The sequence below is a fragment of the Rhodococcus sp. T9N genome (assembly GCF_024436645.1).
GTDB classification, from domain to species: domain Bacteria; phylum Actinomycetota; class Actinomycetes; order Mycobacteriales; family Mycobacteriaceae; genus Rhodococcus_F; species Rhodococcus_F qingshengii.
This window is the reverse complement of sequence record NZ_JAMSKS010000014.1, coordinates 1-217,162: the sequence shown is the minus strand read 5'-3', so window position 1 is coordinate 217,162 and position 217,162 is coordinate 1. Positions and strand designations below refer to the sequence as shown.

The 217,162-nt window shown below is 62.5% G+C and carries 190 protein-coding genes, 1 tRNA gene and 2 pseudogenes; 91 read left to right on the top strand and 102 right to left on the bottom strand.

Translation table 11 applies throughout. The features are described from left to right. Positions 1-256: 256 nt before the first annotated feature. The 12 genes and pseudogenes from M1L53_RS22430 to M1L53_RS22380 form a co-directional block, all read right to left on the bottom strand. A complete protein-coding gene (locus tag M1L53_RS22430; RefSeq protein WP_139120588.1) occupies positions 257-814 on the bottom strand; it encodes a hypothetical protein in 558 nt (185 codons plus the stop codon). A gap of 201 nt (positions 815-1,015) precedes the next feature. Continuing rightward, positions 1,016-1,567: a hypothetical protein gene (locus M1L53_RS22425; RefSeq protein ID WP_128637879.1), complete on the bottom strand. Its 552-nt coding sequence runs from the start codon at positions 1,565-1,567 to the stop codon at positions 1,016-1,018. Next, a pseudogene (locus tag M1L53_RS34905) lies at positions 1,518-1,670 on the bottom strand (HNH endonuclease signature motif containing protein); the annotation flags it as partial. The gene M1L53_RS22425 and the pseudogene M1L53_RS34905, both read right to left, overlap by 50 nt. Before the next feature lie 432 nt (positions 1,671-2,102). Beyond that, positions 2,103-2,876: a hypothetical protein gene (locus tag M1L53_RS22420; protein WP_230359416.1), complete on the bottom strand. Its 774-nt coding sequence runs from the start codon at positions 2,874-2,876 to the stop codon at positions 2,103-2,105. Between the two features lie 138 nt (positions 2,877-3,014). Beyond that, positions 3,015-3,812 (bottom strand): hypothetical protein, encoded by a 798-nt coding sequence (locus M1L53_RS22415; protein WP_230359415.1) that lies wholly within the window; start codon positions 3,810-3,812, stop codon positions 3,015-3,017. 47 nt (positions 3,813-3,859) lie between these two features. After that, a pseudogene (locus M1L53_RS22410) lies at positions 3,860-4,099 on the bottom strand (hypothetical protein); the annotation flags it as partial. A gap of 331 nt (positions 4,100-4,430) precedes the next feature. Continuing rightward, positions 4,431-5,108, bottom strand: a complete 678-nt coding sequence (locus M1L53_RS22405) for an SMI1/KNR4 family protein (RefSeq protein ID WP_047272172.1) — start codon at positions 5,106-5,108, stop codon at positions 4,431-4,433. Beyond that, positions 5,108-7,882 carry a hypothetical protein gene (locus M1L53_RS22400; RefSeq protein WP_232319101.1) on the bottom strand — a complete coding sequence of 925 codons (2,775 nt, stop codon included), beginning with the start codon at positions 7,880-7,882 and terminating at the stop codon, positions 5,108-5,110. Before M1L53_RS22400 ends, M1L53_RS22405 begins: the two co-directional genes overlap by 1 nt. Next, complete coding sequence (locus tag M1L53_RS22395; RefSeq protein WP_054188642.1) at positions 7,879-8,217, bottom strand: hypothetical protein; 339 nt, start codon at positions 8,215-8,217, stop codon at positions 7,879-7,881. Before M1L53_RS22395 ends, M1L53_RS22400 begins: the two co-directional genes overlap by 4 nt. Before the next feature lie 62 nt (positions 8,218-8,279). Further along, a complete protein-coding gene (locus M1L53_RS22390; protein ID WP_050655627.1) occupies positions 8,280-8,678 on the bottom strand; it encodes a hypothetical protein in 399 nt (132 codons plus the stop codon). A 90-nt stretch (positions 8,679-8,768) separates the two neighbouring features. Further along, positions 8,769-9,452, bottom strand: a complete 684-nt coding sequence (locus tag M1L53_RS22385; RefSeq protein ID WP_054188735.1) for an MspA family porin — start codon at positions 9,450-9,452, stop codon at positions 8,769-8,771. 590 nt (positions 9,453-10,042) lie between these two features. Next, positions 10,043-10,894, bottom strand: coding sequence for a glycoside hydrolase family 43 protein (locus M1L53_RS22380; protein ID WP_003943973.1), 852 nt, complete (start codon positions 10,892-10,894; stop codon positions 10,043-10,045). Between the two features lie 251 nt (positions 10,895-11,145). On the opposite strand from M1L53_RS22380, the gene M1L53_RS22375 reads away from it, so the two are divergent. After that, positions 11,146-11,640, top strand: coding sequence for a DUF1877 family protein (locus M1L53_RS22375; protein WP_054188643.1), 495 nt, complete (start codon positions 11,146-11,148; stop codon positions 11,638-11,640). Between the two features lie 160 nt (positions 11,641-11,800). Here M1L53_RS22375 and M1L53_RS22370 read toward each other — a convergent pair whose 3' ends face one another. Beyond that, on the bottom strand, positions 11,801-12,106 hold the full coding sequence (locus M1L53_RS22370) for a hypothetical protein (protein WP_054188644.1): 306 nt from the start codon (positions 12,104-12,106) through the stop codon (positions 11,801-11,803). 1,209 nt (positions 12,107-13,315) lie between these two features. On the opposite strand from M1L53_RS22370, the gene M1L53_RS22365 reads away from it, so the two are divergent. The 3 genes from M1L53_RS22365 to M1L53_RS22355 all read left to right on the top strand — a co-directional run bounded on the left by M1L53_RS22365 (position 13,316) and on the right by M1L53_RS22355 (position 16,729). Continuing rightward, positions 13,316-14,008, top strand: coding sequence for a serine protease (locus tag M1L53_RS22365; RefSeq protein ID WP_116057441.1), 693 nt, complete (start codon positions 13,316-13,318; stop codon positions 14,006-14,008). A gap of 164 nt (positions 14,009-14,172) precedes the next feature. Then, positions 14,173-15,393: a 26S protease regulatory subunit gene (locus M1L53_RS22360; protein WP_054188645.1), complete on the top strand. Its 1,221-nt coding sequence runs from the start codon at positions 14,173-14,175 to the stop codon at positions 15,391-15,393. After that, positions 15,380-16,729, top strand: a complete 1,350-nt coding sequence (locus M1L53_RS22355) for a hypothetical protein (RefSeq protein WP_147308008.1) — start codon at positions 15,380-15,382, stop codon at positions 16,727-16,729. Before M1L53_RS22360 ends, M1L53_RS22355 begins: the two co-directional genes overlap by 14 nt. 2,239 nt (positions 16,730-18,968) lie before the next feature. On the opposite strand, the gene M1L53_RS22350 is transcribed toward M1L53_RS22355, so the two are convergent. From M1L53_RS22350 to M1L53_RS22340, 3 genes are all read right to left on the bottom strand, one after another. Next, positions 18,969-19,058: transfer RNA gene (locus M1L53_RS22350), tRNA-Ser, on the bottom strand. Between the two features lie 51 nt (positions 19,059-19,109). Further along, positions 19,110-19,535 (bottom strand): MarR family winged helix-turn-helix transcriptional regulator, encoded by a 426-nt coding sequence (locus M1L53_RS22345; protein ID WP_020968140.1) that lies wholly within the window; start codon positions 19,533-19,535, stop codon positions 19,110-19,112. 128 nt (positions 19,536-19,663) lie between these two features. Then, positions 19,664-20,902 carry a lactate 2-monooxygenase gene (locus tag M1L53_RS22340; protein ID WP_054188648.1) on the bottom strand — a complete coding sequence of 413 codons (1,239 nt, stop codon included), beginning with the start codon at positions 20,900-20,902 and terminating at the stop codon, positions 19,664-19,666. Between M1L53_RS22340 and M1L53_RS22335 the strand changes: the two genes are divergently transcribed. Next, positions 20,901-21,890 (top strand): NAD(P)H-quinone oxidoreductase, encoded by a 990-nt coding sequence (locus M1L53_RS22335; RefSeq protein ID WP_007731765.1) that lies wholly within the window; start codon positions 20,901-20,903, stop codon positions 21,888-21,890. The genes M1L53_RS22340 and M1L53_RS22335 overlap by 2 nt on opposite strands. A gap of 15 nt (positions 21,891-21,905) precedes the next feature. On the opposite strand, the gene M1L53_RS22330 is transcribed toward M1L53_RS22335, so the two are convergent. Next, positions 21,906-23,108: a cysteine desulfurase-like protein gene (locus tag M1L53_RS22330; protein WP_007731767.1), complete on the bottom strand. Its 1,203-nt coding sequence runs from the start codon at positions 23,106-23,108 to the stop codon at positions 21,906-21,908. 132 nt (positions 23,109-23,240) lie between these two features. Between M1L53_RS22330 and M1L53_RS22325 the strand changes: the two genes are divergently transcribed. From M1L53_RS22325 to M1L53_RS22300, 6 genes are all read left to right on the top strand, one after another. After that, positions 23,241-23,810, top strand: a complete 570-nt coding sequence (locus M1L53_RS22325) for a bacterial proteasome activator family protein (protein WP_003943894.1) — start codon at positions 23,241-23,243, stop codon at positions 23,808-23,810. Between the two features lie 64 nt (positions 23,811-23,874). Then, on the top strand, positions 23,875-24,747 hold the full coding sequence (locus M1L53_RS22320) for an ABC transporter permease (protein ID WP_029254233.1): 873 nt from the start codon (positions 23,875-23,877) through the stop codon (positions 24,745-24,747). A gap of 9 nt (positions 24,748-24,756) precedes the next feature. Beyond that, positions 24,757-25,563: an ABC transporter ATP-binding protein gene (locus tag M1L53_RS22315; protein ID WP_007731776.1), complete on the top strand. Its 807-nt coding sequence runs from the start codon at positions 24,757-24,759 to the stop codon at positions 25,561-25,563. Next, positions 25,560-26,456, top strand: a complete 897-nt coding sequence (locus tag M1L53_RS22310) for a glycosyltransferase (protein WP_054188649.1) — start codon at positions 25,560-25,562, stop codon at positions 26,454-26,456. Before M1L53_RS22315 ends, M1L53_RS22310 begins: the two co-directional genes overlap by 4 nt. Before the next feature lie 174 nt (positions 26,457-26,630). Then, positions 26,631-27,701, top strand: coding sequence for a ribosome small subunit-dependent GTPase A (rsgA, locus tag M1L53_RS22305; RefSeq protein ID WP_054188736.1), 1,071 nt, complete (start codon positions 26,631-26,633; stop codon positions 27,699-27,701). Positions 27,702-27,747: 46 nt separating this feature from the next. Beyond that, entirely contained in the window at positions 27,748-28,575 is an 828-nt protein-coding gene (locus tag M1L53_RS22300) for a TylF/MycF/NovP-related O-methyltransferase (RefSeq protein ID WP_116057446.1), read from the top strand. Between the two features lie 3 nt (positions 28,576-28,578). Here M1L53_RS22300 and M1L53_RS22295 read toward each other — a convergent pair whose 3' ends face one another. Beyond that, a complete protein-coding gene (locus tag M1L53_RS22295) occupies positions 28,579-30,432 on the bottom strand; it encodes a glycosyltransferase (RefSeq protein WP_054188650.1) in 1,854 nt (617 codons plus the stop codon). A gap of 135 nt (positions 30,433-30,567) precedes the next feature. Between M1L53_RS22295 and M1L53_RS22290 the strand changes: the two genes are divergently transcribed. Then, the gene (locus tag M1L53_RS22290; RefSeq protein WP_054188737.1) at positions 30,568-32,787 is read left to right on the top strand and encodes a hypothetical protein; all 2,220 of its coding nucleotides are present in this window, start codon (positions 30,568-30,570) and stop codon (positions 32,785-32,787) included. On the opposite strand, the gene M1L53_RS22285 is transcribed toward M1L53_RS22290, so the two are convergent. Beyond that, positions 32,742-33,422 carry a bifunctional 2-polyprenyl-6-hydroxyphenol methylase/3-demethylubiquinol 3-O-methyltransferase UbiG gene (locus M1L53_RS22285; RefSeq protein ID WP_081557214.1) on the bottom strand — a complete coding sequence of 227 codons (681 nt, stop codon included), beginning with the start codon at positions 33,420-33,422 and terminating at the stop codon, positions 32,742-32,744. The genes M1L53_RS22290 and M1L53_RS22285 overlap by 46 nt on opposite strands. Before the next feature lie 108 nt (positions 33,423-33,530). Between M1L53_RS22285 and M1L53_RS22280 the strand changes: the two genes are divergently transcribed. Continuing rightward, positions 33,531-34,559 carry a glycosyltransferase gene (locus M1L53_RS22280; protein WP_223257872.1) on the top strand — a complete coding sequence of 343 codons (1,029 nt, stop codon included), beginning with the start codon at positions 33,531-33,533 and terminating at the stop codon, positions 34,557-34,559. 2 nt (positions 34,560-34,561) lie between these two features. Then, the gene (locus tag M1L53_RS22275) at positions 34,562-35,488 is read left to right on the top strand and encodes an NAD(P)-dependent oxidoreductase (protein WP_020905795.1); all 927 of its coding nucleotides are present in this window, start codon (positions 34,562-34,564) and stop codon (positions 35,486-35,488) included. On the opposite strand, the gene rfbB is transcribed toward M1L53_RS22275, so the two are convergent. Continuing rightward, a complete protein-coding gene (rfbB, locus tag M1L53_RS22270) occupies positions 35,485-36,492 on the bottom strand; it encodes a dTDP-glucose 4,6-dehydratase (RefSeq protein ID WP_261949270.1) in 1,008 nt (335 codons plus the stop codon). The two genes, M1L53_RS22275 and rfbB, sit on opposite strands and share 4 nt — an antisense overlap. Positions 36,493-36,599: 107 nt before the next feature. Between rfbB and rfbA the strand changes: the two genes are divergently transcribed. From rfbA to M1L53_RS22240, 6 genes are all read left to right on the top strand, one after another. Continuing rightward, entirely contained in the window at positions 36,600-37,475 is an 876-nt protein-coding gene (gene rfbA, locus M1L53_RS22265) for a glucose-1-phosphate thymidylyltransferase RfbA (protein ID WP_020905793.1), read from the top strand. Position 37,476: 1 nt separating this feature from the next. Further along, the gene (locus M1L53_RS22260) at positions 37,477-38,088 is read left to right on the top strand and encodes a dTDP-4-dehydrorhamnose 3,5-epimerase family protein (protein ID WP_223257871.1); all 612 of its coding nucleotides are present in this window, start codon (positions 37,477-37,479) and stop codon (positions 38,086-38,088) included. After that, on the top strand, positions 38,088-38,558 hold the full coding sequence (locus M1L53_RS22255) for a GtrA family protein (RefSeq protein WP_020905791.1): 471 nt from the start codon (positions 38,088-38,090) through the stop codon (positions 38,556-38,558). The genes M1L53_RS22260 and M1L53_RS22255 overlap by 1 nt, the downstream gene beginning before the upstream one ends. After that, positions 38,555-39,385 (top strand): glycosyltransferase, encoded by an 831-nt coding sequence (locus M1L53_RS22250; RefSeq protein ID WP_050655616.1) that lies wholly within the window; start codon positions 38,555-38,557, stop codon positions 39,383-39,385. Before M1L53_RS22255 ends, M1L53_RS22250 begins: the two co-directional genes overlap by 4 nt. 69 nt (positions 39,386-39,454) lie before the next feature. Continuing rightward, positions 39,455-40,546 carry a S1C family serine protease gene (locus M1L53_RS22245; RefSeq protein WP_003943984.1) on the top strand — a complete coding sequence of 364 codons (1,092 nt, stop codon included), beginning with the start codon at positions 39,455-39,457 and terminating at the stop codon, positions 40,544-40,546. A 34-nt stretch (positions 40,547-40,580) separates the two neighbouring features. Further along, on the top strand, positions 40,581-41,441 hold the full coding sequence (locus M1L53_RS22240; RefSeq protein ID WP_054188652.1) for a RimK family alpha-L-glutamate ligase: 861 nt from the start codon (positions 40,581-40,583) through the stop codon (positions 41,439-41,441). Here M1L53_RS22240 and M1L53_RS22235 read toward each other — a convergent pair. The 3 genes from M1L53_RS22235 to M1L53_RS22225 are packed head-to-tail and all read right to left on the bottom strand — an operon-like array spanning position 41,427 to position 43,857. Further along, a complete protein-coding gene (locus M1L53_RS22235; protein WP_054188653.1) occupies positions 41,427-42,398 on the bottom strand; it encodes an alpha/beta hydrolase in 972 nt (323 codons plus the stop codon). The two genes, M1L53_RS22240 and M1L53_RS22235, sit on opposite strands and share 15 nt — an antisense overlap. 19 nt (positions 42,399-42,417) lie before the next feature. Beyond that, on the bottom strand, positions 42,418-43,326 hold the full coding sequence (locus M1L53_RS22230) for a PIN domain-containing protein (RefSeq protein ID WP_054188654.1): 909 nt from the start codon (positions 43,324-43,326) through the stop codon (positions 42,418-42,420). A gap of 54 nt (positions 43,327-43,380) precedes the next feature. Then, on the bottom strand, positions 43,381-43,857 hold the full coding sequence (locus M1L53_RS22225) for a GtrA family protein (RefSeq protein ID WP_073513418.1): 477 nt from the start codon (positions 43,855-43,857) through the stop codon (positions 43,381-43,383). 63 nt (positions 43,858-43,920) lie between these two features. On the opposite strand from M1L53_RS22225, the gene M1L53_RS22220 reads away from it, so the two are divergent. The 5 genes from M1L53_RS22220 (at position 43,921) to M1L53_RS22200 (ending at position 49,470) form a co-directional block, all read left to right on the top strand. Then, on the top strand, positions 43,921-45,354 hold the full coding sequence (locus M1L53_RS22220; RefSeq protein WP_003943934.1) for an FAD-binding oxidoreductase: 1,434 nt from the start codon (positions 43,921-43,923) through the stop codon (positions 45,352-45,354). Beyond that, positions 45,351-46,112, top strand: coding sequence for a decaprenylphospho-beta-D-erythro-pentofuranosid-2-ulose 2-reductase (locus tag M1L53_RS22215; RefSeq protein ID WP_007731800.1), 762 nt, complete (start codon positions 45,351-45,353; stop codon positions 46,110-46,112). Before M1L53_RS22220 ends, M1L53_RS22215 begins: the two co-directional genes overlap by 4 nt. 90 nt (positions 46,113-46,202) lie before the next feature. Then, positions 46,203-48,056: a galactan 5-O-arabinofuranosyltransferase gene (locus tag M1L53_RS22210; protein ID WP_054188738.1), complete on the top strand. Its 1,854-nt coding sequence runs from the start codon at positions 46,203-46,205 to the stop codon at positions 48,054-48,056. Positions 48,057-48,129: 73 nt separating this feature from the next. Next, positions 48,130-48,738 carry a TetR/AcrR family transcriptional regulator gene (locus tag M1L53_RS22205; RefSeq protein WP_003943927.1) on the top strand — a complete coding sequence of 203 codons (609 nt, stop codon included), beginning with the start codon at positions 48,130-48,132 and terminating at the stop codon, positions 48,736-48,738. Positions 48,739-48,837: 99 nt separating this feature from the next. Further along, the gene (locus tag M1L53_RS22200) at positions 48,838-49,470 is read left to right on the top strand and encodes a hypothetical protein (RefSeq protein ID WP_202022615.1); all 633 of its coding nucleotides are present in this window, start codon (positions 48,838-48,840) and stop codon (positions 49,468-49,470) included. A 21-nt stretch (positions 49,471-49,491) separates the two neighbouring features. Here M1L53_RS22200 and M1L53_RS22195 read toward each other — a convergent pair whose 3' ends face one another. Further along, positions 49,492-50,163, bottom strand: a complete 672-nt coding sequence (locus M1L53_RS22195) for an MspA family porin (protein ID WP_003943954.1) — start codon at positions 50,161-50,163, stop codon at positions 49,492-49,494. Between the two features lie 334 nt (positions 50,164-50,497). On the opposite strand from M1L53_RS22195, the gene M1L53_RS22190 reads away from it, so the two are divergent. Beyond that, positions 50,498-52,330, top strand: a complete 1,833-nt coding sequence (locus tag M1L53_RS22190; protein WP_003943849.1) for a hypothetical protein — start codon at positions 50,498-50,500, stop codon at positions 52,328-52,330. Between the two features lie 9 nt (positions 52,331-52,339). On the opposite strand, the gene map is transcribed toward M1L53_RS22190, so the two are convergent. After that, a complete protein-coding gene (gene map, locus M1L53_RS22185) occupies positions 52,340-53,104 on the bottom strand; it encodes a type I methionyl aminopeptidase (protein ID WP_030535815.1) in 765 nt (254 codons plus the stop codon). A gap of 49 nt (positions 53,105-53,153) precedes the next feature. Here map and M1L53_RS22180 point away from each other — a divergent pair, with 49 nt between their 5' ends. From M1L53_RS22180 to M1L53_RS22170, 3 genes are all read left to right on the top strand, one after another. Continuing rightward, positions 53,154-53,423, top strand: coding sequence for a helix-turn-helix domain-containing protein (locus M1L53_RS22180; RefSeq protein ID WP_003943854.1), 270 nt, complete (start codon positions 53,154-53,156; stop codon positions 53,421-53,423). Positions 53,424-53,505: 82 nt separating this feature from the next. Continuing rightward, a complete protein-coding gene (locus M1L53_RS22175) occupies positions 53,506-56,760 on the top strand; it encodes an arabinosyltransferase domain-containing protein (protein WP_054188655.1) in 3,255 nt (1,084 codons plus the stop codon). A 73-nt stretch (positions 56,761-56,833) separates the two neighbouring features. Further along, positions 56,834-60,136, top strand: coding sequence for an arabinosyltransferase domain-containing protein (locus tag M1L53_RS22170; protein WP_030535817.1), 3,303 nt, complete (start codon positions 56,834-56,836; stop codon positions 60,134-60,136). On the opposite strand, the gene M1L53_RS22165 is transcribed toward M1L53_RS22170, so the two are convergent. Then, positions 60,133-61,083, bottom strand: a complete 951-nt coding sequence (locus M1L53_RS22165; protein WP_007731812.1) for a DMT family transporter — start codon at positions 61,081-61,083, stop codon at positions 60,133-60,135. The two genes, M1L53_RS22170 and M1L53_RS22165, sit on opposite strands and share 4 nt — an antisense overlap. A 73-nt stretch (positions 61,084-61,156) precedes the next feature. Between M1L53_RS22165 and M1L53_RS22160 the strand changes: the two genes are divergently transcribed. Then, entirely contained in the window at positions 61,157-62,068 is a 912-nt protein-coding gene (locus M1L53_RS22160) for a LysR family transcriptional regulator (protein WP_030535818.1), read from the top strand. Here the strand turns inward: M1L53_RS22160 and M1L53_RS22155 are convergent. From M1L53_RS22155 to glf, 13 genes are all read right to left on the bottom strand, one after another. Next, entirely contained in the window at positions 62,065-63,606 is a 1,542-nt protein-coding gene (locus M1L53_RS22155; protein WP_003943957.1) for an acyl-CoA carboxylase subunit beta, read from the bottom strand. The genes M1L53_RS22160 and M1L53_RS22155 overlap by 4 nt on opposite strands. Further along, a complete protein-coding gene (gene pks13, locus M1L53_RS22150) occupies positions 63,603-68,546 on the bottom strand; it encodes a polyketide synthase Pks13 (protein ID WP_054188656.1) in 4,944 nt (1,647 codons plus the stop codon). The genes M1L53_RS22155 and pks13 overlap by 4 nt, the downstream gene beginning before the upstream one ends. A 37-nt stretch (positions 68,547-68,583) precedes the next feature. After that, positions 68,584-70,473 carry a long-chain-fatty-acid--AMP ligase FadD32 gene (gene fadD32, locus M1L53_RS22145; protein WP_003943899.1) on the bottom strand — a complete coding sequence of 630 codons (1,890 nt, stop codon included), beginning with the start codon at positions 70,471-70,473 and terminating at the stop codon, positions 68,584-68,586. A gap of 182 nt (positions 70,474-70,655) precedes the next feature. Beyond that, positions 70,656-71,651 (bottom strand): LLM class F420-dependent oxidoreductase, encoded by a 996-nt coding sequence (locus M1L53_RS22140; protein ID WP_007731815.1) that lies wholly within the window; start codon positions 71,649-71,651, stop codon positions 70,656-70,658. A 205-nt stretch (positions 71,652-71,856) separates the two neighbouring features. Continuing rightward, positions 71,857-72,810, bottom strand: a complete 954-nt coding sequence (locus M1L53_RS22135; RefSeq protein WP_003943848.1) for a cutinase family protein — start codon at positions 72,808-72,810, stop codon at positions 71,857-71,859. 9 nt (positions 72,811-72,819) lie between these two features. After that, positions 72,820-73,371 carry a DUF732 domain-containing protein gene (locus M1L53_RS22130; protein WP_003943980.1) on the bottom strand — a complete coding sequence of 184 codons (552 nt, stop codon included), beginning with the start codon at positions 73,369-73,371 and terminating at the stop codon, positions 72,820-72,822. A gap of 106 nt (positions 73,372-73,477) precedes the next feature. After that, the gene (locus M1L53_RS22125) at positions 73,478-75,361 is read right to left on the bottom strand and encodes an alpha/beta hydrolase-fold protein (RefSeq protein WP_003943922.1); all 1,884 of its coding nucleotides are present in this window, start codon (positions 75,359-75,361) and stop codon (positions 73,478-73,480) included. 252 nt (positions 75,362-75,613) lie between these two features. Then, a complete protein-coding gene (locus tag M1L53_RS22120) occupies positions 75,614-76,624 on the bottom strand; it encodes an alpha/beta hydrolase family protein (protein ID WP_007731818.1) in 1,011 nt (336 codons plus the stop codon). A 331-nt stretch (positions 76,625-76,955) separates the two neighbouring features. Further along, entirely contained in the window at positions 76,956-78,875 is a 1,920-nt protein-coding gene (gene zomB, locus M1L53_RS22115) for a flagellar motor control protein ZomB (RefSeq protein WP_042921227.1), read from the bottom strand. Then, complete coding sequence (locus M1L53_RS22110) at positions 78,853-79,758, bottom strand: decaprenyl-phosphate phosphoribosyltransferase (RefSeq protein WP_003943808.1); 906 nt, start codon at positions 79,756-79,758, stop codon at positions 78,853-78,855. The genes zomB and M1L53_RS22110 overlap by 23 nt, the downstream gene beginning before the upstream one ends. Continuing rightward, positions 79,755-80,288: a phosphatase PAP2 family protein gene (locus M1L53_RS22105; protein WP_003943893.1), complete on the bottom strand. Its 534-nt coding sequence runs from the start codon at positions 80,286-80,288 to the stop codon at positions 79,755-79,757. Before M1L53_RS22105 ends, M1L53_RS22110 begins: the two co-directional genes overlap by 4 nt. Continuing rightward, the gene (locus M1L53_RS22100; protein ID WP_007731821.1) at positions 80,269-82,182 is read right to left on the bottom strand and encodes a glycosyltransferase; all 1,914 of its coding nucleotides are present in this window, start codon (positions 82,180-82,182) and stop codon (positions 80,269-80,271) included. Before M1L53_RS22100 ends, M1L53_RS22105 begins: the two co-directional genes overlap by 20 nt. After that, the gene (glf, locus tag M1L53_RS22095) at positions 82,179-83,393 is read right to left on the bottom strand and encodes a UDP-galactopyranose mutase (RefSeq protein ID WP_007731822.1); all 1,215 of its coding nucleotides are present in this window, start codon (positions 83,391-83,393) and stop codon (positions 82,179-82,181) included. Before glf ends, M1L53_RS22100 begins: the two co-directional genes overlap by 4 nt. Positions 83,394-83,598: 205 nt before the next feature. Here glf and M1L53_RS22090 point away from each other — a divergent pair, with 205 nt between their 5' ends. Then, the gene (locus M1L53_RS22090; RefSeq protein WP_051649533.1) at positions 83,599-84,519 is read left to right on the top strand and encodes a VOC family protein; all 921 of its coding nucleotides are present in this window, start codon (positions 83,599-83,601) and stop codon (positions 84,517-84,519) included. Here the strand turns inward: M1L53_RS22090 and M1L53_RS22085 are convergent. The 5 genes from M1L53_RS22085 to M1L53_RS22065 all read right to left on the bottom strand — a co-directional run bounded on the left by M1L53_RS22085 (position 84,485) and on the right by M1L53_RS22065 (position 89,834). Then, positions 84,485-84,955, bottom strand: a complete 471-nt coding sequence (locus M1L53_RS22085) for a MarR family winged helix-turn-helix transcriptional regulator (RefSeq protein WP_054188657.1) — start codon at positions 84,953-84,955, stop codon at positions 84,485-84,487. The genes M1L53_RS22090 and M1L53_RS22085 overlap by 35 nt on opposite strands. Positions 84,956-84,964: 9 nt before the next feature. Continuing rightward, a complete protein-coding gene (locus M1L53_RS22080; RefSeq protein ID WP_054188739.1) occupies positions 84,965-85,888 on the bottom strand; it encodes an MBL fold metallo-hydrolase in 924 nt (307 codons plus the stop codon). A gap of 110 nt (positions 85,889-85,998) precedes the next feature. Then, on the bottom strand, positions 85,999-87,150 hold the full coding sequence (locus M1L53_RS22075) for an acyl-CoA dehydrogenase family protein (protein WP_007731824.1): 1,152 nt from the start codon (positions 87,148-87,150) through the stop codon (positions 85,999-86,001). A 2-nt stretch (positions 87,151-87,152) separates the two neighbouring features. Further along, entirely contained in the window at positions 87,153-88,334 is a 1,182-nt protein-coding gene (locus M1L53_RS22070; protein ID WP_007731825.1) for a thiolase family protein, read from the bottom strand. Positions 88,335-88,424: 90 nt separating this feature from the next. After that, a complete protein-coding gene (locus M1L53_RS22065) occupies positions 88,425-89,834 on the bottom strand; it encodes an amino acid permease (protein WP_042447605.1) in 1,410 nt (469 codons plus the stop codon). A 171-nt stretch (positions 89,835-90,005) separates the two neighbouring features. On the opposite strand from M1L53_RS22065, the gene M1L53_RS22060 reads away from it, so the two are divergent. Further along, positions 90,006-91,499, top strand: coding sequence for a PucR family transcriptional regulator (locus M1L53_RS22060; protein WP_003943944.1), 1,494 nt, complete (start codon positions 90,006-90,008; stop codon positions 91,497-91,499). A gap of 102 nt (positions 91,500-91,601) precedes the next feature. On the opposite strand, the gene M1L53_RS22055 is transcribed toward M1L53_RS22060, so the two are convergent. Next, positions 91,602-93,164 (bottom strand): SpoIID/LytB domain-containing protein, encoded by a 1,563-nt coding sequence (locus M1L53_RS22055; RefSeq protein ID WP_054188658.1) that lies wholly within the window; start codon positions 93,162-93,164, stop codon positions 91,602-91,604. Positions 93,165-93,495: 331 nt separating this feature from the next. Between M1L53_RS22055 and M1L53_RS22050 the strand changes: the two genes are divergently transcribed. Further along, a complete protein-coding gene (locus tag M1L53_RS22050; RefSeq protein ID WP_054188659.1) occupies positions 93,496-95,469 on the top strand; it encodes an N-acetylmuramoyl-L-alanine amidase in 1,974 nt (657 codons plus the stop codon). A 37-nt stretch (positions 95,470-95,506) separates the two neighbouring features. On the opposite strand, the gene M1L53_RS22045 is transcribed toward M1L53_RS22050, so the two are convergent. Genes M1L53_RS22045 through M1L53_RS22035 form a run of 3 tightly spaced genes read right to left on the bottom strand, consistent with a single transcriptional unit; the run spans position 95,507 to position 97,875 of the window. Beyond that, complete coding sequence (locus M1L53_RS22045; protein ID WP_037131235.1) at positions 95,507-96,328, bottom strand: Cof-type HAD-IIB family hydrolase; 822 nt, start codon at positions 96,326-96,328, stop codon at positions 95,507-95,509. A 53-nt stretch (positions 96,329-96,381) separates the two neighbouring features. After that, positions 96,382-97,116, bottom strand: a complete 735-nt coding sequence (locus M1L53_RS22040; RefSeq protein WP_054188660.1) for a 1-acyl-sn-glycerol-3-phosphate acyltransferase — start codon at positions 97,114-97,116, stop codon at positions 96,382-96,384. Positions 97,117-97,119: 3 nt separating this feature from the next. Beyond that, entirely contained in the window at positions 97,120-97,875 is a 756-nt protein-coding gene (locus M1L53_RS22035; RefSeq protein ID WP_042921233.1) for a 1-acyl-sn-glycerol-3-phosphate acyltransferase, read from the bottom strand. Positions 97,876-97,968: 93 nt separating this feature from the next. Here M1L53_RS22035 and M1L53_RS22030 point away from each other — a divergent pair, with 93 nt between their 5' ends. Continuing rightward, positions 97,969-98,808, top strand: coding sequence for a hypothetical protein (locus tag M1L53_RS22030; RefSeq protein WP_261949269.1), 840 nt, complete (start codon positions 97,969-97,971; stop codon positions 98,806-98,808). A 10-nt stretch (positions 98,809-98,818) separates the two neighbouring features. Here M1L53_RS22030 and M1L53_RS22025 read toward each other — a convergent pair whose 3' ends face one another. The 4 genes from M1L53_RS22025 to M1L53_RS22010 form a co-directional block, all read right to left on the bottom strand. Beyond that, positions 98,819-102,001, bottom strand: a complete 3,183-nt coding sequence (locus M1L53_RS22025) for an Ig-like domain-containing protein (protein WP_054188740.1) — start codon at positions 101,999-102,001, stop codon at positions 98,819-98,821. Between the two features lie 251 nt (positions 102,002-102,252). Continuing rightward, complete coding sequence (locus tag M1L53_RS22020; RefSeq protein WP_232319102.1) at positions 102,253-104,886, bottom strand: Ig-like domain-containing protein; 2,634 nt, start codon at positions 104,884-104,886, stop codon at positions 102,253-102,255. A 363-nt stretch (positions 104,887-105,249) separates the two neighbouring features. Next, entirely contained in the window at positions 105,250-106,503 is a 1,254-nt protein-coding gene (gene serS / locus M1L53_RS22015) for a serine--tRNA ligase (RefSeq protein WP_007736032.1), read from the bottom strand. A gap of 65 nt (positions 106,504-106,568) precedes the next feature. Then, entirely contained in the window at positions 106,569-106,964 is a 396-nt protein-coding gene (locus M1L53_RS22010) for an ankyrin repeat domain-containing protein (RefSeq protein WP_003945404.1), read from the bottom strand. 70 nt (positions 106,965-107,034) lie between these two features. Between M1L53_RS22010 and M1L53_RS22005 the strand changes: the two genes are divergently transcribed. The 6 genes from M1L53_RS22005 to M1L53_RS21980 all read left to right on the top strand — a co-directional run bounded on the left by M1L53_RS22005 (position 107,035) and on the right by M1L53_RS21980 (position 113,225). Further along, positions 107,035-108,141 (top strand): septum formation family protein, encoded by a 1,107-nt coding sequence (locus M1L53_RS22005; protein WP_003945397.1) that lies wholly within the window; start codon positions 107,035-107,037, stop codon positions 108,139-108,141. A 3-nt stretch (positions 108,142-108,144) separates the two neighbouring features. Next, positions 108,145-108,495, top strand: a complete 351-nt coding sequence (locus M1L53_RS22000) for a metallopeptidase family protein (protein ID WP_007736028.1) — start codon at positions 108,145-108,147, stop codon at positions 108,493-108,495. Positions 108,496-108,629: 134 nt separating this feature from the next. Further along, entirely contained in the window at positions 108,630-108,929 is a 300-nt protein-coding gene (locus M1L53_RS21995) for a PE family protein (RefSeq protein WP_042920574.1), read from the top strand. A 60-nt stretch (positions 108,930-108,989) separates the two neighbouring features. Beyond that, positions 108,990-110,264, top strand: a complete 1,275-nt coding sequence (locus M1L53_RS21990) for a PPE domain-containing protein (RefSeq protein ID WP_054188663.1) — start codon at positions 108,990-108,992, stop codon at positions 110,262-110,264. Continuing rightward, complete coding sequence (locus M1L53_RS21985) at positions 110,264-111,082, top strand: ESX secretion-associated protein EspG (RefSeq protein ID WP_030535832.1); 819 nt, start codon at positions 110,264-110,266, stop codon at positions 111,080-111,082. Before M1L53_RS21990 ends, M1L53_RS21985 begins: the two co-directional genes overlap by 1 nt. Positions 111,083-111,122: 40 nt before the next feature. Beyond that, the gene (locus M1L53_RS21980) at positions 111,123-113,225 is read left to right on the top strand and encodes an acyltransferase family protein (protein ID WP_054188664.1); all 2,103 of its coding nucleotides are present in this window, start codon (positions 111,123-111,125) and stop codon (positions 113,223-113,225) included. A 9-nt stretch (positions 113,226-113,234) separates the two neighbouring features. Here M1L53_RS21980 and M1L53_RS21975 read toward each other — a convergent pair whose 3' ends face one another. Genes M1L53_RS21975 through M1L53_RS21965 form a run of 3 tightly spaced genes read right to left on the bottom strand, consistent with a single transcriptional unit; the run spans position 113,235 to position 115,484 of the window. Continuing rightward, positions 113,235-113,903, bottom strand: coding sequence for a histidine phosphatase family protein (locus tag M1L53_RS21975; protein WP_042453186.1), 669 nt, complete (start codon positions 113,901-113,903; stop codon positions 113,235-113,237). Beyond that, positions 113,900-114,814 (bottom strand): prephenate dehydratase, encoded by a 915-nt coding sequence (gene pheA, locus M1L53_RS21970; protein ID WP_003945402.1) that lies wholly within the window; start codon positions 114,812-114,814, stop codon positions 113,900-113,902. Before pheA ends, M1L53_RS21975 begins: the two co-directional genes overlap by 4 nt. A 31-nt stretch (positions 114,815-114,845) precedes the next feature. After that, on the bottom strand, positions 114,846-115,484 hold the full coding sequence (locus M1L53_RS21965; protein WP_003945395.1) for a hypothetical protein: 639 nt from the start codon (positions 115,482-115,484) through the stop codon (positions 114,846-114,848). Positions 115,485-115,623: 139 nt separating this feature from the next. Between M1L53_RS21965 and M1L53_RS21960 the strand changes: the two genes are divergently transcribed. The 5 genes from M1L53_RS21960 to M1L53_RS21940 all read left to right on the top strand — a co-directional run bounded on the left by M1L53_RS21960 (position 115,624) and on the right by M1L53_RS21940 (position 119,784). Continuing rightward, a complete protein-coding gene (locus M1L53_RS21960; protein WP_054188665.1) occupies positions 115,624-116,403 on the top strand; it encodes a DUF2470 domain-containing protein in 780 nt (259 codons plus the stop codon). A 10-nt stretch (positions 116,404-116,413) separates the two neighbouring features. Next, entirely contained in the window at positions 116,414-117,235 is an 822-nt protein-coding gene (locus tag M1L53_RS21955; RefSeq protein ID WP_003945405.1) for a CPBP family intramembrane glutamic endopeptidase, read from the top strand. Positions 117,236-117,395: 160 nt separating this feature from the next. Continuing rightward, positions 117,396-118,631 carry an LCP family protein gene (locus M1L53_RS21950; protein WP_174519508.1) on the top strand — a complete coding sequence of 412 codons (1,236 nt, stop codon included), beginning with the start codon at positions 117,396-117,398 and terminating at the stop codon, positions 118,629-118,631. 99 nt (positions 118,632-118,730) lie between these two features. Further along, complete coding sequence (locus tag M1L53_RS21945) at positions 118,731-119,201, top strand: hypothetical protein (RefSeq protein ID WP_007736008.1); 471 nt, start codon at positions 118,731-118,733, stop codon at positions 119,199-119,201. A 37-nt stretch (positions 119,202-119,238) separates the two neighbouring features. Next, a complete protein-coding gene (locus M1L53_RS21940) occupies positions 119,239-119,784 on the top strand; it encodes a ferritin (protein ID WP_003944176.1) in 546 nt (181 codons plus the stop codon). Between the two features lie 11 nt (positions 119,785-119,795). On the opposite strand, the gene M1L53_RS21935 is transcribed toward M1L53_RS21940, so the two are convergent. Next, positions 119,796-120,737 (bottom strand): cytochrome c oxidase assembly protein, encoded by a 942-nt coding sequence (locus M1L53_RS21935; RefSeq protein WP_042920585.1) that lies wholly within the window; start codon positions 120,735-120,737, stop codon positions 119,796-119,798. 126 nt (positions 120,738-120,863) lie between these two features. On the opposite strand from M1L53_RS21935, the gene M1L53_RS21930 reads away from it, so the two are divergent. Further along, positions 120,864-121,508: a thioredoxin domain-containing protein gene (locus M1L53_RS21930; protein ID WP_054188666.1), complete on the top strand. Its 645-nt coding sequence runs from the start codon at positions 120,864-120,866 to the stop codon at positions 121,506-121,508. On the opposite strand, the gene M1L53_RS21925 is transcribed toward M1L53_RS21930, so the two are convergent. The 3 genes from M1L53_RS21925 to M1L53_RS21915 are packed head-to-tail and all read right to left on the bottom strand — an operon-like array spanning position 121,509 to position 123,470. After that, complete coding sequence (locus tag M1L53_RS21925) at positions 121,509-122,456, bottom strand: M56 family metallopeptidase (protein WP_003944128.1); 948 nt, start codon at positions 122,454-122,456, stop codon at positions 121,509-121,511. After that, positions 122,453-122,812, bottom strand: coding sequence for a BlaI/MecI/CopY family transcriptional regulator (locus M1L53_RS21920; RefSeq protein ID WP_030535838.1), 360 nt, complete (start codon positions 122,810-122,812; stop codon positions 122,453-122,455). Before M1L53_RS21920 ends, M1L53_RS21925 begins: the two co-directional genes overlap by 4 nt. 28 nt (positions 122,813-122,840) lie before the next feature. Further along, positions 122,841-123,470 carry a M23 family metallopeptidase gene (locus tag M1L53_RS21915; RefSeq protein WP_054188667.1) on the bottom strand — a complete coding sequence of 210 codons (630 nt, stop codon included), beginning with the start codon at positions 123,468-123,470 and terminating at the stop codon, positions 122,841-122,843. A 179-nt stretch (positions 123,471-123,649) separates the two neighbouring features. On the opposite strand from M1L53_RS21915, the gene M1L53_RS21910 reads away from it, so the two are divergent. Both M1L53_RS21910 and M1L53_RS21905 read left to right on the top strand, forming a co-directional pair. Further along, the gene (locus M1L53_RS21910) at positions 123,650-124,576 is read left to right on the top strand and encodes a cation diffusion facilitator family transporter (RefSeq protein ID WP_007735998.1); all 927 of its coding nucleotides are present in this window, start codon (positions 123,650-123,652) and stop codon (positions 124,574-124,576) included. 154 nt (positions 124,577-124,730) lie between these two features. After that, a complete protein-coding gene (locus M1L53_RS21905) occupies positions 124,731-125,276 on the top strand; it encodes a ferritin (protein ID WP_030535839.1) in 546 nt (181 codons plus the stop codon). On the opposite strand, the gene M1L53_RS21900 is transcribed toward M1L53_RS21905, so the two are convergent. From M1L53_RS21900 to M1L53_RS21885, 4 genes are read right to left on the bottom strand one after another with little or no spacing between them, the layout of a single operon-like run. Continuing rightward, entirely contained in the window at positions 125,273-126,091 is an 819-nt protein-coding gene (locus tag M1L53_RS21900) for an alpha/beta fold hydrolase (RefSeq protein ID WP_054188668.1), read from the bottom strand. The two genes, M1L53_RS21905 and M1L53_RS21900, sit on opposite strands and share 4 nt — an antisense overlap. Before the next feature lie 53 nt (positions 126,092-126,144). After that, positions 126,145-127,059, bottom strand: coding sequence for a DUF5926 family protein (locus M1L53_RS21895; protein WP_003944127.1), 915 nt, complete (start codon positions 127,057-127,059; stop codon positions 126,145-126,147). An 11-nt stretch (positions 127,060-127,070) separates the two neighbouring features. Then, entirely contained in the window at positions 127,071-127,835 is a 765-nt protein-coding gene (locus M1L53_RS21890) for a glycerophosphodiester phosphodiesterase (RefSeq protein WP_042920594.1), read from the bottom strand. Next, positions 127,832-128,809, bottom strand: a complete 978-nt coding sequence (locus M1L53_RS21885; protein WP_054188669.1) for a DUF4328 domain-containing protein — start codon at positions 128,807-128,809, stop codon at positions 127,832-127,834. The genes M1L53_RS21890 and M1L53_RS21885 overlap by 4 nt, the downstream gene beginning before the upstream one ends. 415 nt (positions 128,810-129,224) lie before the next feature. Between M1L53_RS21885 and M1L53_RS21880 the strand changes: the two genes are divergently transcribed. Then, positions 129,225-131,000, top strand: coding sequence for a hypothetical protein (locus M1L53_RS21880; protein WP_054188670.1), 1,776 nt, complete (start codon positions 129,225-129,227; stop codon positions 130,998-131,000). Between the two features lie 21 nt (positions 131,001-131,021). Beyond that, on the top strand, positions 131,022-131,951 hold the full coding sequence (locus tag M1L53_RS21875) for an LLM class F420-dependent oxidoreductase (protein ID WP_003944174.1): 930 nt from the start codon (positions 131,022-131,024) through the stop codon (positions 131,949-131,951). A 15-nt stretch (positions 131,952-131,966) separates the two neighbouring features. Here M1L53_RS21875 and M1L53_RS21870 read toward each other — a convergent pair whose 3' ends face one another. From M1L53_RS21870 to M1L53_RS21860, 3 genes are all read right to left on the bottom strand, one after another. Next, positions 131,967-132,563, bottom strand: coding sequence for a hypothetical protein (locus tag M1L53_RS21870; protein WP_223304488.1), 597 nt, complete (start codon positions 132,561-132,563; stop codon positions 131,967-131,969). Between the two features lie 111 nt (positions 132,564-132,674). Further along, positions 132,675-133,388: a peptide-methionine (S)-S-oxide reductase MsrA gene (gene msrA, locus M1L53_RS21865; RefSeq protein ID WP_020905733.1), complete on the bottom strand. Its 714-nt coding sequence runs from the start codon at positions 133,386-133,388 to the stop codon at positions 132,675-132,677. Then, a complete protein-coding gene (locus M1L53_RS21860) occupies positions 133,327-134,505 on the bottom strand; it encodes an acyltransferase (protein ID WP_185744479.1) in 1,179 nt (392 codons plus the stop codon). The genes msrA and M1L53_RS21860 overlap by 62 nt, the downstream gene beginning before the upstream one ends. A 260-nt stretch (positions 134,506-134,765) precedes the next feature. On the opposite strand from M1L53_RS21860, the gene M1L53_RS21855 reads away from it, so the two are divergent. Next, the gene (locus tag M1L53_RS21855) at positions 134,766-135,389 is read left to right on the top strand and encodes a superoxide dismutase (protein WP_003944189.1); all 624 of its coding nucleotides are present in this window, start codon (positions 134,766-134,768) and stop codon (positions 135,387-135,389) included. On the opposite strand, the gene M1L53_RS21850 is transcribed toward M1L53_RS21855, so the two are convergent. The 4 genes from M1L53_RS21850 to M1L53_RS21835 all read right to left on the bottom strand — a co-directional run bounded on the left by M1L53_RS21850 (position 135,386) and on the right by M1L53_RS21835 (position 139,995). Beyond that, positions 135,386-136,735, bottom strand: coding sequence for a hypothetical protein (locus M1L53_RS21850; protein WP_054188672.1), 1,350 nt, complete (start codon positions 136,733-136,735; stop codon positions 135,386-135,388). The genes M1L53_RS21855 and M1L53_RS21850 overlap by 4 nt on opposite strands. 43 nt (positions 136,736-136,778) lie before the next feature. Next, a complete protein-coding gene (locus tag M1L53_RS21845; protein WP_054188673.1) occupies positions 136,779-137,927 on the bottom strand; it encodes an AI-2E family transporter in 1,149 nt (382 codons plus the stop codon). After that, positions 137,917-138,489, bottom strand: coding sequence for an HdeD family acid-resistance protein (locus M1L53_RS21840; protein ID WP_003944155.1), 573 nt, complete (start codon positions 138,487-138,489; stop codon positions 137,917-137,919). The genes M1L53_RS21845 and M1L53_RS21840 overlap by 11 nt, the downstream gene beginning before the upstream one ends. 156 nt (positions 138,490-138,645) lie before the next feature. Then, the gene (locus tag M1L53_RS21835) at positions 138,646-139,995 is read right to left on the bottom strand and encodes a DUF1254 domain-containing protein (RefSeq protein ID WP_003944160.1); all 1,350 of its coding nucleotides are present in this window, start codon (positions 139,993-139,995) and stop codon (positions 138,646-138,648) included. A gap of 165 nt (positions 139,996-140,160) precedes the next feature. Between M1L53_RS21835 and M1L53_RS21830 the strand changes: the two genes are divergently transcribed. Together M1L53_RS21830 and M1L53_RS21825 are read left to right on the top strand one after the other, a co-directional pair. Then, positions 140,161-140,688: a hypothetical protein gene (locus M1L53_RS21830; protein WP_003944138.1), complete on the top strand. Its 528-nt coding sequence runs from the start codon at positions 140,161-140,163 to the stop codon at positions 140,686-140,688. Between the two features lie 294 nt (positions 140,689-140,982). Continuing rightward, the gene (locus M1L53_RS21825) at positions 140,983-141,696 is read left to right on the top strand and encodes a TMEM165/GDT1 family protein (RefSeq protein WP_007735982.1); all 714 of its coding nucleotides are present in this window, start codon (positions 140,983-140,985) and stop codon (positions 141,694-141,696) included. Positions 141,697-141,699: 3 nt separating this feature from the next. On the opposite strand, the gene M1L53_RS21820 is transcribed toward M1L53_RS21825, so the two are convergent. Continuing rightward, entirely contained in the window at positions 141,700-142,734 is a 1,035-nt protein-coding gene (locus M1L53_RS21820; RefSeq protein ID WP_054188674.1) for an Lrp/AsnC family transcriptional regulator, read from the bottom strand. A 99-nt stretch (positions 142,735-142,833) separates the two neighbouring features. On the opposite strand from M1L53_RS21820, the gene M1L53_RS21815 reads away from it, so the two are divergent. Genes M1L53_RS21815 through M1L53_RS21805 form a run of 3 tightly spaced genes read left to right on the top strand, consistent with a single transcriptional unit; the run spans position 142,834 to position 146,803 of the window. Next, entirely contained in the window at positions 142,834-144,042 is a 1,209-nt protein-coding gene (locus M1L53_RS21815) for an MFS transporter (RefSeq protein ID WP_030535848.1), read from the top strand. A gap of 13 nt (positions 144,043-144,055) precedes the next feature. After that, positions 144,056-145,318 carry an amidohydrolase gene (locus M1L53_RS21810; RefSeq protein WP_054188675.1) on the top strand — a complete coding sequence of 421 codons (1,263 nt, stop codon included), beginning with the start codon at positions 144,056-144,058 and terminating at the stop codon, positions 145,316-145,318. 33 nt (positions 145,319-145,351) lie between these two features. Beyond that, the gene (locus M1L53_RS21805) at positions 145,352-146,803 is read left to right on the top strand and encodes an amidase (RefSeq protein ID WP_054188676.1); all 1,452 of its coding nucleotides are present in this window, start codon (positions 145,352-145,354) and stop codon (positions 146,801-146,803) included. Between the two features lie 12 nt (positions 146,804-146,815). Here M1L53_RS21805 and M1L53_RS21800 read toward each other — a convergent pair whose 3' ends face one another. Both M1L53_RS21800 and M1L53_RS21795 read right to left on the bottom strand, forming a co-directional pair. Continuing rightward, positions 146,816-147,829 (bottom strand): ABC transporter substrate-binding protein, encoded by a 1,014-nt coding sequence (locus M1L53_RS21800; RefSeq protein WP_003944194.1) that lies wholly within the window; start codon positions 147,827-147,829, stop codon positions 146,816-146,818. Next, positions 147,826-148,848: an ABC transporter substrate-binding protein gene (locus M1L53_RS21795; RefSeq protein WP_054188677.1), complete on the bottom strand. Its 1,023-nt coding sequence runs from the start codon at positions 148,846-148,848 to the stop codon at positions 147,826-147,828. The genes M1L53_RS21800 and M1L53_RS21795 overlap by 4 nt, the downstream gene beginning before the upstream one ends. A gap of 166 nt (positions 148,849-149,014) precedes the next feature. Here M1L53_RS21795 and M1L53_RS21790 point away from each other — a divergent pair, with 166 nt between their 5' ends. From M1L53_RS21790 to M1L53_RS21775, 4 genes are all read left to right on the top strand, one after another. Next, on the top strand, positions 149,015-149,737 hold the full coding sequence (locus M1L53_RS21790) for a FadR/GntR family transcriptional regulator (RefSeq protein WP_030535852.1): 723 nt from the start codon (positions 149,015-149,017) through the stop codon (positions 149,735-149,737). Continuing rightward, on the top strand, positions 149,734-150,384 hold the full coding sequence (locus M1L53_RS21785) for a sterol desaturase family protein (protein WP_030535853.1): 651 nt from the start codon (positions 149,734-149,736) through the stop codon (positions 150,382-150,384). The genes M1L53_RS21790 and M1L53_RS21785 overlap by 4 nt, the downstream gene beginning before the upstream one ends. Positions 150,385-150,527: 143 nt before the next feature. Continuing rightward, positions 150,528-150,686, top strand: coding sequence for a hypothetical protein (locus tag M1L53_RS21780; protein ID WP_003944172.1), 159 nt, complete (start codon positions 150,528-150,530; stop codon positions 150,684-150,686). A gap of 90 nt (positions 150,687-150,776) precedes the next feature. Continuing rightward, positions 150,777-152,189 carry an amidase gene (locus M1L53_RS21775; protein WP_054188678.1) on the top strand — a complete coding sequence of 471 codons (1,413 nt, stop codon included), beginning with the start codon at positions 150,777-150,779 and terminating at the stop codon, positions 152,187-152,189. A 19-nt stretch (positions 152,190-152,208) separates the two neighbouring features. Here the strand turns inward: M1L53_RS21775 and M1L53_RS21770 are convergent, their stop codons facing one another. From M1L53_RS21770 to M1L53_RS21750, 5 genes are read right to left on the bottom strand one after another with little or no spacing between them, the layout of a single operon-like run. After that, a complete protein-coding gene (locus M1L53_RS21770) occupies positions 152,209-154,407 on the bottom strand; it encodes an acyl-CoA dehydrogenase (protein WP_054188679.1) in 2,199 nt (732 codons plus the stop codon). A 4-nt stretch (positions 154,408-154,411) separates the two neighbouring features. Beyond that, entirely contained in the window at positions 154,412-155,278 is an 867-nt protein-coding gene (locus tag M1L53_RS21765) for an SDR family oxidoreductase (RefSeq protein ID WP_007735961.1), read from the bottom strand. Between the two features lie 41 nt (positions 155,279-155,319). Then, positions 155,320-156,195 carry a MaoC/PaaZ C-terminal domain-containing protein gene (locus M1L53_RS21760; RefSeq protein WP_019746344.1) on the bottom strand — a complete coding sequence of 292 codons (876 nt, stop codon included), beginning with the start codon at positions 156,193-156,195 and terminating at the stop codon, positions 155,320-155,322. Positions 156,196-156,202: 7 nt separating this feature from the next. Beyond that, positions 156,203-156,634 carry an SRPBCC family protein gene (locus tag M1L53_RS21755; RefSeq protein WP_030535858.1) on the bottom strand — a complete coding sequence of 144 codons (432 nt, stop codon included), beginning with the start codon at positions 156,632-156,634 and terminating at the stop codon, positions 156,203-156,205. A gap of 42 nt (positions 156,635-156,676) precedes the next feature. Then, positions 156,677-157,867: a lipid-transfer protein gene (locus tag M1L53_RS21750; protein ID WP_007735955.1), complete on the bottom strand. Its 1,191-nt coding sequence runs from the start codon at positions 157,865-157,867 to the stop codon at positions 156,677-156,679. 102 nt (positions 157,868-157,969) lie between these two features. On the opposite strand from M1L53_RS21750, the gene M1L53_RS21745 reads away from it, so the two are divergent. Together M1L53_RS21745 and M1L53_RS21740 are read left to right on the top strand one after the other, a co-directional pair. Next, positions 157,970-158,653, top strand: coding sequence for a TetR/AcrR family transcriptional regulator (locus M1L53_RS21745; protein WP_007735953.1), 684 nt, complete (start codon positions 157,970-157,972; stop codon positions 158,651-158,653). After that, complete coding sequence (locus M1L53_RS21740) at positions 158,650-159,201, top strand: GNAT family N-acetyltransferase (RefSeq protein ID WP_054188680.1); 552 nt, start codon at positions 158,650-158,652, stop codon at positions 159,199-159,201. Before M1L53_RS21745 ends, M1L53_RS21740 begins: the two co-directional genes overlap by 4 nt. Here M1L53_RS21740 and M1L53_RS21735 read toward each other — a convergent pair. Genes M1L53_RS21735 through M1L53_RS21725 form a run of 3 tightly spaced genes read right to left on the bottom strand, consistent with a single transcriptional unit; the run spans position 159,179 to position 161,905 of the window. Beyond that, a complete protein-coding gene (locus M1L53_RS21735) occupies positions 159,179-160,636 on the bottom strand; it encodes an HNH endonuclease signature motif containing protein (protein ID WP_054188681.1) in 1,458 nt (485 codons plus the stop codon). The genes M1L53_RS21740 and M1L53_RS21735 overlap by 23 nt on opposite strands. A gap of 35 nt (positions 160,637-160,671) precedes the next feature. Further along, positions 160,672-161,322 (bottom strand): DUF6308 family protein, encoded by a 651-nt coding sequence (locus tag M1L53_RS21730; protein WP_054188682.1) that lies wholly within the window; start codon positions 161,320-161,322, stop codon positions 160,672-160,674. Further along, positions 161,315-161,905: a hypothetical protein gene (locus tag M1L53_RS21725; RefSeq protein ID WP_054188683.1), complete on the bottom strand. Its 591-nt coding sequence runs from the start codon at positions 161,903-161,905 to the stop codon at positions 161,315-161,317. The genes M1L53_RS21730 and M1L53_RS21725 overlap by 8 nt, the downstream gene beginning before the upstream one ends. Before the next feature lie 158 nt (positions 161,906-162,063). Between M1L53_RS21725 and M1L53_RS21720 the strand changes: the two genes are divergently transcribed. Next, a complete protein-coding gene (locus M1L53_RS21720) occupies positions 162,064-162,831 on the top strand; it encodes an SDR family NAD(P)-dependent oxidoreductase (RefSeq protein WP_003944195.1) in 768 nt (255 codons plus the stop codon). A gap of 55 nt (positions 162,832-162,886) precedes the next feature. Here M1L53_RS21720 and M1L53_RS21715 read toward each other — a convergent pair whose 3' ends face one another. Both M1L53_RS21715 and M1L53_RS21710 read right to left on the bottom strand, forming a co-directional pair. Further along, complete coding sequence (locus tag M1L53_RS21715) at positions 162,887-165,214, bottom strand: bifunctional diguanylate cyclase/phosphodiesterase (RefSeq protein WP_054188684.1); 2,328 nt, start codon at positions 165,212-165,214, stop codon at positions 162,887-162,889. 138 nt (positions 165,215-165,352) lie between these two features. Further along, positions 165,353-166,909, bottom strand: coding sequence for a TM0106 family RecB-like putative nuclease (locus M1L53_RS21710; RefSeq protein ID WP_054188741.1), 1,557 nt, complete (start codon positions 166,907-166,909; stop codon positions 165,353-165,355). 124 nt (positions 166,910-167,033) lie between these two features. Here M1L53_RS21710 and M1L53_RS21705 point away from each other — a divergent pair, with 124 nt between their 5' ends. The 8 genes from M1L53_RS21705 (at position 167,034) to cysC (ending at position 174,116) form a co-directional block, all read left to right on the top strand. Next, complete coding sequence (locus M1L53_RS21705; protein WP_003944178.1) at positions 167,034-167,687, top strand: DUF6474 family protein; 654 nt, start codon at positions 167,034-167,036, stop codon at positions 167,685-167,687. Positions 167,688-167,701: 14 nt separating this feature from the next. Further along, on the top strand, positions 167,702-168,217 hold the full coding sequence (locus M1L53_RS21700) for a hypothetical protein (RefSeq protein ID WP_003944165.1): 516 nt from the start codon (positions 167,702-167,704) through the stop codon (positions 168,215-168,217). A 49-nt stretch (positions 168,218-168,266) separates the two neighbouring features. Next, positions 168,267-168,929, top strand: a complete 663-nt coding sequence (locus M1L53_RS21695; RefSeq protein WP_054188685.1) for a YcnI family protein — start codon at positions 168,267-168,269, stop codon at positions 168,927-168,929. Beyond that, a complete protein-coding gene (locus M1L53_RS21690; protein ID WP_003944137.1) occupies positions 168,929-169,447 on the top strand; it encodes a copper resistance CopC family protein in 519 nt (172 codons plus the stop codon). The genes M1L53_RS21695 and M1L53_RS21690 overlap by 1 nt, the downstream gene beginning before the upstream one ends. Before the next feature lie 4 nt (positions 169,448-169,451). Next, the gene (locus tag M1L53_RS21685; protein ID WP_003944164.1) at positions 169,452-170,393 is read left to right on the top strand and encodes a copper resistance D family protein; all 942 of its coding nucleotides are present in this window, start codon (positions 169,452-169,454) and stop codon (positions 170,391-170,393) included. A gap of 122 nt (positions 170,394-170,515) precedes the next feature. Then, entirely contained in the window at positions 170,516-171,325 is an 810-nt protein-coding gene (locus M1L53_RS21680; RefSeq protein WP_007735934.1) for a trehalose 2-sulfotransferase, read from the top strand. Further along, the gene (gene cysD, locus M1L53_RS21675) at positions 171,322-172,236 is read left to right on the top strand and encodes a sulfate adenylyltransferase subunit CysD (protein WP_054188686.1); all 915 of its coding nucleotides are present in this window, start codon (positions 171,322-171,324) and stop codon (positions 172,234-172,236) included. Before M1L53_RS21680 ends, cysD begins: the two co-directional genes overlap by 4 nt. Next, positions 172,236-174,116, top strand: coding sequence for an adenylyl-sulfate kinase (gene cysC / locus M1L53_RS21670; protein WP_054188687.1), 1,881 nt, complete (start codon positions 172,236-172,238; stop codon positions 174,114-174,116). The genes cysD and cysC overlap by 1 nt, the downstream gene beginning before the upstream one ends. On the opposite strand, the gene M1L53_RS21665 is transcribed toward cysC, so the two are convergent. The 4 genes from M1L53_RS21665 to M1L53_RS21650 are packed head-to-tail and all read right to left on the bottom strand — an operon-like array spanning position 174,113 to position 181,092. Continuing rightward, entirely contained in the window at positions 174,113-175,483 is a 1,371-nt protein-coding gene (locus M1L53_RS21665) for a sulfatase (RefSeq protein WP_003944134.1), read from the bottom strand. The two genes, cysC and M1L53_RS21665, sit on opposite strands and share 4 nt — an antisense overlap. A gap of 56 nt (positions 175,484-175,539) precedes the next feature. After that, a complete protein-coding gene (locus tag M1L53_RS21660; protein WP_054188688.1) occupies positions 175,540-178,737 on the bottom strand; it encodes a carboxyl transferase domain-containing protein in 3,198 nt (1,065 codons plus the stop codon). Beyond that, positions 178,734-180,431: an AMP-binding protein gene (locus M1L53_RS21655; protein ID WP_054188689.1), complete on the bottom strand. Its 1,698-nt coding sequence runs from the start codon at positions 180,429-180,431 to the stop codon at positions 178,734-178,736. The genes M1L53_RS21660 and M1L53_RS21655 overlap by 4 nt, the downstream gene beginning before the upstream one ends. A gap of 25 nt (positions 180,432-180,456) precedes the next feature. Next, positions 180,457-181,092 carry a TetR/AcrR family transcriptional regulator gene (locus M1L53_RS21650; protein WP_019746323.1) on the bottom strand — a complete coding sequence of 212 codons (636 nt, stop codon included), beginning with the start codon at positions 181,090-181,092 and terminating at the stop codon, positions 180,457-180,459. A gap of 150 nt (positions 181,093-181,242) precedes the next feature. On the opposite strand from M1L53_RS21650, the gene M1L53_RS21645 reads away from it, so the two are divergent. Then, positions 181,243-182,619, top strand: coding sequence for a M20/M25/M40 family metallo-hydrolase (locus M1L53_RS21645; RefSeq protein ID WP_081305482.1), 1,377 nt, complete (start codon positions 181,243-181,245; stop codon positions 182,617-182,619). Further along, a complete protein-coding gene (locus tag M1L53_RS21640) occupies positions 182,616-184,178 on the top strand; it encodes a YfcC family protein (protein ID WP_054188690.1) in 1,563 nt (520 codons plus the stop codon). Before M1L53_RS21645 ends, M1L53_RS21640 begins: the two co-directional genes overlap by 4 nt. Position 184,179: 1 nt before the next feature. On the opposite strand, the gene M1L53_RS21635 is transcribed toward M1L53_RS21640, so the two are convergent. After that, a complete protein-coding gene (locus tag M1L53_RS21635) occupies positions 184,180-184,767 on the bottom strand; it encodes a DinB family protein (RefSeq protein ID WP_054188691.1) in 588 nt (195 codons plus the stop codon). A gap of 18 nt (positions 184,768-184,785) precedes the next feature. Between M1L53_RS21635 and M1L53_RS21630 the strand changes: the two genes are divergently transcribed. From M1L53_RS21630 to M1L53_RS21615, 4 genes are all read left to right on the top strand, one after another. Then, positions 184,786-186,036 carry a hypothetical protein gene (locus M1L53_RS21630; protein ID WP_054188692.1) on the top strand — a complete coding sequence of 417 codons (1,251 nt, stop codon included), beginning with the start codon at positions 184,786-184,788 and terminating at the stop codon, positions 186,034-186,036. A 68-nt stretch (positions 186,037-186,104) separates the two neighbouring features. Further along, positions 186,105-187,751 (top strand): MFS transporter, encoded by a 1,647-nt coding sequence (locus tag M1L53_RS21625; RefSeq protein ID WP_054188693.1) that lies wholly within the window; start codon positions 186,105-186,107, stop codon positions 187,749-187,751. A gap of 3 nt (positions 187,752-187,754) precedes the next feature. Next, on the top strand, positions 187,755-188,207 hold the full coding sequence (locus M1L53_RS21620) for a DUF6325 family protein (protein WP_007735911.1): 453 nt from the start codon (positions 187,755-187,757) through the stop codon (positions 188,205-188,207). Continuing rightward, entirely contained in the window at positions 188,204-188,488 is a 285-nt protein-coding gene (locus M1L53_RS21615; protein WP_007735909.1) for an SHOCT domain-containing protein, read from the top strand. The genes M1L53_RS21620 and M1L53_RS21615 overlap by 4 nt, the downstream gene beginning before the upstream one ends. A gap of 1 nt (position 188,489) precedes the next feature. Here M1L53_RS21615 and M1L53_RS21610 read toward each other — a convergent pair whose 3' ends face one another. The 5 genes from M1L53_RS21610 to M1L53_RS21590 form a co-directional block, all read right to left on the bottom strand. After that, positions 188,490-189,173 (bottom strand): SagB family peptide dehydrogenase, encoded by a 684-nt coding sequence (locus M1L53_RS21610; RefSeq protein WP_007735907.1) that lies wholly within the window; start codon positions 189,171-189,173, stop codon positions 188,490-188,492. Then, positions 189,170-190,150, bottom strand: a complete 981-nt coding sequence (locus M1L53_RS21605; RefSeq protein WP_054188694.1) for an ABC transporter substrate-binding protein — start codon at positions 190,148-190,150, stop codon at positions 189,170-189,172. Before M1L53_RS21605 ends, M1L53_RS21610 begins: the two co-directional genes overlap by 4 nt. Next, positions 190,147-190,941: an ABC transporter ATP-binding protein gene (locus tag M1L53_RS21600; RefSeq protein ID WP_054188695.1), complete on the bottom strand. Its 795-nt coding sequence runs from the start codon at positions 190,939-190,941 to the stop codon at positions 190,147-190,149. The genes M1L53_RS21605 and M1L53_RS21600 overlap by 4 nt, the downstream gene beginning before the upstream one ends. Continuing rightward, positions 190,938-192,005 carry an iron ABC transporter permease gene (locus tag M1L53_RS21595; RefSeq protein WP_054188696.1) on the bottom strand — a complete coding sequence of 356 codons (1,068 nt, stop codon included), beginning with the start codon at positions 192,003-192,005 and terminating at the stop codon, positions 190,938-190,940. Before M1L53_RS21595 ends, M1L53_RS21600 begins: the two co-directional genes overlap by 4 nt. Positions 192,006-192,089: 84 nt before the next feature. After that, entirely contained in the window at positions 192,090-193,349 is a 1,260-nt protein-coding gene (locus tag M1L53_RS21590) for an MFS transporter (RefSeq protein ID WP_054188697.1), read from the bottom strand. A gap of 92 nt (positions 193,350-193,441) precedes the next feature. Here M1L53_RS21590 and M1L53_RS21585 point away from each other — a divergent pair, with 92 nt between their 5' ends. The 5 genes from M1L53_RS21585 to M1L53_RS21565 all read left to right on the top strand — a co-directional run bounded on the left by M1L53_RS21585 (position 193,442) and on the right by M1L53_RS21565 (position 198,583). Further along, positions 193,442-193,630 carry a streptamidine-related RiPP repeat protein gene (locus M1L53_RS21585; protein WP_003943543.1) on the top strand — a complete coding sequence of 63 codons (189 nt, stop codon included), beginning with the start codon at positions 193,442-193,444 and terminating at the stop codon, positions 193,628-193,630. 94 nt (positions 193,631-193,724) lie between these two features. Further along, on the top strand, positions 193,725-194,537 hold the full coding sequence (locus M1L53_RS21580; RefSeq protein ID WP_054188698.1) for a hypothetical protein: 813 nt from the start codon (positions 193,725-193,727) through the stop codon (positions 194,535-194,537). Beyond that, positions 194,534-195,961: a CocE/NonD family hydrolase gene (locus M1L53_RS21575; RefSeq protein ID WP_054188699.1), complete on the top strand. Its 1,428-nt coding sequence runs from the start codon at positions 194,534-194,536 to the stop codon at positions 195,959-195,961. Before M1L53_RS21580 ends, M1L53_RS21575 begins: the two co-directional genes overlap by 4 nt. Further along, positions 195,954-197,294 carry a YcaO-like family protein gene (locus tag M1L53_RS21570; protein WP_054188700.1) on the top strand — a complete coding sequence of 447 codons (1,341 nt, stop codon included), beginning with the start codon at positions 195,954-195,956 and terminating at the stop codon, positions 197,292-197,294. The genes M1L53_RS21575 and M1L53_RS21570 overlap by 8 nt, the downstream gene beginning before the upstream one ends. Beyond that, complete coding sequence (locus M1L53_RS21565) at positions 197,291-198,583, top strand: YcaO-like family protein (protein ID WP_054188701.1); 1,293 nt, start codon at positions 197,291-197,293, stop codon at positions 198,581-198,583. Before M1L53_RS21570 ends, M1L53_RS21565 begins: the two co-directional genes overlap by 4 nt. Here M1L53_RS21565 and M1L53_RS21560 read toward each other — a convergent pair. Beyond that, on the bottom strand, positions 198,530-199,501 hold the full coding sequence (locus tag M1L53_RS21560) for a hypothetical protein (RefSeq protein WP_037130941.1): 972 nt from the start codon (positions 199,499-199,501) through the stop codon (positions 198,530-198,532). The two genes, M1L53_RS21565 and M1L53_RS21560, sit on opposite strands and share 54 nt — an antisense overlap. 51 nt (positions 199,502-199,552) lie before the next feature. On the opposite strand from M1L53_RS21560, the gene M1L53_RS21555 reads away from it, so the two are divergent. Continuing rightward, on the top strand, positions 199,553-200,179 hold the full coding sequence (locus tag M1L53_RS21555; RefSeq protein WP_003943606.1) for a TetR/AcrR family transcriptional regulator: 627 nt from the start codon (positions 199,553-199,555) through the stop codon (positions 200,177-200,179). A 6-nt stretch (positions 200,180-200,185) separates the two neighbouring features. Here the strand turns inward: M1L53_RS21555 and M1L53_RS21550 are convergent, their stop codons facing one another. The 3 genes from M1L53_RS21550 to M1L53_RS21540 all read right to left on the bottom strand — a co-directional run bounded on the left by M1L53_RS21550 (position 200,186) and on the right by M1L53_RS21540 (position 202,521). Continuing rightward, entirely contained in the window at positions 200,186-200,626 is a 441-nt protein-coding gene (locus tag M1L53_RS21550) for a PAS domain S-box protein (protein ID WP_003943598.1), read from the bottom strand. A gap of 111 nt (positions 200,627-200,737) precedes the next feature. After that, a complete protein-coding gene (locus tag M1L53_RS21545; protein ID WP_003943539.1) occupies positions 200,738-201,478 on the bottom strand; it encodes an ABC transporter ATP-binding protein in 741 nt (246 codons plus the stop codon). After that, positions 201,475-202,521: an ABC transporter permease gene (locus M1L53_RS21540; RefSeq protein WP_042920776.1), complete on the bottom strand. Its 1,047-nt coding sequence runs from the start codon at positions 202,519-202,521 to the stop codon at positions 201,475-201,477. Before M1L53_RS21540 ends, M1L53_RS21545 begins: the two co-directional genes overlap by 4 nt. Before the next feature lie 114 nt (positions 202,522-202,635). Between M1L53_RS21540 and M1L53_RS21535 the strand changes: the two genes are divergently transcribed. The 4 genes from M1L53_RS21535 to M1L53_RS21520 all read left to right on the top strand — a co-directional run bounded on the left by M1L53_RS21535 (position 202,636) and on the right by M1L53_RS21520 (position 206,743). After that, complete coding sequence (locus M1L53_RS21535; protein ID WP_054188702.1) at positions 202,636-203,838, top strand: sensor histidine kinase; 1,203 nt, start codon at positions 202,636-202,638, stop codon at positions 203,836-203,838. Beyond that, positions 203,835-204,452, top strand: coding sequence for a response regulator transcription factor (locus tag M1L53_RS21530; protein ID WP_003943536.1), 618 nt, complete (start codon positions 203,835-203,837; stop codon positions 204,450-204,452). Before M1L53_RS21535 ends, M1L53_RS21530 begins: the two co-directional genes overlap by 4 nt. A gap of 92 nt (positions 204,453-204,544) precedes the next feature. Beyond that, the gene (locus tag M1L53_RS21525; RefSeq protein WP_054188703.1) at positions 204,545-205,783 is read left to right on the top strand and encodes an HNH endonuclease signature motif containing protein; all 1,239 of its coding nucleotides are present in this window, start codon (positions 204,545-204,547) and stop codon (positions 205,781-205,783) included. Between the two features lie 144 nt (positions 205,784-205,927). Beyond that, on the top strand, positions 205,928-206,743 hold the full coding sequence (locus M1L53_RS21520; protein ID WP_047272699.1) for a siderophore-interacting protein: 816 nt from the start codon (positions 205,928-205,930) through the stop codon (positions 206,741-206,743). Positions 206,744-206,752: 9 nt separating this feature from the next. Here the strand turns inward: M1L53_RS21520 and M1L53_RS21515 are convergent, their stop codons facing one another. Further along, the gene (locus M1L53_RS21515) at positions 206,753-207,157 is read right to left on the bottom strand and encodes a hypothetical protein (protein ID WP_231915904.1); all 405 of its coding nucleotides are present in this window, start codon (positions 207,155-207,157) and stop codon (positions 206,753-206,755) included. A gap of 115 nt (positions 207,158-207,272) precedes the next feature. Here M1L53_RS21515 and M1L53_RS21510 point away from each other — a divergent pair, with 115 nt between their 5' ends. After that, positions 207,273-208,253 (top strand): proline dehydrogenase family protein, encoded by a 981-nt coding sequence (locus M1L53_RS21510; protein WP_054188704.1) that lies wholly within the window; start codon positions 207,273-207,275, stop codon positions 208,251-208,253. Here the strand turns inward: M1L53_RS21510 and M1L53_RS21505 are convergent. From M1L53_RS21505 to M1L53_RS21490, 4 genes are all read right to left on the bottom strand, one after another. Next, entirely contained in the window at positions 208,210-208,719 is a 510-nt protein-coding gene (locus M1L53_RS21505) for a VOC family protein (protein WP_037130945.1), read from the bottom strand. The genes M1L53_RS21510 and M1L53_RS21505 overlap by 44 nt on opposite strands. Before the next feature lie 51 nt (positions 208,720-208,770). Then, positions 208,771-210,171 carry a dihydrolipoyl dehydrogenase gene (gene lpdA / locus M1L53_RS21500; RefSeq protein ID WP_054188705.1) on the bottom strand — a complete coding sequence of 467 codons (1,401 nt, stop codon included), beginning with the start codon at positions 210,169-210,171 and terminating at the stop codon, positions 208,771-208,773. 32 nt (positions 210,172-210,203) lie between these two features. Then, positions 210,204-211,463, bottom strand: a complete 1,260-nt coding sequence (locus M1L53_RS21495; RefSeq protein ID WP_261949268.1) for a dihydrolipoamide acetyltransferase family protein — start codon at positions 211,461-211,463, stop codon at positions 210,204-210,206. An 80-nt stretch (positions 211,464-211,543) separates the two neighbouring features. Next, the gene (locus M1L53_RS21490) at positions 211,544-213,724 is read right to left on the bottom strand and encodes a thiamine pyrophosphate-dependent enzyme (protein WP_003943588.1); all 2,181 of its coding nucleotides are present in this window, start codon (positions 213,722-213,724) and stop codon (positions 211,544-211,546) included. Between the two features lie 441 nt (positions 213,725-214,165). Between M1L53_RS21490 and M1L53_RS21485 the strand changes: the two genes are divergently transcribed. From M1L53_RS21485 to M1L53_RS21475, 3 genes are read left to right on the top strand one after another with little or no spacing between them, the layout of a single operon-like run. Further along, the gene (locus M1L53_RS21485; RefSeq protein WP_003943535.1) at positions 214,166-214,879 is read left to right on the top strand and encodes a GntR family transcriptional regulator; all 714 of its coding nucleotides are present in this window, start codon (positions 214,166-214,168) and stop codon (positions 214,877-214,879) included. 15 nt (positions 214,880-214,894) lie between these two features. Further along, positions 214,895-215,632: an SDR family NAD(P)-dependent oxidoreductase gene (locus tag M1L53_RS21480; RefSeq protein ID WP_003943612.1), complete on the top strand. Its 738-nt coding sequence runs from the start codon at positions 214,895-214,897 to the stop codon at positions 215,630-215,632. A gap of 60 nt (positions 215,633-215,692) precedes the next feature. Beyond that, positions 215,693-217,054: an MFS transporter gene (locus tag M1L53_RS21475; protein ID WP_007735867.1), complete on the top strand. Its 1,362-nt coding sequence runs from the start codon at positions 215,693-215,695 to the stop codon at positions 217,052-217,054. Positions 217,055-217,162 lie beyond the last annotated feature (108 nt).

Genomic DNA, 217,162 nt, shown 5'->3' with positions numbered 1-217,162 from the left:
TGCGCCCACTCACGCCGCCTCGCCGAGAACCATCCACAGGTTCTGATCATTGCTCCCGGTCCATTCCCAGGGACTCCAGGACCTCAGTGACCGATTTCGGCGACTTAGGCTTGTCATCGCTCATGTGCATGCTTGCCATAAAGGACCATTCGTATTATTTGGTAGACGAAAAGGAGCGACTGTGCGCACCGCCAGCGGTTCTCCGACGCGGCGCGCGATCCATCCGATTCCACTCCCTCACGCCTACTTCCCTCGGCTACGAGTCCTCAGTACGGAAAATCACATCGGCAAACGCAGAATCCCGAAGCCCGTATGCATCCTCTACAGAACGACGTCGTTCTTCGTCCAGCCACTGCAATGTCGCTAGTCGGTCTCTGTTTTCCGCGACCGCGCGAAATTCTCGCCAGAAACTTTGGACGTGGCCACCGACGTCACGGCGAGCCAACTCCCAGAGGACGCTGTCGATGACCTCGATTGGCGAACCGGTGTCAGCTATCACCCGCAGTCCAGCCGAAATCATCCAATCCCGGCAAGGCTCTTCCTTGCGGTCGGCATAAGCCTGCTCGGCTGCAGCTACCGAGTCGGGGAAGCGGCGCTGCAGCAAAGAACTTGGTGGACGGACCCACCAGCGCACGATCTCCGCAGCACCGCGGGTATCGAAGATGTCCATCTGAATATTCGGTGGTTCAGAATCTGTGGGACCAGGTTGATATGAACTCTGTCGAAAGGTGATAGTGCCCGGCGTGAATTCTCTCATCAGGGGCGCATGACTGAAGGTCAGCTCTTCCCGATTCGGTTTGGGATCCAAACCCAATGGAATTGAACCACCATCGCACTGGTAGATGGATCAACTCCGCCTGAGTGCCAGATCGTGCCACAACCCACTCTGGGCCAAGGTTGCTCGCCGCAGACTTCAACACCCGCTCCCATGCAGAACCGCGCCCCTTCCTCGGGGTCGACATGGCCAAGCCATCGATTCCCTCGAGGATGGAAGCCAACTTCGCTCTCCGGTGTATCAAACGATCGAGCGCTGCCAGTGGCTTTCTCCAGGTAAATCACGATAACGCAGCAAGAAGTCGGAAATGTTCCGCCCCACGATAGGCCAGTCCTCACGTCCGTCGAGAGTTGAAGCTAACAGAACATTGAAGTCGTTTTTTCTTGTGTCGAATACAATGAAATCTGGCTCGACCACCATTGTGCCGATTATTATGTCACTCTTCAAGAAGCGCCCATCCTCGTCATCCCAGAATTCCAGCTCGCGTTCCGTAACTTCTCGAGCTTTAGGCGGAGAAAGGAGTGTTATTCCGTCCTTTCCTAAGCCCCTATCGTGGTGAAGTCTGCATTCTCTCGCGCTTCTCCATAAATCGAAGAGATCTCTCGGCAGGGTATCTAGGTTCCAATACTGAGACACCTCTTCAGCCTCTGCCGGCGGGTCGTATGTGTTGTAGACGTCGAATGATCGGCCTGGATGCGTCGGGACTAGGACCCGCTGGATGTCGGGATAGGACTCCAGCGCATCAGTTATAGATATCGGCATAAAATTCCCACCATCGAGTGAAGAGTGCATGTATAGAAGTGGGCAGGGGAACTAGATTCCAGAATTCATTCGTACCTCCGTACTTTCGGGGAAGTATGTGATGCACCTCCCAGCGCCTTCGACCGCGCCGGAATCTCCCACATCGACTGGATCGCCGAAGGGTTCGACGCCATAGACAAAGGCCGCAGCCGGCCGCCCGCCTTCGAAAACGGTATGGTCTCCGCTGACCGCCTCACTACCGACCCACGAATCATCCGCACAATTAGCCCCGGCCTACCTGGCAGTCCGGACATCATCCCTCAGTATCAAGCACTATCTGCGAGGGTTCCGGAATCGCGGGATCCGGGCGTGCAGGTTCATTCACGGACGGAACAGAGGGTTGATCATGCTCGGCAGGTGGAACGGTACCGTCGATGGCGGGTATGCCGCGCGGTGGCACTCCACCCGGAGCGTCGATCAGCTGGTGCGTAGCCGGATCGGGATCGCGGCGCGGTAATTGCGGGCAGGCTGGTCGGTCCGCGCCATCCCTACCTGCAGGCAGCCCCGAGTGCGCCCAACGTAGGGCTCACAGCCGTCTGAAACCTTTGGGTAGAGGAATCTCCGGTCGTTCGGTCGGCAGTCCTGCTGCTGCGCGGATGCTTCGGATGTCCTCGACGGTTAACGGCGTGGACAGATTCTTCTGGATGACGATTGTGCCGTCATGGTAGGGAAATGCCTCCACGCTGGGCGGGAGCTGCGTTTCCTTGATCGGCAACTCAGGACCGAAGTAGGTGCAACTGCCCACGATTGCGTCACCCGGTACGTTGCGCTGAGGCGATGATTCGGTTCGGCGGTAGAGCACGGTGACACGCGAGTCCCAGATGTCGGCTAGTCCCTGTACGAGCTTCAATGCCAGCGAAATCAGTGATTCGTCGGCAAAGGCACATGCGAATGCGCCGGACCCTGAGGTGCCCCCGAAACTGACAACGACTTTGACGTCTCCAGCGGGTGAATACAGGGTCATATGTCGTCCCAATGAGAGGGGATACATACCGCCGGTGGCATCGGGGGATCGTCTGCGCTCGATCAATGCGGCTTCGATCGATTTTTCCGTCGGAGGTACAAGGATCTGACGGAGATTCGACGCCAAGGCCTGCTCGACTCCGGCGCCGTCGGGGAGTGCATCGCCTACTGTTTGGTACAAGTCGACGTCGAAGACAGGATCGATGTCGCGAAGCAATCGTAGCGAACGTGCAACGAGCGCGGCCGTGACGGCCTCGCTTTCAGGCGAACCCTTTCGTGGAATGACCTTCACTGTCAAGCCCGCCGTAGGATTGCGGCGCAGTGATGACGTAGGCACTTTCACTCCCCTCCAAATACGATGATGTTGATGTTCTCCATCCCGATGACCTCGTCGAACGCATCCTCCATTATCTGAGCAGCTTGTTCTTAAGAACACCATCACCTGCGGACGTGAGCTTGGCCGTAACTTCTGGTGTCACAGCCGACGCGAGCCTTTCGGTAGGCGAACCTCCGGTCGTTCGGCCGGCAGGCCGACTGCTGCGCGGATGCTTCGGATATCGTCGGCAACCAACGGGGCGCGTGGATCACGCTGGATGACGATCGTTCCTTTCTTGTACGGAAAAGCTTCGACAGTGGGTGGGATCTGCGTTTCGTTGATCGGCATCTCAGGGCCGAAGTAGGTGCAACTGCCCACCGTTGCGTCGCCGGGCACGTTGTACTGAGGTGTGAGTTCCGCATCCCGGTAGAGCACGGCTGTGTGAGCGTCCCAGATATCGGCCATGCCCTGGACGAGTTTCAATGACAGTGAGATCAGAGATTCATCGGCGAAGCCCCCTGGGTACGGCCAGATGAACGTGCAAAGTAAGGAACCTGCTCCCGCCGTACCCCCGAATCCGATGAGAATTTCGATGTTTCCGTTGTCGATGAACAACCTGAGTTGATGCCCGAAGGAGAGTGGGTAAATCCCGCCTGCGGCATCAGGAGACTTTCTGCTCTCGATCATTGCGGCCTCGAGGGAGTTCTCTGCCTGAAGCGTGAGGATCCGTCCACCATTCGATGCAAGCGCCTGCTCGACCGTAACGCCGTCGGGAAGGCCATTCCTCACGGAGCGATACATGTCGACGTCAAAGACTGGGTCAAGCTCTCGAAGGAACTGCTGCGACCGCGCTGCCAGCACTGCGGTGACCGATTCGGCTTCCGGCGGCCCCTTTCGCGCCATGACTTTCAAGGTCAATCCGGACGCCGGATCGCGACGTAAAGATGAAGCAGACAACGTCACTCCTGCTCGAAGACGATCGACCAATTGGACAGGCTCTGGCGCTACACCGGGTAACCCAACGCCGCCCGCACCGCCACGATGTCGGCGGCAGCGACCTCCATTGGCTTGTCCCCCAACCGAATCAACGTGCCAGTGGGCAGCTCCTCTACCACCGCAGATTGGGGGAGTTTGCTGCGATCGAACGTAACTCCTGAATGGAAGTATGTTTCCCATCCCACCTCCACCTCACCTTTCGACCGATTCTGAAGGTGCCGGTAGTCGCCGATGCTCCACCGAGCCCGAACTGCCCACGATCGCGTCGCCGGGTACCTTGCGCTGAGGCGATGATTCGGTCCGGTGGTAGAGCACGGTGACGCGAGAGTCCCAGATATCGGCCAGCCCCTGTACGACGCTGAACGCCAGCGCAATCAGCCATTCGTCGGCAATGGTGCAGGAAAACGAGTCGATGCGTGAGGTACCCCCCGAAACCGATCATGACCTCGAGATCCCTTTTGGTCAGACAAATTGATCATCTGCTCTTGGGAGACTGGATCCCAGGCACGTGCCACGTGGGGCAAGACCGCACACAAATTTCTTAGACTGTCTCCAGTCTGGATATCCAAGGCGCAGGCTCTAGGCACCGAGTCCGACGTTGGTCCAGATATCAAGGTAAGTGGAGTAATCGACCAATTCAGGGGGTTCCGTCGATGACCACACAACACCCCTTGTCGATTCCTCACCAAAGTACAAGCAAAGATAACCGCCGCCGCCCGATCTGAATGTCGCGATGCAACGAGCCGGATCTGGGTACTCTTCAGGGGACAGCCCGTACAGAATAGACCATTCAAAGCTGTCAATTCGAAACATATCTTCAAGAGGCAGTGGCCCGACAGTCTTACCGGCAATATAGTACCAACCGTTGTGCAAATTTGAATAGAAATTCTTTAGACTGGGGGGGAATTTATTCCAATACCCTGGAAGTTCATCACCATCCACTACCGGTGGCGTACCCAAATAGTAGAGATCGGTCCCGTCTGCCATTTTAATTTTATATAGAAGAAAAAACCTATTTTCAGACCTGAGCAACCGAACATCAGATAGATTCTCTTTAATGTTTCTGTAAGTGTCGCCCAATATCGGTCGCCCAAATACATCCCATTGGTCCAATATCCCCGAAATTCGAGCTGCAAGGTCACCATTTAGCGCATCCAACCAATAATTCGGAAGCGCCGTACGTTCAAGTGGTGTCAAGTCGTCAATCTCCACAAGCACGGGCGAGTCGATATACCGCGAAATCTTGACCAGATCCACTACTGAACTCCATTCAATATACTAGATATCATTTGACGAATTTCCTCAGTAAGATGAGTTTCGATTTCGATCATAGCATCCCGGAATTCAGGGGAAACCGGGATTCCGCCCTTCACATAGCCCCACCAGTCTGCCCAACTCTTGGCGCCCTTTGACGTATTCGCAGTCGGGCTCAAACCCAGGAAGTTATCGACGTAGTTCAATACTTGAATTTGCTGCTCGAAGGTCAACTGCGTAAAGCCAGGCATGTCGAATATGACCCTCATCGGTACGGTGTGATCCGCCTCGAGGACGTCGGGCAATGTGAGCCCGGGAAGAACCGGGTCCGGTCCGCCACCTTCGTGATCGAGGTTAACTATGTCGCGGATCACATTTGTCGGCGTTTTTCGACGCAGCGACGCATACAATTGAGCTAAGTCAGCGGCCGTCAGCGGGTTGCCTTCGGAATCCAAGCGAGAATCCTCGGGTGCAGCCTCACCCGAATCAGATGACTGCTGCGGAGGTGATTCTGGACTTGTCTCGGCACCATCGGTGAGTGAATCTACGACTTCTTGCACCGCGTGAATGAAGTTCGACGCTAGTACCCGCTCGACGGATGAACGTTCGGTGGGATCTGGGCGGACCGTCGGATCGGCGATCGTGCTCGGGTCGGGATCAAAGGGGTCGAACTCCGGGGGTCCGGGCTGGGTCGGCGCACCGGGAGTCTCGGGATCGACCGGAATGTGGCCTGGGTTGACCGGATCGACGGCCGGTTGCTCGCCAGGTTCGGGAGCCGAAGGTTGTTCGGGGTCAACTAATCCAGGTGCGGTGGTGCCGGGGTCTACTGGTGGTTCGAAACCCGGATCCGACGGTGTTGCCGGATCGCCTGAATCCGGCTCGCTGGAGGGATCTTGCGGCTGGGTCGGATCGTGATCACCAGGCAGACGCGGTACAGGCCGCGGCGTGGGCCTCCGAGGCGGCGGCTTCGCGGCAGGTCCGGCCGGCCCGGGCTGGGCGTGGCCGGGAGTGTCCTGCTCATGCGCTGGGGGCAGCTTCACGAACGGAGAAAGGACAGTGCGAAGAAGTGCCTGATCCTGCGGAGAAAGCAGGGCCATAGCCTTCACGAGCACTTCGGCGAGATCTACTCCGGCCTCGAGCGCCCATTCCTCGAGGCTTTCCATGCGGCCGAACAGTTCCGAATCCCCCAGACCCACACCTGCAAGGATTTGCGCGAACAAAGCTGCGATTCCAGCGGTGAGCATGAGCCCGGCTTCGGCTGCACTGAAGATGCCGCCGATGATCGGAATTCCTGCCAATTCTGCTTGGGGTGTGTCGGTTTCGTTCGGTGTAGCGGGCGCTGGGTCGATGGATGGGGATGTCCCGGCACCTGGTCCGTCCCCGCCGATGTCTCCGCTGATGTCCTCGGCCGGCGACCGCTGCGGGATCTGCTCCGGCACTTGCGCCGGAGCCTGCTCAGGGACTTGTGGTTCGGGCTCGACCGCGGGTGGGACCGGTGGTTGAGTGGGTATCGGTTTCTGGACTGGTGGATTGGGGGCCTTGTGGCCTTCGACCTGCGGTGTCTCGTTCCAATGTGGACCGTCATCTGAGCGGGTGCCGTCGTCCTCACCGGAGATCTTGGTCGGGCGCGCCGGTGCAGGCGATTTCTTGCCGCTCTGTGTGCGATCCTGCGGGTCCGCCAAAATCGGATACAGCACGTTCTCGATACCCGTGGTGTCGACGACCTGGACGAGTTGCCCGTCCCGGATCTCATAGTGCGTCGGAATGGGTGTGCCGTTGGCGTCGTAGGCCCACGGGGCATCGATTGTCGAGACCGGGTTTCCGTCGGCGTCGAAGACCGTGACCGTGCCGTCTTGGTTGACGCTCATGTGACCGCCGGGCGGCACCGCCACCGGAATCACGGATTCGTGCGACGACGTTTCGTCGTGGATCAGGAAGAAGAACCGGCTTCCGCCGGTGATCGGATCGAACACCCGCAACGAGGACTGTCCGCCAGGTGCGTACGCAGTCAACGGCGACGCGGCAGTCCCGACCGCCTGGGAGAGTACTGATTCGGGCGTGCGGGGGCTGAAAGGTCCCGGCCGCCCGCGCACTCCGATACCCGCGGCGGTGAACGCCGCAGCGCCGATCAGGGTGAGTTCGAGATACCGGTCACGGCCCGAGTCCTCCCCGGCGGTGGAAACATCTGCTGCCGGGACCGGAACCGTTTGAGCCGGTGCGATATTCGAATCCGAATCCGCGGGGATCGGTCCGGGACCACGATCGGTGGTGGTTCCCTCACCCGGGGTGGGTGTGGGTGAGGGAACCGCTGATGCCGATGCATTGGGGAATGCACCGACACCAGTTTCCGAGGCCGGGGACTCGGAAGTAATGGGCGGAACCTCGATCGTCGGCACAGGGACGATGGGGGTGCCGTTGTAGGTGGGAAAGTTCGTCGGAGCATTGGCCCCGACATTCGGGCCACCGCCTGGAGCCTGCACACCGGGGAGCCCGACAGTGGTCGTCGGCGCAGCTGTCGACGTCGTGGACGGCGCGCTCAGGCACGGGTTGATGATCTCTGGCGGGATGGGCGCGCCAGGTGGCAGCGACGCAATGAGATTCAGGTAGATCTGATGATCACGTGCCCGCACCGCCGCGCAGTCTTCTTCCGGCGTCGCGTTCGCCGGAGCGGCGGAGAGTGCAATTCCCGCACCGATCGCTCCGGCCGCTCCGGTCAACAGCGCCCCAGCGGCAAGCACTCCCGCGAGAGTCCGGCGAAGTCGTCTACCGGACTTCACCGGTGCGCACCACGATTGTCACTCTTCTTCGTTCGGAATTGCGCGATGAGTTTGTCTGCGCCCCACCAGAACAACCGTCCGGAGATCGACATCCACAAGAAGAACGCCAGGTAAACCAGGATCGTCCCGTAGTCGTTCGCCCAGCCGGCGAGCTTCCCGATCACCGCGAATGCCGCGATCAGCAACCCCAGTCCAACTGCCGTAGCGATCACAGCCTTGGAGAGTGGACTGAGTTCACTGTCCGGATCCCAGTCATCAACGTCTGCAACGTCTTTCCTATCGACGGCAGCGGGTTCCGGTTGGACACTGCGGCGTTCGGCGTTGTTGACGGTCATGACTGGAACTCCAAATGGGAAGGGAGAGCGGGGAAAACGGGTCGCCGGTGCTGGGCGCGGTATCAGTTCCAGTACTGGTAGGTCAGGGTGACGTACCCGGCGTTGGCCGGGTTGTTCGGATCAGCCAGATAGACATCGACGTAGCCGCCAGCATGGGTAGCGGCCTCGCCGATCACTACGCGGTCGGGGGCGCTGAGCTTGCCATCGGGGCCGACGGTGAGCGCCGAGCCCGGTGCGAGCTCAATCCACCGCTGCGAGCCTGGAACGATGTCGGAGATGGCGTCCGGGATCGGGCTCGCCGCCAACGCCGCGGTTTCCGCATTCGAGAGCGACAGACCGATCCGACCCTGCTCAGGTTCGACGATCGGAGTTGCGGCAGATGCCACGCCGGCGCCGAGAACACCGAACAGGGCGATACCCGCGGTGAGGGTTCCGGCAGTGGCCAAGGTACGAATCTTCATGATTTCTCCTTTGTGGGCGTGATGAGTAACCACCCCTGGACTGGGCGGATCGGGAATAGTCGCCAGCAGCGCTGACGACGGCTGCGCGGGTCAGAGCCAGGTCGGATCGGAGTACACGAACAACGTGTTGTCGGACGTCGCCGTCGACACCGAGAGTTGTGCGTACGAGCGGATCGTCACCGGCCCCATGCACGCATCAACCTTCACGTGCACGTTCTCCGCGGTGATCGACGCCTTCGACGACTCGAGATCCTTCTTCCCCAACGGAATCGTCGTGATCGTGCCCGGCGCAATCGTCGACTGAATACTCGGATTCACCGACGCATTCACACCCACGTTCGCCGACGGGACACCCGAAATACTCACACCGACAGACGGACCGAGCGAAAAGCCAAGCCCCAAGCCAAGTCCGGAGGAAACATCGATCTGGCAGCCGATCTGCAATCCCTGCTCGACATAACCGGTCTTCACTGCCGAATCACCCTGACCGCCGATCGTGCCGGTCACCTTCGCCGACACGAACCCCTCACGGGTGAACGCCGTCGTCGCCAGATTCGGCACCGGGTTCGCCGACAGTTTCGTGGCGGCAAGATCCAACGACCAGCCGTCATCGGTGACCGTGCTCGCAAATTTGTCCACCAACGCCGTCGGCGTTGCCGATGCGCTCCCTGCGAAGACCACACCAGACGACAGCGCGGCAACCGCACACGCCGCGAGCCCCACTGCGGCCCTCGATCGACGATGGGATATGCCGTTTTGCGATTCGATCGACATGAACTGCTCCTCCACGTGACACAGCAACCAGAGCGGTAGCCGACAACTAACTGAATTAGTTACCGGACGGTACCAATCGTCCTGTTTGCCCGCCAGTGCGCCATCTCCCCCATCTTGGATTTAGGGTGAACTTTCGGTAACAGATATATATCGACAGGCTTATCAGCAGCGAAAAGGACCTAGGTCCCACTATGAGCAAGGTCACCGTTTACGGACGAGAAGACCCCTCAGAAACAGTGCGGCAAATCGGATTCGACCCGCATCCCGCGGGCCTCAGAGCAGCTGAAGGCAGAAAGTGCGGGCATCAAGCCAGTGTGCGTACTTGAATATGAAACTAACAGGCATTACCTGGCAATCAATCGTGAAGTACGGCGCCCAAGCGGGGCCTGGGAGCGCAACGCTGCACAGCTCCCGCGGAGATACTCACTTCATGGTCGGCGCGAAATCGTCGGACCCACGGGCATCGCATCGTTAGCTTGTCAATCACTGATAGGCGCAGACGACGCACACAAGTAGTACGCAAGTACGAGAAAAGGCTCTGACCAAGACCGGAGTCCTTGATCAGAGCCCTACCAACTCAGGGTCGAATGTTATGCCGGTTCTCTCATGATGCCGAGATGCCGTGCAGTCCCGGACACCCCAGGAACCTCTTGCACAGGAGACCAGGTGTTCAGCCCGTCCGTGCTGTCGGAGTAGAGATACTTTCCTTCGGTATAGGCGTCGAGATAGATCCGCCAGTCGCCGCTCGGCAACTGAACCACGGCCGGACCTTCGACAAGCGAACCCCAATTCCCGGGCGGGACAAACGAATAAGGTCCCGTCACCGAAGGAGCGACCGCATGCTCGACGACCTTCCTCGTCTCGTTCTTGGTGAACGCATGATAGGTCGATCCGACTTTGACCACGGTGGTGTCGATGTGGTCCGCACCGATCCCGGCGAGCGGAACAGGCGGGCTCCACAACCGGAGCGACGGTTCCAACGCCGTCATCAGATACGGCACAAATCCTCCACCGGTCGACATCGACAGGATGACGTTGACGCGATCGCCGTCCACAAACCATTCAGGCGCCCAGGCCTTGGTGACGAATGGTGACAGCGACGGTCCGTCGCTGAAACCAGCCGAACCCGAGAAGCCCGGGGGGCTCGCAGAACCGGTGCCATCTCCCGTACCAGGCATCAAGGCGCAGCAAAACGGAACCGGATAGTTCCCCAGCGGCGTCCAGTTGATGCGGTCGCTGCTGCGTGCAAACCCGATGTTCGCCCCACCACCCGTCGTGTAGGTGAGGTAGTACAACCCGTCCGTGTTCCGGAAGATGCTCGGATCACGCACGAGCCCAGACGGCGGCCTGTACGCCGACTGCTGGACGAGCTGAAAGCCGGTGCCGTCGGCCGACTCGTAGACATCCATGTCACGGTCGCTGGCATTGCTGAACGCCACCATTGTGTATTTCCAGTCAGGCGGCGGCGCGGCGCTACTGGCAGGGGCTGCGACCAGCAACCCCGCGACGACGAGGATCACCAGCGATACAACAGAAAGGCCGGTCCGTTTTGTCGGAATCACCGATGAAGTATGTACGACAGCCGGCCCACCATGGGTAACTTCGGTCGGAGGCAGAGCAGGATCGTTACCTGAGGCGATTCGTCCCGTAGTGACGGCGGGACGCCGGCAAGGTCAGCCGTTAGCATCACGCCATGGAACTTGGGGTGCATTTCGCGCTGTCAGACAGCGTGGCAGCGGAACTTCTGGACGCGCGCGGCGACGACGACAAACTCGGCGCTGTGGTCGAGGACATCGAGGAGACGGGCCGATCCGAGTTCTCGTGCGACACGGACAAGGCGTGGTATCCGATCCTGTGCGCCCTCTCCAGCACGGGGTACGAGCGCGTGTCCGAGAACTGGCCGGCCTACGGCGTGATCTTGGGGGACGAAGATCTCAACACCGACACCGACGACCAACTCGTCACCTACCTCGCACCCGATCGGGTCGCCGAAGTCTCCTCGTACCTGGCGGAAATCACCGAATCCGAGTTCGGCGTGCGCTACGACGCGATGCCGCTCGACGACCGCAACCCGGAATACGGCTCCGACGAGCGCGGGTACGCCTGGGGCTGGCTTCAGGAAGTGGCGGACTTTTTCCAGCGCGCGGACCGAGAGCATCGCCACGTGGTATTCACCGTGCGGTTCTGATGCCCACTACCCGAGCAGTGTGACTCCGAAAACAGTAAAGGCTCTGACCTGGACCGAAGTCCGAGGTCCGAGCCTTTGCTTTGGCGGAGGCAAGTGGATGGCATTCAAACTTAACTGTCCAGACAAGGCGGATGCTCGAAAAGTGGGATGAGCTGCAGGTTTAGGTGGCGTTGCCGTGCCGGTCGCTCTGCTCCATTACGTCCAGTTCGTCTGAAACGACGTCACGAGCGCTTTCGAACACTGAAAGTAACTTCTTCTGTTCCGAAGACAAGGTGACACGCCAGGCAGGCATACGGACTCCTGCGCTGCTGTACAGGTAGTCGGTATTACCTGGAATCATCAGGATGTGGTCGTGTTCCACCGGGATGCGGTAGGCGAGGTAGCCGTGATCGGTGATCAGGGCAAATGGATGGCCGCCCTCGAAGGCGTAGACGTCTGATCCGTCAGCCTGCGGAGCTTGTCGCATCGTAGAGGGCGTAGTTCGTTGGTCATCAGGAGACGGAGGACTCGTTGCTTCGTCAGCTGGATCGACAGCAGACACAGGTAGTGATGGTAGTTAGTCGAGCTCGTCTGACTCCGGTATGCAACTAGAAATGGCGAGGTGTGCTCGCGCAATGGAGCGGAGGTTACGATTCGCTCGTGCCACTTGACTACGTTTACGGTGCCGTTCTAAACGTTCTTCGTCACGTATTTGATATTCGGGTTTGGTAGTGTGCCTCCGTTTTATGTGTACTCTGTTTGTAGAACAATCGCGACTATTGTGAAATCAGACAAACGCTCATTAGAACCACGGTAGCCGTGATGACATGCAACGGCTAGGTTAGTTACGTTCTACATCAGTGATTCGGACTTGATTGTCATTAGTGGGTGATAGTTTCTTTAAGTTAGTTCGTTGCCTTTGCATGGCAATATGTACTCCTTGAGGATATATAAGCATGAAAAGATGAATAAATCTATATTCGAATGAGCGGTAGGGAGTCGATGGGGTTGACCCTCCTTCACGCCGGAATGAGTGGAGTGAGGCAATCCTCTAACAGTGACCGAAATATCTACATTTGAGATAAAGAAATAGCCCGAATTCCACACGAAGTGGAATACGGACTGAGTGGTCACCTAGCCTAGGTAAGTTCAGACCTTAGGCCTAGTCAAGCTCTTGCTCCAACATGCGAAGATATTCCGCATTCTCGCGGTCGCGCTCCACTTGAAGTACGATACTTGCTGTCAGCATCCCGGCGATCCAGGTGCAAAAAGCAAATGCGGCACCGAAGAGGCACAAACCTATAAGTTCGTATCCGGGAGCAACTAGACGTACGACCGACATCGTTAGTAGCGTGACTGCTATTGACCAGCCTGCAGCAGTGGCAACTATAGAAGGCCAACTTAGGCCAACTGTCCGTGGCGCCATAATCAAGCTCCTTACCTGCATTCCTTATCCAAAGGGTGTGGGGGCGCTCAATTAAGGCGACCGAGATAGCTACAATCGATTTATAGACATTTCGGTATACTTATTTAAACATATGGTTGACTTAACGTCAATATCATAAAATAGAGCACTCCAAAAAGAATGTAGGAAGATTTTTAACATAGCCTACGACGTTACTGAGTCATTTAGATAAAGCCTGCTTCTACATCGGGGTGGTGGTTTTTTACTTACAAAGAATGCTAGAATATACGCATGAGTGATAGCAGTCGACCGATCCGGGATTATGTTCTTCCGCTTGTCGAAGTCTCCAAAGAGGGTGAAATCTACAGCCTCAAGAGGTTCCATGGCACATGTTTTCTTGTGGGATCTGATGGAATTGCCCTCACAAATGCTCACCTCTTGGGTGTTGACACGGGCAATCATTTAGCAGTACTTACAGCCGACGATGATGGCTGGCATGTTCATCGAGTAAGCGACCAAGAAACTCACCCCTCCGAGGATGTCGCCGTACTACGAATACCGTCGATAAATTATCCATCAATTATGCGCATATCAGACACTTGGGAGGGGTCGTCGTTCGAATACAGGCAATGGTCATATCCCGAAGAGACCGCGCAAGAGCTTGAGAAGGACGGGGTCATCGCACTCAGACCTGACCTAGTCTACCTTCAGGGATATATCCGCAGAAGGATGCAAGATATCCCGTTATTCGCGATACGAGGACACTCATTCTACGAACTGAGCGAACCAGGCGTTTCTGGATGCTCGGGAAGTCCCGTTATTTCACGAGAGCCCTCCGAGATATGGAAAGTTGTAGGGATCTTTGCTGGCCATAGGCATTCTGCACAAAATGGTAACGCCAGCTCAGTTGGATACGCAGTGCGAGCAGATGCAATACACAATTGGTCGCCATCACTGCTCGGACGTTGCATTTCCGAATTGTGAGACATTTTAGCTGTGAAAATTGAATCAATTATGACACAGTAACGAGTAAACAGAAACCGATTGTACGGCTGCGGACTAGACCAGTCTAACAATGGTCGTGTGCAAAACACTCGCTCAACCAAACGTCACTTCAACTACGTTCACTAGATGCTAAAATAAGAAATATGACAGAGTCGTTCAAGTACAGCGATGGATTCTCAGGCCAACTAGCAATGATTACCTCTATTTCAAGTGACAGTATGAGGGTTAATTTCCGCTTTCCGAACGGAAATTCTGGTTTCATGACAAGCGAGAACGACGTCGCTCTACACCCTGGTGAAGTAATTCTGATCAGCGGCAACGAATTCCGTGTGGCTGACCCATCCATGTGGATAGAAGAGAAAAAAATCGGTGTCATTCGCAAAATAATCAACAAGCAACTACTTATCGAGGACGGATACTCATTCCATCTCATACCTAACAAAAAGCCGAAGGAGACTGTCGTCGGTCAAACCGTTACCTATGACGAGAGTGGTGTCCATGAAGTCATCGCCGATACGCCACTCCATCCGCGTGACGTGAACTCAACAGACATGAAACCGGACAGATACCTATGGAAGTCACAAGGCAAGAAGCTTACCTTTGACGACTTTGGCGGCTATCCAGATGTGATTGCGCGAGCACGCGAATTGATCGAAACTCCACTACTCAGAGCTGAGGAACTAGCTAGTATTCGAGCCAAGCCCATCAAAGGAGTTCTGTTCACAGGGCCACCAGGAACAGGCAAAACTCATCTTGCTAGAATCATCGCCGATCAATCCAAAGCTGCCTTCTACTCAATCAGCGGTCCCGAGATTGTCAGCAAATGGGTTGGCGACAGCGAAGGGAACTTGCGAACATTATTTGAGGACGCCGCCGCCAAGCCTCGCGCCGTCGTGTTTTTCGACGAGATCGACAGTCTCGCAGAAAAGCGGAGTGGAGAATCGCACGAATCTTCTAAGCGAGTTGTCGCCCAGCTACTGACACTCATGGACGGATTCGAGGAGAAGAGCTCCAACATAATTGTCATTGCTGCAACGAATCGCCCTGACGATATCGACCCGGCGCTACGTCGACCGGGCCGATTCGATTGGGAGATTGAATTTCCAATGCCAACAGCAAATGATCGGCTTCAGATCCTAAAAGTGTCAATGAAGCGTCTTAATGTTGTAGATCCCAGCTCTATGCCGCTAGAAACGATCGCAGAGCGTACTGACGGCTGGTCTGCTGCACGAATTGCCTCAATATGGACTGAGGCAGCTCTACTGGCTGCTACCGATCGTCGAGGATCACTTCGCGTCGAAGACCTAGCTGGAGCTTTTGAGCGTTTGCGTAATAGATCACAGTCATCAAATGGGGGAATCTAACATGAAAATAGTACCAAACTGGGTGAAACGACTTTGGGCATGGATAATGCGGAAGAAAGCTCGGGCCATTAAGAATTCGCCTTTTATGGAGTTTGTCTACCTTGACGAGATTAGCGTTCTTAGCCTTCTTGTCTCTAGAGAAGGAGAGCTGACCGAACAAATCCAAGAAGGACGCACCCAAGAAGAGTCCGTAGGAGGTGAATTGGGAAGTAGTATCGGGGCAAAAGAAACGAGCGTGAGTTCGAAGTCCTCGTTCCAAACCAAAAGCAGTCAGTCAGTTCAGGCAACGCGAAAAGCCAGTATTCAGTCCCAGTTTAAGCGGCTTCATCAACGTGTGAAGGAGGCTGACCTTCTGTTTCCTGTAGGGACCTCTGAGAATATCGACAGTATAGAGAAGCTCCTAGAGTCTAAACAAGTCAGCATCAATGTCTCCCAGCTCACCCGCGGCAGCCTTATCGAGCTAGAAGTTAAGCTACAAGCCGATCCGCTATTTAGTATGGGGTCGATCATCACTGAGGTCGCCGAGATGAGTGCCGACCATCCTGAGATTTTTGGTACTAATCTAGGAGGAGTGCTCCCGGCAGAGATGAACTCTTATGGCAAATTGTTGGATCGTTTCATGGCCGGCCTCGTTCCTATCAGGTCGATAGTAACGAACGTCAGGCTTTATGAAAAAGACAATCGACAATATCTGGTGGACACAGACCTTGCCAACAGTCTTGGCCTGCAAACCAAAGAGATTGAATTAGTGGGCGTGCTTGAAAAGGACAGATTCTGGAAAGACATGCGACGTCTGCTCTTTTCAGACGCAACAGTCACCGTTCTCGGGCGAGTGAGTATCGACGGCATCCGTAAGACCTGGACTCCCGTTAAACTACTTGATCTATTTGCAAAGACCATGCCGGGCGGCCAGCAAATCGTCGATACATTCCAAAATATTTCGTTCGATGAGGCAACTCCTAATAACGATCACGAAGCGCGTGTTTTCGAGGGCGCGCTCCGCGAATACAGTCGATTGCTGGTAGGAAATTCAAGCGCTAGCATCTCGGACGAGCAACAAAGCAATATAGATCAGATTGTTGCAATAAATCGTATTGAATGGACATCGACGGAATCACAGGTGCAAGCGTTTCAAAAGATTGCGGACCGGCTAGGCGAGTATGGTATCACTGCCACACCGGACGACCTCGCTACATTTAGAACGCAGGCGCGCACTCACGCAGGCATCACTGCGCTAGGCGACATACCCTCCATTCAGATTCCATCCACTCCATCGACAAACAGACAACCGGATGCAAATCTAATCGAAATTGAAGTCGTCGCAATGTATTGGTAATTTTTCAACAGATCAAATGAGATTTAAACCCGTTTTACCTCCATAAAACAAAGAGCGCCGAGTTGAACGATAAAGGTTCAAACTCGGCGCACCTCTGTTATTGAAAATGGAAATGTTATTGAAAATGGAAATCATTTTGGTGGAGGCCAGTGGATGGCATTCACTTGACTGTCCAGACGAGACGGATTCTCGAAAAGTGTGATGATCTGCAGGTTTAGCCGGCGTTGCCGTGCCGGTCGCTCTGCTCCATTACGTCCAGTTCGTCTGAGACGATGTCACGAGCGCTTTCGAACACTGAAAGTAACTTCTTCTGTTCCAAAGATAAGGTGACACGCCAGGCAGGTATGCGGACGCCTGCACTGTTGTACAGGTAGTCGGTTTACCTGGAATCATCAGGATGTGGTCGTGTTCCACTGGGATGCGGTAGGCGAGGTAGTCGTGATCGGTGATCAGGGCAAATGGATGGCCGCCCTCGAAGGCGAAGACGTCTGAACCGTCAGCCTGCGAATCCTAGTCTGCTACCACATCACAATAAGCAACTGCTGGCCAGTGTCACTTGACATGACACTGGTCGCGCAAGTGAGTCAAAGCCTGCCTTGATTAGTCGCCCCTGGACCGAGAAAAGAGACTACGGAAGCAAGTCCAAGAATTCTTGAATAACTTCTCGCACCTCCGACTCATTTTTGCTCGAATTCGAAGGATCATCCTGGTTAATTGCATTCATTATTTCAATTTGACCCCAGGCCCCCCTCAGGGTTTCGGAATCTGATGCACGCTCCGATTCGCGTTCTCTGACGTACCTCTCGAATATTTCAACTAGCGCATGCAAGGATATTTTTCCGTCACAATAATCGCGATTAACCTGCTCAGCTTCCAGGCGGTAAATTGATTGATCCGTCATGTTTTTCACTTTCCCGATAAATTGCCAAATGAGGCGGTCACAACTCTGCCCGTTTCATTGATGATAACTGATAGGTTGTTTATCGAATCATAGATCACGGTCGTGTTTCCTCTGCTCGGGGTCGCCACCCCTTCACGAATGGCCTGTTCAACCAGGGATGGGAGTATGCCGCGCTCTTGCATTCGGTCGAACGCATGCCCCGTATATTCACGACCGTTGACTATTCCAGGACGATTGGTTCCGGGCTTTACATTTATTTCGCGATCTCCGCGCCCACCCACAGGTGTCGAGGCCGGTCTGTCTCCGACGGGAATAGTCGGATCGCTAGGGGCTCTATTCCCGGCCTCACCGTCGGTGGCGGCTGCCCTGCGACCTGCGGCTTCGGCGTCTGCGGCGGTTCCGCCGCGCCGCAGAACAGCCTCCACCGCTTCTTGCACGGCAGCTCCGCCGACTCTGCCTCCTGTGCCTACGATCGGAATGAGGGAGACGATATTTGCTGCTGCGGCAGCGATCTCAGCCGGGGAATGCTCGGGTGAAGGTTGTGCTCGTTGACCGCGATTGAACCCGAACGGATCGACGGCGGCATCGTGCACGGGGACTACTAGGAAATTTCGCCACGCATCCCCGAGCGTTCCGACACTATCGACTGTTGTGTCGACCGCGCTTTCCCCGACACCCCACGCGCTGTCCCACACTTTTTGCGGGAACGATCGATCGTCGGGCGCGTTCGGATCTGGCGGGATCGGCACATTGCCGGTGAACCCGGCAGGCACGTCCCCGTGAGCTTCGGCAAGCTGGTTCGCAGCTTGTTGACGTGGACTGACAGTGGGTTTGGGGCCCCGGCTGGTCACCAAACTTGGACCATCCGCCCATTGGTGACAGTCGAGCAAACGTGCAAACAAGGCACGATCCGGAGCATTTCAGCAGATTGAATGCAACGTGGTCTCTGGCGATATGGCCACGCAAACTTATTGAACGGTCAACAGTTAATTGGTGGCGCGCAGCTCATTCGGACACCAAGCGCAAGGAGGCCGCGTAAACCACGAGCCCATCTAGCCAAGGAGGGAATCGAATTGACCACCAGCCGCACGATGCGATCACCTGGAACTCTCGTCGCCGAGCGCCGCAATGGCTGATCGTTCACCACAGCACAACGAGAACCGGCAGATTGCCGCAACATCGGACGTAGCACCGAAGTGGCGAAGCCATTGCTTCACCCGGCGACCCCAGGGCGGCAAAGATTGCTACACATCCGACTCCTCGACGCTCCTGCGCTTCGTAGGGCACGAAAAACCCAGCCCACGCTTTCGCGCGGGCTGGGTTTGAACAACGAACATTTGGCGGAAGCGGAGGGATTTGAACCCCCGGTGGGTTTAACGCCACGCTCGCTTTCAAGGCGAGTGCATTCGGCCGCTCTGCCACGCTTCCGTGGGCGATCCTATCGGGTGTTCCCACGGACCGCGAAAACGGCTCCAGAAGTCAGCGCTCGCCGATGGCTTTGTCGACCTTCTCGAAGACGTCTGCCAGCACGTCCAGTTCCTGGGGAGTCAGCAGATCGACCAGATTGTTCCGCACCCCGGCCACGTGAGTAGGCGCTGCCTCGGCGAGGCGACGCCTACCCTCTTCCGTGATCCGCGCGAGCACGCCGCGACCATCTTCGACGCAGGTGTCTCGCACGACGATGCCCTGAGATTCCATCCGCCTGATCTGGTGCGTGAGGCGACTCCGCGAAGACAGCACGCCGTCTGCCAGGTCACTCATCCGCAACGACCCGTCAGCTGACTCCGAGAGCATGACCAAAATGCGGTAATCGGCCAACGACAGGTCGTGTGAATCCTGCAGTTCGCGGTTGAGCACCTCCATGAGGCGCTGATTACCGTCCATGTAGCCGCGCCATGCACGCATCTCGCATGGCGTCAGCCACGGTGTCTCACCGTGCGCCGCCTGCGATGTCTCCTCGGTTGTCGCTTCAGCTGTCACAGGTTCCAAGTTTAGACCTGTGTCCGCCCGTCACAGTAAGACTCACCCTAAAGTCACGAATTGGACATCAGGATCGAACGATCGATTTCGGCGACCGATGCCAGCCCCGCCAGTCCCATGGTGAGATCCAGGTCGGCCAAGAGACTCCGGAGCGCATGACGCACTCCGTCCGCTCCGGCCAATCCCAACCCGTACACCCACGGCCGCCCGTACAGCACTGCATCGGCACCCAAGGCCAGAGCCTTGATTACGTCTGCACCACAACGAATTCCGGAGTCCATCAGGATGTCCACCTCATCCCCCACCGCATCAGCGACGGGACCGAGAGCATCGAGTGCCGAAATCGACCCGTCGACCTGACGCCCACCATGGTTGCTCACGACGATGCCGTTGGCGCCGGCCGCGACGGCCTCACGTGCGTCGTCGGGATGGACAATTCCCTTCACTGCGATCGGAAGTGTCGTCCACTGGCGAAGTTTCGCGATATCCGCGATCCGCACCGCATGGTTACCGAACAACGACACCCACGTGAGAACCGCGATCTGCAGCGCTTCTGCGCTCTCCTCGGGCGGCGTCGCCAGTTTGGCGCGGAACACCGGATCCGACAGATAGTTGGCAATACCCTTCGCCTGCAGGAACGGAAGGTGGCCGAGCTCGAGATCCCTTGGACGCCAACCCATACCGGGAGTGTCGGCAGTCAGGACGATAGCCTTCGCGCCCGCCGTCTCCGCTCGACGGACAAACGACTCGGCAAGCTCGTCGTCGGCCGGCCAGTACAGCTGGTACCACCAGTTATCGCCCGAGGCCGCCGCTACGTCTTCGATGGTCGAGGATGCCGCCGTCGAGAGAATCGATCCGATCCCCAACTCGGCAGTGACCGAACCGACCGCAACCTCGGCGTCGTCGTGGACCAAGCCGAGCACGCCCACCGGAGCCGTCAGGATCGGTGCAGCCAACCGCGTCCCCAACACCTCGACGCTCAGATCACGCGCGTCGGGCGCCGCAGTCCCCCGCAACATCCGCGGCACGATCGCATGCTTGTCGAACGCCCGCAGATTCGACTCCGCGGTTCGTTCGGTCGACGCGCTACCGGCGATGTACCCGAAAGCCTCCGGTGAGAGTTGCTCGCGCGCGGCATCTTCCAAGCCTGCCGCAGTCATCGGCAAAGCCGGCTTCGCGCCGCTCAGTCCCGTCAGATAGATCTCGTTCTGCATGTTCCCGAAGTAAGTCACGTCCGCGACGGTAGCGGCAAAACACCCGTCAGCGGGGAGATTCGCTAGCGTCGTATCCATGTACGCCATAACGATCGATCAGCCCGGCGGTCCCGAGGTCATGAAATGGGCGCAACAGCCCGATCCTGAACTACCTCGCGGGCACGTACTCGTCGAGGTCGCCGCGACCGCAGTCAACCGCGCCGACCTGCTCCAACGTCAAGGCTTCTACCCGCCGCCGCCCGGCGCGAGTGACATTCTCGGCCTCGAATGCTCGGGTGTGATCACCGAACTCGGCGAAGACGTCACCGGTTGGTCCGTCGGCGACGAAGTCTGCGCACTGCTGGCCGGCGGCGGTTACGCCGAGAAGGTCGCGGTCCCGGCAACACAACTTCTCCCGGTTCCCGCGGGCGTCGATCTCCGTGTCGCAGCGTCTCTGCCGGAAGTTGCGTGCACGGTGTGGTCCAACGTCGTGATGCGCGGCGGTCTCCGACGCGGACAGGTCCTCCTCGTCCATGGCGGTGGCGGCGGAATCGGCACCCACGCCATCCAGGTCGGCAAAGCCCTCGGCGCCCGCGTCGCAGTTACCGCGGGTTCGGAGGACAAATTGAACCGCTGCCGCGAATTGGGCGCGGATATTCTCATCAACTACCGCGACAGCGACTTCGTAGCATCACTCGCCGAAGCCACCGACAACCACGGCGCCGACGTGGTTCTGGACAACATGGGAGCGTCGTACCTCGGGCGCAACGTCGACGCACTCGCCATGGACGGCCACGTCGTGATCATCGGAATGCAGGGTGGCCGCAAGGGCGAAGTCGACATCGCCAAGCTGATGGGAAAGCGCGGAAACATCACGTCGACGGGCCTGCGTGGGCGTCCGCTCACCGGCCCCGGCGGTAAAGCGGACATCGTCGCCGACGTCCGCGCGAAGTTGTGGCCGTTGATCGCAGACGGATCGGTTCAACCGATCGTGTCGACCGAACTTCCGATCACCGAGGCGCCATTAGCCCATCAGTTGCTGGATTCGCCGGAAACCGTAGGCAAGGTCATCCTCACCGTGAAGTGAGCCGAGCGGGATCGATCAGCCCAGGGCGCCGAGTTCGGCGACCAGCTGATTGATCTCGTACCGCGTCGTGTACGGCGCAAGGCCGACGGTGACCGCGCCGCCTTCGTCGTTGACACCGAGGGCGTCGAGCAGCCTGGAACCACCATGCGTACCGCTGACCGTCGCGATGCGCTTGTCGGCCAGGTGCGCCGCGACCTTGTCTGCCGCCATCCCCTCGAGTGTGAAACTGAGCGTCGGCACCCGCGTGGGTGCGCCGCCGATCACCATCACGTTGGGCAGGGCTGCGAGAGAACGCATGAGGTGATCGAACAGACCGTCCTGGTAGTCCTGCAGCGAGCTGATCGAGGTTTCGAGGCGCTCACGCCTGGTTCCCGTTGCCGATTCGTCCAAGCCCGCCAGGAAATCGATCGACGACGTGAGACCGGACAGCAGCGCGAACTGATGACCGCCCACCTCGAGTCGCTCGGCGCCACGCGCGTACGGGTTGAGCGACACGGCCGGAATTCGGTCGAGCAGTCCGGGATCGCGGAAGACGAGTGCGCCCACCTGCGGACCGCCCCACGACGGCGCGCTGACGGCAACGATGTCCGCCCCGAGATCAGCCATGTCCACATGCGCATATGGCGCTGCACCGACGGCGTCGACCACCATCAGTCCGCCGAATTCGTGCAGACGATCAGCTGCGGCGCGGACGTTCGGAGCCGAACCGACGACCGGTGATGCGGCCGTCAAGGCCACCAATCGAGTGGTCGAGGTGATGAGATCGTTGAACTGCCAACTCGGGAGCTCACACGTTTCGATTTCGACCTCTGCCCATCGCACCTGAGCGCCGTAGCGACTGGCCACACGAAGCCAGGGCGCGACGTTCGCCTCTTCGTCGAGGCGCGAGAGTACGAGACCGGTTCCGAGGCCCAACCGCGAACTGAGCGACTCGGCGAGCCAAGCCAACAACACCGCTCGGTCTGATCCGAGAACGACTCCCGCAGGATCTCCGCCGACCAGATCGGCGACCGCGGTGCGCGCACTCTCGAGAATGGCAGCACTACGACGGTTCGAGACGTGGCGACCGGAGGAAGAAGATGCAGAGGCACGGAACGCGGTGGAGACCGTCCGCGAGACGGCGTCCGGGATCTGCATTCCGGCCTGCGGATCGAGGTGGATCCAGCCGTCACCGAGTGAGGGAATCAACCCCCGTACGCGGGCAACGTCGTAAGCCATGCTCGACACTCTAGGTGCAGACGCCCGCTTAGTCGAAGGCAGTCACCCAATTACCCGTCAGTACAGTTATTCGATAGCTAACTTTTTGGGGGTTACGCGGCGTTTGTCGCCCACACACGACAAGATGGAAGCATGACGAACCCCGACAAAGAGCAGGTACTCGTTATCGGACCCGACGGTCGACCCGTCGCAATGCCGGCGGCCGAGGCAGAGGCCTCCACATCCGGCACCACCGAAGGCGCGGAATCCGAAGCCGAGTCCGTCGCCGAGATGGTCGAGCAGCCGGCCAAGGTCATGCGAATCGGCACGATGATCAAACAACTCTTGGAAGAAGTGCGCGCCGCGCCGCTCGACGACGCCAGCCGCAAGCGCCTCAAGGACATCCACACCTCGTCCATCCGAGAACTGGAACAAGGCCTGGCACCCGAACTCCGTGAAGAACTCGAGCGACTGAGCCTCCCGTTCACCGACGACTCCATTCCCTCCGACGCCGAACTGCGAATCGCGCAGGCCCAACTCGTCGGCTGGCTCGAAGGACTGTTCCACGGAATTCAAACCGCACTGTTCGCGCAGCAGATGGCAGCGCGCGCCCAGCTCGAACAAATGCGGCAGGGCGCACTGCCTCCCGGCATGAGCATCGGGGCTCCGCATTCGCCTGCCCATCCGGACCAACAGAGCCCGGGAACCGGCCAGTATCTGTAACCCGGACCACCACGAAGTCCGCGGGAAAACCGGCTCCGACGCCAGGCCGGTAGGCTCGACCTCCGTGTCAGCATCCGCAATCGAATCCGAGACGCCGGACGCACCCGCGCCCGTGTCCGACTCCCAGACGTTCCGTCGTGCGTTCAAAGACCTTCGCGACGGTCTGAATCAGCGTGAGTTGTGGCTCAGCCTCGGCTGGCAGGACATCAAACAGCGCTACCGCCGGTCGGTGATCGGTCCGTTCTGGATCACGATCGCCACCGGCGTGCAGGCCGGCGCGATGGGTCTTCTGTACTCCGCGTTGCTGAACATTCCGCTCAAGGAGTTCCTGCCGTACGTCACGGTCGGCCTGATCGTGTGGAACCTGATCAGTGCAGGCATCCTCGAAGGCTCCGAGGTCTTCATCGCCAACGAGGGCCTGATCAAGCAGTTGCCGTCGGCGTTGAGCGTGCACGTATATCGCCTGGTTTGGCGTCAGGTGCTGTTCTTCGCGCACAACTTCGCGATCTACATAGTTCTGCTGTTCGCGTTCAGCATCTGGCAGAACATGAGCTGGACTGCGCTGGCGGCGATACCGGCATTCCTGCTGATCGTGGCGAACACGCTGTGGGTCTCGATCGTCTTCGGCATCTTCTCCACCCGATACCGCGACATCGCCCCCATCCTGGGCAGCATGACGCTCCTGCTGTTCGTGCTGACGCCGATCATGTGGACAACTCAGGCCCTCAAGGACCAGGGCGGGCAAGCCAGCGAGCGAGTCCGGCTTGCCGAGCTCAACCCCCTGTACCACTACCTCGAGATCATCCGAGCACCACTCATCGGGGCCGACCAGCAGGCATACCACTGGTACATCGTCATCGCCTTCACCGTCGTCGGCTGGGCCGTCGCGATTCTGGCACTCCGCAAGTACCGGGCACGCGTGCCCTACTGGGTCTAGAGGAAACACATGAGTCAGCCAGTCAGCATCCACACGCAGAACGCGTGCGTCGACTTCCCGATCTTCGACGCGAAATCCCGCTCGCTCAAGAAGGCCTTCCTCGGCAAGGCCGGAGGATCCATCGGCCGCAACGACTCCGATGTCGTCGTCGTCGAAGCGCTCCGCGACATCACGATGACGCTCAAGGAAGGCGACCGCATCGGGCTCGTCGGCCACAACGGCGCCGGCAAATCCACCCTGCTGCGCCTGCTCTCCGGAATCTACGAACCGACCCGGGGATCCGCCAGCATTCGCGGACGCGTCGCACCCGTCTTCGACCTCGGTGTCGGCATGGACCCGGAAATCTCCGGGTACGAGAACATCATCATCCGCGGCCTGTTCCTTGGTCAGACCCGCAAGCAGATGCTCGCGAAGATGGACGAGATCGCCGAATTCACCGAACTCGGTGAATACCTCTCCATGCCGCTGCGTACCTACTCCACCGGTATGCGCGTTCGCGTTGCCATGGGCGTCGTGACCAGTATCGATCCTGAGATCTTGCTTCTCGACGAGGGCATCGGTGCCGTCGACGCGGAATTCATGAAGAAGGCCCGCATCCGGCTGCAGAAGCTGGTGGAACGCTCCGGCATCCTGGTATTCGCCAGCCACTCCAACGAATTCCTCGCTCAGCTGTGCAACAGTGCGATGTGGATCGACCACGGCCAGATCCGCATGCAAGGCGACATCGAAGACGTCGTGCGCGCCTACGAAGGTGACGACGCCGCCGAACATGTGCGCCACGTGATCAAGGAAATGGAACGGGAGAACACCCCGTGAGCGCACCCGAGAAAATCATCGGGGTCGTCGTCACTCACAAGCGTCGTGAACTGCTGGCTGAATCCTTGAAGGTTCTCAGCACCCAGTCGCGTCCGCTCGATCATCTGGTTGTCGTCGACAATGCCGACGAAGCCGATGTGAAAGAGCTCGTCGACAACGCTCCACTGCCGACCAGTTACATCGGTTCTCAGCACAACCTCGGCGGTGCCGGAGGATTTGCTCTTGGCATTCTCTACGCGCTTTCACTCGGCGCCGACCGCGTCTGGCTCGCCGACGACGACGGCCGCCCGGACGGCCCCGAAGTCCTGGAAACACTGCTCGACTGTGCAATTCGGAACGACCTGGCCGAGGTCTCCCCCGTCGTCTGCGACATCGACGACCCCGACCGCCTTGCTTTCCCACTGCGGCGCGGCACGTCGTGGCGCCGGTTGCGTTCCGAGCTCGGCGACGAGGATCTCCTGCCAGGCATCGCGTCTCTCTTCAACGGCGCACTGTTCACAGCCGACGCGATCGATGCCGTCGGAGTTCCGGATCTACGCCTGTTCGTCCGCGGCGACGAGGTCGAGGTACACCGTCGCCTCGTCCGCTCCGGCCTGAAGTTCGGTACCTGCCTGCAAACTGCTTACGTCCACCCCAACGGCGCGGACGAGTTCAAGCCGATCCTCGGCGGTCGCATGCACACGCAGTACCCCGACAACGACACGAAGCGCTACTTCACGTACCGCAACCGTGGATACATCCTCTCCCAGCCGGGAATGCGGAAACTGCTTCCGCAGGAATGGGTTCGGTTCGGCTGGTACTTCCTGATCACACGCCGCGATCCGGCCGGACTGCGCGAGTGGATGCGATTGCGCAAGCTCGGCCGGGAAGAGAAGTTCGAACGTCCGAGTTAAGTCGGCCGCCCCGAGTTAATTCAGTTGCACAGTCGCGTCTGCGGCTGAGACGATTCTGATCCGACGCATGGTGCGTCCTGAGATTTTCGAGGAGTGAGTATTGATGACTGTCGTGTTCCGCAGTTTCAGCGCCGTCAAAATTCACACTTCTTCGCACTCGAGGACACACTCACCATGTCGGAAAACAGCACGCCCCTGACCGAATACGGTTGGAACGCAACACTCTCGAACACATTCACTGACCTGGCCCCACCGGACTCCGCACCCGGGCGCATTCTTCGCGTCGACCGCGGCCGATGCGACGTGGCCGTCGCCGAAGGCACAGTTCGCGCACTCAGCGGCAGCGATCCACTCTGTACGGGTGACTGGGTCGCCGTGGCCGAGTTACGGGACTCACGCGAACCCGAGATGCACACGGTCACTTCGATACTCCCCCGATCAAGCAGCATCGTTCGATCCTCGGCATCCGGAAAATCGGAAGGCCAGATTCTGGCGGCCAATGTCGACACCGTCGTCATCGCCACGGCTTCGGACGGCGACGTCGATCTCGGGCGCATCGAGCGACTACTCGCACTCGCCTGGGAAAGTGGTGCAACCCCTGTCGTCGCACTCACCAAATCGGATGCAGCTCACTATATCTCCGACACTCTCGCCGAGGTCACTGCCATTGCGCCCGGCGCAACAGTGCTGGCCGTCAGTGCCGAGACCAACGAAGGAATGGATGTACTCGATGCAGTTCTGGACGGCACCGTGGCGATACTCGGTCCATCAGGCGCCGGTAAGTCGACGCTCGCGAACGCCCTCCTCGCGGACACCACAGGTGCCGATCGACTCGAGACCGGTCGCGTTCGGACCGGCGACGGAAAGGGACGCCACACCACCGTCACGAGAGAACTGATCCCCTTCTCCGGCGGCCGGACGTTGATCGACACACCCGGCCTGCGAGGGGTCGGCATGTGGAACGCGGCGGAGGGGATCGACAAGACGTTCCCCGAGATCGAGGAGCTGATTGCAGAGTGCCGGTTCTCCGATTGCGCACACAACTCCGAGCCGGGATGCGCAGTCCTGAGCGCACTCGGGCGCGGCGATATCGACGAACGGAGACTTGCGAGCTACCGGAAACTACAGCGAGAGAATGCATGGAACGCCGCGCGAAGCGATGCTCGTCTGCAGGCAGAGAGGACGCGGGAGATCAAGGTGATCTCCCGACAACTCAAGAGTCACTACCGCGGTCGGGACCGGTAGCGAACAAAGCCTGGCAGCATGGGAGTGATCCCGACGAGAGGTTGCCATGTTCGAGCAGTTCCGTTCCAGCGCCAGAACCAAGCTTCAGCGTGCGGTATCCGAGGTGGTCGAGGCCGCCGACCGGCGCAACGCAGATCGCACGCAACAGATCCTCGATGCGCTGACGCTCTCACGTGACGAACTGGCCGGGGCCCGCGGTGACATCGCGGGCCTCCGGTCCAGGATCGACGAACTGGAATTTCGTCAGCGACGGGATCTGGCCTACGCCGTGGACCTGCAAGCGACGGCATCGACCGCAGAGTTCATCCTCGAACACCTTCGCGTCGCCGAGACGTTCGGCCACCCACACGACACGCTTCGCCATGCACTGGGATTGATCGAAATACCCGGCATGGCACTCGAATTCGGCGTTGCCAGCGGAACCACACTCAGGATCATCGCGGAGGCATTCACCGAACGCGAGGGAACCGTCGCGGGTTTCGACGTGTTCTCCGGCCTTCCGGAAACCTGGCGGACCGGGTTCCCGGTTGGTGAGTTCGCTCAGGAATCAGTCCCCGAAGTACCTGGAGCGCAACTTGTTCCGGGCCTCTTCGAGGACACCCTGCCCTCGTTCCTGAACGACGAACCCGGCCCCGTTGCGTTCCTGCACCTCGACGCCGATCTCTACTCGTCCACCAAGACGGTGCTCGATATCCTCGGCGACCGACTGGTACCCGGGTCGATCGTCGTCTTCGACGAGTTCTTCAACTATCCCGGGTGGCAGCTGCACGAGTACCGGGCGTGGACGGAGTTCGTCACACGCACCGGCATCTCGTTCGAATACCTCGGGTACACCGTGGACAACGAGCAGGTCATCGTCGAGATCACCAGCTGAGAATCACTTCTCGTACAGACGTGCCCAGTTCTCTCGACTCGTGAGTTCGGGCATCGCAGCACGGTACTTCGTCGAAACGGCAGGTGCTTCCTTCTGGAATCGACGCAGTAGCTTGACCGTTCGGACAAGGAGAGCGCGCGCCGTGGCCTTGTCTCGCTGCCGGATACGTACCCCCGACTGCGAAGCATCGGTGACGACTACATGGTCGAACTGCGAGATGTGCCACCAGTGCGCATCCTCGCGCGGAATATTGACCAAACCGCCACGGGTGCGCCCCAGCCACTGATTCAACCCACGTTTGGCCAGAATCACTCGCATCAGGCTCGGCTCACCACCGGCACGCTCGGTGTGGAGTTCGTTCGAGGCGATCGGGGCGGTAGCCGCATCGTGTTTGATCGTCTCGGCATACTGCGCTCGGCCGGCACGGACGCTTGCCATGGCCTCGATGCCGCCGTCCCGCAACGCTTCCGGACCGTCGAGATAGTCCTCGATGCCCTTCAACGTCGTGAAGGCAAGGCCGTATTGCATTCCGACGAGGAATTCGGAGATCTGGCGGAAGAACTGACGTGAAAGTCCCTTGGTGTCGAGATCGCTGTGCAAAGACCCGACGACGAGGGAGTTACGCGTACTGAAGTAGCGGGCCCAGTCGTCGAAGTCCTTCCAATAGAAATCGGCATGCCACACAGCGGCGTTGGGCAACGTGACAGTGACAAACCCTGCTTTCCGGGCCCTGATTCCGTACTCCACGTCATCCCACTGAAAGAAGATCGGAACGGGCAACCCGATGGCTTCGACAACTTCGGCGGGGATCAGGCACGTCCACCAGGCGTTGTATCCCGCATCGACTCGACGCTCTTGACGCTTCTTGAGCATGCTCGTGTTGATGAGAGCCTTGGGCACTCGTTGCCCGTGATGGAGAGTCTTCAGATCTACGTCTTCGGCACCGACATTGAGGAAATCGGGATTGAGCAGATACATCATCTGCGCACCCACCAATGTCGGTTTCACCGTCATATTCGCAAAAGCGTTGAGGCGCAACACTGTTTCTGGTTCACAGAGAATATCGTCGTCCATCAGGATGACGTCGGCGAGATCTGCCCCCTCGGATGTAGCCTCGAAAAGCCCACGTGAAAAACCGCCCGCTCCGCCGAGATTCGGCTGCTGCAGATATTTCAGCTTCTCACCGAGCTTGTCTGCCGCCTCGACGAAGCGCGCCCGATCTTTCACCAGGTCGTTGCCCTGGTCGACGACGTACACGGAGCTGACGAGGTCACGCACGGTGGCATCGGAAGCGAGTGCAGCAACTGTCTCGGCACAATCGTCGGCCCGATTGAAGGTGCAGATCGCCACCGAGACCGGGCGCACCGTCTCCGGAGCCGCCACGGTCCATTCCAAGTGGTCGATCGTCATCGGAGCGTCGAGAGAATCCACCTCGAGCCAGAGGGCGCCGCCGTCGACGAACTTGTCCAACGGTGAGGTCAACGCGACCTGCGAGGACCCCAATCCGTCGCGGGTCTCGAGAATACGGCGATGCCCGGCGATATCCGAAGCAACCATCCGGACGCGGAACCGACCCTCGCTCTCGATCCGCAGCGAAGCCTCGACCTCAGTGACAGTCGTCCACCGCTGCCAGTAGCTGGCAGCGAAACGCCCGAAATAGGTGTTGGTGCTGATACGTGTGCCCTTGTCCAGAGCGACTCGGTGCCGGGTCCGCTCACCGGAGCCCTTCCGGAACTCGACGTACAGGTCGTCGTTGACTATCGGCGACATTCCGACGAACACGCCGCGCTGGACCACCAAACGGCGAGCCATGACCTGCCCGTTCTCCGGCACCCCCACCTTTACCTGCTCGGGCATATGACTCCTACGTGAATCTTGAAAAGGCTGTACCTGTCACTCGCAGGGTATCCGAGGTGGAATTACCCCCGAAACTCGAAAACACAGCCTCGGCTACTGTCTCTGGTGCATCCACCCGTGCGACCTGGAGATCCCTTGACACTCGAACTACCCGCTCCCACCCGTCGGGAACGCTGGAGCTGGGGCGCTGTGATCCCAGCAGTCGTGTGCCTCGCATTCTTCGCGATCGTCACGGTGGACCCTCGCTACTTCTATGTCGACGACACCGAATCCGGTGCGGTCGGCAACTGGGTTCAGCTGGGCCATCTGATGCGAGAGGGACAATTCCCCTCGCTGGTTCTGGATCAGTGGATGGCAGGAAACTATCCGGTCGAGGGTCAGGGTGGGCTGTGGAACCCGGTCCAGATCTTCATCAACTACATCGCACCGTCCGTCGACAATCTCGCTTTGCTGGCCACGCTGGTGAAGTTGGCATTCGCGATCATCCTCGGATGGGGCGTCTATCGAGTCTGCCTCGAATACGGCGCGCGCCCCTACTGGGCGGCCGTCGCCGGAAGCGCAGTGCCCTTTGCCGGGTTCACTCTGTACTTCGAGTACCCGTCGTGGGTTACGTCGGTGATCGGAATGGCCTGGGTGGTGCAGGCGTGGGCCAGCGGAATTCGCTATGCCCGCGGCCGGTCGGGGCCGATACCCGTCTTCGTCTTCCTCTATCTCGCGATCAGCGTCGGATACGTCCATGCGGCATTGATGGCCGGAGTGACCGTCGGGGCACTGATGGTGGGCGAATACGTCCGCAGTCCGCAGTGGCGGACAACAGTGAAGCTCGGACTGGTCGGCGTCTCGGCCGCAGCCTGCGGCGCGATCACCTTTCTTCCCGGTCTGCTCTCCTCGGCCGTCACATGGCGCACCGGCGAAGAAGGTACGTTCAACGACAATTTCCTGACGGCACCGTGGTCGGAAACACTGACGGCGAGTATTCCGTCGTCCGTCTCGAGTATCGAGTCCTGGACGGGCGAAACCACCTACGCACCGATCACCTACATCGCCTGGTTCGCGATACCGGCACTGGCATTCATCGGCTGGCGGAAAGCACAGGGTTCGCTGCGAGAGTTGGTGACCCCGCTGCTGCTGTTGGCCTTCATTCTGCTGTTCACCGCGGGCCCCAGCGACATCGGCCAGATTCGGTGGCCGGCACGACTACTTCCCTTCGTCGCGGTGTTCTCCCTGGTACTACTCGGTGTGCTGCTGAGCCGATTCGGGACTTTGGACAAACTGCGATCACGCGTCATCGCTGCATCGTTGATCGTGTTCGTCTTGATGATTCGCGCCAGTTCTTCGGGTCCGCAGTACTTCATCCGGCATCTCACCTGGGCTGTCGTGATCATTGCCGTCGGAGCACTCGCCATCTACCTCGGTCGTAGATACGGCGCCCCGGCGATCGCAGGTCTACTGATTCTCACCATCGCTCCGGTGACTCTGTATCAAGTGATCGCGTATCCCCAGGCGCTGAACAAGTGGTACCTGCCGACCAGCCAATCCGAAGCCAAGGCGAACTTTCCGGATTTCCCGGGCACGACCCTTCAGCTCGGCAATCGCGCGCTGATCCGAATCGACGCCGAAACAACCGAACTCCCGTGGACTTCGCAGGTGTACGGAAACTACGCCAAGGTGCTCGATCTCGACTACGTCAACGCGTACACCCCTGTCGGCCACGCCGACTTCGCTTCGCTGCTGTGTATGGGATTCGACGGGTCGACGTGCGACGACGCCTACCGAAACGTGTTCAGGCCGGATGAATACACCGGTCGAACCAGCGCAGACCTGATGCTGCTCGACCGCGTCGTCCTTCAGCGCAAGCAGTACCCGGGCGCTGACAACGAACCCGCCCCACCCGGGTGGCACTGGGCAGAAGTGCCCGAGGTCGCCCAGGACCAGATCTACGTCCTCGAACGCGACGCCGGCCCGATCTCCGGTCAACCGGGCCGTGTGTCGGCAACTGTCAATGCCGACGCACAGTCCGAGTACATGAGCGTCAAGAACGAGCGTGTACGAGTCAGCTCACCGGGCGGTGGCAGCGTGGTCTTCGCACGGTTGGCATGGCCGGGCTACACCGCGACCCTCGACGGCGAACCCATCCCGACCAAGGGCCTCGGCGGAACGTACCTCTACGTCGATCTGCCGCCTGGCACCGACAACGCCGAACTGGTGATCAACTTCCGTTCCCCAGGACAAAGGATCGGCTATGTCGGTATGGGCTTCGGACTCGTTATCCTTGCCGGCCTCTCCGTGATCTACTACCGCGACAGGCGTCAGAGCCGGGACGGGACCTCCGCGATCACCACAGACTCGTTGTAGATGAACGGCTTTCCCATCCACCGCGGAAACGGGAACGACAGCGAGCGCCTGACTACAAGACCATTGTCCGCACAGATCTTTTCGAGGTCGACGCCGTCGAGGAAGACGGTATGCGTGGGATCGCTGGCGAAGCCACGTTCCTGAGGGCAGATCAGCATGACGGTCGCACCCGGTTCCAGGAATGGAAGGTACTCGGCGACGATGCCGGAAGCTTCTCCCGCCGGCAGGTGCTCGAGGAGATGCGCCATCAGCATTCCGTCGAAGGTTCGCTGATCGCTTTCGGAGTGAAATTCCGCCGAAGAGTACGCCTCGAACCCGACCGATCGACAGAACTCCACCGAATGTTCATTGTGGTCCACCCCGACACTGCCAGGGGGAAGATTTCGCAGATTTCGGCCGATCCCGCAGCCGACGTCGAGCACCTTCCGGCCGCCGAGGAAACGTCGGATATTCCATTGATACGGCGCTTGCACGTTCAGAATGCGCTTCCATTTGGCGCCTTGAAGCTCACGCAACCGAGCCGTGTACTCGGTGTCGGTGGTATCACCGCTACCCGTATCGGCTCTCCCCGGAAGGCCTGTGTTCTCGCGATTGTTCTCGCGTCGATCGTTGGTGTGATCTTCGAACTCGGCCACTGGAGACTCACTTTCGTCGAGTGATCCGGATCATAACTTCACGATTCGCCGACATGTACGCCCCCACGCCGAGAAGCCGACCCCCGGCGACGTATACACTCCCCGCCTGTGAAGACCGATGGCACACCCGAGTCGGTGCAACCGCACCGAATTTCCGTCGTCGTGCCGGTTTACCAGGGCGAACACACTCTCAATGCACTCATCGACGAGATACTTCCCCTGACGAAAACCCAGACCACTCCCGGCGGGCGGCCGTTGGTCGTCGAAGAAGTCCTTCTCGTCTTCGACCACGGTCCGGACGGATCAGCTGCGGTCATCCGTGAACTCGCGAGACAACATGACTTCATCCGACCCATTTGGCTCTCGCGCAACTTCGGCCAACATCCGGCAACACTGGCGGGAATGGCGTCGAGTGGTGGCGAATGGGTTGTCACCATGGATGAAGACGGCCAGCACGACCCTGCCGACATCGGTGGACTCCTCGACACTGCACTGGATCAACAGGCCACCCTCGTCTACGCGCAGCCCGTGAACGCGGCACCCCACGGTGCGCTACGCAACGCGGCGTCGAAGTCGTCGAAATGGCTGACCACCAAAATTCTCTCGTCCGAGAACTCCGTGAAGTATCAGAGTTTCCGACTGGTCCTCGGAGAGGTCGGACGGTCGGTCGCCGCATACGCCGGATCCGAGGCGTACCTCGACGTGGCTCTGGGCTGGATCGCGGGAGAGGTCACCACCAGCCCGGTTCAACTGCGTGAGGAACGCGGACGCGCATCCGGATATCACCTCAGAAGCTTGCTGTCGCATTTCTGGCGAATGGTTCTCTCCAGCGGCACCAAGGGCCTGCGAATGGTCAGCTTGATCGGCTTCCTGTTCGCTGTCGGCGGTCTCGTCATCGTCCTCTACGTGTTGGCGTCGTACGTGTTCTTCGACGCCGGCGTCGAGGTACGAGGATGGGCGTCGACGATGATCGTGATGCTGTTCGGTTTCGGGGCAGTGCTCTTCTCGTTGGGTGTGATCGCCGAATACATCGGTGTCGCAGTCAAGACGGCAATGGGAAAGCCGCCGTACCTCATCGTCAGCGACCCCGCGTCAGGCCCGTTGGGGCGCCGGAACGCCACCGAGCCACCCGCGTAACGATGAATGTCCCCACGTGGGTAGTCGGCAGCGGCGGCCTCCTCGGCAGCTCCGTGGCCCGCGAACTCGAGCGCCGTGGGGCCGACATCCGCACCAGCCGCGTCCCGTGGGGGGAACCCGCTCTGGCCAGAGAAATCCTGTTCGCCGATGCCAGGAAACTGGTTACTGACGCCGCCGGCGGCCCGTGGCGAATGGCGTGGTGCGCCGGTGCAGGTGTGAACGGTACGAGCAGTGACGAATTCGCTCGCGAGAACCAACTCATGAAGGACGTTCTCGACGAGCTGGGGACGGCGGACGCAGGCGTCGGGACCGTCTTCCACGCTTCGTCTGCCGGCGGCGTCTACGCCGGAGCTCCCGGAGCACCGCACACCGAAACAAGCGCGACCAATCCACTGGCCGACTACGGGCGAGCAAAGCTCGATGCCGAATCCATTGTTCGCGAATTCGGCTCCAGAAGCGGAACCCGCACTGTCATAGGAAGATTCGCAAATCTCTACGGCCCGGGTCAGAATCTGGCGAAACCCCAAGGCCTGATTTCGCACCTCTGCCGAGGCTATCTGCTGTCGATGCCCATTTCGATCTACGTTCCCATGGACACGCTTCGGGACTACGTCTACGTCTCCGACGCGGCCGAAATGGTGGTCGACAGCTTCACCCGAGCGGAAGCGTCGCAGGAACCGACGGTCACCAAGATCTACGCGTCCGGACGCAGCGTCACCATCGGGGCGATCCTCGGCGCGTGCCACACCGTCTTCAGAAAACGCCCCAACGTTGTGCTCGCCAGTTCTCCACTCGCTTCGGCGCAAGCCCGAGACCTACGGCTGCGATCGATCGTGTGGACCGATCTGGACCAGCGCACACATCGCCCGTTGCCTGCCGGGATAGCGTCGACCCTCGACTCCATCCGCCGCAATCTGGCTGCACGCTAGGAAGTGGTCTTCTCGCCGGCTGCCACGTATGCCTGCTCGGTCGCGTCCTTCTGCGGACGCCACCACTGTTCGTTGTCGCGGTACCAGTCGATCGTCGCTTCCAGACCACTGCGGAAGTCCTCGTAGCGCGGGGACCAGCCAAGTTCTTTCCGGAGCAGACTCGAGTCGATCGCGTACCTCACGTCGTGCCCCGGGCGGTCGGTGACAAAATCGAACTCGTCGGCGCCACGGCCCAATATCTGCAGAATCGACTCCATGACAGTTCGGTTGTTCATCTCACCATCAGCGCCGATCAAGTAGGTCTGACCGATCCGGCCACCGTCGATGATCGCCCAGACCGCGCTGTTGTGGTCGTCGACATGAATCCAGTCACGGACGTTCAAACCGTCGCCGTACAACTTGGGACGCAATCCGGCGAGAACATTGGTGATCTGCCGTGGGATGAACTTCTCGACATGTTGATAAGGGCCGTAATTGTTCGAGCAGTTCGACAGGGTGGCCCGGACGCCGAACGAACGGGTCCACGCGCGCACCAACATGTCGCTCGATGCCTTCGTCGACGAGTAGGGGCTCGACGGGTTGTACGCGGTCGACTCCGTGAAACGGTCCGGATCGCCCAGTTCGAGGTCTCCGTACACCTCGTCGGTGGAAATGTGGTGATACCTGACGCCGTGCTTGCGCACAGCCTGCAGGAGCGTGAAGGTTCCCACGATGTTGGTCTGCACGAACGGCCACGGATCAGCGAGCGAATTGTCGTTGTGCGACTCGGCAGCAAAATGAACGACCACGTCGGCAGCGCCCACCAGTTGGTCGACGAGAACTGCGTCGGTGATGTCGCCGTGAACAAACGTGATGCGGTCGGCTATCGAATCGAGCGAAGACTTGTTGCCCGCGTAGGTCAGCGCATCGAGCACCGTGACCTCGGAGTCGGGGCGCTCTGCCACCGTCTGATGCACGAAATTGGCGCCGATGAAGCCTGCACCGCCAGTCACGAGAACTCTCACGTTTGCGCCTCCACGATCACCGAATCGAACCGATCTATCTACCGGCCACGCACGATACCGTGCGCCCGAGATTTGTTTCTCCAGCGAACACTGGAACACTTCGAGGCATGCGCGGAATCATTCTGGCGGGCGGCACGGGGTCGAGGTTGCACCCCATCACGCTCGGCGTGAGCAAACAGCTGGTCCCCGTCTACGACAAACCGATGATCTATTACCCACTCAGCACCCTGATGCTGGCCGGGATTCGCGACATCATGATCATCACCACAGAAGACGACGCACCGCAGTTCCAGCGGTTGCTCGGCGACGGCTCGCAGTTCGGCGTCGACCTGACCTACCAGATCCAGCACGAGCCGAATGGTCTCGCACAAGCCTTCGTACTCGGAGCCGGCCACATCGGTTCGGAATCCGCGGCCCTGGTCCTCGGCGACAACATCTTCTACGGCCCAGGTCTGGGCAGTAAGCTCACGCGTTTCGAGAACATCGACGGTGGCGCCGTATTCGCGTACTGGGTTTCGGACCCCACGGCTTACGGAGTCATCGAGTTCGACCGCGAAGGCAAAGCCGTCTCGCTCGAGGAGAAGCCGGCGAACCCGCGCTCCAACTATTCGGTGCCTGGCCTCTATTTCTACGACAACGACGTTGTCGCCATCGCCAAGGACCTCGAACCATCGGCACGCGGCGAATACGAGATCACCGACGTCAACCGTGCGTACCTCGAAGCTGGCCGCCTCCAGGTCGAAGTACTTCCTCGCGGCACCGCGTGGCTCGACACCGGAACTTTCGATTCGCTTCTCGACGCATCGAACTACGTGCGCACGATCGAGGAGCGTCAGGGACTCAAGATCGGCGCGCCCGAAGAAGTTGCGTGGCGGCACGGATTCATCACCGACGACGAGCTACGCATTCGTGCTGAGAAGCTCCTCAAATCCGGATACGGAAAATACCTTCTCGAACTTCTCGACCGCGGCAAGGACTGGTGACATGGCAGATACTCACGTGATGAGCCAGTATCGCGAACTGAAAGTGCCAGGGGCCTGGGAATTCACACCCAAACAGTTCGGCGACGACCGTGGAGTCTTCCTCGAATGGTTCCGTGAACCCGGATTCTCCGAGATCACCGGCCGCACCCTCGACCTTCAGCAGGCCAATTGCTCGGTCTCGGCTGCCGGCGTCCTACGAGGCATCCATTTTGCCGACGTCCCTCCCGGACAGGCCAAGTACGTTACGTGTGTCAAAGGCGCGATACTCGACATCGCCGTCGACCTCCGCGTGGGATCGCCGACCTTCGGCCAGTGGGATTCGGTCCTTCTCGACGACGTCGACCGCAGAGCGATCTTTCTGTCCGAAGGGCTTGGGCATGCCTTCCTGTCCCTCGAGGACAACTCGACCGTGGTTTACCTGTGCTCGACGGGATACGCCCCCGAGCGTGAGCACGAAGTTCACCCCCTCGATCCCGACATAGCGATCGACTGGCCCACCGTGGGTCGCAGCGGTGAGCCCCTGAACATCACGCTCTCCGCGAAGGACACAGCGGCACCGTCGCTTCAAGATGCCGTGTCGGCAGGGCTGCTGCCCACGTTCGGCGAAGGCTGATGGCTTCACCGGATTCGACTGCAACACCCCCCGCCGGAATGACCGGCAGGCCGGGTCCGTTGATGCGCGTCGTCAAGAATCAGGCCCTTGCCTTTCTGCTCGTCGGTGGCGTCAACACGGCGCTCGGAACCGCCTGGTTCATTGCCTGGCAGATCGCGCTCGGCGATCAATTCGGCTACCACTTCGCGATCGTTGCCGGGTACGTCTGCAACCTGCTGTGCGCTTTTGCGATGTACCGCTACCTGGTCTTCGAAGTTCGCGGCCACTTCCTCCGTGACTTCTGGCGATTCGTCGTCGTCAATTTCGGCGCCTTCGTGATCAACCTCGCGCTGATGACCGTCGCGGTCTCGGTCCTGCACTTTCCTCCCATCCCGTCACAACTCGTCATCACTGCGGTAACCGCAACAGCAAGCTTCTTCGGTTACCGCGATTTCTCGTTCAGTCGAAACAAGAGAACAGGCAACTCATGACTCCGCGTGTTTCCGTCGTCGTCCCGGCTTACAACAATGCCGACTACATTGCCGAGACGATCGACTCGATCCTGAATCAGAGCTACCAGGACTTCGAACTGATCATCTCGGATCATTCGTCGACCGACGACACCGTCAAGGTCCTGGCGCGATACGCCGACGATCCGCGGATCGAGATCCTGTCGACCGAGGCCGGCGGCGGAGCGAAGCGAAACTGGGACCGGGTCAGCGAAGCTGCGAACGGAGAGCTCCTGAAACTGGTGTGCGGTGACGACACCATCTACCCCGAGTGCCTGGCGGAACAGGTCGCGGCTTTCGACGAGCACCCCTCGGTGGTACTCGTGGCCTCGCAACGCAAACTGGTCGATGCAAACGGAAAGACCATCCTCTCCGCGCGCGGACTTGCAGGGCTGAAGGGACTGGTCACCGGGCGCGACGCGGCCCGAAAGACGGTAACGGCGGGAGCGAACATCTTCGGCGAGCCCGGATGTGTACTCATGAAGCGATCCGCCTTGAAGGCCATCGGATGGTGGGACGACACCAACCCGTACGTCATCGACGAAGCCACGTACACCGCCGTCGCACTCCAAGGGGACGTCTATGCGATCGCCAAACCCCTCGCGTCCTTCCGCGTCAACGCCGGACAGTGGAGTGTGCGTCTGGCCAAGGATCAGGCACGCCAGGCAGCGGCATTCCACAAAGATCTCCGGGAATCGGATCCGACTCTCGTCTCCGCAATGGACGTCCGAATCGGCGACGCACGCGCACTCGCCACTTCGTTCATGCGTCGCGGCGTCTACATGCTGTTGCGCCATCGCATGTCTTGATCTTTGCCGGTTGGGTAATCTTCACCTTTCACGACTCGATGGCATGACACCGGCGGGACGGACGGCTGGATGACCAAACGTGCGAGCAGACGCGGCCTGTGGACGGCCGTCGTTCTCGCAGCCGGCCTCGGTGGTCTCGCGCTGGTCGCACCGCCCCTGACTCCGGGAACGATCGAGTCCGCACCGGTCACCGTCATCACGACCACCCCACCCGCGCCGGTTGTTCCGCTCACCCCGGAGGAGCTCTCGGCCCGGGTGGTCCCCACCATCGTCACCATCACGGCGCCGGCCGGATTCACCACCACTGCTGGGACCGGGATCGTGCTCTCCCCTGACGGAGTGGTGCTCACGAATCACCACGTCATCAGCGGAGCTTCGGACGTCACTGCCGTCAGCATGTCCAACGGACTGATCTACGACGCCGAGATCCTCGGGTACGACAGCGTCAGCGACCTTGCTGTCCTTCGACTCGCGGGCGCTGACGATCTGCCGGTGGCTGTGGTCGGCAAATCAGCAGAAGCCGCTCGCGGGGACTCCGTCACCGCAATCGGAAATGCGGAAGGCGGCGGAGTACCCGTCCCTGCTCCCGGCGTCATCACCAACCTCGGTGTCACCGTCAACACCCGCAACGTGTCCGACGGATCGCGAAACCAGTTGAAGGGCCTCATCGAGGTGGACGCGGACATCCGGCCTGGCGATTCCGGTGGTCCCCTGGTCAACGCCGTTGGCGAGCTGATCGGCGTCAGCAGCGCGGGCAACGCCGTCACCGACCGCACCGAAACCTCACCGGCGCCTCAGTCCTACGCGATACCGATCGACACCGCACTACCGATCGTCGAGCAGGTACTCGGCGGCCGCTCCTCCGAGACCGTGCGTGTGGGACCGACACCCGTACTCGGTGTCGCGGTGAAGGATCACGCGGACATGCCGGCCGGCGCCGAAGTTGTTGCCGTGAGCTTCGATTCGCCGGCCGAGCGGGTGGGGCTGACCAAAGGTGCGGTCATCACCGAGTTCGGTGGCAGCCGGATCGCGTCGTCCGCTGATCTCAACGCGGCGATGAGCTCGCGCCGCCCCGGCGACACCGTCGCGGTGACGTGGGTGGACGCAACCGGGCAACCCGGGACCGGTTCGCTGGTCCTCGACGAGGGGCCACCTCGCTAGTCTTAGAAGGCGCCAGCCGTGAAAGCATCGTGGCATGACCACGGTTCTCCTGCTCACCTGTGACGGCGCCGCCCGCGAGGCGGATGTCGAAAGCAAACTCGTCATGGAAGCTCTCACCTCCTACGGCATCGCGTCGACGATGGCGCCGTGGTCGAGCCCGTCCCTCCTCGATATCGACGCCGACCTGGTTCTGATCCGGTCGACCTGGGACTACACCCAGCGCCTCGACGAATTTCTCGCCGTTCTCGATCAGCTGACCGCTCCGATCGCCAATCCACTCTCGATCGTGAAGTGGAACGCACACAAGGGATACCTCACCGAACTTGCCGCGGCCGGCGTCCCCATCGTCCCCACCGCTGTGATCGCTGCCGGAAAGAGCGAAACACTCACCCTCCCTTCGTTCGAGGGTGCCGACGTCATCGTCAAGCCGGCAGTGTCCGCCGGCGCTGTCGGAGTGGGAAAGTTTGCCGCCGGGTCCGAGCAGGCCCACGCTCACCTCAGCTCGATCCTCGACGGCGGTAACGACGCGTTGGTCCAGCCATTCGTCTCGGACGTCGTCGACGGTGAGCGCTCGATCATCCACATCGGCGGACGCTACTCACACGCTGTCCGGAAGATCCCGGCCGCCCACGACTTCCGCGTGCAGGAATTTCACGGCGGAACCAACCACCTCCACGAACCGTCCGCCGCCGAACTCGCGGTGGCCGACGCAGCACTGGCCGCGACCCCATGCGGCCCCGGCGAATTGCTTTATGCGCGTGTGGACGTCGTGGGTCCGGTGGATCAGCCACTGCTCATGGAAGTGGAACTGATCGAGCCCGAACTCTTTCTGCCATTCGCCCCTGGATCTGCCGACGCCCTCGCACGGGCAGTTGTCGCGTCACTGCGCACGTGACGCCTGGGGCGGGACCGCATCCAGCCTGGTGCGAATGAACCTGGCAACGTCACGTAGCGCTGCCCGACTCTCCGGCAAGCCAGGCCAGACGGCGGGAAACGCGTGAACCTGGCCGTTCCAGATCTGCAGCGAGCACGGCACCCCCGCGGCGGCGAGCCGTTGCGCCATCACCTCCGAATCGACTCTGAGCACCTCGGATTCGGCGGCGATCAGCAACGACGGCGGCAGAGCGGCCAGATCGCCGTCGACGGGTGAGTTCGTCTGTCCGCCAAGCTTTCCGATCGCCATCAATGCCGACACCGGGGCGATCACGTCGCGTCGAGCGTTGGCGTGGACTGATTTGGTGGTGCAATCGAGATCGAGGAGAGGTGAGAGCCCGACAAGACCGGCCGGAACCTCGAGCCCCGCGGAAACAGCTGCAAGTGCCGTCGCGAAAACCAGGAAGCCTCCGGCCGAATCGCCAACGAAGACAACCTTTTCCGGCAAGGCTCCCTGTTCGAGGAGCCGCCGGTATGCATCGAGACAGTCGTCGACGGACCCGCTGATGCTCGTGCTCGGCAACTGTCGATATGCGATGTGCAGGACCGGAAGGCCGGTTCGCTTGGCGATGCTTGCAACGACCGGCCGATGCGTGTTGAGCCCGCAGCACATGAACCCGCCGCCGTGCAGGTAGAGAACAACACCGTCGCGCAGATCAGCCGTCGAGCCTGCCGTCCGCACGAGTTCACCGTCGAAACCTGGAAAGCGAATCGCTTCCCGATCGATCCCGGACGGAATGCGTACACCCGCGGCCGAGTCCAGCACTGCGGCGCGGCGCATGGCGCCAGGCGTCAGCGGCGCGATCCCGACCACGGGCCGAAGCATCCATCGACACGCGTTGTAGAGGACCTGCGATTCGATACTCGGCCTGCCGTATCGAGTTCCGGTCCTTCGACTGACTGTCGGCAACAGAGACATCTGTCCAGATTAGAAGCGATCAGGCACCGAAGAGGTCGACTTCGTCGAGATCGTCGACGATCGTGACCTTTCGTTTCCGCCCGCCGATGACCTTGCCCAGACCGCGCAGTCCGCCGGACTGAGCTTTCGGGGCGGGTTCGATGCGCTGCGGCGCAACTCTCGTCCGCGCTGCGCGCTGAACAGGCTTGGGGGCGGGGGCTGCTGCTGGTGCCGCGGGTTCGGGAACCTCGGCTGGAACCACCGCTTCCGGCTCCACGAAGCCCTGAGCAACCGGGGCCTCGGGCGCGACCTCAGCGGCTTCCTCGACCTCCGCCACCTGCTCCACCTGCACCGGTCCGTCGATCACCGGGATGTCCGACGCCCAGCGGACCCGATACTCGAGGCCGCGCGACGCCAGTTCACGTGCGAGATCGCCATGCCAGACCCCGTCTTCGCCGTCGCCGTATGCCCGTGCGTCGGAACTGACCCAGATCACGTCGACGCCCGGGTTCCGGTCGGCGAGATCGAGCACGGTCAGCCAGTTCAGCGTCGCCGGATATCCGTCTCGCTTCTTCTTGTCGGTATAGGGCCGACGCAGCGAGATCGCCCTCTCGGCCACCTCGAGATGCGACACGTCGACTGGATCGACCACTTCGACGCCGATCGCCACGAGGTCTTCGATCACGTCGTCGACGTAGCCGTCGGCCTTGTCGTGAGCAGCGTCGACGAACCTCGTGAGGTCGCGCCGCAACCCCAGTCGGTCGTACATGCGCGCCTGGACGCTCAGGGCCGCGATCATCTCCGCCGATTCCTCGCGGTAGCGGCTCGCAACCTCGAGGACGACCAATCGGGGCACGACGACGCGGTGTCCGAGTGCGCGAGCGTCGGCGACGGCGGTGTCGAACCGTGCACCCCTGGTCAGGGCCGAAGAATCGAGAACGATGATCATGGGCTCGATTCTCTCTCGAGAAACCGGACGAATGCGCTAATCCACCCCGAACCGTTACTTGATCTTGAAGATCACTGCCCGCTGAACGATGAAGTTGATAACCGTCGCGGTGCCCTGCGCGATGACGAAGGCCAGCGGCATGCGCCACCACTCGTCGGCGAGCACATGCACCATCAGCGCGTTGAGCCCGACCTGAACCGCAAAAGTGACCGCGTACAGCACGACAACAGCGATGAAGCGGGCGCGAGAAGGCTCGGCCTTGAACGTCCACCGCCGGTTGATCAGATACGCCGTCGTAGTGCCGGCGATAAAGCTGATCGACTTGGCCACGCTCAGATCGAGGCCGACGACCTTGAACAGGAATGCGTACAGCCCGTAGTCCACGACCGCCGACAGCCCACCCGTCGCGACGAACCGGACGATCTGCGTTTTCAGGTCCAACGCGTCGTCGGCGATGTCCGTCGTGACAGGAATCTCGACGGGCAGCGGGACGTGGGGTTCGTGCTGGTGACTTGCAGGTGTTTCGGGCACGACGACGAGAGTAACCACTCGAGTCGGAGCCGTCGGCACTACTCCCAGGTAACCTCTACCTTGATGTCCACGACAGCAGAAGAGACGCCGCAGCCGGCTCTCCACACCCAAGCCCGCACCCTCACCGGTTGGGGACGCACCGCCGCCACCACTGCACAGGTGCTGTCCACCCCCGACGTGGAAGTGATCGCGAACGCGGTCGCCCAGGTTGCGGAACAGAACGATTCCAAGCCCTCGCATCTGCGACGCGGCGTCATCGCGCGCGGCCTCGGCCGCTCGTACGGTGACCCAGCGCAGAACGCCGGCGGCCTGGTCATCGACATGAATGCACTCAGCCGCATTCACCGCATCGATCGCGACACCGCTCTGGTGGACGTCGACGCCGGCGTGAATCTGGATCAGCTGATGAAGGCTGCTCTGCCGTTCGGCCTGTGGGTTCCGGTCCTACCGGGTACTCGTCAGGTCACGATCGGCGGCGCCATCGGCTCGGATATCCACGGCAAGAACCACCACAGCGCGGGCAGCTTCGGCAACCACGTCGTGTCGTTGGATCTGCTGACGGCCGACGGCAAGGTTCGCACGCTCACCCCCAAGGGCGGGCGCAACGACCCGAAGGCCGCACTGTTCTGGGCCACGATCGGCGGCATGGGCCTGACGGGCATCATCTTGCGGGCAACCATCAAGATGACACCGACCGAGACGGCGTACTTCATCGCCGACGGCGACGTCACCAACAGCCTCGACGAGACCATCGCGCTGCACAGCGACGGCAGTGAGGCCAACTACGAGTATTCGAGCGCGTGGTTCGACGCGATTTCCGCGCCCCCGAAGCTCGGTCGTGCGGCAGTCTCGCGCGGATCTCTGGCGAAGCTCGACCAGCTTCCGGCCAAGCTGCAGAAGAACCCGCTCGCCTTCGACGCACCGCAGTTGCTGACGTTCCCCGACGTCTTCCCCAACGGGCTGGCCAACAAGTTCAACTTCACCGCGATCGGCGAGGTCTGGTTCCGCAAGTCCGGCAAGTACCGCGGCAAGGTCCAGAATCTGACGCAGTTCTACCACCCGCTCGACATGTTCGGTGAGTGGAACCGGGCGTACGGATCCAACGGATTCCTCCAGTACCAGTTCGTGGTTCCGCCGGAGGCCGTCGACGAGTTCAAGAAGATCATCGTCGACATCCAGCGCAGCGGGCACTACTCGTTCCTCAACGTGTTCAAGCTCTTCGGCGAGGGCAACCAGGCGCCGCTGAGCTTCCCGATCCCGGGCTGGAACATCTGCGTCGACTTCCGCATCAAGCCGGGCCTGAACGAGTTCGTCACCGAACTCGACAAGCGTGTCCTCGAATTCGGCGGACGCCTGTACACGGCCAAGGACTCGCGGACGTCCGCAGAAACCTTCCACGCCATGTACCCGCGTATCGACGAGTGGATCGCGACGCGCCGCAAGTACGACCCCACAGGCGTTTTCGCCTCCGATATGTCCAGAAGGCTGGAACTGTGATCAACGCTGTAGGTAACCCGCAAACCGTTTTGCTTCTCGGTGGAACCTCCGAGATCGGCCTCGCCATCTGTGAGGAGTACCTGAAGAAGGCGCCGCTCCGCGTCGTTCTGGCGGCACTCCCCGGCGATCCGGGACGCGAAGCTGCGGTCAAGCAGCTCGAAGCGAAGGGTGCCACCTCGGTGGAGCTCATCGACTTCGACGCCGTTGATTTCGAGTCGCATCCGAAGGTGATCGACCAGGCGTTCTCGAACGGTGACGTCGATGTCGCGATCGTCGCCTTCGCACTGGACGGTGACTCCGAAGAGCTGTGGCAGAACCAGCGCAAGGCCGTTCTGGTGGCAAACGTCAACTACACCGCTTCCGTCTCGGTCGGTGTTCTTCTCGGCGAGAAGATGAAGGCTCAGGGCTTCGGCAAGATCATCGCGATGTCGTCGGTTGCCGGCGAGCGCGTCAAGCGTGCCAACTTCGTCTACGGCTCCACCAAGGCGGGCCTCGACGGTTTCTACCTCGGACTCGGCGAGGCTCTCGCGGAATTCGGACCGCAGGTCACCGTCGTTCGCCCCGGCATGGTGCGCACGCAGTTCAGTGCCCACGTCAAGGAAGCTCCGCTGACGGTCAACAAGGACATCGTCGCGAAGCTCGCTGTTGCCGCCTCGGACAAGGGCAAGGAAATCGTCTGGACTCCCGGCCCGTGGCGCTTCGTCATGATGGGTCTTCGCCACGTGCCGCGCCCGATCTTCCGGAAGTTGCCGGTTTAAGCTCCTCCCGTGCCAGAAACAACAACTGCTCCGAGTACAGACCTTTCGACCCCGTCGCCGTGGCGTAATGCCGCGGCGACGGTGGTGGAAATGGCCCTCGGAGCGCTGGTCGCCGCTGTTGTAGCCGCTGTCGGGCTCTTTGCTTTCGGCCGAGTGCAGTGGCCGGCGTTCACCTCTTCCAATGTCACGCAGGCAGTCACGACGGTGCTGCAGGTGCTCTGCATCGCAGTGGTCGGTGTTGCGGTTCTGATGTTCCGCGCCCGCAAGGCCGAGCGGGTCGCAAAACTCCTCTCGTGGGCCGGGCTCTCCGGCTTCGTCACCACGACGCTCGGACTTCCCCTCGCCGCGACGAGTCTGTATCTGCACGGCGTCTCGGTCGATCAGCAGTTCCGGACCGAGTACCTGACCCGGCTGACGGATTCTGCTGCGCTGCAGGACATGACGTACGTGGATCTGCCGCCGTTCTACCCGGCCGGCTGGTTCTGGATCGGTGGACGCGTCGCGAACCTGCTGGGAATGGACGGCTGGGAAGCCTTCAAGCCTTATGCGATCGGCTCGTTGGCTGTCGTCGCCGTCGTTGCACTCGTGTTGTGGACCAAGCTGATTCGACGCGATTGGGCCGTCGTCGCGGCCTTGGCCGTCACTGCCGTCGTGTTGGCGTACAACTCCCCCGAGGCGTACGGCGCCGTCATCAACCTCCTGATCCCGCCGGTGCTGATCCTCGCCTGGGGCGCATTGGACCGGCCGGGGGCATCTCGATTTGCCGGAGCCGGCGCAATACTCGGGACGGGCCTGTTCCTCGGTCTCGCCGCAACGGTCTACACGCTCTATCTCGGATTCGCCGCGTTCGCAGTGACTCTGATGGCCTTGGTTGCCGCAGTACTTGCCGCACGCGCCCAGAACACGTGGAAAGCCGCACTGGGACCCCTCGTCAGGCTCGCCGTGATCGCGGTGATCTCCGGCCTGGTGGCTCTGACCGTCTGGACGCCGTACCTGCTGAAGGCACTCTCCGGTGCCACCGCAGAGTCCGGCACCGCAATGCACTACCTCCCCGATTCCGGTGCGGTACTGCCCTTCCCGATGCTGAGCTTCACCCTCGTCGGCGGACTGTGCCTACTCGGCACGATCTGGCTGATTTCGCGGTTCCTGTTCTCCCGCCGCGCCCGAGCACTCGGTATCGGTGTCATTGCCGTGTACCTGTGGGCATTGCTGTCCATGACGTTCACCGTCGCCGGCAGTACGCTCCTCGGTTTCCGACTGGAGCCGGTCCTGATCGGACTCCTTGCCGCCGCCGGTGTGTTCGGTTTCTTCGAGTTCGCCGGTTGGATCGTGCTGGCCACCAGCGAAAATCCTCGCGTCAAAGCGGTACTGGTTGCACTCGGTGTCATCGGAGCCATCGCCTTCGCGCAGAACATCCCGCAGGTGCTGGCGCCGGATATCGCTGTGGCATACAGCGATACCGACGGTAACGGCGAGCGCGGCGACAAGCGGCCCCCGGGTGCCGAAGCCAATTACGCCGACATCGACCGGATCATTCGCGAGCAGTTGGGACGCGAACCCCATGACACGGTGGTCCTCACTGCCGACATCGGCTTCCTGAGCTTCTACCCGTACTTCGGCTTTCAAGGACTGACGTCGCACTACGCGAACCCGCTCGCCGATTTCCGTGCGCGCGCTGCGCTGATCGAGCAGTGGTCGGAACTGAAGACGCCTGACGAACTGATAGCTGCGCTGGACTCGGCGCCGTGGCGCAGCCCCGACGCCTTCGTCTTCCGCCAGGGCGCCGACGGGTACACGCTGCGGTTGGCAGAGGACGTCTACCCCAACGACCCGAACGTCCGCCGCTACACGGTCACGTTCCCCAAGGAACTGTTCGACGATCCTCGTTTCACCGTGACCGAGCAGGGGCCGTTTGTGGTCGTTACCCGCTCTGACGCAATCTAACCAGGAGATACGTCACAAAAGGCTTACCGTCGGGGTCGTTGACGCGACCCCGACGCACCCCTAGCTTCATACCGTGCCCCGAACCGATGCCCGAGCGGCGATGATCGATGCAGCCGAGCGTCTGGTTGCCGAGCGAGGTCTGGCCGCTCTGACTCTTCGTGATGTTCAGACCGAAGCCGGGCAGGCCAACAAATCGGCTGCGCAGTATCACTTCGGGTCACGTGAAGGTTTGCTGGCGGCCGTCGTCGAGTCCAGAATGCGACCTGCCGGTGAGCGTCGTCGTGAGTTGCTCGACACGATCGATCTCGACGCGAATCCACCGACGATGCGTGCCCTCGTCGAGGCTCTCGTCCTGCCGTTGGCGGAACAGACCATCTACCGCGAGGGCACGTTGTACGCGCGGTTCCTGGTGCAGTCGATCTTCGACCCGGCGATGTCGTCGACTATCCGTGACCACATGCAGGCCGAGAGTTTCCGCGAAGTTCAGCGGCGGATAGTCGCTGCGTCCTCGTTACCGGCAGAGATCGCCGAACTTCGGGCAGGAACTCTGACCGTGCTCACCGTCGTCACTTTTGCCACGTGGGAAGGCCGCGTCGACAGCCGCGAACGTGCTCACGTGATCGTTGCCGACCTGATCGAAAGTTGCCTCGGAGCACTCTCGGCCCCGGCTGCGCAAATCTGACACGCTGTCCGGCGAGTTTGTTTCCGAAACTGCCGGGGTACTCAGCCCCTCCAAGCGCAGTCGAGCAAACGGCCGCATCAACCACCGGCGGGGTAGGTGATGACAGTGAGCGAACTCGTTGCGCAAAGCCGCGAGCTTGTACCGCATCGTGCAGTTCTCGATTCCGCAGAGCATGTTCTGGTCATTGCGCGCGGCAAACCGTTCGGGCGCGAACAGGCTTTCCATGAAGTGTTGAGCGTCGCGATTCGCAATCGCATCGAAGTACTCACTCTGGCAAGGGCTCTCATCGACGTGTCCGAGTCCCGCGACTACCGCGCGATCCCGACCGACACCGCGCACACTGTTGCGGTGCTCGAATGGGGCGAGCTACTCGAGATCCCCACCGAACACCACGAGAAGTCCAGGGCCGAGTCATCCGAGGACGTCGATGAATCGAGTGAACCCGACGATCCGATCGAACCCGAGTATCTGGTCGAGACCGACGTGGGCGGACGGGTCGTCTTCGTCGCCCTCGCGTTCACGATCGGCGGGATAGTCGGATTCTTCGCGCACGACTGGGCACTTCTGCTTCTGATCACCGCCGTGTACCTCGTGTGGATCGCGGCACGGTTGGTCGCGAAACTCGTCAGTGTTTCCCGTAGTGCCCACTGGGCGGACGCGTCGCCGATTCGTGGCGCCGATTCGACCACACGGAACGCGGAAAACTCCCACCATCACGCTGTTGCAGCGTGACGGCGGGAGCATCCGCTTTCGCTAAAGCCTCTGCGGTACACCGTAAGTGACGACGGTATCGCCATTCGACGTGACAGCCTTCGCGTACGGCCTGATGGTCACCGGACCGATTGCTCCCTGTACGTAACCGTGAACTCCGGACAGACGGACAGCGGCTTCGGGACCGTCGAACTCCTGATCTTCGAGCAGTGCGACGTCGGTGATACCGCCCGGCGCCAGATCGACGTCAAGTTCCTGCGAAGGAATGATGTCACCACCGATGACGAACCCGTTCGATATGTCCAGTCCCAGTTCGAAGTCCGGAACCAGGCCGATCCCGAGGTTGGTTCCACTCTCGACAGCCCAGTCGAGACCAGGACTGTTGAGAACGACCGTCGCGCCGGTTAACGCGATCGGGTAACCGATCTGATAACCGATCGTCAGCTTCGTTCCGGTGAAGCTTGCCGCGTCCGGCCCGTCGATCTTCACGCCGGCAACCCCGTCGTGGAAGAACTCGACACTCAGCGGTGAGCTGTCGAGAGGCGGAAAGACATGGATAGCGGTATCAGCCTGGAAGACTTCTATCCGATTCCCTTTGACGTCGGTGATCGAACTGGTGTTGTCAACGCCTGCCGACGCCGTCCCACCCCCCAGGACAACGGCCAACAGGGCCACTGCTCCTACTGCGCTACTACGAACTGCTGTCTTCGACATGCACAAGCACCATCCCATCCGGTATAGGCCCCGGACGTAGGTTCCAACTCTTCGTCGAGGATGGGATTCGTCGGGGCTGCCTGAACAAACGCGAGCAAGATCCTTGTTGCGATACCCCGGTCACGAACCCGTCAAACGGTGCACGAAAACATTACTTTCCGGACAAGTCGGGCGGACCGATTTGTCCCGCTGACTGCGCCCGCTCGCGGACGCGAACCGTTTTGTTCGTTACTCTGACAGTGGAAGTTATCGAATCGAGACCTAAGTAGGCCACCCCGAACTTCTGAGATCGCCACTTCAGGGATGGGCGCCAGAACCGAAAGGCACCGACTGCATGACCGAGACCTTGCCCGACGTCCAACTGCTCGAAGAAGCACGTCCAGGGCGAGTCCGTTCAGCAGTGCGGCGCTCGGTCGTCCAGCGCGGTCGTCTGGTCGACCTCGCGATCATGGCGACGTTCACCGTTGCGGCGATCTACGTGATGTCCAACCTGTGGAGCGATCTGCAGTCCGGCTATCTGTTCAACGCGGGCCGCGACCAGGCCATGTGGGAATGGTTCTTCGCCGATACCGCTCACGCCCTCGCCCAGTTCCGCAGCCCACTGTTCAGTGACCTGCAGAATTACCCGCTCGGCGTGAACCTGATGGCCAATACCGCCATGTTCGGGATCAGCATCCCGCTGGCCCCGATCACGTTGATCTTCGGACCGACAGCCACGTATGCGATCGGACTGACTGCCGGCCTCGGCGGCACCGCTATCGCCTGGTACTGGGCATTCTCGCGGCACGTGCTGACCGGCGTCTCGGTCCGCTCCAAGATCGCCGCCGCCGTCGGAGCGGGGTTCTGCGGATTTGCGCCCGCCATGATCTCGCATGCCAACGGCCACCCGAACTTCGTCGCGTTCTTCGTACTTCCGTTCATATTCTTGCAGGTAGTGCGCATTTCGAACGGCAAGCGTCCGGTTCGCGACGGTGTCGTCCTCGGCCTACTCGTCGCCTGGCAGATCTTCCTCGGCGAAGAACCGCTCCTCATCTTCACGATGTCAGCCATGGTGTTCGGCGCCGCCTATGCACTGCCCGGCCTGGCCAAGTCGCGCCAGGCGATCAAGCGCGCGATGCCCGGCCTCGTGATCGGCGGCGCGGTCACACTCCTGATCACCGCGGTGCCGCTGTGGTCGCAGTTCTTCGGCCCAGCGAGCTACGACGGCGTCTCACACGGTCAGGCCGGCAACGACACCGCTGCACTCACCACGTTCCCGACCGAATCGGTTGCGGGCGACCCCGAGGGCGCGGAGTTCCGAATGAACCCGACCGAGGAGAACGCGTACTTCGGATGGCCGCTGGTGCTCCTGCTTCTCGGTGCAACGGTGTGGCTGTGGCGCATCCGCCTGACCCGCGCGGCTGCCGCCGTGATCGTGGTCATGGGTGTGCTCTCACTCGGTTCCGAACTGACCATCGACGGTGACAAGACCGGCATCACTCTGCCGTGGAAACTCCTCGCCGACCTGCCGTTGTTCGAATCGGTGCTCGAATCCCGATTCGCGATGGGCGCGATTCCGGCGATCGGGCTGCTGCTCACCCTCGGCACCTACCGCGCTTTTGTCGAACTTCGTGGACCGCGCCGCACGGCAGCCGGTGTCTGGCTGGTGGCTCTCGCCGTCGCGATGATTCCCCTGATCCCGACCCCCATCGACGCCGATCAGCGATCTGCGACGCCCGAATTCATCACCAGCGGCTCGTGGGAGAACTACGTCAGCGACGGCACCCTGGTGACGGTTCCCGTCGCGAGCGCCGAAGACGCCCGCGCACTGAGCTGGCAGGTCGACGCCGACTTCGGCTTCCCCATCGCCGGCGGGTACTTCGTCGGCCCGGATTCGAAGACCCGCGCCGGAATCTACGGCGCCGAGTCCCGGCCCACCTCGACCCTGCTGGTCAATGCCAAACAAACCGGCAAGGTCCCGTTGATCGACGTGGGCACCAGAGCGAACGCACTGACCGACCTGCGGTACTGGCACGCCGACGTACTGGTGCTTCCCCGATTCTCCGGCGACGACGCCCTGCGCCACACGGTCGACGAGCTGGTCGGCTTCGACGCCAAGCGCGTCGACGACGTGTGGGTGTGGGACGTACGAGACCTCGTGAGCGGCAAGACCTCCAACCAGAGCTGAGCGGGTTGATCAGCGGGTCATGATCACCGGACCGTCTTCGGTGATCGCGACCGTGTGCTCACTGTGCGCAGCCCGGGCGCCCGAAACGGTGCGAAGGGTCCACCCGTCGGCGTCGTGCCGGTAGTCGTCGGTTCCGTCGGCGATGAGCATCGGTTCGATGGCGATGACCAGGCCGGGACGCAGCCGGAAGCCTTTGCCTGCTCGACCTTCGTTGGGCACGTCCGGGCCTTCGTGCATCTCGCGGCCGATGCCGTGCCCACCGTGATCGGCCAGCATGCCGTACCCGCGGCCACGCGCGTACTGTCCGATCGCGGCACCGATGTCGCCCAATCGGTTTCCGGGCTGGGCAGCGGCAATGCCACGGGCAAGTGCCTCATCGGTCGCGTCGATCAGTGCCTGATCCTCACTACTCCCCCGCCCGACAGTGAAGCTGATGGCGGAGTCGCCGCACCAGCCGTCGAGTCTCGCGCCGCAGTCGATGCTGACCAGGTCACCGTCGCGAAGCCGGTACTCATTCGGGATACCGTGCACCACAGCATCGTTCACACTCGCACAGATGGCGCCTGGGAACGGCGTCGATGCCGTTGCCGGCCGGTAGTTCAAGAACAGCGCCGAGGCGCCGGCCGCCGAAATAACCTCCGCGGCAACGGCGTCCAATTCGAGCAACGTCACCCCGACGCTTGCCGCCTCACGCGCCGCAGCCAGAGCCTGCGCCGTGATTCTCCCAGCCGCCGCCATCGCGTCGATTTCCCCTGCGGTCTTGATTTCGACCATTTCGAACACCTTCCTTGTCGAATAACTATACCGGTATTACTATAAGCACATGGTGCGCGTACCGCTGACGGCGGAAGAACTCGAACGAGGACTACGACTGGGTGAACTCCTGCGATCTGCACGGGGAGACCGAAGCATGGTTCAGGTAGCGCTCGATGCCGGCATCTCGGTCGAAACGCTGCGCAAGATCGAAACCGGACGCATCGCGACACCCGCCTTCTTCACCATCAGCGCGGTCGCGGAAGTGTTGGGTATTTCACTCGACACCATTGCCCGAACACTTGAAACACCACAATCCGAACAGGAAGTTGCATCCTGAGTAGTTCTCTCAGGATGTGCGGGCCCACACTCGCCTAACATCGTTCCTTGTGCCGTCTGAAGTAGTAGTGCCCCCGAAACCCGTGCCCACTGGCCCCGAAGCTCCCCGAGAATCGGATTCCCAGCGAGTCCGGACGGCACGACTCATCGCGATAGTCACCGGCCTTCTTGGCCTGCTTCTTGCACTCGCGACGCCCTTCCTGCCCGTCAAGCAGGAAGCCGCGAGCATCGACTGGCCGCAGGGTGGGACCGTCAACAGCGTTTCGTCGCCGCTTATCTCCTACTCGCCCACATCGCTCGACATCAGCATCCCCTGTTCCACTCTCGGCCAGTTGGGCGGCAGCGGCGGCACACTGCTCTCGACCATGCCGAACGGGGCGCCGGACCGAAACGCCCGCGGCCTCACCGTCCGCACCACTGCCGACCGCCTCGAAGCACTCACCCGCGATTCGGTATTGATCTCGACCCCGCTCGATCAACTGAGCGGGTGCACGGCGATCACCATCACGACCAACTCCGAGCAGACCGTCGCGGCGGTCACCGGAATCGACGGCGTCGGCACCACCCTGACCGGTGACTACCGCCCACAGGTTGTCGGCATCTTCACCGACCTGCAGGGCGCAGCGCCCGCCGGACTGTCCGCCCACATGGACGTCGACTCGCGGTTCTCGTCCAGCCCCACACTTCTCAAACTGTTCGCGATGATCGTGGCGGCACTCTCGACCATCGTCTCGCTGTACGCACTGCACCGGATCGACGGCGTCGACGGCCGTCGTGCGCGGCGGTTCCTGCCGGCGCGATGGTGGAAGTTCACCGGCATCGACGCCCTGGTTATCGGCACGCTGGCGCTGTGGCATGTGTTCGGCGCCAACACTTCCGACGACGGTTACCTGCTCGGCATGGCCCAAGTCTCGGAGCACTCCGGGTACATGGCCAATTACTTCCGTTGGTTCGGCGTCCCCGAAGCGCCGTTCGGTTGGTACTACGACGTGCTGGCGCTGTTCGCGAAGGTCAGCACCGCGAGCATGTGGATGCGCCTGCCCGCGCTGATCGCCGGCATTCTGTGTTGGATGGTGATCAGCCGCGAGGTGATCCCGCGACTCGGTGTTGCGGTGCGCCGCAACAAGGTTGCCATCTGGACCGGCGGGCTCGTGTTCCTCGCCTTCTGGTTGCCGTACAACAACGGCCTGCGCCCCGAGCCCATCATCGCCCTCGGCGCTCTGCTCACGTGGTGCTCCATCGAACGCGCCATCGCTACCGGACGTCTGTTGCCCGCCGCGATGGCCGTGCTGATCGCCGCATTCTCGTTGGCCGCCGGGCCTTCCGGGCTGATCGCGATCGGCGCGTTGATCGCCGGCGCCCGGCCGATCCTGCAGATCCTGATCGCCCGCGGCAAGCGCGTCGGCTTCCTGTCCCAGATCATGCCGATTCTCGCCGCCGGAACCGTGGTGCTCGTCGCGGTCTTCGCAGATCAAACCCTCGCGACAGTTCTCGAATCGACCAGAGTGCGAACGGCCGTCGGGCCGAATGTTCCGTGGTTCGAGGAACGGTTGCGTTGGGACGCACTGATGACCATCTCCCCCGACGGCTCACTCGCACGCCGCTTCGGCATGTTCGTCATGCTCGTCGGACTCGTCTTCTGCGTCATGATGATCCTGCGCAAGGGCCGGATCCCGGGCACCGCTATCGGGCCCTCCCGCCGAATCCTCGGCATCGTGTTCGCGTCGCTGCTCCTGATGCAGTTCACCCCCACCAAGTGGACTCACCACTTCGGTGTGTACGCCGGTCTGGCCGCCACGGTGGCCGTCCTCGCCGCCGTCGGTGTGAGTGCGTCGAGCATGCGTTCCAAACGAAACCGCGCGCTGTTCGCCGCGGGCATCCTGTTCATCCTCGCTGTGGCGTTCACGAGCTCCAACGGCTGGTGGTACGTCTCGAGTTACGGCGTCCCGTGGTGGGACAAGCCGCCGTCAATCGCCGGCAAGGGATTCTCGACGGCCTTCCTCGGCCTCACGATTCTCGCGCTGCTGCTGGCCGCGTGGTACCACGTCATGGAGCCGCGCCGGCGAAACGGCACGGAGGACAGCGTCAAGAAGACCAGGCGACTCCGCCTTCTCGCCCCGTCACCGTTGACCATCGCGGCCGGAGCGGTCGTGCTGTTCGAGGTGCTGTCCCTGCTCAAGGGCGCGGTCGCGCAGTACCCCGCGTATTCGATCGGCAAGTCCAACATCGAATCCGTCTTCGGCGGAAGCTGCGGTCTCGCGGGTGAGGTACTCGTCGAGTCCGATCCGAACGCCGGCGTTCTGCAATTGACGGATCGGCCCACCGATCTCGCCGGCGCGGGTGCATTCGGTGCGAGCGAATCAACCGGGTTCTCGCCGGACGGGGTTGCAGGCGACCTCACGGCCGACGCAGAAGACTCGACGGCAGGCAGTGCAAACAGCCTCGACACCTCGACCTCGCAGTCCGGCACCACCACGCCGGGAACCGGATCCGGCACCGCCGGTGGCTCGCAGTCGACGGCCGGCGTCAACGGCAGCAACGTCGCGCTCCCGTTCGGGCTCGACCCCGCAAAAACCCCGGTGCTCGGTAGTTACGGAGCACCTCAGAACGCGTCACTGACCACCGGTTGGTATTCACTCCCCGAGCGCAACGACGCCGCACCGCTCCTGACCGTCGCGGCCGCCGGACGCATCCGCTACGTCAACTCCGACGGCATCGTCACCCCCGGCGCAGTGCTGCAGGTCGAGTACGGCAAGAAGCAGGCCGACGGGAGCGTCGACGCACTGGGACGTGTCGATCCGATCGACATCGGCCCGTCGCCGTCGTGGCGCAACCTGCGCGTTCCGATGGATCAGCTGCCCGCAGACGCCGACACCGTGCGTCTGGTGGCCAGTGACACCGACATCAGCGCCGACCAGTGGCTGGCGGTCACACCGCCACGAGTGCCGACCATGCGCACGCTGCAGGACGTCGTCGGATCCACCGATCCCGTGCTGATGGACTGGGCTGTCGGTCTGGCCTTCCCGTGCCAACGTCCGGTGGATCACCTGTACGGCGTCGCCGAGATCCCCGACTGGCGCATCCTGCCCGACCGCATCGGCGCGGAGTCCACCAACGCCTGGCAGGACCACTACGGCGGCGGACCGCTCGGCTGGACTACCGAACTGCTCTCGGCCAGGGCATTGCCGACCTATCTGGACAACGACTGGGATCGTGACTGGGGATCGCTCGAGCAGTACACACCGCTCGATTCGGACGCGGTTCCCGCGCAAATGAACGTCACCACCGAGACCCGATCGGGCACCTGGACACCGGGCCCGATTCGTTACCAGTCGTAACTGTTACGCGTGGACCTACCAACCACCTGGGCACGGTAGGTCCACGCTCAGCCCTGACATACCATCGGTAGCCGTGCCCGACGCCGTGACAGCTTCACCTCAGACTTCGAGTTCGCCGCCTCCTGCTGGTCAGGATGCCCGCGAGCGTTTCCATCGCACGCGATGGGTCGCGATCATCGCCGGCTTGCTCGGCTTCGTGCTCGCACTGGCAACTCCGCTGCTTCCCGTCGTGCAGACGACGGCTTCGGTCAACTGGCCGCAGAACGGCGTGATCGGCGACGTCGAGGCACCGCTGATGGCGCAGGTTCCCATCGACGTCAACGCATCGATCCCCTGTACCGCGGTCAGCTCGTTGCCGGAGGGCGGCGGCATCCTGCTGTCGACGGCACCTGCACAGGGCGACGGCGCGGCACTGTCGTCGATGTTCGTCCGGGTGTCCGCGACGAGCGTCGACGTGCTCGATCGCAACGTCGTCGTCGCTTCGGCGGCACGCGAGGACGTCGAGTCCAGTCGCTGTGGCGCCATCGCGTTCAGCTCTGACGTCAACCGAACCACGGCAGAGTTCGTCGGACTGACCTATCCCGACGGCAACCCGATTCGTGGCCAACTCGACGGTGACTTCCGCCCGCAGGTGGTCGGCGTCTTCAGCGACCTGCCCGACGGCGCTGCCCCCGAGGGCCTCGGCTTCTCGATGACGATCGACTCACGTTTCTCGTCGAGCCCGAGCGTCTTGAAGCTGGTCGCGATGATCGTGGCCGTCCTCTCGACCATCGTCGCGCTGGTCGCCCTGGCTCGCCTCGACGGCACCGACGGCCGCAAGCACCGACGCTTCCTGCCCGCACGCTGGTGGAAGTTCTCCGGTATCGACGGAGTGGTGGTCGGCACGCTCGTCGTGTGGCACTTCATCGGCGCGAACACCGCCGACGACGGCTACCTCCTCACCATGGCCCGAGTCTCACCGGACGCGGGATACATGGCCAACTACTTCCGTTGGTTCGGCGTTCCCGAGGCGCCGTTCGGTTGGTATTACGAAGTGCTGGCCGTGATGGCGAAGATCTCGACCGCGAGCCCGTTCATGCGTCTGCCCGCTCTGCTCGCCGGAATCCTGTGCTGGATGGTCATCAGCCGCGAGGTCGTCCCGCGTCTCGGCCGGGCGGTTCGCCGGAGCAACGTCGCCCTCTGGACCGGCGGGCTGGTGTTCCTGTCCTTCTGGCTGGCGTACAACAACGGTCTTCGCCCCGAACCCATCGTGGCTCTCGGCGCACTGCTCACCTGGTGCTCCATCGAGCGCGCCATCGCGACCGGACGTCTGCTGCCCGCGGCCACGGCAATCTTGATCGGCGCCTTCACTCTTGCCGCCGCACCCACCGGATTGATGTGTATCGCAGCCCTTCTCGCCGGTGTGCGCCCGTTGGTACGCATCGTCGTCAAACGTCACCGACTGGTCGGCACACTGCCGCTTCTCGCTCCGATCGCCGCTGCCGGAACCATCGTGCTGGTGGTCATCTTCGCCGACCAGACCTTTGCCGGTGTCATGGAAGCCACGCGCGTCCGAACGATCATCGGCCCCAATCTCGAGTGGTACCAGGACTTCCTGCGCTACTACTACCTCTTCGTCCAGACGGTCGACGGCTCGGTTGCCCGACGCTTCGCGTTCTTGACGATGATCCTGTGCCTCTTCACGACGCTCTTCGTGTTGTTGCGCCGCGGCCGCGTCCCCGGTGCGGCAACCGGTCCGTCGTGGCGCCTGGTCGGCGTCGTCTTCGGCACGATGTTCCTGATGATGTTCAACCCCACCAAGTGGACTCACCACTTCGGTGCGTACGCGGGCATCGCCGGTTCTCTCGCCGCGCTGACCGCCGTGGCCGTGTCCGCGTCCGCCCTGCGCTCGCGTCGTAACCGATCGGTGTTCGTGGCCGGACTGCTCCTGATGCTCGCGTTGACGTTCGCCGGCATCAACGGCTATTGGTACGTCTCGAGTTACGGCGTGCCGTGGTTCGACAAGACCATCTCCTACGACGGCCGTGAATCCAACACCCTGTTCCTCGCGCTCTTTGCTCTCGCCTTGGCCTTTGCCGCCTGGCAGTACCTGCGTGAGGGATTTGCCGCCCCGCCCGAGAAGCCGAACACGGCCAAGGGCAGACGAATTCGCAAGTTCGCGGCCGCTCCCCTCACCGTGATTGCCGGTCTGATGGTCCTGTTCGAGGTGCTCTCGCTACTCAAGGGTGCAGTGTCGCAGTACCCGGCGTACTCGCTGGGCCGAAGCAACATCGAGGCACTCGCGGGCAAGACCTGCGGCATGGCCGAGGACGTTCTGGTCGAGACCGACGTCAATTCCGGGAATCTGCGGCCTCTGACCGCTCCCGGATTCAACGCCGAGGATCCGTTGTCCGGAGTTGATTCGAAGGGCTTCTCCCCCAATGGGGTTCCCAGCGATCTGACTGCGGATTACATCGAAGTCAAGCAGGGCATGGGCAATACCGACAGCCAGAGTGTCGGTCCCACCTTCGCCACCGGTTCCGGTGCCGGAACCAGCGGCGGCACCGGCAACGTCGGCGTCAACGGCAGCACGGCCAAGCTCCCCTTCGGCCTCGATCCGTCGAAAACGCCGGTCATGGGCAGCTACCAGCCCGGCGTGCAGGAACCTGCTTCCCTCATCTCGAGTTGGTACGGATTGCCCACTCGCAGTGAAGAATCACCGCTGGTGGTCATGTCTGTCGCCGGGCGTGTGTGGTCCGTCGACAACACCGGTGCGATCACGTACGGCCAGTCACTTCTGGTCGAGTACGGCAAGACTCAGCCCGACGGAACCGTGCAGGTTCAGGGTTCGTACATGCCGCGAGACATCGGACCCGCGCCGTCGTGGCGCAACGTCCGTATCCCGATCGACGAACTCGCGCCGGACGCGGACGCCGTTCGGGTGGTCGCGTTCGATCCCAACCTCACGGGCGATCAGTGGATGGCATTCACGCCGCCGCGCGTGCCCAAGCTCGAGTCCCTGAACTCGTACATCGGCAACGAGCAGCCGGTCCTCCTGGACTGGGCTGTCGGCCTTCAGTTCCCGTGCCAACGTCCGTTCACACATCAGAACGGTGTGGCCGAGATGCCGAACTTCCGCATCCTCCCGGACCGTCCTCTTGCGGTCAGTTCCACCGACACCTGGCAGTCCGCGGACAACGGTGGCCCGCTCGGATTCACCGAGGTTCTTGCCGGTGCGACGACGGTTCCTACGTACCTGAAGGACGACTGGGCGCGGGACTGGGGATCACTCGAGCGGTACGACCGGTACTTCCCCAATGCGGTTCCGGCAGAGGTGGAGACGGGCACCGCAACCCGCTCGGGCATGTGGATGCCCGGCGAGATGCGAGTGCACTAGCCTGCGCTACCTACTCGGGTGACTGCTCGGGTGCGACGTACGGAGACGGCCGAGACCGCTCCGACAACGACGACGCACCCGAGTAGTTGCCCAACGCCTGGCCGTTCGCCGAGCAGCACAACTGCCAGCAGCACGGCGAGAACCGGTTGCATGAGCAGGAGCGTCGCGCCCACCTCGGCGGGAAGCCGAGGGAGCGAGTTCCCCATCAGCATCCAGCCGAACACCTGGCCGACCAGTGCCAGTGCCGCGAGCCAGCCGAACGCTTCCCAGCCCGGGACGAAATCGATCCGGCCCCACAGTGATCCGATGACGGACCCGGCGATGCCCGCGGACGTCGTCGAGATCAACACCTGGCTCGCTGCCCGATCCGCCTCGCCCGTCCGGCCGACCACGAAGATGTAGCCGCCGTAGGCGATTCCGGAGACGAGCGAGAGCGCCGTTCCCCACAGCAAGTCGTCGCCGGTTCCCCCACCCCCGAACACGCCGCCCGCCAAGGCGATTCCCGTGAACATGAACGGCAGGGCGAAGACGAACCGCATCGGCACCCGATTGCCGAACACCAACCAGGACAGTGCGGGCACCACGACCACCTGCACGTTCACGACGACGCTCGCCATCCCCGCGCCGATCATCAGAATCGACTGTGACCACAACGCGAAATCCAGCCCGAGCAGCAGACCGCCGAGCACCTGCAGAACGACTGCCCGCCGGCTCGGCTTGCCCACCCGGCGGTACTCCCGCCACGCCAACCACAACAGCGGCGGCAAGGCCAGGAAGCAACGGAAGAAGACGGCGGTCGAGGGCCCCACATCGGCCAGCTTGATGAGGAGCGAACTGATCGAGATCGCAGCTGCGCCTCCGACGACCAGCAGTCGAGGGTCGATGCGCCCCCGAGGAGTTCGGGTGGGTGTCGATGTCTGCGCGGTCGCGGAGGTCAGTGTGGTCACTCGACAATGTTCCTGCCGCTAACTATTCAGCACAAGCAAATGTTCAGACCGTATAATCGGTAGCATTACTACTGTGTTGAATCTCGAAAGACTTCGCGCCCTGCACGCCGTCGCCGAGAACGGATCAGTGGCGGCTGCCGCCCGCACCTTGCATGTCACACCCTCCGGGATTTCGCAGCAGTTGAACAAGCTCGAGCGAGAGGTCGGTGTTCCGCTCCTCGAACCGCAGGGCCGCGGTGTGCGACTCACAGAAGCGGGCCGAATCCTCGCGCGCCGAACCGCAGAGGTTCTCTCGACGCTCGCCCAGGCCGAGGCGGAAATCGCGTCGCTGCAGAGCGAGGTGACGGGCCGCGTACGTATCGGCGCCCTGGTCTCCCCCAGCAGGACGGTGCTGCCGCGAGCCATCGCCGAAATCAGGCATGCGCACCCGCAGCTCGAAATCACCTTCAACGAAGGCGAATCCGAAGAACTGCTCCCCGCACTGATTCGCCGCGACCTCGACGTCGTGGTAGTTGACAGTTGGAGCACTCTGCCCGTCGAACTTCCCGACGGACTCTCCTTCACGCCCGTGTACGACGACGTGGCGCTGCTCGCTCTCCCGGCGTCACATCCGCTGGCGGAGAACAAGGTCGTCGCGCTCAGCGAGCTGTCCGAGCATGCCTGGGCGACGTGGACCCGGGGAACGGACTTTCACACCTTCACCGTCCGGACCCTGCGCGCGCAGGGGTTCGACCCACGAATCGAGTACGAGGTCGCCGAGTTTCCCACCCAGGTCGAATTCGTCGCTCAGGGCCTCGCCGTCGCATTGATTCCACGTCTGGCGAGAGTTGTACCGCCGGAAGGTGTTCGAATGCTCGACACCCTTCCGCCGCTCGGCCGAGACATTTACCTCGCCTGGCGGACCGACAGCGAAAGGCCGGCCGTCCTGGCGGCGATAGAAGCGCTACGCCGCCAGTTCGACGCCCTCGGTGACAAAAAGAACTAGAGCGGCATCAAGTTGTGCTTGCGCGGGTTCTTGAAGATCGTCTTGTCCGCGAGCAACTTCAGAGCCTTACGGATCTCGAGACGCGTCTGCGAAGGCTCGATCACCGCGTCGATGTATCCGCGCTCGGCCGCGATGTACGGCGTCGCGACGAACTCGTTGTAGAAGTTGATCAGCTGAGCACGCACCGCGGGTGCATTCTCGCCGGCCTCGGCGAGCTGACGCCGCCCCATGATGTTGACGGCACCCTCGGCGCCCATCACGGCGATACGAGCGGTCGGCCACGCGAGGTTGATGTCGGCACCGAGCTGCTTGCAGCCCATGACGGCATAACCGCCGCCGTACGCCTTACGAACCACCACAGTCACCTTCGGCACAGTGGCTTCGATGTACGAGAACAGGAAACGCCCGCCGCGCTTGATGACGCCGACCTTTTCCTGATCGACGCCGGGAAGGAAGCCCGGTGTGTCGACGACGAAGACGAGCGGGATGTTGAAAGCGTCGCACAGACGCACGAAGTGAGCGGCCTTGTCGGAGCTGTCCGCGTCGAGGGCGCCGCTGAGGTACGTGGGCTGGTTGGCCACGACACCGACGGGCAGGCCGTCGACGCGGGAGAATCCGGTGATCACGTTGTGCGCGACCTGGGCTCCGATTTCGTGGAAAGTGCCGTCGTCGAAGATCCGCAGAATGATGTCGTGCATGTCGTAGCCGGCATTGTCGGCATCCGGCATGAACGCATTGAGTTCGAGATCCGACTCGGTGATCTCGGGTTCGAGGCCCGGGTTGATCAGCGGCGCCTTCTCCTGGCATGACGACGGCATGAAGCTCAGGTACTCACGCACCCAGTCGAAGGCAGCCTTCTCGTCGGGAGCGACGTGATGGATGTTTCCGTACTCCGCCTGCTTGCGGGCTCCACCCAAGTCCTCGAGGCTGACCTCTTCGCCGGTGACCGACTTGATGACGTCGGGTCCGGTGACGAACATGTACGACTCTTCGGTCGCGACCACGACGTCCGTGTTGATCGGGGCGTACACGGCACCGCCGGCGCATTTACCGAGGATGACCGAGATCTGCGGGCACAGGCCGGACAACGGCTCCTGACGTGAACCCATGTTGGCGTACCAGGCCAACGAGGAAACGGCGTCCTGGATGCGAGCTCCACCGGAATCGTTGATACCGACGACCGGGCAGCCCACCTTCAGCGCAAAATCGTTGACAGCTGCGACCTTACGGCCGAACATCTCTCCGGCGGCACCGCCGAACACCGTCTGATCGTGCGCGAACACGGCTACCGGACGCCCGTCGACGGTTCCGTGACCGGTCATGACGCCGTCGCTGTACGGGTTGCCCTCGCCCGCCATCTTCACCAGGGCACCGATCTCGATGAAGCTACCGGGGTCGAGCAACATGTCGATGCGCTGGCGCGGCGTGCTGTGCCCTGCTGCATCGCGCTTGGCAATGGCCCGAGCCGAGCCGGGTTCCTTTGCCTTCTCCAACTTTTCGCGGAGTTCAGCGAGCTTCTCCGCGGTGGTTGTCGTCACTTCTGAACTCCGGTTTCCGCTGCTTTGGTCTGAGCTGTCTCGATCTGGGCCAGCTTGGTGGTGAGGTCTGCCGCAACCTTCGCGATGTACGGCTCGTCGACGATCTGCAGGTGGTCCCCGCCGATGTAGACGACCTCGAGGTTCTTCACGTAGTCACCCCAGCCACCATCTGCCTTGCGGGTCTTGAATGCAGGCTCGAGCGTCATCAGCTCGTCGTGGTACTTGTCAGCCATGTAGAGCACGACGTCGCCGTCGTAACTGCTGAACTCGGCCGTCTGGATGGCGCGATTGTCCAACCACGACGTCCGCTGATGCTCGATGATGCCGCCGGGAATCTTGGCGCCGCTCATCTTGATCATGTCCATCAAGATCTGGATCTGATCCTCGTCGGCTTCGGTGGAAGCCAGAACGTCAAGCGGCAGCGGCACATCCAGGTTGTAGGTGCGCTTGGCGAACTTGCCGTAGCGCTCCCAACGCTTGCGTCGTTCCGCCTCGGTGTCCGGCACGACCTCGCCGGCCATGACGGTGTCGAGCAGCCCGACCACACGCACGTCGGCACCCTGCTCGCGCAGCAACTTCGCGACCGCATACGACATCACGCCACCGAACGACCAGCCACACAGCACGTACGGCCCGTCGCCCTGGATCTCACGCAGCAGCGGAACGTAAGCAGCAGCGCGGGTTTCGATCGAGCCCTCGACCCGCTCGAATCCGTACATCGGCGTGCCGGCGGGCAGGCGCTTGAGCAGAGGCTCGTACGTCACCGTCGAACCACCGGCAGCATGGAAGACGAATACCGGTACGGCAGTGGAACCTTCGGGGCGGGCACGCAGAGTACGCACGAGTCCGTCGATCTTGCCGTCGTCCTCGAGGTACTGGCGAACGACGTCCGCAAGCTCTTCGATGGTGGTGGAGTCGAGAACGTCGTCGAGAGTGATCTCGCCACCGGCACGCTCGGAAAGCCGAGCAGCAAGCTTCTCGGCGACCTCGTCACCGACGATCGGCAGATCGTTGAAGATGCCCTTGGCCGACTTCCCGGTGACAACCGCCCACGTCGCAAACGTCAAGCGCTCGGCCGCATCTCGCGGCGGAACGTCCGAGCCTGCGTCGTCGGCAGTTCCGGCTCGAGAAGGATCGGAAGGCGCAGCAGCAACCGGAGCAGTGGTAGGTAGTTCCACTGCCACCTCGGCGGGAGCAACGTCCTCGTCAGCAGCGTCGGCCGCCAACTTCTCCGCGGCCTGCTTGTCGGCCATCGCCTGAACCTCTTCGCGATTGTCGATCGCGTAGCGCAGGTACTTGTTGACCTCGTTGAGGCTCGCGTCCTTGACTGCCTGGAGCTGGAGCTGCGGAATGTCGAACTCGTACTCGACGCGGTTCTTGATACGCATCGCCATGAGCGAGTCGAGACCCAGTTCGATGAGCGGAACCTCGGCCGGCAGATCCTCCGGCGAGTACCCCATCGACTCGGCAACCACGATCTTGAGGCGGTCGTCGAGGCTCTGCGAACCGTTCGGATCCCACTTGTCTCCGGCGTCTTCGACGACCTCGGCCAAGGATTCCATCGGCGCACTGGTCTTGACCGGCGCGCTGACGACCAGCTCGGGCAGCGGCTCACCCGACGTGACGACGGCGTCGAAGAGCAGACGGAACGTAGCGCCCTCACGAGCGTGCACCTGCACCGACGCTCCACCCGGATGCGGGTTGAGTGTCGTGGTCAGGGTCGAAGCACCGGCCAGTTCACCGTGCGGAACAGCAGCGGTCAGAGAGACATCCGAAAGCACCTGTCCGGCAGCGGCGCTCACCAGCACCGCCAGGTCGGTGACGGCGGATGCGTCGACCTCCCACACGTGGCGGCCGTCGGGCAGAGCGACGTGCGAACCGGGTACGCGAGCCGAACCGCCGGCACTGACGCGAATGTCGAGCCAATACGGCTTACGCAGGAATGCGGTACGCGGAACCGAAGCGAAATCGCCTGCGGGAAGCAGAGACTCGAGGTTCACGGCATGGCCGTGCACGTACAGCTGCGCGAGAGCGGCAAGAACACCCGCGGACTCGTCTTCCTTACGCTTGAGCGTCTGGATGAGCTCCATGTCGTGCAGGCCCGAATCGAAAGCGGTAGCCGCCACCGACATCAGCGTCACCGGGTTGGGTGCAAGCTCGACAAAAGTGGTGTGGCCGTGGGCAACTGCACCGCGTACCGCATTGGTGAAGTACACGCTGTGGCGAAGACCCTTGACCCAGTACGCCTCTTGATGGATCGGCTCGTGACCGGGACGGTAGAAAGTGTCCTTGTCGACGGACGAGTAGACGCCGAGCTTCAACGTGGTCGGCTCGATACCGGCCAACTCGGCGGCAAGCTCACCGAGCAGCGGATCTACCTGCGAAGTATGGCTGGCGCCCTTGGTCTGCAGGACACGCGCCATCTTGCCGTCGGCCTCGGCGGCCGCGACGATCGCCTCGATGTCCGGCTGCGGTCCACCGATCACCGTGTGCGTCGGAGCTGCGTAAACACAGACCTCGAGCTTGGGGTACGTGGGCAGTAGCGCCTCGATCTCGGATGCGCTGTACTCGAGCAGAGCCATCAGACGGATGTCGTCACCGACAAGTGCGCCCTCGGCCTCACCCATCAGCCGTGAACGTGAACAGATCACGCGGACAGCGTCTTCCAGGTTCAGGCCGCCGGAAACGTACGCGGCAGCGGCCTCACCCATCGAGTGCGGAACCACGGCTTCGGCCTCGGCGCCGTGGTGACGCAGCAACGCGGCCAGACCGACCTGGATGGTGAAGATTCCCACCTGCGCGGTCTCGACGTTGTACTCGATCGAATCGTCGAGGAACATCTCGACCATCGAGTAACCGGCCTCGTCCTGGATCAGCGCGTCGACCTCGTCGACGGCCGCCTTGAAGGCCGAGTTCTCCGTGTAGAGCTGCTTGGCCATCTTGCGGTGCTGCGAGCCGAAGCCCGAGAACACCCACACCGCGCCCTTGGGCGACGGCGAGTCGGCGGAGAAGACTCCTTGAGCAGGCTTGCCTGCGGCGACGGCGCGCAGCGAGCTGATGGCCTCGGAGCGCGTCTGCGCCAGAACAGCGGCGCGCGAGCGTCCGTGGTTGCGACGCGCGAGTGTGCGGGCGACGTCGGCGAGGGGCGTCTTGCTTCCCTCTTCGGTTTCGAGCCAGTCGGCCAGATCAGCGGCTGCGCGGCGACGACGCGACGGCAGCGCGCCGGACACGGCCAGCACAACGGTGCTCTCGTTCTCTGCTGCCGGTTCGTCGACCACCGGGGCATCCACAACCGGTTCATCGACTACCGCGTCGGCAGGTACGTACTCCTTGACCACGACGTGCGCGTTGGTTCCACCGAAACCGAAACCGGAGACACCGGCGACAGCCTTGCCGGTGTAGCGCGGCCAGTCGGTGGCCTCGGGCGTCACCTGCAGGTGCGACTTCTCGAAGTCGATGTGCGGGTTCGGGCCCAGGTAGTTGATCGTCGCGGGAATCTTGTTTTCCTGCATCGCCAGAACGACCTTGATCAGGCCGGCGGCGCCCGCAGCTGCTTCCAGGTGCCCGAAGTTGGTCTTCGCACTACCGAGCAGAGCCGGCTTGTCTTCGTCACGACCACGACCGACGACACGACTGAGCGCGTCGGCCTCGATGGGATCACCGAGATCGGTACCCGTTCCGTGCGCCTCGATGTAGTCGACGGTGGTCGGCACGACGCCGGCGTCGCGGTACGCGAAACGCAACACGTCGGCCTGGGCATCGGGATTGGGTGCGAGCAGACCGTTGGAACGGCCGTCCTGGTTGACCGCGGATCCGGCGATCACCGCGAGGATGGAATCTCCGTCACGCTCGGCGTCTTCGAGGCGCTTGAGCACGACGAGTCCGCCGCCCTCACTGCGAACGATTCCCTGAGCCTGAGCGGAGAAGGCACGCAGTTTTCCGTCGGGAGCGAGCATCCCGGTCTGATCGAAACCGAGGGTTCCGGGAGGGGCCAGCAGCATGTTGACGCCACCGGCCAGCGCGATGTTGGAGTCACCGCTGCGCAGCGAGCGCACAGCCTCGTGAACGGCAACCAGCGAAGACGAACACGCGGTGTCCAGAGCGATGGACGGTCCACGGAAGTCGAAGAAGTACGAGACCCGGTTCGCCACGATGGCCGTCGACGTTCCGGTCAACGCGTACGGATGCGCCGTCGTCGGATCACTGACCGCGAGCAGCTGGTAGTCGTTGGCGGAACTGCCGATGAAAACACCGACCTGCTTGCCCTTGAGCCCACTGGCCGGAATGCGAGCGTGCTCGAGTGCTTCCCATGCGAGTTCGAGTGCGAGGCGCTGCTGCGGATCGACGTTGACGACCTCGAGCGGAGACATCGCGAAGAACTCGGCGTCGAAGCCCTTGACGTCGTCGAGGTACCCGCCCTTGGTGTTCGCGTTCTCGACCGCGGCCTTGATGGCGGGATCCGACATGAACTCGGCCCAGCGGTCCTCGGGGAGGTCGCTGATGCCGTCGCGTCCGTCCGCCAGCATTTCCCACATGTCCGAAGGCGTGTGCCCGGCACCGGGGAATCGTGTGGACAGTCCGACGATGGCGATGTCGTGAGCGTCCGTCGCGCCGCCTGAGACGTAGTACGAGGCGTCGACGGTCTCCTCCGGCGCCTCGGGCTCACCTTCGATGATCCGAGTAGCCAGCGAAGCGATGGTGGGGTGTTGATAGGCAACCGTGGCGGTCAGCGTGACGCCGAGCAGATCCTCGATGTCTCCGCTCAGAGCGACTGCGTCCCGCGAGGCGAGCCCGAACTCTTCCATCGGGCGATCGTCCGTGATCGAACCCGCCGGCTGACCGGTCGCGTTGGCGATCCAATTGCGAAGCCACTCACGCAGCTGCGCGACACTCATCTCGCTCACAACGTCTTTGCTCTGCGCACCATCTTGTTCAACCATCAACTCACCAAGCCACCGATCATGAAGGGACTGCTCCTCAAACGCTATCGGGGAATGCGGTCTGCTGATAGCCGCCTCGCAACGTTCCCTCGATATAGCTCGCCTTACACGCGCGGCGAGCGATCTTGCCGCTGGACGTACGCGGAATCGAACCCGCGGGGACGAGCAGGATGTCTCGGGCCGTAACACCGTGACGGGAAGAAATCGCCGCACGCACGGTGTCCGCGATCGGCTGCGGATCGGCCTTGCCTGCGCCGGGAGCACGCTCGGCCACGATGACCAACTGCTCCGAGGAATCGTCGTCGTCGAACTTCAGACCCGAGTGCGTGTTGGAGAACACGACGGACGGCAGCTGGTTGGCCGGTACGGCAAACGCAGCGATGAAGCCGGGGCGCAGAGCCGGGCTGGCTTCCTGAGCCGAAGCCTCGAGGTCCTGCGGGTAATGATTGCGACCGTCGACGATCACGAGGTCCTTGACGCGCCCGGTGATGTACAGCTCGCCGTCGACGTAGACGCCGAAGTCGCCGGTACGCATCCAGTTGGCATCCGCCGGCGTGCCCTCGGTGTGGCTGTCTTCGCTCAACCGATTGTCCAGCTTGTTGTGGAAGGTCTCCGCCGTCTCGTCGGGGCGACCCCAGTAGCCGATACCGATGTTCTCGCCGTGCAACCAGATCTCGCCGACGTGATTGTCGGGGACCTCGGTCAGCGTCTCGGGATCGACGATCGCCGCCCACTGACTGCGCGAGACGTACCCACAGGAGACCTGCGCGATTGCGTTCTCGGAGTACTGGTCGACGATGACCATGCGTCCCTTGTTGAGTTCCGTGCGGTCGACGTAGATGACCTTGGCCTCGTCGGAATGCTTGGTCGAGGAGACGAAGAGCGTCGCCTCGGCCATGCCGTACGACGGCTTGATCGCAGTCTTGGGCAGACCGTACTGAGCAAAAGCGTCGTTGAACTTGCGCATCGACGACGTCGTGACCGGCTCACTGCCGTTGATCAGACCGATGACGTTGCTCAGGTCCAGGGTCTCGCCGTCCTTCGGCAGGCCACGCGCGGCAGCGTGCTCGAAAGCGAAGTTGGGAGCGGCAGCAAAGGTGCCGGCGCCGTCGGAAACCGCAGCAAGTTCCTTGATCCACCGGTACGGCCGCTGCACGAAAGCACGCGGGCTCATGATGGTGATGTACTTGCCGCCCAGAGCAGGCAGGATGACCGTCAGCAGGCCCATGTCGTGGAACAGCGGCAGCCACGTGACGCCCCGAGAGTCCTCGTTGAGTTCGATGGAGTCGACCATCTGGAGCGCGTTCGTTCCGACAGCACGATGGGTGATCTCCACGCCGGCGGGAACTCGGGTCGAACCCGAGGTGTACTGCAGGTACGCGATGTCGTCGAGTTCGATGTCGGGGCGAACCCACGTTTCACCGACGGTGTCGGGAATCGCGTCGACGGCGATGATGCGCGGACGCTCGGCAGCGGGAAGCGAGCGGAACAACTGTCGAACACCGGCCGCCGACGATGCGGCAGTCAGAATCGCAGTCGGCTTGCAGTCACCGAGAACAGCGTGAAGACGGTCGGTGTGACCGGGCTCGTCCGGATCGAAGAGCGGCACCGCGATGGAACCGGCCTGAATGGCCGCGAAGAACGAAATGACGTAGTCGAGTCCCTGCGGAGCAAGAATCGCGACACGGTCGCCACGCTTGGTGACCTGCTGCAGACGGGCTGCAACAGCGCGCAGACGCACACCGAACTGCTCCCAGGTCAGCTCCAGGGCTTCACCGTCACGCTCGCGTGAGTAGTCGATGTACCGATACGCGAGCTCGTCCGCGTTGACACGCGAGTGTTGCTCGACGTAGTCGACCAGCGTGAAGCCTGGTTGCAGGCGGATCTGGCCCTTCTCGTCGAGAAAGCCATCGAACAGCGCGTTCATTCCATCTCCTCCGAAGCGATCACACAAGCACTGTCTTTCATGCCTGCGCCCCAGACTTCCTTCGCTCTCTCGGGTCCATCTTCGATCAATCGAATCGCACTTTGTGCGCAACTCACCTGAATCACTTCATCGATCCCAAACCATCGATATGTTACAGATTCGCATCGTCCGTATTCTCCGGCCTACTCGCCCGCCAGTAACGGGATGATCGGGGCGAACGCTTCCATCTGCGTCGGGAAGACCCCGACGTACGACATCGACGTCTTCTCGCGGACCAGTCGAATCTGGTCTGCGATTTCCTCGAAAGTGCCCACAGCCAGGTATGGAGAGTTCAACAGCTCCTCCACGCTCAGCTTACGATCCACTTCGATGTTCGGCGGAAAACCTTGGTCCAGAGCGGCGATTGCCATTTCGGCAGCCTGCTCTCGATCATCGGTGATCATGATCATGGTGATGGTCCAGTTGAGTTCGATCTCATCGAAACGCTCGCCGGCAGCTTCGCGGATCCGCTCGACACGTTCGATGGTCTTTTCCATCGTGATTCCGGAGAGCAGAAGCCGCCCGTCACGGTTGGTCGGTGTGGCGACCGAGATGATGTCCGCGTACTTCGCCGCGAGAGCAAGCATCTTCGGGCCTCCGCCGCCCACGATGATCGGTGGCCGCGGGCCCTGCCGCGGTCGCGGGCTGCCCTTGAGGCCGCGCACCTGATAGTGCTTGCCTTCGAAAGTGCATTCCTGCCCGCGCAGCAGAACGTCGAGAATCTGCAGAGACTCCTCGAGCTTCTCGATGCGAACGCCCGGACTTTCGTAGGCGATACCGCCCTTGTCGAACTCTTCCTTCATCCAGCCCGCACCGATACCGAGTTCGAGTCGACCACCGGACAGCACGTCGATAGTCGCCGCGTCCTTCGCGAGCACAGCAGGATGACGGAAGCCGTTGGCCAACACGGCGGTGCCGAGACGAATCTTGTCGGTGGCCACCGCGAGCGCTCCGAGAGCGGCGATCGGGCCGACCTGATTACCCAGGTGATCCGGAATCATGAACGAGTCGTAGCCGAGTTCCTCGGCCTTCTGCGCGAGCTTGACGAAGCGTCGCGCACCACCCTCTTCGGCGTTGCCCTCGCCACCGGCCGCAAACCGAAATTTGCGTAGGGCATCGCTGCCGTGGGTGGAACTCATATATCGATCTCCTGTGATGGACACGTACGTCGTACTCGAACTACAAACTCGGACAAATCGAACCTACTCGCCAGTCACTTACGTGACAGCACTGTAGAGGAAGCCCCCGGACCGTGCAGCACTCTACCGGGACCAAACGAGCAGATTACCCGCGAGCGAACTCCCGAGACGCCCGATTGTGACGAATCAACAGTGCGGCGGTGACTCAACTGTGGGGCGGCGTCGGTGCAGCGTCGATCTTCTCCGCAGCCCACTGTGCCATCCATTGGGTGGCCGTCGTGCCGTTCGGATCGACTTGGAAGGAGTTGTACATCGCGTGCACAGGGTTGTTGTAGTACTCGAGCAGTCGCGGCGCCGAACTCAGCCAGTTGGTCGGGTTGAGAGCGGCTGCCGGCGCGTCGCAGATACCGTCGCTCGGCGCGCAGATCTGATAGGTCCGATCGTTGAGGTCACCGAACCCGCCGGGCCTCGGGCCGGTCATCGTGAGACCGGGCAGCTTCAGCCCGTTCAGCGACAGCTCGGCGCCGACACCGGCAACGCTCGGGCCAACGGTGTTCCCGAACGCCGGATCGCGCCGACCGTCGGCGATCAAGCCGACGCCCAGAACCAGATCGGCAGGCACCGCGCCGGTACCGTCGCCGATACTCGCGGCGACGTCACCCGCGATCACCGCGCCCTGGGAAAATCCGGTCAGGACGTAACTCGTGAGCGGGCACTCGGCGTGCCGCTTCATCAGAAAGTCGTTAGTGGCAGCAGTTCCCGCGGCCCGACTGTTGTTGTAGGACTGCTGTCCGTCCGGCGGGATCGCAACCGGATTCGAAAACTGTGCGACATACGGAACGGTGTAGACGTCGGCCCGTGAAGTATCGAACTTCTCCTGCAGAGGACGGGTCACGTTCAGCATCAACGACGCCGGATTGGCCGTCGGGTTGTACGGGTCGTCGGTAGCGCTCGACTCCCACGTACCCGGTATGGCTACTACCTGGACATCGGGGCAACTGGCCGGCTGAGACACCGGAGGCTCCGGGCTCGGCGGGATCGGAGTCGGCGAAGGCACCCGCCCGGCCAGGATGTACCAACCGCCGATCACGACCGCTGCGACCACAAGAATGATCAGCAGCGGGATCAGGCACCCACGACGCTTTCCAGACCTCGCCATGACCCGCGCCTACTTGCAGTAGGTGGCGTTGGCGACGTCGATGTAGATCTGAGCGTTCGCACCTGCCTGCTCGGGAGTGATCTGCTTGCCTTCCGCCGACGCTTCCTGGCCGACGAAGGCGGTCACGAAGGTCAGGACCTCGTCGTCGGTCTGAGGACCGGCAGCGCAGATGTAATTGGCCGTGTTGACGGCGATGCTTCCGTCACCGGCTGGGGTGATGCCCTTCGCCTTCAGTCCGTCGAGGAACTTCTGTGCCTCGGGACTGACCTCGACGACTGTGGGACCCGGGAAGCCCTCGATGCTCTGCGGCTGCTCCGGCGGCGCGGTGGCCGCGGCTCCCGGACTGGTGGGCGCAGCCGACGCCGTCGTGGTCGCAGAGGCGGACGCAGATGCCGAACCGCTCGAGGACGAAGCCGCCGCGGACGTCGTGGTGACCGGATTGGAGGTTGCAGTGGAGTCGTCACTACCGCACGCGACAAGCGCGCCACCGGTGGCGAGCGCCAGGGCGCCGACCGCGATCGCGCGTGCACAAGTGTTTCGGTTACCCGAGAAAAGCGACATCAATGTCCGTCCTTGCCTTCAGTCGAAAGTCCATCAACAGGTTACGCAACGCACGCGGGCGGGCACCGATCCGTGATCGGGCCCGCCCGTCGTGCACCACTGTGAGTTAGTGAACTTCTGTCTTGTCACCGATCACCGTGATGTAGCCGAACTGGAAGTTCTGCTGGACACCACCGGGAATGTCGAACTTGTCACTGATCGGGAATCCGAGTCGTCCACCTTCGTATCCGACGCTCTTCCAACCGTCGAACAGCGGACCGTTCTCGACGGACCATGCACCGGTGCCGGGGCTCCAGTAGATGTTGCCGCCCTCGAACTCGGTGAAGCGTCCGTTGTCCTTGATCGGAACCTCGTTCGACTTCGGGAATCCGAGCCAGCCGTTTTCCCAGCCGAGTTCGCCGTACTTGCCCATGATCATTCCGAGAACCGCGTGAGTTCCGTTGGCGCTGCTGTACATTGCGCCGATCTCGAATCCCTGGACCTTGCCCGGCTTGCCGGGGGTCGCGATCTCGTCGGCAGTCGGGTAGCCGAGCGGGCCACCTTCCCAACCCTGTGCGGACCACTCGGCGAGGATGTCACCGCTGACGGGGTGAGCGCCGGTCTGCGGGGTCCAGTAGATGGAGCCGTTCTGGAAGTGGTTGAAGCGTCCGCGTCCGTCGGGGGTACCGAGTTCGGGGGTACGCGGGAAGCCGAGCGGGCCGGCCGCTGCTCCGGTGTTCATGTACGCGCCGGCGATACGACCGGCGACGGGCTGGGCGCCCGTTCCACTGGTGAAGTAGATGCGACCGTTGCGGAAGTCCTGTGCCAGGCCACCCGCGACGCTGTACTCGGGGGTGATGCAGTCACCGATCCAGCCGTTGGCTGCGGCCGTCGCACCGATCTCACCCGAAGTGCCGCAAGCCGGCTTCTCGACCTCGACGCCGATGGCGTTGGCCAACTGCGGCCACAGCTGATGAAGCTCGAACTGCCAGTACGGCCACGAGTGGGTTCCGGACGGGCGGTAGTTGACCTGCGCGGGGATTCCGAGCTGGTTGAGCTTGGTCGCGAAGGTCTGCGAGGTCAGGCGAGCGAGGATCTCGAGGCCCATGCCTGCGTAGTTGGTGCTCACGCCGGGAATTCCCGACGGCTGGTCGTACGGGCCGGTCGTACCGCTACCACTCGAGACGTACAGGCTGACGCCCTTGAGCTTCTCGGCGAGCGCGTACGGATCGTGTGCAGCCCACTGCGGGTTGGACGGCGGTCCCCACATCGCGGCGGAGTTGTATCCACCGGCGTCGGTCATCGCGAACTGGATTGCCTGAGGCATGCCGAGCGAGGTGGTGGTGAGGATGCCGGAGAGCGAAGCGGCGAACTTGAAGAAGCCGGGGTTGCGCGCCGTGAGGAACATGGCGGACGTGCCGCCCATCGACAGTCCGACGACACCGCGTGTCTGCGTGGTCCGCCAGTCCTTTTCGAGGATGGGGGGCAGTTCCTTGGTCAGGAACGTCTCCCACTGGTAGTTCTTGCCGTTGTCGGGCTGGAGCCAGTCGGAGTAGAAGCTGGACTGACCGCCGACCGGGAGGATGACGTTGACGTTCTTGTCCGCGTAGAAGGACTCGGCGTCGGTCTCGTAGGTCCAGGCGTTCTCGTTGTCGGTCGCGCGAAGACCGTCGAGCATCCAGACCGAGGGGAAGCTGGCCGACGGATTGACGTTCCAATCGCGGGCCAAGAGGATCTGCACCTGAATCGGGGTGCCCATCGCGGGAGAGTTCACCCACAGCGCGACGCGACGCTCGCTGAGCCAGTCGACCTTCGTGACCGCTGCTCCGGTGGGGTTCTGGGTGGCGGCCGGTGCGGCCTGAGCAGGTGCCGGCGCGGCTGCCGCGGTTCCGGCCGTCGTCAAGCCCGCGGCGATCGGCAGAACCAGCATCGCTGCCAGTGCGCCGACGACCTTTGTCCGGAAGGTTGCCCGGGACCGGCGACGGTCCTCCGTGGCAAGGCCTACTCGCATGAGCTCACTCTCTTTCCTTACGTTCGGTCCGCGCGTCGATCGTGTGGCCGCCTGAGCAGCCAGACCCCCGTTGAAACTATTTCTACACGCAAACGATCCCCGCTTGGGGTAGCCGCGCTGTTACTGGTGGTGCAATTGTTACTGACATCGGGCGCTTGTGCAGCACCTGAATACACAAGTGCCGTCCCGGTTCTCCTTCGAGGAGTCCGGAACGGCACTGGTGAAGTGACTAGGTCACGGGATCGCGCACGATCACCAAGCGTTCATGGTGTCGAGGATCTGGCCGCGAGCCTTCCACAGCTCTGCCGACCAGTACGGCCACGAGTGCGTGCCGTTGGACGGGAAGCTGTAGGTGGCCGGGATACCCAGCGAGTTCATGCGGATCTGGAATGCACGAGTGTTGACCAGGGCGAGAGCCTCGAGGCCCATGCCGTTAGCCGTGTTGTAGTAGTCGATCGGTGCGCGCGGGTGGTCGTATTCACCGGGCAGGCCGCTTGCCGACGAGATGTACATCGACAGGCCCTGCAGACGCGGTGCGAAGACGAACGGGTCGTTGCGCAGCCAGGACGGGCTCCACGGCGGTCCCCACATGGAGTCGACGTTGAAGCGACCGGCATCGAGCATTGCGACGCGGATTGCCTCGCGCATGCCCGGAGCCGAGATGTTCAGGTAGCCCGACAGCGAGCCGGCGAACTTGAACTGGTCACGGTGGTAAGCAGCCAGCGTCAGAGCAGCGCTGCCACCCATCGAGAGGCCGAGGACCGCGTTGTTGGTGGGCGAGACGCCGTAGTTCGCGAGGAAGTTGGGCAGTTCTTCGGTGAGGAAGGTTTCCCACTTGTACGTGATCTGCTGGCCGTTGAAGTTCGACGGTGCATACCAGTCGCTGTAGAAGCTGGACTCGCCGCCGACGGGCATCACGAGGGTGATGTTGTCGTTGCGGTACTGGTCCATCGCATTGGTCTCGAAGCTCCACGCGTTGGCGTCGTTACGCGCACGCAGGCCGTCGAGGAGGTAAAGGGCAGCGTTTCCGCCGCGAGCGGCCCACTGGACCTGGACCTTGATGTTGCCCATCGAGGAGGGCACCCACAGCTCGTCGTATCCGCCGGAGGGGGCGGTGTGGCTGGGAGCAGTGTGCGCAGGCGCAGCAGAGGCGACAGCACTACCGGCAACTCCTGCAGCAAGGGGGAGCACAAGTGCTGCGGCACCGATGGCCAACGCTCGGTGCTTGAGGCGCTGGGTCAGCCTCTTTCTGGCAAAACGCATGGATACTGCTCTCTCTCTTCGTCTGCGGAACCCACTCGGTGGAGTGGTTCCGGCGGATTCCGTCGGGGAACAGGCTTTTCTGCCAGCCCGAACGAGTTCGGGTCGGCAGCGGACCTCTTCCAAGTCACACTGCGCTCGCTGGACTTTATGTCACAGGTTCAGCTGTGACAAATAGGTGGACCGTTACGTCCCAATCCGCGAGCAACACCGTCATCACCCCTCGGGGGTGATTCAGGTTAGGTGAATCGTCTTCGAGTACATCGTGGCCAATCAATTCGGTGTTACTGAATCGACATATTCAAACCCTCAACAGTCGGTGATGCTGATCACATCACCTGGGTGACTCCGGTGGAACGAGACCGCAGCGTTCCAATTCGTAGGCCGGAACCCGGTCGAATCGGTACTTCGCGAAGTCGAATGCCTGCTGGAAGTTCTGTTTGAATCTGGCCCAGGTCAGCTCGGAGCGGTACGACGTGAGTAGCTCCTGAGTTTCCGGGCAGGTGATGGCCAGCTTTGCGTCCGCAACCCAGTCTTCGTCGAGGAAGAACGGCAGCCACGGTCGAACGTCGATCATTCCCGTGTCCGCGACCACCCAGTCCGGATAGAGATTCTTGTCGTGCCCGATCCGGCCGTCCTCGAGTCGCTCGGTGTGAGCTGCCAGGGGGTACGCCAGCCCCATCTGATCGAGCACCCGAACGTCGAGGCCGACGTTCATGCTCGTCATTCCGAGGTTGAGGAAGAAGACGACGTGCTCGGCCGGCTCTTCGATCGGTCCGGGTGGTGGGACGACGAACCAGGAGTCGTAGCTCGCGGACGGCAGCAGCAGCCCACCCTCCGGAGTCCGCGCGATGGTCTCGACCATGGCACGCATTCGCGGATAGTCAAGGTAGTCCTCGGCCAGGATCGGATGCTTGTGACCGGTGTTGAGTGCGTAGAACGCTCGCTCGTCGACGATTCCCGAGCGACCCACCACGGATCCTTCGGGCATACCCGTCGTGTTCGCGGCGAAGAAGGCCCAGATGATCGTGCCGATCCACAGCACCGCCGAGACTCCGAAGATCGCGGTGTCGCGATTACTTCCGAACGCTGCCCGCGCCGGCACCCGCAACGGAATGACCGCCACCGGGATGAGCAGGCAGAACAGCACCGGCAACAGGACGCGGCCGTGCATGAAGTCGCCGCCGACGCGCAGAGAGTAGATCCCGAGGATCAGCCCACTGCCGAGAATGAAGGTGACAATCGCCCGCGGCGTGCGCAGAAACTGCTGAAAGCGCTGCCACAGCGGGCGTGCGGGTTGATCTGCGGTAGCGGTAGGTGTGTCCGCTCGGCTTCGCCACACGAGCAGCAGCGCACCGATGAGCAGGAACAGCAACGGCAACCAGAGCAGGTACGGCCCGACCAGGTTCCACAGGTACGCAAAACCCTGCGCCCACTTCGCGCCACCGGCGTCCTTCGACACCGCGGTGTTCGGGTACGGCAAGGCGTAATAGCCCATTCGCCAGATCTGATAGCCCACCGGGACAAGTCCGGCGACGACGACGATCAGTGTGCGAATCTTCCAGGTCAGGCCTGCGGAGAGAACGATCATCATCAACGCGGCAGCACCGGGAATCGCCATCTCGGGTCGAACCAGTGGTCCGAGTCCGGCCACGAACGAGAGAGTCAGGATCGACGCCGTGGACGGCGTCGACGCCTGCGCCCACCGAACGAGCAGTACCCACAGGAGCGCGATCCAGAAGATCACCAAGCATGTCTCGAGCCCGGAAGTGGCGAAATCTCGCGCAGGCGGAACCGCGATGTAGACGAGAACACCTGCCGGTACCAGCAGGATCGTTCCGCCCGCCGACGGCCGAACGCCGCGGTACAGACGACCGGTGCCGAGCATCGCCAACACGACGGCAGCAGTCGAGAGTACGAGCGCGATCGTCAGAACAACGTATTCGAGACGGATCTGCGTGAGCCAACTGAACGCGTAGACGATGTACGTCCACGCGGTACTCGTGTTCGCCTCGACACGCTCACCCGCGTTGAAGACCGGGCCGTTCCCCGCGAGCAGGTTGCGGACGGTTCGCAAGACGATGAGTCCGTCGTCGGCGATCCAGCGACGCTCCCACGCACCCCAGAACATGAGGGCAGCAGCAAGCACCACCCCGCCGAGAAAAACTCCTCGACTGAGGGTGGTGCGATTCGCCGCAGTGTCGACGTGCGGGTCGGCCTCGGTGCGTGGCTCAGACGAGGTAGACAGCGACACCCACTACTCCGATCCACGCAATCGCGAGGAGTTGCAGCACCCGGTCACCGAGCGCGATCTCCTCAGGCTCTCCGGCTTCGCCGCCGTCGACGTCCACCGCGTATCGCAGCACCGCGATGGTGAACGGCACCATCGAGATGGCGTACCAGTTGGTGCCCTTGATGGCGTCCTGTTGGAACGCCCACAGTCCGTAGCAGAGGACCAGCGTCGTCGCTGCCATCGTCCACACGAAACGCAGGTACGTCATCGTGTAGCTCTCGAGGGACTTACGGATCTTGGCGCCGGTCTTCTCGGCCAACTGCAGTTCGGCGTAGCGCTTGCCTGCCGCCATGAAGAGTGAGCCGAACGCCATCATCAGCAGGAACCACTGCGAGAGATCGATCTCGGCGGCAACGCCACCGGCGATCGCTCGAAGCAGGAAGCCGGACGAGACGATGCAGATGTCGATGACGGCCTGATGCTTGAGACCGAAGCAGTAGGCGAGCTGGATGACGATGTACACGCCCATGACCACGGCGAGTTGCCAGTTGGCCAGGAAGGACAGCCCGATCGCACCGGCAAGCAGCACGACTGCCATGCCGTAGGCGATGTTGACGGGTAGAACGCCGGCCGCGATGGGACGGAATCGCTTCGTGGGGTGAGCACGGTCGGCTTCGACATCCATCGCGTCGTTGACGAGATAGATGCCTGATGCCGCCATACAGAACACGACGAACGCCAGCGCGACGGGCAACAGCACGTCGGCTTCGGTGGCGGTTCCGGCCGCGATGGGCGCTGCCAGCACAAGGACGTTCTTGACCCACTGACGTGGGCGAAGCGCCTTGACGATGCCGGCGGGCAGGGACTTCGGGGGTCCGCTGACCGTAGCCGGTTCCTCGCTCATTTATCTCCACATTTCTGTTCGGCTCTGGCTTCTTCGACCCGGCGAACTACCGCCGCGGATGCGGCTCCCAGTGCCGCTCCGGCGAGTACGTCGGTCGGGTAGTGAACTCCCAGGACCAGACGCGAGAGCATCATCGGGGGCACCAGCAACGCCGGTAAGGGTAGCCCGGTGAGCCGACCGATCAGCACAGCCGCCGCCGTCGTCGACGTCGCGTGTGATGACGGGAAGCTGAGCTTGCTCGGTGTCGAGACGTTGACCTGCACCGAAGGATCGGAAGGTCGCTTGCGCCTGACCACTCGTTTGATCACCACGGAGGCGGCGTGTGCACCGAATGCTCCGACGGCTGCTCCGGCCCATTCCCGTCGACGCGGCTTGTCCACAGCAGCTCCGACGGCAGCGATCGCGATCCACCCGAGGGAGTGCTCACCGAAGTGAGACATACCGCGGGCGACCTTGACGGCTCCCGGCAGCTGCCCGACGGTCGACTGAATCCCGGCCAGAATCTGTACTTCAGGAGATGCCGAAGACACGTTCCCACCTTTCCGTGCTGGTCAGTGAAGGAACGGCGTCCTGGTACTGCTTCTTGAGCTCGGGGAAACGGGCGGCGAGTTCGCGGCGCAACCGTGTTGCTTCCTTGAGCAGTTCGAGCGCGAGTTTCGGGTTTCGCTTGCGGTAGACGACGCCGCGACCGTCGGCCGTGGTGACGGTGACGCCGTCGACCTGCGAGAGCAGGAACCAACGGGCGTCGATGGTCGGAACATTGAGCTGAGGGCGCTCGAGGTGTTCCGGCTTGGCCGGCTTCACGTTGTGCACTCCGGCCCTGAGGACCCGGGTGATCTTCGCGACGGTCGACAGCGGCAGGCTCACGTCTCCGACATCCGCACCGGAGGGCAGCGGCAACGCAGTCGACGACGGCAGTACGACGGCGTCGGAGAATTCCTTGCGCTGGGCGTGGACCTCACCGAGTGCCGTCGGCAGCATGTTCGCGACGTGCTCGGGTCCGGCGAGGAAGTCCGCGATGGCCTTGTTCTGGATCGCGACGGTGGAGTACTCGAGGCACAGCAGGTGCTTGAGCGTTGCCTTCACCGTGTTGACCACGAGGCCACGGCCGTTGCCCGGCATGTGGAGCGCGGCCACCACCAGACGGTTACGGAGGTGGAAGTACGCCTGCCAGTCGATGGCGTCGTCCTTGTCGCTCCACGCCATGTGCCAGATCGCGGCACCGGGCAGAGTGACGGTCGGGTATCCGGCTTTCTTTGCGCGCAAACCGTATTCGCAGTCGTCCCACTTGATGAAAAGCGGTAGCGGCTGCTTGATTTCTTCGGCGACCTGGCGCGGGATCATGCACATCCACCAGCCGTTGAAGTCGACGTCGATGCGGCGGTGCAGGAGTTTCGATTCGCGCAGCGGCTTCTTCGAGAAATCGTGGTCGTATTCGACGTTCGGTGCCGCGGTCCACATGAAGATGCCGCGGTCGACCACTTCACCCATCACGTGGAGGTGGCTTCGTTCCTGCAGGTTGAGCATCTGCCCACCCACCAGCATCGGCGACTTCGCGAAGCGCGAGAATGAAAGCGCACGCAGAATCGAGTCCGGTTCGATCTCGATGTCGTCGTCCATGAACAGGATGTGCTGGCACTGCGTCGTCTTGAGTGCCTCGTACATGATTCGGCTGTATCCGCCCGAGCCGCCGAGGTTGCCCTGATCGTGAATGGCGAGCCGATCACCGAGCGCTGCAGCAGCTTCGGCGAATCCGGGTTCGTCACGCACCTTGCGGGTGCCCTGATCCGGCATGATGACGGCCTTGATCACGTCCGACACCAGCGGATCCGAAGCCAGTGCAGCAAGCGCCTTGACCGCGTCGGTCGGACGGTTGAACGTCGGAATACCAACGGCGACAGTCGCTTCGCCGGGAGCCTCGACGGGCGCGTACCAGCCGCCGCTCTCGACGACCACTGCCGTATCGGTGGTGATGTCGAACCAGATCCAGCCACCGTCCTCGAACGGCGCCAGTTCCACCTCGAACTCGACCGCGGCATCGCCGTCGGCAAATTCCTTGCCTTCCACGTGAATTCGCGAGGAATCCGCCTTGGAACGGTAGATGTCGACGCGGCCGTGGCCGGACAGCTCGAGACGAAGGACCACCGATTTCAGGATGGACCATCGACGCCAGTAGCTGGCAGGGAACGCGTTGAAGTACGTGGCGAACGAGACCTCGGTCTCGGCGCCGAGCGCTACCGACGTGCGCGAGGTCGAGTGCGCCCGCCGACTGTTGGACCAGGACTCTTCCAAGTACAACGTGCGGACGTCGAGCGGCTCACCGGCGCGGGGCAGGATGATCCGCTGAAGCAGGGACTTGCCGAGGTAGGTCACCTCGTCGCCGCTGACGGCATCTTCGCCTTCGAGTAGATGACGTGCGTTCATTCGCTCTCCCCTGCCAATTCCGCACCCGTTTCGAGATGCGGGCGCAGGGTGTTCTCGAACATCGTCAGCGCGCTGGCGATCGCCATGTGCATGTCCAGGTACTGGTAGGTGCCGAGACGCCCACCGAAGAGGACCTTGTTCTCCGCGGTCTCCTTCTTGGCGCGTGAGCGGTACGCGGAGAGCTTCTCGCGATCCTCTGGAGTGTTGATCGGGTAGTACGGCTCGTCCTTCGCCTCCGCGGCACGTGAGAACTCACGCATGATGACGGTCTTGTCGGTCGGGTACTCGCGCTCCGGATGGAAGTGACGGAACTCGTGGATACGGGTGAACGGCACGTCGGCGTCGTTGTAGTTCATGACCGGGGTGCCCTGGAAGTCTCCGGTGGGCAGAACCTCGGTCTCGAAATCGAGGGTGCGCCATCCCAGTGCACCTTCGGAGTAGTCGAAGTAGCGGTCGAGCGGGCCCGTGTAGATGACAGGGGCGTCGGGGCTGGCGGTGCGCAGTTCGTCGCGGACGTCGAAGTAATCGGTGTCGAGGCGGACCTCGATCTTCGGATCCTTCGCCATGTTCTCGAGCCACGCCGTGTAGCCGTCGACGGGCAGGCCCTCGTACGTGTCGTTGAAGTAGCGGTTGTCGAAGTTGTAGCGGACCGGCAGGCGGCTGATGTTCGCGGCGGGCAACTCGGTGGGGTCGGTCTGCCACTGCTTAGCTGTGTAGTCACGCACGAACGCTTCGTAGAGCGGGCGCCCGATCAGGGAGATCGCCTTCTCTTCGAGGTTGGAGGCGTCCTTCGAATCGATCTCGCTGGACTGTTCGGCGATGAGGGCGCGTGCTTCTTCGGGAGTGAAGTACCGACCGAAGAACTGCGACACGAGACCGAGTCCCATCGGGAACTGATACGCCTGCCCCTTGTGCAGCGCAAAGACGCGGTGCTGGTAGTTCGTGAACTCCGTGAACTGGGTGACGTAGTCCCAGACCTTCTTGTTGGAGGTGTGGAACAGGTGGGCACCGTACTTGTGGACCTCGATGCCGGTCTCCGGCTCTGCCTCCGAGTATGCGTTTCCCCCCAGGTGGTGACGGCGATCCAGCACCAGCACGCGCTTACCCAGCTGGGTAGCGGCACGCTCGGCGATGGTCAGCCCGAAGAATCCCGAACCGACGACGATCAGGTCGTACTGGGCACGGGCGGTCTCTGAATTTGCAGCGGTCACGATGAACCAGGGTATCGGACCTGTTCGGAAGCCGAGGGTTGGATGCGTCACCAGGGACTATGGCCCCCGTTTCCTGATTTCAGCATCACTGGCGGCTGCCACTCACAAATTGCTTGGCAAAACCAACGATTATCTTGCCAATCATTGGTCACACTGCTTATATTTTGGGAACAGCAACCATCAAGTGCATTCGAGGGAGATCATCGTGATCCAGGAACTGTCGTATATCGGAGTCGCGTCACCCAGGGCTCAGGACTGGAGAAAGTACGGAACCGGACTTCTGGGCGCGAAACTGTCACCAGACGGGCCGGATGGCGCAATCCGGCTCGCAGTAGACGACGTCAACTATCGAATTGCCGTCCACCCCGGCAAGGTAGACGAATTCCTGTACGCCGGTTGGGCAATGGCCAATGAATCCGATCTTCACTCGTTTGCCGCGCACCTCGACCGGAGCGGCATCATGCTGCACGACGGCAATCCCGACCTGCTCGCCGAGCGGCAAGTCGCCGAACTCGTGTGGTTCACCGACCCATGGGGAACTCGACACGAGATTTCGTGGGGAAAGGCATCGACGCCACTGTCGTTCACACCGGGTCGTGTCATGCGCGGCGGATTCGTGACCGGAGATCAAGGCCTGGGCCACATCGTTTTACAGGTACCGAATATCGAGGAAGCCAACAAGTTTTACGTGGATGTGCTGGGTTTCCGACTATCGGACCGGATCACCAACGACCAATTCACCGTGCGCTTCTATCACGTCAACGGGCGTCATCATTCACTTGCGCTGGCCGAATATCCCGGCCACGTCGGCTTCAACCACCTCATGCTCGAAGTCGAATGCATGGACGATCTCGGACGCCTGATCGATCTTCTCGACAGCCACGACACCGAGGTCATGCAAACGCTGGGGCGCCACACCAATGACCTGATGACGTCGATCTACATCGGCAGCCCGTCCGGTCTGCAGATCGAGTACGGGTTCGGTGGTCTCACCGTCGACGATCTGAGTTGGGTGGCAAGAACTTACAACCAACCGAGTTACTGGGGCCACAAGCGTCCAGCCGAGACGAGCAAAAGAGTACCCGGAATCATCAGGCCTCTGACGGCCGCGCCGTCGGCCCCGTGAGCTTGGCGGATACGACCGTCAATGTCTCACGTTCCCGATCGGTCAACGACTCGAAGACCTCTTGCTCGACGGCGTCGAGGGCCGCATCACCCTCGATCAACTTCGCTACTCCGGAGTCCGTGATCGAAACGACCTGCCTACGCCGATCAGATTGATCACGTTCGCGCACAACGTATCCCGACTCCTGCAGACTGTCGAGATAGGCAACGATGTCACCGGGGTCGACCACCACTCGGGAAGCAAGCTCCTTTTGATGGCATGGGCCGAGTTCATCGAGTGTGCTGAGAATGGCGTGATGATTGGGCAGCAGTCCGACGCGAGACAAAGCCTCCGCGTACGACTGCCTCACGCGGAGTGCGGCTTTGACCAAGCCGTATCCGATCCGACTCGAAAGCGGCCTGCCGGAGAGCGATGGCGTCGATTCGGTCGCAGGCATTGGCCCATTCTATGCAGGCCTCGCAACATATATCGAAGGTGCCATCGGGCGATCGTCCTCGTTCAACCGAACCGTGATCGGTTCGTCGACCGGAAAGTGTGCGGGAAGTAGAAGCAGTCCCTCCGACGCGCAGCGTTCGAGAAGTTCGCGGCGGGTGACCCTGGCGATCTCGGGATCCGCGTCGCCGCCCTGGCTGAGGTCCGGGTACAGAAACTGGATCGGATGGTGGATCACGTCGCCGGCGATGACGGCGCCGCCGTCGGCAGTGCGGATCTCGATCACGATGTGACCCGGCGTGTGGCCGGGCGCGCTGCGAACGACGACGCGTGTGCCTTCGGACTCGGCCAGGACGTGGCCGTCGTCGACCGCCTCCCACTTCGCCCCGTCCAGAACGGGACGGACGCTGTCCTCGAAGGTCTGCGCCAGATCCGAGACCACTCCTTCGTGTGGACCGTCGGCGGCGAGTTGTTGGAGCGCGGCCAGTTCGGTGCGATCGAAAATGTAGGTCGCGCGGGGGAAGGTAGGCCGCCAGGTTTCGGCGTCGAGGGCGGTGTTCCAGCCACAGTGGTCAGGGTGCAGATGTGTGCTGACCACCAGATCGACGTCGTCGACGGACACACCGGTGGCTGCGAAGCGTGAGAGGTAGTCGGTACCGAACATGTGATGCGGCAAGAGGTTCGGCCGGTGCTTGCTGTTGCCGTTACCGGTGTCGACGACGACGGCCTTGCCGCCGATCTCCACCAGGTAGGTGTGGATGGCAAGCACGAGGTCACCACTACCCTCGTCGAAGAACTCCGGTGCCAGCCGCGCCGACGCTTCACTGATCTCGGCCTCACTCGCCTGGGGAAAGAGCTCTCGCGGCGGAAACGGCCAGTGCGCCAGCTCTGTCAGTTGGGTGACGCGTGCCGACCAGACGTCGATGGTGAAGCTCATCAGTGTTTGCCTTCCGAACAGCTCGATACCGCTTGTGGGCACACACAAAGGCACCCACCGAAATGCTCGGTGGGTGCCTGGTCGGTGTCAATGGTTTTCGACGCCGGTGATCAAAGACTCTTCGCGATGATGCCCTTCATCACTTCGTTGGCGCCGGCGTAGATCTTCTGGACGCGGGAGTCCTCGTACATGCGCGCGATCGGGTATTCACGCATGTAGCCGTATCCGCCGTAGAGCTGCACGCACCGGTCGACGACGGCGCATTGCTGCTCGGTGAGCCAGTACTTGACCATCGCGGCGTCTGCGCCGTCCAGCTCGCCGTTGAGGTGATCCTCGATGCAGTTGTCGAGGAAGACACGGCAGGTGCGTGCGATCGTCTGGCACTCGGCCAGCTCGAAGGCGGTGTTCTGGAACTCGAAGAGGCTGTGCCCGAACGCTTGACGCGCCTTGGTGTATGCGACGGTCTCCTCGACTGCACGCTCGATGGTGCCGATGGCCTGCGCGCCGATGATGAGGCGTTCCTGCACCAGCTGCGCCATCAACTGACCGAAGCCGAGCCCCTCGGACTCACCGAGGAGGTTCGAGACGGGAACGCGAACGTCGGTGAAGGACAGCTCCGACGTATCGGCGCCATGCTGACCGACCTTGTCGAGCACGCGGCCGACCGCAAAGCCTTCGCAGTCACGAAGATCCACGATCAGGAGCGAGACACCCTTGGCGCCCGCCTTGGGGTCGGTCTTGACGGCAAGCACGATCATGTCTGCGCTGCCACCATTGGTGATGAAGGTCTTCGACCCGTTCACTACGTAGTGGTCACCGTCACGGATCGCGGAGGTGGTGATTGCCTTGAGGTCGGAACCTGTTCCGGGCTCGGTCATTCCGATGGCGCCGAGGATTTCGCCCGTCGCCATACCTGGCAGCCAGGCCTTCTTCTGCTCTTCGCTTCCGTATTCGAGCACGTAGTGGGCGACGATGCCACTGTGCACGGAGTTACCGAGCGCATAGTCACCGCAGTAGCCCTGCGCCTCGAAGACAGCGAGATCATGCGCGAAAGTTCCACCGCCCCCGCCGTATTCCTCGGGAATCGAGCAGCACAGCAGGCCGAGCTTGCCGGCTTCGAGCCACACGGACCGGTCGACGCGATGCTGAGCGTCCCACTGCTCACGCTTGGCGATCAGTTCACGATCGAAGAAACCACGGGCCAGTTCGGCTACTGCGGTGATCTCGTCGTCGTGCCACGACGGCTTGCGCTTGGTCGCCATGATCAGACCCGCTTCAGCAGGGCAGCGAGTGCCTGACCGCCGCCGATGCACATGGTGACGATGCCGAATTCGAGGTCGCGGCGGACCATGTCGCGGGCCGCACGCAGGGTCAGGATGGCTCCGGTGGCGCCGACCGGGTGTCCGAGGGCGATCGCTCCGCCGTACGGGTTGGTCTTCTCCGGATCCAGGCCACTGTCACGGATGACGGCGATGGCCTGCGAAGCGAACGCCTCGTTGACCTCGGCGGTGCCGATGTCGGAAGGCTTCAATCCTGTTTGTGCAAAGAGCTTTTCGAGAGCGAGCACGGGAGCGTAGCCCATCAGGCCGGGCTCCATGGCTGCCGTCGTGACGGTTTCGAGCGTGACCAGTCCGGTGAGACCGCGCTTGGCTGCCTCGGTGCCCGTCGCGAGGACGAGTGCGCCGGCGCCGTCGTTGATGCCCGACGCGTTACCGGCGGTGACGGATCCGCCCTCTTCGAATGCGGGGCGCAGCTTGGCGAGGGTTTCGACGGTGGTTCCGGGCTTGGGATGCTCGTCCTCGGTGACGGTGACGGAGCGCCGACCACCGGTCTCGACGGGAGTGATTTCCTCGGCGAATGCCGCCTTCGCTGCGTCGGTAGCGGCACGGCGCTGAGATTCGACGGCGAACTCGTCCTGCTGCTCGCGACTGACGCCGTACTTACGGGCGACGGCTTCGGCAGTGCGGCCCATGTGGGCCTTGCTGAACGGGTCGGTGAGCATCGCGACGGTGCCGTCGACGAGGCTGCGATCGCCGAGCTTGTAGCCCGAGCGGGCGGCGAAGTCGTAGAAGGGCATGCGAGACATGCTCTCGTCACCGCCGGCGAGCGTGATGGCAGCTGCGCCCCATCGCATCTGCATCGCCGCAGACCACACAGCCTGCAGACCGCTGCCACAGAGGCGGTTGACGGTGTAGGCGGGGACGTTCTCGGGCAGTCCGGCGGCGATGCCGACGCGGCGTGCGTTGTAGGCGTCCGGGCCGACCTGGCCGATGCAGCCCATGACGACCTCGTCGATGTCTTCGGGCGCAACGCCGGCGCGGCTCAGCGCGGCCTTGGCTGCTGCGGCGCCCAGCTCGTGCGCGGGTACGTCCTTGAAGACGCCGCCGAAGCTACCGACGGGGGTCCTGGCCCCGTCGACGATGACGATCGGTTCGGGTGTGGTCATGATTGTCCCCATCTGCTGTGCTCACGTCGATTTCTCTGTCCGTGGCCGATACTAGGACATCGAAGTATCTCGCAGATGGGGACGTTGGTGTCAGGGTGTGGGAGCGCTCTCGGCGACGGGCGCGACCTCGGCGTCGGCGTCGGTGTCTTTGTGGTTCCGGTAGCGGTAGAGCCCGATACCCACGAGGATCGCTGCAAGTCCCAGGGACACGATCATCTGGCTGCGCGTCGAGTCCAGGGTGAGCATGCCGATGCAGAGCGCGATGATGGCGGCGATCGTGGCGTAGGTCAGGTACGGGAAGAACCACATCTTGAGTTCCAGCTCCTGGCCCGAAGCTTCGAGCTTGCGGCGGGTGCGCAGCTGGGACACCGAGATGACCAGCCAGACGAACAGCGCGATCGCACCGGAGGAGTTGACCAGGAACAGGAAGACCTTGTCCGGGGAGAGGTAGTTCATGCCGACGGTCAGGAAGCCGACGATCGTCGAGACCAGGACAGCGCGCATCGGGACGCCGGTCTTCTCGATACGTGAGAGCGACTTGGGGGCGTCGCCGCGGCCGGCGAGGGAGAAGATCATGCGGCTCGCGGTGTAGAGACCGGAGTTGAGGCAGGACAGAACCGACGTGAGGACGACGACGTCCATGATGTTGCCCGCGGCCGGAATGCCGTAGGAGTCCATGACGGCGACGTACGGGCTGAGTGCAACCGACGCGCTGTCCCAGGGAAGCAGGGTGACGACCACTGCGATCGAGCCGATGTAGAAGATGAGAATTCGCCAGACGACGGATTTGACGGCTGCGCGAACAGCTTCGAGCGGGTTGGCCGATTCACCGGCGGCGATGGTGGCGATTTCGGCCCCGAAGAACGAGAACACGACCACAAGGACTGCGGCGAGCATCGCTCCTGTTCCGTTCGGCAGGAAGCCGCCGTGACCGGTCAGGTTTGTCATTCCGGGTGCTTCGACGCCGGGCATCCATCCGCAGATCGCCACGATGCCCATGCCGAGGAACGCGATGATGGCGACGACCTTGATGGAGGCGAACCAGAACTCGAACTCGCCGAACGACTTGACCGAGATGATGTTGGTCAGCGTCAGCACGATCATCAGAATCAATGCCCAGGTCCACTGGGGAACGCCGGGGACCCAGCGATTCATGATGAGGGCACCGGCGGTGGCCTCGATCCCGAGCACGATGATCCAGAACCAGGCGTACAGCCAGCCGATCGAGAAGCCCGCCCAGCGGCCGATGGCCTTGTCGGCGTACGAGGAGAACGAGCCGGTTTCCGGCGACGCTGCCGACATCTCACCGAGCATGCGCATCACGAGGATGACGACTACGCCGGCAAGCGCGTAGGAAATCAGGACACCGGGTCCCGTCTCCTGGATCGCCACACCGGAGCCGACGAACAGTCCGGCGCCGATGACGCCTGCGATCGCAATCATCGACAGATGCCGCTTCTTCAGCGTGTGCTGAAGTGCCGGCTGGTCTGTACTGGACATCAGTACTCCTTGTGGGCTGTTCGGGACGTGGATCTCGGTGGCGCTCTATCCGGAGCGCATTTTCGATAGCGCCAGTGTCGGACCTTCGGCAAGCTCGCGTCAGGCTCCACTTTGTACAAACGTGACCGCAGGCACTACAAAGTGGCGAGTTCGAGGTGTCAGACTGGACTCATGCCCATCACGCTCCGCCAGCTTTGTGCGACCGAACAGTTCGGCCTTCGCGTCCTGGCTGGGCACGACCAGCTCGATCGCACCCTGACCTGGGCACATGTCTCCGAACTTCCCGACCCGACGCCCTTCCTCGACGGCGGTGAACTACTACTCATCACCGGGGTGTCACTACCGACGACGGCCGCGGAAACGACCCGATTCGTACGGACCCTGGTGGCGGCCGGAATTGCCGGAATCGGTTTCGGAACCGGCCTCGGATACGAGCAGGCGCCACAGACTCTGGTGGATGCGGCCACCCGTTTCAGTGTGCCCCTTCTCGACGTCCCATTGCGAACACCTTTCATCGCCCTGACCAAAGCGGTGTCGAAGGCGCAATCCGACGACGACATGAAAGCGCTGCGCAGCAATTACCAGAGCCTGCGGCGACTGCTTCAAGCTGCGGTGACGGTCAACGGCACCCGGGCAGTCGTACGACGGGTGGCGGAATTGATCGGCGGATGGGCGGCTCTGCTGGACTCGGCCGGACATACCGTCGAGATCTCACACACCGCCGCGGCCGCCGGAATCGAGCGAACTGCCCCCGAGCGCGACGCCCGCCCGATGGAAGTCAGTTTCCTCACGAGTGAGAACGAGGACGTCATCTCCCATCCGCTGCTGACGTCGAGGGGAAAGCTGATGGGGTACCTCGTCGCCGGCTGCCCCGGCGCCGTCGGTTCACTGAATCAGGGCATCGTCATCGCAGCCGCGTCTCTGCTCACGTTGATGACGGCTCGAACCCGAGACGCACAGCTGACGATGAACCACCTTCGTACCGTTGCGATGCATCAGCTGTTCGAGGGACAGAATGCGCTCGCCCGCAACATCTCCGGGGAACTGTGGGGAGGATTTCCGGTCGAGCCTTTCCAGGTCTTCCACGTAGCGGGCCCGAGTGGCCTGCTCGAGAGCGTGTCCGTCTCACTGCTCGATGGTCTCAGCCGCGATCTGGCGTTCGGCATCACCGACGGTGCACTGATTGCCGTCGTCTCGGCTACCGACAGCGGGCGAATCCTCGCCCGTGTCAACGAAATCGACGTCACCGTCGGCGTGTCGGACATGCTGTGGTGGGACGATCTCTCGCGCGCCAGACGCCAAGCCGCGCAGGCAGCAGCCGAGGCCGGTGCCCGCAACCTGCCTTCGATGCGGTTCGCCGAACTCTCGGAGAGCGGATTGTCCGCATTTCTCGACCAGGATCGCTCGACGGCATTCGCGGCGGCACACTTGCGCCCGCTTCTGGAAGCGAAGGGCGGTAGCGATCTCTACCGGACCTTGGCCATGTGGTTGGCACACAACGGGGTGGGCGACGCCGCAGCCACAGCGCTGAATATTCATCGGCATACGTTGCGCAGCAGACTCGCTCGGATCGAGAGCCTTCTCCAGCTCGACCTCGGCTCCCCCACGGAACGTGCGGAGTTGTGGCTCGAGTACCGCCTGCTCGGCGACGCCCCGACCATCTGACCGACAACCAACGAACCCTGAACGACCTGAAGGGCCTCCGCCGGGTTACGGCAGAGACCCTTCAGAGTCGATACGTGCGAGTCGCTACCGACCGACCTTCCCCTAGCTTCCGCCCGTCGGTATCCACTCGCGGAGCACGTTGGCATCAACTACCTGCGCGCCCAAAACCTTTGTCCAGATGATGGTTCCGTTTTCGTAGACACGGAAAGTGCCTGCTTCGGAGGGCAACTGCATCTCCGGGCCGGCAGGAGCACCGAGAGAGCCGCTTTCACCGCCGAGCTCCCGATACTTCTTCTCGATCTGCGTCTCCGCAACCGTACCCGATGGATCGTCGGATGGCGAATTGGATTCCGGCACTGTCGATTCCGAATCCGGTGCCACTACCACACCCGCACCGTCACCGATGGTGAACCAGTCGGATTTCAGGCCGAGTTTCTGGCGGAACTGAATTCCGGTGGCGCCAACAGTTGCATTTGTTCCGACTACCTCGACTGCCGTCACTCGCCCGCCGTCGGTACCGAATCCGTTGCGCGAGAGAATCTTGAGCGATTGCAGCTCACCCACATCGAAGGCGTCCGCAATCTGCCCTGCGGTCAGATTCACTGTCCAGTCATGATTCGGAGAAAGCGCGTCACCGAGATCCTCGACGGCCGGGAATTCACCGCCGGAGCTGTAACCTCCTGTGGACGCGGAGAATTCGGTGGCAACGATCTTGCCGTCACGCGACAGAACGGCGCCGGCGGTGGACCGGACGGCTTCGGTGGTGCGGGGATCTTCCTTGCCCGCTCCGCCGTAGACCTGGCAGTCCTGAGTGTCACAGGTGTCGGCGTACGAGCTGCGATGCTCGGTCGCAGCATACGAGCGTGCTGCCACGGCTTGCGCCCGTAGCGCTTCGGCCCCACCGGAATCGGCCCATTCGGCCTTCGCTTCGACCGGCACCACGCCGAGCAGGTAGTCCTCCATGTCGAGGAGATTGACTGTCCGAGCCGAGCCGTTGTCGAGCACTACGCCGAGGGCGCCTCGATAGGGCGCATCGTTGTTGCACAGCTTCAGGAACTGGTCGGCGGGTCGATCAGGACCGAGGTCCACCGGGTCCACCCACGGATGCTCGGTGACCGCTTCCCAGACAACCCCGCCACCGCACCCGCTGGTGACCACTACCTGCGCACCGCCACCGGGCAGCGCAGTGAGATGGGCAGCCTCGCCGGGCGCGGTGCGCTGACCGTTGACCACGAGGCCGGCGTCGGAGTAGACGTCGAGCGTCGAGTTGTCCTGGGCCGTGAGCCGCACACTCATCTGGGCAGGCGGCATCGAGTCCAGGACGGTTCCGCCGTAGTAGTGACTGAGGATTCGCTCGCCGGACCAGCCGTCGTTCTTGGCGTAGCCGTAAGCGCCCCACTGGCCCATTCCACGGCCATGTCCGTTGCCGTGCCCGGAGAGCGTGAATTGCGTGTCGGCAGCGACGGCGTGCAGGATCGACGGCTCGTCAGCGCGGATTTGCGTGAAACCTCCGATCGCGACGCCGAGCGCAAGAGCCGGAACGAGACCGAGGACCGAGATCCGCATCAGCGAGGTTCGCCTCCCGGGTCCGCCCACCAGAAAGCGACCTGCGCGACCGGACACAGGCTTCTTACCTGCAGTTCCGCTTCTTCCGCTTCTCGCCATCAATGCTCTCCTCATCGCTACCGGCCTCACGAGTCCGCGAAGTCGGTACTTCGCGCGCAGGCCAGTCCACAACGATTTAACTAAAGTCTCACCCTAAGGTTGAGCGTTATGGACTTTTGTGACTAGTGTGGCAAGAGTGTTTGGAGTTAGCAACACCAGTCACACGAGTCACATCAGCATCACGAGTTGCAGACGTACGCGTCCGAAAACTGGAGTTCAACCCCAGAACATGGCATCCGACCTGCTCGGATCCGGTTTTGAAGGATTCCGTTCACGGCCGTCATCGGCCCTGAAGTTCGCTCGCAAGTAACTACAACCGAGGAGTAATCCCTTGCCACACCGTCGACCGAAGCCCTCGCTCGTACTCGGGGCTGTAGCCGCAGTGGCTGTCGCAAGTCCTTTTGCGGTCTACGGCTTCACGAGCACTACGTCCGATGTACGTTCCGCGAACGAGACGACGTCAGTAGCAGTGCCGACCCAGATCGCAGAGGTGCTCCTCGCGTCGGTGCCCGACATCATCATTCCGGTCAAGGAGCTGACCGGTCTCGATCTCCCCGACATCAACCTCGGTGATCTGAGAAACCTCAAGCTCCCGACCGAAATCCCGCTACCTCCCGGGATCACGCTGCCGACCGAGCTGTTCCCGGCACCCGCTGCTCCCGGCGCCCCGACCGAAACCGCTCCGGTTCCTTCCGAGGAAGAGCCAGGTGCCGTGGTCAAGGAAGTCACCCGCGACACTCCGTTCAGCATGGTCGCGTTGACCTCGGACACCATCGCCTCGGCGCAGTCCAAGGTCCGCGCCCTGGCCGAAGACGGCACCTGGGGCCCGTGGTTCACCCCTGACGCCATCGACTCCGCCAGCTCGGATCAGGCCACCAACTCCGGCACCGCCACCGAACCGGTCTTCGTCGGCGCCACCAAGTCCATCCAGATCCTCACGCCGCAGGGTGCCGCTGCTCCCGCAGCCGAGGTTGCGCCGGCCCCGACTCCGGAAGCTGCCCCCGCGCCCGCTCCGGAAGCTGCCCCCGCTGAAGCACCCGCAGCCACCGGCGAACTCGGGTACACACCCGCTTCGGTGTCCAAGCCGCTTCGCCAGGTGACGACGGCAGCAGATGCCGTCACCGCCGTGTTGATCGACCCGGGCGCCAGCGAGGCAGACAGCAATCTGCAGGCCGTCGCAGCGCCGCTCGGCGGCAGCGGACCGTCCGTCATCACCCGTGCTCAGTGGGGAGCAGACGAGTCACTTCGCTGCGACTCCCCCACTTACGACGACTTCATCGGTGGCGCGACCGTTCACCACACCGCAGGTAGCAACAACTACACGAAGGCCGAATCGGCCGGCATCGTCCGCTCGATCTACGCCTACCACGCACAGACGCTCGGCTGGTGCGACGTCGGATACAACGTCCTCGTCGACAAGTACGGTCAGACCTTCGAAGGCCGCGCAGGCGGACTCGACAAGGCAGTTCAGGGTGCACACGCGGGTGGATTCAACGAGAACACCACCGGTATCGCGATGATGGGCGACTACTCCACCGTCGAGCCTTCGCAGGCGACGCTCAACGCCGTCGGCAAGTTCCTCGGTTGGAAGCTCGGCATGGCCGGACTCGATCCCAAGGGCCGAACGACGATGTACTCCGAGGGCACCGAGTTCACGCCGTACCCGCAGGGCGCAGCAGTCGATCTGCCGATCATCTTCGCCCACCGCGACGTCGGAAACACCGCGTGCCCGGGTGATGCCGCATACGCACACATGAACGACATCCGGAACATCGCGGCCGCGAACATCGGGGGAACGTTGAACCCCTCGAACCCCTCCAATCCGTCGACGCCTGCGCCCAAGCCGACCACTCCGGTCGACACGGTCACCGGTGGCACCGGTTCGTCGATCCCGGATCTGGTCACCCAGATTCTGCAGATCACCGACAATTCACCGCTCGCGCAGAAGTGGATCGCCGAAGGTGGCGAGATCGGACGCCTCGGCCAGGCACTGTCCGGAATTCTGCAGGCGAAGCTCGGCAACCAGGGTGCGCTGTTCCAGAACGGCGCTGTCTACACCTCGCCGAACGGCGGAGTGTTCACCGTGCTCGGCGAGATCTTCAAGTCGTGGCAGAGTTTCGGTTCCGACGCGGGTGAACTGGGATTGCCGATCTCGGACGAGTACTCGATCCCGGACGGCCTGCGAAGCGACTTCGAGAACGGTTCGCTGATCTTCAACCAGATCACCGGCATGGTCACGAAGGTCCTCAAGACCTACAACGAGACCTTTGCCCAGGAAATGGCCAACAGCGCGCCTGTCGGCTGACACTCGAGCAGTACACGTCCTCGGGCGCTGGTGGGTTCTACGACCACCAGCGCTCGAGGACTTTTGCGACCCCGTGTGCCGAATTGGTGTCGGTGACCTCGTCGGCTGCGGCTTTGGCTTCGGGGTGAGCGTTGCCCATGGCAACGCCGAGGCGTGCCATCCCCAGCATCGGGATGTCGTTGGGCATGTCCCCGAAGGCCACCAGACCCGACAGGTCGAAGCCGAACCTCTCCGCGGCGGCAACCAGGCCCGACGCCTTCGTGATGCCCGGCGCCGAGAGTTCGATCAGTCCGTTCTCGGTGGAGTACGTCATGTCGGCGAGCGCACCGACGTGCGGGGCGAGCGTGTCGTACATCGCCGTGCTGGTCATGCCTGGACGGCGAATCAGGAGTTTGACGGCCGGCGCCGCAAGCACTTCGTCCTCGGACATCTCGGTGTTGTCCGGGTTGAGCCAGGCATGTTCGTAGTCCGGTGAGCTGACGAATTGTGGGGTGGCGGCGTCATGTGCGCTCTCCCCTACTCGTTCCGCGGCCAAACCTGCGCCCGGGAGTGCAACCAGTGCCAGCTCGGAGAGTTCGGTGAGTGCGTCGACCGACAAGGTCGCGGCGCTGAGGACGCGGTCGGCGTAGCTGTCGTAGACAACGGCTCCATTGGCGCAGACGGCGAGTGGCGCGTATCCCAAGCCCTCGACGACGGGCGAAATCCATCGCGGAGGACGCCCGGTTGCCAGCAGGAACGGCGTGCCGGATTCGACGACGGCATGCACGGCGGCGCGGGTGCGGGCACTGACCAACTCGTCGTGATCGATGAGGGTGCCGTCGACATCGGTCGCAACCAAGGTTGGGCGGTCAGGGCTGATACGACGGTCTGGGCTCACACCGCCATTGTGCCTGCCCGGTACGACGGTCTCGCTCAGCGCGCCCGCTTCGCGCGTTCCTGTGCGTCCATGGCCGCAGCTTCCTCCGGCGTCGGTGCGCCACCGCCGAGTCGGCGCGGCACCCAGTACGCCCCGGGCTCGTGCACGAACCCGTCCTGCACGTGGCGCAGGATTGCATCCATCTCGATGCGCAGAATCTCGCTCAACGCTTCGGCGGGCTCGACCGGATCGATCGGTGCACCCACCTCCACCGAGATCGGGAAATGATTGCGGCCCAGATTTTTCGGTCCGCCCTTGGTGACGATCCGCTGGGCGCCCCAGACGATCAGCGGAATTATCGGAACGCCGGCGTCGATGGCCATCCGAGCTGCTCCGGATTTCATTTCCTTGATCTCGAAGCTCCGGCTGATCGTCGCCTCCGGGTAGACGCCCACCAGTTCGCCCCGTTTCAGGGCGTCGACTCCGGCTCGATACGCCTGCGCTCCGGCAGAGCGATCCACTTCGATGACGCCGCATCCACGCATGAGGAAGCCGAGGACCTTGTTGTCCGCCAGCTCAGCCTTGGCCATCACTCTGAGCTTGCGTTTCGCGGTGCCGACCGCCAGGGCCGCCGGTATGAAATCGAGGTAACTCGTGTGGTTGATCGCGATGACGGCACCGCCGGACACCGGGACGTGTTCCGTCCCGGTGCGGGTGACTTTCACGCCCTGGAAACCGCTCAGACCACGCGCGACTACCTCGACGGCGGTGTAAACGGGTTCGAAGGGCATGGGTCAGCCTTCGGACTTCCGCGCCTCGCGAGCCTTGGCTTTCGCCTCGGCCTCATCGGCATCCATCTTGTCGGCCTGCTCGAGCGTCGGCGCGCTGCCACCGAGGCGGGCCGGCACCCAGTACTCGCCGGCGGGATGGTCGTAGCTCTTCTGCAGATCGAGCAGCAACTCCTGCATCGTCGACCGCAGCTTCGCCGTCAGCTCACTCGCCGGCTCGAAAGGTGCAATCGGCTCGCCGACGGCAATGGAGATGGGAGTGTTGGTGCGGCCCAAACGCTTCGGATAACCCTTCGTCCACACGCGCTGAGCGCCCCAGATGACGACGGGAACGATCGGGACGCCCGCCTCGATCGCCATCCGAGCGGCGCCGGACTTGAATTCCTTGATCTCGAAGCTCCGACTGATCGTGGCTTCGGGGTACACGCCCACCAATTCGCCGCGCTTCAAGAAATCTACGGCCGCCTTGTAGGAGTCGGCGCCCGCGCCGCGGTCGACCGGGATGTGCTTGAGGGCCCGCATGATCGGTCCGGAGATCTTATTGTCGAAGACCTCTTTCTTGGCCATGAACCGGATGTAGCGCTTCGGGGTCCGTGCCGGCAGTCCCGCATACGTGAAGTCCATGTACCCGGTGTGGTTGATCGCGATCACGGCGCCACCGGACGCCGGGATGTTCTGCTCTCCCTTGACGGAGAACTTCAGGCCCTCGAAAGCGAAGACGGTACGGGCGATGCCGATGACTGTTCTGTAAACGGGATCCACAGTTCGCTAGCGTAGACGGGAATCCGTGATCTGACCCGCAGCAGTTCTGGGGTGGATGTTGGTCAGAATGTCGCAAAAGGGGCGTACGAACGAATGAAGTCGGCAGGACGAGCGGCAGTGGGGGCAGTCGCACTCGCCATGACGTTGGCGATAACCGCATGTGAGGACGACGGACGGACGGGAATCCTGACGGACGAACCGTCTCCGCCGACGACTGAAACCACGACAACAACCACTCTCGCACCCACGACGACAATTGCGCCCGCTGCGCCGGTCGCGCCACCTCCGGTTGGTGACGTGCCCGGCAATCCGGCTGCTGCGCCGGCCTTGGCAGCTTGGGCAACGGACCTGGTGTCCTTGGACGTGGCTGCGCTCACGAATGCATGCTGGACGATGCCGCCCACAACGATCGCCGACCGATATTCGGATGTTCCCGCCATCTTGACGGCCGTCGCTGCACCAGGCGTCGACGGCCAGTACGCGGTCACCTGGAGCAGCGGCGGACTCTCCGTCGCCGCCAAGCGCTCGGAGATCGCTTCCGGCTATGCGTGCCCGTTCGTCTTCCCTGCGGGGCAATCAAACTTCTACACCGCGGCCGACGCTTCCCACGCCGTCGTCAGGTTTCTCTCACGCGCCACGGGACGGCCGGTCAATACCCGCGACGTCGAGACGTTCTATCCACTGATCTGCCCCGGCAACAGCCCGTGGGATCCCGACGGCACCGGCGCAACCGGCCAGCCGCCACTCAAGCTCGATCCGAATCAGCTGGCCGGTATCAAGTCTTTCGACGCCGACGCTGCAACAGTCACTCCGGTTCGCGGCGACTACGTCCGTGTCACCCTGCCCGTCCGCGACGGAACGGGTAACTCACGCTCGATGCAGTTCACCCTGTCGAGCGGCCCCGAGGGGTATTGCCTCGGGGCCGCGACCTGAACTGTTCCGGTCAGGAACCGAACGGAAGGAAATCGCTCGAGCCAGCGCTTCCTGAACCGAGGCTGCCCGTGCCACCGCCGGTTGCAGCCTTGACCTGAATTGCGTGGGCCGCCGAGGTGGAGCCTGTGAATCCGGCTGCGCCACTGTAGATTGCCGAAATCGAATGCGTGCCAGTTGTGGTGAAGGTGTGGTTCAGCGCCGCGATCCCGTTGACCACTGCCACAGCGTCACCGATCGAAGTATCCCCATCCATGAACTGCACCGTTCCACCGTTCTGCACCGAACTGACAGTCGCCGACAGGGTCACCGACTTGTTCACCACGGCATCACCAGGCACCGTCACCACAGTCTCCGTGGTGACATCCGAAGGCGCAGGGTCCGTTACATTCACCGTCCGCGCCTGGGCCGAGGATCCGACTACACCGGCTCCTCCCGAATAGACCGCAGTGATGCTGTGCGCACCCGCAGAGGTAAACGAATGCGTCAGGCCGGCAGCGCCGGCCGTAACCGCTTCAGGACCGCCGATCGCGACGCCACCGTCGTAGAACTGCACGGTTCCGACGCCGACAGCATCATCCGACGACGTTCGGACGGTTGCCCACAAGTCGGTCGCCACACCAGTTTTGGCGTCGGTCGGGATATTCAGTTCGACGACGGATTCCTGGTCGGCAACACTGACCTGAACTGACTTCGCACTTGCAACCGAGTTCTTGAATCCGGCACCAGCGGTGAAATCCGCGGTAATGCTCTGTGCACCAGCAGCATCGAAAGAATGTGAGAGGGTCGCGGTGCCACCGGACACCGTCACCGGGGAACCGATCGCAGTGCCCTTTGACTTGAACTGCACCGAACCCACAGCGTTGTTCGGAGCTACCGTCGCGGTGAGATCAACAGCACTACCCGTAACCGCCGTAGCCGGAACCGACAGCGACGTCGTCGTCTCGACATCCACCGGAGCCGGATCAGAAACGGTCACCGTCTGAGCAGATGCCGACGAACTCACAAAGCCAGCACCGGCGGTGAAATCGGCCGTAACACTCTGAGCACCAGCAGCATCGAACGCATGCGACAGCGTCGCAACACCCGACGTGACTGCCACCGGAGTGCCGATCGCAGTGCCATTCGACTTGAACTGCACCGTACCGACAGCGTTGTTCGGAGCTACCGTCGCGGTGAGATCAACCGCCATACCCGTAACCGCCGTCGCCGGAACCGACAACGACGTCGTCGTCACCACATCCACCGGAGCCGGATCAGAGACCGTCACCGCCTGAGCCGATGCCGAGGAGCTGACGAACCCTGCACCGCCGGTGAAGTCAGCCGTAACACTCTGAGCACCAGCAGTATCGAACGTATGGCTCAATGTCGCAACACCGCCAGTCACCGTCACCGGTGAACCGATCGCCGTGCCATTCGACTTGAACTGCACCGAACCGACAGCGTTGTTCGGAGCAACCGTCGCCGTCAGATCAACCGCAGTACCCGTGACGGCAGTCGCCGGAACCGAGAGTGAGGTCGTGGTCTGGACATCCACCGGAGCCGGATCCGACACCGTCACCGTCCGAGCCGACGCCGACGAACTCACAAACCCTGCAGCAGCAGTGAAGTCAGCGGTAACACTTTGAGCACCAGCAACACTGAACGCATGCGACAGAATTGCGGACCCACCGGCAACAGTCACCGGAGAACCGATCGCCGCACCGTTCGACTTGAACTGCACCGAACCCACAGCATTGCTCGGAGCAACCGTCGCAGTCAGATCAACAGCAGTACCCGTAACCGCCGTAGCCGGAACTTGAAGCGTTGTAGTCGTACTCAGCGATGAGCTCGAGATCTCGATGGTCTGAGCTTGCGCGGTCGAACCACCAAAACCTGCAGTACCTGAGTAGACCGCAGTGATCGAGTGCGATCCCGCCGTAGTGAACGTGTGATCCAGGGTCGCCGCTCCGCCAGTCACCGCGATGGGTCCGCCGATGTCGATGCCACCGTCCTTGAACTGGACCGTTCCGCCGTTAGCTGCCGGTGAGATGTTTGCGGTCAGCGCGACCGAGGTCTGCTCGACGGCACTACTCGGGACTGTCAACGACGCAGTCGTCTGTACATCGGCAGCGGCCACGCTCACTGTGCGTGCTGGTGACGTGGATGTCAGAAACTCGAGAACACCGTCGTATACAGCGGTGATGGAGTGATCGCCTGCCGCGGTGAATGTATGTGGCAGTGTGGCAACGCCATTGACGACGGCCACCGGGGCGCCGATGTCAGTTCCGCCATCCTTGAACTGAACGGTGCCGCCTGTCGGTGCCGGGGAGACCTGCGCAACCAAATCGGTCGACTGACCGACCGTTGCAGCCGCGCCGGATGTCACTGTGGTCGAGGTCGCCGCCTGCGAGACGACGTTGACGGTGGCCAATGCCTGACCACCCGCATTCAACCCACCACCACTCGAATCGCGCGGAGAGCAGTTGTAGCGCTCCCAGTACCCCGGCCAAAGGGTCTCGTACTGCAAGAACGTGAACGCATTCTTCGGCGAATTGAACGCACCCGAATCACCATCTGTGGCACGCAACTTCGGCTGCACCGTACTACCCGCGGCACCGGCAACCACCGTCACGTCGATCGCCGGCAACCGGAAGGTCTTCCCTGCCCCTACCTCGATTCCACCGTCACTGTTCTTGCTCGTGCTCGGGCCGTTACCGCCCTTGTTGTTCGAGTCAGCAGTCTGATTGTTCCCCGAAATACGCAGATGCGTACCCGCGCCATCCGGCGAACCGCCGTCGTTGATCCGAATCACCGACGGAGTCACACCGGACAAATTCGACGAAGTACCTGCCACGACCTGAGCATCCACCAACGACACCCCTGCAGGTATATCGAAGTCGTACTTGAGCCGCGTCCACTTACCGACACTGCGGCCTGCATGCCCACCCGTCGGCACCGACATCACGTTCGGCTGAACCCGATAGGTGAACGTCGACCCCGCCACCACCTTCTCCGGCGCAGACACCGTCACACCCGTCGAATGAAACACATCCGCGATATCAACAGCCAGATGTTCATAACCATCGCAACCCAGCTTGAACCCGATCGAGTTCTCCACCGGGGGAGATGACGTCGGAGCTGCCGAAGCAACGCCACCTGCCACCAGCACGCCACCGACCAACGCCGCCACCACGACCGCGGAACTTCTTTTCACCAACACGAACTCTCCTCAGCTAGCAACAGACGTGGATCGGGAACCGCACGGAAGGAGGTCACTCGAACAGAGCGGAAATCGGAATGGAGCTGGACGCTCGTACAGTACCCGTCAAAAGTAGTACTTGTATCAGTTATTTCAGACAATATTCACGAATTGCCAATAGTTCAGCTAACGACCGATCAGCGATTCCCGAAGAGCAATGCCCCCTTGCACCTATGGGCGCAAGGGGGCATCACATCATCGGAGAATCATGAACCGAACGGCAGCGACAGCGAACCGAGCGAACCGGAGCCAACACCCCCGTTACCGACGTTCACAACCGATGCAGTCGACGTGGAACCCGCGACGCCCTGGGCTCCGCTGTAGACCGCGGTGATCGAATGGTTGCCGGTCGTGGTGAAGGTGTGGCTCAGCACGGCCTGCCCACCGACAACATCAACGGCAGTTCCGATCGGAGTCGTTCCGTCGAAGAACTGGACGGTTCCCGACGTCGCGCCGGAAGAACTGACCACAGCCTTCAGCTGCACCGCCGTGCCGACCTTTGCCGAGGACGGAGCCGTCAACGACGTAGAGCTTTCGACATCCGACGGGGTCGGAACCGTGACATTGACGTCGACAGACTCCGCAGCGGACGACGTGAACACACCGGATCCACTGAATGCAGCCGAGACTGCAAAGGTGCCTTCTGCTCCGAACACGTGCGGCAGCTTGGCAACTCCGTCAACAACCGCGACCGGGGCGCCCAGATCGACTCCACCGATCTTGAACTGGACCGTTCCGCCGGACGGCACCAGGGCGTCCGAGGGATCTTCGGACACTGTCGCGAAGAGATCAACAGGCAGTCCGACCTTGGCTTCACCCTGAACACTCAGCACCGTCTTTGTCGCCTTGTCGACCGGAGCCGGATCCGACACCGTCACCGTCTGAGCAGGCGCCGACGAACTCACAAACCCAGCACCAGCGGTGAAGTCAGCGGTAACACTTTGTGCACCAGCAACATCGAACGAATGCGAGAGCGTCGCAACACCCGACGTGACTGTCACCGGTGAACCAATGGCCGTGCCGTTCGACTTGAACTGCACCGTACCGACAGCATTGTTCGGAGCAACCGTCGCCGTCAGATCAACCGCCGCACCCGTGACGGCAGTCGCCGGAACCGACAACGACGTCGTCGTCTCCACATCCACCGGAGCCGGATCCGACACCGTCACCGTCTGAGCAGGCGCCGACGAGCTGACAAACCCAGCACCAGCGGTGAAGTCGGCCGTAACACTCTGCGCACCAGCAACATCGAACGCGTGCGACAGAGTCGCAACACCACCAGTCACCGTGACCGGGGAGCCGATGGCCGTGCCGTTCGACTTGAACTGCACCGTACCGACAGCAGTATTCGGAGCAACCGTCGCCGTCAGATCAACAGCCGTACCCGTGATCGCCGTCGCCGGAACCGAGAGTGACGTCGTGGTCTCCACATCCACCGGAGCCGGATCGGACACGGTCACCGTCTGAGCAGGCGCCGACGAGCTGACAAACCCAGCTCCAGCGGTGAAGTCGGCCGTAACACTCTGCGCACCAGCAGCATCGAACGCGTGCGACAGAGTCGCAACACCGCCACTCACCGTGACCGGGGAACCGATTGCAGTGCCGTTCGACTTGAACTGCACCGTACCGACAGCAGTATTCGGAGCAACCGTCGCCGTCAGATCAACCGCCGTACCCGTGACGGCAGTCGCCGGAACCGAGAGCGACGTCGTCGTCTCCACATCCACCGGAGCCGGATCCGACACGGTCACCGTCTGAGCCGACGCCGACGAACTCACAAATCCTGCACCAGCAGTGAAATCAGCCGTAACACTCTGCGCACCAGCAGCATCGAACGCATGGCTCAATGTCGCAACACCGCCAGTCACCGTGACCGGAGTGCCGATCGCCGTGCCGTTCGACTTGAACTGCACCGTGCCGACAGCGTTGTTCGGAGCCACGGTGGCCGTCAGATCAACCGCCGTACCTGTGATGGCAGTAGCCGGAACCGAGAGTGACGTCGTGGTCTCGACATCCACCGGAGCCGAAGCAATGCTGATCGTCGCGAGTGGACCTGCACCAGCGTTGAGAGGCGTGGTGTCCTTGTTCTCGCGAGGCGAGCACCGGGTCGGAGCCCACTGTGTACCAAGGAAACTCGCCTTTGCGAGCTGAGTGCTGAAGTTTTCGCTGGCACCGAGGTTGCCGGCCGCACCCGCGGTCCTCACCTTCGGCTGGATCACTCCCGTCGCACCAGCGACCATTGTTACGTCGACTGCGGGAAGTCGGAACCACGTGTCTCCGTTGCCGTTTGTCGAGCCATCGAGGTTCTTCTTGGACTTCGGTACTCGAATTCCACCCTCCGAGTTCGTGCTCGTCGTCGGACTGTTGCCGATCACCTGGTTGTTTCCTGACAACCGCAGGATCCCGCCGCTGCCGTCGACATTGCCAGAATCGTTGACTCTGAGAACATTCGGTGCGACATTGTCGAGTCCGATGGAGGTACCTGCGACGACGGTAGCGGAAACGTACGTCGCATTGCTCGGGATGGCATAGTCGATTTTCAGACGTGACAAGTTCGTAGTAGTCGCTCCGGAGTCCTTGTCCGGATATGACGTTCCGCTCGGCTGAATTCGGTAGGTGAAAGTCTCGCCGGGCTGGACAGAAGCCGGGGCGTCGACCGTGATGAGGTTGTCGGTGACCTTGTGGACGTCTCCGATAATCGATCCGGCAACGCACGCTGTTTTGAAACCGGTGGTCGAGATAGCAGCTGACGCGGGCGTGCCGACCAGCAGCATTCCGGCGACCATGGCGGTTCCGGTTATGGGCACGGCGAATCGCCGCAACTGAGAGATTTGGGGCATGGGCACTTCCTTCGGAAGGGCAAACATGAGCAGTGGATTCGGACAAAACGTGTGCGCGCCGTCACAACATAACGAAAAAACTAGTACGTGTACTACTTTTGGCAAGACACTTGTCCAATTCACCCCGGACTCACCCTCGTATCACCAGACGCGGGATGGAAAAGCAGGGTATGGAAACTCGATTGAACGCAAAACTATCGCCAAAGCGGCCCATCGACAACGCTTTTGGTGGTCACCGCGCCAATCGGCGGGAAAAAGTTGATATTTCGTCAGTTCAGAAAAAGTTCCAAACCTACCAGTACGAAAGTACGAAAAGGGCCGCGACGGAGTCCGTCGCGGCCCTGATTGTGTTGGTTCAGCGTGTCAGCGAAGCACATCCGTGCCGACAAACGGCACCAATGCCTCGGGCACTCGCACCGAGCCGTCGGCCTGCTGATGGTTCTCGAGAATCGACACGATCCAGCGCGTCGTAGCCAAGGTGCCGTTGAGAGTGGCGGCCGTCTGCGGCTTGCCGTTCTCGTCGCGGTACCGAACTCCGAGGCGGCGGGCCTGGAACGTCGTGCAGTTGGACGTCGATGTCAGCTCGCGGTAGGTGCCCTGCGTCGGGACCCATGCCTCGCAGTCGAACTTACGCGCAGCCGAAGAACCGAGGTCTCCGCCGGCGACGTCGATCACGCGGTACGGAACGTCGATGGCCGCCAACATGTCTCGCTCCCACCCTAGGAGACGCTGGTGTTCGGCGTCGGCGTCCTCGGGACGGCAGTACGTGAACATCTCGACCTTGTCGAACTGATGGACACGGATGATGCCGCGGGTGTCCTTGCCGTAGCTTCCGGCCTCGCGGCGGAAGCACGAGGACCAACCGGCGTAGCGCTTAGGGCCTTCGTTCAGTTCGAGGATCTCGCCCGAGTGGTAGCCGGCCATGGGTACCTCGGAAGTTCCGACGAGGTACAGGTCGTCATCTTGCAAGTGGTAGATCTCGTCCGAGTGAGCACCGAGGAAGCCGGTACCCGCCATGATTTCCGGACGTACGAGCACCGGCGGAATCATCATCGTGAATCCGTTGGCGATCGCCTTCTGCGCAGCCAACTGCAGCAGTCCGAGCTGGAGCATGGCCCCGTAGCCGGTCATGAAGTAGAAGCGCGAACCCGAAACCTTGGCGCCGCGTTCCATGTCGATCAGGCCGAGCGACTCGCCCAGCTCGAGGTGATCCTTCGGCTCGAAGTCGAACTTCGGAATCTCACCGACGTGTTCGAGCACGATGTAATCGTCCTCGCCGCCGGCCGGCGCACCTTCTTGTACGACGTTGGAAATCGCACGGTGTGCGGCGTCGAGCGCGGCCTGCGCCTCGTGCTGCGCGGCCTCGGCTTCCTTGACCTTTGCGGCCAGTTCCTTGGAACCTTCGAGCAGCGCGGGACGCTCCTCCGGAGATGCCTGTCCGACCTTCTTGCCGAAGGCCTTCTGCTCTGCGCGGAGGTTGTCTCCGGTCAGAACGGCAGCGCGTCGGGACGCGTCGGCTTCGAGCAGAGCGTCGACCAGTCCTGGATCTTCTCCACGGGTGCGCTGCGACTCGCGGACGATTTCGGGGTTCTCACGGAGAAACTTGAGGTCAATCACGACTTCGAACTTTACCCACTCACTGCAGCTCTCCGACGGTCACGTCCACGTCGGAGAGGGGGAGATCACGATTCGAGCAGACTCAGGTAGTCCTCGCGTCCGAACATCCGAGCCGCGTCGACCGCCGTCGGGTGTCCACCTTTCGGGTCGGCTCCCCCGCTCACCAGCGCTTTCACCACCGCATCCTCGCCCTTGAAGACCGCTCCGGCAAGGGGCGTCTGGTTCTTGTCGTTGGGCCGGTTGACGTCGGCGCCGCGCTCGATCAGGGCAACGACGGCGTCAGCGTGACCGTGGTACGCCGCCAACATGACGAGCGTGTCGCCACTCTCGTTGGTCAGATTGACGGGAACTCCGGCATCGACGTACGACGCCAGCCCGGCTGCATCACCGGTTCGTGCCATGTCGAAGAGCCGGCCCGCCAGCTCGACAGCCTCGGGATCGAGTGGGGTGTTTTCGCTCATGACTACAAAATACTCACAGACGCGATTGTGAGTTTTGTAGTGAAGGTTCGATATCGCCACGGCAACAGGCATGATGGAATCGATGTCCGAAGACAAGATCGAGAAGTCGCCAGATCCGGCCGATCCCCAGGGGACGCCGGCGAAGAAAACTGTCTCCGCGAGTCGCACCCGCCGGGTCCTGGCTGCTGTGGCGGTAGGTGCGGTGGTCGCCGCGATCGCAACGATCGCGATTTCCGGTGGATTGAACAAGGACGACTCGTCCTCAGTCAGTGTCAGTGGTGGCGGTCCCGCAGCGACGGGATCTACTCGCGACGACGCCTTCACCGCGGCTGCGGCCGGCGACTGCCTCAACTGGACGCCTGCGACCGAGTCGGGCGGGGACCGCACGGACATGTCAAAGGTTCAGTGCGGAACTGAACACCGCTTCGAGGTTGCCGGACCACTCGACCTCTCGGTGTTCCCCGGCGCCGAGTTCGGCCCCGGTTCCCGGTACCCGGGCGCCCTTCGATTCGCCGAACTACGCGACGAGCACTGCACACCCATCGTCATGTCCTACCTCGATTCGAAATTCGATCCCAAGGGCAAGTTCAGCGTCGGCCTGATGTTCCCGAGCGAATCGGGTTGGGCTTCGGGTGAACGCGCACTGCGTTGCGGCTTGCAGTTCTCGACCACGACCGGCGAACTACAACCGTTCGTAGGCCGCGTGGCGGACCAGGACCAGTCGAACGTGTGGGACGTCGGCACGTGCATCGGCATCAACCAGAACCTCCCGACCGATCCGGTCGATTGCGCGAAACCGCATGCATACGAGGTTATTTCGGTGATAGACCTCGGCACTCAATTCCCGGGCGCAATGCCGTCGGTCGAAGATCAGGACCGCTATCTCGAGGGCGTCTGCACTCAGGCGTCCAACGAGTACCTTGGTTCCGCAGACGCGCTTCGCGACAAGACGCTGACACTGTTCTGGGACAACATTTCACTGGAAAGCTGGTTGGCCGGCAGCCGCCGAGTCAATTGTTCGATCGGCAAAGAGGTCGAAACCGGCGGGTTTGCCGCGATCACCGGAAGCGCCAAGGGCGACATCCTGATCAACGGCGCCGCTCCGGTCCCGCCACCCGCTGCACCGGAAGGTCGGTCGTTGCCGACGCCGTTGCCCGGCGCAGCTCCGCCGTCGTAAGCCATGACGGTAACTATGACGCCCGACCGGTTCGAGGAACTGGTCGGCGAGGCGCTCGATCTGATTCCGCCCGAACTTGCCAAGGCAATCGACAATGTCGTGGTGCTTGTCGAAGCACGTGACGAGGAAGAGCCGGGGCTGCTCGGTTTGTATCAGGGCGTCGCTCTGACCGAGCGGGATTCTCATTACGGTGGGTACCTGCCGGACACGGTCACTATTTTCCGCGATTCGATACTCGACATCTGCGCATCCGAGGACGAGGTTGTTCACGAGGTTGCCGTGACCGTCATCCACGAGATCGCGCACTATTTCGGCATCGAAGAAGACAGATTGCACGAACTCGGCTGGGGCTGAGGGCAAAGTCGTCCGATTTCGGGGGGAACCAAAAGCGGGCGGTAGGCATCAAAGTATGTGCGGGGGGATATCGACGGCTGTGCGCACGGCCTCCCGACCACTTATCCGCCCTGGTCAGGAAGGAGTTCGGCACTATGCACGTCGACCCTCAAGCCCTAGTTGCCGCCGCAATGGAACTCGAGTCTGCGGCGACGCGATTGCGCGGAATCGTCTCTACTGCGCAGCCGACGCTACGCGTTCTCCCAGCGGGATCCGAAGAAGTGTCCGGTAGCGCGGCAAATTACTTCAACACCATCTCGGGCAGCCTTGCCTCGTCCACCGATCGGGCAATCGAGGAGCTCATCGCGGCTGCGGCAGCTCTGCGCAAGAATGCAGCTGCCTACGAGCTCGAAGACCAGCTCACCAAGTCCAGCCTGGCAGCCGCACCGATCTGATCGACAGAAATCGAGCTCGGTAACTCGGCAACACAGTCACACTTCCTGGGGGGAAGAACAATGGTCGGCATCACCGGCGTCATCTGGTATCCACGGGGCGCAGCACCCAACTCCGCAGCACTGGTCGCCGGAGCCGGGCCGGTCCCTCTCGGCGTGGCGGCCGGGGCCTGGTCCACCGTGTCGTCCGGACTGACCGACACCGCTGCATCAATCTCTCGCGTGATGGCGGACCTTCGCACCGGGTGGTCCGGAGAAGCAGCGGATGCCGCATTGAGCAAATTCGCACCGTTCCAGGAATGGGCTGCTGCTGCCGCGTTGCTCGCGGGAGAAACCGCAGGTAAAGCCCAAGTACAGTCCGGTTCCTACACCTTCGCCACCCTGGCCATGCCGTCGCTGGCGGAGATCGCGACAGTTCAAGCGGCAAAGGTCGCCGCGTACTCCATCGGCGGTGCCCTGGTCGGCGGTGCCGCCGCCGCCGAGGCTGCCGAAGAAGCTCTCAAAATTCGAGCGGCGGTGACAATGGAAACGTACGACGCCGCAACGGCCCATCTGGCCGTGCAGCAGAACTTCGACTCACCACCGTCCATCGCGGAACCCACAGCTGGGGCATCCGCTTCGGCCGAAAGCCCAGGCAGCGCCGCACGACAGTCCGTCGTGCAAGCGGCATCCACGCTCGCTGACGCAATCGCGGATCCCGTGCGCGCCGCCACCGCTGCTGTCGCATCCGTAGTTTCCAACCCGGTATTTGCCGCCGTTGCCTCACAGGCCGGTGCCATCTCCGGTGGAGTTGCCACCGCAGCCAGCGCCACCACCACCGCAGCCAGCGCCACCACCACCGCAGTCACAGGCGCCACCACTGCCGCATCAGCTCTCGCGACGGCAGGAGCAGGACTCACCGGACTGGGCGGCGCGGGACTCGGCGGCGCAAGACTCGGCGCTTCCACACCATCACTGTTCGGCACCCCGTCGGCAAGCCGGGCACCGGCACAGGTCAGCGCAGCATCCGCGACTACCGGAACCGGAGCAATCGCGGGCTCGTCGTCGAGCAGCACCACCGGCCGGCACGCTCTTCCTGATCCCTCCACCGGCCAGAGCGCCACACGCCAGAACCCCGTGACCTCGCCGGTTCAGGGCACCGCGGATACCGTCAAGGTGGATCCGGCCCGAACCGCAGGCGGATCTGCGCCGATCGCCGGCGGCCGTCATGCGGCCCAATCTGAAGACGAGACCGAGCACGACACACCCGATTACCTGAAGCACTTCGAGCACTTCGCCGACGGCCGAACAGTCATCCCGTCCGTGATCGGTGGCGCACTCGAAACTGCAGAGCATTGATGGTGGACCTCGGCACCTCACCTGAGGGGTGGAATTTACCTGTCGTCGCCCTGTCACAGGACGAAATCGACTATGTACGTGAGCGACTCGGACTCGATGCGCTTCCCGTGGTTCTCGGTGGCGCGACGGTTCACGGCAGTGCGAGCGCTCACCGTACGGCGATGCAGTCCGCGGCAGATTCACTCTCCGAGCGCGATCTCCTCCCCGGCGGGGAGATCCATCACGAACTCAGTGCCCGCCTGCGCGTCCTGACCCACCCCAAGTGGGAGTTGGCGCTGCGTCGGCATGTCGGCGGAAGCATTTCACGCCTCTGCGTCGCGCAGGGCGAATTCCTTTGTGTCGAAGCGACTTCAACTGATTCTTCGTTCGCATTGCGCAGCGTCACCGCCGAAGCGACTGCACCCGTTGTCACCGCGCTCGGCAGCGCCGAAGCAATGCCGATTGCCGTGATCAACGCACCGACCGAGATGCTCAGCCTGGCATTCGGCGCCGGCCCGGATGCAGGCAGCGTAACCTCGGCCTTGATCAACGCCGGGATACCCGAAGACGACGCGCGCCAACTGGGTAGCGCAATCGTCACATGCACCGCCTTCGCCGAATTGGTCGGAATACCACACAGTTTGGGAGCGACGACGCTCATGACCGGCGCAGTGACTGTGTACGACACCTTGTCGGGTCGGCTGGTCGGTTCGACCACTCGGGCCGCCGACGGCACCGAATGGACGTCCATCAGTTCCGGAACATCCCATCGCCTCCGACAAGCCGTGAACGCTCTTTTAACGGAACTCGAGGAATCGGCGCCGGAGACTTCCGGGTAACCTCGGGGCGTCCCTTCAACGCCCGGAGCCTTACTTCAGCATGCAGTTCTCGCGTCAACCGTCGTCACCGGGCGAACAAGGCTCGGTCGCCACGATCGACCGGCCGAACGAAGAACGGGCAACAACACCGCACCGACAAGACCTGAACGGACTGCGTGGCCTCGCCATCGGTTTGGTGGTCGTGTTCCACGTGTGGTTCGGACGGGTATCGGGCGGGGTGGACGTCTTCCTGGTTCTGTCCGGATACTTCTTCGTCGGCTCACTGGTTCGACGCGCCGAAGCCGGGGGTTCACTCAACCCGGTCCCGGCACTGCGGCGGGTGTTTCTGCGGCTGTTCCCCCTGATCGCGGTGGTCAGCATTTTGACCGCACTGGGGACCGCGTTGCTGCTGCCACGCACACGCTGGGCCGATCTGGGCGATCAACTGATCGCGGTGCTCGGGTTCTTCCAGAACTGGCAGCTCGCCAGCACCGCAAGCGACTACCTGGCCGCCGACGGCTCGGTCACTCCCCTGCAGCACCTGTGGTCGATGGCCGTACAAGGTCAGTTCTATCTCCTGGCCATCGCACTGGTCTCCGTGATCGCTTATGTCGCTTCACGCGTGAATCCCAACTATTTCCGCCCGTCACTCGCGGTCACCCTTCTGGTTCTGACCGCAGGATCTTTTCTCTACGCACTCGCCAAATCTTCGCGTCACCAAGCCTGGGCGTACTACGACTCCGGCGCCAGGTTGTGGGAATTGGCCCTCGGTGGTCTGCTGGCCGTTCTGATGACCAGCACACGCAGTCGGCAGATCGCATCCCTGCCGTTCTCGGTCAGAGCAACGATCGGCTGGGCGGGGCTTTCGTCGATCCTGTTGTGCGGCATAGTGCTCGACGGCGCCCAGCAGTTCCCCGGCCCGTGGGCGCTGGTGCCGGTGCTGGCCACTCTTGCGCTGATCCTGTCCGGAGTCGGCGACGACACGCCTTGGACGTCGAAGACTCTTGCCCATCCGGCACTGACGTGGCTCGGCTCGTTCGCATTCGCGCTGTACCTGATTCACTGGCCGATTCTGGTGTTTGCACTCGTCATCACCGGACGCCCCGAAGCCGGCCTGCTCGGCGGGGCACTGATCATCGCCCTCTCCGTCGCGGGGGCGCTTGCACTCCGGCGCCTGATCGAGGTTCCGGTGGAACGTGGAGGCCGCTCGCGCCGGTACACCGTCCTGGCTTGCGTCGTCACCGCTGCCGTGGTCCTCGCCGCTTCAGTCGCCTGGCAGTCGTACGCGAGCAGCCAGACGACGGGCCAGCGGGCAGTCGACACCCTCGACCTCCCGACCCATCCCGGCGCACTCGCGCTCACCGACGGTGCCGAAGTACCCAAGGCGTCGATGGTTCCCTCGATCTTCGATGCGCCACTGGACCTTCCGGCCAGTACGCTCGACGGCTGTATCGCCGATTTTCTCGAGCGGGACGTCGTCCACTGCACCTACGGCGACGCCGACGCCGACAGAACCATCGCCCTCGCAGGTGGTTCGCACTCCGAGCACTGGCTCACTGCACTCGACGAACTCGGCAAGAGTCACGGGTTCCGCGTCGACACGTATCTGAAGATGGGCTGCCCGCTCACCATCGACTCCATGCAGACGTTGTCGGACAACGACTATCCGGATTGCGTCGACTGGTCGCGTGGAGTACTGACCGAGTTGGCCGACGCCTCACCCGATTTCGTGTTCACGACGGCAACCAGGCCGAGTTCCGACGGCCCTGGCGACGTGACGCCCGAGTCTTACGTACACGTCTGGCAGGAACTGGAGCGCGACGGTATCGACGTACTCGCCATCCGCGATACCCCCTGGCTGCACCACGACGGCGTCGCCTACCGCGCGATCGACTGTCTGGCGACAACCACGTCACCCGATCACTGCGCGATGCCACGGTCCGAAATGCTCAGCGACGTCAATCCGGCGCCGTCGGCAATCGGCGATCTGACCAACGTCCGTCTACTCGACCTCAGCGACGGCGTGTGCGGACCGGAGCTGTGCCGCGTCGTGGAGGGAAATGTGTTGGTGTATCACGATTCCCACCACCTGACAGCCAGCTACGTGAGAACGCTGTCCGCTGAACTAGGGCGACAACTGAGCGTCCAGACCGGTTGGTGGTGACGCCGGCCGTCAGCCCATCACGTCGTCGGCACCGGGGATGAGTCGATGCTCGAACGGCGGGTTGACGGTTCCCCAGCGCAGGCACTCCCAACCGCCGTCGACCGAAGGCAACAGTTCGACGGTCTCGGTGTTGGCCAAGTGGTTGTTGGCTGCGAACAGACCGGGGACACCGGCAAGCTGGGCTGCGACAAGACGGATCGCCGCACCATGACTGACCACGACGATGTCGCCGCCGTCTCGTGAGCCTTCGAGAAATTCTTCGCGCAACGCATTGACGACGGGGACGTACCGTTCCAGGACGTCGTATCCCGTTTCACCACCGGGGATGCGAGCGCCGAGGTTGCCGGTGTGCCAGTGATGGAACGTCTCCATGAACAGTCGGTGCGCGGCCTCGTCGGTACGATCTTCGAGGTCACCGGCCTGCACCTCGTGCAATCCGTCCCGCACGTCCAGAGAGACACCGGCGGCCTGCTCCACGAAACCTGCGGTCTGCCGGGCACGCAAAGCCAAGGACGATACGAGCGCCAGCGGAGGCGCCGAAGCCAGGCCGATGCCCAACGTCTCGGCCTGCGCCAACCCTTCCGGCGTGAGCTTTGCTCCTGGCAGGGCGGTGTCGAGACGTTTGGCGACATTCGCCTCCGTCTGACCGTGCCGAACGAGGATGAGCCTTCCGGTCATCGTTCTCCCCCTCCATGCTTGAGTTCGTCGATCCACCGAATCGCTTCTTCGTCCGAAGGAGGTTGTGGCCCGGTCGAATTCGCTGTCGCCCACGACCCCAGGAAGCGGACTCCGGATTTACGATGCAGCGCACGCATCGCCTCGGCCACCAGCGAGTCCTCGACGTGTCCGACGCAGTCCACGAAGAACCGGTACGTGCCCAATTCCGTTCGCATCGGCCGTGATTCGATCCGAGTCAGGTCGATACCGCGAGCGGCGAATTCGGAGAGTGCGCGCACCAGGGAGCCGGGAGCGTTGTCGAGATGAAGCACCAGCGCGGTGCGATCGGCACCGGTCCGCGCCGGAACCGGGGCCGGCTTGGTGACCAACACGAAACGTGTGCGGGCGCCGCCTACATCGGCGACGTTGTCCGCCAGGCTGTCGAGTCCAAGCATCTGACCGGCCAAAGCCGTGGACACACCGGCGTCGACGGTTCCGGCCTGCACATCCAGGGCCGCACCGGCGTTGGACGACGCCAACACCACCTCGGCCTGGGGCAGGTTCTCGGCGATCCATCCGCGGACCTGCGCGCCCGCATGCGGGTACGCGCCGATCGTTCGGACCTGATCGGCGGTGGTCCCGGCCCGAACCAGGATGGAGAAACTCACGTCCAGATCGGTTTCGGCGACGATCTGCAGCGGCGAACCGAGAGCGAGTGAATCGAGCGTCGGAGCTACGCCGCCTTCCACCGAGTTCTCGAAGGGAACCACGGCTCCGTCCACGGAACCGTCGCGAACCATGTCGAGAGTCGCCGGCGGACTGCCGGCCGGTACTCGCTCGACGGTTTCGCCGAACGCGCCCTCAGCCTCCAACTGGGCGAGAGCTATCTCCGTGAAGGTTCCCGACGGACCGAAATACGCGATTCTTGGCACGCCTAAAAGATTACGCACCGACCCACGCCGGTCACTGCAAACCCGCGGCACGCAAAGCCGTTTCCACTGCAGGCAGATCCGCGACCTCGATCGTGAGCAGCACCTCACGCATGGCCGACGCGGCTTCGGGGATCAGCGCGGCAAGTTTTTCCGGCTTCGGATCGACCATCGCGGCGCGCACGTCGTCGCCGCGCAGTGCAGCGACGGTGCCACACAGCAGGGCGATCACCTCGTCGCCGTCGGCCGCGCGGGCTACGAAACCGACGGACTCGTGCGCGAGTACCGCCAGGAAATCAGCCACTTCGGTGGGCGTAAGACCGGCGGCGAGTCCGGGGATCCGGCCACCTTCGCACAGACGCAGCGCCGCTTCGGCGGGTGTCAGATCCTCTTCGCCGCCGTCGACATACACAGCGAGCGGAGCGGGCAGGCGCAGCGCGATCGCGTCGTCGATCTGGTCGGTGGTGACGTCGACGTCGAAACGGACGGCCTCGTACGACGCTTCCGTGTCCGCACGCAGTTCTTCCGGATCGATATCGAGGCGGACGACAACCCGGCCTGCTGCTTCGCCGCCGATCAGAGCCGACGCCGGAACAACCGGGAGAAAGAGTGCTTCGAGGAGTCCGCGCGAGTTTCTCGGGGCGGGCAGCCCGAGTGAGAGAGGAATGGCCACAGACAAACCGTAACCCCGGCGCAGGCGGCGGATTCCACGCGAGTTGCGCAAAAGTCTTGCGATTCACACCGAAGCACCTTAGGTTAGGGTTACCTCATCATCCGATGGAGTTCGAGAGAACACCCGCCAAGGGGGCAGCATGGCAACGAAGACCAGCACCGGCCCGTCCACCGCCGAACGCGTCCGCAGCGCCTGTGTGCGCGCACAAGACGCAGTTCTCGCCATCGAAGGCAGCGATCCCACCGTCACGTCGGTGCATCACCTGCGTTCGAACGGTGACGTCGTCGTTGCAGTCCCACATGCCTCCGCAGCTGCGGCCCTGGCCTGGAACTCCGGCGGCGGCGGCCTGCCTGCCGTCCTCGAGATCACCGATCACGCACCACTGCGTCTGCGTGAGCCCGTGCGCTCCCTCGTGTGGCTTCGCGGCTCGATACACGCCGTGCCCGACTACGAGGCACGCGTTCTCGCCGACGACGTCGCATCCGAACATCCCCACCCGGGGCTCCTCGACATCGGCCACACCTCGGTCCTCCTTCGCTTGAGCCTGGCCTCGGCTGTAGTCGCTGATGCAACGGGGGCAGAACCCGTCGCCGTGGACGAACTGCTGAACGCCCGCCCCGATCCCTTCTGGGAAATGGAGACCGCATGGCTGCAGCATCTCGACGAAGACCACCGCGACCTCGTGGACCTGCTCGTGCGCAAGCTTCCCCCGTACATGCGCACCGGACGCGTTCGCCCACTCGGCATCGACCGCTACGGACTTCGCCTGCGGGTCGAGGATCACACCGGTGACCGCGACGTGTGGATGCCGTTCGCCAACCCCGTCGACGACGCTCCCGCGCTGAGCCGCGCCATCCGCATGCTGGTCGGGTGCCCTTTCCTCAACGGCCTCCGATCAGGCGGCGCATCAAACGGCTAGCGTTGCGCGGGTGAATGCCCGCGAAACCGTCCGCACCTGGTTACGGCCGCCGACTCCCGTCCCGGCCGGCCCGGCCCTCGATCCGGCCGCCAGACGCGGAGTCTGGATCGAGATCACGATCGTCCTGCTGGTCACCTTCGGACTCAGCGGATTGTCCGGGATCCTCTCGCTCGCCGAATCCTTGGCGACGCCGGTTGCGCTCTCGGATCAGACGGTTGCACTCAACCCGTCGCGGGCCGCCATCGACTGGATCGACCTGGCGCGCCAATTGCTGGGCGTCGCAAAGCTTCTCGCGTGGGCAGCGCTGGGACTCTATCTACTGTGGCGTTCGGGGATCGGTCCACGTGCTGCGGGACTGACCCCCAAGCCTCGATTCGGGCGCGACATAGCACCGGGATTCGGCCTCGCCGCTGTGATCGGTCTCCCCGGTCTGCTGTTCTATCTCGTGGCTCAGGCACTGAGCATCAACCTCACCGTCCAGGCCAGTGCGCTCGACGATCACTGGTGGCGGGTGCCGATCCTCGTACTGTCCGCGATCGCGAACTCCGGTGCCGAAGAGGTGCTGGTCGTCGCCTACCTGATCACTCGCCTCCGAACGCTGGGTTGGAGCGAGAACAAATCACTGCTCGCGTCGTCACTCCTGCGCGGCAGTTACCACCTCTATCAGGGGTTCGGTGGCGGCGTCGGAAACGTGATCATGGGGCTCGTGTTCGGCCGGTACTGGCAGCGCACCGGGAAACTCTGGCCGCTGGTCATCGCCCACGCTCTCATCGACATGGTGGCGTTCATCGGTTACGCCCTCCTGCGCGATCACGTCTCCTGGCTGCCGTGACCGGTACCGTGAACTGGTGACCGGCGACTCCGAATATCCTCAGCGCCCTCCGCGGCGCCAGCCGCCAGGGCCACCTCCGCGTGGACCGATGCCTCCGAGGCAGAACCCTCCACGCCAGAATCCACCCCGTCAGGGCCCACCCCCGCAGCGGCGTCCACCGATGCCGCCGGAAGGGCCGACGGTCATTCGCCGCGACGGACGCCCGCAGCAGCAGAATCCGGCCAATCAGGCCTGGTCACAGGTCCCACCACAAGCGCCGCAGCAGCCCAGGCGTGAGGACTGGGCGCCGACCCAGCGCCCGCAACCGTTTCAGGACGACCCGCGCAGGCAGGGGCCGCCGCGTCAGGATCCGCAGCGCCAGGCGAAGTACGCGCCCGCACCGCCGCGCCGAACCCCGCCGAACGCCCCGCCGCGCCCTCCAGAACCTCCGAAGCAGCGCCGCCCCCGCAAGCGTCGTAGCTGGGGTAGACGTATCGGCATCACGTTGTTGGTCTTGCTGCTCGCGCTGGCCGGCGCGATCTACTACGTCGACAGTTCGCTCAATCGAATCGACGCGCTGCCCGACTACGCGGGACGCGTCGCCGATACTCCGGGCACGAACTGGCTGATCGTCGGGTCCGACAGTCGTGAGGGGCTCACCCCAGAGCAGGAGCAAGCCCTTGCGACGGGCGGCGACACCGGTCCCAAGCGCACTGACACGGTCATCTTGGTCCACGTCCCCAAAAGTGGGAAGACGACCATGGTCAGCATCCCTCGCGATTCGTACGTTCCGATTCCCGGCTACGGGTCGGACAAGATCAACGCCGCCTTCGCCTTCGGTGGCGCTCCATTGCTGGTGCAGACCGTCGAAGAGGCAACGGGGCTTCGCATCGACCACTACGCCGAGATCGGATTCAGCGGGTTCGCCGGCATCGTCGACGCCGTCGGTGGCGTCAACGTGTGCCTGGCACAGCCGATCGACGATCCGCTGGCCGGGATCAACCTCCCCGCCGGATGCCAGGACTTGAAGGGTTCGGACGCACTCGGGTTCGTGCGAACTCGCGCGACGGCGCTCGCCGACCTCGACCGCATGAACAACCAGCGCCAGTTCATGTCGGCGTTGCTGTCGAAGGCGACGAGTCCGACCACGTTCCTCAATCCGTTCCGGTTGTGGCCACTCGTCTCGGATACCGCCAAGTCTCTACAGGTCGACGAAGGCGATCACATCTGGAATCTGGCCTCACTCGCCTGGGCGCTTCGCGGCGGGATGACCACCACGACGGTTCCGGTCGCCGGTTTCGAGGACGTGGACGGGTCGGGCAACGTGTTGTTGTGGGACAAGGCGCGCGCTTCGCAGTTCTTCGACGCCCTGGCCAACGATCAGCAGATTCCACAGGATCTGATCACGACGGGGTAATTGCCCTGAGTTCCGGTAGTACCGCGGGAGGACAGGCCCGGCGAACAAATCGCTTTCCGGCAGGACGCGGAACGGCCCGCCGAAAAATACCGTGAAGGTATGAACACAACACACCGCCGATTCCGCACTCTCGCCGTCGTTGCCGCCGCCGTCGGAGCTGCTGCACTCGTGACGTCCTGCTCCGGAACCTTCGAGAAGTTCGACGACTCCAAGGCGTACAAGAAAACCGAAACCTTCTCTTTTGCACAAGCATCCAACGGAATCGACACACTGCCGAGTTGGGTTCCCGCCGGCGCGACGGGTATCGACGAGGTCATCCGCACCACCGGCAACGAACGCATCCTGCGAATGACTGCGAACATCGCGGAGATAGATCACAACAGCTGCATCGCACGACCCACCGTCGAAACTCGTCCCGCATCGTTGTCCGCACAGTGGTGGCCGACGGGGGTCGAGAAGGGCAGTTCTTTGCAGTGCGGCGATTGGTACGTCGGCGAAAAGGACTCGTTCGTCTACGGGTACCGACCGGAAACTGTGGGCTTCGTCATCGATCAGCTCGACAAGAAGTAGCTCCCTCTCAGCGGCGACGACCCAGTAACCTGTTGGGATGACACAGGCGAAGAACTCGAGCGAATTCACCACTCTGCTGCGTCAGCAGATCCGTAACGAGTTCACTGCATCGCAGCAGTACATCGCGGTAGCGGTGTACTTCGATGCACACGATCTTCCGCAGATGGCCGCGCGCTTCTACAGCCAGGCCACCGAGGAACGCGGTCACGCGATGATGATGATCCAGTACCTGCTCGACAACGACCTCGACGTGGACGTTCCGGGCATCGACGACGTCGTGACGAAGTTCGACAGTGTCCGGGCTCCGGTCGAGTTGGCACTCGAGCAGGAGAAGACGGTCACGGAGCAGATCACGCAGCTGGCACGCACCGCGCGCGATACCGGCGACTACCTGGGCGAGCAGTTCATGCAGTGGTTCCTCAAGGAACAGGTCGAGGAAGTGGCAAGCATGACAACACTTCTCACCATCGTCGACCGCGCCGGCGACAACCTGTTCCACCTCGAAACGTTTGTCGCACGCGAGATGAACACCCCGGCCGCTGCCGACGCAATGGCGCCGACGCCCGCCGGCGGCGGCGTCTGAGGGCCACCGGCCTACCGAGTCTCAGGCCGCTCGGCGGCGTTCAGTGATCTGAGGAAATTGTTGTACGCCTCAAGATCACTGTCGCCGTCGATCTCGGCGCGGCGGTCCAGGTCGGCATTCATCCGTTTGTCGTCGCGGTTCCAGCGCATCGCGAAGATCACGACCACCACCAGAGCGACGGGCTCTCCGTACGACCACGCGAGGGCGCCCGCCAGCTGCTGATCCTGCATCACGTCCACGCCCCACTCCGGAGGCGGATCCACGAACGTGGTCAGCAGCGGCTTTGTCGCCATCATGAGTACGACGCCGATGAACACGTGCAGCGGCATCTCCACGAACAGGTCGAAACACCGGCCGAGGTAGCTCTGTCGCACCGGCAGTGGGCCGGTGGCGAGCACCGGCATGATGAATAGCAGACCGCTGGCGAGAAAGAAGATCTCGAGAAAGACGTGTCCAGCCGGTAACGCCGAGACGGTGTCGAAGATCGGCGACAGGTAGATCCCGTAGTAGCTGAACAGAAATACCGGGATCGTGAACCCGGGGTGCAGCATCCACCGCGCCGGCGGGCTGCGCAATGCCGAGAGGGCAAGCGCGAGAATGCCTTTTCCTATTCCTCGGTGCGGCGTCGAACGTAGTAGCAGCAGTCCCGGCGAGCCCAGTACCCAGAGCGGCGGGATCGCCATCGAGAGCGTCAGGTGTTGGAACATCCAGACGCTGAAGAGTTCGTAGCCGTAGCTCTCGACCTTCAGTCCGGTCACCGCGATCAGCAGCAGGCACCCACCGAGGAAACACGCTGTCCGATGCCACGGCCACGGTCGCCCACTCGCGCGAACTCGCTGAGCGCCAGTCCAATACCAGAGTGCAAGAACAACTCCCAGGGCAGGAAGAAGCGGGAGGGATGAGGTATCCCACTCCAGCATCTGCCCGATCGACGGCGGCGGCGTGTCATTCACGAACGCTTCACCGGCGGGTCCTCCTTCGTCTCCATGCGGGTACCGTCGACTCTACACCTAACTACTATGTTGGATAGTATTTAGGAATTCGACGGAAGGTACAGGTGCACAGCAGTGTCCAGAAGCATGAAGATATCCGCCGCCCTGATCGCGGTGTTCGCGGTAGCACTGATCACGTTCATCACCGTCGATCCGATTCGGGCAGACAACGAGAACGCCGATCGGGCAGCACAATCCACCGCCGTCCTCACCGACGACGCGTACCGATTGACCTCGGCCGCCGACGGCAAGGTGAACCTGGTCGAGTTCCTCGACTTCGAATGCGAAGCCTGCCTCGCGCTGTACCCGACGATGGAGCGGATCAGAGCGGAGTACGAGGGTCGAATCACGTTCGGCATCAGATACTTTCCGATTCCGAGTCACACCAACAGCACTCTCGCGGCGCAGGTCGTCGAATCCGCATCTCGCCAGGGCAAATTCGTCGAGATGTACAAGCAAATGTACGAGACGCAGTCGCAATGGGGTGAATCCGCCGAATCACAGGAGGCGCTGTTCCGTTCCTACGCACAAGATCTCGGACTTGACATGGCCCGATTCGAATCCGACCTCGGCAGCCGCGGCGTCCGCGAGCGGGTCGAGCGCGACTTCGAAGAAGGCCGACGCCTCGGCGTCCAAGGTACTCCGACGCTGTTCCTCAACGACGTGAAGCTGGACCAGATGCCGAGCTACGAGCAGTTGAAAGCCCAGATCGATTCGGCCTTGGGAGAATGATCAGGTCAGAACAGCGCAGATCCCCGCGGAGACGGCCACCGTCACGGCTGCGGCAACGGCCGTCGTGACAGCGGCCGGCGCACAGGCCGCCACCGCGCAGGTCAGTCGCCGAGGCGACGCCACGTCGCCGTCGACCAGGGAACTCAATCGCACCGCGGTCGCGCTGCCGCGATCGCTCAAGCTCCAGTCCGGCTGAGGAAGCGGCGATTTCGACACCACGGCAAGGGCGGAACGCACCGCAGCCGGGCTGGTGACGCGAGCGGCGTGTCTGTCCGCCGACAGTTCGACGATCGCGCCGACGGCAGCGGGTGCCGCCGCGAACAACGGCACTCGCGGAAGAACAGCGGCCAAGACTTCGCACGCACCGACAATTCGGTGATGACCGCCGCTCAGGTGTGCACGCTCGTGCGCGAGGACAGCATCACGCTCGCCTCCACTGAGAGCGGATGACAAGCCTTGCGTCGCAACAACAAATCCAGGCTTTCCGGCGACGCTGTACGCCATAGGCAGCGGATGATCCAGCCACAACACGTCGGACTCCGAGTTGTCGCGGCGCGCGACGATCGAGAGAACATCACGATGGAAATCTCGGACCCTCGCGTGCTCACGTGCCTGCTTGCGGCCGGCCAGCACGATCCGAACGGCGATCACACCCACCACAGCAACGGCTGTGCCGGTGATCAGTTCACCCACCCATGAACTCGTGCCGTGCGCGAAGGCGCTGAAACACCGAGCGATACCGTCGACCAGCCCCTCGACCGGCGCGTGGCTCGGCCACACCAGAACCAAGACCGCGGAGAGAGCGAGATACAACGCCGACGCCATGCTGCCGAGCCACGCCGCGAGCAGCACCGCCGGTGACAACGCCGAGGAAACGGCTCGCAACACTCTCGGAACCAGGAATCCCACGAGCATCGCACCGAGAAACATCGGCAACGCCAATGTCATTGCACACCTTCCCCGGAAAGACCCCGGCGCAGGGCCTCGTTCTCGGCATCTGTCATGGTCTTGGCGAAGTGCAACAGCACGGCAGCGGAATCGGAACTGCTGTCCAACAATTCGCGCAGTGCTCTGGATGTGGCCTCTTCACGGCTGCGACTCGGCCGATAGAAGTAGGCGCGACTCTTCTTCTCACGACTCACCCAGCCCTTGTCGAAGAGATGCGTCACGACGGTCAGGATGGTGGTGTACGCAAGTTGTCGACGCTCACCCAGGGTCTCGACCAGATCCTTGACCGAGAGCGCGTCGTCGGACTGCCAGAGCACATCCATGACCTCGGCTTCGAGTCCGCCAAGCCCCTGCATTGCTCCTCCATCGCGTCGTGACAGAACTTCAGTCGCCCGTGGTCATCTCCCCGAACGACACGCCCCGGGAATTCAGGTACGCGAGCGGATCGGTCTTCTGTCCGTCAGGTTGCCACACCTCGTAGTGCAGGTGTGGTCCTGTCGATTGTCCACGATTGCCCACGGTCGCGATCAGCTCACCCGCCCGCACCTTCTGACCCGCAACCACGAGCGCCTCGTTGATGTGTCCGTAGACGCCGACGGTCCCGTCGTCCTGCTGGATGCGGACCCAGAGCCCGAATCCCGCGGCGGGACCGGATTCGAGCACAACACCGTCGGTCGCCGACACGATGGGCGTTCCGATCGCGTTCGCGATGTCGAGACCGTAGTGGGTGGTTCCCCACCGTGGACCGAAGTTGGACGTCATCGTCCCGCTGACGGGGGCCATCACCTGTGGCTTTTCGGCCTCGTACACCAGCGCCGCTCGCTCGGATTCGAGTTGTCGCGTCTTGCCGAGTTGTTCGGCTATTCCGGCAAGATCCGTCGACCGGACAAGGTCGAGGATCTCCGGCGCCGACACCGCAGATGCATCCTCGACTACGACCGACGGCGGCGACGCGTGCCCGATGGAACTGCCGGACGCGAGGATTGCACCCGTCGCCACGGAAACCGCGGCCATGCGCCCGCCGGGTCTGATCGGCTCGGATTTTCGATGTCTTCCCACTTCTCGGTCCTCGCGTCGATGACAAATGAAGGTCTACGCCGCCACCTTACAACTATGTTGCATAGTTTTTAAGACATGCACTATTGCGCATATATGCATATGTGTCTAGGCTGGCGTCGACGAAAGGACCTTCGATGTCACACGGACACGGGCACGGAATCTCCCCCGCCGAGGCTGCGACCAGCAACAGCGGCAAGCATGTCAACAAACTGTGGATCGCCGCCGGCCTCGGGTTGGTGACCTTCGTGCTGCAGGTGACGGTCGGCCTCTTCACCTCGTCACTGGCCCTGCTCTCGGACTCGGCGCACGTGTTCACAGACATCTTCGGCATCTTCATGGCGCTCGCCGCGATCCTCGTCGCACAGCGTGCCGCCCGGCGCCCCGACCGTACTTTCGGCATGTACCGCACGGAAGTGTTTGCGGCACTGGCCAATGCGATCCTGCTCTTCGCAGTCGCCGGGTGGGTGCTTTACGAGGCCGCCAGCCGCTTCACGGATCCGCCCGAGGTTCCCGGCCTTCCCGTCGCGACAGTCGCCGTCGTCGGTCTGGCGATGAACGTCATCGCCTTCCTCATGCTGCGCAGCGGCGCGAAGGAAAGCATCAACATCCGCGGCGCCTACCTCGAAGTCATGGCGGACATGGTCGGGTCCATCGGCGTCCTGGTCAGCGGCTTGGTCACGCTCGCGTTCGGTTGGCGCTACGCCGACCCCGTCATCGGCGTCGCGATCGGCCTCTTCGTCTTGCCACGTGCCTTCAACCTGGGCCGCCACGCCGTTCGCATCCTCCTCCAGCAGGCTCCCGACCGCATCGACGTCACCTCGATCATCGAGAAGATCAACGCTCTGCCGGGAGTCGTCGACGCGCACGATCTGCACGTCTGGACACTCACCTCGGGGATGGAAGTTGCTTCCGTTCACGTCACCGCGGTCAGTGACGCCGATCCCACAACGGTGCTCGCAGCAACCCGAACCTTGCTTGCCGAGGTATTCGAACTGGGGCACGCCACCGTACAGGTGGAACTACAGGGAAGCGACGGTAAATGCGCGGAACTCGCCTGGTGAAATGGACATTCCTAAATGAAACATTCGAATTCACCGGGCTCGATAACCTCACCGAATTCGAAGAAAAATTAGGCCTTCTTTAGTTTGGGAACGCTTACCACAATAAGGTCATACTGGGATGACAGGGCCTCTGACCTGCACTATCTTGGAATTCATGACTTCTGGGGAGACTCACATGACCAAATTCCACGCACTACTCCGAGACCAGATTCGCAACGAGTTCAACGCTTCGCATCAGTACATCGCGACAGCGGTTTACTTCGACAATGCGGATCTGCCACAGCTGGCAAAGCACTTCTACAAGCAGGCTGTGGAAGAGCGTAACCACGCCATGATGATCGTTCAGTATTTCCTCGATCGCGACATCAATGTCGAACTCACCGGCGTCGACGCCGCGAAGGCCGACTTCAAGGATGCCCGCGAGCCCATCGCTCTCGCGCTGACGCAGGAGAAGACGGTCACCGAGCAGATCGTCCAGCTCGCGAGCACTGCCCGCGAAGAAGGCGACTACCTCGGCGAGCAGTTCATGCAGTGGTTCCTCAAGGAGCAGGTCGAGGAAGTTGCAAGCATGACAACACTTCTCACCATCGCGGACCGCGCAGGCGCCAACCTGTTCGACCTCGAAGACTTCGTGTCCCGCGAGATGAGCACCGTCGGTGACACCACCGGTGCACCGAGCGCAGCCGGCGGAACCATCTAGCCTGCAGCACTCACGGATTTTGCCCTCGAGCCGAACGGTTCGCTTCCTGCCAGCAGGATCGAACTGATCAGCTCGGGGGCATCTGTCATCGGTACGTGCCCCAGGCCGGGCAGAACCATCAACTTTGCCTGCGGGAACGGCTTTTTCACGCGCTGCGCCTGATACACGGGCAGGATGAGATCGCGTCGACCCCACGCAACCGTCACCGGCACAGTGGGATCCACGATGGGCGGCAGCGCGAAGTCCATCTCGAGACCGAGATCGACGAGTTCGTTCGACACGAGCGAACGGCAGTCGGCCAACGCCGCTGCATAACCGACATGACTCGGATGAGCGAAGAACGCGGCGAGCGCCGGATAGCGAATCAGCTTGTACCGCAATGCGCGTGGCAATCCGTCACCCATGAGCTTGGCCGTGCCGCGCAGTGCACGGAACGTGTTGATCGCTCGCACCTGATCGAGGTGATTGACAAAGAACCCGGCCGGCGAAAGAGCTGTCGCCGACGCGACATCTCCGCGCGCTGCCAGCGAGAGGGCAATCCAGCCGCCGAGGGAGTTTCCCGCGACGTGGGCACGCTCCCCCGCCGGCGTCACTTCCTTGACGAACTCACTGACATCGTCGATCAGCTGTCCCATGACGTCCGGACCGAGTTCGGGCAGCAGCGACTCTCCGTGACCCGGCAGGTCGACGGTGACGACGCGGCGGTACGGCGTCAGCTGGTCCAAAAGCGAATCCCACGCCTGCCGTCGATGGACGATGCCATGGACGAGCACAAGCGTGGGACCACTACCGGAGATGTCATGCGACAAGGTCATGTCACCAACATTAACCGTAACTTCGCGTAACGCCTATAGTTCGGGCGAAAAAATCAGCGCAGCGTGACCTGACGACCACGAAGTCCGTCGCGCGAGCGAAGCTCGGCCGAGGTCAGCGGAGCATCGACGGCCAGAGCCTCGGCAAGACGCTCACCGAGCTCGACGGTTGCCGCTACCCACTCGTTTGCATGCTTTTCGCGGTCGAGATCGAAGACGGGAACCAACAGGCCGTGGGTGCGGAACGAGCCTGCGTAGCGCGAGCCCTCACCCAGATGCAGTCCACCGGTCGCGTGCACGCGCGCCAGCGCGAGCATCAGGTCGTCTTCGCTCTCGGGACGAACCCAACGCAGGTGCGCCTTCTCGCCGGCGTCGACCCACCACGCGGCAACGAGGCCGTCGCCTTCGAGGCGTGCAGAGGGCATGATCGCCGAGTTGGCGTGCTGCACGGTGGCGGCAACCTCGGGATCGGTTTCGACGCCCTCGGGGATCCACCAGTTGAAGTTCTGGTGCACGGTGATGTCGAGCAGGGCCGAGGGATCGACGACAGCGGTGACTGCGGGGGTCTCGGAATCGGGGTTCGCGGCAGAAAGCGCGTCGCCGGGGGCCGCGTCCTTGATCCAGTTCACCGAAGCGGCGAGGTCTGCGCCGAGGTCGGCCGAGTGCGCCTGAACCTGGACACCGACAAATCCAGTGGCCGTCTCGCCCTCGTCGCGGACGAGTGCGGCAACAGCGCCGGGGAGGACCGTTGCCAACGTGACGGGACGGTCGGAGCCGATGACCGGCAACGGAGCCGTGGCGGACGGAACGAATTCACGCAGCGCGACCAGATCGCACTCGGCGGCAAGGCCCTCGAACGGGCGGCTGACTACGCCGGCAGCGGCTTCACGCTCTGCTTGGCGTGCCGCCAGCTTCTCTGCGCGTGCGCTGCCCTGCTTCGGTCCACTGTTTCTTTTGCTCTTCTTGGCCACGAGGGCAAAATCTACACGCTGCCCAGCCATTGCTTCGTGCGCCCGGGATGGTTGGTGGCAACCCAACTGACCCCGAGCTCACGACACAGGTCCACATCCGCCTTGTCGTCGACGGTCCAGCAGTACGTCGCGCGACCCGCAGCGGCGGCCCGATCGACCAGATCGGGATGTTCGCGCAGCGCCTTGATCGACGGCCCGATCGCCGTAGCGCCCACAGCCGTCGACGCACCGCCGCCGAGGTACCGCGACGCGTCACCGAGCAGGACCGTCGGCAGCAGCGGCGCCGAACGACGCACTCGCCAGACCGCACTCGCCGAGAAAGACATGACGACAGCGCGCGAGTGATCGGCCGACGGCGGTGACGCGATCCCGAAGCGGTGCAGTTCCGCCAGGAGTTTGGCTTCGACCAATCCGCCGAACCTCACGGGGTGCTTGGTCTCGATGAACAGCTTCACCGGGCGCGCAAAATCCAGAGCGAGGGTGATGAGGTCGGAGAGAGTCAGCAGTTCGGCCGGTTCGCTCGTCGACCCGTAGTCCAGAGCGGTCAGCGAATCGAGCGTCATCTCGCTGACGATTCCCGTCCCGCTGGAGGTGCGGTCGACCTTGCGGTCGTGAACGCAGACCAGGTGTCCGTCGCGGGTGAGCCGGACGTCGCATTCGAGCCCGTCGGCACCCTCCTCGAGGGCCAGTTCGTAGGCGGCGAGGGTGTGCTCCGGCCGCGCAGCCGACGCACCTCGGTGCGCAACGACGAGTGGACCTCGACGATCTGGGCTCACAGGGCAGCGGTCTCCTTCTCTTCCAGCACCGTCTTCTCGTCCAGCACCGTCTTCTCTTCCAGCACCGAGCGCGGAACTGGCACCCACCGGGTTTCCGATTCCGGTTCACCGCGCCAGCTCTTGCGCTCGATCCGGCGGATCACGACGAGTGTCAACGCCGCGGTGACGGCAGCGATCAGTGCGATGAAAGCGTTCAGCAGAACCCCGTCGGCCATTGCCTGAATCCCCGGGCGTGATCGCCAGTACGCGTTGACCACCAGCAGCAGAGCGCTGAATGCCCAGAAGCCCCACCAGATCTTGACCAGCAGGGTTCCGCGCGGATCGCGGCGGACCAACTCGAAGAGATAAACGGCCGGCATCACCAGGTTGAGGATCGGCACAGCGCAGCCGACGACAACTTCCGACGCTGTGCGTGGATCGGATTCCCGGGCACCTGCGAAGTGTTCACGACGCCGACGAAGCAGCCAGCACACAGCGGCGATTGCCGCGAAGACCGAGATCAGCAGTCCACCCAACTGAGTGAAGTACACGGCGGCGTCGGAGACCGTGAGCAGCGGCTGCGGGATCAGCCTGGTGCGGTTGCGGACCAGGATCGCGTATCTGCCCAGTTCGGCGAACACCGCCAGTCCGTAGAGGATCGTTGCGAGCGTCAGCAACGGCCCGACTCGGTCGGCCATCCGGTCCGCTCGCGAGGGCGGCACCGGTGAGGTATCGACGACGTCCTGGAGTCCCCACTGCGGGACAGCGTCGTAGCGCGGAGTGGAGAAGCTACGACGCACTGGTGCGTCCCCCACGCCGCGGGGGTCGGACGGGGAGCGCGCGATCCAGCGGAAGCCACGGCGGTTGGGCGGTTGGTAGATCTCGGTGCGGGTGGGGATCAGCAGGACGCCGCTGCAGCGCGGGCACCACTGCGTCGGGCCGCCGACGACAGGCCAGCGTGCGGCGCACCGGGCGCAGACCTGAACGACACTCACAACTTCGATTCTGTCACGCCGTATCGGTAACGGCAGCAAATGGATTCACTCCCGATTTGTGATCGAACCTCCACCGCGTTCACCTGCATTGTTCGAATAATGTGACCTCCGCCACTTAAAAACTCGAGTTATCCACAGTTTCCACAGGTTCATCCACAGTTCTGGATGAATGAATCGGGCTTTATCCACAGGTCACGGGCAAGACCCTGAGAATTTGCTGACAGGTGTTAGCGAACGATGCACAGGCTCGAGGATGAATTTGACACCGCAGGTCAGTGAACTTTCGGGCGTCGACGTCATTTATCCCGGCAAAGTTCACAATCCATTCAGAAAATGCTCCCGAAAAGACAGAAAAGACCGGTATCCCCTTTTTATGAGAAGTCGGTTTTTGACACACCTGGAAGCATGACCGTCGATGACTTCTCCACAGCCCGAGCCAACTCTGACGTTCACCCCGAGACGGGTCACGCAGCTCGCGTTCGTGTTGATCGGATGTCAGCTCGTCATTCGCATCTGGGTTGCCGCGAGCAATTACTTCTACTGGGACGACCTCATCCTGATGGGCCGCGGAGGACGCTTCCCACTCTTCTCGAGCGAACTCCTGCTCTACGACCACGACGGTCACTTCATGCCCGCGGCCTTCTTCTTCACCGGGTTGATCGCCCGTTTCGCGCCGTACAACTGGGCGCTGTCGGCAACGCTGCTCGTCATCGGTCAGGCCGCCGCGTCGTTGGCGCTTCTGCGCACTCTTCGGTTGGTCCTCGGCCGGCGACCGGCACTGTTGATTCCGTTGATCCTGTATCTGTTCGTCCCGCTGACACTTCCGGCGTTCTCGTGGTGGGCAGCCGCGCTCAATGCATTGCCGCTCCAGATCGCGCTGGCCTGGGCATGCGGCGACGCGATCAAGCTGTACCGCACCGGGCAGGTGCGCTACGTGTTCTCGGGCACCGCGGTTTTTGTCATCTCCTTGCTGTTCTTCGAGAAAGCAGTGCTCGTTCCGTTCGTCGCACTCGCTTTTCTGGTGCTGTACTTGCGCACACAAGGTGAAGGAACGCCGATACGAAGTGCGGTCACGAAGTGCCGACGCCTGTGGACGGCCTGCGCCGCCGTGCTCGCGATCTGGATTCCGGTGTATCTGACAACTGTCGAATCTCCGATCACCGGATACGGCCGTTCGATGTCCACCGAACTGCTGCATCACGGAACGTCTTTGGGGATGCTTCCCACTCTTCTCGGCGGCCCCTGGCGCTGGGAGCGGTGGATCCCCAGCCCCGCCTGGGCCGATCCGCCGACGCTTTTGGTGGTCGCAGCCTGGGTCGCGCTGCTGACGACGGCCGTGATGACAGTGCGTGCCCGACGCGGCGCTGCCTGGATCTGGGCTGCCGCGGCGCTGTACTTCCTGGCCTCCGTGGTGGCGATGACCGCTACCCGATCCGACGCCGACACCACTTACGAGTTGGCGCAGACCTTGCGTTACTTCACGGATTCGGCGACGGTGTTCGCCCTCGCCGCCGCTCTTATTCTCGCTGCGCCTCGGCGACGTCCGGCCCGTTTGCCCGTCGCAGTCGCCGCCGGCCTGTCAGTGCTCTTCGTGATCAGTTCGCTCGTCTCGACCGTCACGTTCGTCGACATCTGGCGCGAGAACCCGACCCGCGACTACCTCGCGAACGCGCGAATGTCGTTGTCACAGAATCAGGATGCTCCACTGCTCGAGCAACCCGTCGCGATCGAAGTGCTCCTTCCCGTCGCCTTTCCGAACAATTTGGCAAGCAACGTTCTCGCGCCGCTGCCTGATCGCCCCGAATTCTCTTCCAGCACTCCGATTCTGCGCACCATCGACGACGGCGGTCAGATCGTCGATGCCGAAGTGACCTGGACGAGAAGGATTCCCGAAGGAACGGCGCCGAACTGCGGCACCCGTGCCGAAGGCCCGACCGAGCTCCCCCTCGACGGCCCCCTGGCCGGCTGGGAATGGACGGTTCAGCTCAATTACCTCGCCAGCGCCGACGGAACGATCGATGTTGCGTTGGAGTCCGGCGACGCAGTATCCGTACCCGTCACCCAAGGTTTGCACTCGGTGTTCGTGCGCCTGGTCGGCCACGGAAACAGCGTGAAGATCACGCCGACAACACCGGGACCGACCCTGTGTTTCGGCGCCGGACAAGTCGGTGCCGTCGTCCCGACCAAGTGAAATAGTGGCAGAGTGGAAGTCATGGAGCTGCGTATATTCACCGAACCCCAGCAGGGCGCTACCTACGAACAACTACTGACTGTTGCCCAGACCGCCGAAAAACTCGGCTACGGCGCATTTTTCCGCTCGGACCACTATCTCGCCATGAATTCCGACGGTCTTCCCGGACCCACCGACGCATGGATCACGCTCGCCGGAATCGCCCGCGAAACGTCCACCATCCGCCTCGGCACTCTGGTGACGTCGGCTACGTTCCGTCACGCCGGACCGCTGGCCATCTCGGTCGCACAGGTCGATCAGATGAGTGGTGGCCGCGTAGACCTCGGCATCGGTGCCGGCTGGTACGAGGAAGAGCACCAGGCGTACGGCATCCCGTTCCCGGCGCTCAAGGATCGCTTCGAACTGCTCGAGGAAACTCTCGACGTCGTGACCGGTCTGTGGCGTACGACGGTCGGCGACACGTTCGACTACGACGGTAAGCACGTGCAGATCAAGAACTCTCCCGCGCTTCCCAAACCGCACCAGGTCGACGGTCCGCCGATCCTGATCGGTGGCACGGGCAAGAAGAAGACTCCGGCGCTCGCCGCTCGGTTCGCAAACGAGTTCAACATCCCGTTCAAGTCCCTCGAGGAAACGAAGGACATCTTTGCGCGGGTTCGTCAGGCTTGCGTCGAGCACGAGCGCGATCCGAACGAATTGGTGTACTCCAACGCTCTCGTCCTGTGCTGCGGCCGCGACGAGGCGGAGATCAAGAAGCGCGCCGAGGCTATCGGACGCGACGTCGACGAGCTACGTGAGAACGGTCTGGCCGGAACACCTTCGGAGCTGGTCGACAAGATCGGCACTTTCGCCGACGCCGGTTCACAGCGCGTGTATCTGCAGACTCTCGATCTCGCCGATCTGGATCATCTCGAACTCGTCGCAAGCGAGGTCATGCCCCAACTGCAGTAAAGAATGGGCCGGGATCTACAGCGCGTTCGCGTCGAGGAACGCGCGTAGGTCTCGGTCCCACTGGGCCGAGCGGGAACGGTCGAGAAAGACGCGCACCAGCATGAAAGCGATGACCAGCAGCGACATCACGCTGAACCAGGTGAAAACCCCGGTCACCACGGCTGCGACGTCGGCAGCGCTCTGAGTGATCGGAGCTACGGTCTTGTCGCCCTGATCATTGACGTAGATGGGGACCTCGGTGCCGGCGGGCGTCGCCGAGTCGACAGTGACATCACCCGTATGAACCTGGCCGTTCCAGTTCCACTGCGCGCTGGCCATTTCGGTGGTCGGCGCAATGTAATCGGCTGTCGAGGCGGTGGTCTGCGTCGAATCTGCTGTCGTCGTCGCCGAAATACTGTGTAATTCGGCGGATTGTTTGGCGATCAGTGCGTTCTGGCTCGAAGCAGTCGCAGCCCCTGCCCATACCGCGAGAGGCAGCAGAAGAATCGCGAAAATGATCAGACCGAAGGACATGAACCCTTCGATCCGATCACTGCGGCGAACCATCGGATCGTGGCCTACATGAATGGTGCGTCGGAGCAGCGACGCAGTTCCTCGCGTACTACCTGACATTGTGAGCTCAGTTCTCTCGACGACACACTCTTACATCGAGATTCCCTTTGTTTCGATCTAGTTGCAAGTGTTAACGAGCTGAATCACATGTGTCCTCCAACACCTGTCCAGTTATTCGCTCGGCGGAAGGATGTCCGTCTGCGCCGGAACCTGATCCTGACGGAGCAATCCGACCGGGCAACTGACGCCCGTGGCATGCACCGGGCAGTAACCGCCGGGATTCTTCGCCAGATACTGCTGGTGGTAATCCTCCGCGTAGAAGAAGTCGCGCAGCGGACCGATTTCGGTGGTGATCGCTCCATATCCGGCTTCGGCAAGCCGTTCACCGAAAGCGACGGCCGACGCATGAGCGATTTCTTCCTGCTCCGCGGACGTCGTGAAGATCGCCGAACGGTACTGCGAGCCCTGGTCGTTACCCTGACGCATCCCCTGCGTCGGATCGTGGTTCTCCCAGAAGTGCGCCAGGATCTGCTCGTAGGAGATCACTGCGGGATCGAAGACCACCAGCACGACTTCGGTGTGACCCGTACGTCCGGAGCACGTCTCTTCGTACGTCGGGTTGGGCGTGAAGCCGCCCGCATAACCCGCAGCGGTCGTGTACACGCCGGGAAGCTGCCAGAACTCCTTCTCGGCGCCCCAGAAACAACCCATTCCTACGACGACGGTCTGCAGTTCGGCCGGAAACGGCGGCGTCAACGGATGCCCGTTGACGTAGTGCGCGGTCGGAACCGGCATTTTCTGCTCTCGGCCCGGGAGTGCGTCCTCAGGCGCGATCAGCGTGGATTTTGCGGACGCTCGTCCCAGAATGTCGTCGTACCAGCTCATGCTTCGATGCTACGCGCGAGCGACTGTTTCGCCACGCCGTGATCGCGCGGGCGCCGGGCAGCTCCACCCACCGGTAGCCGATTTCTGCTACCGCGGCCGTGGCCAGAAGGAAGAGCGCAAACGCCAGCGTCGGTCCGACGTACAAAACAGTGTTCTCGACGACGCGGTACAGGATCAGGGTGTGCACGAGATAGATGACGTAACTACGCGTCGAGAGCCACTTCACGACCGGCCAGCGCGTCGGGACGCCGTCGTAGCGGCCGATGAGAACTACCGCTGCGGCGACTACCGAAATGGTCCACAGATAGTGCTCACCGGCCCAGTAGACGCGGAACTGGGTCGCCACGATGATGACGTGCATCTGGACGAGGACGGCCGCGATCACCCAGCGGCCGGGAGCGAGCTTCGCCCACGCGAGGTACATGATCTGGCCGAGGAAGACGGCCGGCAGCGTCGCGGCGATCTTGGACAGCATCGGCACGGTGTACGGCAGAGGCGCGTAGACGTTGTAGAGCAGCACCAGCGAGCACAGCGCACCACCGGCGAGCGGCATGACGATCGGTCGCAGCCGCAGTATCGGGCGAGCCGCTACGCACGCGAGATAGAAGAGGAATTGGACGGTGAGTGTCCAGGTCACTCCCAGAACTGCCACCTCGGGCTTGAGAAAGAATCCGCCGAGAAAAAAGCTCATCAACGCTTCGGTATCGGAAATACCTTCCTGACCGCTGAACATTCCGTTGATTCCGAGGCGGACCAGAAGAATGGCAATCGCGGTCGCCACCCAGAATGCGGGCAGCAGTCGACTGAATCGGTTGGTCAAGAACTTTCCGGGGCCGTCGCGAATCGCGGATCGCGTCACCAGAGCGCCGGTAAGCATCATGAATACTGCGACGCCGACAAAAGAGAGGTGCTGGTTGAGTTCGGCAGGCTCGATCAAAACGCCGTAGACGACGTCGATCACCCACCAACCCGAGCCGAGATCGTCGATGACGTAGAAAGAGATGTGGGAGTAGATCACGGCGGCAACCGCCAGGGCTCGCAGCAGGTCAGCGCCCGGAAGATTCACCCGAGGCGCGGCCGCCTCTGGTGATTCCGGGAGGAAAACTGGTGCGGGCATCGCGCAAGTTTAAGGTTCCGTTCACCTTTACGACGAATTTGCGCATATTAGCTTACCCTTAGATCGGGGCAAGTTCGGTTTCCCAAACTTTATTCTTTGGTGATTACTACCTGAGCCGGACTGTTGCGGACGGTGTACGAATGTTATTGGGTGGAAACCCGAAGAATGATTTGCACATACGCGAGTGACGTCACGCCGTGACCGGTGATCGACGCACTCTAAAGCACCAGGGCTCACCAGCCCGCAAAGAAGGGACCCTCGTGTCTGTTTACACGCTGCCGGAACTCCCCTACGACTACGCAGCCCTCGAGCCGCACATCTCGGGCAAGATCATGGAGCTGCATCACGACAAGCACCACGCGGCTTACGTTGCCGGTGCCAACGCTGCACTCGAGAAGCTGGCCGAGGCTCGTGAGAACGACACCATCGCAGCGCAGGCCAACCTGCTCGAGAAGAACCTGGCGTTCCACCTCGGTGGCCACACCAACCACACCGTTTTCTGGAACAACCTCAGCGCTGACGGTGGCGACAAGCCCGAAGGTGAACTCGCCGCAGCGATCGACGACAACTTCGGTTCGTTCGATCTCTTCCGCGCTCACTTCTCCGCGAACGCCAACGCCATCCAGGGCTCCGGCTGGTCCATCCTCGCGTGGGACTCGATCGGACAGCGTCTGATCATCGTCCAGCTCTACGATCAGCAGGGCAACATCTCCATCGGCCTCACGCCGCTGCTGCTCCTCGACATGTGGGAGCACGCTTTCTACCTCGACTACCAGAACGTCAAGGGCGACTACGTCAAGGCATTCTGGAACATCGTCAACTGGAACGACGTTTCGGCTCGCTTCGACCGTGCACGTACCCAGACCGCAGGTCTGATCGTCTAGTCACGCTCTTCTTGCGAACGGCGGCGCCTCACCAGGGGCGCCGCCGTTCGTGTCAGCAGAGCACCACCGAGCAGGACCGTCGTGGCTCCGAAGACCAATGCCAGTGTGCGAGTTCCGGAGTCACCGCTGCTCGCGGTGGTCTGATTCACGGCCACCGGATCCGACAGCACCGAGGTCAGCTGAACCTGCTGCGGGGTGGTCATCGCGGGAATACCGGATTTTGCGCCGTCGAGGCCCGTGACCAGTGACTTGGCGATTCCTTGCAGCGTCGTGAATCCCTGGGTGATCTGATCGGTCACGTCACCGAGCATCTGCGGCGCCTGATCAGCGATGGGAATGAGGCCGTCGTTCAATTGTCCGGCAGCACTGCTCAGTTGATCGCTCGCGCCTTGCAGCTGCCCGACAGCGGTGCGGACTAGATCACCGAGCTCCGTATCGGGCCCGACCGAGCCACCCAACAGCGCCGGAACGGTGCCCAATTGCGCATTCAGCGCACCGAGATCCGAACTCACACCGGCCAGTTGCGCTGTCACGTCAGGCGGGATAGGAAGGCCGTTCAGCGCAGTCTGCAGCGTGTCGATTCGTGTCTTCAGTTCCGCGGTCGAGGACGACGCCTCCCCAAGCGTCAGGCCCAGTGAGTCCGCGCGCGTGGCCAGCTCTTCCGCCGACCCCGACGCCTGATCGACAACACCGGACACCTGATCCGCGACGCTCATCAGCTCCAACGCCCCGGACCGTGCGGTCTCGAGGTACGGCAGCAGAGTGCCTGCGCCTGCTTTCACCTGATCGATGGACTTTCCGGCCTCGTTGGTTCCGGCGACCAGAATCTGTGCGGTGGTGAGGTTTTGATCGATCGAGCGTCTGGCGGCCGACGTCTGAGCCAGCAGCCCCTTGATGCCGTCCGCGCCGACCTGCGCCGACACGGCCCGAGTCAACTCGGCCGACTTCTCCGAATCCGAGCCCTTCACCTCGAGGTCGACGCTCGCCTGCCGTGGATCCATGCCGAACATCGACGCGACGGTTTCGCTGAAGTCCTCCGGCACGGTCAGCGTCGCGAAGTAGCTCCCGCCGGGGTTGTCGACCACCTGGAAGTCGAAGTCTTCGTTCTTGCCCAACGTGTCCACCAGCGTGTCGCCGGCCCGAAGTTCCTTACCGTCGAGCGTGGTTCCCGCGTCGGCGTTCACGATCGCGACGGTGTTCGAGGTGTCGGCACCGCCCGCGAAGATCACGAACCCGATCCCCGCCACCGCAGCCGCGACGATCGCGGCCACACCACCGACTGCCAGCCGTCGACCGAGTCGTGACGGCCGGCGATGGGAGTTTTCTGTGGTGTTCTCGGCGCTCATGGGCGAGACGATAAAGCAACAACTTGTAGAAACACTGAGAGCCCTAGCCTGCGGGCGTGGCTGGCTTCTCAGACTCCTCTGGTTCCTCCTTCGACATGTCCCGAGGTCCACTGATCAGGATGTCGGCCCAGCGCGTGGCTGGGTCGATATCGAGCAGGACGGCCTTCACCAACAACGAGAGCGGGATCGCCAGCAGCGCTCCGAGCGCCCCGAGAACCCACGACCAGAAGACAAGTGAGAGGAACGTCATCGTCACCGACAGTCCGACGGCGTCGCCGACGAACTTGGGTTGGATGATGGACTGGATCACGAAGTTGATGACGGAGTAGACGACGATCACCCACAGCATCAGCCACGGCCCGCCCTGCAACAGTCCCAGGAGCGCCGGTGGAATCACGCCGATGACGAACCCGATGTTGGGGATGTAGTTGGTGATGAAGGACAGCAACGCCCACAGGACGGGCAGCTGAATGCCCATGAGCCACAGCGCGCCACCGTCGAGTACCGCCACGATGAGGCCGAAGACCGTCGAGACCACCAGGTATTTGCGAGTTCCGGCGGCAAAGGTGGAGAGCGCGTAGGAGATTTCTGGACGTTGCTCGGACAGCACATGCAACCGCGAGCGGATGCTCATCCCGTCGAAGGCCATGAACAACAACAACGCGAGAATGAACACCAGATCCGACAGGATGCCGAGCAGGCCCTCCAGCCCGCTTTCGAGGACACCCACAACCTTCGTGAGATCGACACTGCTGAGCGTGCTTTGGATCTGTTCGGTGCTCACTCCGAAGTCGGCCAACTTGTCGCGGCCCTCGTTGAGGAGGTTGGTCATCTCCTCGGAGTACTGCGGCAGGATCGTCGCCAACTGAGCCGTCGACACGATCAACGACGCCGCCAACCCGAGCAGAATCAGGTACACGGTGACCAGTGAGCCCAACATCCCGACCCACTTGGGCCACCCTCGGCGCTGTGACCAATCCTGAATGGGCTGAACGGCAATCGTCAGCACCAGGGCCAGGAATACCGGTCCGAGGATGCCGCCGAACACCTTCATTCCGCCGACGGCGACCACGGTGGCGGCAATACCGAGCAGGACGATCAAACCGCGCGGGATCGACCAGTTCTCGCTACCGGACAGCGTGGGGATCGGAGTGGGAGCCTCGACGGCCGGCTTTCCCTTCTTAGAGAACACCGGCTTCCTTTGCCCGGCTCCTGATCTGGAATGCTCCCACGATCATGAAGAGGCCGAACAGGATTGCGTACCAACCCAACAACCAGATGAGGCTGATGATGCCTTCGCCGGGCGCGATGAGAAGAATGATGCCGAAGATGACAGCAAGCACCGATGCGGCGAGCAACCATCCCCAACTGGATCCGGGCAGCGCCTTCATCTTGAAGGCGCCGACAATTCCGAAGATTCCGAACATGATGGCGTAGAAGGCAATTATGTACAGCAGCACCAGCGCAGTGATGCCCGGCCAGACCAGCGCGACGATGCCGGCTCCGACCGAGACGACGCCCGTGAACACCCACCAACCCCACGAGCTCAGATGCTCGCGGTCCCGGATGGCGCGAACTATCGTGATCAAACCGTCGGCGATGGAGTAGATACCGAACAGGAAAACCAAGGCCACCACGGTAATTCCCGGCCACACGAGCGCGATGATTCCGAAGATCACGCCGAAGATTCCGCGGATCAGGATCATCCACCAGATCTCTTTGCCGTACTGCACGAACGGATTCTGCGTGACCATCAGTAGCCTCCGAAACAAGCGGGTGTCTCTGACCGATTCAACAGCTCTTCAAACAGGGCAGTACCGACAGATCGTATGACTCTTGTGACCTTTCCGCCCATCGAAACGCGCGGCTGATACCGAGTTGTGCTCTTCGGGTACGAAGCGAGGGGACTTTCAGCCTGCTTCTCGAATACTTGCTTCTCGAATACCGGGCGCAGTCCACGATCCCGACAGCACTGCAGCCTTCGGCCAGTACAGGCGCAGAAAGACGTTGAAGTCGCCGGACGGAGCCGGCAGCCAGTTCCGCTCCTTCTCACCACCAGGGGATTCGTGCTGAAGATAGATGTCGAGGGAACCGTCGTCGGCAAACACCAGATCGCTTCGATCGCCAATCGCGTATCGGTCGATCGGGTTGTCCACGAAGAACTGCCGCTCGTTCATCATCGTGAGCGACCAGAAGCCCTCGACCGGTGGCAGCTCGTCCTTCTCGAAGTGCAGGACGTACTTCTTCGCCCCGGTCAGCGGCTTCCCGTCGACGTCCGTCGTGGCATGCGGGTACACGGCATCAGCGTCGAGATTGGCCCCGAAACCGAGCCAGACGATCAGAGCCCGCTGAGCGTAATGGGTTCCGTAGTGTCCCAAGCCGCGGTGCATCGTCCAGCCGTTCTTCGGACTGCCCTCGGCCTCTTCGGCGATCTCGCTCAGCACGTCCATACCGGTTCGCGCAGCTCTATCGAGGGCATCACGTACCTCCTGCGGACGCGACCTCCAGGGCAAGGAGGAGCCGATTCCTATGTCGGACAGTTGTTTCATCATCTCGGTGTCCTCCGGACGCGGAGGATTGTCGTCGAGAAGTGCGTCGAGTCTGGTGAAGAATGCCTCGCCGTCCATGGCGGCCACCTGGTCCACCGGCGGCGTCCGCGTGTCGACGGCAGGGTTCACCGGCATTTCACCAGGCGTGTAGTCCTGCGGGTCACCCGTCCACTCCGACAGAGGAGTGAGTCGCGTCCGGTCCTGCAGGCTGTGCACTTCTGCCAGGTCTGTTCCCCCCGACGTCGCGTAGCGGGCGACTATCCAGTTCATCGCCGTCGGAGACCGCAGCAGCGTCAAACCCTTGGGCACGTTGCCTTTCCAATTCGGCCCGGCCACCAGGTACGGTCCCCCGGTCCGCCCGACTGTCCGAGATCCCGGAACCGTGAACACGTCGCTCCACGCGTCGAGGATGGGGACCAGCCAGTACCGCGTGCCGAAGTCCGGCAGTGAGAGCACCTGCGGTTCCGTCGAGACGTCCAGCCACCCCGACGAGTAGAGAGTGTCCGCGTTGGGTGAGACGACATCGGTGAAGGTCGCATCCGGCGTCGTACGCGCGTATGCGAACTGGTTGAGCGGGGCTTTCATCGCCACCGGCGAAGGCACCGCCGTCATGACATCCCGCGATACCGCAGCAATCAACAGGGGATATCCGAAGATCCACGCCTGCGTTGCCAGGTCTTCCAGCCGAGAACGGTTCTTCGACAGAGTCATGTCTGCGCATACCACCGCCCTCACCAGCGCAAACCTGGCTGGCACTCTCCCTCTCTTGTGTGCCAGTACCGAATGGGTGCATATTTCGATTACCCAACGAGGTGTGCCGGACCGACGCATGCGCGTCTGCCCGAGATTTGCCCCAGCACCGAGGGAGGAACAGAAATGAACAGAAACGAAGCAATAGGCATTTCTCCGTTCCAAGCCGCTGGGTCTTTGCAGGGGTTCGTCATTTCCGGTCGTTGGCCGGACACCACCCAGGAGTGGGCGCAGCTTCTCGCATTGGCTGTCCGCGTGGCCTCGATGCCAGGTTTGTTGCCGACCACGACGGTCTTCGGGGTCCGTGAAGACGTTCCCGAAGATCCGCAGCCGGGCACCGTCGGTCTGGTGGTTGCCGAAGGTCCGGTACTCGGCGATTTCGCCTTGACACCCGGCCGTTTCTCCGACCATCAGCCACCGGCGCTGATCATGCTGCACCCACCGTCGGAAACCACGCCCAGCCTGCCGGAATGCGAGGGCAGCGCGTCGGGGTGCGTACTGCTGCCAGGCCTTCCCTATCTGGGTTTGGAGCATCGTGCGGCGTGGGTCGAGGCTGAGCCGGACGGCACAGTCGTCTCCATGATCAGTCGTGTCGGCATCGATCCGATCAGCGATCCCGACACCGCTGTTTTGGCCATGCTCCTCGCCTCGTGACGGCCCCGGTAAGCGATAAGTTCGGACTCCCAAACTTGCTGTGCGCTTTGCCAATTCGTTTCAGGCGCGCTAACGTGGGCAGCAACGAAGGGGAGTAGCCCCCAATCGCCCGTGTCGACATACTGGTTCGACGCGCTCCGCCTGGTGCGGATCGCGAAGCACCCGGCCTGGCGAACCGAAGGTCCTGTGGCCTCGGTGGGCGAGACCTTCGGCCGGACAAGCGCACCCACTGCGCCTGCCCAGGCCGGAGGCTCGCATTTTTCCTCCGACCTACACCGACCGGAGGAGTAAATCTTGCTTGCCGCAATACTTTTGAGTTTCGGCGTCATTTTTGTCGCAGAACTCGGTGACAAGTCGCAACTGATGGCAATGACGTTTGCCTTGCGCTATCGCTGGTGGGTCGTCCTCGGCGGAATCACCGTCGCCACCACCCTTGTTCACCTCGTCTCGGTCGCCGTCGGCCACTACCTGGGCGTCGCCCTCCCCACCGCGGCGATTTCCATCGTCGGCGGTATCGCTTTCCTGATCTTCGGCCTCTGGACCTTGCGCGGTGACGATCTCACCGACGACGAGCAGAACAAGGCCGGTCGCGTCACGCGATCCGCCTTCATCGCCGTCGCCTCGGCCTTCTTCCTGGCAGAACTCGGCGACAAGACCATGCTCGCCACCATCACCCTTGCCACCGACAACGACTGGATCGGCGTCTGGATCGGGTCGACGGTAGGCATGGTGGCGGCCGACGCTCTCGCCATCATCGTCGGCTCGGTGCTGGGCAAGCACCTTCCGGACGGATTCATCAAGATCGGCGCCGCGGTGCTGTTCTTCGTCTTCGGTATCTGGCTGCTGCTCGAGGGCATCTTCCCGGACTCGTCGGCCGGCATCATCGGCGGTGGCGTTGTCCTGGCCGTGTCCGTGCTGGGTGCACTGGCTCGGATGATCTGGAAGCGCTCCCGTGCGACCGACTCCGCTACGCACCTCGTCGACGACAATCGGACGCCGATCGACTGACGCTCAGCGAAGAAGGTCGCCGGCACCCCAAATCGCGACCGGCACATGACCTTCTGCCACTCCGCTTGGTCCGAGCAGCTGTCCGAATCGCTTCATCGGGTACAACGAGACACGTCGATCGAGGATCCGCACACTACCGATTCGACGGAGGCGATCCTCCACGACAAGACTCTGCGCGAGACTGCTCAGCCACACGCTGATCAACATGTTCGCTGTTCCGGTAGTCGCTACCAACAATCTGATCTCCGGCCAACTCGACACAAGATTGCCGAGTTCGTCGGTGGAACCGTCCACAGCGACATCGAAGATCACTTCGAAAGGTGAACCGACAGCCTGTTGCGAGACATCGCAGCGGAAAATCAACTGTTGCGACGCAGTCAGTTGGGCCAAGCGCCGTCGAATCGCAGTCTCGTTCGTTCCACAAATCGCGGCGAGACGCGCATAGCTGGCACGTCCGTCACGGCCGAGCGCCTCCAACAGGGCACCGTCGGACTCGCGGAACTCTGTCGGATCTGCCGGCACCGCAGCGCCCTTTGTCGATGCCGTTGCCAGCTGAGCCCGACCCGCTTGCCCCAGAGCGCCCGGCTCCCAGCTGAACCCGTCCCGGTACACCTTCACCCCGACCCGGCTTCTGATCGACAGAATTCCAGGATCGGCGGCAAGGTGCTCACACACCAAGGCGTCCAAACTCTTGTGGTCGGCGGCCACGACTCCGACGAAATATTCGTACTCGCCTTCCGTCCTGGCCAACAGATAGGCACAGGAGAGTTGACGTAACAGCTCCCCCACGTCGGCAACGGAATCCTGTGTGGTCCTGATCAGGAGATAGCCGAATATGTGGGTTCGACCGATTGCGACCGCGTTGACCCACGAATGACCGTTCGAGACGAGGCGACGCCACCGGCGGGCGATCGTCGTCGAATCCATGTCGAGCACTGAGGACAACTGCGTCCACGACGCGCGGGGGTTGAGCTGAAGTGCATTGATGATCTCCAGATCAGATTCCGCGATCACGAATGTGTCGGATTCCGGCTTCATCGGGCCAGTATTGCCGGATTACTGCATTCTGGTCGGTGATCCCTGCCTGTTTGCCAAAGATGTGTGAATCACTTCACAGGTTCACCACTTGGAGGCCCAGTGCTTCGCTCCACCAAAGTCACGGTCGCGTTGCTGTTCGTCGCGTACGCGATCGACTACATAGATCGGCTGGCGATCAACCTCGCTCTCCCCTTGCTCGGTGAGGAGTTCGATCTCGACTACTCCCAGCGTGGATTGATCATCTCCACGTTCTTCATTGCATACACGCTGGCCCAACTGCCTGGTGGACTGCTCGCCGATCGATACGGCGCAGTCCGGATGGCTCTGATCGGGTTGGTGGCGTGGAGTGTCTTCACCGGCCTCACTGCCCTTGCCTGGTCGTTCGGGACGCTTCTGGTTGTTCGCTTTCTCTTCGGTCTCGCGCAGGGCGTGTTTCCGGCAGCTGCAGTAAAGCTCGTTGCCGAGCGGAGCATCCCGGAGCAACGTGCCACTGCCACAGGATGGATGAACAGTTCCAACGCCGTCGGTACGCTTCTTGCCATCGTTGTTGCGGCAGCACTTCTCCCGTTGATCGGCTGGCGTGGAATGTTTCTGGCCGTCGCGGCGCTCGGCGTACTCTCGCTCGTCAGCATCAAGTTGTGGCTCCCGCCGGCACTTCCGGCGGAGAACGACCACGGTCCGGATTCCTCCTGGGACAACATGCGCACCGTACTTCGCTCCCGCGCGATGTGGCTCTTCGCCTTGATGTTCTTCGGATACGACTTCGTGATCTGGGGGATGTCGTCGTGGGTTCCGTCGTACCTCCATGACGAACGTGGAATCGCCCTCTCGAGCGCAAGCCTCCTTCTGATTCCGGCTACCGTGGTGGCCGCCGTGACCACCGTCATCGGCGGGCGAATCTCCGATCGGCTGGCTGGCAACAGTCGTGTCGTCGTGGTGCCGTCCATGCTCGCGTGCATCGTGATGCTCGTTTCGATTCCTTTCGTCTCCAACACGGCCTTGTTCGTCGTTCTCGTCACCCTCGGATCTGCCGCTGCCTCTTTCGCTTTCATGCCGTGTTTTGCACTTCCGCTTCGTAGCCTGCCTTCGTCGGTGGTCGGAGCAGCCTCGTCGATGATCATTTTCGGCGGCATGGTCGCCGGAATAGTCGCGCCGTTGGTATTCGGATTCATCGTGGACCACCTCTCCTGGTCAGCGGCGTTCGTATCTCTCGCGCTCGGGCCTGTCGTGGCGATCGTCGCGGTCATGGCAGCACCACAAACCCGGGAAAAGATGCTGAACCTGGTGCAACTGAAAACCGCCAACTGAAAGAAGATCAACCATGAATCAACTGCTTTCGAATCTCGAGTTCGGAGACCCGTCGCGGTTGCGAACCGTCGAGCCGCACTGGTTCGAGCTCTACCGGGACCTACACGCACACCCCGAGTTGTCCGGCGACGAAACTCGCACCGCCGCAATTGTTGCCGAGGAACTTCGGCGAATCGGTGGCTGGGACGTCACGGTCGGGGTCGGCGGTACGGGTGTCGTCGGTGTTCTCGAAGGGAGCAGCGGTCCGGTGATCCTGCTACGCGCCGACATGGACGCGTTGCCGGTGGCAGAAGACACCGGGCTGTCCTACGCCTCCAGAACTGATGGAGTCATGCATGCGTGTGGCCACGATGTCCACGTAACCGCGCTACTTGCCACGTGCGCAGCACTTTCCGCGGATCCGACATCGATCACCGGGACTGTTGTCGCGGTCTTCCAGCCTGCTGAGGAGACCGGCTCCGGCGCTCGTGCGATGGTCGACGACGGAATCTTCGACCGCTTCCCACGACCGGACCTCTGCCTGGGACAGCACGTGGGCCCGACTCCTGCGGGGATGTTGGTCAGCAAACCCGACATCTTGATGGCAGCATCCGACACGATACGAGTGGTCTTTCACGGCCGTGGTGGACACGCGTCCTCACCGTACGCATGCATCGACCCTTTGTTGATGGCAGCGTCTTTCGCGCTGCGCATTCAAAGTCTGGTCGCTCATGAAGCGGCAACCCCGACAGCACCTGTGCTCACGGTGGGAGCCTTGCACGCCGGCACGGCTGCGAACATCATCGCCGATGAAGCCGAACTACTGCTCAGCCTGAGGACTTTCAGCGCAACGTCACGAGAAAACATGCTCGAATCGGTGCGCCGGATAGCCCGCGCAGAAGCGGACGGAGCCGGCGCCGTCGAGACGCCGGACGTTCATGCGTACAACGGCTTTCCGGCCACGGTCAACACTCCGGACGCCACGTCCACAGTGATGTCCGACCTGCGACAGGCCGGCTTGGGAATGCACACTCTGTCACAACCACTTTCAGGTAGCGAGGACTTCGGAATCTTCGGCACCGCCGCCCAATGCCCCTCCGTGTTCTGGCATTTCGGCGGAACGGCACTGCAGAGTTTCGACGGAACCGCCCTTGCCGCGCTCGCCGAGGGACGGATACCACCCGGCACGCCGTCCAATCATTCACCGCGCTTCGCCCCCGATCCCGCCGCTGCCCTACCCGAAGGTGTTACAGCCATGACCGCGGCCGCGCTGGGAGCCCTTGCGCGGAGCGCGTGATTCCCACGCATACTGTCCCAGGGAGATAACGTCATGTCAGACGAACTGCACTACCTCAGCGCCACCGAAGCCATTGCTCACTTTCGCGCGCGGGAATTGTCTCCGGTCGAACTGCTACAGGCAATCATCGACCGGACACAGAATTTCGAACCTCACATCAATGCCTTCACCGAAGAGATGTTCGACGAGGCCCTCGCCGGCGCACGGGAAGCCGAGAGCCGGTATCGCGGCCAAGGACCCGACCCGCGGCCGCTGGAGGGAATTCCGGTAGCTGCCAAGGAAAAACACTCCATTGCCGGAAAGTCGCTGACCGAAGGCTCTCTGGCGGGGCGCGGCAACATCGCCCGCGAGAACGCACCCGTGATCGACCGAGTTCTGGCAGCAGGCGGCCTGATTCACGCACGCACGACGACACCGGAATTCTGCGTCGCGGCGTTCACACACTCTCCTTTGTGGGGCGTGACCCGCAATCCCTGGAACCTCGATTACAGTCCCGGCGGCTCCTCCGGCGGAGCCGGCGCCGCACTGGCCGCCGGAACTACTACTCTGGCAACAGCATCCGACATCGGCGGGTCGACAAGAGGCCCGGCAGGCTTTACCGGCACCGTCGGTCTCAAGGCCTCGTACGGGCGTATCGCCGGGGTCGCCCCGCTGTCCATGGATTCCTACCGTGGCGACGGTCCGATGGCCCGAACTGTTGACGACGCAATTCTTTTGGCCAACGTTCTGATCGGGCCGGATCCGCGTGACCATTCTTCCCTAAGGCCGGCGATCACGCTGCCACACGAGTACCCGTCGGTCGAGGGAATGCGAATTGCCCTGTGCCTGCGGCTCGGTGACTTCCCCATCGAGCCTGACATCGAGGCGAACACCCGGGCTCTCGCACAGTCGTTGGTCGATGCCGGCGCGATCGTCGAGGAGATCGAGTTGCCGTGGACTCGTGATTCGATGGCAGCAGCGGTGAAAGTCCATTTCGGAACGATCATGGGTGCATCCGTCGCGGAAGTTGCTCGCGTCCACGGTGATCTTCTTGCCGACTACACGCTCGACAACGTCGCGATCACGTCGAAGGGCGCTGCGGAAATGTCATTTCTGGACGGCCTTCGCAAGGAAACCCAAATGCAACGAGAGCTCGCCGAGGCGATGGCTCCCTTCGATGCGCTGATCTGCCCGACTTCGGGCACCATCGCCTTCCCGGCAGGCGAGTCTTTGCTCGACGGCCTCACTGTGGCGGGTCAGCACGTGAATAACACCGCCGAAGCACTTCTCACATTGCCGTTCAACGTCGCCAATCGGTGCCCCGTATTGGCGGTGCCGAGTGGACACGCACACAACGGCGTTCCCACGGGCGTCCAGATCGTCGGCCATACGTACGACGAACCGACCGTGTTCCGGATCGGCAAAGCACTGGAGAAGATCCGCCCGTGGGCATACACCGACCAGCATCAACCGAAGCTGAATGTGGTGACGCCGGCGTCCTCTTGATTGCTGAGGAGATCAGAGCTTGGCTCTGATCTCCTCAGCGATCGGCTGGAACTGCTCGAGGAATGTCAGGGCCCAACCGAAGGACGCGACGCCCTCGTAGTCGAACGAGTACACCTGATCATTCTTGACGGCGCGCAGACGCTGGAAGATGGTGTCGTTCGCCAACTTCTCGTTGATGGGGCCCTTGCCACTGTTCGTGATGATGACGTCGGCCTCGTCGAGTAGCTCCAACTGCTCCCTCGGGAACCACTCGTTGCTGCCGGCGGGAATTGCGAGTGAACGGTCGTTGAACTGGAACCCGGCCTCGCTGATGACCGTCGTCTGATACTTGGTCGGCGAGTACAGCGAGAAACCACTCTCCTCGAAGTACGTGGTGTAGACGACCTTCACCTTGCTCAGCACATCAGCGTTGTCGCTGCGGAACTTGGCGATCCGCGCCTCGTACCGATCTGCCAACTCTTGAACCTTCGCGCTCTGGTTCAGCGCGTCCGCGACTCCGAAGGCGCGCTCCTTCCATGCGTACTGCCCGTCCTCGGCAAAAACCGCGGTCGGTGCGATCGACCGGATCTGCTCGTAAAGATCCGGGTTGTTCTCCGACAGCAGGTTGGTCATCACGATCAGGTCGGGAGACAAAGCCGCTATCGCCTCGGCGTTGGGCTCGTACCAGCGTCCCACCTTCGGGAGAGACCGCAGAGCGGACGCATAGGGTTCCGGGACGCCGTCGGCGTTCTCGTAGTCGACCGGCAATCCGACCGGTGTGAACCCGGCGTCGAACATCGCGGGGCCCGTGTAGTAATCGGCGCTGACCACCCGTTGCGGGTTGGTGGGCACTTCCACCTGCCCCAGAGCCGTGTTGATGGTGCGCATCGAACCCTCGGCCGATTCACCGGAGCTGGTTCCGCAGGCCGTGAGCAATCCGATCCCCGCCAAGGCACCGGCTCCGAGGAAACCGCGTCGGGTAAGTGCTGCGGTGATGCGAGCGAATTCGGCATCGGTGTCAGCGGTGGGCAATAGAAGTGATGTCATGAAAGTGCCTCCAAAGCGCCGGTTTCGAGTTCGTTGAGCCAGTTGATTGCAGTGCCGTAGTCGGTGACCTGAGTACTGATTCCGAATACCCGGCCCGAAGCTGCTGCCGGAATGCGGCTCCACAGCGGGCTGGCGAAGACGGATTTCATTCCTGCAGAATCAGTTCCGTTCGGCTGCTTCGGGTAGATGACGACGGTGACGTCCCGCAGCATTTCGAGTTGTTCGAGCGGGAAGGCTTCGAAGCCGGTGGCTGGGCGCAGGTCCGGGATGAATTCGCCGCGGGTCACGTTCAGGTCGGCGAGCATCGCGCCGGTCACTCCGGTTGGATACAAGATGGAGAAGTGCCCTTCCGAACCACCGATAGCAACCTGGGCCCACCGATTCTCGCCAAGCTGCGCGGCGTATTCGGTGCGGATTCGCTCTTGCATCGCCTGATACTTCTCGCGATTCGACGTCAATGCCGAACCCTTGTTGACCGCGTCTGCGACACCCTCGGCGACAGCGCGCCAATCCGATCGGTTCGTGCCCGAATACACCGCTGTCGGAGCAATTTTCGAGAGCTCGCGGAACATGTCCTCGTCGATCTCGTACGCATCGCCGACGATGAGATCAGGCGCGGCAGCCACGACGGCTTCGCGGTTGACCTCGAGGAAAACCCCCACCGTGGACAAGCCGTCGATGAACTTCTGCTGTGTCGGGATGAACTGGTCGATGTACGCGCTGTAGTCGAGCGTCGCGACGGGTCGGGCGCCGACGGCTTGCAACTGCCACGGGGTGTTGTATGAGACGGCGACGATGCGCTGCGGATTGACGGGAACATCCACGGATCCGTAGTGCGTCTGCACAGTACGAGTTGCGCCTTCCGCACCGCCACCGCCGTCCTCACTGCTGCATCCGGCAAGGGCGAGCATGGACAGTGCGGCGGCACTTCCACCCAGAAAGCCGCGTCGGGTCAAGGCCGCGGCGACGCGAGCGAACTCTGCATCGGTATCTGGAGTCGGTAACAGGAGTGATGTCATGGGTTTCCTGACGGTTATCCGAATTAGGTCTACCTAAAATTACTCTCACCTGCACCGTTACGGTGAAGCCTCTTGGCCAAGACGTATCTCTTTCACGCCAAGACGCCAATCGTTGAACTGGTATTACCACTTGACCTCTTACCGATAAGCGGGTTACGGTCGGTACATGTTTCAACCCGTTGCACGTACCTCGGCCTCCGGCGCAGTCTTCGACCAGATTTCGGTGAAAGTGCTGGCCGGAGAGCTGGCTGCGGGCGAGGCGCTACCCAGCGAGCGCAAGCTCGCCGAGGCATTCGGCGTCTCGCGACCCGCAGTCCGCGAGGCAATTCAGAAGCTCGCCCAGGCCGGGCTCGTCGAGGTCCGCCAGGGCGAGTCCACGTCGGTGCGCGATTTTCGACGCCAGGCCGGACCCGAACTTCTCCCCCAGCTGCTGGTGCGCGACGGCGTCCCCGACCTGAGCGTGGTGCGCAGCGTCCTGGAAACTCGCGAGTTGATGGGACCGCAGATCGCTGTGCTGGCCGCCCGTCGCATCTCCGCGGAATCCGCCCGAGAACTCGACGCGGCCGTTGATCAACTAGGCGCCACCGAAGATCCAGTGGAGTTGCAAGACCGCGCTCTGGCGTTCTGGGACGTCGTCGTCGACAGCGCAGATTCCATTGCCTTCCGTTTGATCTTCAACAGCCTTCGGGCTGCATACGAGCCGGCTATGACTGCACTTGCATCCGTCATGGTCGCCGAAGTCGGCCAGACCGACCTGTATCGAAAACTGGCCTCCGCCATCACTTCACACGACGAGCCAACTGCCGAGACGTCAGCCGCACAGCTCCTTCACACCGGCACGACGGCAATCGGCGACGCTCTCACCTTCCTGGAAGGACTGAAACCATGAGCAAGCCTCTCACTCTCGCCGATGCCGCACGGACGTTCCGCAAGTCACCGACGCCGTGGATGATCGGCACCATGCTGCTGGCCGCCGCGGCGGCGCGCATCGCAGTGGGCAACTGGCAGATCACCGACGCCCTCGTTCCGCTCGTGATGCTTGCCGCATTCCCCTTCGTGGAGTGGATCATTCACGTCTTCGTTCTCCATTGGAAACCGCGAACCATTGCCGGCGTCACACTCGATTCACGGCTGGCGCGCAGCCATCGGGAACACCACTTTGCGCCGCGAACCGTCTCACTCATCTTCATCCCGTGGCAGACGCTCCTGATCGTGATTCCCGTTCTGACAGCCGTCGCCCTCCTGACATTTCCCCGCGTCGAACTCGGTCTGACGTTCCTGACCTTCATTTCCGTGCTCGGCCTCGGTTACGAGTGGACACATTTCCTCATCCACAGTGACTACAAGCCGAAAACTGCTCTCTACCGGTCGGTTTGGCGCAATCACCGCAACCACCACTTCAAGAACGAGCACTACTGGTTCACCGTCACCACCGCGGGAACTGCCGATCGCGTACTGGGCACGTACCCCGATCCCAAATCCGTCGAGACCTCCCCGACAGCCAAGAACCTGCACGGCGCAGCGTCCAAGCTGTGAAGGAAGACCGATTCCTGGCCCCCAGCTGGCAATGAACTTGAACTTGCCTGTGTATCAGCAATTTTCGTTGAAACTCGTCAGAACCGTGCTTAGTGTCGATGGAGTCAGAAGTTCGAAAACGCTGTAACCGAAGGACACAACACATGTTCAACGATGTATTCAACAACGTCATCCACCCGATGGTCACGAACTTCCAGCAGTTGGGCCCCCAGCAGTTCATTCCGCAGCAGTTCATCCCACAGGGAGTGTTCCAGCAGGCGCCGCAGGCAGCAGAGCAGGCAGTGACGATCTTCGGTAGCTGATACCGCAATCCACAGATAGCGCCACTCAGGGGTCGTCCGTCCAATATGCTGGACGGACGACCTGAGTGCCTCCGCCTGACAAGGATCCCCATGACCGCGAACACCCCCATCCACGCTTTCACCGACGACGCCCTGGGCGACCTCGACGCCACCGGCGTCGCCGCCCGGATCGAATCAGGCGAGGTGACCGCACGGGAAGTCATGGAGGCATCAATCGCCCGCGCCGAGGCAGTGCAGGGGCAATTGAACGGTCTGGCCTGCACTGATTTCGATCGTGCCCTCGCCAGGAGCAACCGGCCCGCCAAGGGCGTCTTTGCCGGTGTCCCCACCGCGATCAAGGACAACACCGACAGCGCCGGCCTTCCCACCCAGCAGGGCAGTACCGCCTTCACCGCGATCCCCGCCAAAGCCGACAGCGATTTCGCGAAGCAGTTCCTCTCCACCGGGGCCATTTCGATCGGCAAGACCCGACTGCCCGAGTTCGGATTCAGTGCGTCCACCGAATACATGACGGAAGAACCCGTCCACAACCCGTGGAATCCGGCGTACTCGTCGGGCGCTTCCTCGGGAGGCGCAGCCGCGCTTGTTGCTGCCGGCGTACTCCCGATCGCGCACGCCAACGACGGCGGTGGATCGATTCGCATTCCCGCCGCTGCCTGCGGACTCGTCGGACTCAAACCCACTCGCGGACGCACCATCGCCGATCCGGCCGACAAGTCGATGCCGATCCGGTTGATCGCCCAGGGCGCCGTTACTCGCACTGTTCGCGACTCTGCACGATGGATGTCTGCGGCTGAGAACTACTACCGCAATCCGCGACTCGCACCGGTTCGCTTGGTCGAAGGACCCAGCTCAACCCGCCTGCGCGTCGGCGTGATCGCCGATTCCGTCACCGTCACCAAGACGGACGACGAGACGCGCAAGTCCGTCGAAGCTACGGCCGAACTCCTTGCAAGCCTTGGCCATCATGTCGAGGACGCAGCACTGCCCGTCGGCCCCGAATTCATCGACGACTTCAGCATTTACTGGGGCTTTCTGTCGTTTGCCATCTCCACCGGTGGCAAACAAATGCTCGGACCCGACTTCGACAAGTCCGGCACCGACAATCTCACCAAGGGCCTCTACACGCTGTACCGGAAGAACCTGGTGAAGACGCCGCGCGTGCTCTATCGTCTGCGACGGCTCCAGCAGCAATACAGCGCCATGTTCTTGAAGTACGACGTCGTGCTCTCGCCGGCCCTGGGGCACACCACCCCCGAGCTGGGATACCTCTCTCCCGCTCAGCCTTTCGAGGAACTCTTCGACAAGCTGATCGCGTACACATCGTTCACGCCACTGAACAACATCTCCGGAGGTCCCGCGATTTCGCTACCGATGCATCAGACCAGCAATGGTTTGCCGTTGGCTGCGCATTTCTCCGCCGATCTCGGCGACGAGCGCACGCTCCTCGAATTGGCCTTCGAACTGGAAGAGGCTCAGCCCTGGAGAAGAATCCAGGACTGAGCCTCGCCGGTAAATACCCTCAGTCTCGCGGCAATCCGAGCATGCGCTCACCGATCACGTTGAGCTGCACCTCGGTTGTGCCACCGTAGATGGTGGTGGCACGGCCCGAAATGAGTTGCTCCATCGCCTTGTCGCTTGGCTGACCTGGGATGCTGACCGCTCCGGCAGCACCCAGTTCGGCGACGACGAACTCGGCGATCGACTGGCTGATCTTCATCGCCAACAGCTTGCCGACGCTCGACGTCGTACTCACGTCGATCCCCGAAAGTTGCTTGAGCACAACGCGGGAGCCGATGAGGTCGATCGCCTGACTCTCCGCAACCAGCTCGCCGACACGGTAGCGTCCGATCGGGCTCAGGTCTGCCGACTTCGCGAACTTCAGCAGATCGGAGTCCGAGGCGTACGCCTCCATCTTCTGGCTCAGTGCGACGCGCTCGCCGGCCAGCGTCGTCCGGGCGACGTTCCAACCATCGTTGACCTCACCGACCACGTTCTCGTCGGGGATGAACACGTCGTCGAGGAACACCTCGTTGAACAGCGCCGAGCCCGTCATCTCACGCAGCGGGCGGACGGTGATGCCCGGTGTCGACATATCGAGCACGAAGTAGGTGATGCCCTGATGCTTCGGCTTGGTGGCGTCCGTGCGGGCGATCAGCATTGCCCAGTCGGAGAACTGCGCAACCGTGGTCCAGATCTTCTGACCGGTGATCTTCCAACCGCCGTCGACCTTTTCGGCCTTCGTGGACAAGGACGCAAGGTCGGAACCAGCACCGGGCTCGCTGAAGAGCTGGCACCACACCAGCTCACCCTGCAGGGTAGGCACGGCCAGCTCTTGCTTCTGCTTGTCCGAACCATGTGCCACGACGGCCTGCACGGCCCACGTTCCCATCAGAAGCTGCGGCATCGAGATTCCGGCAGCCTTGATCTCCTGGGAGATGACGATCTGCTCGAGCGGAGCGGCGCTGCGCCCGTACGGCTTCGGCAGGTGAGGCTGAACCCAGCCGCCGTCGCCGAGCGCGATCAGCTGGTCGTCCTCGTCGAGCTCGACCAACTTGGCAAGCTCGGCCGCGATGCCGCCGCGGATCTCCTCCGCCTCTGGCGGCAGTTCGAGAACCGAAGCCCGGCTGACACCGTCAAGTGCTTGCTGCGCAACACGATTGGCTCGATCCTCGCGGGTGCCGAGAATGCCGCGGATCGAGAGCGCGCGCCGGTAGTACAGGTGGGCGTCGTGCTCCCACGTGAAGCCGATGCCGCCGTGGACCTGCACACAATCCTGCGCTACCTGCACTGCGGCGTCCGGCACGATGACTGCTGCGATATCGGCGGCAAAATCTGCCGTGTCGTCGCCCTTGTCCAATGCGCTTGCCGCATCCCACACAACGGCGCGTGCCTGCTCGAGCGCAATGCCCATCTGCGCACACTTGTGCTTGACGCCCTGGAACTGGCCGATGGGTCGCCCGAACTGCACGCGTGTCTTGGCGTACTCCGACGCAGTGGAAACGCACCAGGACATGACGCCGACGTCTTCGGCGCCGAGAACGACTGCGGCAATGGACCGTACCCGCGCCTCGGTGAGACCGTCGAGTATCCGTTCGGCGCTGATCTGAGCATTGTCAGCTTCGATCCGCGCACTACCGCGCAGCACGTCGATGCTGTCCTGAACGGTGATCGCGACTGCGCTGCTCTCGAGCACCGCGTAGCGAACGCCCTCGGGCAACTGGATCGGAACCAGCAGTACGTCGGCGTGCTCACCACCGAGCACACCGTCGAGTGCGCCCGTGATCTTGTACCCACCGTCCGACGACTCGGCCGCAAACGGTGCACCCAAGGCGACTGCTGCCGTACGACTTCCGTCGATCAGACCGGGCAGGAACTCGGGTCCCGCCTTGGAATCGGCGACACCGAGAACGGCACTTGCCAATACCGTCGGAACGAACGGGCCGGGAGAGACTTTGCGGCCCAATGCTTCCAGTGCCACTGCCAAGGTCAGCAGGCCGGCGCCGTGACCACCTTGCTCTTCCGGAACCGCGAGCCCGAGAAGGTCCTGCCCGACGAGCGCCGTCCAGAACTGGGGGAACTTGTCCTCGGTCCGCGACTCCACGGCCGCGCGCACCTGCTCGGTGGTGATGGTGCGCTCGGCGAAGGAGCGCACCGAATCTGCAAGCGCGGTGTGCTCCTCACTCAGCCCGAGACCGAGTTCGTATGCGTTGCGTGCCATGCGCTTACAGTCGTTCTGCGAGGTCGGCGGTGGTCCAGGGACCCTCGCTCTCGATGGTGTTCACACCGTGCCAGCCGGCGAGTTCCGTGATGGCCCCACCCTGAACGGCATACACCTTGCCGGTCAGCTTGCAATCCGCTGCCGCTAGATAGGCCACCAGCGGGGAGATGTTGGACGGCGCAAACGCGTCGAACTCACCCTCGGGGACCTCGGCGGCGAACAACGCGCCCATACCGGGTGTCGCCAGCGTCAGCCGAGTACGCGCGATCGGCGCAATAGCGTTGACACGCACGCCGTATCGATCGAGCTCGTCAGCGGCCACCAGAGTCAGGGCTGCGATGCCCGCCTTGGCGGCGCCGTAGTTGCCCTGGCCCGCGTTGGGCATGAAGGTACCCGAAGCCGAAGCGGTGTTGATGACCGAAGCGTTGACGGTCTCGCCTGCCTTGCTCTGGTCCTTCCAGTACGCGGCAGCGTGGTGCAGCGTCGCTGCGTGCCCCTTGAGGTGCACGGCAATGACTGCATCCCACTGGCTCTCGTCCATACCGGCGATGAAGGCGTCACGAAGAATGCCGGCGTTGTTGACCAGTACGTCGAGTCGGCCGAACTCGCTGACGGCCTGCTTGACGAGGCCCTCGGCGCCGTCCCAGGTGGCGATGTTGTCGGTGTTGGCAACAGCCTTGCCGCCTGCAGCGACGATCTCGTCGACTACCTGCTGCGCGGGGCCGGCATCTGCACCGGAACCGTCGTTTGCTCCGCCGAGATCGTTGACCACGACGCTCGCACCCTCACGAGCGAAGAGCAGCGCATGCTCACGGCCGATGCCGCGTCCTGCTCCGGTGATGATCGCTACGCGACCGTCGAGACTTCCCATCAGTTCAGATTCCCATCAGTTCATTTGTCGGACATGAAGACTCATTTGTCGGCGATGACCGCCAGGCCGTCCTTGATCACGAGGTCGCCGACCGCGCTGGTTTCGTACGAGTACGACGTGGCTCCGTCTGCCGAACCCGACTTGTAGAACACCGTCTCGATGTCCTGGGTCGGGAGTACGGGTTTCGCGAATCGCACTGCGAGACGGCGCAACCGCTCGGTCTCGCCGCCTGCCAGTTCGGTCAGGGCTCCCCACGACGTGAACGCCATCGTGCACAGTCCATGGTTGATGATTCCGGGGAGACCGGACATCCGAGCGATCTCCTCGTCAAGGTGGATCGGCATCGGATCGCCGGAAGCCGGTGAGTACCGGAACGTCTGGTCCTCGTCGATGTGCTGATTCACCACCGCTGCGGGACTACCAGCGCGAAGAGCGTCGTCGAATCGGTGTTCGGGAGCCTTCTCGCCCAGTCCGGGGCCCGCGTCGACCTTGCGGAAGAACGCTGTCATCCATTGCTCGTTGACCAATTCACCCTTGTCGGTTTTGGTTTCGACGTAGATGACGACGGTGGACCCGTTGTCCCGGCCCTCGAATCCGATGGGCTTGGCGCGAGCGACCAGATGGTCGCCAGGGTAGATCGGACGGTGGAACAGGAAGTCCTGCTCACCGTGAACGAGCTTCATCAGCAGTTCGACCGGCGCCACCGACAGCGCAGCGGGTGCCATCGACATGAAGACGGGTACCACCGCGAAGACCGGCGGAGCGATCTCGCCTTTCAGGTGTCGCTCGATGGGGTCGTTTGTGGCAGCGGCATATTCGGCGATGCGCTCGGCTGTCACCTCGAAGTGCTCCGGATCGGTCCATACGTCCAGCCCGGACGTATCGAATTCGACCGCGTTGGTCTTCGGTGTCGTCATCGAGCCGTTACCCGACCAGCTCGGCGAACTTGGCCAGCGAGGCCTCGAGATCAGCCTTGGCGTTCTTGGCAACTGCCTTGCCGATCGGCCCGACGATCATGGTGCCCTTGAAGCTGGCGTCGACGGTTGCCTTCGAACCCGCACCGTCGGCCTCGACCGAGAGGATGAATTCGACGGTGACGCCGGCCATTCCGGTACCGGCAATCTTGACCATCTTCGGAACCTCGACCTCTTCGACGGTCCACTCGATCTTGTTGGCCATACCCATCACGGAGACGACCTCGGTGAACTTGGCGCCCAACGCGACCTCGGTGGGGAGTTCACTCTTCCAGCCCTGGTGAATGGTGAGCCACTCTTCCCAGCGAGACAGATCGGAGAGCGCATCCCAGGTCTTCTCGGGGGATGCGGGCAGTACGGCGGAGACGGAAACGGAAGCCATGATGAAACTCCTAGTGGGTAGCTGGCGGGTTGAGGGTGTGATTCAGCGTGCGTAGGGCTTGTATGCGGTCACGACAACTGCACCGCCGAGTCCGATGTTGTGCTGGAGGGCGACCTTCGCGCCGTCGACCTGACGCTTGTCCGCGGTTCCGCGGAGCTGCCAGGTGAGTTCGGCGCACTGCGCGAGGCCTGTTGCTCCGAGGGGGTGGCCCTTCGAGATGAGGCCGCCGGACGGGTTGACCACCCAGCGTCCGCCGTAGGTGGTGTCGTCGGCGTCGACGAGCTTGCCGCCGTCACCTTCGGCGCACAGTCCAAGTGCCTCGTAGGTCAGCAACTCGTTGGTGGAGAAGCAGTCGTGGAGTTCGATGACGTCGACGTCGTCGGCGGTGATCCCGGCCTGGGCGTATACCTTCTCGGCGGCCTTGCGGGTCATGTCCGCGCCGACGAGGCTGATGGCGCTCTTGTCCTCGAAAGTGCTGTTCATGTCGGTGACCATGGCCTGTCCGACGATCTCGATCGCCTGAGCAGCGAGCCCGTGCTTTTCGACGAATGCTTCGCTGGCGATGATCGCCGCGCCGGATCCGTCCGAGGTGGGCGAGCACTGGAGCTTGGTGAGCGGCCCGTGAATCTGGCGTGCTTCGAGGATCTGCTCGAGGGTGTACTCGTCCTGGAACTGCGCGTACGGGTTGTTCAGTGAGTGCTTGTGGTTCTTGACGGCGATCTTCGCGAACTGCTCTGCAGTGGTTCCGAAGCGTTCCATGTGCTCGACGCCCGCGGCGCCGAACATGTACGGAGCCGGCGGCATCGCGAACTCCTGCAGCTCGGCGAGAGCGAGGAGGTGCCGCATGAGGGGCTGTTCACGGTCGTCGTAGGTGGATCCGAGGGACCCGGACTGCATCTTCTCGAAGCCCAGCGCGAGTGCGCAGTCGGCCTGACCACTCTTGACCGCCTGCGTGGCGAGGTAGAGCGCGGTCGATCCCGTCGAACAGTTGTTGTTGACGTTGACGATGGGGATACCCGTCAGACCGAGCTCGTAGACAGCGCGCTGACCTGCGGTGGACTCGCCGTAGACGTAGCCGACGTATGCCTGCTCGACCTCGGTGTAGTCGATACCCGCGTCTTCGAGCGCCTTGGTACCCGACTCGCGTGCCATGTCGGGGTAGTCCCACTCGCGGGCTCCCGGCTTCTCGAACTTCGTCATGCCGACGCCGACGACAAAAACCCTGTTACTCATTGCCACTCCTGAAGAGAACGGTATCTGTGTGTGACACGCTGTCCCACCAAAGTATGTGAGACATCTTGTCCAGTCAATGGCGGGGTGAGTATCGTTCGATTTATGACAAAAACAGCCGAGTCGGCGCAGCCCGACGGGCGCAGCACTCGCTGGAACGATCACAAGGAACAGCGCAAAGCGCGGATCCTCGACGCAGCACTCGATGCAGTCAACGAAGGTGGCGCCGACGTCGGCGTCCAGCAGATCGCCGAGCGCGCCGACGTCCCCCGTTCCGTTGTCTACCGGATCTTCAAGGATCGAGCCGACCTCGACGAGCAGCTGCGAGTCCGCATCCTCGAGATGATGATGACCGACCTGACCCCCACCCTCACGCCACAAGGCACCGTCGGCGAGGCCATCTCACGGGCCGTCGAGACCTACCTCCAGTGGATTGTGAAATATCCACGACTGCACCACTTTTTAGGCAAGGGCTCGCCGAGTACGCGGGCCACCGGTTCGAAAGTGGTGACCGGAACCAAGACGGCAATCGCCGTCCAATTGGGAAATTTGTTGGGCACGATCCTCACCAGCCGTGGCAAACCGTCGAAGATGGCGGAGCCCTTGGCTTTCGGCGTCATCGGATTGGTCGACGTCAGCGTCAACCGTTGGCTCAGCCAGCCGGGTTCCGATGTGACCAGCGCAGAATTGGCCGAGTTCCTCGAACGCTCCATCTGGCAGGTTCTCGACGGCAATCTCCGGAGCATCGGCGTCGACATAACGCTGTCGACGCCGATCGCCGACCTGTGACAGTCACCGAACTACCCTGGACACTCGACGGACGTGGACTTCAACTGGTCCAGGTTCCATCACTCGCCCTGCACGCACTGGGTGAAGACAACGCCACTCTTGCAATGGAACTCGCACCCGACCTCCTGACCCCGTATCTCCTCGGCGAAGAATGCCAGGGCTTGTGGCGCTACCGGAGCAAGCAGATAGCAGAGAATCCCCTCGACAGCGCGTGGATCACCCGCATCGCAGTCGATGCCCGCACCTCGACGCCGGTGGGGTTGGCCGGATTCCACGGTCGCCCCGATGCGCGCGGGATGGTGGAGGTCGGATATCGCATCGACCCGGCGTTCCGGCGTCAGGGCTACGCACGAACCGCCCTCGAGATACTTCTCGACGTCGCGAGTCGCGAATCCGAAGTACACATCGTTCGCGCGACCATCAGCCCGGACAATGCCGCATCTCGAAACCTGATCAGCCAGTACAATTTTTGCGAAGTCGGTGAGCAGTGGGACGAAGAAGACGGTCTGGAGACCATCTTCGAAGTCAGTGCCTCTCCGGAACCGTGACCGCCGTCAACCCGCTGGTTTTATCGGTCCAGTGAATGGCACGGTCCTCCAGCATCACCGGTGTCCACAACCTGTATGTCTTCACCTGATGGTGATGACGACACAGGCATTGGAGGTTGCTCGCAATGGTCCACCCACCGCGTCTCGGATCGGAAGGATCGAACTCGGTGATGTGGTCGAGTTGGCACCTGTTCGCGGGCACCGAACAACCAGGGAACCGGCAGTGACCGTCGACGGCCCGCACCAATGCGGCCAGAGCCGCTCCCGGAGCATAGGTCAGCGCGCCGGGAGGCGGATCGGGTTGGGTGCCATGCCCATCCGATCTTCGAACGATGTCCGGTGATCGCGCGACCAACCGTTGCATTGCCCGAATCCGATCCCCGCAGCCGTTCGGTTCGCGACTTGGGCGATCACGTCGGGTGACAAGCGGCAGGACAGTCGGAGCATGCTGCCGACGCGGTCGGTTCCCCGCGGCCTGGGCGCGGAAATCAACGAACAAGGCCTGCCAGGTGGAATCAGCGGCGAGCTCGCGAGCAAAATCAGGATCGATCGGCCCGTATCCGTCGATGCTCGCGGGATCTGACATCAATCCGAGGAGCGTCGCCAGATCACACACGATGTGCAACAACGGCTTCCGACGTGAGGATGCAGTCGATCGAGCTGCTGTGGATGCTGCCTCGCACGTTTCGCTGCCACACTGACAAGTCAGCCCCTGTTCGCCGTGCAGCAGAGCGACCAGTGCGTCGGCCCTACGGGTCGAGACATTTCGTGGATCGTGGTTGCAGACGCTTCCGGCGGCCTCGTTGATCAGGCCAAGCGCTTCGACGGCCTCGGTCGCGCTGAGTGTTGCCTGCAACTGGGCGAGTCCGTGACGGTCTGCTCGCGTGCGAACATCGCGGTGTTCCAGCATCTTCCGGCGACGTTCGGCGGCAGCATCCGGATCGTAGGCAAAGAGCTGGCGCTCGATGTCGCGCTCCAGTTGCCCGGGCGGAAGACGGTGCGCCGAGGCAAGTACCCGGCGCTCGAGTGCTGCGATCGCCTCGGGGTCGACCCCGGTGAGTCCGTCGACAATCTTGCGCACACGCGCATAGTCCAGCTCGCCGGCAGCGAAGGCGACCTTGGTGAGCGGAAGGAACTCCCGTAGGGCATCACCGATCTCGATGTGGACTTCGGCAGTACGACGCGAGCACGTGAGCATGACCGCGATCTCGTTGCATGCGATCCGCCACGCCTTGTCGACATCACCGGACACGTCGAGTTCGGCGTTGAATCTCGACTCCGACAACATGGATGCACCGAGCACCTTTTGCGCGGCTAGCATGTTCTCGCTCTGCGCCGTCGCAAAGAGCATGTCCGGCAACATGAGTGGATCGACGACAGGACGGCCGTCATCGACGACTGCCCCCACACCGCCCGTCGATCCGTTATCGAACATACATTCGACAATAAACCCACCCACCGACAAGAAAGCTAGAGTGCCGGTTTGTATCCCTTACCCTGCATCCACGCCAGCACGTCCAACACCCTGATGACCGGAACGGATTCGTCGAGACCTGCTCGTGCACGTAGATCGAGGAGTCGACTCTGCAACTCGTCTTCCCGCATGGCTACGCGAACGGGTTCCAGGTGGGCCGACTTCGTTCCCAACTCCCGCCCGACGACGTCGTCGTAGATCGGGAAGAGTCGCGGACGCTTGCGCGCGATCAGTTTGGACGCCATGGTTCGCCCGACACCGTGAATCTCTCGAAGCGCCGTCTCCAACCGCCACACCGGAGATTCCGGAGTGAAGGGATCGGGTTCGTTCGACAGATCGCGATCCGGGCCCACGTCCGCCAGGAGTCGGTTCAGTTCGGCATTGTTCTCCCCGAGCAGGAAGAAGGCTCCTTGCGCCGGAACCTGAACCGACAGAAGCGTCACCGCAACAAGATCTTCCGCGGTGAAGATGTTCGCATCACGATCGCGATTGCCACTGGGATCCCAGGAATCCCACAACGCACCGGTTCGGAGATAACCGGTCTTTCGGAGCGGCCTCGTGAAATATTCCTGCAGCACGTCGACCGCGCCGTCATCGTCCCCGTCTCGCAGCACACGCGGGAGTCGGATGGGCAACTGATCAAGCATGGTCGAGCGACCTTTCCAGTACATATTTGGCGAACCCGGCGTTGTGATACTGCCGAAATGGGCCCTTGCCCTTGGCAACAAGATGCTCCGCGAGCGGACGAACCGTCGTCATGTCGACGGGCAGTTGAGCAAACTGTTCCAACGCATCCGAGTCCTCGAGACTGCAGTCGATCACGGTCCCGTCGCCGTCGGCGGACGCCAACTCGGTGCGTCTGATGGCGACCAGATCGTGCTTGGCGTCGAGTTCTTCGATGCTGCATCCGGTTCGCGATTCCAGTGCCGAACTGGATACGTACACGGACATGACGTGCTCGATCGGCTTACCGCCGACCAGATGGCACTCGACGCTCAGAATCTCCATCGGACCGATATTGAGCGTGAACAAGCGATGGCGCTCCGCGGATCGGTTGGTCGACGGCAGGCAACTGATCGTCCACTGTTCGATCTCGACGGCGGCCGGAGCGTCGAACGCGTAGGAGAGAACCTCGGCAATCAGCTCGGCAAGATCTTCGAAGAGCGGGTCGCGCTGCAACCGCTCGAAATTCTCGACAGAAGCGGCGGGACGCACAGGCGCCTTGCTCACGCAGGTCCCCTCTCGTCCGGTGCTTTGCTCTCAGACCTCGCGTCCAAGGTACCCAGCCCTACGCGGGTCTCGCGCGTTCGCCCTCACATACACCCTCGCGTTATGGTTCTCGACACGTACCACCGCCTTACCGATCGCTAACTCGAGGAGCACACGAAGTGGAAATCAAGGGAACCGCAGCACTGGTCACCGGAGCGGCATCAGGCCTCGGCGCCGCAACAGCCAAGCGCCTCGCCGACGCCGGCGCTACCGTCTTCGGCCTGGATCTGCCCGCGTCGATCGAGCGCGCAGGCGACAACGTCCCCGCCGGCGTCACCCTCATCCCCACCGACGTGACCAGCGGCGAAGAGGTCGAAGCAGCGATCAACCAGATCGTCGAGTCGGGCTCCCCGCTGCGCATCGTCGTCAACTGTGCCGGTGTCGGCTGGGCCGGACGCATCCTGTCCAAGAAGGGTCCGCACGACCTCGAGCTGTTCCGCACGGTCATCACCGTCAACCTGCTCGGCACCTTCAACGTCATGCGCCTGGCCGCCGACGCCATCGCCAAGACCGAGGCCGTCGACGAGTCGGGCCAGCGCGGCGTCGTCATCAACACCGCTTCCGTTGCTGCCTTCGAAGGCCAGATCGGCCAGATCGCGTACTCCGCCTCCAAGGGCGGCGTGCACGGCATGACGGTTCCGGCTGCCCGTGACCTTGCGCAGTTCGGCATCCGCGTCAACACGATCGCTCCCGGCATCATCGACACCCCGATGCTCGCAGGCGTCACCGACGAGTACCGCAAGGGCCTCGAGGCCGGCGTTCCGTTCCCGTCCCGCCTGGGCCAGCCGTCCGAGTACGCGCAGCTCGCGCAGATGATCGTCGAGCACGACTACCTCAACGGCGAGACCATCCGCATGGACGGCGCACTGCGCATGGCGCCGCGCTAACCTCCCTGCTGTGCGCCTTTATTAACCGCCCGCGGTTAATAAAGGCGCACAGTTGTCAGAACGAATGAAAATACCCACCGTTGGAGTGGGCAGTTGCGCTGAGGTACTCGGCTACTTCCTTCGCCGGCATCGGTCGGCTGATGTAGTAACCCTGAACCAATTCGCAACCGGCGGTAAGCAAGAGCCTCAGCTGGTCGGCCGTCTCCACGCCTTCCGCCAATGACTGCATACCGAGCGCCTTCGCCACCTCGACCACCGAAGTGACAACTGCCGAATCACCCTCGCTCAGTTCGGTGATGAACGACCGGTCGATCTTGAGGATGTCCAACGGCAGTTTCTTCAAACTCTCGAAAGACGAATAGCCGGTTCCGAAGTCGTCCAGGGCAATCGCAATTCCGGTGGCACGCAGGCGATCCAACTCGGCGACGGCAAGCTCCTCCACTGCTCCCGTCTCTGTGATTTCCAGCTGAAGCCGTTTGCCGGACAGACCGCTTGCCTCCAGCGCATCGTTCACGGCCGATCCGAAGCCGGACGACATCAGTTGCACCGGAGAGACGTTCACCGTCACGTAAGTGTCGTCGGGCCACGTCGCGGCTTCGGCGCACGCCATGTTCAGTACCTGAAGCCCCAGAGGGACTATCAGGCCGGTCCCCTCCGCGACATCGATGAAAATGTGCGGTGCAAGCACGCCCCGCACCGGGTGATTCCAGCGAAGCAGTGCCTCGAAACCCTCGACGCGGCCGGTGTCCGCACGAACCTGCGGTTGGTAGTACAGCTCGAACTGCCGAGACTCGATCGCAAGCCCAAGTTCTTGCAGGGCCGATGCTCGCTCCCTGGCCCGCGCCCGCAGCACCGGCGAGTATCTTCCTACCCGGTTCTTGCCGGCGGATTTTGCCGCATACAGCGCCAGGTCGGCGGACATGACAAGCGTGTCCGCATCTTCGGAATCTGCGGGTGCGCCGGCATAGCCGATCGATGCACGAACCTCGATGCGATTCCCCCGCACGTAAAACGGCTCACGCAATGCATCCAGATAGCGAGCGAACACCTCTCCGCCGTCCCCTGTTCCCCGCAAGACGACGCCGAATTCGTCACCACCGATTCGCGCGCACATGGCGCCGTCGACCACCCGATTGAGCCGTGCAGCAACGGAAATCAACAATTTGTCACCGACAGGGTGCCCTAACGTGTCGTTCACCGACTTGAAATTGTCCAGGTCGAGGATTCCGACAAGGACTTCCTCGCCGGTTCGGACGGTGCCGAGCGCGTCGGACAGCTCCGAGCCGAACGTCCGGCGATTCGGGAGCCCGGTCAGTCCGTCGGTTGCAGCAAGCCACAGAATTCGCCGCTCGTAGTTGTACTTCTCGGTGATGTCCGAGCCCACGCCTCGCCAACCCACGAACTCCGTGGCCTCGGATAGCCTGGGATGACCCGACAGAGACCACCATCGGTCGACGCCGTCGACACGAACGGGAATGACGACCTCTCGAAACGGCATGAGGCGGTCGAGGTGATCTCCGATGACCTGGACCGCGGCTCGGCCACTCTTCGTCGAACCCACGTCGAGCCGATCCAACAATCCGCGCAGCGACAGGGTTCGCAGTTCGGAGACGGGAACTCCCGAGATCTGCGACAGCCGAGCGGAGGTGTGCGACAACGTCCCGGTGGTGTCGACTTCCCACAGCCAGTCGCGTGACCCACCCTCGAAATCGTCGAGAAGCAAACTGACCGTCTGGCGCTCGGCAGCAGCCTCGAACTCGGCGAGACAACGACTTCGGAACGACGCCCAGAGGTACACGACGCCGATAATCAGTGTCACCGAGTAAACGACCAACTGGAACGAGAGGACAGCGTATTCCGTAGTTCTCTTGGGCAGGATAACGACGAGCAATCCGATGCTGTGCACCAGAATCCACGCTACCGCTATCGACCGAACCGTCGACAATGCTACGGCGCCGGCGCCCATGACTCCGGCGAATGTCGCTAGAAGCACAAGCTTTCGCGAGTTGTCCGTCACGGGAAGCATCGCGGCGGCGAGAACGACAAGCAGAAGCCCGAGCAGGATCACCTCGAGCATGAGCGCCCAGTAGTCGTACCTCGTCGTATGTTTGGGCGTGTACCGGCCCTTCAGGACGACTCGCGGTATCCAGACGCGCACCGAATTGAGGACGACCAAGAAGGCCGCAGAACCCCAGATCACCCGAAACTCGTTGTGACCGGGGGGTACGACATACACAAGCAAAGCGCACACGCTGAGTACATTGACCATGTTGGCCAGTGGCGCGACCGTCGTCACCTGCAGTATCTGGCGTGCGAAGAGGTCGCGCCGCTCGACGTCAGACAGTTCGGCGTCGCTCGCACTCGAAGTCAGCCTGCTCAGCATGCAACACCCTCCATCGTGGAGCCGACCAGATGAAGGTAGCGCGGATGCGGGTTCCGGACACACGATGACGAGAAACTACGAGTTGAAACATACTGTTCAATAGGATGTTTCAGACAATCGCGACAGAACGGATCAGCGCTACAACTCGGAAGCCAGCGGAATTTCCTTCTCCGCGCGGTCCGTCATCCACTCACGGAGGACCTTGGTGGCAATGACGTCGTCCTCGTTGTACTGCAGGATGCGTGTCCGCTGCGTCTCGTCCGGCTCACCGTCGTAGCCGACCGCCTCGCGGTACCACGCCATCGACGCTTCACCCCCGGCCTCGGCGTCACGCCAGTTGAAGCCGGCGACGGGCGCAATCTTCTTGAGCCCCTTGCCGTTCGGGCAGATGAACTGATCACTCACTGCTTGATAAATGTCGACCCACTGCGGACTGTCGATGAACTCGCGGATCTCGTCCTTACTCGGAATCCCGGGTTCACCGGCAAACCTGCGCGCCGAGTCCAACAACCACTTGTCCTCGGCTGAACGCGAATAACAGTATGCGGCAAAGGTTTTACCCGAAGCAGCGGCCGCGGCACGCTCCGCCATCAGCCAGCCCCAGAACTCTGCGAACGACCGCGCCTCGTCACGCGTCGGCAGCGGATCCCACGTCGCAAATCCTCGATACATCGAGAAGCCGCCGACATTGAGCAACGTCCCCCACAGGTACGCGCCGTGCTCCTGATAGCTCTCCATGTCGACGTCGATCTCGATGTCCGCCCGAGTCACCGAGATCTTCTCGAACCGCCGCACCAACGGAGCATCTGCCAACCACGCCTTGGCGATCACGACTGCGTCGTCGAAATTTCCGTGCGGCCAATCCTCGAGCGGCTCACCGTCCCAGGCGGCCAGCTGATCGATCGTGTTGCAGCCCACGTCGCGCAGAAGCTCGGCCCGCGATCCGACAGCGACGAGGCTGACGTCGCGGTTGCGAACCAACTCCTGCTTGCATTCGGTCCACCACGGGCACGACTTGCACTCGCTCACCTGTGACGGAGACGTCAGCACCTCACCGCGGGCCACAGCGATACGGTCGGCGAAACGCTCGTCGTAATCGTCGAGAACGGCACTGAGGTCGTGAACGAGGATGCAGTCTCCGTTGTATCCGATCGCGCCTGCCGTCAGCGACGGGCTCGCCAGCCCACGACGCTCGAGCATCCGATAGACCTGCGCGACGCGCATCTGATCGCGGACCTGACTGCGGACCTTGCGTTTGGGATCGGCCGCGGGCTCCCATTCGAAGAGCCCCGAGGTGATCGCGCCCTGGCCGGGATCGGTCACCTTGTGATTGACGACAATGACGGGGATGTACCCGCCGCCCTCGTCGTCACGGATGAGCATTTCGCAGCGACCCTTGCGTCCGGTGTCGCGCTCGACCGGCAAGACCGCGCCCCAGATCCGGTCCGCGCCGGCCTCACAGGCAGCCAAGGTGTCGCGAGCCTGAGCCGACGCCGATTGATCAGGGTTGATCTTCACCCAACGCTCGGGAGCAGCGCCGATCACGAGTTCGGCGATCTCCGCGCGCTTCGCGATCGCGGCATCCTGGCGCTGCTTGACGCCGGTGTCGACGGGTTCCGAAGCCGATTTCCCGGGAAACAACCCGTCCAGACGCACCCGATGACGGCATCGGGTCAACGCCCCCGAATCGATGATCGGGAGCTGGGGCGCGGGGTTGTTAACGGAACACACGATGACGAAGATTATGTGCTCCCCTAGGCTGAAGCCGAAGCGCAGGTACCTGGCAACACACAAACACCTGGAAACGGGGTCCTTTTCGATGGGGTTGTTCAAGAAGCGAAAGTCTCGTGCCACCCGCAAGGCGGAGGCAAAGGCTCTCAAGCACAAGGCTGAGGTCGAGGCGAAGCTCAACGCCAAGAGCCAGCGTAAGCGCGACAAGGTCGAGACCAAGTCGCTCAAGAAGCTGGAGAAAGCCGAGATCGAGTCACAGCACAAGATCGAAAAGGCGCAGATCGCGACCCTGAAGGCGCAGGAGAAGGCCGCTGCGAATCAGGGCCTGACCGTCGCCAAGGTGCGTAAGTACCTGGGAGTGGCACGTCTGCTTGCCCCCGTTCTCCTGCCGATCGCTTACCGCGCAGCCACGGCGGTGCGCGCCCAGCTCGACACCACGCGTGCACAGAAGATGGGCATCGCCGTCGACCAGCTCGGTGACTACACCGGTCACGGCGCGAAGTTGAGCGCTCGTATCGCCGGCGCCGAGAGCTCGGTCACCGAGATCCTCAGCCGCAAGCCCGACGACGCGGAGACGCAGCGTTTCGCCGCCGCCATCCGTGAGCGCCTCGGCGACCTCAGCACGGCAGTTCGCGCTGCCGAGCAGATGCCGCAGGCTCGCCGTAAAGCAGCTCACCAGGCGATTTCTTCCGAACTCGACGGCGTCGAAGCAGATCTGCTCGCACGTCTCGGCGTGCGCTAGACCTGAGAACTCCAGTGAGAGCAGCCGAGCAGACCGCGACCCTCCGGGGGACAGCTGTCGGTTCCGCTTCGGCTGCTCTCGCTGTCGCCGCGCACGGGATCGGCGGAGGCGAGCTGCCACAGTCGTCGTCGCTGACCCTGTTGCTCGCCGTCTGCGCAACCGTCGGCGCCGTGACGGCCACCCTTCCCGCCCTCTCACGGGGGCCCGCTGCCTTGATCGTTGCTCTGGGTCTGGGTCAGTTGGCCGCGCACACCACCATGACGCTCTCCGAGCACGCTCATTCGCCCGCTCCGGGGTTGGTGATGCTCGGTGCTCACGCCGGTGCCACCGTCGCTTGTGCGGTGGCGGTCCTGGCCGCCGAGCGCCTCTACCGCGTTGTCACCCACGCTCTCCACGTCGTCCTGGCGTCTCTGGCTCCCGCCGCTGTCACTTCCCGCGGCCACACCGTCTCGACCGGAATCCATCACGGACCTGTCGACGCTCTACTTCGCGCCAGCATCTCGCGGCGCGGTCCTCCTGCCCTGGTCTGAAGATTCGTAGAATGCCCCCCTTCACCAGACCAAGAGGACACTTCCCGACATGAAGAACACCCTGATTTCGCGCGCGGTTGTCACGACCGTCGCTACCGGCAGCGCCGTGCTGCTGGCCGCCGGAATTGCTTCAGCACACGTCAGCGTCGTCGCACCAGGAGCTGCGCAGGGCGGATACTCCGTTCTCACGTTCCGCGTGCCCACCGAATCCGACACCGCTTCGACCACCAAGCTGACGGTCGCACTCCCCGACCTCAAGTCGGCACGCACCGAACCGATGCCCGGCTGGACCGCAGTCGTGGAGAAGGACCCCACCTCGTTGGTCGCCAAGTCCGTGACGTGGACCGCCGACCCCGGCGTCGGAATCGCCCCCGGCCAGTTCCAGCAGTTCGTCCTTTCTGCCGGCCCGCTGCCGGAGCAGGACGAGGTCGAGTTCAAGGCCGTCCAGACGTACAGCGACGGCAACGTCGTCAACTGGGATCAGGAAGAGCTTGCCGACGGCAGCGAGCCGGACAAGCCCGCCCCGACGCTGACTCTCGCCGCGTCCACCGGCGATGCCCACGGAGCGCCTGCTGCCGAGACGTCCGCCGCATCCGAAGCCGCTGACTCTTCGTCGGACAACACCGCCCGCTGGCTCGGCGGCGTCGGCCTGGTGCTCGGCGCGTTGGGCGCTGCACTCGGCCTCGGCGCACTGGTCAGGAGCAAGCGCTGATGAGTACCCGGATCAAGGTCATCGCCGTCGGCATGCTCGCGATGCTGGCCACGATGCTCGGAATGGGCACGGCCAGTGCACACTCCGCGGTCGTCGGCTCCAACCCGGAAAACGGTGCGTCCATTCAGGTTGCGCCTGACACGGTTTCGGTCACGTTCAACGAGGCTCTGCAGGCACAGTTCGCGGCGCTGACGGTCACCGGCCCGGACGGCAACCTCTGGACCAAGAGCGATCCGTCCGTCGAAGGACCCACTGTCAGTGCAGACCTCGGCGATCTCGGGCCGACCGGCGTCTACACCATCGCGTACCGCGTCACCTCCGCTGACGGTCACCCCGTCAACGGAACCCTGACGTTCACCCTCACCGAGGCGGGGTCGGGCACTCCCGGCGCTGCCGCCGCGTCGAGTACGGGTGAGTCGGAGTCCGGCAGCATGCCGGTGTGGATCTTCATCGTCGCCGGCGTCGTCGTGTTCGGCGGTGCGCTGTTCTTCGTGCTCCGTAAGCCGAAGTCGAGCTGATCGCGTGACGGGTACGGCAAACAGGTGGTGGTTGCTGTTTGCCGTACCCACAGCTCTGCTGGGAGTCCTGATCGCCTGGGGCCTCGCCAGCCCGTCGGGACCCGAATCGTCGAGCACGGTCCGCGTTCTCGCGATCGGATGTGGTTCGTTGACCCTCGGCATCGCGACGCTCGCCTGGATGGGCCGCAGTGAACGCCGCCCGGCGACAACCCCCGCCGTCATGTGGACTCAGCTCACCGCGGTGGCAGCAGTGTGGCTCGTCGCCGAGATCACGCTCCTCGTGCTCAATGCCGCAGCGGCCGACGGCGCCCCGGTCACCTCGCTGACCATCGGGCACTTCGGCGCATTCGTCTCCGAGGTCAACGTCGGCCGCGTCGGCGTCGCGATCATCGCGTGCGCGTTTGCCGTCGTCTGTTACGGCATCTACGGATTCACCAATCCCGAGACGGTGCCCGTCGCACCGGCATTGGTCGTCTCCGCGTTGGCGCTCGCTGCCCGCCCGATCACCGGGCACATGGCGCAGCAGAGCTTCGGATCGATCCTCGACGCCGTTCACGTCCTCGCTGCGGCCTTGTGGTTCGGCGTGCTCGCCGCACTCGCGCTTGCCGTACCGTCGCGCGGTGCCTGGGCGATCTGGTTGCCCAAGTACTCCGCTCTCGCCTGGCGATGCGTCCTCGCGCTGGTCGTCACCGGTATCGTCAACGCCGTCGTGCGACTCGACTCACTCTCCGCCTTCTACGACACCGCATACGGTCGGGTGATCCTCGCCAAGATCGTGGCGATCGGACTGCTCGTCGCCCTGGGATGGTGGTGGCGCCGGACATGGGTGGTCGCGAGCGCTGCACACCGCATGAGTTCGGACGGATCTCTGCGTCGCGCCATCGGTGAAGTTGTCTTCATGGCCATCGCATTCGGGCTTGCCGCGGCCCTTGCGACAACTGCGTAAGACGTGCCTCAGCGCGACATTTCGTGACCCGCACATTTAACGTTTCACGTCGAGATTTAACCTCTACGTGAGTTTATTCTCCCAGCTTGCGGCGGTTTCCGGCCCCCCTTAGCGTTGCTCGCATGACGGAGGCCCAACGCTCGTTTCTCGTCTGCGCTTCGCAGCGCAGCGGCAGTACTTTGCTGGTCGAATCCCTGCGAGCAACCGGGGTCGCGGGTGAGCCGGAAGAGTTCTTCCAGTACCTCCCCGAGACCTCGCGATCGCCGCAACCGAGGCAGTGGTTCGAAGACGTCACGGACGAGTCCGTCCTGGGTCTGCTCGCCCCGTTCCACCCGGGCACGCCGGACACTCGCACCTCCGAACAGTGGCGCACACAACTTCTCGAACTCGGCCGAACCCCCAACGGAGTCTGGGGTGGCAAGCTGATGTGGAACCAGACGCCGCTCCTACTCGATCGCGCGGCCGGATTGCCCTGGCGCAGTGGGACGGACCTACGTTCCGCACTCCACGACACCCTCGATCACGACCTGCAGTTCATCCACGTCTATCGAGAAGATGTCGTCGCTCAAGCTGTGTCGATGTGGCGCGCCGTGCAGACACAGGTTTGGCGCGACGACGCGACTCCACCGAATCTCTCGGACGGTGCGCAGTACAACGCAGTCGGAATCGCGCACCTGGTGACGATTCTCGGTGAGCAGGAACGCCAATGGAAGCGCTGGTTCGAGGAAGAGGACATCTCTCCCATCGAAGTCGGGTTCCGCGATCTCACCGAAGACCCGCAGTCCGTGGTCGCAAAAACCCTCATCTCCCTCGGCCTCGACGGACAACTGGCCCCGCCACCGCCGCTGCGTCGTCAGAGCGACGGACGATCCCGCGAATGGGTGCAGCGTTATCGCATCGACGCCGAACAGAACGGATATCCCGTCACATGAGCACCGTCACCGATGTCGTCGACGAACTCCGAGTTCTCGAATCCGAAGCGGTTCACATCATTCGAGAGGTGGTGGCAGAACTCGAGAGACCGGTACTGCTCTTCTCGGCCGGCAAGGACTCGATAGTCCTGCTTCGTCTGGCCGAGAAGGCGTTCCGGCCCTCCCCACTCCCTTTCCCGGTCCTGCACGTCGACACCGGTCACAATTTCGAGGAGGTCATCGAATTTCGCGACCGTCGAATCAAGGAGGGCGGGCACACACTTCTGGTTGCTTCCGTTCAGGATTCGATCGACCAGGGCAGAGTGCAGGAGTCGACCGAGACCAGCGGATCGCGAAACCGCCTGCAGACCAGAACCCTGCTCGACGCTCTCGAAGCTGGAAGGTTCGACGCCGCGTTCGGCGGCGCCCGCCGGGACGAGGAACGTGCGCGCGCCAAGGAAAGAGTCCTCAGCTTCCGTGACGAGTTCGGCCAGTGGGACCCGCGAGCGCAACGGGCCGAACCGTGGTCGCTCTACAACGGTCGGATCAGACGCGGCGAGTCCGTTCGTGTCTTTCCGCTGAGCAACTGGACCGAGCTCGACATCTGGCGCTACATAGCCCAGGAGGAACTGGAACTGCCGTCCATCTATTTCGCGCACCAGCGGAGGGCATTCGAGCGCGACGGAATGCTCCTCGCTGCTTCCGAATTCAGCACCGACGCCGAGAACGCCGCGGCAACGACCGAGTGGGTGCGATATCGAACCGTCGGCGATCTGACCATCACCGGCGCCGTTCGATCGCACGCCACCACTATCGACGACGTCGTCACCGAAATCTCGGCCGCGACGGTTTCCGAACGAGGCGAGACTCGCGCAGACGACCGAACGTCGGTCGCCGCGATGGAAGACCGAAAGCGTGAGGGCTACTTCTGATGACGACCACCATCACTCGCCAACTCCTGCGGCTGGCAACGGCGGGTAGCGTCGACGACGGCAAGAGCACGCTGATCGGACGACTGTTGCATGACACCGACAGTCTGCCAACCGATCACCTCGATTCCGTGACCGACGAGCACGGTGTCGCCGACCTGGCTGCACTCTCCGACGGACTACGTGCCGAGCGTGAACAGGGCATCACGATCGACGTCGCGTACCGATTCTTCTCCACCCCGACAAGAAGTTACGTACTCGCCGACACCCCGGGGCACGAACGCTACACGCGCAACATGTTCACCGGAGCATCCAACGCTCACGTAGCGGTCCTGCTGGTCGACGCGAGGACCGGCGTGTTGCGTCAGACGCGTCGGCACGCCAGAATCGCCGCACTGCTCGGTGTTCCGAACCTTGTAGCCGTGGTGAACAAGATCGATCTGGTGGACTTCGACGAAGCGAGATTCGCTCAGGTGCAGGAAGAATTGCGGGCCTTGGCACGGCAAGTCGGACGCGAGAACGTACTCGCCATACCGGTCTCCGCGAAAGCCGGCGACAATGTCGTGACGCGGTCCGAGAACACCGCGTGGTACGAGGGGCCGACGCTCCTCGAGTACCTCGAAGGCGTCGAACTCCATGCGCCCGCGACGCACATCGAGGAGCTTCGGCTTCCCGTGCAATGGGTTTCGCGCCCCGATCCGCAGAATCGTCGCCGGTACACCGGCCGGATCTCGGCAGGCACACTGAGCGTCGGAGACGAGGTAGTGGTCCTGCCGTCCGGATCGAAGAGCACCGTGATCAGTCTGGACACTCTCGACGACAACCGCAGTACTGCCGTTGCACCACTGTCGGTTTCGGTGGAACTGGCCGACGACATCGACGTCGGACGTGGCGACGTTCTGGTCAGTGGCGGTGCGCAGGCTCATTTGCCGGTTCTGGCCCGAGAACTCGAAGCCACCATCTGCTGGTTGTCCAACACACCGTTGCGCGCGGGCGATCGGATAGCGCTCAAACACACGTCCCGGACCGTGCGAGCGACCGTCCAAGAACTGCACACCCGTCTCGATCCTGAAACGCTCGACGAGCAGGACAGCCCAGTCGAATTGGGACTCAACGATATCGGAACGGTCACGCTCCGAACCAGTTCCGTGGTGGTCGCCGACACCTACGACCACAATCGGGACTCCGGCGCCTTCATCCTGATCGACGAGCAGAGCAACGACACCGTCGGCGCCGGCACCATTCTCGAACCACGCGTCGTCGTTCCCGGCGAGCAGACCCGCAACGACATCAAGTGGCATCCGTCCTCACTCGAACGTCAACGGCGATGGGCGTCTACCACCCAGAGGGGCGCGACGATCTGGTTGACCGGCCTACCTGCATCCGGAAAATCCACCGTCGCAGTCGCTGTCGAACGTGTGCTCGTCGACGCGGGACGCACCGCGTATCTACTGGACGGTGACAACGTCCGCCACGGTATCTCCGACGATCTCGGGTTCTCGCCGGGAGACCGAGCCGAGAACATCCGACGCGTCGGGCATCTCACTCGACTGTTCGCCGACGCCGGCGTCGTGGCGATCGCGTCGATGGTTTCGCCGCTGCGTTCGGATCGAGCAATTGCGCGCGCTCTCAACGAAGCTGCCGGACTCACTTTCCTCGAAGTTGCCGTCACCACTCCCGTCGAAGAATGCGAACGTCGAGATCCCAAGGGCCTGTACGCTCGTGCGCGGGCGGGTGAACTGAAGGGGCTCACCGGAATCGACGCGCCTTACGAGACGCCCGAGGAGCCGGACCTGGCATTCGACACAACCGGCGCTGACATCAACGAGCTGGTCGAGCGGGTCATCGCATTGTTGGAGGAGCGCGAGACCGCTCGAACCTAAGGGTTTTCGGTGTCCGACTCGAGGTAACCGCGGTCCGCACTGTAGGCGGACCGCACGTTGGGTCGGACACCGATCTTCTCGAGGTACGCCGCCATGCGGTGCACCGCCATCGCGCTTCCCAATGCCTCGTCCGGGAGACGATCATCCGTTTCGGCGCGCCACGTGTGAAGCTGCGAGGACAATTCCGCCTGTATTGCCGAGACTTCCGGTCGATCGATCAGATTGATCTTCTCGTCCGGGTCGGCACGGAGGTCGTACAGCTCCCGGGGTGCGCGTACCGCAAGATGCTCGGTGCCGAGCGCTTTTCCGGAAAGACTGTCCTCGATGTCGAGCGGTAGATCCAGAGCCGGGCGGACGGCGTAGTTCTCGATGTAGCTGTAGTCCTTGGTGCGCACCGCACGAATGGGATCGAAGCTGTCGTGAAAGGTCTTCTCCGTGAACAGGGAAGTACGAACGGGTTCGGACGGCTCGGTTCCGCGGTCGACGAGGGCATCGGCGTGCGAGCGCCCTTCCACCTCGGTGGGGACGTCGATTCCGAGCAGATCGAGAATGGTCGGAACAAGATCCACACCACTGAACAGTGTCTCGTATTCCTTTCCGCCACTGCGATACCGCGCGGGAGGCCGAGCGATCAAGGCAATACCGGTACCCGGGGCGTAGAGCGTCGACTTGGCACGCGGGAACGCCGCGCCGTGATCAGTGAGGAAGAAGACCCAGGTGTTCTCGTCGAGCCCCTCTTCCTCGAGGGTCGCGAGCAGTTCCCCCACCGCGGCGTCGGCCACCTCTACGCTGCCGTGGAATTCGGCCAGATCCTCGCGCACCTGTGGCACGTCCGGAAGGTATCCGGGGACCTCCAGGGCTGCGGTGTCCGCCGGGGTATAGCGATCGGCGGGGTACGGGCGATGCGTTTCGAAGAATCCCGTGGTGAGCAGGAACGGCTCGGGCGGGAAGCGTCGTAGCCAGTTCTGGGCACGCGGAACCACGTAGTCGCAGAACGAGTTGGTGACGTCGTACTCGTGATAGCCCAGTCGCTTCGGATACGCAGTCTCGTGCTGCATGCCGAACAGCGAGGTGTACCAACCGTTGTCGGAGAGGATCTGCGGGAGCGTCTGCACCTCCGCGTGGTACTCCCAGCCGTGGTGCGCCAACCCGATCAGACCGTTGTTGTGCGGATACCTACCCGAGAAGAGCGATCCGCGCGAAGGCGAGCACAGCGGCGCCGTCGCGTGTGCGTCGGTGAACCGGATGCCTTCTGCCGCCAGTCGGTCGAGATGGGGGCTGTTGACCCCGGCGACACCGTAACTCGCGAGGTGTCGCCCCAGGTCGTGCCAATGAATGATCAGGACGTTATCTCGCGCAGCCGACACGTGGGCAAGGCTAGTTGCCCCGCCCACGTGCGGCAACAGCTCGAATCAGCAGGATCTCAACTGTTTCTGCCGAGTTGTCTGATCCATCCACGGGTATCGGCCGGGTCGATGACGTCGTCCAGTTCGAACGTGGTCGCCGCCATCAGCGCCTTGCCCTGTGCGTAGGCCAGTTCCACGAACTGACCGAACAGCGTTTCCCGAGCCACCGGATCTTCGACGGACTCGAGTTCCTTGCGGAAACCGAGACGCACAGCACCTTCCAGACCCATCGGCCCGATCTCGCCCGTCGGCCACGCGACCGTGAACTCGGGGGCGTGGAAGGAACCACCGGCCATTGCCATGGCGCCCAACCCGTAACCCTTGCGCAGGATGATCGTTCCGAACGGCACGGTGAGGCGAGCACCGGCAACGAAGAACCTGCCGAACCTTCGAACCGTCGCCTCCTCCTCCGAATCCGGGCCCACCATGAATCCCGGTGTGTCGCACAGCGTCACCAGAGGGATGCGGTGCGCTTCGAGCAGTTCCAGGAAATCCGAAGCCTTGTCCGAGGCTTCCGCGTCGATCGCGCCGCCGAGATGCTCGCTGCTGTTCGCCAGCACACCGTACGGAACTCCTTCGACACGAACGAGTGCGGTTACTACACCGCGTCCGTAGTCTCGACGCAGTTCCAGGACGCTGTCGACGTCCGCGATTGCGTCGATCGCTCCACGAACGTCGTACGAGCGCAGGCGATTCTCCGGCACCACATGCCGCGAGAGCCGCGGATCCGGAGCGGTCCACTCTCCGCTCGCACCCTGGAAGTAGCCGAGGTACTGCTTGGCCAGCGCCACCGCATGAGCGTCGTCGTCAGCGACCAGGTGTACGACGCCGTTGCGGCGCTGCACGTCGATGGGGCCGATGTCCTCGGGGCGAAAGTTTCCGAGCCCGCCGCCCTCGACCATGGCAGGACCACCCATCCCGATGTTGGCGTCCGGTGTCGCGATCAGGACGTCGCACGCGCCGGCCAGGGCCGCGTTGCCCGCGAAACAGCGCCCGGACACGACGGCGACCATGGGCACCCGCCCGCTCAGCGCCGCCATGGCGCGGAAGGTTCCCAGCTCGAGGCCCGCCCCGGCGCCGGCGTCGGTGTCACCGGGGCGACCGCCGCCACCTTCCGCGAACAGCACCACCGGAACTCGCTTGCGATCGGCGATCTCGAGCAGGCGGTCGGTCTTGGCGTGATTGCGCATGCCCTGGGTACCGGCGAGCACCGAGTAGTCGTACGAGATCACGACGCTCTCGCCGCCGCTGATGGTCGCCACTCCGCCGATCAACCCGTCGGCAGGCGTGTTGGCGATCAGGTCTTCCTCGCTGCGTCGACTGCGCTGCGCCGCCAGCGCGAGAGCGCCGTACTCGACCAGGCTGTCGTCGTCGACCAGGTCGTAGACGTTCTCGCGAGCAGTCCGGCGTCCCAGCTTGTGACGCTTCGCCACGGCTGCGGGCCGGGCCGGGTCCAGGGTCACCTCGTGGCGAGCGATGATTTCGGCGAGGTCGGGACGGACGTCGTCGAGGTCCACCTCGTCGACCTCGGCGAGCTTCGATCCTGCGCTTGCACTACGGACGACGAGCAACGGTTCGCCCGCGCCCACCGACCTGCCCGGTGACGACAGGACCCGGACCACTTCGAGATCACCGGGCGCCGAGAGAACATGCTGCATCTTCATCGCCTCGAGGACGGCAACCTGGCCACCCGCATGGATGCCGTCACCGACTGCCGCGAGTTCGACGACGATGCCCGCCATCTGTGCACGGACCACATCCTCGTCCGGTGCCACGTCCACAGACGAGGAGGGCGTTTGTGGGCCAACGTCGGGGACGAGGTCCGCCAATCGAGAACCCAACCAGTCGACGTCGACCAGGCCGTCGCGGAAGTCCTTGTCCGACAGTATTGCCTGCAGGAACTCGATGTTGGTCGCTACGCCGTCGATGGCGAACTCACTCAACGCGGCAATCGACTTGCGCACCGCGGCAGGGAAATCCGATCGACGCGTGTGGGTGATCACCTTTGCCAAGAGCGAATCGTAACGCGCACTCGGCGAGAGTCCGACCGTACCGAAGGTGTCCACTCGCACGCCGGGCCCGCCCGGAGGAGTGAAGTTGTCGAGCGTGCCCGACGAGGGCAACGCATTGCCGTCCGGCGTCATGGTTTCCATGTTGACGCGGGTCTGGATCGCGATTCCCGAAGCGTTTGCCACGGATCCGACTGTCTCCGAGCCCTTCTCGACAGCGATGATCCCTGTTGGCAAGTCCAAGTTCTCGAACGGAACTCCGTCCGCGATCGCGAGCTGCACGGAGACGAGGTCGACTCCGGTGACCTCCTCGGTCACCGTGTGCTCCACCTGAATTCGGGGATTGACCTCGAGGAAGACGAAGCCGCGTTCCTCGACGAGGAACTCGACCGTCGCGATGCCGCGGTAGCCGACCTCGGCGCACAGCCTCGCCGCCGCAGCGTGAAGACGATCGCGCAGGGCCCCCGACAGCCCCTGCGCGGGCGCAACCTCGATCAACTTCTGATGGCGACGTTGGACGCTGCAATCGCGGTCACCCAGAGCGAGCGCGTGGGTTCCACCTTGCCCCGGTGCCGCCACGATCTGCACTTCGATGTGCCGAGCGTGCTCACTGAGTACCTCGGCGAACAGTGCCGAACTGCCGAATCCCGACTGGGCTTCGGCCGCACACACACGGTACGCGTCGTCGAGTGCTTTCGGGTCACGCACCGCGCGCATGCCGCGGCCACCGCCGCCGCTGAGCGCCTTGATCATGATCCCGCGGGAATTGCGCTCGAAGAATTCACGCACCTCGTCGAGGTCGGCGTTCGCCGATGTCGACGGCAGGACCGGCACTCCTGAGTCGACAGCCGCGGTGCGGGCACTGGCCTTGTCGCCGAAAGTCCGGAGAACCTGGGCGTCCGGGCCGACGAAGACGATGCCCGCCTCGGTACACGCCTGCGCGAATTCGGCGTTCTCACTGAGGAACCCGTAACCCGGGTGCACGTGCGTGGCGCCTGTTTCGGCCGCGATCTTCAGCAAAGCCCCCTGATCGAGATACGCGGATGCGCCCGACGCTCCGAGCGGCACCGACTCCGTGGCCGCCGCGACGTGCGGACTGGACGCGTCGTCCTCGGCGTACACCGACACCGTCTCGATCCCGAGTTCACGGGCAGTTCGAATGATCCGCAGCGCGATTTCGCCGCGGTTCGCAATCAGCAGTCTCACTTGTCCCCCTGAGTGCGCTCGAACAGATCGCCCTTGCGCACCTTTCCTGTCGCTGTCATCGGAAGCGCCTCGAGCACTTCCACTTCGGGCACCTTGTACGTGGCCATGTTCTCCTTCGCCCACGAGACGATCTCGTCGGCCACAGTGTCGGAACCCTCGACCAGTTGGACAAACGCAAAAGCCACCTGCCCCTTGTCCGGGTCCGGTTTCGGCACCACCGCAGCCTTTTCGATCGCTGGGTGCAGCATGAGCAGCGCTTCCACCTCGGAGGGAAAGACACTCATGCCGTTGGTCTTGATCATTTCCTTGTTCCGCGCCAAATAGTGCAAACCGCCACGCTCACTGAACTTTCCGACGTCACCGGTCTGCAGCCAGCCGTCACGGATGGCGTCGGCGGTGGCCGCCTCGTTGCGGTAGTACGCGGAAAGGATGGACGGGCTGCGCACGATGATCTGCCCGTGCTCGCCGACGGGAACCGGCCTGCCGTCGTGATCGACGATCAGAACGTCGGTGCCGGGCACCGGAATTCCGCAGAACACCGGCTCGCTTTTCAGGTCGTAGTCGCCGTCCTGGAAGCCGAGGGTGATCGTGTCCGCGGTGTGGGTTTCGGTCATGCCGTAGCTCGCTTCGCGCAGAACGCCGCCTGTAGCCTCGCGCCACCGCTGGCGCGTGGCCGGATCGAGTTTGAGAACGAACGAAACTGCCATGACGTTCTGGAGTGTCGAGAGATTTCGCTCCGCGAATCCTGGCGTGTCCATCAGTTCGACGTAATTGTCGACAGTTCCGACCAGCGAGGTCACGCCGTACGCCTCGACAGCGTCGAGCGTGGTCTCCGCATCCCAACGATTCAGCAGGACCACGGTTCCGCCGTTGACGAGCGGAACCAGGATGCCGAAGTCCTCACCTGCGATCCAGAAGATCGGCAGAAACACCAGGGACACCGGCGGATTGGCACCCACCTGGTCACCGCCCGCAAGCGTCGCGGTGGCCGCGGTGTAAACCATGTGGCGCTGAGTGTGCTCACAGCCCTTGGGCATTCCCGTCGTTCCGCCCGTGTAGTTCAGGGCGGCGAGGGAATCGAGTTCGGTGGCGACAGGAGTCGCCCGCTCACTGGTGATGATCGACTGCCAGTCGCTCAGGCGCGGATCGTCGACCTCGAAGGGCAGTTCGACGGTCGGGATCGCCGTCAGCATGTCCGACACTGCAGTCTTCGCGACGTGTTCGAGTGGAGTCTGTGAGCGAACCTTCTTCACCAACTTCGAGAAGGTGTTCTGCGTCAGTAGGACCTTGACGCCGGCATCGTTGAGTTCGTGAATCAATTCATGTTCACGGAAGAGTGGATTGATCGGCACGTGAACCGCACCGACCTTGAGAATGCCGAGCATCGCGATATGGAACTGAGGGCAATTGACCAGGTGAACGCCGACGCGATCGCCGCGTTCGACTCCGAGTGACAGCAGCCATCCGGCAAAACGATCCGAAAGCTCGTCGTATTCGGAATACGTGATGACCCGGCCGTAGAAGACGATGGCAGGAGTATCCGGCCGCTCGATCGCCCAATGCCGCAAGTAATCGACAAGTCCCCCACCTTCGAGCGGATACTCGACGGCGCGGGGAATGCCGGCGGGCCAATGCGCTTGTTGCAGCGCAGAGATCTCCGCCAGAGCCGCTTCGAGCACGTCTTGTTCTGCCACCGATCACTCCATTCGTAAAAGAAATCTATTTCGACTCTTCGAACCCGATCAACCGCTCGGACATCGTCGTCATATCTGCAATGAACTGGTTCTGCTCTTCGACACTCGCCTTACTCAGTCGTGCTCCACCGGCCATCTGTGCGTCCGAGATCATCTGAACGAGCACCGGGGGCGAAACACAGGGATCTACGTCGTGAACCTGTCGAATCCGTTCGACAAAGCGGACGTAGCGGCTCACGAGCTTTTCGCGAACCGCCGACCAACTGCGCTCGACCTCGGAATCCACCCGCGCCCGATGCTCGATCACCGCGAGCAGGTCACCGTAGGTGTACACGGCCGTGATGAACGCCGACGTGGTCGTTCGGAGAACTTCGCGTAGATCCTCGGCCGCCGGGCCCTCCATGTGCTGAGCGTCGAGGAAGCGTCGGCACATCATTTCGGCGACGGCGCGGAAGACCTCGTCCTTCGACGAGAAGTACGCGTAGAAGGTCGCCCGGGACACATCAGCCCTGGTCGTGATCGTCTCGACCGTCACGGCGTCGTATCCGAGTTCGCCGAAGCAGAGGGCAGCGGTGTCGAGCAGTCCGGCACGGCGTGGACCGTCGCCGAGTTTGCGGGCTGTCCGCGCTCGCTCCTGCGTTTCACTGGTGGTCACCGTCACAGTGTGTGTTGACGTTGACGTCAATGTCAAGAATCGCGAGCCCGGCGCCCCACTTCGGCTTTTTGTTCGGGTCACCCTTTCACACCCCGCATATCGGGTGTAAGACTCTGCCTCTAATGTTTTTCGCGTTTCCCAGAAGGAGTCAATTCCGTGCCGGAAGAATCCGCCTCGCCCTCCTATTCCACAATCAAGGAAACAGTTGCAGCTTTGATGCCGGCACTGGAGTCGGAACTCGTCGAACTTGTTCGTATTCCGTCGATAGCAACAGAAGGTTTCCCCAGCGAGCCCCTGTTCGAGGCTCACGACCTGATCGTTTCTCTATTGGAGAAGTCCGGAGTCACGAAGATAGAGAAACTCGAAATAACAGGTAAAACTGCGCCGGTCATCATTGCAACAGTTCCCGGTCCAGAGGGAGCCCCGACCGTATTGATGTATTCGCATTACGACGTCGTTCCCGCCGACGACGTCGAACTCTGGGATTCACCGCCTTTCGAACCGAGCAAGCGTGACGGCGCGATTTACGGCCGCGGTACGGCAGATTCGAAGGCAAACGTCATCGGCATGATCGGCGCGCTTCGCGTCTTCGACGGAAAGCCGCCGGTGACGGTCAAGCTCGTCATCGAAGGCCAGGAAGAATTCGGCAGCCCCTTCGACAACTATCCGCCGGAAGCCCCCGAATTGTTTGCGGCCGACGCAATGGTCATCGCCGACGTCGGGAGCGTTCGGCCCGGATCACCGACCCTGACCGTCGCACTGCGCGGATCGGCCCAGGTGATCGTCGAACTCACCACTCTCGGAGCCGACAAGCACAACGGCCTCTACGGCGGCGCCGCACCGGACGCCCGCCTCGCGCTCATCCGCGCACTGGCGTCGCTGCACGACGACAACGGTGACGTGGCGGTCGACGGCCTCCTGCGCGAACCGTGGACCGGCAGTTCATACACCGAGGACGAGTTCCGCACCCTCGCCGAGATCCGTGACGGGCTTCCGCTGCTCGGAACCGGCGGCATCGGCGAACGCATCTGGTCGGGCCCGGCCATCACCGTGACGGGCATCGACGCTCCCCCTGTGGACGGTGCGGTCAACGCCGTCGCAAGCACTGCCCGCGCCGTGATCAATCTGCGCGTACACCCGCGCCAACCTGCCACCGAGGCGCAGGCTGCTCTGGTCCGGCACCTGGAAGCCCTGCGCCCCTTCGGTTTGCAACTGACTGTCACCGCGGGAGAAACCGGCGACGGGTTTGCGGCAGCCGAAGGTGGACCGGCCTTCGACGCGGCATTGTCTGCACTATCGCAGTCGTGGGGTGAGCCGGCCGGGCTGATGGCAGGCGGCGGCTCGATCCCCCTCGTGATGGCCTTGGATACAGCAGTGCCCACCGCCGAGAAGCTGTTGTTCGGCGCCACTGACGGTTACGCGAACATCCACGGCCCCAACGAACGCGTCCTGCTCGACGAGCTCGAGAAGGCCGTCGTCGCCAAAGCACTGTTCTTCCAGGAGTACGCCGACACCTTCGAGGGGAAGAAATGAGCACCGAAACCGACACGGGGTCCGCACCTACTCCGGCCAAGAAGAAGTTCGAGTTCCCCGGCGCGGTCACGATGCTCGCGATCGTCACCGTCCTGGTATGGATTGCGGCACTGTTCATTCCGGCCGGACGCTTCGGCGTCGACGTGGACGGCTCACCCGTTCCCGGCAGCTTCGAAACCGTCACGTCTCCGCTGTCGTTCTGGGAACGAATCCAGCAACTGATCCTCTCCCCCGTCAACGGCCTCTACGGCGTCCAGGATTCGATCACCGGGTTCGTCGACACCGACAACATCGGACGGCTCTTCGGTTCCGTCGGCGTAGTCCTCTTCATCATGGCGCTCGGTGCGTTCATCTCGGTCAGCTTTGCCACCCGCAGCCTGGAAACCGCTGTCTCCCAGCTGGCTACCAAGCTCAGCGACAAGGGCTGGTTGCTCATCACCGTCATCATGGTGCTGTTCTCGCTGCTCGGTTCGACAATGGGCTTCTCGGTCGAGACGTTCGGCTTCTACGCCCTGCTCATCCCGCTGATGACGGCACTGGGCTACGACCGCATGGTCGCGGCCACCATGATCATCCTCGGTGCTCTGGTCGGAAACATGGCGTCGACCGTCAATCCGTTCTCGATCGGCGTCGCCTCCGGTGAGGCAGGCGTCTCCATCGGTGACGGCATCGTGCTGCGCGTGATCCTGTGGATCGTATTGACCGCTGTGGCAGTGGTATTCGTTCTCCGCTACGCCGCAAAGGTGAAGAAGGATCCGTCCCAGTCGCTTGTCGGTTTCGACATCGCGGACGACGAAGACGAAGAGCCGGCCGAGCCGGTGGACATCGACGGCAAGCTCACCGGAACTCAGAAGCTGGTACTGCTCATCACCGGACTCACCTTCGGACTGATGATCTTCTCCGTCATCCCGTGGTCGAGCATCTTCGGCGCCGCCACCGGTCCGGCCGAGTACGACGCGTACCACGTCACGGCAACCGAGCCCTACTGGTTCGAGTTGAACTGGTGGTTCCCGCAATTGGCGATGTTGTTCATCCTCGCCGCCGTTCTCGTCGGCATAGTCGCGAAGATGGGTGAGAAGAAGATCGTCTCCCTGATCACGCGTGGAGCCGGCGACATGGTCGGACCGGCGATCGTCATCCTGCTCGCTCGCGGCGTCTCGGTGATCATGACCAACACCGAAACCCTCGACACCATCCTCAACGCGATGGAGCAATTGGTCAGCGGCGCTTCGGCGGGGGTCTTCGCGATCCTGGTGATGCTCGTCAACATCCCGCTGGCGTTCCTGATCCCGTCCAGTTCCGGTCACGCCACCCTGGCGATGCCGCTGCTCGCGCCGCTGGGCGACTTCGCCGGAGTCAGCCGCGCACTCGTCATCACCGCCTTCCAGATGGGCCACGGCCTGATGCTGATGGTTGCCCCGACCAACGTCGTCGTTGTCGGCGGGTTGGCCATGGCGAAGGTCGGCTACGACAAGTTCCTGCGCTTCGTCTGGCCACTGCTACTGATCAACTTCGTGATCGTTGTCGTGGTGATCGGCGCAGCAGCGGTATTCGAGTAGTTCAGGCGCGGTGGGCCTCGCGTGCCGCCGTCTCCAGACGGTCGTTGTACTCGGCCCACCACGCCTCATCGCCGGGAGCCAGATTGTTGTCGCCCGCCTTCATCCCAGCGGCGCCGTCAATCAGCTCCCGCACGATGTCCGCGTGGCCGGCGTGCCGATGGATCTCGGTGACAACGTGAACGAGTATCCGATGCAGTGTGACGTCGCGACGATCCTCCGGCCAGTGCTTCACGAAGCCGGGGGCGTCCAGATCGTGCTCCTCGATCGTGGCGTCGGCGAAAGCCCAGGTGCGGCGATAGGTTTCGACGATGTCGGCAGTGGACTCGTCGGCGCGGGCCCACATGTCGACGTTGAGTTCCTCCGAACGCAACCACGCGGGGAGATCGGGAACCCGACGGCCGAACGTCGGACCGAAATACCCGAGCTCGACGCCGATCATGTGTTTGACCAGACCCAACAAGTTGGTCCCTGTCCGGGTCATCGGGCGCCGAATGTCATACTCCGACAGCCCGTCGAGCTTCCAGACGAGCGCATCACGTGCTGCCTGCAGGTACCGCTGGAGATCTTCCTTTTCCGAGTTGGTGGTCATGAAACCAACCTAAACCGAGTGGAGCAGACATTGACAGCGGTCGAGGATCTGACCGAGGTTGCCTCCCGGGCCGTCGCCGCCGAGCGTGACGCCCGGTCGGTACGCTGGCACAACCCGGCAGCCGTCCGCAAGGCTGCCGCGGCCGTCCGTGATTCGCTCGACGACGAACGATCAGCGCTGAGCCGACCGTCGTACAGCGGGTTGTCACCGTCGCCGCACATGGCGCGCCAACTCGAACTGATCACGACGTTGCAGCCGCCACTGCCCGCTGACGCCGGCATCGGCACCGCCGCGCAGGCCGAGGCCGACGCCGTCGCCGCGGTGACCACCGCACGGATAGCCTTGCGCGCCGCCCACCTTGCGGTTCTCGAAGCACGCGTCGCCGCGCTCGATGCCGGTGACACCGATACCGTCGCCGCCGCGATCCGCGGTTACGTCGTCCCGCTGAACTCTGGCAACCCCGTCGTCCGCCACGTGCAGGATCTCGGCTCCCGGATCCGTGAGGAAGCACGGCACGTGGTGAGTGGTAAGCCTCGGTCGATCGCTTTTCGGCTGGGGCTGAGCCTCGGAATGGGCTTGGCGTACCTGGCATTCATTCGCCTCTTCCAGTGGGACACCAAGGAAGATCGACTGCCTTACCTTGCGCTGTATGCACTCTCGGGTGTGGTCGGAAGCGTCGTGTGCACCAATGCGCTCAGCTTCGACGCCGGCCGCGTGCGCGCTGCGTTGTCCGGTGGAACGAGGCTCTGGCACGTGCTCGTCGCGAAAAACGCGGTGATGCTGCTCCTCGTCGGCAGCGCCGGGTTCCTGCTCAGCGCCGTCCTCGCGTGGCGCTCCGGAAGCAGTGCTGACCTGGTGAAGGCGTGCGGCCAGGTGCTGACCATGATCCTGCTCTGGTTGGGGGTCGCGAACGTGATGTCGGTGAGCTTGCCGCTGCGGGCAGAACCGATGACGGCGCGGCGCCACGACGGCACGTGGAAGCAGTTCCTGCTGTCCTTCGTCATCTCGTACGGTGTCGGACTGATCGTCAATCTGATGCTCTACTGGCGCGTCTGGGCAAAGACGACGCTGCTCGAGCAGATGGGCGGTCCGTGGATTCCGGTCCTGCTGCTCCTCGCGAGCGCGGCCGCGACGTGGCTGTTGCTGACCGTGCTGGCCGTACTCCTGGCCGAGCAACCGCGCTTCCGTCGCGCCTTGCACCGGGAGATGGTGGTCTACCGCGAAGAAACCAACCACTTGCAGGCGACCATTCAGCACAATTCCGGCTAATGTAGCCGTGCGTGGCTGATCCGGGCACGTCGCGAGTACACGCAGTGTCGAGGAAGGCGTGACCCATCATGTCCGTAAAGCCTGGCGCGGCCGCCACAACGGCCGCCGTGAGCACCGCCTCCTGGCTACCACTCATCGTGGTGGTCCTCACCCAGATTCAGGCGTCGTTCGCCGTCAACGCCCTGACCGTCTCGATGGCCGGCATCACCACCGATCTCGACACGCCCGCAACAAGTGTCGGCACCGCGATCACCGCGGGCACCTTCGCCATGGCTGCCTTCATTCTGTTGGGGGCCAAGATCGGCGCCCGTTACGGAACGCGTCTGGTCTTCCAGATTGCCGTCGCGATTCACGGCCTCGCAATGGCCGCGGTCGCCCTGAGTCAGAGCCCGGCAATGCTGTTCGTGGCCCAAGCTGCATCCGGCGCCGTGATCGCCCTCATCGCTCCCGCATTGACGGTCTTCATCGCCACGAACTTCAGTGGCGATCAGCAGGCAAAGGCCATCGGTTACCTGGCAGCAGCAATCCCGGCGGCCGGTGTGCTTGCGCTGCTCATCGCCGGTTCCTTCGCGACGACGATCGGGTGGCGATACTCGTTCGCCCTCGTCGTGGCTCTCGCGGTGGTCAACCTGATCCTGAGCTTCCGGGTCAAACCTGTTCCCCCGCAGAAGGACATCACCATCGACTGGGCCGGCGCCGCCATTGCTGCCGTTGCCGTCATCCTGCTCAGCTTCGGTTTCAGCGGCCTGAACTCGTGGGGCGTCATCCTGGCCACCGACGCTGCGCCGTTCTCGGTCATCGGTGTTTCACCCGCGGCCATCCTGATCGTCCTCGGCACCATCTGCGCGCAGGGATTCTTCCAGTGGACGCGAAGCCGCAAGGCGCAGAACAAGCCTCAGCTCTTCAACCTCGACGTCCTCAAGACCGGCGCCGAGCGCGCCACCACGATTTGCATGGCGACGATGATGTTCGTGGGAACCGCGGCCAACTTCCTCATTCCGCTGTACATGCAGATCATCCAGGGCCGCAGCAGCTTGCAGACGTCGTTCTCGATCATCCCGTACACACTTTCGATCTTCATCGCGAGCACCGTCGTCGCGCGTCTGTACAAGACGTACTCCCCGCGTCTGATCGCACGAGCCGGGTTCGTCGTCGTTGCCGCTGGACTCATCCTGTTGGCCTTCACCATTCGTGGCGACTGGCATCAGATCTTTGTCGTCATCGGACTGATCACCCTCGGCCTCGGGCAGGGCGCCATCGTTGCGCTGGTGTTCAACACCCTCCTCACCGCAGCCCCCAAGGAACTGGCCGGCGACGTCGGCGCCTGGCGAGGACTGGTACACAACATGTCCGGCAGCGTCGGCATCGCGGTGGCCAGCGTGTTCGCCGTCGGAATCCTGGGTACCCTCGTCAGCTCGCAGCTGATCGACAACCCCACCATCCCGGCATCGCTCAAGGTCGAGTCAGGGATCAATCTCGACCAGGTCAACTTCGTCCCCAACGATCAACTCGTCGTGACGCTCGAAAACACCTCCGCGACACAGGCACAGATCGACGAAGCCATCCGGATCAACACCGAAGCGCGCTTGCGCGCCCTGCGAACCTCGCTACTCGTCCTCGCCGGACTCTCCCTGCTCGCCATCATTCCGGCCGGCCGCATGCCCGACGAAGTACCTGCTCTGGAAGAACCGCAACCCACGAAGGGCAAGAAGTAACCGATGTCCAACCAAGACCAATTCGGTCCGATCGAATACGTTGCCGTCGAGTTTCCCGGCGGTGCACCGACCTCCGCAGGATTCGAGCAGCTGCTCACTCTCGTCGACTCCGGCGTGATCCGCATCCTCGACCTCGAGTTCGTCACCAAAGCCGCCGATGGATCAGTGGCCGTCGTACCGGCATCGACCTTCGAACTCGCAGATTTCGATCTGGCGCAGTTCGACGGCGCAGCCTCCGGACTGCTCGACGCCGGCGACATCGCCGCCGTTGGTGACGAGTTGGCCACCGGTAGTGTTGCCGCCGTGCTCGTTTACGAGGAACTGGCCATACTGCCGGTGATCGACGCGTGGACACGCAGCGGCGCAAAGATTGTCACCGAAGGTCACCTGAGCTTGGACGAACTTGCCACCGCACTCGACAACACCGCACCAGGCAATACGGAGAAGGACGCATGAGTTTCTTGAGGCGAGCCGGCCGGGTAGCCGTCGCAAGCTCCATTCACGGCAATGTTCAGCGCCGTCAGCGGACCCGTTGGGCCGCCGAAGATCAGGCTCGCGCAGCGCAGGCCCAGCCGGTGCCGCCGATTCCCGATCTACCACCCCTGCCACCGCAGGCAGCTCCGGCAGCATCGATGGACTTGAAGCTCGAACAGCTCACCAAGCTGGGCGAACTCAAGAATGCGGGAGTATTGACCGAGGCCGAGTTCGAGACCCAGAAGGCACGTATTCTCGCCTGACCTAGCTGCGCCTCCCGAGTGCAAAAGCCATGACGGGAAGCTGCGTCGTCGCGAGATTCAACAGAGATGCCACTCGCGCATCCGTGAATCCTGCGATGGCGCAGCCCGCAAGTCCCATCGCCTCGGTCACGAGGTACAGATTCTGAACCAGCACACCGGCATCCACGTGCATCGTGCGGTAGTGCCGCATCGCGTACTTCTCGAGCGGAGCTTCGACGTCGGCGACCACAAACAGAAGAACCGGGAACACGTCGACGAACTCGGGTTGGAGAAGGCTCGCTCGAAGGTGCTCTCGCACGTCGCCTGGCCGGACAGCTTCGGCACGGCCTCGGGCATATCGGTATACCCCGACTCCGAGCTCGTCTCCGGGTCGGCTGAGAACAAACGACAGCGTCAGTTCGCGCATCCCGCCCGCCGTCGGGCTGCTGACAAGGCTGTGGTGCAACACGTTTGACAGCTCGCCTGCTCGGAGTGCCGTCTGTGCGGGGTCGTAGCGGCTCCGTCGTGCCTGCAAGACGTCCGCGAACCCGCAGGCCGGCAGTGGCGTCGCGGCCGGCAGTTCCACGGATTCACACGTCACCGGCGGCAGTGCGTGCTCGTCGAACGGTAGCTCCGACGGACTCACCGTCCGGTCCAACACTGCATGCAGCGATACGACGGCCTCGATTCGCTCGAGTGCGGTCACGAACCCGGGTGCAGCAGGCGAGACACCTCGCCGGCCCCGTCGATCGAGACCAACTCGCCGGCGAACCACGCCTCCGGAACGGCAAAGATCGCATTCGACGCCGCGGCGGGGGTTCCGGCAAATGCCGTCCGCGCAGCATCCAGGGTGGATTCCCGAGCCGACTCGGTGGAGTAGACGACGAGGACAGCCTTCGGCGACTTCGCGAGCACCGATTCCGTGGCTACCTGGCCGAAGTACTTTCCGTCGGGAAGGTCGTTCTCGAAAAGATTGCTTCCCCCGGCGGCCTCGAGCACACTGCTGTAGAGGCCCCTGGCCAGAGCATAGGACTGTCCCTCCGAAACCTGAACCATCACAGTGGGAACCGGCTCCTGCCCGGCGACAGATGCCTCGGTTGCTGCGAGGGACTTCTTGCCGTCGGCCAGGAGGGTTGCTGCCGCCTCACTTGTTCCGGTCAAGGCGCCGAGACCGTCGAGGTCGGACCAGACGTCGTCGATCCGCCCCTCGGTGACGGCCTTGTGGCAGTAGCCGCTGTTCACGAAGATCGGGATGCCGAGGTCACGCAATTCGTCCATGGTCTGCAATCGGTCACCGTCGAACCAGTATTCCCCGTCGGAGACGATCAGATCCGGACGGGCGTCGAGCAATGCTTCTTTCGCGGGAACTCCGGTGCTCAGTACCGGCACGGCCGCGAACTGATCAGCGAGTTCGGGGCTGGGAGGAGAGAGGTCGGTATTCGATTGTCCGACAATGCGGTCGGCGGCGCCGAGCTGAATGAGAAGTTCCGTCATCGACGGATACAGCGAGACAATCCGCTCCGCCGTCTTGGGCACCGTGACCTCGCGATCACAATTGGTGACGGTGATCTTCTCGGACGACGACGCCGCCGAATCCGCCGTGGAGTTTCCGCATGCGGTCAGTACTGCGGTGGCGGTAACGGCCGAGCACAACAGCGCGGCAGTACGTATCGAGGATTTCAAGACACTGCTTCTTTCGTGTGTAGGAGCGGAGGGGCGAACGAGAGCAGGGGGCGCCCGGTCAACGGATGAGTGCCGAGATGCACCTGAACCCCGAATACTTCGGACAGCAGGTCCTCGGTGAGGACCTCGGCCGTTGGTCCTGTCGCGACAACTACCCCGCCGGAGAGCAGACAGACGTATTCGCAATACGCTGCGGCCAAGGCGAGTTCATGGATCGCGACAATCGTCGTGGTACCGAGTTCGGCGACCAATTCCATCAATTCGAGTTGAGCACGGATGTCGAGGTGGTTGGTGGGCTCGTCCAGGACCAGCACCGACGGTTGTTGAGCGATCGCCCGGGCCAACATCACACGCTGCTTTTCTCCGCCGGACAGTTCGGCGAAGAGACGTGATCCAAAGCCCTGCATGCCGGTTCGCATCAGTGCGGCGCTGACGATGTCTCGGTCGATCTCGCCGAGTCGAGAGAACGCGCTGTGATGCGGCGTTCGACCCGTTGCAACCACCTCGCGGACGCTGAACGAGAAATCGGATGAATGCTCCTGCCCCACAACACCGATGATGCGTGCTGCCGATCGAGGCGAGAGATCGTCCCAAACATTCACCTCGTCCACCTTCACGATTCCGCTTCGCGGCTTCATCGAGCGATACAACGCGCGCAGGAGGGAGGACTTTCCACTGCCGTTCGGTCCGACGAGTCCGACCACGCTTCCCTCGGGCGCTTCGAGGTCTACACCCGAAACCACGAGGCGTCCGCCCCGAACGACGTGAATTCCGCTGGCCGACAATCTCATGACTGCGCACCGCCGTCCCGTCGAAGCAACCAGAGGAAGAACGGTGCACCCAATCCGGCGGTGATGATCCCGAGTGGTAATTCGTTGGGCGCATCCAACATCCGAGCCGCAAGATCGACGATCACCAGGAAGGTGGCACCAACCAACGCGGTCGCGGGGAGCAGCTTGCCGTGATCGGAACCGACCAGAAGTCGTACGGCGTGCGGCACGAGCAGCCCCACGAAACCGATTCCCCCGGCGACGGATACAACAACCGCGGTCAGCAACGACGCGATCACCAGTAGTAGCAACCTGGTACGGCGCACGTCCACGCCGACCGATTGCGCGCTCTCGTCTCCCATGGCCAACGCGTTGAGTTGGCGCGATTGTGTCAACAGAATTGCCGCACAGACGGTGATCACCGCGGCGGGCACACCGAGATCCGACCAACTGGCCCCGCTCACCGAGCCCAGCAACCAGAAGAGCACTCCCGAAAGCTGACTCGGATCGGCGCGCAACTGCACAAAACTTGTTGCAGCCGAGAGCAGATAGCCGATGGCAACTCCGGCCAGGACCATGCGCAGCGGGACGAGCATTCCCTCTCGCCGACCCAGTACGAGAACCGCGATCAGGGAGACCATGGCCCCCAGGAAGGCTGCCACCGGAACACCGATCGACAGGCCGGTGCCGATGCCGGTCGTCATGATCAGTACTGCACCGAAGGATGCTCCGGAACCCACGCCCAGAATGTACGGATCGGCAATCGGGTTGCGCACCAACGCTTGCAGCACGGCGCCGGCCAACGACAATCCGGCGCCCGCCAATGCCGCAACCAGAATGCGCGGTACCCGCAATCCCCACACGATCCGATCGAGCAGCGGGTCGACCGGCGGACCACCGGCGTGCGCGTACAACACCGCGAACACGTCGGCAAAGGACACCGACGCGGCACCCGACCACACCGCGACGGTGGAGACCGCGACAAGCACAACCGCCGTGGCCAACAGAAACGGGACGTACCCGCGCTCGCCGACGGGATGTGGACGCGACGGCACTCGTCGTGCTGCCTCGCTGGTCAGCGTCATCGCACTCCTGAGTAGGTGGGGTTCGCAGTCATGAACAGGTGGATCTAACCATAACGACAGTCGTTTTCATTAATAGTCACATGCTCATCTGTGCGAGTAAGGGTCGGTCCGCAGCGCGCTCGCCCACGCGAAGAGCGCCCCGACCAGCGCAAAGATGCACGCAACGAGGTAGGCAGTGCCGATGTCCCAGCGTCCTGCGATTGCCCCGGCAATCAAGGCGCCGACCGGCGAACCACCCCAGGCGACCATCCTCGCCGTGGTGTTCACGCGCCCCTGCAGACGATCCGGAGTCAGGCGCTGACGTGCACCGATGCCATTGAGGATGGTGACGGTCGCACAGCCGGAGTAGACGACGAGCGCCGTGATCGCGGCGCCGGTATTGCCGGTTGTCGCAACGACGAACAGCACCACCGGGCCCATGGTCAGCGCCCCGACCGTGATCGCCCCGACCGGCCACCGCGCCGGTAGCCGTGGAAGCACGAGTGCGCCGACCACTCCACCCACGGAGACGGCCGTCCACACGGCACCGATCATCGGACTCGACGTCGCAATCCCCAGCCTCTCGGACGCGTACACCACGAGGAGAGCCGTAACCGCACCCTGCGTCAGCGAATTGACGAAGCCGACGCCGGTCAAGGCCCGCAGAAGCGGCGACTGCCAGAGGAAGTTGAGGCCTTCGCGTATGTCACGCGCAATTCCGGTTCCCGACTTCTTCGGCGCCGCAGGAGTAATCGAAAACGAGGCTCCGATCGAGGCCATGGCCAGCCCGGCCAGTACGTAAGCCAGTGCATCAGCACCCAATGCGTAGGCCGGGCCGATCGAGGCCACGAGCACGCCGGCTATCGCCGGAAAGACAACATCGATCAGCGTGCTGGACGTCCACAGCGCACTGTTGGCCGCCGGTATCCTCTGCCGACCGACCAGAGCAGGCAGCGCTCCGAAAGCAGCGGCGTCGAACCACACGAAACACGTTCCGATGCACATCGATACGCCGACGGCATGCCACGCCGTCAATACGCCGAGTGCCTGCGCTGCCGGAATACTCGCCAAGGCAAGTGCAGCAACGGCCTGCGCACACAGGATGACCGTCCGTCGGTTGACTCGGTCTGCCACGGCGCCGGCGAACAAGCCGAACACGAGATACGGCAGAACCGTCCCCGCAGCCGCGAGCGAGGTGAGAAACGGAGACCGGCTGATGTCGAACACCAGGATCGGCATGGCCACTCCGGTGACCGCCGCACCGGCTACGGCAATCGTACGAGCCGTGAAGAACAATCGAAACGATCTGTCCCGAAAGACATGTGGTTGCGCTTCGACGGATCCCGTCGTCGGGGTCTCGCTCATGTATGCACTCTCTTGTACCTGTTGCTCTCCGTGGCGATCTTTCGTACGGTAGCATCGTAATGGAAATGGTTTCCATTACGGAAGGGATGACAATGAGCAACATTTCGTTCGACAGCGTCTCCAACTCGGCTCCGGCCAATGCACTCCAGGGCGTCGGCACCAACGCTCTCGTCGACAACCCGTTCACCTTCGAGCCGGTTGCCGAGGCAACGTCCGCACACGCCCTGCAGGGTGTGGGCACCAACGCCCTCGTCGACAACCCGTTCAGCTTCCAGAGCTGAAACCTCCCCTGATCCAGACTGTTTCGACAGTCTGATCTGCCGATGACCCCGCCCGCATCCGACTCGTCGGGTGCGGGCACCGACAAGGAGATCCGTGTACGCCCTCGCCGACGGACACCAGCTGTATCCGACCCCGGACGGCACTTGGCATTACCTGACACCGGACGAGAACGCGGTCACGATCGGCGCGCCGGCCGAAGACCTCGCGGAACTCGACAACTTTCTCAGGCGCTCTGGTTCGGTGCTCGGCCCGGGAGCTATCGAGATCGCCGACGCCCTCGTCTCTCGCGGCGTGCTGGTTGTTCCGGGTCAAGCGCCGGAGATTCCGCGCCCACAGCGTGTGCTGATGGACGGGATCGGGCCCGTTGCCGATGCTTGCATCGCCCTGCTCTCCAAGGCTCTTCCGCATCTCGAGGTCGTATCCACTACTGCGCCAATCGAAGACGACGTTGCGTCGTCGGACCTCGTACTGTCGGTTGCCGACGCTCCTCCTCACGACGCGTGGTCGGAACTCGATACCTGGTGCCGCCACAGCCGAACTCCGTGGCAACGCGTCCACGCGGAGCTGGGTGAGATCTGCATCGGTCCCTTCTTCGACGGCATCGACAGCGCGAGCTACCGGGACGTCTGCGGTCGGCGGCTAGCCGCGTCACGTGTACCTGATCACCTGCTGGCTCTGTGGAACCACCTCGCCGACAGCGAACGTCGTCCGCTTGGACTTTCACCCACCGCAGCCGCAATGGTCAGTGCACTTGCATGTTCGGACGTCGTGGCTAGTTCTTACGGCGCACCGCCATCACACCTTCACCACCAGATCCGGATGAATCCACGAACCCTCATGATGACTCGCCATCCCGTGCTACCTCTGCCGGGCGGCGTTCTCGAGCCTTCGCCGACGCTCCGGTGATCTCACTCGGAGTGAAGATCCCGGCGGCAGACGGCTCTTCGCTGGCTACGGATGTGCTTCTCCCAGATTCTTCACCTCGGGGACTGATCGTGATCCGCACCCCGTACGGACGCGGGTGGCATCTGGCCGAGGGGCTCGAATGGCGATCGCGAGGAATTGCATTCATCTGTCAGGACGTACGTGGACGGCACGATTCCACCGGATCTTGGGAACCCTACGTCCACGAGCGCGAGGACGGTGCCGCCCTTGCCGAGTGGCTGCAGGATCAGCCGTGGACACCGGAGTGCGTCATCGCGAGCGGGGCTTCGTATGCGGCAGGAACTGCGTGGGCGTTTGCTGCCGAGACCAACAGCGCCGATCGGGCATTTCGTGCTCGCGGCGTCGTCTCCAAAGTGCCGACCATCGGAAGCGACCGCGTCAAACGTGATCCCTCGGGGATACTTCTCCTCGCCGAGCATCTGGCGTGGTGGGGCGAGCACGGAGATTCGTCTTCCTCTCGTGAGGGTTTCATCCCTGCCCTGATGCGCTCGGATTCGTCTTTGCTGGAACATCTCCCGGTGCAGTCGATGATCGAGGAGGTTGGCCTGACCTCCGATTCACCGGGCTGGTTGACGCCGATCCGTCGCGCTCGTGAGCGCGAAGACTTCGGTGGCGATGATCTGGTGTCCGCGGACGAACTCTCCGAACTCGACGTCGCCGGGCTGCACATCGGCGGTTGGGACGATGCGATGGTTCGGGAGACACTGCGGCACTTCGCATCCGTGTGGCGGGGGCCGCAAAGTTTGATCGTGGGTCCCTGGGCGCACGACCTCCGCCCGGGAAGGGTCGGCGAGACAAGTTTCGGCCGCCTTCAGGTCGAGTGGATGGAATCGATATTCTCGGCGCGGCCCGTGACCATCAATCGGGTATTCGACCGGGGTGCCGGCGAATGGTCGACCGAACCGTATGTCACGGGTGCGAACCGGATTCGTCTCGAACCAGATCGGAAGGACGCAGCCCACAGCTTCCTGTATGAAGCCTCAGGGGACCGAAACAACTGTGTTGTATGGACTTTCGATATCAAGCACGACTCCGTACTCTCCGGAACACCCTCGGTGGAGCTGAAAGTACATTCACCCCAGGGCGAAGCCGATTGGATCGCCGAACTGAGCGTCGTCGATCCCACTGGAGTCACGAGATCGATCGCTCGTGGCGCGGGTGTCAGCCTGCAGCCGACGATGGTGACAATCGATCTGGATCCCGTGTTGCACACTGTGCGCGCGGGTGATGTCTTGACGCTGCGGATCGCCGGCTCGGACTTCCCACGGCTCGCACGCAATCTCGGAGACGGTGATCGCTATCGAGGAACACGCAGTACCGCACTGCACCAATCATTTTCCGGGTCGTTGACCCTGCCGATGCTCGGAGGAACTGCCGGTGGATGAATTGCTGGTCGACGCCCGAAGCGGCGTGCTGACCTCACTGGAACCACACATTCGCTCGGACATGCCGACGGGCTGGGTCGGTTGGGCCGCGAGGGTGGCCGACACCAGAAACTTCGGCGGCAGCGGTTCACTGTTTCGCGCGGACCCTTACGGATTCGGGGCTTCGATACGCAACGACGCAGCGGCCCGCGGGGCGGCAACCGGTGAGGCTGTCGAAAGATATTGCGGCAACGTGGTCCCCGAAGATCTGATCCGCAGCAGTGCGTCAGCGCTGGAACTGGCAGGCTCACGGGTCGTCGATCCGGCGAAATTTGCGTTGTACAGCGAGGATCAGTACCGCCTGCCCGGATTCCCCTTTGTTCCCTTCACCTCTGATCTGAACATTCGCTGGGTACTCGGTCACACCATGGACGAAAAAGTGCCCACCTATGTGCCAGCCACCCTGACCTATCTCGGGTACCACACCGGCACCCGTCGCGGCGAACCACCGATCGCGTCGTTGCAGTACGCCGGAATCGCCGCGGGACGCTCACGCGCCGAGGCCGAGATGTCAGCTCTGCTGGAACTTCTCGAACGCGATGCCACCGCGCTGTGGTGGTGCGGGGACCGGTCACAGCCGGCAATCGAACTCGCCGACTGGGAGCGGTTACCTGTGCACCGCCAACTCGGGGATCTGGAGAGCGACACTCGGAGCGTTCGAGTGCTTCTGCTTCCCTCCCCCTTCGGCATTCCCGTCGCCGCAGTGTGGATCCGGGATGACCGACGTGGATTGGTCGCGCTGGGCACAGCTTGTCGACCAACGGTGGAGGCGGCAGTCTCGAAGGCGCTTGTCGAGGCGTACGCCGTACTTGCCATCACGATCGACCTCGCCGACCCCGACGGGCCGACCTGGCGCAGCGTGGCGGACGGAACGCTGCCGGCGCACCTGTACAAACCCTTTCGGGCCGACCGTCGTTACCGAGACGAATTCGATGCGCAGTGGAAGGACGTCGTCGATCTGCCGACCGTCGCCCAGCTGTATCTCGATCCCGTGATGGCTGGGGCAGCGGAAGAGCATCTCTTCGACTACACCGAAACACGCTCGGTATCAGAGATTCCCGACGAGGCGCCGCTGAATCTGACTTCTCTGATTGCTCTCCTGACGTCCCGAGGACACCAGCCGCTTTCCGTCGATCTCACCACTCGCGACATCTCGATTGCCGGGTTGCACGTCGTCCGCGTCCTGTCTCCCGGCCTCTACAACAATGCGCCGGCAGCTTTTCCCCTTCTTGGAGGTAGCAGATTGACCAGCGCATCCACCACCCATCTGCATCTGCCGGTCCCCCTCGCATGAGAACTTTGCTCGTCGACCGCCGAACTGGGATCATTCGAGAGCTGGTCGACGCCGTTGTTCCCCTGCACTTTCCGCCCGAGTTCAAGCTGATTCACTCGTATGTCTGCGATTCGGCGCGCTTTTCGCCCTGGTCCAGCGACTCGGCGGGCGCCGGATATTGCTTCGATCTGGGCAACCGTGCGCGGCCTACCGCAGCTGCGATAGGCGAAGCGGTGGAACGATATTGCGGCAACATCGTCGCCAAACCGATCGTCCGCGGGTCCGCCGAAGCGTTGATCGGAGCAAGCATCGAGCTGTCACAACTCGCGCGTTTCGACGCTGCCCAGTACGCGCGGCCACAGTTCCCGTTCGTCGAACCAACCGACGATCTGGAGATGGACTGGACTCGCGGAGCCGACCTGATCACGGGTTCGGATGTCTGGATACCGGCCGAACTCGTCTGGGGTTCGTATCCTCATTTCGTCGCCCGGACGGGTCCGGCGATCTCTCCAGTAGCTCAGGCGGGTCTCGCCGCCGGTCCCACGACGGAATTCGCGATACGGAATGCACTGCGCGAGATAGTCGAGCGCGACGCGATGACGTTGTCCTGGACCGGAAGACGCGGCGTTCGGATCGTCACCGGCATTCCTGAGGTGCTTCGTCGACTGGGGAATCACGGCACCCTCTCGACCAGGTGGTTGTCATTCGACAGCGATTTCGGGATCCCGGTGCTCGGCGCCCTCGTCCACGACGCACTCACCGGATACTCGACCATCGGTACCGCCTGCCACGAAGAAGCGCAGACGGCTGCGTTCAAGTCACTCGGCGAAGCGCTTCAGCTGCAGCTGCTTTCCGCCGACTACGACAACCCGGAGAGCGGCATCGGTCGAGCCGCGGCCTCCCCGACCAGTCCGCTTGCGCCTTGGCGAGCTGACCGAAGCTATGCAGGCGCCTACCGATCGGATTTTGCCGACGTGATGGACTACGGATGCCACCTGCAACTTCACCTGGACCCGAAGATCCAAGCACGATTCGAGAGTGAGCTGGTCGGTGCCGTCGTCGGCGAGGTGGGACTCGACTCTCTGACATCAGCCGCCGGCACCGAAAGCGCTCTGACGGCAGCCGGTTTCCGGCCGGCATGGGTCGATCTCACCACAACTGATGTTCTCCACGCCGGCCTGCACGTCGTCCGCGTCGTCGTACCCGGTTGTCTCACCAATGCGGCCGCCGGATTGCCGTTTCTCGGCTCGCCCCGACTAGTGGACAGTCTTGCCGGACGATCGGCTCGCACCATCCCATTGCCGCACTGACAGTTCGGGAACCGCCGCTTGCAACGACTCGGTGGTTTCCACCGCGTGGAACCACGTCGGCTTCGAGATCGCGGCATCCCGAATCACCTGCACGGCGCGCGCGGCGATAGCTGCCGTCGCGACCGACTGGCTACGCCCCGAAACCCACAGCGCCGGGCCGGTATCCGCTCGGGCCATCGCTACCCAACGATCCGAGCCCCACAGCTTCTTCGGCACGACCTTCTGTAGCGCGGGTGCCCACGTCATGGCCGCAAGTCCGAGCGTCGCGGTGGACGTGTCCAATCGCAGGTACGTCCTGACCGGAACACCGAGGTCTCGTGTCAACGCATGCTGGTCCGAAAAGTCGGCCCGCACAGCAGGACCGGTGCGGTAGCCGGTCGCATCGGCCGGTATTCGAAACGTCTTCATCCCGGTGTAGTTGCGGACCGATCGTCCGTCGGGATCAGGAAACCTCGTGCCCAACATCCCGTACGTCCACGCCGTTGCGGCCGGCCCGTGTAGTTCTCCACCGCCGAGGCCGATCAGGATGTCCACGGGTCCGTCGCCGAGTCGATGCGCCTCGGTTGCAAGGACACTGGTCAATCCCGGCGCCAACCCGACGCCCATGAGAACGGGTCCGTCGACCGCTTCCAATTCTTCGCAGTAGCTCGAGGTCGCCGTGATGTCGACGAATGCCGCCCCACCGCGTACCGCTTCGTCGGCCAGGCGAACATCCTCGAAACCCGACGCATTCACCACGACATCGAAGTCTCGAACCACAGTCGAATACGCGCCTGGTTCTTTAAGATCAACGACGACGTCCGCGCGGGCAGGGTCACGGCCGGCGGAGTACGCGGAGATTTCGGGGACCTTCGCGAGTTGTTTCATCAGGGGAATCCCGACGGCACCGTAGCCACCGAGTACAAGAACCTTCGTCATTACTTCGCCTCCCGAGTCGCTAGAGTTCGACTCTAGAGTTAGACTCTAATCATGACTGAGGTTCTTCGGGAAGACACGTCGGCGCGGCGCAAGATCATCGAGGCAGCGCGTGAGGTTTTTGTCGATCCCGGCTACGCGGCCGCCACGATCAAGCAGCTTGCCGCGGCGGCGGGCGTGTCGGTGCAGAGTGTCTATTTTGTGTTCGGCAACAAGCCGAGCGTGCTGTCAGCACTGCTCGACGTGGCCGTTGCGGGCGACGAGGAAAAGACGGCAACTCTCGACCGTCCGTGGGTGGCGGCAGCACTCGGCGCCCCACATCCACTCGGGCAACTCCGGATTCAGGTTCACCACGGACGGCTCATTCTGGAGCGCACCGCAGACATCCTGTTGGCGCTGCGGGCTGCCGCTTCCGCCGACGAGGACGCCGCCCGCCTGTGGCAAATCAACCGCACTCAGCGACGCACGGTGCAGGAACATCTGATGGTCGGCATCGTCGAAAAAGCGCCAACCGTCGACCTCGAAACAGCCGTGAACGTCGCACTCACGCTGCTCAGTCCCGAGACCTATACAGACCTCGTGGTCGGCGCGGGTTGGACCGGCCAACAGTACGAAGAATGGGTGGTCAACACCCTTGCCGCCACCCTCGGCCTGGACCGAACCGTCAAATCCCGGAAGTAGCTGGGATTACTTGGTGGGCTTGTCGTCGATGTGCCGTGGGTTGTTCCACAGGCGCTCCGTCAGATCGTGGAGGACGGCAAGGGTGATCGTGTCGTCGTCCCGTCGGAGCAGAGACTGACTGACCGTCGCGCGCACCAACGTGGAGTCGGAGTGCACGAACTCCTTGACCGAGCCCGGCTCGGAACTCAGTTCACGATGAGCCTGCTCTGCACTGACGTCGTCGGCATCCTTGTCGTAGAGGATGTCCTGCAAACGCAACGCCGAGACGGCCTTCTTGGGATATCCCAGCATGTCAGCGAAAGACGGGTTGGCAAAAACGATGCTGCCATCGCGGTGAACGGCCATGACCGGCACCGGAAGCCTGTCGAGGAGAATCAGGGCAGGCATCTGCTCCAGATCCGCAATCGGCGATTGTGGCGGCTGCGCAACGTTGCGGCGGCGTTCCATAACACGTCCTCTCAAGTTGCCCGAGTCGACAACAGTCTAACTGCCCAGCAAATCGCGGGTTGACTTCCCGCCCGGATGCAGTGACGAATGCCCGAATCGTGCCCGCCTGAGTCACGCCGCGAGCGCCTCCTGATCCTCCGCCAAGGAACCGTCAACAACACGATAGACAGTATCCATCCGAGACAGGTGACTTCGGTCGTGTGTCACGAGAAGGGTTGCCGCCTCGCGTTCCCGCACCACCCCGATGATCAGATCCATGACAGCGGCACCGCGCTCCTGATCGAGCGCACTCGTGGGCTCGTCGACCACGAGAAGCTGCGGATCGTTCATCAATGCTCGCGCGAGATTGACGCGCTGTCGCTGCCCTCCCGACAGCTGGGACGGCCGTTTTCCGCTCTGATCCGCGAGCCCGACAGCGTCCAGCAAATCCATCGCTTTTGATTTCACGGCCTTGCGACGGGCCCGTGACGTGAACACGGACTGCCCCAGATGCGCCATCACCTCGAGCTGCTCCAGTGCAGTCAGCGAAGACACGAGGTTCGACTGTTGGAAGACGATGCCGATCGACGAGCGTCGCAGCTCCGACGCCGCCCGCCGACTCAGCGCAGCGATGTCGGTGCTGCCTTCCGGCGTCCGGAGATAGACGTGCCCGGAATCCGGACGGATCAGCGTCGACGCCACCGCCAACAGGCTGGACTTGCCCGAACCCGAAGGCCCGGTGATCGCGGCGATCTCGCCGCGGTGCAGTCGCAGAGACACGTCGTCCAGCGCCGTCACCCGCGATTGCCCATCGGGAAACGTCAGATCGACGTTCTGGATGTCGAGAACTGTGGTGCCGGTTGTCATGGTCATCGTGCGCTCCCCAATGCTGTGAGTGGATCGGTGGTCGAGAGGAATCGAAGTGCAAAGGCCGCGCCGAGCAGACCGAGCCCGATCAATGCCACGGCAGGTACGACGGTGGTGGATGCGTCCAGGACAAACGGCATGGCGTCACCGATCAGCGATCCGGCCACGGCCGTCAGCCCGATTCCGACGGTGACACCGGCAATCAGAACGATGAGCGCCTGACCCAGTGCGTCGCGCACCAGCGAACCGGTAGTCGCACCGAGCGCTTTCAGCGTCGCGATGTCCGGAGTTCGCTGGATCGTCCACACCGTGAAGAACGCACCGATCACCAGGGCTGAGATCGCGAACAACATGAGCGTCATCAACGTCAACGACCCGTTCTCCGACTTGTACGAACCGATCGCGTCGAGCGAACCGCTGACCGTCGTCGACGTCGTCGCAGCCGCCTTGTCCGTTGCGGAAGCGTCAGAGGCTCCGGTGACAGCCAGTACTGTCGCAACTCCGCCGCGTGGATTGGCCGCCTGCCAGTCGTCGAGCGTCATCCAGACGACGGGCGAATGGCTGTACCAGTCGTCACCGCGAACGGCGCTGACGGTGAACTGCTTCGTACCGACGCTCACCTGATCGCCGGCGCCCGCCCCCAGTTCGCGGGCGGCACCTTCGCTCAACACCACAGTGCCTGACGCCGACGGCGTCACGTCACCGAAACCGCCATCAGCGCCGAACAGGGCCACCGACTTCTGATTTCCGTCGGCCAATCCCGCTTTCCCGCGACCGATTCCGATGGGATCGACGTCCTTCGACGTGGAGGTCCAAGCGTTGACCTGGTCCTGCGTGAGCGCCGACTCGTCGAACGACGCCCCGGCTCCGGTGTCGGCGAACACCACCGTGTCGGCATTCATGGCCTCGATGGCCGACACGTTCTGATGGCGAAGTCCTGCAGTCAACCCGCTGAGAAAACTGACCAGAAGTGCAACCAACAGAACCACGACGGAGATCAGCGCGAAACGACCTCGCGCTGCCCGTAAGTCCCTCATTGCGACAAACACTGTGAATTCCTTTCCTGTGCTTGCCTCTACGCTCTCGCGGATGCAGACTCTTTCCATCGCACCTCGGATCGACATTCCAGCGCTCGAAAGAACCATCCCGGTTTACAACTTTTGATGGATGAACCAGGCCCGAACCTCGCTAAGCTGGGCGAGATGCACCGATCGCCGCTCACGCCTGTCTTCGCCGGCCTACAACTGGGCCTGCATGTCCTTGTCATGGCGCTGGCCGGTGTGGTGTTTCTTCGAGCGCTGATCGACGAATCCGACCTGACCGCAACAATCATCGCGTTGGCCGTGATCTTCGTTGCCGTCTATCTTTTCGGGGTCGCCAAAAGGCTGCGCGGCAACGCTGCCCGCTGGTGGCTGGCCGTGCTGACCCTCGTCTGGATCGCGACGATGGCGGTATCCGCCGACGCCGCCTACCTCGCGTTCGGACTCTTCTTCCTCTATCTCCATATTCTGCGACGCCCCTGGAGTCTTCTCGCCGTCACCGCGGCAACGGCTGTCGCCGTGATCGGCACCGGATTGCATCGCGGGTGGACGGTGGCCGGCGCCGTCGGCCCGATCATCGGCGCCGCCGTAGCCGTTGCTATCGGTCTCGGATATCAAGCTCTGTACCGCGAGGCAGCCGAGCGCGGTCGTCTCATCGACGAGTTGATGAATACTCGTGAAGAATTGGCGTCGACGTCTCGCGATGCCGGAAAATTCGCGGAACGTGAAAGACTCGCCGCCGAGATTCACGACACCGTGGCCCAGGGACTTTCGAGCATCCAGATGCTCCTTCACGCTGCCGAACGCGCCGATCCGGACAGCCCGGCCATCCGTCAGATCAGCCTCGCACGGGAAACTGCCGCGGACAGTCTTGCCGAAACCCGCCAACTCATAGCCGAATTGACGCCCGCGGCCTTGGACGGTCAGTCGCTCGCCGACGCGCTTCGTCGAATCTGCGAACGCGCGAGCAGTCCTGAACTGGAAGCGCGCTCCGTGGTCGAAGGCGAGGCAGTGCGGCTGCCGATGCCCCTCGAAGCAACATTGGTACGCATCGCTCAGGGCGCGGTGTCCAATGTTCTCCGCCATGCCGATGCAACCAGAATGGCTGTGACACTGACCTATTCCGATGACACCGTCAGCCTCGACGTGGTCGACAACGGTCACGGTTTCGACGTGGCAGTTCTCGAACGTGGCCCGGCGGAATCTTTCGGCCTCAATGCAATTCGCCGACGCGTCGAACTGCAGGGCGGGACTTTCTCCATCGAGTCCGAGCCGGGACACACGGCCGTCGCAGTGACGTTTCCTCTCGAAGTCGGCGAACCGTGATCCGCCTGCTGCTCGCCGACGATCACGCGATCGTGCGCGCCGGGTTACGAGCGCTGCTCGAAAGCGAAGCCGACATCGAGGTAGTCGGCGAAGCGGGCACCGCCGAGGAAGCCATAGCCTTCTGCGCCACCACGCCGGTCGACCTCGTGCTCATGGACCTGCGATTCGGCCCCGGGAAGACGGGCGTCGACGCCACCCGCGCGGTGTGCGCGCTGCCGAATCCGCCGCACGTACTCGTCGTGACCAACTACGACACGGATGCAGACATCTTGAGCGCTGTCGAGGCCGGGGCCAGCGGGTACTTACTCAAGGACACACCACCGGTCGAGTTGCTGTCAGCCGTCCGTGCCGCTGCGAGCGGGGACAGCGTTCTCTCCCCCGCCATCGCGTCGAAGCTCATGACTCGGGTACGCAAACCCGAAACCAGCCTCAGCCCAAGGGAAATCGAAGTTCTGAAGTTGGTGGCGGCGGGTCGCTCCAACCGAGAGATCGGCAAAGAACTGTTCCTGAGTGAGACCACGGTCAAATCGCATCTGGTTCACATCTTCGGCAAGTTGGGAGTGAAGTCGCGGACGTCGGCGGTAGCTCGTGCGCGGGAGCTGGGTTCGATCTGACATTTGCCCGAATTGTCGAAAGTAGCTGGACAGCAGCAATTTTCGCTCGCAATTCTATTGTGTTCGAAACTTTGTTCGATTAGACTTTGGGCATGGACAGTCGGGAAGCGTGGCAGCTGGATGGTGAGGGCCTCAAGAGTGAGGTTCTCGATCTGGTGCGTGTCCGGCACGAGTTGCAGTCGCGGTTGGTGTTGCTGATCGTGGAGATGTTTTCCCGGGAGGTTCTCGGTGGGAAGGGTTTTCGGGCGATCGCGCAGTGGTTGCACGGGTCGACGAATTTGGAGATCGGTGAGTGCAGTCTGCTGGTCGGGTTGGCGCGGTTGCTGATGCTCGAACCTGTTGTCGGCGATGCGTTTCACCGCGGTGACGTGGATGCGTTGAAAGCCCGTCAGGTTGCGTCGTTCTGTCAGCATCCGCCGAAGAACATGACGCCGGCGGATGTGGACAAGGCCCGCGGGATTCTGCTTGGCCTGGCGTCGAAGAACATTGCTGATTGTGATGCGGTGCGGGCGGCGATCCGCCGGATCGAGAAGCAGTACGGCAAGCGCGAGGACGGTGTTCCGGTCGGTGAGGATTCCGAACGTAACGAGTTCTACGCGTCGAAAGGCCTGTACGGGCGCGTGTCGGTGAAGGGTGATCTGGATGCTGTGAACGGGGCCCGTCTGATCACGTTGTTGTCGAGTCTGTCGGCTCCGACACCGGAGAAAGACGGCGTCAAGGACACCCGCACGCCGGCGCTACGGCGGGCGGACGGGTTTTGCGAACTACTGCGGCGGTACGAGCGGGCGGGGTTGGGTCCGATCGAAGGCGGGGTGAAACCGCACATCACGGTCACCGCGTCCGCGAAAGACATGACCGACCTCAAAGCCTTGAAGGACCTCTTGCCGTCGACTCAGGAACTGGGGTTTGCGTGGACGGATTGGGTGGGCCCGATCAGTATCGACACCGCACGGATGTTGGCGTGCGACTGCACCGTGACGCGGATCTTGTTGGATGAGAATGGTGTTCCGCTCGACTGCGGCAAAGAAGCGAGAACGGCGACGGTGCCGCAGCGGCGAGCGTTGGCGGTTCGTGATGGCGGGTGTGCGTTTCCCGGGTGCGGAACTCCGTCGGGGTGGTGCGATGCCCACCATATTGTTCACTGGAACGATGGCGGCCCAACGGATCTCGACAATCTGATCTTGTTGTGCGGTCATCACCACCGGACGCTGCACCACACGGAATGGCGGGTGGAGATCGGCCCGGATCGGAAATCGGTGTTCTATCCACCGATGTCGGTTGATCCGTATCAACAGCCGATCGGCGGGAACAGCCCACCGACAGCGGCGTGAACCGACATAACTGAAAAGGCCAGCGTGTGCACCGGGGAAGAATCATGCCCCGGGGCATACGCTGGCGTTTTCAGCTGCGCTCGATGTCCGTCTTGCGACAGCATCTGTCTCCACTTCGACACGCCGGACCCATAGGGTCGAGGCATGTCTTTCTGCGAACCCGCCCGCGTTGTCACCGTCACGTCCCTGACCCCGCACATGCGGCGAATCAGCATCGAGGCAGAAGGCGACTGGCACTGGCCGACCGGCGGACAAGGCGACGAGCGCATCGACCTCGCGTTCCCGAAACCCGGTGAAACAGAAGCAGAATACGACTACTTCAACAATCCCGACTACGGCAAGGCCGATCTCGGAACCGAGCCACCGTGGCGGCACTACACCGTGCGCAAGGTGCACGACGGCGGCCGACGTCTGGACATCGACTTCGTCGTGCACCCTGGCGGTATTGCAGCGGATTGGGCCCTGCGGGCCGAACCAGGTCACCTACTAGGCGTCTTCTGGTCGGACAGTTCGCGGTCCCACTACCAAGCACCGGCGGGTCCTCGCTGGCAGCTGCTGGTCGCAGACGCCACGGGTCTCCCCGGACTGGGCAGGATTGTCGAAGAACTTCGAAAGGGCGATGTCGCACAGGCGATCATCGAGGTCGAAACCGAAGAGGATCGACAGGAATTTGTCACTCGCGGCGACGTCACGTACACGTGGCTCGTGGGGAGTGGCCTCGGAAAGGCGCCGAGCGCACTGTTCGAGGCTGTGGAGAAGGTCGAGTTTCCCGAATCCGAATCGGCCGACATCTACGCGTGGGTGGCGTGCGAAAGCGCAACAAGCCGTCGCATTCGTAAGCATCTGAGGGAAGTTCGAGGAATTGCTCGCGACAAGCACAATGTTGTCGGGTACTGGCGAGAGGGCGCCGACGGCCACGTTTCCGGCATGAACAGCGAGGAAGTCACCGTCGGCGCCTGAGCGCCGTGATCACTCTGCCGGCAGCGTGTCGGTAGATTCTGTGTGAGCCTGCTGCGCGTCAGCCGACTTTTCCGCCAGCATCTCGAACAGTGCTCGGCGTGCCTCGGCGAGAATTGCCTCGGCCTTGGCTACCTGCTCGGCGGTCCCACCTGCGGCTACCGCGACAGCGGCACCTCGGAGTAGGCCCATCGCGGGACGGAGCGCTGCGCCGGCTTCACCGAAGTGAGGCCGACCGTGTCCGCGCTGGTCAAGTCGACCGCGCCGGCCTTCGGGGCGTCCTTCTGCTCGGTCTTCGAAGCGACCCTCGGGTCGCTCGCCCTCGAATCCTCGACGGAAACCGTGTCCACGATGCGGGCCTCGGCGGCCATGCTCGCGACGTTCTTGCATTTCTGGGTTGTTGTGTGGGGCGTACATGTTGTCCTCCTGGACTGTCTGTGTTTGTTTGACGTATCGACGATATATCGACAATAGATCGAACGCAAGGGTGCGTAGAATAATTCCCGCAACCTCGTCCGGATACGCTGAAGCCGTGAACACGGATCTACAAGCCCAGGCCGCGGACGTCCTACGCCGCCTCGCACTCGACGAATCCCTGAAAGAACGCACCATGGCGGACGCTGCGACGGCAGCACTCGCACGGAAAGTCGCCGCTCGCTACATCGGCGGCGAAACCATCGACGACGCTTTCGACCGACTCCCCTCGATCTTCGCGCGAGGACATAAGGCGAGCATCGAATACACCGGGGAAAGCGTCCGGGATCCCGAACTCGCGAACGCCGAAACCGATGTGTTCGTGGAATTGGCGGAACTGATCGGAACGTCGGGCGTAGACAGCACCGTGTCGTTCGACCTCTCGCACATCGGCTTGGTGATCGATCCAGAGCAGTGCTTTCGCAATGTCGTGCGCCTGGCCGAGACCACGGAACGCGCAGGTGCCGAGCTGATCATCTCCGCCGAAGCCTCCGATCGCACCGACCTGGTTCTCGACATGCACGCGCGACTGGCCGAGCGCTTCACTCACGTGGGGATCACCGTTCAGGCCCGACTGCACCGCACGGCAAAGGATCTCGCCGCTCTGCTGAACCGACCCGGTCGCATCCGTCTCGTGAAGGGCGCCTTCCTCGAAGCCGAGTCCGTCGCCTACCCACGCGGTAGTGCCGAACTGCGCAGCGCGTATCTCGACTACGCAGCCCGAATCGTCGACTCGGGTCACCAGGTCTCCATCGCGACACATGACCGCGACATCCTCGAAGCACTACGCGCCGAACATGATTCGAAGCTCAGAGGCGAGCACGTCGAGTTCGAGATGCTGCTCGGCCTCGGCACCGAGCAACTGGACGCACTCCGAGGAGCGGGCTTCACCACACGCGAATACGTCATCTTCGGAACACAGTGGTGGCTGTACGTACTCAATCGCATCGCCGAAGAACCGGAGCGTGTCTACACCGCGCTGATCGACGCGGCTTCTACAGAACCTCGGATGGTCGTCGGATCGATGGAACCTCGATGAGCTCGACAATCGCGCCGACCGAATCCTGAGTGTCGTAGTACGCAAAACCTCCGTCCCCGTTCGCCCCATAGCCGTACCCCGACTGAATCAAATCGAGGTCGTGTTCCGCCATTTCGATCATCGCGTCCTTGATCGACGGGACGACAAAACCCAGATGGTGCAATCCGAAACCGTGACGCGAATGCCATTCGTGGTACGAGCTGGGGCCCTCGAGGAGTTCGATCAGCTCGATTTGGGGACCGACACCGACAAAAGCCAAGCGCATGCCGAACCGTCCTTCCTCACCTCGGTAGCTCAACTCCGGAACGTTGTCGGGCCCATACGTGTAGATCGACCAATCGTCTCGGCCGAGAATGCCGCTCCACAGTGCAACGGCCGATTCCAGATCAGGCACAATCATGGCGATCTGTGCCACCGGGTTTCCCCGCAGGGGCTCAGGGAGCGAGTCTGCCTTGACGCCTATCACTTGCCACTCCTCGTTCGGTTCGGTTATCGGACCAATTCAACATCAGTCCGTTCACAGATTGATCATGTGTCCGGCAAGCCCGTGGAAAGCCTCCTGCAGCGCCTCACTCAGTGTCGGGTGAGCGTGAACGTTGCGTACGAGGTCTTCAACTGTCAGTTCGAATTTCTGAGCGAGCGTCAACTCTGGCAACAACTCGGTCACTTCCGGTCCGATCAGATGTCCACCGAGCAACTCACCGTACGTATCGTCGCTGATCAGCTTCACGAACCCGACAGCGTCCCCTAGACCATGCGCCTTGCCGTTGGCACTGAACGGAAAGGTAGCCACCTTGACATCCCAGCCCATGGTGCCGGCCTTGTCCCTCGCTTGCTGCTCCGTCCATCCGAAGCTGGCAACTTGGGGTTGGCAGAAAGTTGCGCGGGGAATCATCGGGTAGTCGACAGGGACGGTGTCTACGCAGGCAATCGTCTCAGCCGCGACCACGCCCTGGGCCTCTGCGACGTGAGCGAGCATCAACTGTGCGGTGACGTCGCCGATTGCGAAGATTCCGGGCACTGAAGTACGCATGTACTCGTCGACCATCACGGCTCCTCGCTCGGTCAGTTCGACGCCTGTCGTCTCGAGGCCGTAGCCGTCGGTCCGCGGAACAAATCCGATCGCTTGGATCACCTTGTCCGTGAGCAGCGTTCGCGCCTCGCCACCCTGCCTCACTACTACCTTGACCTGTCCACCCGAATCGACGATCTCCTCCACCGAAGTGGAAACCAGAATCGTGATCCCGGATTTCTTGTATCGCTTCGACAGTTCGGCAGATACATCCGCATCTTCCAGCGGAAGGATCCGCTCTGCGTACTCGACCAGCGTGACGTCAACTCCGAAACTGTTCAGGACATAGGCGAATTCCACACCGATCGCTCCTGCACCGGCGATGACCACGCTCTTCGGCAGCTCGCGAGTGAGAATCTGCTCCTCATACGTGACTACATTGTCGCTGCGAGTCGTGCCTGGAAGTAGCCGTGGCTCTGCTCCACTGGCGATAATCACGTTGTCGAAAGTTATCGTCGCGGAATCGCCACCCGATACCTCGAGGGTATTCGGTCCACGAAATACGCCGCGACCGTTGTACTGCCGAATACCGTTCTTCTTCATCAGGTAATTGACGCCCTTGGTTCGGCCGTCCGCAACAGATCGACTGCGGTCGAACGCAACCCCGAAGTCAACCGAAGTGACACCTTCGATTCCGAACATCGAGGCTCCGTCGGTCACCAGGTGCGCAATCTCCGCGTGCCGTAGCAGTGCCTTCGACGGAATGCATCCGACGTTCAGACATACGCCACCCCAGTACTTTTCCTCGACCACAGCAGTGGAGAGCCCCAGGTGCGCGGCCCTGATGGCCGCAACGTAGCCACCGGGCCCAGCTCCGAGTACGACCACGTCGTAGTGTGAATTCATACCTGTGCCTCCCACTTTCTCGCGATGTCTGCTCAGCCGAAGATCTGGATCGGGTTCTCGAGAACTGTGGTGAAATGCTTCATCCACTTCGCGGCGATCGCCCCGTCGATCGGACGATGATCAACCGAGAGAATCACTCGCAGGACCGTCCCGACCTCCAGCCGTCCCGCCACGACAACGGGCTGCTCGGTCGCTGCTCCAATTGCAAGAATCGACGATTGAGGAGGGTTGATTATGGCCGAAAATTCCTCGACCCCGAACATCCCGAGGTTCGAGATCGTCGTCGACCCACCTTCGAGTTCGTCCTGCCGAATCTTCCCTGCACCTGCTCTCGCTACTAAATCTTTTGTAGCGCTGGCAATTTCGGAAATGGACATGGCGTCGACCCCGCGCAGAACGGGAGTAAGCAACCCGCGATCGGAATCTATCGCGATCGAAATATCCACCTCGGCAAAGGTTCTCACTGCGTCTTCGACCCAGATCGAGTTCATCTCCGGCACCAGCGTATGCGCCTTCGCCATCGCTTTGATCAACAGATCGTTGACCGACACCTTGGAAGCGCTGACTTCGTTGAGCTGCCTGCGCGCCTCCAGCAACGCATCGACCCGCGCAGAACCAGAGATGTAGAAATGGGGCTGTCTCTGCTTACTCGATGTCAGCCGAGCAGCAATTGCACGACGAAGTCTGGTGTGCGGTGTGTCCGTGAAGGCAGAGCCATGGCCTTTGACACCAGCGCCCTTCACACCAGCATCTTTCACTGCGACGGCCTGTGCCGAAGCGGTCTTTGCTGCTATTGCGGCATCGACATCGTTACGTACGACGCGTCCGTTCGGGCCCGATCCCACGATGTCACCGAGGTTCAGCCCTGCCGATTCCGCTAGGCGTCGCGCCAAGGGACTCGCGAAAATTCGCGGCGCCCCCTCATCGGCCACTTTCTCGCCCAGCACGGTCGGAGACGACGAACCGTCGGGTTCGCCTACAGCAGTGGATGTTTCAGGCTTGGCAGAGCGCCCATGGGCATCACGGACCCCGAACTCGGCCAGCAATGCCGCAATATCCTTCACGATTTCGCCCCGATCAGCGAGGACGGCGATCGGTGCACCGACCTCGACGGATGTCCCTGGTTCGACGAATGTGTGTACAAGTACACCCGCGGACTCGGCCTCGATCTCAACCGTCGCTTTGTCCGTTTCGAGAACGGCCAACGGTTCGTCGACATCGAATTCCGAATCGACAGCAAGCGGCCACTCGGAGAGGATTACGGTGGTAGCTCCGGCTGCCACCTCTGGCATGCGCAGTAATGTCGCCATGGCGGTTGATTGCTCCTAGAGAATTTCTGCCGATGAGGGTGAGTGGGTTCGGTTCGGTCGCTTCACGATCGAGTGATCCTCTTCAACGCTTCGACCACTTCATCCGTCTGTGCAATTGCCGCACGTTCGAGCACTTTGCTGATGCTCGGCGATGCCTCAGACCCCGTCACTCGCTGGATGGGCTGATCAAGCCAATCGAAGAATCGGCGCTGGATTTCATCACTGAGCCAGCCGCCGTACGACGTTCCGTATGCTCCTTGCTCAGCGATGACCACGTTGTTGGTCTTTCTGATGCTTTCGCCAATGGTGTCCCAGTCGATACTCGCTTGGTCGAGCCAACGGAGATCGATGACCTCGGCATCGACTGTCCCGATTTCATCCACTGCCTCGAGGCAATGCCCCACCATCGACAGGTAGGAAATGATCGTGAGATCGCTTCCGCGCCGACGCACTGCGGCCTTCCCGACCGGCAGGAAGTAGTCGTAGTCATCGGTCGGCGCCTGGCCGCTCGTGCCATATAGGTCTACGTGCTCGATGACCACCACCGGGTCGTTGCATTGCAAAGCGCTGTTCATCAAGCCGATGTAGTCGTACGGCGTGGACGGTGCGACGATGCGCCATCCCGGGGCAGTTGCAAACACGCCGGCAGGGTCCATGGAATGTTGCGAGCCGTAGCCGGTCCCCATAGCGACCTTGCTGCGCAATACGAAGGGCACGTTGCTGTCCCCTCCGAACATATGTCGCGCCTTGCCGATCTGATTGAAGATCTGGTCGGCTGCCACCCACATGAAATCGGCGTACATGAATTCGACGACTGGTTTGTACCGTCCGTCCAATGCGATTCCGCCACCGAGGCCTGCGAACGCATTCTCACTGATCGGAGTGCCGAGCACTCTGCCCGGGTATCGATCAGCCAATCCTTTTGTAGCGCCGTTCGTTCCGCCCTTCAAGCGATGGATGTCCTCACCCATCACGACGATGGAGCTGTCGGCGTCCATGCGACGGTCCATCACCTCCGCCACGACGTCGATGAACTTCCGATCGGCCATCTCGCCGCCGAACTCCTCTGGCTCGACGAATCGGACACCCTCGAACTCACTGAGATCACCACGTATCCCGACATCGACGAAGTTCACGTCCGGCCATTCCGATGTCTTGATTCTGACCTCGCCAGGCTTGCCCCCTGGCACTGTTTCCAGCAGCTCGCCACCGATCTCCTGCATTACTCGGGAGGCTTGCGCGACCGCCTCGGCTACGTCGGCTTCCGTCAGCAGCTTCCGACGGACCACTTGATCGGTGAGCAGGCGAAGCGGATCGCGCTTTTTCCAGGCCTTTTCTTCGTCCTTCGTGCGATAGCCGAAAGCGCTGCCCGGGAATGGGCCGTTCTGGTGAAAGAAGCGATAGACATCCGCTTCGATGATCGTGGGGCCCTTACCCGAACGCATGTGGGTGAGGGCCTCCTGCATCGCGAGGTGGACCGCAAGCGGGTCCATACCGTCAACCTTCCAACTAGGAATGTTGAACCCGAGCCCGCGTGCCGACAATCGCGGTTCACCGGTCGCTTCCGCGACATGCGTGGAGACCGCATATTGGTTGTTCTCGATGAAGAAGCAGATCGGAAGATCCCATGCTGCTGCCAGATTGAACGATTCGAGTACCGAACCGATGTTGACCGCGCCATCACCGAAGTAGGTAACTGCGACCGCATCGGTTCCAGCCTGACGGTGCGCCCAGGCGAAACCTGCAGCTTGCGGTACCCCGCCTCCGACGATCGCATTCGTACCCATCGCGCCGGCTTCTTTCCACTGCAGGTGCATGGACCCGCCACGACCACGGCAGTAGCCGCGCGACAGACCACAGATCTCTGCGAGGCTGCGGGTCAGTACGGTTCGGACCTCTGGCGAAAGTTCAGCGGTCGGATCCAAACCGTCGACAGCCACGTGGGCCAGCGCCTTGGCAAGGAACTGATGATGTCCGCGGTGGGAACCGTTGATGGAGTCAGCGGATGTGAGGCCGACGATCGACCCCACAGCCCCACCCTCTTGTCCGATGCTGGAGTGGGCTGGACCGTGAATCAGTCCCTTCCCCGCCAACTCCAGGACGTATTCCTCGAAGGATCGGATCAAGATTGTCTGAGCCAGCATCGTGGCGAGAAGCGACGGGGCGGCGGCATCCCAGTCCTTGTTCGATGTTGCCAGTTCCACCCATGGTGATGCTGCGGTGAGTTTCTTGTGCGTGGTCATAGTCAGTCTCCGGATCAGGCCTTTGGACGGCCAAGCTTTGGCAGCACGTCTGGACAGCGCGGAGGGACTCGCGCAAGGCGGTCCACTTTCCGTGTTGGGCCTCACATTGCCATCGAATGGATCCATTCGCAAACCTGCCCAAGTCTCGATCGACCACAAATGTGGCTTGTCCCACTTGACGAACAGGGCCAACACCCCGCAACATACGTGCTGAGACTTTTGTCCGGCATGAAAAATAGAGTGATTGGATCCAAAACGGTGAAGCATTCAGGCCAGATCGCAACCGCGGTCAACCATGCGAACAGGCACAATTGGATCCAATTCGCGACACGGATCATCCCGAGCACCGTCACGCATGTCCGCAGTGAACAATGAACTCCGGCACCCGCTCGATCCGTGGCCGAGCTGAACTGCGCCCGTCCCCCACCTCGAGGAGCACCGTTGTCCGAAGCCGATTCTGCGAACGGCCCCACCACGGTCGCGAGCCACCGCATCGCTGCCCATATCCGCGAAGACATACTTTCCGGACGCCTACTCCCTGGAGTTCGAATCCGCCAGGAAGAGATAGCCGAACGACTCGGCGCGAGTCGACTACCGGTGCGAGAAGCGCTGCGCATGCTCGAATCCGAAGGCCTGGTCGAATTGAAGGCGAACAGTGGCGCGTGGGTGTCCTCGATGGATATGCAGGAATGCGATTTCGTATATCGCATTCGCGAACGTATCGAGCCCATGGCGCTGGCGGAGAGCATCCCGCATCTGAACAGCAGTGTGCATGATCGACTCTGGAGTATCCAGGACGAGATCGAAGCCAACGAGGACGTAGACCGATTCCTGGTACTGGACCGGGAGTTGCATCTACTCACTTACAGCGGTTGCGAAATTCCTCAGTTGATAACTATGGTGACGCGGTTTTGGAATACGACTCAGCATTACCGTCGGGCATATGCCCGTCTGACGGGTCCCGATCGAACCTGGGTCATCAACTACGAACATCGCTTACTGATCGAAGCCATCGTGCGCAAAGACGAGATCGATGCCGAACGGTGCCTGACCGGCCACATACGAAGAACCAGAACCGAATTAACAAAGCACCCCGAACTTTTCGACAGCACCAATCCTGATTCTTCGCGGGGAGGTTCGTCGAAAGTGCGCTGATCAAAGGAAAGCGACTTGTACGACTTCACCGATCGCACCATTGCAATATCCGGAGCCGCAGGCGGAATCGCCAGGCAGGTATCCGAGCAGATGTACGCAGCAGGGGCGAATCTGGTACTCGGCGACCTGGATACACAAGCACTCTCCGCGATCAGAGCTTCCCTGGATCCAGACGGAAATCGTATAGCAACAACCGAACTCGATGCTGCTTCACCTGAAAGCAATGATCACTTCATTGCGGTTGCGCAAAGGCATTTCGGGGGGATCGACCACCTGATCGTCGCTGCGGGGATCTATCCCGAACAGTCGGTGGAGTTGATGACCGACCAGCAATGGCGGACGGTCATGTCCATCAACCTCGACGGGGCAATGTATTTGACACGCGCCGCCATTCCGGTGATGCGTGACGGCGGCTCGATCGTCAATCTGACGTCCATGGCAGGCCATCGCGGCAGTCGAAATCACGCTCACTACGCGGCGTCAAAAGGCGGACTACTCGCTTTCACTCGCAGTCTCGCTTGGGAACTGGGCGGATCGATCCGAGTCAATGCAGTATCGCCCGGCATCATCGAAACACCGATGACTGCAAATTTGGTCAACAGCCAAAACGACCACCTCATCCGTTCGACGCCGATGGGTCGATTCGGCCGCGCCGCCGAGGTTGCTTCCGTGGTCGGATTCTTGTGCAGTCCAGCCGCGAGTTTCGTGCACGGCGAAGTGATTCATGTGAACGGCGGACTCCATATGGGCTGAACGCCCATATCCAGCGAACTTGTTGAACGACAAACATACTGACATCTCGAGAAGGCTCACATGAACAGCTCTGCACCTCCTGAACAAACCCCCGAACTAGATCGCGCCCGTTCGCTCCGGGCAGCCGTATCCGGAAACATCCTCGAATGGTTCGATTGGACTCTGTACGCAATCTTCTCGACATACCTGGCGTCGAACTTCTTCGATGACAGCGATCCCACTTCTGCCCTGCTGTCGACACTGGCGGTGTTCGCAGTCGGATTCGTGGCGCGGCCGTTCGGTGGCCTTGTCTTCGGGCGCCTGGCGGACCGCAAGGGTCGAAAATTCACGATGGTGCTCACGATGTGCCTGATGGCCGTGGCAAGCCTGGCAATTGCATTGATCCCGAGCTACGAGAGCATTGGGGTGTGGGCGTCGTTCGCGCTCTTGATTGCACGACTGACGCAGGGCCTCGCCCATGGAGGGGAGGCCGGCGTGTCCTACACCTACGTCGGTGAGATCTCGCCTCGAGATCGCCGAGGGCTCTGGGGCAGTTCGGTATTCACCGCTGTCACCTTCGGAGTAATGCTGGCGACTCTCGTCGCAGCGTTGCTGACGGGGATCCTCGGAAAAGACGACATGAGCAGATACGGATGGCGAATTGCTTTCGCCATCGGGGCCGTACTCGGCTTGTACGCATTGTTCTTGCGTCGTGCGGCATCGGAATCGCCTCACTTCGAGGAGAATTCGGATTCTGCAGCTTCGGCACCTCCGATCGCACGAAAGGACATTGTCAAGATCGGCGTCCTGATCCTCATGTTGTCTGCTGGGCAGAACGCGGCCTACTACACTTGGGCCACCTTCGCGTCAGCGTACGCAATTTCAGCCAAGGGAATGGATCCCAACGGAGCCTTCATTGCAAGCTTGCTTGCCCAACTCGTTGTGCTGGCACTGCTTCCACTCTCGGGCCATCTCTCGGACAAGTACGGTCGGCGTACCATGGCGGCAGCCTTCGGCATTTCCGGCGCCGTGCTCGTACTACCGATCGCGGCTATCCTGACCGCCCAGCCGTGGACCTTGTTCGTGACGCAGGCGATGGGATTGGCGGTGTGGTGCTGCGCGTCCGCGATGTATCCGGCGCTCATGTCCGAACTCGTCCCGACCCGTGCACGTGCGATGGGAGTCGGCTTCGCCACCTCGCTGTCCGTTGCGATCTTCGGCGGTACGGCGCCATACCTGAACACCTGGTTGACCTCGCGAGATCTCGGATGGGTGTTCTCGGTATACGTAGGAGCGCTGTGCCTGCTCTCCCTCGTTGCCGCACTGATCATGAAGGAGACCAAGGGAATCGACCTCAGTACGGTCGGCATGCCTTTCCGCAATGCCGGCAAGAGCGAGAATCGGGTGTCGACTTCCGACATCGGCGAGCTGTCGAACCGATAGAGACAAAGAAGTGGGGGGGGGCGGGCATCGAGGGGAGCCCCCCCGGTGGTAGTGTTTGGCGAGGACCGACACCCAAGTTTGCGGCCCCGGGTGTTGTGCTTGAGGGGG

Coding starts and splice junctions, on each gene's coding strand:
- M1L53_RS22190 (WP_003943849.1), top strand. CDS start 50,498: ATGACCGAGACCTTGCCCGACGTCCAACTGCTCGAAGAAGCACGTCCA.
- M1L53_RS21945 (WP_007736008.1), top strand. CDS start 118,731: ATGAACACAACACACCGCCGATTCCGCACTCTCGCCGTCGTTGCCGCC.
- M1L53_RS21475 (WP_007735867.1), top strand. CDS start 215,693: ATGAACAGCTCTGCACCTCCTGAACAAACCCCCGAACTAGATCGCGCC.
- M1L53_RS22390 (WP_050655627.1), bottom strand. CDS start 8,678: ATGAAGATTCGTACCTTGGCCACTGCCGGAACCCTCACCGCGGGTATC.
- M1L53_RS21930 (WP_054188666.1), top strand. CDS start 120,864: ATGAAGATATCCGCCGCCCTGATCGCGGTGTTCGCGGTAGCACTGATC.
- M1L53_RS21600 (WP_054188695.1), bottom strand. CDS start 190,941: ATGAGATTGTCGGCCAGCGGAATTCACGTCGTTCGGGGCGGACGCCTC.
- M1L53_RS21800 (WP_003944194.1), bottom strand. CDS start 147,829: ATGACATCACTTCTATTGCCCACCGCTGACACCGATGCCGAATTCGCT.
- M1L53_RS22060 (WP_003943944.1), top strand. CDS start 90,006: ATGCCCATCACGCTCCGCCAGCTTTGTGCGACCGAACAGTTCGGCCTT.
- M1L53_RS21715 (WP_054188684.1), bottom strand. CDS start 165,214: ATGCTGAGCAGGCTGACTTCGAGTGCGAGCGACGCCGAACTGTCTGAC.
- M1L53_RS21775 (WP_054188678.1), top strand. CDS start 150,777: ATGACCGCGAACACCCCCATCCACGCTTTCACCGACGACGCCCTGGGC.
- M1L53_RS22230 (WP_054188654.1), bottom strand. CDS start 43,326: ATGATCATCGTTCTCGATTCTTCGGCCCTGACCAGGGGTGCACGGTTC.
- M1L53_RS21830 (WP_003944138.1), top strand. CDS start 140,161: ATGAACAGAAACGAAGCAATAGGCATTTCTCCGTTCCAAGCCGCTGGG.
- lpdA (WP_054188705.1), bottom strand. CDS start 210,171: ATGAATTCACACTACGACGTGGTCGTACTCGGAGCTGGGCCCGGTGGC.
- M1L53_RS21755 (WP_030535858.1), bottom strand. CDS start 156,634: ATGGCTTCCGTTTCCGTCTCCGCCGTACTGCCCGCATCCCCCGAGAAG.
- M1L53_RS21840 (WP_003944155.1), bottom strand. CDS start 138,489: ATGGTCACGCAGAATCCGTTCGTGCAGTACGGCAAAGAGATCTGGTGG.
- M1L53_RS21635 (WP_054188691.1), bottom strand. CDS start 184,767: ATGACCACCAACTCGGAAAAGGAAGATCTCCAGCGGTACCTGCAGGCA.
- M1L53_RS22345 (WP_020968140.1), bottom strand. CDS start 19,535: ATGCGTGCATGGCGCGGCTACATGGACGGTAATCAGCGCCTCATGGAG.
- M1L53_RS22250 (WP_050655616.1), top strand. CDS start 38,555: ATGACTCCGCGTGTTTCCGTCGTCGTCCCGGCTTACAACAATGCCGAC.
- M1L53_RS22425 (WP_128637879.1), bottom strand. CDS start 1,567: ATGCACTCTTCACTCGATGGTGGGAATTTTATGCCGATATCTATAACT.
- M1L53_RS21785 (WP_030535853.1), top strand. CDS start 149,734: ATGAGCAAGCCTCTCACTCTCGCCGATGCCGCACGGACGTTCCGCAAG.
- M1L53_RS21555 (WP_003943606.1), top strand. CDS start 199,553: ATGACTGAGGTTCTTCGGGAAGACACGTCGGCGCGGCGCAAGATCATC.
- M1L53_RS21765 (WP_007735961.1), bottom strand. CDS start 155,278: ATGGGAAGTCTCGACGGTCGCGTAGCGATCATCACCGGAGCAGGACGC.
- cysC (WP_054188687.1), top strand. CDS start 172,236: ATGACGACCACCATCACTCGCCAACTCCTGCGGCTGGCAACGGCGGGT.
- M1L53_RS22335 (WP_007731765.1), top strand. CDS start 20,901: ATGTACGCCATAACGATCGATCAGCCCGGCGGTCCCGAGGTCATGAAA.
- M1L53_RS21985 (WP_030535832.1), top strand. CDS start 110,264: ATGGTGGACCTCGGCACCTCACCTGAGGGGTGGAATTTACCTGTCGTC.
- M1L53_RS22330 (WP_007731767.1), bottom strand. CDS start 23,108: ATGGCTTACGACGTTGCCCGCGTACGGGGGTTGATTCCCTCACTCGGT.
- M1L53_RS22130 (WP_003943980.1), bottom strand. CDS start 73,371: ATGTCGCTTTTCTCGGGTAACCGAAACACTTGTGCACGCGCGATCGCG.
- M1L53_RS21620 (WP_007735911.1), top strand. CDS start 187,755: ATGTCCAACCAAGACCAATTCGGTCCGATCGAATACGTTGCCGTCGAG.
- M1L53_RS22260 (WP_223257871.1), top strand. CDS start 37,477: ATGGCAGATACTCACGTGATGAGCCAGTATCGCGAACTGAAAGTGCCA.
- M1L53_RS21960 (WP_054188665.1), top strand. CDS start 115,624: ATGGCAACGAAGACCAGCACCGGCCCGTCCACCGCCGAACGCGTCCGC.
- M1L53_RS21495 (WP_261949268.1), bottom strand. CDS start 211,463: ATGCCAGAGGTGGCAGCCGGAGCTACCACCGTAATCCTCTCCGAGTGG.
- M1L53_RS22360 (WP_054188645.1), top strand. CDS start 14,173: ATGACAGAGTCGTTCAAGTACAGCGATGGATTCTCAGGCCAACTAGCA.
- M1L53_RS22220 (WP_003943934.1), top strand. CDS start 43,921: ATGTCCACGACAGCAGAAGAGACGCCGCAGCCGGCTCTCCACACCCAA.
- M1L53_RS21690 (WP_003944137.1), top strand. CDS start 168,929: ATGAGTACCCGGATCAAGGTCATCGCCGTCGGCATGCTCGCGATGCTG.
- fadD32 (WP_003943899.1), bottom strand. CDS start 70,473: ATGAACGCGCTGTTCGATGGCTTTCTCGACGAGAAGGGCCAGATCCGC.
- M1L53_RS22005 (WP_003945397.1), top strand. CDS start 107,035: ATGATGGAATCGATGTCCGAAGACAAGATCGAGAAGTCGCCAGATCCG.
- M1L53_RS22120 (WP_007731818.1), bottom strand. CDS start 76,624: ATGCGTTTTGCCAGAAAGAGGCTGACCCAGCGCCTCAAGCACCGAGCG.
- M1L53_RS21810 (WP_054188675.1), top strand. CDS start 144,056: ATGAATCAACTGCTTTCGAATCTCGAGTTCGGAGACCCGTCGCGGTTG.
- M1L53_RS21565 (WP_054188701.1), top strand. CDS start 197,291: ATGAGAACTTTGCTCGTCGACCGCCGAACTGGGATCATTCGAGAGCTG.
- map (WP_030535815.1), bottom strand. CDS start 53,104: ATGGTCGAAATCAAGACCGCAGGGGAAATCGACGCGATGGCGGCGGCT.
- M1L53_RS21835 (WP_003944160.1), bottom strand. CDS start 139,995: ATGACTCTGTCGAAGAACCGTTCTCGGCTGGAAGACCTGGCAACGCAG.
- M1L53_RS22020 (WP_232319102.1), bottom strand. CDS start 104,886: ATGCCCCAAATCTCTCAGTTGCGGCGATTCGCCGTGCCCATAACCGGA.
- rfbA (WP_020905793.1), top strand. CDS start 36,600: ATGCGCGGAATCATTCTGGCGGGCGGCACGGGGTCGAGGTTGCACCCC.
- M1L53_RS21795 (WP_054188677.1), bottom strand. CDS start 148,848: ATGACATCACTCCTGTTACCGACTCCAGATACCGATGCAGAGTTCGCT.
- M1L53_RS22075 (WP_007731824.1), bottom strand. CDS start 87,150: ATGGCGACCAAGCGCAAGCCGTCGTGGCACGACGACGAGATCACCGCA.
- M1L53_RS22380 (WP_003943973.1), bottom strand. CDS start 10,894: ATGGTGGCGTTCAGCAATGCCAGCGACCGTGACATGGATGTCTACGAG.
- M1L53_RS21760 (WP_019746344.1), bottom strand. CDS start 156,195: ATGACGACACCGAAGACCAACGCGGTCGAATTCGATACGTCCGGGCTG.
- M1L53_RS21925 (WP_003944128.1), bottom strand. CDS start 122,456: ATGACATTGGCGTTGCCGATGTTTCTCGGTGCGATGCTCGTGGGATTC.
- M1L53_RS21870 (WP_223304488.1), bottom strand. CDS start 132,563: ATGTCAGGTAGTACGCGAGGAACTGCGTCGCTGCTCCGACGCACCATT.
- M1L53_RS22315 (WP_007731776.1), top strand. CDS start 24,757: ATGAGTCAGCCAGTCAGCATCCACACGCAGAACGCGTGCGTCGACTTC.
- M1L53_RS21940 (WP_003944176.1), top strand. CDS start 119,239: ATGACACAGGCGAAGAACTCGAGCGAATTCACCACTCTGCTGCGTCAG.
- M1L53_RS22140 (WP_007731815.1), bottom strand. CDS start 71,651: ATGAGTTCCACCCACGGCAGCGATGCCCTACGCAAATTTCGGTTTGCG.
- M1L53_RS22245 (WP_003943984.1), top strand. CDS start 39,455: ATGACCAAACGTGCGAGCAGACGCGGCCTGTGGACGGCCGTCGTTCTC.
- M1L53_RS22255 (WP_020905791.1), top strand. CDS start 38,088: ATGGCTTCACCGGATTCGACTGCAACACCCCCCGCCGGAATGACCGGC.
- M1L53_RS22125 (WP_003943922.1), bottom strand. CDS start 75,361: ATGCGAGTAGGCCTTGCCACGGAGGACCGTCGCCGGTCCCGGGCAACC.
- M1L53_RS22180 (WP_003943854.1), top strand. CDS start 53,154: ATGGTGCGCGTACCGCTGACGGCGGAAGAACTCGAACGAGGACTACGA.
- M1L53_RS21560 (WP_037130941.1), bottom strand. CDS start 199,501: ATGACGAAGGTTCTTGTACTCGGTGGCTACGGTGCCGTCGGGATTCCC.
- M1L53_RS22340 (WP_054188648.1), bottom strand. CDS start 20,902: ATGGATACGACGCTAGCGAATCTCCCCGCTGACGGGTGTTTTGCCGCT.
- cysD (WP_054188686.1), top strand. CDS start 171,322: ATGAGCACCGTCACCGATGTCGTCGACGAACTCCGAGTTCTCGAATCC.
- M1L53_RS22395 (WP_054188642.1), bottom strand. CDS start 8,217: ATGACCGTCAACAACGCCGAACGCCGCAGTGTCCAACCGGAACCCGCT.
- M1L53_RS21880 (WP_054188670.1), top strand. CDS start 129,225: ATGACTTCTCCACAGCCCGAGCCAACTCTGACGTTCACCCCGAGACGG.
- M1L53_RS22370 (WP_054188644.1), bottom strand. CDS start 12,106: ATGCGACAAGCTCCGCAGGCTGACGGATCAGACGTCTACGCCTTCGAG.
- rsgA (WP_054188736.1), top strand. CDS start 26,631: ATGTCGGAAAACAGCACGCCCCTGACCGAATACGGTTGGAACGCAACA.
- M1L53_RS22385 (WP_054188735.1), bottom strand. CDS start 9,452: ATGTCGATCGAATCGCAAAACGGCATATCCCATCGTCGATCGAGGGCC.
- M1L53_RS21595 (WP_054188696.1), bottom strand. CDS start 192,005: ATGACGCTGACCAGCGAGGCAGCACGACGAGTGCCGTCGCGTCCACAT.
- M1L53_RS22135 (WP_003943848.1), bottom strand. CDS start 72,810: ATGGCGAGGTCTGGAAAGCGTCGTGGGTGCCTGATCCCGCTGCTGATC.
- M1L53_RS22195 (WP_003943954.1), bottom strand. CDS start 50,163: ATGTCGAAGACAGCAGTTCGTAGTAGCGCAGTAGGAGCAGTGGCCCTG.
- M1L53_RS21780 (WP_003944172.1), top strand. CDS start 150,528: ATGTTCAACGATGTATTCAACAACGTCATCCACCCGATGGTCACGAAC.
- M1L53_RS21750 (WP_007735955.1), bottom strand. CDS start 157,867: ATGAGTAACAGGGTTTTTGTCGTCGGCGTCGGCATGACGAAGTTCGAG.
- M1L53_RS21640 (WP_054188690.1), top strand. CDS start 182,616: ATGAGCACCGAAACCGACACGGGGTCCGCACCTACTCCGGCCAAGAAG.
- M1L53_RS22210 (WP_054188738.1), top strand. CDS start 46,203: ATGGCCCTCGGAGCGCTGGTCGCCGCTGTTGTAGCCGCTGTCGGGCTC.
- M1L53_RS22325 (WP_003943894.1), top strand. CDS start 23,241: ATGACGAACCCCGACAAAGAGCAGGTACTCGTTATCGGACCCGACGGT.
- M1L53_RS21770 (WP_054188679.1), bottom strand. CDS start 154,407: ATGGCACGCAACGCATACGAACTCGGTCTCGGGCTGAGTGAGGAGCAC.
- M1L53_RS21975 (WP_042453186.1), bottom strand. CDS start 113,903: ATGACCGGAAGGCTCATCCTCGTTCGGCACGGTCAGACGGAGGCGAAT.
- M1L53_RS21590 (WP_054188697.1), bottom strand. CDS start 193,349: ATGAGCGAGACCCCGACGACGGGATCCGTCGAAGCGCAACCACATGTC.
- M1L53_RS21695 (WP_054188685.1), top strand. CDS start 168,267: ATGAAGAACACCCTGATTTCGCGCGCGGTTGTCACGACCGTCGCTACC.
- M1L53_RS21900 (WP_054188668.1), bottom strand. CDS start 126,091: ATGACCTTGTCGCATGACATCTCCGGTAGTGGTCCCACGCTTGTGCTC.
- M1L53_RS21860 (WP_185744479.1), bottom strand. CDS start 134,505: ATGCCCGCACCAGTTTTCCTCCCGGAATCACCAGAGGCGGCCGCGCCT.
- M1L53_RS21790 (WP_030535852.1), top strand. CDS start 149,015: ATGTTTCAACCCGTTGCACGTACCTCGGCCTCCGGCGCAGTCTTCGAC.
- M1L53_RS21705 (WP_003944178.1), top strand. CDS start 167,034: ATGGGGTTGTTCAAGAAGCGAAAGTCTCGTGCCACCCGCAAGGCGGAG.
- msrA (WP_020905733.1), bottom strand. CDS start 133,388: ATGAGCTGGTACGACGACATTCTGGGACGAGCGTCCGCAAAATCCACG.
- M1L53_RS21990 (WP_054188663.1), top strand. CDS start 108,990: ATGGTCGGCATCACCGGCGTCATCTGGTATCCACGGGGCGCAGCACCC.
- M1L53_RS22040 (WP_054188660.1), bottom strand. CDS start 97,116: ATGCCCTTCGAACCCGTTTACACCGCCGTCGAGGTAGTCGCGCGTGGT.
- M1L53_RS21980 (WP_054188664.1), top strand. CDS start 111,123: ATGCAGTTCTCGCGTCAACCGTCGTCACCGGGCGAACAAGGCTCGGTC.
- M1L53_RS21745 (WP_007735953.1), top strand. CDS start 157,970: ATGACAAAAACAGCCGAGTCGGCGCAGCCCGACGGGCGCAGCACTCGC.
- M1L53_RS21550 (WP_003943598.1), bottom strand. CDS start 200,626: ATGGAACGCCGCCGCAACGTTGCGCAGCCGCCACAATCGCCGATTGCG.
- M1L53_RS21920 (WP_030535838.1), bottom strand. CDS start 122,812: ATGCAGGGGCTTGGCGGACTCGAAGCCGAGGTCATGGATGTGCTCTGG.
- M1L53_RS21735 (WP_054188681.1), bottom strand. CDS start 160,636: ATGTTCGATAACGGATCGACGGGCGGTGTGGGGGCAGTCGTCGATGAC.
- M1L53_RS21585 (WP_003943543.1), top strand. CDS start 193,442: ATGAGCAACATTTCGTTCGACAGCGTCTCCAACTCGGCTCCGGCCAAT.
- M1L53_RS21915 (WP_054188667.1), bottom strand. CDS start 123,470: ATGGCCGCGGTTTCCGTGGCGACGGGTGCAATCCTCGCGTCCGGCAGT.
- M1L53_RS22000 (WP_007736028.1), top strand. CDS start 108,145: ATGACGGTAACTATGACGCCCGACCGGTTCGAGGAACTGGTCGGCGAG.
- M1L53_RS22010 (WP_003945404.1), bottom strand. CDS start 106,964: ATGAGCGAAAACACCCCACTCGATCCCGAGGCTGTCGAGCTGGCGGGC.
- M1L53_RS21515 (WP_231915904.1), bottom strand. CDS start 207,157: ATGTACGCCCCACACAACAACCCAGAAATGCAAGAACGTCGCGAGCAT.
- M1L53_RS22355 (WP_147308008.1), top strand. CDS start 15,380: ATGGGGGAATCTAACATGAAAATAGTACCAAACTGGGTGAAACGACTT.
- M1L53_RS22240 (WP_054188652.1), top strand. CDS start 40,581: ATGACCACGGTTCTCCTGCTCACCTGTGACGGCGCCGCCCGCGAGGCG.
- M1L53_RS21615 (WP_007735909.1), top strand. CDS start 188,204: ATGAGTTTCTTGAGGCGAGCCGGCCGGGTAGCCGTCGCAAGCTCCATT.
- M1L53_RS22365 (WP_116057441.1), top strand. CDS start 13,316: ATGAGTGATAGCAGTCGACCGATCCGGGATTATGTTCTTCCGCTTGTC.
- M1L53_RS21545 (WP_003943539.1), bottom strand. CDS start 201,478: ATGACCATGACAACCGGCACCACAGTTCTCGACATCCAGAACGTCGAT.
- M1L53_RS21950 (WP_174519508.1), top strand. CDS start 117,396: ATGCCGCCGGAAGGGCCGACGGTCATTCGCCGCGACGGACGCCCGCAG.
- M1L53_RS21805 (WP_054188676.1), top strand. CDS start 145,352: ATGTCAGACGAACTGCACTACCTCAGCGCCACCGAAGCCATTGCTCAC.
- pks13 (WP_054188656.1), bottom strand. CDS start 68,546: ATGGTTGAACAAGATGGTGCGCAGAGCAAAGACGTTGTGAGCGAGATG.
- M1L53_RS22300 (WP_116057446.1), top strand. CDS start 27,748: ATGTTCGAGCAGTTCCGTTCCAGCGCCAGAACCAAGCTTCAGCGTGCG.
- M1L53_RS21850 (WP_054188672.1), bottom strand. CDS start 136,735: ATGAGCGCCGAGAACACCACAGAAAACTCCCATCGCCGGCCGTCACGA.
- M1L53_RS22100 (WP_007731821.1), bottom strand. CDS start 82,182: ATGAACGCACGTCATCTACTCGAAGGCGAAGATGCCGTCAGCGGCGAC.
- M1L53_RS22375 (WP_054188643.1), top strand. CDS start 11,146: ATGGAACTTGGGGTGCATTTCGCGCTGTCAGACAGCGTGGCAGCGGAA.
- M1L53_RS21525 (WP_054188703.1), top strand. CDS start 204,545: ATGGACAGTCGGGAAGCGTGGCAGCTGGATGGTGAGGGCCTCAAGAGT.
- M1L53_RS22065 (WP_042447605.1), bottom strand. CDS start 89,834: ATGTCCAGTACAGACCAGCCGGCACTTCAGCACACGCTGAAGAAGCGG.
- M1L53_RS21875 (WP_003944174.1), top strand. CDS start 131,022: ATGGAGCTGCGTATATTCACCGAACCCCAGCAGGGCGCTACCTACGAA.
- M1L53_RS22080 (WP_054188739.1), bottom strand. CDS start 85,888: ATGAGCTTCACCATCGACGTCTGGTCGGCACGCGTCACCCAACTGACA.
- M1L53_RS22295 (WP_054188650.1), bottom strand. CDS start 30,432: ATGCCCGAGCAGGTAAAGGTGGGGGTGCCGGAGAACGGGCAGGTCATG.
- M1L53_RS22235 (WP_054188653.1), bottom strand. CDS start 42,398: ATGTCTCTGTTGCCGACAGTCAGTCGAAGGACCGGAACTCGATACGGC.
- M1L53_RS21535 (WP_054188702.1), top strand. CDS start 202,636: ATGGATGAACCAGGCCCGAACCTCGCTAAGCTGGGCGAGATGCACCGA.
- M1L53_RS21820 (WP_054188674.1), bottom strand. CDS start 142,734: ATGAAGCCGGAATCCGACACATTCGTGATCGCGGAATCTGATCTGGAG.
- M1L53_RS21680 (WP_007735934.1), top strand. CDS start 170,516: ATGACGGAGGCCCAACGCTCGTTTCTCGTCTGCGCTTCGCAGCGCAGC.
- M1L53_RS21730 (WP_054188682.1), bottom strand. CDS start 161,322: ATGCTTGATCAGTTGCCCATCCGACTCCCGCGTGTGCTGCGAGACGGG.
- M1L53_RS21995 (WP_042920574.1), top strand. CDS start 108,630: ATGCACGTCGACCCTCAAGCCCTAGTTGCCGCCGCAATGGAACTCGAG.
- M1L53_RS21910 (WP_007735998.1), top strand. CDS start 123,650: ATGTCACACGGACACGGGCACGGAATCTCCCCCGCCGAGGCTGCGACC.
- M1L53_RS21490 (WP_003943588.1), bottom strand. CDS start 213,724: ATGACCACGCACAAGAAACTCACCGCAGCATCACCATGGGTGGAACTG.
- M1L53_RS22055 (WP_054188658.1), bottom strand. CDS start 93,164: ATGGCGAGAAGCGGAAGAAGCGGAACTGCAGGTAAGAAGCCTGTGTCC.
- M1L53_RS22110 (WP_003943808.1), bottom strand. CDS start 79,758: ATGAGCGAGGAACCGGCTACGGTCAGCGGACCCCCGAAGTCCCTGCCC.
- M1L53_RS22275 (WP_020905795.1), top strand. CDS start 34,562: ATGAATGTCCCCACGTGGGTAGTCGGCAGCGGCGGCCTCCTCGGCAGC.
- M1L53_RS21905 (WP_030535839.1), top strand. CDS start 124,731: ATGACTTCTGGGGAGACTCACATGACCAAATTCCACGCACTACTCCGA.
- M1L53_RS22200 (WP_202022615.1), top strand. CDS start 48,838: ATGACAGTGAGCGAACTCGTTGCGCAAAGCCGCGAGCTTGTACCGCAT.
- M1L53_RS21625 (WP_054188693.1), top strand. CDS start 186,105: ATGTCCGTAAAGCCTGGCGCGGCCGCCACAACGGCCGCCGTGAGCACC.
- M1L53_RS22070 (WP_007731825.1), bottom strand. CDS start 88,334: ATGACCACACCCGAACCGATCGTCATCGTCGACGGGGCCAGGACCCCC.
- M1L53_RS21520 (WP_047272699.1), top strand. CDS start 205,928: ATGTCTTTCTGCGAACCCGCCCGCGTTGTCACCGTCACGTCCCTGACC.
- M1L53_RS22030 (WP_261949269.1), top strand. CDS start 97,969: ATGAAGTCGGCAGGACGAGCGGCAGTGGGGGCAGTCGCACTCGCCATG.
- M1L53_RS22085 (WP_054188657.1), bottom strand. CDS start 84,955: ATGCCTGCGACCGAATCGACGCCATCGCTCTCCGGCAGGCCGCTTTCG.